The sequence below is a fragment of the Streptomyces sp. NPDC046716 genome, from assembly GCF_040645755.1.
Taxonomy (GTDB): Bacteria; Actinomycetota; Actinomycetes; order Streptomycetales; family Streptomycetaceae; genus Streptomyces.
Genome location: NZ_JBEYYU010000005.1, coordinates 1 through 230,686, shown reverse-complemented (window position 1 = coordinate 230,686; position 230,686 = coordinate 1). Strand labels below are relative to the sequence as shown.

Genomic DNA, 230,686 nt, shown 5'->3' with positions numbered 1-230,686 from the left:
CCGGCGCGGGAGGCCGCTTCGCCCTGGCAGGAGCGAAGTGCGGACGACGACTCCCCGTCCGCTACGGCCCCGCGCCGGAGGTACCCGTCGAGGACCGGGGCAGCGGCACCAGCGCCCGCCAGGTCCGCAACTTCGCCGCCGCCCACACCTTCGACTGCGACCAGCTCATCGCCGTGGAGGTGATCACGCCGGGCGGCAACTGGTCCTCGTACCCGCCCCACAAGCACGACGAGCACCGCCCGGGCGAGGAGTCGGAGCTGGAGGAGATCTACTACTTCGAGATCGAGGGCCCGCACGGCTACGGCTACCACCGGGTGTCGCCGTCCCGCCCCGGCGGCACCGACCTGCTCGCCGAGGTCCGCACCGGGGACGCCGTCCTGGTCCCGGACGGCTGGCACGGCCCGTCGATCGCCCAGCCGGGTCATCCCATGTACTACCTGAACGTGATGGCGGGGCCCGGGGAGGAGCGGGAGTGGAAGATCTGCTTCCACCCCGACCACGCGACGGAGGGATACCGATGACCGATCCGACGCCGAAAGAGACGCCGACGACGCGGCTCACGACCGCGCAGGCCCTCGTCCGCTTCCTCTCCCGCCAGTACACGGAGCGCGACGGCACCCGGCAGCGCCTGATCACCGGCGCCTGGGGCATCTTCGGGCACGGCAACGTGGCGGGGATCGGCCAGGCGCTGCTCCAGTACGCCGACGACCTGCCGTTCCACCAGGGCCGCAACGAACAGGCGATGGTGCACGCGGCGGTCGGCTACGCCCGCCAGCGCGACCGGCTGTCGGCACACGCGGTCACCACCTCCATCGGCCCGGGCGCCACCAACCTCGTCACCGGCGCCGCCCTCGCCACGATCAACCACCTCCCCGTGCTCCTCCTCCCCGGCGACGTGTTCGCCGCCCGCCCCGCCGACCCGGTGCTCCAGCAGCTCGAGGTCCCGTACGCGGGCGATGTGTCGGTCAACGACTGTCTGCGCCCGGTGTCGAAGTACTTCGACCGGATCACCCGCCCCGAGCAGCTGATCCCGGCCGCGCTCCAGGCGATGCGGGTCCTCAGCGACCCCGTCGACACGGGCGCCGTCACCCTCGCCCTGCCCCAGGACGTCCAGGCGGAGGCGTACGACTGGCCGCAGGACTTCTTCGCGGAGCGGGTCTGGACCGTCCGCCGCCCGGGCCCCGACCGCGCCGAACTGGCCGCCGCCGTACAGGCGTTGACGGCGGCCGAGCGTCCGCTGATCGTCGCGGGCGGCGGCGTCCACCACAGCGGCGCTGAGGACGCCCTCGCCGCCTTCGCCGAGGCGACCCGCATCCCCGTCGCGTCCACCCAGGCGGGCAAGGGAGCCCTCCGGTACGACCACCCGGCCGACGTCGGCGGCATCGGCCACACCGGCACCGCGACCGCGAACGAACTGGCCCGCACCGCCGACCTCGTCCTCGGTGTCGGCACCCGCTACACGGACTTCACCACGGCCTCGGCCACCCTCTTCGCCCACCCGGACGTCCGCTTCCTGAACCTGAACATCGCCGCCTTCGACGCGCACAAACTGTCCGCGCTGCCGCTGGTCGCCGACGCCCGCGAGGGCCTGACCGCGCTGCACCGGGCGACCGGGAAGAGCCTGCGCGCCCCACAGGCCCAGATCACCGCGTACACGGAGGACAAGGAGCGCTGGGAGCACCGCGTCGACGCCTGCTACACCGCCGACGACGACCTCGTCCGCCCGACCCAGACCCAGGTGCTCGGCCTGCTCGACGAGCTGGTGACCGGCGACGACATCCTCGTCAACGCCGCCGGCTCCCTCCCCGGCGACCTGCACAAACTGTGGCGCACCCGCTCCCGCGACCAGTACCACGTCGAGTACGGCTACTCCTGCATGGGCTACGAGATCCCGGCCGCCCTCGGTGTCGCCCTCGCCGCGCCCGGCCGCCCGGTCTGGGCGCTGGTCGGCGACGGCACGTATCTGATGATGCCGACCGAACTGGTCACCGCGGTCCAGGGGAACATCCCGGTCAAGGTCGTCATCCTCCAGAACCACGGGTACGCCTCGATCGGCGGCCTGTCCGCGTCCGTCGGCGCGGAGGGCTTCGGCACCCAGTACCGGTATCCGGGCCCGGAGGGGCCGTACTCCGGCGCCCCGCTCCCCGTCGACCTCGCCGCCAACGCGGCCAGCCTCGGCATGGACGTACACCGCGCGAAGACCGTCAGGGACCTGCGCGAGGCGCTCGCCGCGACCCGCGCCGCGACCCGGCCCACATGTGTCTACGTCGAGACCGAAACGGCAGACACAGTGTCGGGCCCGCCTCCCGCGCAGGCGTGGTGGGATGTGCCCGTGGCCGAGACGTCCGACCGCCCGTCGACCGTCAAGGCCCGCGAGGAGTACGACCGGCACGTCACCGCTCGACGCCGCCACCTCTGAGACACCACAGGAGTTGCCCCATGACTGACAGCGTTGCCAAGACCGTCCACCACTGGATCGGCGGCAAGACCGTCGAGGGCGTGTCCGGCCAGCACGGTCCGGTCACCGACCCGGCGACGGGTGCCGTGACGACCCGGGTCGACTTCGCCTCGGCCGACGAGGTGGACGCGGCGGTCGCGGCGGCCAAGGGGGCATTCGCGAGCTGGGGCCAGTCCTCGCTGGCCAAGCGCACCGAGATCCTGTTCCGCTTCCGCGCGCTGCTCGACGCCAACCGCGACGCGATCGCCGAGCTGATCACCGCCGAGCACGGCAAGGTGCACTCGGACGCGCTCGGCGAGGTGGCCCGCGGCCTGGAGATCGTGGACCTGGCCTGCGGCATCAACGTCCAGCTGAAGGGCGAGCTGTCGATGCAGGTCGCCAGCCGCGTCGACGTCTCCTCGATCCGCCAGCCGCTCGGTGTGGTGGCGGGCATCACGCCGTTCAACTTCCCGGCGATGGTCCCGATGTGGATGTTCCCGATCGCCATCGCGTGCGGCAACACCTTCGTCCTGAAGCCGTCGGAGAAGGACCCGTCGGCCGCGGTCAAGATCGCGGAGCTGCTCGCCGAGGCGGGGCTGCCCGACGGTGTGTTCAACGTCGTGCACGGCGACAAGGTGGCCGTCGACCGTCTCCTGGAGCACCCGGACGTCGCCGCCGTCTCCTTCGTCGGCTCGACGCCGATCGCCCGCCACATCCACCGCACCGCGTCCGCCAACGGCAAGCGCGTACAGGCGCTCGGCGGCGCCAAGAACCACATGCTGGTGCTGCCCGACGCCGACCTGGACGCCGCGGCCGACGCCGCCGTCTCGGCCGCGTACGGCTCGGCGGGCGAGCGCTGCATGGCGATCTCCGCGGTCGTGGCGGTCGGCGCGATCGGCGACGAGCTGGTCGCCAAGATCAAGGACCGCGCCGAGAAGATCAAGATCGGCCCCGGCAACGACCCGGAGTCCGAGATGGGCCCGCTCATCACGGCCGCCCACCGCGACAAGGTGGCGTCCTACGTGAAGGGCGCCGCGGCCGAGGGCTGCGAGGTCGTCCTCGACGGCTCCGACCACACCGTGCCCGGCTTCGAGAACGGCCACTGGGTCGGCCTCAGCCTCCTGGACCGCGTCCCGACCTCCGCCAAGGCCTACCAGGACGAGATCTTCGGCCCGGTGCTGTGCGTGCTGCGCGTCGACACGTACGAGGAGGGCGTGGCGCTGATGAACGCCTCCCCCTTCGGCAACGGCACCGCGATCTTCACCCGCGACGGCGGCGCCGCCCGCCGCTTCCAGCTGGAGATCGAGGCCGGCATGGTCGGCGTCAACGTCCCGATCCCGGTCCCCGTCGGCTACCACAGCTTCGGCGGCTGGAAGGACAGCCTCTTCGGCGACCACCACATCTACGGCAACGACGGCACGCACTTCTACACCCGCGGCAAGGTCGTCACGACCCGCTGGCCCGACCCGGCCGACGCCCCGTCGGGCGTGGACCTGGGCTTCCCGCGCAACCACTGATCCGGTACGCGCACGAAGGCACCCTGAACGGAAGCCCCCCCCCCGGCCGGGGGGGCTTCCGTGCTCTCGGCACGCGCCGCTTCAGATGCCGAACGCGTCGGCGTACCGGATCATCCCGGGCGGCACCGGGGCACCGGCGACCGCGGCCACCATCATCGCCTCGTCCGGTACGTCGAGCGGGCACGTCACGCCGTGCGCGGAGGCACGCTCGAAGCCGAACCTCGGGTAGTACGCCGGGTGCCCCAGCACGGTCACGAAACGTTCCCCGGCGTCCGCCACCGCGGCCAGCCCGGCGCGGACCAGGGCGGAGCCGATCCCGCCCCGCTGGGCACCCGGCTCGACCGCCATCGGGGCAAGGCACATGGCCGGGGTCGCGCCGATGAGGCAGCGGCTGAACAGGATGTGCCCGACCACGTCACCGTCGTCGTCCTCGGCCACCAGGGACACGAGCGGCTCGCCCTTGGCGGCAGCTTCCCGGCGGAGCGCGTCCACCAGGTCCGCCTCGTCCGCGGTGTCGAACGCCGCCTCATTGATGCCGTGGACGGTCCGGATGTCGTCGGGGGTCTCGGGGCGAATCTTCATGCCGCCCATCGTCCATCACCGCCCGCCGCGCGCGAGCCGCGGGACAAAAGCGGCGACAAGGGCACCGCGGGTGTCCGGACTGCGGACAAGTTCTGAAGAACTTCGGGGAGTGGGCTGCGGTTCCCGAACAGAGGGGATGAATCGGATGACGGAAGCGTGTCGGCTCCTGTGCCTTCGATAGCAAGGTCATCAGTCCGTTTCGGTACATGGAAGGCGGCGGACTTTGCGAACAGCTAAGGAAGTGCGGGCGGTTCGCGTGCGGGGCGCGTACGGAATCCGTAGGGAAACGGCCGTTGACGTTCCGGTTATCGACGATGTTCGATAACGCGCCGGGAGCGACGCACCAACCCATCCCCACCGCCTGTTCAGCCTTCGGAGGCGATAGCGCTCCCGCCCGACCCCGCTGCCGTACGAGTCGATCGGAACCGCTCCATGACCGACACGCTTCGCCCGACCGCCGTCCCCGTGGACGCGCCGGAACCCGGTGCGTCCCCTCAGAAGCTCAAGCGTTCCATCGGCGTCGTCGGCGGCACCCTGCTCACGCTGTCGTGCGTGACGCCCGCCTCCACGCTCTTCGTCGTCGTCCCCGACCTCTTCGGCGACCTCGGCACGGCGACGGCCCTCACCATCGCCATCGGCTCGCTGCTCTGCATCGGCGTGGCGTTCTGCTACTCGGAGCTGGGCACCCTGATCCCCAGCGCCGGCGGCGAGTACGCGATGGTCACGACGCTCGCGGGGCGGCTCGCCGGGTGGCTGGTCTTCGTGCTCTCCCTGCTGGTCGTGATGATCGTGCCCCCGGTGATCGCCATGGGCACCGCCGACTACCTGGCCCCGCTGGTCCACCTCGATCCGTCCGTGGCGGGCGCCGGCGTGATGGGCCTGGCCACTCTCGCCGGACTGCTCGACCTGCGCGCCAACGCCTGGATCACCGGCGTCTTCCTGGTCCTTGAGGTCATCGCCGCCGCCGTCGTCGCGGTCCTCGGCTTCGCGCACTCCGAGCGCGGGGCGGGCTCGCTGTTCTCGATGCAGGTGGCGGGCGACGGCGGCCACACCGACACCGTCACGGCGATGCTCGTCGTCTCCGGGCTCGCGATCGCCCTCTTCGTCACCCAGGGCTTCTCGACGGCCGTCTACCTCTCCGAGGAACTGGAGAACCCCCGCACCTCCGTGGCCCGCACCGTCCTGGCCACCCTCGCCATCTCCACGGTGATCATCCTCGTACCGGTCGCGGCCATCACGATGGGCGCCCCCGACCTGGCGGCGCTCACCTCCGGCAACATCAGCGGCATGGTCGAGGCCTGGTCGAACTCGGCCGTCGGCACCTTCGTCTCGCTCTGCGTCGCCCTCGCCATCATCAACGCGGGCATCGTCATGGTCATCCAGAACTCCCGCGTGCTCTTCGCCTCCGCCCGCGACAAGGCGTGGCCGGAGCCGGTCAACCGGGGCCTGGCCAAGCTGGGCCGCTTCGGCTCGCCCTGGGTCGCCACGCTGGTGGTCGGCGTGCCCGGTGCCGCCCTGTGCTTCGTGAACCTGGACACCCTGTACGGCGTCACCGGCGTCTCCGTCACCGGCATGTACCTGCTCGTCGCGATCGCCGCGCTGCTGGCCCGGCGCGGCGGCCATCGCCACCAGTCCGCCTGGCGCATGCCGCTGTGGCCCGCGGTGCCGGTGGTGCTGATCGCGGTGATGGCGTACATCCTCGTCGAGCAGGAGGTCTCGTACCTGCTGTGGACGGGCGGGATCACGGCCGTCGCGACGCTCTACTGGGCCTTCTACCTGCGGCCGCGCCGCGAGACACGCTGGCTGGTGTCGCTGCCGGAGGACGCGCAGGCGTAGCGCGCCGGGCGCGGGGGCGGTTTCCGGTCACATCGGTGGCGCGGGACCGGCGGGGCCTGGTGGGTGCCGACCGGCGTCGATAGCGTGCCGGGAGTTGCCGCTGTTATCGCTGTTGTCGCTGTGACGGACGGGAACAACGGGGTCCGCCTGTCCGCCGCGCAGTCGTGACACAGAGGACGACCATGGCTTCCCGCACCGCGCAGGTCCGCCGGTCCTGGCCGATGGCGGTGGTCGCCGGTCCCTTCCTCGTCCTTGTCCTCGCCGGGACCGCCGCACCCGCCGAGGCCGTGCACGGCGTCGTCCCGGTCGTCACGTCCGGGCAGCCGTCCCCGGCCCATCGGGCCCCGCCGCCCGACGCACCGCCGGAGCCGGCCTCCGGCGGCGGCCTGAACCCCGTTCCCTGGATCGTGGGCGGCGTCGGCGCCGTGGTGCTCGTCGGCGGCGCGATCACCGGGCTGTCCCTGCGCGACGGGCGGCGGCGCGGCTGAACCCCGCCGCACCGCCGCACGGTCAGGCCCTCACCACAGCGCCGCCGTCTCGACCGGCGCGCCCGAGGCGAGGGAGGCGTTTCCGGCCACCCCGACGGCCAGCGCCAGCGCGCCGTCCCGCGCGGTGGCCCCCTTCCCGGCAGCCGGTGCGGCCCCGTCGTCGGAGCCGTCGCCCAGCGGCCCGAACAGCTCCTTCAGCATGCGCAGGTCGCCGCCGCCGTGGGAGCCGGCCGACTTCTCGTAACCGATCTCGCGCGGCGCCTCCCACAGCGGGCGCAGCAGGATCGAGGTGCGGCCCGGGTTCGCCATCACCACGCCGCCGTGGGAGCCCTCGGCGCCGGCCGTCGTGCGCGGCGGCTGCCAGGTGTTCTCCTCGACCTCCAGCTCCAGCCGGCCGCCCGTGCCGTTGAACATGACCCGGTAGCCCTCCCAGGGGGAGTACGCCGTCAGGTGGTACGTCATCGTGGCGCCGCTGTCGTAGCGGACCAGGACCGACAGGTCGTCCTCGATGTCGATGGCGTCGCCGAAGACATTGCGGTCGCGGACGTAGGCGGAGTCGCCGGCCTCCTCCGCCGCCGTGTAGAGGGAGGCGAGGTTCGGGTCGGCGGCCAGGTCGATCGCGAAGGGGTCGCCCGCCGCCTCGGCCGAGCCGTGCGCGCGGACGTAGTCGCGGCGCAGACCGGTGCGTGTCCCGTTGTCGCGGCCGTAGAAGACGAGCCCGCCCTCGGCGTGGACGCGCTCCGGGGCCGCGCCGAGCCACCAGTTGACCAGGTCGAAGTGGTGGCCGGACTTGTGGACGAGGAGGCCGCCGCTGTGCCGCTTCTCGCGGTGCCAGCGGCGGAAGTAGTCGGCGCCGTGGCGCACGTCGAGGAGCCACTCGAAGTGCACCGAGCGGATCTCGCCGATCGCGCCGTCGTGCAGGAGCTGCCAGACCTTCTCGTGGGCCGGGTTGTAGCGGTAGTTGAACGTCACGGACAGCTCGCCGCCGGTGCGGTCGAGGGCGTCGAGGATCGTCGCGCACTTCGCCGCGTCCGTGGTCATCGGCTTCTCCGTCACCACCCGGCAGCCCGCCTCCAAAGCCGTCGTGATGTACGTGTGGTGCGTCGCGTCGACCGTGGTGACCAGCACCTCGTCGATGCGGTGGGTACGCAGGGCCGCGGCGAATCCGTCCGGGGCGCAGGTCGCCGCGGGTGGTGCGCCGAAGGAGGCGAGGAGGCCGTTGTGGTGGGCCGTCCGGGTCGGGCTGGGGTCCGACAGGAGGGCCACGTCGTAGTGGGCGCGGGCGGCGAGCGCCTTCGTGTACATCTGGGCGCGGTGGCCGGTGCCGATGATCGCGGCGCGTCGGGTGGTCATGGTCGGACGTCCTTTCGGGGGGCCGGGCCGGTGGAGCGGCGGACGATCAACTCGCTGTCCAGGAGCGTGCGATCGGGGGTCGGGTCGGGGCTCTCCAGGCGGCGCAGCATCAGGTCGACGGCCTGTTCGCCGAGGGCGTCCAGGGGGATGCGGACCGTCGTCAGCGCCGGACTGGAGGCCGTGGCGAGCAGGGTGTCGTCGGTGCCGATCACACTGACGTCGTCGGGGACCCGGACGCCCCGCTCGGCGAGGCGGGCGAGGACGCCGAGCGCCATCAGGTCGTTGTGGGCGATCACCGCTGTCGCGCCGGCCGCCAGGGCCAGGTCGGCGACCCGGGTGCCGGTGCGGAACTTCGGCTCGTGCGGCCCGAACTCGGTCACCTCCAGGTGGAGTTGTGCGGCCGCGTCGCGGACGGCGTGGCCGCGCTGCTCGCTCGACCAGGAGTTGCGGGCGCCCAGGACCAGCGCCAGGTGGCGGTGGCCGAGTGCGTGCAGATGGGCCACCGCCTGGCGCAGGCCGTCGGCGCCGGGGGCGGTGACGGAGGGGAGTCCGGCGGCGTCCCGGTTCACCAGGACGCTGGGCACCCGGGCGACGATCTCGGCGAGCCGGTCGCCGGTCATCCGCGGGGACACCAGCAGCAGCCCGTCCACCTGCTGCGCCAGGGTGTGCGCCAACTCCGTCTCGTCGTCCGGGTGTTCATCGGTGTCGGCGAGGAAGACGGCGTAGTCCTTGCGGCGGGCGCGGGCCTGCACCGCCTTGGCGATGACCGCGAAGAAGGGGTTCGCGATGTCCGGGACGATCAGGCCCAGGGTGTGGGTGCGGCCCCGGGCGAGGGAGCGGGCGATCCGGCTGGGGCGGTAGCCGAGCCGCTCGGCGACGGCCAGCACGCGGGCCCGGGTCTCCGGCCGGACCTGATGCGGCGAGGCGAAGCACCGGCTCACGGTGGAGGGGGACACTCCGGCCTGCGCGGCGACCTCTTCGGCCCCGACGGCTCCGCCGGTCATGGGGCCACCTCGGCGCCGTCGCGGGTCGAGGTCGGGGTCGGGTCGCCGAGCGGGGCGCCGTCGTGGCTGGTCGCGCAGTTCCCCGCGCCCCTGGGGGGCTGATGTTCGGCCACGTCGGCGGGTGCCGCGCAGTTCCCCGCGCCCCTGTCGGGGCGATCCACGGCCCCGTCGAATCCAGCCCCTCCGGCGTTTGAGGAGCGGGGGCCGGGGCGGAGCCCCTGGGGGTGAGCAAGGCGCCGGTCCACCGCTACCGCGGCCAGCGCCAACACCCCCGCCACCAGCGGAGCCAACAGCACCAACTGCCAGACACAGAACCCCGAGACGAGAACGGCCCCCGCCAGCATCCACGTACCGGACGGATCACGGGGAAGGCGGCGCACCCAGCGCCCCGTCCCCGACCAGACGGCCGCCACCCGCAGCTGAAACACCACCACCGCGCCCGCCACCCCCGCGACCACCACGGCAGCCACCCCGAACCCCGGCACCCCGGCGGCGTACGCGAGCCGCAGATCGGCGGCGAGGAAGACGAGCGCGAGCAGCCCGAGCGCCCCGGTGACCGCGCCGCCCGGCAGCGCCGCCCGCCAGGAGGCGCCGAACCGCCGGGCCGTCCCCGGCGACGGCCCGTCCGGCACGCAGCGCCGGATCTCGGCGCAGCCCGCCGCCATCGCCGCGGGCCACGTGACCACGAGCAGGGAGCCGACCGTGACCAGCAGGCCGATCCACAGCACCTCGGCGAAGAGCGTGAACCGTTCGCCGTACGGGGTGTCGCGCCGCCGGACCGTACCCGCCACGGGCCTCACCCCTTCATCCCGGACGTCGCCGCGCCCTCGATCAGCAGCCGCTGGAACGCCAGGAAGAAGAGGATCACCGGCAGCAGCGACAGGACGGACATGCCCAGCATCGCGCCGTAGTCCTGGCTGCTGGTCGAGTCGACGAACAGCCGCAGGGCCAGCGGCAGCGGGTACTTCTCCGGCGACTGGAGATAGATGAGCGGCGCGAAGAAGTCGTTCCAGGACCAGATGAACGTGAAGATCGCCGTGGTGATCAGGGCCGGCCGCAGCAGCGGCAGCACGATGTGCGCGAAGATCCGGAAGTGGCCGCAGCCGTCGATCAGCGCCGCCTCGTCCAGGCTGCGCGGCAGGTTCCGCACGAACTGGACCATGAGGAAGACGAAGAAGGCGTCCGTCGCCAGGAACTTGCCGAGCAGCAGCGGCACGTACGTGTCGACCAGACCCGCCTGCTGGAACATCGTGTACTGCGGGATCAGCAGCAGATGCGTGGGCAGCAGGATCGTGCCGATCATCACCGCGAACATCGGGCCGCGACCACGGAAGCGCAGCCGGGCGAACGCGTACGCGGCGATCGAGCACGACAGGACGTTCCCGAGCACCGAACCGAGCGACAGCACCAGCGAGTTGGAGAAGAACCGCCAGGCGGGCACCTCGGCGATCCCGTCCAGCGCGCTGCCGAAACCGCTCCAGGTGATCGTCGACGGCAGGATGTCGAAGCTGGAGATGATCTCGTTCGCGGGTTTCACCGAGGACGTGAACACCCACGCCACCGGATAGAGCAGGACGAGCAGCAGGGCGATCGAGCCCGTGTGCCAGGCCAGGGAGCGGGACCGGAAGGTCGGCAGGGTCGTCACGTCAGTTCTCCTCGCCCGCGTAGTGGACCCAGCGCCCCGACGTCTTGAACAGCACCGCCGTCACCACGCCGACGACCAGCAGCAGCACCCAGGTCAGCGCGGCCGCGTAGCCCATCCGGAAGTCGTTGAAGCCGAGTTCGTAGAGGTACATCGAGTAGACGTGGGTGGAGCCCGCCGGGCCGCCGGTGCCGTTGGAGAGGACGAACGCCGAGTTGAACATCTGGAAGGCGTGCACCATCTCCAGCACCAGATTGAAGAAGATCACCGGGGAGAGCATCGGGACGGTGACCGACACGAAGCGGCGCCACGGCCCCGCGCCGTCCAGCTCCGCCGCCTCGTACAGATCGCGCGGGATCTGCTGGAGCGCGGCCAGGAAGATGACCATCGGCGCGCCGAACTGCCAGACCGACAGGGCCACCAGGGACATCAGCGACCAGTCGGGGTTGGAGATCCAGCCGCCCGTGTGGACGCCGAAGAAGCCCAGGAAGCCGTCGACGACGCTGCCCGTGGAGAACAGCAGCCGCCACACGATGGCCGCGCCGACGCTCGCGCCGATCAGGGACGGCATGTAGAAGGCGGCCCGGTAGAAATTGCGGCCCTTGCGGCGGGTGTGCAGGAGCAGCGCCACACCGAGCGCCGCGATCAGCTTCAGCGGCGTCGCCACGACCACGTACAGGAGGGTGACCCCGACGGTGTCGCGGACCTCCGGGTCGTCGAACAGCAGCCGCCGGTAGTTGTCGAAGCCGATCCAGTGCGGCGCGTCGAACAGGTTGTAGTCCGTGAACGACATGTAGAGCGAGAACAGCATCGGCGCGATGGTCAGGGCCGCGGCGCCGATCATCCACGGAGTCAGGAAGACGTACGCGGAGCGGTCGCCGCCGCGCCTGCGGCGCCGTGGCGCGCGACCGCCCGAGGGGGCGTCGGCGCGGCGCGCGCGGGGGACCGTCGCGTCCGTCGTCGTCGTACCGGCCATGGGGAACTCCGTACGGGGGAGGGGAGTCGGGGGGATGCGGAGTCGGGGGATGCGGAGTCGCGGTCAGGCGAGGACGACCTGCGCCTGGTCGAAGAAGAGGTCGGCCGCCTGGTCCGCCGAGATCCGGCCGTAGAACAGCTTCTCGGCGACGCGGCGCAGGTATTCGTTGAGGGAGGCGCCGCCGTCGGCCGGTGGGGGCGGGGTCGCGGCGAGCGTGGACGCGATCTGCTTCTCGTACGTCTGGACCTGGAGCACCGCGGGGTCGGTGACCTCGGCGGCGCCCTCCTGGCTCGTGGTGGGCGGCATCCCGATGTTGGTGCCGAGGATCTTCGCGACCTGCCGGTCGTTGATCATGAAGTTGATGAACTGCGCGGCTTCACTGAGGTACGGGCTCTTCGCGGCGGCGCTGATCAGCATGCCGGGCTTGGCGTAGAGGCCGGAGCGGCCGGTGCCGCCGGGGACCGCGCCCAGCGACAGCTTCGAGCCGCGCAGGGCGCTGCGGCCGCCGACCTGGTTGTCCCACTCCAGGTAGGACGCGGCGCGCTTGGTGGTGATGGGGTAGCCGGGCAGCGACTCCAGGACGACGTCGGGTCCGGCCAGCGCGCCGTCCGCGCGATAGGCGTCGACCGTACGGAAGTACCGCGCCAACTCGCCTCGTCCGAAGCCGAGTTCTCCCTTCTCGGTCCACATCTGCCGGCCGTGCTGGCGCATCCACAGCTCTACGCCCATGTAGTTCTGGCCGGGGTTGTCCATGCCGAACTGCTTGCGGCCGCTGTGCCGGGTCACCTTCAGGGACTGCTCCATGAACGTGTCCCAGGACATCCGCGCGGTGGGCGCCCGCGCCCCGGCGGCCGCCCAGACCTCGGCGTCGTACATCAGGCTCACGCTGTTGTGGGACAGCGGCAGCGCGACCCGGCGCTCCTCCACCATGCCCGCCGTGCGCAGGGACGGCACCAGGGTGGAGGCGTCGATCTCCTTGCCGGGGCCGGTGCGGTCGTTCAGGTCGGCGAGGACGCCGTGTTCGCCGAGCGTGCGGATCCACGCGTAGTCGATGTGCATCACGTCGGGCGGATTGCCGCCCGCCGCGGCCGTGCTCAGCTTCGGCCAGAACGAGTCGAACGCGGCGAAGCTGGACTTGACCTTGATCTTGGGATGGGCGCGCTCGAAGGCGGCCGTGCACTTGTTGATCAGCTCGGCCCGGCCGCTGTCGCCCCAGAAGAAGTAGCGCAGGGTGACCGTGGAGCCGGAGCCGGCGGAGGGGGACGCTCCGGTGCAGCCGGTGAGGCCGGTGCCGAGTGCGGTGCCGAGGCCGGCGGTGAGCAGCGTGGTGAGGGCGGTGCGGCGGGACGGTGGTCGGCGGGAGGGGGCGTCATTGCCCATCAGGACCTCCACTGTGGGGGGATCGGGCACTGTTGGGGGGCGGGGCGCTGTGGGGGGTTGGGGTGGGACTTTTGCATGCGCTCGCAGCCGCGTCAACGGTTCGTGCAAGCGCTTGCTACGACGGATCCCCGCGCCCGCGCCATCGCCCGATTCCCTTCACAGAACGCCCCCTTGACGGGAGTCTGCGAGCGCTTGCAGAGTTGTTCGGCGCTACTCCCGTGCGCCGTCGGCCGGGACCGCGAAGGTCCAGGCGATCACCCGGCACGCCTCCTCCTGCGTGCCGCCCGCGCTCCGGTACGCGGCGAGCGCCGCGTCGTTGTCGAGGTCCACGCCGACCCACATGCCGTAGCAGCCGAGGCCGGCCGCCAGGTCGGCGAGCGTGCGGACCAGGGCCCGCGCGATGCCCCTGCGCCGGTACGGCTCGGCGACGGCGAGCTCGTAGAGGAACATCTCGCGGCCCTTGTCGGGATGGAGCGTCTCGACCCCGCTGACGAAACCGGCCGGCTCCCCGTCCACCTGGGCGAGGAAAAGATGGTGGCCCGGTGCGGAGAGGAAGTCCGCGGCCCACTCCTCGCGCGGCGGAGCGTCGAACAGGGCGGCCGCCGCGTGCAGTTGGGCGGTCGAGGTGGCTCGGGTGATGCGCATGCGTGAGTCGTAGCACGCCGCGGTGCGCGGGGCGGGGCACGCGGCGGGTCCGCCGGGCCCTGTTTCGGGTCCCGAGGGGCCGGGCAGGCGGGGCGGAGCCCGTTCGTACCGCGTCCGCGGTAGGCGAGCGGCGCGCCGTACTACCCCGGGATGGCATCAGGCTCCGACCGGGGGCTGCGGTAACTGTCAGTGGCGACCCCTACCGTTGAGGCATGGATCTACGAGTGCGCGCATGGCGTGAGCGAGTACGCGGAAAGCCGCGGCGGTGGATCGCCGCCGCGGCCGCCCTTGTGGTGCTCGCGGGCGCCGGGACCTGGACGGCCGCCGCGTCGTCGGGGTCGGGGTCGGCGCCCGCGGTGCACCGGCAGGACCGGATGATGGCCATGGGCGGCGGCGTCCGGATCGACACGTCGTACTTCACCACGGGACCCGCGGGCGAGCGGCGGCCCGCCGTGCTGCTCACGCACGGCTTCGGTGGCAGCAAGGCCGATGTGCGCGGCGAGGCGGAGAAGCTGGCCCGGCACGGATACGCGGTGCTGACGTGGTCGGCGCGCGGCTTCGGCAGGTCCACGGGCAAGATCGGGCTGAACGACCCGAAGGGCGAGGTCGCCGACGTGTCCCGGCTGGTCGACTGGCTGGCGAAGCGCCCCGAGGTGCGGCTCGACAAGACCGGCGACCCGCGCGTCGGCATGACCGGCGCCAGTTACGGCGGCGCGGTGTCCCTGCTCGCGGCCGCCCACGACCGGCGGATCGACGCCATCGCACCGCAGATCACGTACTGGAACCTCGCGGACGCCCTGTTCCCGGACGGGGTGTTCAAGAAGCTGTGGGCCGGCATCTTCTTCACCTCCGGCTCGGCGAACATCGGCTCGCGCACCAGCGAGGCCGGCCTGAAGTGCGGGCGGTTCCAGGACGAGCTGTGCGCCATGTACCAGCGGGTGGCCGTCTCCGGCGAGCCGGACGCCGCGGCCCGCAAGCTCCTGGAGGAGCGCAGCCCCTCGGCCTTCGGCGACCGCATCAAGGTCCCCACGCTGATCGCACAGGGGCAGACCGACTCGCTGTTCCCGCTCGGGCAGGCCGACGCCATGGCCCGCCAGATCAAGGCCAATCACGCCCCGGTCGACGTGGACTGGCTGGACGGCGGGCACGACGGCGGCGACATGGAGCTCGACCGGATGTCCGGGCGCGTGACGTCCTGGTTCGACCGTTATCTGAAGGACGAGCCGGGCGTCGACACCGGCCCGGCGTTCCGCGTCACCCGCTCCGGAGGCGTCGACTCCACCGACGGCGCGGCCACGCTGCGCGGCGCGAGCGGCGACCGCTATCCGGGGCTGCGCGGCGAGCGGCGGGTGGACGTGCCGCTCAAGTCCGGCACGGAGACGTTCCAGAACCCGCCGGGCGGCGGCCCGCCGTCCATCTCCTCGGTGCCCGGCCTCGGCTCACTCGCCTCCCTGTCGTCGCTCGGGGTGGGCGTCTCGCTCGACTTCCCCGGACAGTTCGCGCGCTTCGACTCGGCGCCGCTGTCCAAGGGGGTGCGCATCACCGGATCACCGACGGTCACGGCGCACGTCAAGTCCTCCACCGGCACGGCCGTCCTGTTCGCGAAGGTCTACGACGCCGGGCCCGGCGGCGCCCGCGAGGTGCTCCCGTCCCAGCTGGTCGCACCGGTGAAGGTGACGGGCGCCGGCGGCAGCGGCAAGGACGTGCGGATCACCCTCCCGGCCATCGACCACCAGGTCCAGAAGGGGCACAAGCTGCGGCTCGTGCTGTCCGCGACCGACCTGGGCTACGCCTCGCCGGACCGGCCCGCCACGTACCAGGTGTCCGTGAAGGGCGGGCTGAGCCTGCCGACCGCGCCGGACGTGCGGACCGCCGGCACCCCGCTGCCCGGCTGGGTGTGGTGGCTGCCGCTGGGCGCGGCCGTCGTCGCGGCGGGACTGCTGCTGACCGCGCGCCGCCGCACGACGGCACCGGCGCCCGACCCGGCGCTGGCCGACGTCCCGCTCCAGATCACGGACCTGAGCAAGCGGTACGCGAAGTCCACGGACCGGTACGCCGTCCGTGACCTCTCCTTCCGCGTCGAGAAGGGCCAGGTCCTCGGCCTCCTCGGGCCGAACGGCGCGGGCAAGACGACCACACTGCGCATGCTCATGGGCCTGATCGGTCCGGACGCGGGCGAGATCCGCGTCTTCGGGCACGCGATCCGGCCGGGTGCCCCGGTGCTGTCCCGGGTGGGCGCCTTCGTCGAGGGCGCCGGCTTCCTGCCGCACCTGTCCGGCCGGGAGAACCTGGAGCTGTACTGGCGCGCCACCGGCCGCCCGCCCGAGGACGCCCACCTCGAAGAGGCACTGGAGATCGCCGGGCTCGGTGACGCCCTCGCCCGCGCGGTGCGCACGTACTCGCAGGGCATGCGGCAGCGGCTCGCCATCGCGCAGGCCATGCTCGGCCTGCCCGACCTGCTGATCCTGGACGAGCCGACCAACGGCCTCGACCCGCCGCAGATCCGCGAGATGCGCGAGGTGATGATCCGGTACGCGCGCGGTGGCCGCACCGTCATCGTCTCCAGCCATCTCCTCGCCGAGGTCGAGCAGTCCTGCACCCACCTGGTCGTCATGGACCGGGGCCGGCTGGTGCAGGCCGGGCCCGTCGACCGGATCATCGGCTCCGGGGACACGCTCCTGGTCGGCCTGGCCGGGGAGATCGCCGATCCGGTGGTCGACAAGGTGGCCGCGCTGCCCGGAGTCGAGTCGGCGGCCCGCGCCGACGACGGCCTCCTGGTCCGGCTGTCCCCGTCCCCGGACGAGCCCGACGGGGTGCCTGCGGCGCGGTTGCTGGCCGATCTGGTGCGGCTCGAAGTGCCGGTGAAGTCGGTGGGGCCGCACCGGCGACTGGAGGACGCGTTCCTCACGTTGATCGGGGGTGCGTCGTGAGGTGTTCGGGGTGTGTGGTGTCGGGTGCGGGTTGCGTCGTGGTTGGTCGCGCAGTTCCCCGCGCCCCTGAGATGCGCGCTTCGCGCGCCATCTCATCGAGAGAGGCGCGCCCTGTGCGGTACTCCGGCGGAGAGCCGCGCCCCAGGAGAGGCTGCGCGCAGCGCATGCCTCAGGGGCGCGGGGAACGGCGCGAGGAGCGGCCACCGGCCCGCGGACTACAGACGACCCAGGGGCGCGGGGAACGGCGCGACCAGCCACGACGAAAGCCGCACCCGACAACAGGGGAAGCCGCGCGCAGCGCAAGGCTTCAGGGGCGCGGGGAACTGCGCGAGAAGCCCCGCCGGGCCGCAGCCGTCGACGCACGGACCACACCCCGACGCCCCGGAGGCCACCGATGACCATCACCCCCGCGGCAGCGGAGCGCGCGGACGGCTACCGCCCCCGCCACACCCTCCCCCTCCGCGTCGAGCTGGCCCGCCAGATCAAGCGCCGCCGCACCCTCGCCATGGCGGCCGTACTCGCGCTGCTGCCGTTCGTGCTGGCCATCGCGTTCGCCATCGGTGGCGACCCGGGCGGCAGAAGCGGCCGGGTGACGCTCATGGACACGGCCACCGCGTCGGGCGCCAACTTCGCGGCGACCTGCCTGTTCGTGTCCGCCGGGTTCCTGCTCGTCATCCCCGTGGCCCTGTTCTGCGGCGACACCATCGCCTCCGAGGCCAGCTGGTCGAGCCTGCGCTATCTGCTGGCCGCGCCGGTGCCCCGGGCCCGCCTGCTGTGGTCCAAGCTGACGGTCGCGCTGGGCCTCAGCCTCGCCGCGATCGTGCTGCTCCCCGTCGTCGCGCTCGGCGTCGGCACGGCCGCGTACGGCTGGGGGCCGCTGGAGATCCCGACCGGCGGCGCGCTGTCCACGGGCGCGGCGACCCAGCGGCTGCTCGTCGTCATCGCGTACGTCTTCCTGTCCCAACTGGTCACGGCGGGGCTCGCGTTCTGGCTGTCGACCAAGACGGACAACCCGCTGGGCGCGGTCGGCGGCGCGGTGTTCCTGACCATCGTCGGCAATGTCCTCGACGCGGTGACGGCGCTCGGCCACTGGCGCGACTTCCTGCCGGCGCACTGGCAGTTCGCCTGGGCTGACGTGATCCAGCCGCAGCCGGAATGGGGCGGCATGATCCAGGGGACGGCGGTGTCGATGGCGTACGCGCTGGTGCTGTTCGCGCTCGCCTTCCGCGGATTCGCGCGCAAGGACGTGGTGTCGTAGGGCGTGCGCTTGACCCTCGACCTGGTGCAGGGCCCAGGGTCCTGGGTGTGGAGAACGACATGCGCAGCATCGGTGAGCTGGCCCGGGACAGCGGTCTCGGCGTGAGCGCCCTGCGGTTCTACGACCGGGCCGGGGTGCTGGTCCCGGCCTGGGTGGACCCGGTGAGCGGCTACCGCTGGTACGCGGCCGAACAGCTCGACGAGGCCCGGCTGCTGGCCAGGCTGCGCCGGGCCGCGATGCCGCTGGCCGACATCCGGCTGGTGCTGGCCGGCTGGTCCGGCGCGGACACCGAGCTGGTCCGGACGCTGCTGGAGGCGCATCTGCGCCGGCTCGAACGCGGGCTGTCCGACGCGCGCACCGAGTTCTCCGCGCTCCGAGCCCTACTCGACCACCGGGAGAACGCCGTGCCCTCGCCCACGAGTGCCACCACCGCACCGACCGCCCGACTCACCCTCCCCGCAGCCGAGTTGGCCTCCGCGCTGGACGCGGTCCGGTTCGCGGTGAGCACCGACCCCGAACTGCCGATGCTCGGCGGGATCCTGTTCGACATCGAGGGCGACGGCCTGCACGTCGTCGCCACCGACCGGTACCGCATGGCGGTCGCACGGGCCGGTGCCACCGGGTCATCCGGGTCCGCCGGGGCATCAGAGGCATCCGGGGCATCCGGGCCTGCCGGTGACCGGGTGCGGGTCGTCGTGCCGACGCCGCTCGCGGACGCCATGCGGGCGTTGCTGACCGGTGCGGGGCCCGTGCGGCTCGCCGTCGACGCCGACCGCGTGACGCTGGAGGCCGACGGCGGACAGACGGCAGGCCACTGCCCCGACCAGGGCTTTCCCGACTACCGCCGACTCCTTCCCGCCGTCGCGGAGCGGCACGCCGTCGTCGAGGTGGCGGCCTTCCGGGCGGCGCTGGAGAGCGGTCCCGTCCGTGCGTCGGAGGCCGGGGACGTCAGCGTGCTCGGGCCGGCGGACGGCGGATCGACGGTGACCCTGTGCGGGGAGGACGACGGCCCGGGGGGTGAGGACACGGGCCGCGTCGCGGTCAACCGCGCGTTCCTGCTGGACGCGCTGACGGCCGGTGCCCGGGAGCGACTGGTCCTGGAGTTCGGCGCTCCCACGGCACCGATCGCGATCCGCCGCCCCGGGGCCGAGGCCGAGGACGCCTTCTCGATGCTGATGCCGGTCCGCATCGACGACTGAGGCCCGGCCTGGACCGTCCGCCCCGGATCGCGGGCCGACGACGGTCGGGCAACCAACGGATCACGAGGTCCCCGAAGGTCTCCGGAAGATCACCCACCGGTCACGACAGCCCTCCCCTGTGACCGCTTCGAGGCCAAGGCGCAATCGCCCGGAACGAACACCGGGGCGGCCCCGCGCGTCACAGTCACAAGGTCGCCGGTACCACCGGCGCGGACGAGCGGGAGGGCCGTATGAGGACCGGACCGGACGGAACACGCGGGGCGCGCCGCCGCACGGGGGCGCTGCTCGCCGCGGCGCTCGCCGGCGGACTGCTGGTGACGGGCTGCAGCGCGACGGGGACCGGTGGCTCCTCGGCCGACCGCAAGGCCGGGGGAGCCCACGGCCCCGCCGCGTCCGCCGCCCCGGACGAGAGCGGCAGGAACGGCGGCGAGGACGACGAGGGCGACGAGGGCGACAAGGACGGCGGCAAGGAGGGCCCGTCCGACTACCGCTCCACCTTCGCCCTCGACGTGGACACCGCCTCCTACGGTTACGCCCGCCGCACGCTGGCCGACGGGCGGCTGCCCGACGCGGGTTCGGTGCGCCCGGAGGAGTTCGTCAACAGCTTCCGGCAGGGCTACCCGCGCCCCACGGGCAACGGCTTCTCCGTGACCGTGGACGGCGCCCGCACCGGTTCCGGAGGCTGGCATCTGATGCGGGTCGGACTGGCCACGGCGCAGGCCCCGGCGGACGGCGAACGGGCCCCGGTGACGCTGACGTTCGTCGTCGACGTCTCCGGTTCGATGGGCCAGCCCGGCCGTCTCGACCTGGTCCGCGGCGCCCTGTCCCAGCTCACCGACCGGCTCCGCGCCGACGACTCGATCGCCCTGGTCACCTTCAGCGGCGAGGCACGGACGGTGCTCCCGATGACCCGCCTGGGCATCAGGGGCGGCCCGGTCCGCGAGGACGTCCAGGACGCCGTCGACACCCTCGAGGCCACCGACTCCACCAACCTGGAGGCGGGCGTCACCACCGGCTACGCCACCGCCGTGAAGGGCGCGAGGCCCGGGGCGACGAACCGTGTCGTCCTCCTCTCCGACGCCCTCGCCAACACCGGCGAGACCGACGCCGACGCGATCCTGGACCGGATCTCCGACGCCCGCCGCGAGCACGGCATCACCCTCTTCGGCGTGGGCGTCGGCAGCGACTACGGCGACCAGCTGATGGAACGCCTCGCGGACAAGGGCGACGGCCACACCTCGTACGTCTCCTCCGAGGCCGAGGCCCGCAAGGTCTTCACCGAACAGCTGCCCGCCAACATCGAGTTGCGGGCACGCGACGCCAAGGCGCAGGTCGCCTTCGACGAGGACACCGTCGCCGACTTCCGCCTCCTCGGCTACGAGGACCGCCGCGTCGCCGACGAGGACTTCCGGGACGACGGTGTCGACGGCGGCGAGATCGGCCCCGGGCACACGGTGACGGCGCTGTACGCGGTGAAGCTGCGCGCGGGCGCGGAGTCCGGCCGGGTCGCGAAGGCCACGGTGCGCTGGCTCGACCCGGAGAGCCGGAAACCCCGGGAGGCCTCCGGCGACGTCGCGGTCTCCGCGCTGGGCGGGGACCTGTGGTCGAAGGAGACCCCGTCCCGGCTGCGGGTGGACGCCGTCGCCGCGTACTTCGCGCACCGGTTGAGCGAGGGCGGGAACGAGCCGTACCCGGGGGAGCCCGGACTGCCCGAACTCTCTCGGCGGGCCGAGGGGTTGACCTCCGTGACGGAGGACCCGGACGTCACGGAGCTCGCCGACGCCGTGCGCTCCGCGAGCCGACTCCGCCCCTACGACGACTGACGGCACCGTCCTTCGCCCGCGGCTCTCGTCGTGGCTGGCCGCGCAGTTCCCCGCGCCCCTGAAGCGAGCTCCGCTCGCCCAGGGGCCGCTGCTGAGATGCCGCACGAAGTGCGCATCTCAGGGGCGCGGGGAACTGCGCGACCAGCCCCCACCGGGCCCGCACCCGACGACCCGGCACCCCAAAGAGGCGGTCAGCGAATCTGCCGCCCGGAGATGGCCCGAGCGATCACGAGCCGCTGAATCTCACTGGTCCCCTCGAAGATCGTGTAGATCTTCGCGTCCCGGTACATCCGCTCCACCGGATGCTCCCTGCTGTACCCGGCCCCACCGAGCACCTGAATCGCCTTCTCGCTGGCGGCGACGGCCAGTTCACCCGCGCGCAGCTTCGACATCGACCCCTGCCCGGCGTCGAAGACCTTGTCGTTGCGGGCCATCCAGGACGCCTGCCAGATAAGCAGCCGGCACGCCTCGATCTCCGTACGGAGGTCGGCGAGGGCGAACGCGATCGCCTGGTTCTCGATGATGGGCCGGCCGAACGCCTCCCGGTCGCCCGCGTACTCAAGCGCGTACTCGTAGGCGGCGCGCGCGATGCCCAGCGCCTGCGCGCCGACGGTCGGCCTGCTGACCTCGAACGTCGACATGGCGGCCTGCCCCTTGGCCCGGCCGCCCTCGCGGGCCCGCGCAAGGCGGGCGTCCAGCTTCTCCTTACCGCCGAGCAGGCAGTGCCCCGGTACCCGTACGTCGTCGAGGAAGACGTCCGCCGTGTGGGAGGCGCGCAGCCCCAGCTTGCGTATCTTCTTGGCGCCTTCGAGGCCGCGCGTGCCCGGCGGCACGATGAACGCCGCCTGTCCGCGCGAGCCGAGTTCCGGGTCGACGGAGGCGACGACCACGTGGACATTGGCGATGCCGCCGTTGGTGATCCAGGCCTTCTGGCCGCTGAGCACCCACTCGTCGCGCGCCTCGTCGTACCGGGCCCGCGTCCGCATCGCGGCCACGTCCGAACCCGCCTGCGGCTCGGACACGCAGAAGGCCGCCACCTTCGGGTCGTCCTCGTCGCCGAAGCACTGCGGCACCCACTCGGCCAGTTGGTCGGGCGTGCCGGACGAGAAGATCCCGGCGACCGCGAGCGACGTGCCGAACAGGGCCATGCCGATGCCCGCGTCGCCCCAGAACAGCTCCTCGTTGGCGATCTGGAGCGAGATGCCGCTCGGGTCGCCGAACAGCTCGGCGAGCGACTCGAACCCGTACAGGCCGATCTTCGCGGCCTCCTGGATCACCGGCCAGGGGGTCTCCTCGCGCTCGTCCCACTCGGCGGCGGCCGGGCGGACCACGTCCGCCGCGAAGCCGTGCACCCAGTCGCGCAGGTCCCGCTGCTCTTCGTCCAGTTCGAGAGAGAAAGCCATGACCGAACCCCGCCCCGCCCTACGCCTTGGGAATGTCGAAGTAGCGGGTCAGGCCCGCCGCGAGCGCGACATCGCCCGCGATCTTCACCTTGCGCATCATGAACATCGTGACCGGCGAGGAGTTCCCGGACACCAGCTTCAGGAAGTCCGCGTCGCCCATCACGAGCGTGACGCGCGGCTCGGCGTTCGAACGGCCCTCGGTGACCGTGCACGCGCCGTCCGCGATCTTCGTCTCGTAGACCGCCTCGTCGGTGTCGCCCTGCCCGGTCACCTTCCATCGGATCAGCGCGTCGAGCGAGCCCGCGACGTCCGGCTTGAACTGCCGCTCCATGCGCGCGAACACCTCCTTCAGGACCCGGGCGCGCAGCGTGGCGTCCTGCGCGATCTCGTTGATCTCCTTCGCGGACAGGCCCTTCACGATCCGGGCGAACTCCTCGGGCGTGACGCTCGCGAAGTCGAGGGAGGCGATGTCGTCGGCACCACTCATGGACCCAGTCTCCTTACTGCTGAGTAAACTTACTAATTGGTAAGGTTACGGTGAGGTAGGTAGGCTGACAAGAGTGACGGGGACATCGGGAGCCACTCAAGGGCGTGCGGGCGGGCGCAGGAAGCGCGTGCCCCGGCACGTGCGCGAGCAGCAGATCATCGACGTGGCCGTCGCGATCTTCGCCAAGCGCGGCTATCACGCCGCCTCGGTCGACGAGATCGCCGAACTCGCCGGGATCTCCAAGCCGATGGTCTATCTCTACCTGGACTCCAAGGAGGGCCTGTTCCTGGCGTGCCTGCGCCGGGAGGCCGAACGCCTGGTCGCCGCCTTCCAGGAGGCGGCCCGGGGCGCGGGCGCCGCGCCCGAACTGCGGCTGCACGCGGGGCTCTCGGCGTTCTTCGCGTTCGTCGCCGCGCACCGCGACAGCTGGGTCGTGCTGCACCGGCAGGCCTCCGAACTGTCCGAGGGCATCGCCGCGGCGGTCGCCGAGGCCAGGCGCGCGGTCATGGCCGAGGTGGCCGGTCTGGTCAGGGACGGGATCACGGAGAGCGGGCGCGGCGCGCGACTCGGCGGCCAGGACGCCGACTTCGTCGCCCACGCCCTGGTCGGCGCCGCCGACTCGCTCACCGACTGGATGGAGCACCACCCCGGCCAGTCGCCGGAGGCCGTCACGCTGCGGCTGATGAACATGGTGTGGGTGGGCATGCGGGACGTCCTCGACGGCGAGGCGTGGCTCCCGGAGGGCTGACCCGGCCGTCTGCCGCACGGTCCGGATTCGCGCGCGACCCATTGAATTTTCCTTACGCATGAGTAAGTTGACCCACGAGTAAGTTCGCCCCCGGAGCCGAGGGGGCCGAGCCAGCACCTGAGTTCAGCAGTGCCGCAGCAGCCGCGCGACCGGGAGCCGTCATGGGCGTACGCAAGGATCTGAAGCGGGCCAGGAAGCGCAGCGACCTGGCCGATCGCGTACAGATCGAACTCGTCAGGGACGAGCGGGGAGTGGTGCGCGAGGCGCGCACCGCGCCGCTCGCCGCACCACCCAAGGACGGCGGCACACCGGCCGACATCCCGTTCCTGAACGCCGCCGAGGCGCCGGACACGGTGGTCCTGCGGCGCAAGGAGGCCGGCGAGTGGAAGCCCGTCACCGCCGCCGCGTTCGCCCGTGAGGTCACCGCCGCCGCCAAGGGACTGATCGCCGCCGGGCTCGAACCGGGCGGCCGCGTCGCGCTGATGTCGCGCACCCGCTACGAGTGGGAGGTGCTCGACTTCGCGATCTGGGCGGCGGGCGGCCAGACCGTGCCCGTCTACGCCACGTCCTCGCCGGAGCAGATCGAGTGGATCGTGCGGGACTCGGGCGCCTGCCTGCTGATCGTGGAGACGGCCGAGAACGCGGCCGCCGCCGAGGCCGCCCTGCCCGGGGCCGACCGCCCCCGCATCTGGCAGATCGACGCCGGTGACGTCCTCGAACTCGCCCAGCTGGGCCGGGACCTGCCCGACGACGAGGTCACCAAGCGGCGCGCCGCGCTCACCCCCGACACCATCGCGACCGTCTGCTACACCTCGGGCACCACGGGCCGCCCCAAGGGCTGCGTCCTGACCCACGGCAATCTGTACGCGGAGGCCGCCAACACCGTCGAGCTGCTGCACCCCATCTTCAAGGCCATCACCGGCCAGGCCGCCTCGACGCTGCTCTTCCTGCCGCTCGCGCACATCCTGGGCCGCACCATCCAGGTCGCGTGCCTGCTGGCCCGGATCGAGCTGGGGCACTGCGCGAGCATCAAGCCGGACGAGCTGCGGCCCGAACTCCGCTCGTTCCGGCCGACGTTCGTGGTCGGGGTGCCGTACCTCTTCGAGAAGATCCACGACACCGGCCGGGCCACCGCCGAGAAGATCGGCCGCGGCTCCTCCTTCGACCGGGCCGACCGGATCGCCGTGAACTTCGGCGAGCGGCACCTGGCGAGGTTCCTGGGGACGGGGGCCGGCCCGGGCCCCGGCCTGCGGCTCGCCGCCGGACTGTACGACCTCCTCGTCTACCGCCGCGTCCGCAAGGAACTCGGCGGCCGGCTCCGCTACGCGATCAGCGGCGGCTCGCCCCTCGACCGCAACCTCAACCTCTTCTTCTACGCCTCCGGCATCGTCATCTACGAGGGCTACGGCCTCACCGAGACGACCGCCGCCGCCACCATCACCCCGCCGCTGCGGCCCCACCCCGGCACCGTCGGCACGCCCGTACCGGGCACCACCGTCCGGATCGCCGACGACGGCGAGGTCCTGATCAGGGGCGGCATCGTCTTCGGCGCGTACTGGAACAACGACACGGCGACCGCCCAAGTCCTGGATCCTGAGGGCTGGTTCGCCACCGGCGACCTCGGCGCGCTCGACGACGAGGGCTACCTCACGATCACCGGCCGCAAGAAGGACATCCTCGTCACCAGCGGCGGCAAGAACGTCTCCCCGGCCGTCCTCGAGGACCGGCTGCGCAGCCGCTCACCCGTCGGCCAGTGCATCGTCGTCGGCGACAACCGCTCCTACGTCGCCGCCGTCATCACCCTCGAACCCGAGTCCGTCGCGCACTGGCTGGCGGTCCGCAAACTGCCCGCCGACACCCCGCTGAGCGAGGTCATCGGCGACCCGCGCATCGTCGCCGACGTCCAGCGCGCCGTCGACTACGCCAACGAAGCGGTCTCCCGCGCCGAGTCCATCCGCAAGTTCACGCTGGTGGAGGGCGAGTTCACCGAGGACAACGGCCTCCTCACCCCCTCCCTGAAGATCAAACGGCCCGCGGTCATGGCGGCGTACGAGCGGGAGATAGAGGAGCTCTACGGTGCCTGAGGCGTCCTCTGTTCCTGATGCCGATCCTGAGGCCGATTCTGAGGCCGACTTCGACGTCATCGTCGTCGGCTCCGGGTTCGGCGGCTCCGTCGCCGCCCTCCGGCTGACCGAGAAGGGCTACCGCGTCGCCGTCCTGGAGGCGGGCCGCCGCTACACCCGCGACACCCTCCCGCGGACGTCCCTGAAGCTCCGCGACTACCTGTGGGCGCCGCGTCTGGGCCTGTACGGGATCCAGCGCATCCACCTGATGAAGAACGTGATGGTGCTCGCCGGAGCGGGCGTCGGCGGCGGCTCCCTGAACTACGCGAACACCCTCTACGTCCCGCCGCCCGCCTTCTTCCAGGACCAGCAGTGGGCCGGCATCACCGACTGGCAGCGCGAACTCGCCCCCTACTACGACCAGGCCCGCCGCATGCTCGGCGTGCGCACCAACCCGACCACCACCGAGGCCGACGAACTGCTGCGCTCGGCGGCCCGGAAGATGGGCGCGGGCGACACCTTCCGGCTCACCCCCGTCGGCGTCTTCTTCGGCGACGGAAAGGACGCGGAAGGCACCACGACCGCCGAGCCGGGAGAGCCGGTCGAGGACCCCTACTTCGGCGGCGCAGGGCCCTCCCGCGCCGCCTGCACCGAATGCGGCTCGTGCATGACGGGCTGCCGCGTCGGCGCCAAGAACACCCTCACCGAGAACTACCTGCACCTCGCCGAACGCATCGGCGCCGAGGTCCGCCCCCTGACCACCGTCACCCGCGTACGCGAGCTGGACGACGGCACGTACGAGGTCACGACCGTGCCCACCGGCAGGCGCCGCCGGGGCCGCTCCACCGTGCTGCGCGCCCGGCGCGTCGTCCTCGCCGCCGGCACGTACGGCACCCAGACCCTGCTGCACCGCATGAAGGCCGACGGCGTCCTGCCCCGCCTCTCGGCCCGGCTCGGGGTGCTGACCCGCACCAACTCCGAGTCGCTCGTGGGGGCGCTGACCTGGCCGCGCAGGCTCGGCCGCAAGGACATCGACTTCACGCGCGGGGTCGCCATCACCTCCTCGGTGCACCCGAACCCCACCACCCACATCGAGAACGTCCGCTACGGCAAGGGCTCCAACCTCATGGCCCTGATCTGCGTACCCCAGTACAAGCAGAACCTGCCGAAGCCGCTGGCCGCCGCCCTGGCGTTCCTCTCCCACCCGGTGCTCGTGGCCCGCACGGTGGCGCTGCGGCGCTGGTCGGAGCGGACCATCATCGGCCTCGTCATGCAGACCCACGACAACTCGCTCACCACGGGCCTCACCCGGCGCGGACTGCTCACCGCCGAGCAGGGCCACGGCCGCCCCAACCCCGTGCACATCCCCGAGGGCTGGCAGGCCGCCGGGCTGATCGCCGAGTCCATCAACGGCTTCGCGGGCACCAACCTCGGCGAGCTGATGGGCAAGCCGCTCACCGCGCACTTCCTCGGCGGCTGCGCCATCGGGGAGTCGGCGCAGCACGGCGTCATCGACGCGTACCACCGGGTGTACGGGCATCCGGGCATCTCCGTGGTGGACGGCTCCGCGGTCTCCGCGAACCTGGGCGTCAATCCGTCCCTGACGATCACGGCGCAGGCGGAGCGGGCCATGTCGTACTGGCCGAACAAGGACGAGCCCGACCCGCGCCCCGCGCCGGGGGAGGCGTACCGGACGGTGACAGCGGTGCTCCCCGCGGCACCGGCGGTTCCGGCCGGCGCCTACGGGGAGCTGCGGTTCTGAACTCCGTCAGCTTTTCGCGGTGTTGTTGAACGTGGCGGCCGACCAGAGGTAGCCGAGGACGGCGAGGCCGACGCTCCAGCCGAGGGCGAGCCACCCGTTGTGGCCGATCTCGGTGCCTAGCAGCAGGCCGCGCAGGGTCTCGATGGCGGGGGTGAAGGGCTGGTACTCGGCGATCGGCTGGAACCACCCCGGCATCGAGTGCAGCGGCACGAACGCGCTGGAGATGAAGGGCAGGAAGATCAGCGGCATCGCGTTGTTGCTGGCGGCCTCGGCGTTCGGGCTGATCAGGCCCATGCCCACGGCGATCCAGGTCAGCGCGAGGGAGAAGAGGACGAGGAGCCCGAAGGCGGCGAGCCATTCCAGGACGGTGGCGTCGGTGGAGCGGAACCCGATGGCGACACCGACGGCGCCCACGAGCACGACGCTGACGACGGACTGGATCACGCTGCCGATGACATGCCCGATGAGCACCGACCCGCGATGGATGGCCATCGTGCGGAACCGGGCGATGATGCCCTCGCTCATGTCCATGGCGACCGAGACCGCGGTGCCGATGGTGGTGGAGCCCACGGTCATCAGCGCGATGCCGGGCAGGAGATAGGCGAGGTAGGCGTCGCGGCCCGCGCCGCCGCTCATCACGTCACCGAAGATGTAGACGAAGAGCAGCAGCAGGACGACCGGCGTCAGCAGCAGGTTCAGGGTGAGGGACGGATAGCGGCGCGCGTGCAGGAGGTTGCGGCGCAGCATGGTCGCGGAGTCCCGCACGGCGAGGGAGAGGCGGGTCGGCTGGGCGGGGGCCGGGGTGGCGACGGCGCTCATCGGGCGTTCTCCTTGGGTGAGTCGACGGTTCCGGCGGGGCCGGTGAGGGCGAAGAACACGTCGTCGAGGTCGGGGGTGTGCACGGTGAGTTCGTCGGCCTCGACGTCGACGGAGTCCAACAGGTCGAGCACGGCCCGTAGTTCGCGCTGACCGCCGTCGCTGGGCACCTGGAGGACGAGGGCCTCGTCGTCGCGGCCGGCCACCTGGAGGGCGGTGGCGGCGCTCCGGTAGGCGTCGGGGTCGGTGAAGCGGAGCCGGATGTGCCCGCCGGGGACGATGCGCTTGAGCTCGTCGGGGGTGCCCTCGGCGGCGATCTTCCCGTCGTTCAGCACGGCGATGCGGTCGGCGAGTTCGTCGGCCTCTTCGAGGTACTGCGTGGTGAGCAGGACGGTGACGCCGTCGGAGACGAGCGCCCGGATGATCCCCCACATCGTGTGCCGGGACCGGGGATCGAGACCGGTGGTGGGCTCGTCGAGGAAGATGATCCGCGGATCGCCGACGAGCGTCATGGCGATGTCGAGCCGCCGCTTCATGCCGCCGGAGTAGGTGGAGGCGGGCTTCTTCGCGGCGTCCGTGAGATCGAACCGCTCCAGGAGTTCGGTGGCTACCCGGCGGCCCTCCTTCTTGGTGAGGTGATGCAGGTCGGCCATGAGCAGCATGTTCTCCTCGCCGGTGATCAGCCCGTCGACGGCGGAGAACTGTCCGGTGACCCCGATCGCGGCGCGGACCGCCTGCGGCTCGGCGCCGAGCGAGTGCCCCGCGACGCGCACCTCCCCGCTGTCGGCGTCGGCGGACACGAGGGTGGAGAGGATCTGCACGGTGGTGGTCTTGCCGGCCCCGTTCGGCCCGAGCAGCGCGAAGACCGAGCCGGTGGGGATGTGCAGGTCGATGCCGTCGAGGACGGTCTTGTCGCCGTAGGACTTGCGGAGGCCGGTGGCGGAGACGGCGGCTGTCGCTTGACCGGGCTTGGACATGGGCATGACAGAAACAGACATGGGTTCCTCCCGTTCGAGGTGAGGCGAGAAGGGAAAGCTGGTGGCGGGGGCGGGGTGACGACGGTGCTCAGCCGCGGGCGCGCCGGACCTCGATGTTGCCGTGGTTGGTGCGGGCGGTGACCTCGACGGTGTTCTCGCTCTTCTCGGGCCCGGCGGACTCGGTGAGCCGGTTGAGTACCTGCCCGGAGCTGGAGTTGAGGTCGAGCCAGGTGGCCGTGCCCTCCCGGACGCCGACCTCGATGGCACCGTTGGAGGTCTTCAGCTGGATGGTGCCGCTGGTGACGTCGAGGACGCGCAGGGTGCCGTTCGCGGTGGTGGCGGCGACCGAACCCTCGGCGCGCTCCACGGTGATGTCGCCGTTGGCGCCGTTGACCCGGAGGAAGCCGGTGACGTGGCCGACGGTGGTGGAGCCGTGCGAGTTCTTCAGGACGGCGGTGCCCTCGACGGTGCCGACGCGCAGGCTGCCGGAGCTGGTGGTGATCTCGGCCGGCCCGGTCACGCTGTCCACCGAGATCGACCCGTGCGAGGCGGTGAGGTGCAGCGGCCCGGTCGCGTCGAAACGGGCGTCACCGGCGGAGGTCTTCACCCGCACCTCACCGAGCTCCCCTTCACCGCGCACCTGCGCCCAGGCGCCCGTGACGTCGACCGAGGAGCCCGACGGCAGTTCGACGGTGACATCGACGGTGCCGGTGCGGCCGAGCCCGAAGAAGTTCCCCTTGGGCGTCCGGACGTGCAGCCGGCCGCCGGAGTAGCTGACCTCCGTCTGCTCGGCGGCCCGGACGTCGAGGTCCTTCTTCGCGTTGCGCGGCCGCACGTCGACGACGGTGTCGACACGGTCGCCCGCCACGAAGAGCAGGGACCCGGCGTCCATGGCCGCGGTGACCGAGATGGGCTGGGGGCTGTCGAAAGAAGGCATGGCTGTCCCGTCCTCGTGACGCGTGGGTGAAAGTGGGTCTACTGGCGATACGGGTTGTACGGGGCCGGGTTACCGCACCCAGCCGGTGAAGCTCTGCCCCCCGGAACGGCCCTTGTCGGGCGTACGGGACGGTGCGGGGCCGGGGTCGACGGCGGCCGACACGGCGCGCACCAGCCAGGCGTTGACGGAAAGCCCCTCGCGGCTCGCCGCCTCCTCGGCGCGGGCCTTGAGGTGGGCGGGCAGCCTCAGATTGACCCGCGCGGTGCTGCCGTCGTCGGGGGTGTCGACGACGGGCGCCCGCACGGCCTCGACGGGCCGGGGCCCCTCATCGGCGCTGTCACCGACCGGCAACGCCACCACGAACTCGGGATCGAGCCCCCGCAGCCGCACATCGACCGACCCGGGCGCGAGATCCCGGGTGACCTCGTCCATCGCGGCGGAGAGCACATTGAGCAGGGTCAGTCGGGTCGCCGACTCCAACGGCGCGGTGAGCCGTTCGGCCAACTCGCGAGCTTCGTCCCCGCCTGCTTCGGCGGCCACCGCGAGTTCCCGGTGAAGTGTGTCGACGTACGGCGTGAGGTCCATGACGTCATAGTGGCACCACTTTGGCGCCACGCGCAAGCGCATAGGTAAAGCAATCCGCACTTCGGGTGGGCATGGACCCGCTGACCTGGGCAAACGCAACGGCATCACGCGGAATCAGGGTGGCATCAACGAACCGGCCGGCAAGATCTGGCACCACGCGAACCAGGAGTGACGCCACATGGCACCACACGGCACCACATGGCACCACGGGCCGAACCGAACCTGGGCCGGCCCTACCTTGACCCCATGGGACTCTTCGACAAACTGACCGGCACCAAGCGCCCCGACGAGGGCATACCCCCGCTCCCCGCGGAGGAGGTCCGGGCAGCCCTGCTGGCCCTCAACGCCCCCGAGGTCCCCTACGCGGTGCGCGACGCCCGCACCGAGGGCGCCGACCTGCTGGCGGAATGGAGGGTGACGGAACCGTCCTGGTACGGCTTCTTCTCCCGCACGGACGTACGCCACGTCCTCAGATTCCGCCTGCGCCTGGTCCCCGAGAAGCACGAAGTCAGGGTGGTGCAGGAGCAATTGCAGATCACCTGGGTACGAGGAGTCCCCACCCTCTCGGCTTCGGCAGAGGCCGGCCGAGGCCCGGGCCGCACGGTCTCGAAACAGTGGACCCTGGGCCGCAACGCCCAGGGGCACGTCGAGGCGACGGAGACTTTCAGCTACGACACCGCGGACCTGAGAGACCCACTGAGGCGGGCTGTCCTGGAATCGGGCTGGACGTGGCGCGGGGTGATCCTGGGCAAGCTCTGACGGGGGTTCCCGCTGCGCTGCCACACCGCGAAAAAGAAGAGGCCCTACCGAAGTAGGGCCTTAGAGAGGCGCCCCCGGCAGGACTCGAACCTGCGGCCAAGCGCTTAGAAGGCGCTTGGCTTATCGAGCGGTGATGGTGCTCTGACCTGGGCGCTCATCTGCCCCGTCGACGGCCCGCTGCCGGACTTCGACACGCATTCGACATGGTCCCGCTGAGCGGCTACTCGTAGACGGTCGCGGCCATGAGCGCCCGCGCGAAGAACCGCCAGTCCCCGTCGGCCGGCACCTCACATCCGCTGTTGCGATACCAGCCGTCCGCGTCGTCGATCCAGGCGGACAGGGCCTCAAGGAAGCGGGGGAGATCGGGGTTCTCCCACGAGCTTCCGTCCTCGGCGTGGTTGCGGTGCAGAGCGCGCACGAAGGCGGCCAGATCATCGCGACTGTTGACGCCTTCAGGCGCAAGTTCTGGCTCAGGCGAAGCGGTCATGCCAGGCACCCTACGAGTGAGGGTTGTTGCGGGCTCACTGGCGGTTGATGGGGATCTCGTAAACGACCTCGCAGAGAGCGGCGGGCACGACGATGTCGGCCGTCTCGACCGGCCGCCCCTGGTCGCTGTAGTAGGTCCGCCGAATGTGAGTAACGAGTGCGGACTTCTGAATCCCAAGGAGCGAGGCCTCCTCGGCGCTGGCCTGTCGCGGCTCGGGCTGCTCGACGGCATGACTGACGATGACGCCGATCGCGGCCATCCGATTCACGACTCCCGCGCCGGCGTGTGGCCCACCCTCGGGCAGTACGACGAGCGTTCCGGAGGTGAGGTCGTACGGCTCCCAGCTCGTGGACAGCTGCACGGGCCGACCGTCGGCGAGGAACTCGTACACGGTCCGGACGGCCAGATCACCCTCGTCGATGCCGAGACGCCCCGCGATCTCAGCAGGTGCCGGCACCTTGGCTTCGGTACGACTCTCCCAGTCGCCCTGCTTGCCCGCGGCCCTCATGTCGGCGCGGAACGGCGACCCGCTGGGCTGCTCCCGCGCCGAGGACCGGACGACGCGCACACGTCGCCGAGGGGCAGCGACATAGGTCCCGGATCCAGCGCGCCCCTCAAGCACGCCTTGGGAGATCAGCAGCTCTTGGGCCCGGCGGATGACGTTCTCACCGACGCCGCACTCTTCGGCGATCTGGGCGCGCGAGGGAAGACGATCCCCCGGCGCCCACTCCTGGTCCGCGATCCGACGTCGAAGCACGTCAGCGATGCGGAGGTACGGCGGCTGCTCAGGCATATGGAAAATCTAGTCCACTAGCTCTAATCTAGTTAACTAGCTTGACGGAGAGTGATTACCACGTAACGGGGGCGGAGCTGTGCCTGCTGCATCGAGTGCAGACGCCGAAGGCATCACTGCTCGCCTGGTCGCGCTCGGTCTCACTCCTCGCGTGACAGAGCACGCCCATCACCTGGTGATCGAGGCGGAGGTACCGGATTCGCTCCCCGCCGAGAAGTGGCGGGAGGCGCTGAAAGCAGTGGCTGAGGCCGACCGATTCGGCCTCCTGGCCAACAGCCTCAACGGCCGCACGCTATGGGCCGCCGTACATACAGAGACCCCCGCGACGGGTGACGTCCGAGGGCCTGGCAACCAGCGATAGGAGCTGATCAGCGTGTTCAACGGTAGTTGTAGTACTGCTCGCTACATCGGCACATGGCACACCCCGCCCGCGGACTTCGTACTGGCAGGAGCCTTCTGATGTCGCTGGGCAAGCCCCCTGGCGTCTCCCACGAGACCCCCGTCCCCTATAAGTCGAGCGCGTGCACGGTCGGCAAGCACAGCGCATGCGCACAGTCCGCACCGGCCGTCTCCACGCCGGACGTACCTCTGATCTACGAAACATGCGGCTGCGGCTGCCATGCGGTGACCGTCGGTGGCAGCACGTTGGAGGTACCCCGGTGAGGACATGGGCGCCGCGGGGAGTGATGGCCGCTCCGGTCGAGATCACCGCGGTCAACATCCGGCGCGAGGACGTCATCAATGTCGGTGGCAGTCCACACCGAGTAGTTGACCTCATCCAACTTCCAGGAGGGGCCAAGCAGGTCCGTTTCGAGTCGGGCGAACTCCTGACCATGGGATCACGAACTCGCCTGATCGCCCTCCGAGCGTTGAGAAGGCGGTGACTCAGCCCGTGCCCTCCCGTCGCCAAACCATCGCCCACGACATCCGGACCCAGATCGCGGCCGACGAACTCAAAGCGGGCGAACGTCTTCCCTCCGAAACGACCCTCGCTTCGCGGTACGGAGTGAGCACATCGACGCTGCGGAGCGCCCTAGCGCTCCTCCAGAGCGAAGGTCTGGTCGAGAAGACCCACGGCAAGGGCAACTTTGTCGGACACGCGTCGCATCGTCACACATACGTCGGTGGCGGCCGAACGCATCCTGATTCCAACGAGGTTGGCCCAACGTTGCGGGGCACCGTCCGCACCACTCGACTCCAGGCGCAAGGGCCCCTGGTTCCTCTGCTTCGGGTGCCGGCCAACACCGAACTAACTCAGTTTTTGTGCATCCACAACGAGGGGACCTCCCCACACAGCCTGGCCCGCATTTACGTGCCATCCGATCTGCCGCTGAAGGACCTGCCCTGCGAGCCACCTTCGTGCCGGGCCTTCGGAACAAGGTTGGCGGAGTACTGCCCACCCCCGACAGAGATCCGGGAACGCCTCACAGCCCGCCTACCGACGCACGAAGAAGCCGAGACCCTTCGCATCGGTTCCACCTTCGCGGTGCTCGACATCACCCGCGTGACGATCGACAGCACCGGACGCGTGATCGAGGCGGCGCTCCTCGTGCTCCCCAGCCACCGCGCAGACGCGTACTTCATCACCCGCGCCGCGCCCACAGAGAACAGGAGGGAAGGATGACGACACCGAACGAGCTGCGACTTCTCCCTTGGTCGGGCCCCGAGGGCCAGCCCTGCTACTTGAGCACCGACAACGCGAACAGCTACTTGTCCCGCCTGGCCGACAACACTGAAGCCATCCACTTGGGAATGTCTTCCGAAGTTCTGGACCAGGCTGTCGAGCTGCTCGTCAGGGAGAACGTGACACCGAATGACTTGCGCCTGGTGGCGAAGGACCTCGTGGGGGCACTGAGGACAACTCTCAGAGTTGCAACAAGCCGCGGCCGACGCTTGCCGCAGCCGGACTCAGCCAACCACGAGCACGGCGATGATGGCCCTCGGCTTTCGGCATCGGCATTTGGCTAGCCAGCCGGAGCAGGGACGGCGGAAGGCCCTGAAAGACCACCGGGGCCCTCCGCCGCTGCTGTCTGGCACCGGAATGCCCTCTGGACAGGAAGCCGTCTCCTGGTCCCGCTAACCACAGCCGCCGACAGAGGTGCACTTCAGGCCATGCGATCAGTTTCGGCCAGATGAAGTGAAGTTGCCACATACATAGTCACTGAGGCCGAAACTGACTGTCCCCAGGCGGCAGTGTGGTCTGTAGCGCTGGCGGGGGACATCAGACACAGCATCGCGCTCGTGCGCGGGGGATCAGGGAGGGACCGCGTGACAGGGATCGCGGCTACGATTCAGCACTCGACGGAGCTCAGGAAGCCTCTCACAGCACTGATTAACCAGGGTTGTAAGCCGGTGGGCGGCATCTTCCGACTCGACTACGACTCAGCCGTTGTCCTCACAGACGATTTTAAGAAGCAGACGGCCGGCGGGGTTCCCCGAGGCGGTTTCCTGCTGGCAGTAGCTGGTGACAGCACGGAGGCAGGTTTTATCCTTGAGGATCAAGAGATCATCTTGCTGCGCGTTCGGGGGACAGCGCCCCTCCCTAACGAGTCTGAGCTCATCCAAACTCGACTTGCTGTCGTCCGTGATGCTGGCGCCTCGGGTGTTGACTTTGATGATGTGACTGACGTTCTGACCCGGAACGAGCTCCAGCAGTCGGCCTTCGACTGCGAAGTCTTGGGAACCTTCTACACGGAAAATGACGCGCGAGATGCGCGAGTTCAGTACGGCGCCGACATCGACAATGTTGTCGTCTCTGCTCGCTATCAGGTCTTCTTGCCGTCGACTGATGTCTTGTCGTGGCTAGCCTCGTACCCGGCTGCTGCGGATGAGCGCGATTCTCTTGCCATCGGAAAGGTGCGCTTCGCTGCGACGCGCCGCAAGGCGCTGATAGCAAGAACCGATCAGGCAGATGTGCGTATCGACGTTTCAGACTTCGTAGGCCGCAAAACCGCAGTCTTTGGCATGACGAGGACCGGTAAGTCCAACACCATCAAGACGCTCGTGACGGCAGTGCACCGGTATGCGTCGGAACATCATCGGTCCATAGGGCAATTGATCTTCGACCCGCAAGGCGAGTATGCCAATGTTAACCGGCAGGACGGTACAGGTCTCCGCTTGTTGGGCGATAACGATGAGACAGTGAGGATCTACAAGGTCGTGCCCGACCCTGCAGACTCCCGGGAGAAGACTCTCCGACTGAACTTCTACGATCGCGACGTCCTGGAAGCCGCGTGGAGCCTCGTGAGCGATGCGACTGCGCAGGTTAATACTAACTATGCTAAAAGCTTCCGCTCGGCGGACTTGACCGAACCAGATCGCCAAGACTTTAGTGCCCACAACCGATGGGGTTGGGCACTGGTAGCCTTCTACGGACTGCTCGCCAAATGTGGCTTCACGGCTACACGCTTCCCCACGCTTAGGATTGCCCTGGCTCAGGATAAGGCCGAAGCCTTCCTGAAAGAGAACCCGGATGCGCAAATTGCGCAGGCTGGTCGAGGTAAGTACGCCATTAATTCGCCGGCTGCCGCCCTGACTCTAGCGAATTGGGTAGGTAAGCGAGCTGGCGACTTCGAGAAGTGGCACGACGAGAATTCGCGATTCCCTGACATCTTTGGCGTCTACGAGTACACCGGCGTGACGTCAGCTATCAGGACGATCAGGCCATTTCACGGGCCGGAATCGGCAGGAGACGTGGCCGATCTCCTCTGGCAGGACATGATCGCTGGCCGACTATCAATTGTTGACCTCTCAAGCGGAAACGAGCTTGTCGCCAAAGTCATGTCTGAGAGAATCGTCACGCATCTGCTTAACAAAGCGGGCGAGCGATTCCGGGAGGACATGGACCCGCTGGAGATGCAGATCGTTGTCGAGGAAGCTCACAACCTGTTTGAGCGCGGGGGGCGCGACGTAGCAGATGACCCTTGGGTGCGGCTTTCGAAGGAAGCGGCAAAATATAAGATGGGCCTCATCTATGCTACTCAGGAGGTTACGTCTGTCGACAAGCGAATCTTGTCTAATACCTCCAACTGGCTAGTGGCGCACCTGAACTCCGACCACGAAACTCGTGAACTTTCGCACTACTATGATTTCAAGGTTTGGGCTCCGAGTATCATTCGTGCAGAAGACGTCGGCTTCGTGCGCATGAAAACTTACTCAGGGAAGTACATTGTCCCAGCGCAGATCGCCAAGTTCGATCATTCAATGGTTAATGAAGCTCGCAGGGCCGCTGGACTCGAAATCATTTCCCCCGCAGAAAGCGACGGGTGAATCATGCCCTATCCCGGGGAGAAGGCCTCTCGCCTCGGCCACGTGGACACTGTTCGCAATGAGGCAGTGAAGGCTGCTCTGCAACGGTGGCAGATAACGAGTTCTCGACCCAACAGTAAGGATGAAATAGAAGGTCTTTGCATCTCTCTGGAAGATTTGCCTCGCGTGGGAGATCCGGGAGATGTGGACTTTTCGATCACTGTAGATGGATCAGACACTGAGGTTGAGGCCACGCGTGACCATCCGACGGTAAAGATTGGCTACTTGAGGGTAGCTGGTTCTATGGTACAGCTCGACACATTTCGCGCCCTGTCTGCTAAACGCTACATAGACCCACGCGCCGTTCGAAGGTCACAAACGGAGTACGCCTTCGATGTGGCGTTGCCAGGATCCCAACTCGTACGGCCGGGAATGACTGGAGTCGACACGTGGAGGAGCGAGCTCAACACTTTTCTGCTGAGCTCGCGATTCGATTCCAGTACGACAATGACTTTGGCTGACGGACTTCTGGCATTGCATGGAACCCGTAATGCTCGTCCGTCGGAAATTCCTCTTCGAGTTTGCCCCAACTGTGGCCGCAAAGCACCAGAAGGAGCATCACTCACTGTCAGTGTGAGCGGCGGAAATTGCCCGTCATGTGGTGGTGTCCTTTATCTGAGCGATGCTCTTCGAACGCACGATGAGTATAACGTTGAAGGATCTAATTTCACGCCCTTGGGACGTGTAATGAGCGCAGCCGAGCGGCTGATGACTCTGTGTTACCTTAATTTTTTCGCTGACTCGGCTCCTGAGGTGCTTCGGCATACGCTTTTCGTTACCGACGGCCCTCTAGCCTTGCATGGTCCGCTGGGCCCGCTCAGGCGCCGCTTTGTGGAGCATTTGGGAGATCTCGCTGGCTGGTGCGCCGATCGGGAAATAGTCGCGCCGCTTATGGTGGGTATCGAGAAAAGCGGGGCGTTCGTCGAACATGCAGAACAGATCAGTGACTGGATTCCTATCGGGCACGTGATGCGCCTAACGAACGGCTATATAAACCGAATCTCCGGACGGTCGGAGAGTAACCGGTACGGAGAGGATGAGTTCTACGGGCGAAGGTTCATTTACCGCACGCAGGCTGGCGACCCTCTCGTGATTACGGTGCCGGCAGCACCGGGCCTGAGCCCCTACGACGGCAGCAGCGACGTCGAGGGTTGGTCTGCCTTTCCAACGCTCCGTCTGATCTGCGAAGTCTTGGATTCATTGCGTACCCGTATGTACCAACATGCAGTGATTCCCGTGGCGTTGGCGCACTCCGCGGCGGCACTCCCGCTCGGAGTTGGCCGTTCCGTCCTCACTATGATGGCTCAGCAGAACATTACGGGGCTCAAGCTTGACATCCAGGCAGTGCAGCCACCGACCTACTTCAAGAGGTAGGCGGCGTGTCAAGTGAAGGCTCTGTCAGGCAGAATACGAGCATGTCTACCCTGACGGAGCCGATCGCGGCCACTGCAACCGATGAGCTGGCCCGAACTGCTGCGCTCCTGGGGACTGGCGACACGATCAACGCTCATGAAAAGGCGATCGCACCAGGTTTGGCCACTGTGGCCCATGACCTGGCTCGTGGGCGCTACCAATCCCCTCTACGCTACCCAGGGGCCAAGTCGGCACTTGCTCCTGTGATCTCGCGGGTGATCACAGGAGCGAAGCAGTCGCGCGAGGTCCCCGATGTCAATCTGCTCGTGGAGCCCTTCGCTGGTGGAGCTTCTGCGTCACTGAGGATGATCGGTGATGGCAGTGTCGACCGAATTTTGCTCGCAGACGCTGATCCGCTAGTCACAGCCTTCTGGCAGGTCGCTGCGGAGGATACAGAGCGACTTGTCGACCGTATGCACGACGAGTGGAACTGTTTCGTGCGCCGCGGGGGGAGTGTAGCTGTCGAGCGCTGGGACCACTGGAGACGCTGGAGTCCGCCGGCCCATGTAGCGCCGCGTGATCGTCGCCTATCCGCTGCAATGCAGTGCCTCTTCCTTAATCGAACTACTTTCTCGGGAATCTTGCACGGAAAAGCTGGCCCTATTGGGGGTCGTGCGCAGGCAAGTGATTATCCCATAGGGTGCCGGTGGAATCCTGAAGCCCTTGCGGAACGCATTAGGTACGTCGGTCATCTGTACGACGTCGGACGCCTTGTCGATGTCTGGAGGAAAGACTGGAGGCGCACACTTGAAGACGTGCCAGAGCGGTATCCGCAACTCCTTCCATCGCGGGTGATTGCCTACCTCGATCCACCGTATATTGATAAGTCGTCCATGCTGTATCGGACTTCCTTCGATCCCCGGGGCGGATACGGCGGTCAAGCGGACGAGGGTTCAGGAAAGAGCACAGAATTCCTGCATCTTAGTCTGGCTCACTACCTGAGGACTAAGGCGCAGTTTAGATGGCTTTTGAGCTATGATAACCACCCATCACTTACTGAGAGTCCTTGGTTGTATTCGCGCGACCGAATGAATCCGTCGGAATCCGACCGCGAGCACCTCGGGGTGCGCAGCTGGCGAATTACTAAGCGACTGGTGGGCACGCGTTATTCGGCTGCTGGCAAGGTAGGAAAGCGTGCGGCTGACGAGCTCCTCATTACGACCCTGCCGCCGTCTACGGTGCCAGTGGACGATCAGCTTCGTATGCTCCAGTAGCGCGCGATCTACACCAATAGAGCTGCCTCGCACTGCCCAGGGTGTCACATATTTCGACGGTTCGATTTGGCGCACTCCTGAAAGTGCGGGCGTCCACTCTGCGGGTGTCGAGTAGACGACAAACGCCCGCACTCCCTGCCGACGATTCGGCCTATTGAGGGGAGTGCGGGCGTTTTCGTGCGAATGCGTGGCAGACGAACAGTGGCCATCGTGATTTTCCGCCGGCGTGACGTGGCGGATTTGCCTGACTCAGTTTCTCTTCTTTTCAAGCAAGTCGTCGACCTTCAATAGGAGCGGAGAGTATGCCCGGCTCAATTTCCGCACGTCCACAGTCAACGGGTGGCTCTGCCATGAGTGGACGAAAGAGTGCAGAGTCTTGAGGACGAGAGCTCCGTCGTCCTCCTGTGAGAGCCTCCACGCGTCAGCCAGGTTAGGATCGATTTTCCCGGGATCTACCTGATTCAAGACGGCGGCAATTCTGCCCTTCAGTGTGTCCTGGTTCCGCTTCCAGCCAAGCTGGGAAGCGACGTCTGTTGCTACGATGTCAACGACAGCGCGAACCATGATCGCAGCGATGTTTGGTGTATCGTCGATGCTGATTTTCTTTGCTTCTTCGAGTACCTCGGACGTGCGCAGACTCGCATGTTTGAGAGTTACACTTTGGAAGAGTCTTTTTTCGAAGTCAAGCCGCTTGCGCCGCGGCTTCTTCTCCTCTGTTACGGCTTTCCCTTCCGGACCATTTCCTTGGGATGGGGCATCACCGTTGGAGAATTTGGAGTACTTTTCGGGCTCATCGAGCCGGTCGGACAATTTCGGCAGGAGCTCTTCGATATGTTCGAGATATTTTTCCCGTAGCCGCTTGGTTTTGATCTGGTCGACGGAAACGGGGCCCGCGAAGTCCGCGAAAAGCCGGATAAGGATCTGGTAGATCTTCTCTTTCGGGAAGTTGCTGAGCACGACGTCGCCGTCGAAAGAGATGCCGAGCCGACTCCGTACGGTCGGATCGGCGATCATCCGGCCAAGGTTTGTGATTCTTCCTTCCCGTACCGCCTGAATATTTTGCTGAAGCTCCAGGTTATCTGAAAACCAGTCGCCCACGGCATCGGTGAAAAGCCGCGCCTTCTCTGTCGGTGTTGACCTTCCGCCGAACCGGCTTGCTTCACTGGTGCTCCATCGGACAACGCCAATCCCGCCGTTCTCTCCGGTGTGCCGAATTTTGATCCAGTGTTCAGCCTGGAGTCTGCTCTCGGCAACAACACAGACAACTCTCCGTGGAGCTTCGCCCCTCTTGGCGATCGCGGCGATCTGTCTCTGCAGCTTTTCGGTAGGAGCGAGCTTGGGATTGTGTAGCAATTTGAGGGCTGCGACCCTCCGGTTCCCTTCGAGTACGACATTGCGATCGTCGTCGACCATCACGACTACCAGCTCTGTGGGATTTACCCCGTGCTGGATAATGTCCCTGGCAAGCCGGAGGAGTTTATCGGGCCCTTTTTCGAGGAGAGTGGCGATTGATTCTGTGTCGCTGGCCGTTTGTTTTGCGTGCCGAGGGTTGTTGTCGTCGAGCGTCAACGATGCGATGTGCATGCTTGCTTGTTTCATGCCGCTCATGGTCCTAGGCCGCCCCCTCGTGCCGCACCACATTTTTTCGAAGAGCCGATCATACGTCGTATGTCGGGTTCGGTACTAGATGGACGCATACCGGCCACTGGCTGAAAAGTCAGGTCGGCGTAGCGGCTTTGGGCTGGAGCTGCTTTGGGGCGAGTGATCATGGCCCGTTAAGCTGATGGCGAGTCAGGCAGTCTGTGGACCTGCCCGTTAAAGCACGACGTTGGGCCATGATCTTAGAGGCTCGCCCCAAAGTGGCTGCCTAAGCCGTGGAGCCGACCGCCCCAGCCATAGAGGGTGTTTCCTGACCTCGCCCGCATGCACGCAGCGCGCCGCCGGGCGTGGCCAGCCGGGGCGCAGACAGGAGGCAGGCCGCGCCGCAAAGGCGGCGCGCGCCCGCGCCGTGCGCGGGCCTTGATGAAGTAGGGAAAGTTCTATCGCGCTGGTGTCAGGTGCTGGCCGTTATGGCTCCGCACGTGAGGGCCGGCCCAATCGAGGGCTCTCAGGGGTCGGATCGAGTAAACCTCGGCCATGTACTGCGTGACCTCGTCGCGCGTCAGCCAATCAACTGCCCTGCAATCGCTCGATGTTTGCTCCATGCCGCCCGCGGGCTTGCCGCGGAAGATCAGGGCGACGGCTCCTCGGGTCGTGTTCTTGTACACCCAGTCGACTCGTCCACCTCGACGTGAACGCCTGTATCTTCCCGGACCTCACGGCGTACGCCCGCCTCGGGGTCTCTTTGGGCTCGGGCTCCGCATGTGTTCGAGTCACCCACGGGCAAGCGCGTGTACGACCCTCGGCACACCCGCCTGACCAAGTGGCTCAACGACGGGATCCCACCCGCTCAGGTGGCGGACTGGGCGGGCAACAGCGTCCCCGTGCTGCTCGCGATCTACGCCCGATGCGTCGACGGCCAGCTGCCGGACCTGAAGAGGCGGCTCGAAGCGGCTGGGGATCTCGAAGACCTGCCCGAGTCCGACTGACCTACCGACTGCCCCCGCCGCCGGAAACTTCGACACGTATTCGACACAGCGACCCGCAAGAACCCGGTATCAGCCGGACAGCCCCCCCCGGACCCACCCCATGATCGGCGGGGGAGTGGCCGGGGCTTCTGCGTGCGTACATAGATAGCGCCTGACCAGCAGAAAGGCCCCACCGAAGTAGGGCCTCAGAGAGGCGCCCCCGGCAGGACTCGAACCTGCGGCCAAGCGCTTAGAAGGCGCCTGCTCTATCCACTGAGCTACGGGGGCCGGTGTGTGGCCAGTGGCTTGGTCGGATGGATGTGGGGGTGATCCATGACCTTGCCGGGGACAAGGATAGGGCTCCCGAGTCCCAGTCCTTGCTGCTTCGCCTCCGTGACTCGATGTGGAGGTTCAGTGAAGCGATCCTGATAATCGCAGGTAGGTGCGAATCCTGCATCGCTTTTGGCGACTCCAGCCACGGGTGTTGTGCACTCGTTATGCCTGCGCCCCCTGTCTACCCTTCCGTCCCGCTGTGTGCTTCCTGTGGCGTATGGCGCGCCTTATGTGGTGCTGTCGGAGGTTCCCGCTGGGCCTCCTGGTGTGTTCTGGCGTGTTATCGGCGCGCAGGTGCACTCATATGCTTCAGAAAGCAGCCAAAATTGGGCATTCTTCGCATGTGGTGACCTTGGACGTACGGCCTCAGCTGCTCGACGCACTTACCGCGCTGCGCGACCGTGTCGCCGCCGCGCGCTTCCCGCTTCCCCTCGCGGGGGCGCCACGCGCGCGTGCCAACAGGAACGAGTTGCTCGCACAGCTCGACGACTACTTGGTGCCCCGGCTGCGCGCTCCCGAAGCGCCGCTGCTCGCCGTGATCGGCGGGTCGACCGGTGCCGGCAAGTCCACTTTGGTGAATTCACTCGTAGGGCGTGTGGTGAGCGAGGCCGGTGTGCTGCGGCCGACGACCCGGACGCCCGTGCTCGTCTGTCACCCGGACGACCACCACTGGTTCTCCGGGATGCGGGTACTGCCCGACCTCACGCGCGTGTGGGTGCCCCGCCAGGCCGACGACGAGGCCGCGGACGCCGACGACGACGCGCTCGACCCCGTACTGGAGGACGGGGAGCAGGTGCTCAGGGTCGAGACGGCGGGCAGCCTGCCGCAGGGGCTCGCCCTGCTCGACGCGCCCGACGTCGACTCCCTCGTCGACGAGAACCGGCTGCTCGCGGCCCGGCTCGTCAGCGCCGCCGACGTCTGGATCATGGTCACCACCGCCTCCCGGTACGCCGACGCCGTGCCGTGGCACCTGCTGCGCACCGCGAAGGAGTACGACGCCAGCCTGGTGACCGTGCTCGACCGCGTACCGCACCAGGTGGTCGCCGAGGTGTCGCGGCAGTACGGGGCCCTGCTCGCCAAGGCCGGGCTCGGCGACGTGCCGCGCTTCACCGTTCCCGAACTGCCCGAGTCCACCGGGAACGGCGGACTGCTCCCCGCCACCGCCGTGGCACCCCTGCGGGCCTGGCTCACCCACCGGGCCCAGGACCCCGACGCCCGGGCCATCGCCGTGACCCGTACGGCACGCGGCGTGCTCGACTCGCTCCGGGCCCGTATGCCGGAGCTGGCCGCCGCCGTCGCCGCCCAGCACTCGGCCGCCGTACGGCTCACCACCGCCGTCGAGGACGCGTACGAGAACGAGCACGCGCGCGTACGGAGGCGTTTGCAGGGAGGCGGCGTGCTCGCGGGCGACGCTCTCAAGCGGTGGCGGAGCTATCCGCTGGACTGCTCGGCCGGTGAACTCCTCGACGCGCTCGTGGAGAGTCTCAGCGCTCTTCTTTTGTGCGCCGTCAGCGCCGCCGACCAGTCCGTCGACGAAGCGTGGCGACGCGAACCGGGCGGCGCCGCTCCCGAACTCGCCGGCCGGGACCCCGAGCTGGAAGGTGCCGAGCACCGCATCGGGATGGCCGTACGACGGTGGCGGCGGGTCCTCGAGGAGTACGCGGAGGAGGAGGTGCGGGCCGTCGGCGACCTGCAAGGCGTCGCACCGCCCGAGCCCGAGGTCGTCGCCGCGCTCGTCGCCACCGCGCTGCTCGGCGGCAGGCGGGCCAGGGCCGCGGGCGAGCACCTCGCCGAGCGCATCGGCGCGCAGGGCGCCCTGAAGCTGCGCGACCGCGGTGGGCGGCTGCTCGGCGAGTACCTGGACACCGTGCTCGGCGCGGAGCGCGAACGCAGGCTCACGCCGCTCGACGGGCTCGGCGTCACCCCGGAATCCCAGGCCGAACTGATCGCGGCCCTTTCGCTGCTGCAGAAGGAGAGGTGAGGGCGGTGACCGCCGTCACGGATCACGAAACCGAGTACTCCGAACAGCCTCACAGCGGAGAACCTCTCAAGCCCTCCTCGGCCTCCGAGCCGCCCGCGACTTCCGGCCAGGCAGCCGACCCGGCCCCCAAGACCGGCGCCTGGGACGACGGGCTGATCGCGCGGCGCGCCGCCGGACAGGCGGGCGACCTCCTGGAGACGGCGCCGCCGGCCGGCCCGGGAACGCACGACGACGGGCAGTTGAAGGAGCGTCTCGACGCGCTGCGCGAACTCGTCGGCCTGTCCAGGACCCGCCTCGACGGGCCGACCCTCGCCGAGGCGGGCCGGGTGCTCGACGAGGCCGCCGCGCGGCGCAGGCTCTCCGCGCGGCACACCGTCGTAGCGGTGGCCGGGGCCACGGGCAGCGGGAAGTCGACCCTGTTCAACGCCCTCGCGGGGGTGCCGCTGTCCGAGACCGGGCTGCGCCGGCCGACCACCTCGGCGCCGATCGCCTGCAGTTGGACCGACGGCGCGGCGGGGCTGCTCGACCGGCTCGGCATCCCCGGCCGCTCGCGGCGCAGGCCGCTCCAGGGACAGCACGGCGACACGGCCCTCGACGGGCTCGTGCTCATCGACCTGCCCGACCACGACTCGGCCGCGCCCGCGCACCGCGAACAGGTCGACCGGGTACTCGCCCTCGTGGACGCCGTGATCTGGGTCGTCGACCCCGAGAAGTACGCCGACGCGATGCTGCACGAGCGCTATCTGCGGCCCATGGCCGGGCACGCCGAGGTGATGTTCGTCGTCCTCAACCAGGTCGACCGGCTGCCGGGCGACGCCGCCGAACAGGTCCTGGACGACCTGCGGCGCCTCCTCGACGAGGACGGCATCGCGCTCGGCGAGCACGGCGAACCGGGCGCCACCGTGCTGCCGCTGTCCGCGCTGACCGGGGACGGTGTCGGAGACCTGCGCGAGGCCCTGGACCAGTTCGTCGGCGAGCGGCGCGCCGCCGCACGGCGGATCGGCGCCGACGTGGACGCCGCGGCGCAGCGGCTGCGCCCGGTGTACGCGGCCGGGCGGCAGACCGGGCTGAGCGAGGCCGCCCGCGAGGAGTTCGCCGACCGGCTCGCCGAGGCGGTCGGCGCGGCGGCCGCAGGACAGGCCGCCGAACGCGCCTGGGCGCGCGGCGCGAACAAGGCCTGCGGCACACCGTGGCTCAGGCTCTGGCGGTGGTACGAGGCCCAGCGCGCCGCCACCACGAGCGTCCCGGCGGCCGTGCCGCCCACCGACGAGGAGGCCACGGCGCGCCAGCGGGTCGAGCACGCGGTACGGGCCGTCGGCGACGCCGCGGCGACCGGACTGCCCACGGCCTGGGGCCAGGCCGTGCGGGAGGCCGCCACGCGCGGCGCCGAGGGGCTGCCCCAGGCGCTCGACGAACTGGCCGTCGCCGCGGGCGGGCCGGACGCGGGCGCCCGGCCGTCCGGAACGGTGCCCGGGGCCGGCACCCGGCCGCCGCGCCCGGGATGGTGGCCGGTCGCGGTCCTCGCGCAGGTGTCTATGACGGTCCTTCAGGTGCTGGGCGGACTGTGGCTGTTGGGCCAGATCATCGGGGTCGTGTCGCCCAACCTCGGCGTTCCCGTGCTGATGATGCTGACCGGCATCGTGGGCGGGCCGTGCGTGGAGTGGGCGTGCCGGTTCGCGGCGAAGGGACCGGCGCGACGGTACGGGCAGGACGCGGAGCGCCGGTTGCGGGACGCCGCGGCGGCCTGCGGGCGGGCGCGGGTCCTCGATCCCGTGGCCGCGGAGCTGCTGCGGTACCGCGAGGTGCGGGAGCAGTACGTACGGGTGACGGGGATTTCCACAACCGGCCGGTAGGACACAGGCGGCAGCGGGAGATCGGGGGCGGGGGCAGTCTGGGGATCGCGGTTCGGGAAGGCCCGGGCCGCCGCCCTTGTCAGCCGGTCGACACGGCTGGCCCGGGGCGTTCTTCAGACGATCAGGGGAGGGCGTACGCCATGAACGAGACGCTGCTGACGGTGGTGGGGAATGTCGCGACGACGCCGGTCTACCGGGAGTTGCCGACGGGACCGGTCTCCCGGTTCCGGCTCGCGGTGACGCCGCGCCACTTCGACCGGGTGCGCAACGAATGGGTGGACGGGCACACCAACTTCTTCACGGTGTGGGCCAATGGCCCGCTGGGTGCCAATGTGCAGGGCTCGATCACCATCGGCGAACCGGTCATCGTGCAGGGCCGGTTGAAGGTGCGCGACGAGGAGCGCGGCGGGCAGCACTGGACATCGGCCGACATCCAGGCGAGCGCGGTCGGCCACGACCTCTCGCGCGGCACGTCGGCGTTCCGGCGGGCGGTGCGGAAGGCGCCGGGCGCGGGAGCCGAGCATCCGGCGCAACAGGCATTGGACGAGCCGTCGTTCGAGATCGAGCCGCAGCCGGTGGGATGAGGCGTGCGAGCGACCGACGCCGGGGATATGGGGATAAGCCCACTTCGCACACGGTTTCGGGGATAACGATTCCGATTCGGATCGGCGGCCGGGCGAAACCTCCAAGAGTCGCCACAGTCGACTTCTTTAGGATGCGGGCGGAGTTCCTGGGCTCGAAGGCGCGTCCGAGAACTGCGGAGGCCCTGGAAGTTCCGAGGGACTCAAGAGCCGGCCGGGTCGCTCAAGGTTGCTCAGAGTCACTCGAGTCGGCATTGATTCTGGCGGCGGGACATCACCTCCCATGCTTCAACGCGTCCTGCCTGAAAGGGAATTACGTGTATTCAGTGTTCACGCGGGCCGCACGGCACGGGCGGTCCACCGTCCGGATCGCCGCGGCGGCCCTGGTGTCGGGGCTCGTGATGGCCGGAGCGATATCCGGAGCGGGTCCGGCCCGAGCGGTCGACGGCGCCCCGGAGCAGAGCGGGGCGAGCGCCGTCATCAGCGGCATGGACACGTACGGAACGGCCGTCGTGCACGAGGACGGCAAGGACGAGCAGGTCTCCGCCGGCCTGTTCCAGATGGCGGTCGACGGCGGCGGCATGCTCCAGACGTACTGCGTCGACATCCACAACCCGACCCAGACCGACGCCCGCTACCAGGAGACCCCCTGGAGCAGCACCTCACTGGGCGGAAACAAGGACGCGGGCAAGATCCGCTGGATTCTGCAGAACTCGTATCCGCAGGTCAACGATCTCGCCGCGCTGGCCCGCAAGGCCGGGACCAAGACCCTCACCGAGCAGGACGCCGCCGCCGGCACCCAGGTCGCCATCTGGCGCTACTCGGACCAGGCCGACGTCGACGCCGTCAGCCCCGCCGCCGAGAAGCTCGCCGGCTATCTGCAGCGCAGCGCGCTGAGTCTCGCCGAGCCGAGAGCGTCGCTGACACTGACGCCGCAGGCGGTCTCCGGGCACCAGGGCGAGCGGGTCGGTCCGGTCACGGTGCGCACCGACGCCGACGCCGTCGGCGTGACGCCGCCCGCCGGTGCCGCCGCGGAAGGTGTGCGGATCGTCGACAAGAAGGGCGAGCCGGTCACGTCCGCCGCCGACGGCAGCCGCCTGTACTTCGACATACCCGAGGACGCCGACGCGGGTTCGGCCGCGCTGACCGTGCAGGCCTCGACCACGGTGCCGGTCGGCCGCGCCTTCACCTCCGACACCCGCAGCCAGACCCAGATCCTGGCGGGCTCCAGCGAGTCCACGGTCTCCGCGACCGCCACGGCGACCTGGGCGCTACAGGGCGCCGTTCCTGCCCTCTCCGCGCAGAAGAACTGCGACAAGAGCGGCGTCGACATCACGGTGGCCAACAAGGGGGACGAGCCGTTCACCTTCGAGCTGATGGAGAAGCGGTACACGGTCCCGGCCGAGGTGACGCGGACGGTGACGATACCGCTGCAGGAGGACCAGGCCTACGACTTCACGATCAAGGGCCCGCACGGTTTCGAGAAGCGCCTGCGCGGCGTCCTCGACTGCCGGACGGCCTCCGCGGCCAACGCCGACGACGACGGGCTGCGCACCCAGACCACGACCCAGCCCAGCCCCGCCTCGGTGGGCGGCACCGGCACCCCCGGCACCGACCTGGCGGAGACCGGCGCGTCGAACGCGACCCCGGTGATCGCGGGCACCGCCATCGTGCTGGTCCTGGTCGGCGGCGCCGCGCTGGTCCTCGTACGCAAGAAGAAGACGCCGGCGGAGGGGTCGTCCGAGGACGAGTGAGCGCGGGGGAGAGGCAGCGGGAGCGGTGGGAGAGGGGGCTCCCGCCGTCGGTGCGGGGCCTTGCGGTTCGGGCAACAGACGGGTGGGCCGTGCGGGCAGGCGGGCTGATCGCGGGCCAGTCTGAGGCCGTGCGGTGTCGGCCGACCCTGACGTACAGCGACCGGCAGTGACAGCCCAGCTACCAGTGATCGGACAGAACCCGCAGTTCAGGGCCACGGACCGATACGGGTTTCCGCCCAGCACTGGCCATGCGGCAAGATGGGATGTATCTGCCCTCGCGCGGTGGAGCCGCGCACGCGGGCCCCTTACGCGACCACACTTCGACTGCCGGACGGTTTCTCTTGGCTGAGTTCATCTACACCATGCGCAAGGCGCGCAAGGCGCACGGCGACAAGGTGATCCTCGACGACGTCACCCTGAGCATGTACCCCGGGGCGAAGATCGGCGTCGTCGGACCGAACGGTGCCGGTAAGTCGACCGTCCTGAAGATCATGGCGGGGCTCGAGCAGCCGTCCAACGGCGACGCCTTCCTCTCGCCCGGTTACAGCGTCGGCATCCTCATGCAGGAGCCGATCCTCGACGAGTCGAAGACCGTCCTGGAGAACGTCCAGGACGGCGCCGCCGAGATCATGGGCAAGCTCAAGCGCTTCAACGAGGTCGCCGAGCTCATGGCCACCGACTACTCGGACGAGCTCATGGAGGAGATGGGCAAGCTCCAGGAGGACCTCGACCACGCCAACGCGTGGGACCTCGACGGTCAGCTGGAGCAGGCCATGGACGCCCTGGGCTGCCCGCCCGGCGACTGGCCCGTCACCAACCTCTCCGGTGGTGAGAAGCGCCGCGTCGCGCTCTGCAAGCTGCTCATCGAGGCGCCCGACCTGCTGCTCCTCGACGAGCCCACCAACCACCTCGACGCCGAGTCCGTGAACTGGCTGGAGCAGCACCTGGCCCAGTACAAGGGCACCGTCGTGGCCATTACCCACGACCGGTACTTCCTCGACAACGTCGCCGAGTGGATCCTCGAGCTCGACCGCGGTCGCGCGATCCCCTACGAGGGCAACTACTCGACCTACCTCGAGAAGAAGTCCGAGCGCCTCAAGGTCGAGGGCAAGAAGGACGAGAAGCGCCAGAAGCGGCTCAAGGAAGAGCTCGAGTGGGTGCGGTCCAACGCCAAGGGGCGGCAGACCAAGTCCAAGTCGCGTCTCGCGCGCTACGAGGAGATGGCGGCCGAGGCCGAGAAGATGCGGAAGCTGGACTTCGAGGAGATCCAGATCCCGCCGGGCCCGCGTCTGGGCAGCATCGTCGTCGAGGTCAGCAAGCTCAGCAAGGCCTTCGGCGAGAAGGTGCTGATCGACGACCTGTCGTTCACGCTGCCGCGTAACGGCATCGTCGGTGTCATCGGTCCGAACGGTGCCGGTAAGACGACGCTCTTCAAGATGATCCAGGGCCTGGAGACGCCGGACTCCGGCGAGATCAAGGTCGGCGAGACCGTCAAGATCAGTTACGTCGACCAGAACCGCTCGAACATCGACCCGAAGAAGACTCTTTGGGCCGTGGTCTCCGACGAGCTCGACTACATCAACGTCGGGCAGGTCGAGATGCCCTCCCGCGCGTACGTGTCCGCCTTCGGCTTCAAGGGCCCGGACCAGCAGAAGCCGGCCGGTGTGCTCTCCGGCGGTGAGCGCAACCGCCTCAACCTCGCGCTCACCCTCAAGCAGGGCGGCAACCTGCTGCTCCTCGACGAACCGACCAACGACCTCGACGTCGAGACCCTGAGCTCGCTCGAGAACGCGCTGCTCGAGTTCCCCGGCTGTGCCGTCGTCGTCTCCCACGACCGGTGGTTCCTGGACCGAGTGGCCACGCACATCCTCGCCTACGAGGGTGACTCCAAGTGGTTCTGGTTCGAGGGCAACTTCGAGTCGTACGAGAAGAACAAGATCGAGCGCCTCGGTGCCGACGCGGCCCGCCCGCACCGCGCCACCTACAAGAAGCTGACCCGCGGCTGATGGCTCGCCACGTATACGCCTGCCCCCTGCGCTGGGCGGACATGGATGCGTACGGCCACGTCAACAATGTGGTCTTTCTTCGGTACCTCGAAGAAGCGCGCATCGACTTCCTGTTCCGGCCGGACAAGGATTTCCAGCAGGGGTCTGTCGTGGCGCGCCATGAGATCGACTACAAGCGGCAGTTGGTCCACCGGCACGCGCCGGTGGCCATCGAGCTGTGGGTGACCCAGATACGGGCCGCCTCGTTCACGCTCACCTACGAGGTCAAGGACGAGGACGTGGTGTACGTGCGCGCCTCGACGGTCATCGTGCCGTTCGACTTCGAGGCGCAGCGGCCTCGGCGGATCACCGCCGAGGAGAAGGAGTTCCTTCAGGAGTACCGGGACGACAGCGACCCGGGGGCGCTCGCCGCATGAGCAGCGTGCCCGTGCTGTCTTTCGCCGATGCCGGGGAGGCGGCGGACCTCGCCGCCTTCCTCGGCCGGCTGCTGCACTACGACAAGGCGGCCGCCGTCCGGCTGCAGGCGCAGTCCGGCGGGCAGGCGCTCGCGGTGTTCGGGCGGCCGCCGTCTTTCGAGGTGCTGGCCATCCGTACGGCCCGGCTGCTCAAGCCGTACGAGAACGGGATCGACGACACGCTCGACGTGACCGTGTCCGCCGGTGAACTGCTCGACTCCGTCGACGAGATCGGCGCGACGGCTGGGGTTCCGGCCGCCGTCACCGGGCCGCCCTGGGCCGGGGTGCTGCCCCCGCGGGGCGGCTGGCGGCGCGTGGAAGGATTCCCCGCCGCCGAAGAGCTGCGCGGGCTCGTGAAGACCGCCGTGGGCGAATTCCGCGGCCGGGTCGAGGAGTTGGCGTCCGAGGCGCGGACCCGGACCGCGCTCGACAACATCGGGCGGGACATCTGGTCCCGGGAGATCGTCGTGGGCGACGGCACCGCGGTGCCGGTGCGGGTCGCGCACGCGGCCGTCTCGCTCGGATTCCTGCGGGGCGCGTCGGTGGATCTGCTGGCCGCCGGAGCGTGGCTGCGGCTGCGTACCGCCTACGGATCCGTGGCCGTCCGGCGGGCCGCCGCATCGGGGCTCGGCGGTCTTGCCGTCACGCCTGCCTGAGCGTTCCGGACCGGTCCGACGGCTCAGCCCGCCCCTAGGGCATCCCGCGTGCTTCGGCCCGTCGCGGCGGGGCTCGGCGGTCTTGCCGTCACGCCTGCCTGAGCGTTCCGGACCGGATCGACGGCTCAGCCCGTTCTAGGGAACCCGTCGCGGCTCAGCCCGCCGTGTTCACCATCGATGCCGCCGCGTACGTCAGGTAGTTCCACAGCGTCCGCTCGTGCTCCTCGGACAGGCCGAGGTCGTCGACCGCGTCCCGCATGTGCTTCAGCCACGCGTCGTGCGCCGCCCGGTCCACCTGGAACGGGGCGTGCCGCATCCGCAGCCGCGGGTGGCCGCGGTTGTCGCTGTACGTGCGCGGGCCGCCCCAGTACTGCATCAGGAACAGGACGAGGCGCTCCTCGGCCGGGCCCAGGTCCTCCTCCGGGTACATGGGGCGGAGCAGCGGGTCCTGGGCGACGCCCTCGTAGAAGCGGTGCACGAGGCGGCGGAAGGTCTCCTCGCCGCCGACCTGCTCGTAGAAGGTCTGCTCCTGGAGTGTGTCGCGCGGGGTCTCAGTCACCCCTCCATCGTCTCAGACGCGGAGATCCAGGACTCGGGTCGTAGGACCTCGCCGTTTCCGGCCACGGGCCGCACAGTGGTCGTATGGGTACGGAGCGCGGCGGCGGAGCGGACGGTCTCGCGTTGCCCGCCGGGCGGGCGCGGGCCGGGCTCGTGCGCGAGATCGCCGCGACCGGGGTCTGGGACCGGGACGCGGGGTGGCGTGCCGCCTTCGAGCGGGTTCCCCGGCACCTCTTCGTGCCGTACTACTTCGTCGGGGCGCCCGGCGGCCACGAGCGGCTGTGGGGCGAGGACCCCGACCCCGCGCGGCGCGAGCGGTGGCTGCGGGGCGCGTACGCGGACCAGCCGCTCGCCACCCGGCTGCGGGACGGCGAACTCGTCTCCTCCAGCAGCCAGCCGTCCCTCATGGCGAAGATGCTGGTCGACCTCGAGGTGCGCGACGGGCACCGGGTGCTGGAGATCGGCGCCGGGACCGGATACAACGCGGCGCTGCTCGCGCACCGGCTCGGCGACGACGCCGTCACCACCGTCGATCTCGATCCGGAGATCACCGAGTCGGCCCGCGCGCATCTCGCCGCCGCGGGGTACCGGCCCGCCGTCGTCACCCGGGACGGGGCGCGCGGGTGTGCCGAACGGGCGCCGTTCGACCGGATCATGGCTACGTGCGCGTTGCGGGCGGTGCCGGTGGGGTGGCTGGGGCAGTGCCGGCGCGGGGCGCTGATCCTGGCGCCGGTGGCCACCGGGCTGCTGAAGCTGGAGGTGCGGGACGCGGAGTTCGCCCAGGGGCGGTTTCTGCCGACGCCGGCGTACTTCGTCGCGGTGCGGGGCGAAGGGAGCGAGCCCCGTGGGGGCGCCGTCAGCGGGGTGCCCCGGCGGGTGGCGCGGGACGATGTGTTCCGGTTCCTGCTGGACCTGAGCGGGGGGCGGGTCGAGGCTTCCGAACTGCTGGCGTGGTGGGAGGAGGCGGGGCGGCCCGGCCGTGAGCGGTTCGGGGTGACCGTCAGTGGGGGGCGGGAGTGGGTGTGGCTCGATGAGCCGGGGCGGACTTGTGGGTGGTGGGAGCCGGTCGGTGGGGGTTAGGGCCGGGGAGAGTCGCCCCCGCCGCCCCTTCCCGTCCCGAAACCGGGGGCTGCGCCCCCGGAGCCCCCGATCCCGCGCTTCGTCGTCGAGTGCGGGTCTGGCCGCTTCTCGCGCAGTTCCCCGCGCCCCTCGCGGGGCTTCTCAGCCCCGGTGGATCGTGATGGTCGTCCAGGCGCCCACGTGGACCTGGTCGCCGTCCTGGAGGGGGACCGGGACGAAGGGCTGGATGGGCTCCTCGCCGCCGTTGACCGTCGTGCCGTTCGTCGAGTTCTGGTCGACGACCGCCCAGCTGCCGTCCGGCTGCTGCACCAGCACCGCGTGCTGGTGCGAGACCCCGGGGTCCTCCGGCGGGACCGACAGGTCGATGTCGGGGGTGTCGCCCGTGGAGTGGCGGCGGCGGCCGATCGAGAGCTGGTTGCCGACCAGGGGGCGCTGCTGCTCCGGGGAGTACGCGGGCAGGTTCAGGCCCGACGCCTCGGGGCCGCTGCGCTGCATCATCGCCAGGAAGTAGTCGCGGTCCGGGCCGATCGTCGCCGACCACGTCACATGGCCCTGCGGCTGCTGCGGCTGCTGCGGCTGCTGAGGGGGCTGCTGCTGGAACGGCGGCGGGGGCTGCTGCTGGTAGCCCTGGTCCGGCGCTGTGGTGGGTGACGACGGCGGCGAGATCGTCCAGTCGTCACCGCTCGTGCCACCGGGGCCCCCGGGACCGCCGAACGACGGGTTGGGCGGCTGCTGGACCGGAGGCTGCTGGTACGCCCGCGGGGGACCCTGCGGGAACGGGGCCGGGCCCGAGGGCTCGCTCCCGAACGGGGCCGGCGGAATCGGTTCGGCCGGGCGGTTCATCTGCGAGGGGCGCGAACCCTGGTACTCGTACGGGTCCTGGCCGGGGCCGGGGCCGGGGCCCTGTCCCGGACCGGGGCCGGGGCCCTGCGGCGGCTGCTGGAAGCGCATCGCCGGGTTCCCGGGCCCACCGGGGCCGCCAGGGCCGCCGGACGTGGGCAGCGGCGGGTTCGGCGCCGCGGGGGTGTACGACGTCGCCGTGTTCGTGAGGAAGTTCCAGCGACACTCCTCGCAGAAGGGCGCACCGCCCTCACGCGGCGTACGGCACTGCGGGCACAGCTCCGGCGCCCGGGGGGCCTGCGGAACCTGCTGCTGCGGCGGGTAGCCGTAGCCGGGGGCCGGAGGTGGCGGCGGGGGCGGAGGTACGGCACCGGCCATGCGGTGACCGCAGACCTCGCACCAGTCGTCGGAACCCGACTGGTGTCCGTTCGGGCAGGTCGGCATGTCGGCGCTTCCCCCTCTCCTTCACGTGCAAGCCCGGGCTTGCCATGGGTGATCTCGGATGGCTACTTCTTGACGCGGACGGTCTTGGTGGAGCGGGTCTCGAGAGTCATCTCGTCGGCCTCCGCGACCTTCGGCTTCAATCGAACAGTACCTTCCGCGGCGTCCACCACGTCCACCACCTTCGAAAGCAGTTTCGCCGTATCGGCGTTTCCGGAGAGCGCCGCGAGCTGCACCGCACGGCCCAGCTTCGCCGTCGCCCCGTCCGCGTCGCCCGCCTTGCGCGCGTCCAGGCCCTGCTGGATCACCTGCGCCAGTTCCGCCTGGCCCGTGTAGTGGGCGACCTGCGGGTTGATCGACGTGGAAGCCGTCATGTCGTCCGTCCAGACCGCGCGGACCAGGCCCTGCGAGAGGCTCTGGGCCGAGCCGTCCGGCTGCGGGATCACCAGGGAGACGCGGGCGGCCAGCATCTCCTGGCCCAGCTCGGCGGTCGGGACCTGCACGCAGACGTGGTAGTCGCGGGACTCGTCGCCCCAGGAGCCGGTGGGGTAGTCGCCGGCCCGCGGGCCCGCCTCGGCGCGGCGCTCGGTCAACTCCTCGACGGTGGGCGCCACTTGCTTCACGAACTTGATCTCGGAGCCGAGCGGGGTCCACAGGCGCAGGCTCACGTCCGCGACCTCCTTGCCCATCGCCGTCTCCATCATCTGCGTGAAGTCGTCGGCCAGGTGCGCCGGGTCGGCGACGATGTCGGCGGTGCCGAGCAGCGCCGAGGCGATTCCTGTGACTTCCTTCACTTCCCAGTCGGTGCCCACGCCCCGCGCGTCACAGGTGAAGCGGCCGGACGTCGCGTCCAGGGTCGCCCGCAGGTCCTCCGGCGACTCGTGCTCGTTGCGCCCGTCGGTCAGCAGGATGCCGTGCCGCACCATCGACGCCGAGGAGTCCGCCGCGTACAGCAGGCGGTCGGCGAGCCGCAGCCAGGTGCCGATCGCCGTGCCGCCGCCCGCGGACAGCTTGCGCAGCGCCTGCTTGGCCTGGTCGCGGGTGGTGGCGTCGGCGACGGCGAGCCGCCCGTTGCCCGGGTAGATCTCCTTGGCGACGTGGGTGCCCGCGATCACCGCGAAGTGCACGCCGTCGCGCAGGGTGTCGATCGCGGCGGCCGACGCCTCGCGGGCCCCGCGCATCTTGGTCGGCGGGTAGTCCATCGAACCGGAGCAGTCGACCATCAGCGCGACCGCGGCGTCCACGGTGCCGCCGGGGCTGTACAGGTGCGGGGCGCCCACGGCGCCGCCCACCGTCCCGCCGCCCGTGGAGGTCACCGTGACGATCGCGTTGACCTCCCGGCCCCCCTCCGGCAGGTACTCGTTCTGGTACACCTCGACCGAGAACTGCGGCACGGTCGGCTTCGAGAAATTGGCCATGATGACAAGTCCCCCCTGGACAACATCACTTGAGCACTGAGCGACGCACGGGCCGGCCTCAGGCCGATCCTGCCCCCTGCCGAGCCCCCGGGAACGGCAGGACCGCCACTGTTACGTTGTCGTGGCCCCCGCCGTCGAGGGCGTGACCGGTCAGCACCTGTGCCGCGTGCAGCGGACGTGCCGCGGCGTCGGCGGGCACGGCCCGGGCCATCTCCTCGGCCGACTCCGCGTAGTTCCACAGGCCGTCGGAGCACACCACCACGACACCAGGCCGGTCCGGCTTGAAGGAAGCCGTGTGCGGCTCCAGTTCGTACGCGTCCGCGCCGAGCCAGCCGGTGATCGCGTGGGCCCGCTCGTCCGCGTACGCCTCCGCCTCGCTCATCAGGCCCGCCGCGACCATCTGCGCCGCCCACGAGTCGTCCTCGGTGAGCCGGGCCGCGGTCGCGGTGCGGTCGTCGGGCACCCAGTAGGCGCGCGAGTCGCCGACCCAGCCGACGACGAGCAGCTCACGGGTGACGATCGAGCCGACGAAGGTGCACGCCGGGGCGTTCTGGTGCGGCTGGTGCTCGCGGGCCGTCGCGGGCTCCTGCGCCAGCGCGTTGACCGCCTCGGCGGCGATCAGGATCGCCTCGTGCAGGGCCTGCTGCGGGTGGGTTCCGCGCGGCAGGGACTCGTGCAGCGACTCGTTGGCCGCGCGGGTCGCGGCGAGCGAGGCGTCGTCGGGGCGGGTCGCGGACGACACCCCGTCGCAGACCAGCGCGACCACGGCGGGGGAGCCGTCGGGCAGCGCGGCCGAGGAGATCACGAACGCGTCCTCGTTGCGGTGGTGGCGCAGGCCCCGGTCGCTGACCGCGGCGACCGCGCCCAACTCCTGCTCCATGTGATCGCGTTCGCGCGGCTGGGCGTGCCCGCAGTTCTCGCAGTAGCCGTCCGGGTCGACCTGCCCCGCGCGGCAGGCCACGCACACCTTGGTGCCGGCCGCCGGCGTGGCCGCCTCCAGCTGCTCGGGCGTCGCGGTCCGCGGATCGGGCGCGCCGCCGCCGGACTCGATGCCCTCCAGGTCGGTCGCCTGGTGCACCGGCGCGGGGGTGTCCGAACTGTCCGGCTCCTGGGCGGCCGGCCACTCGGCGGACCCCTCCGGAGCGGGCGTCATCGTCAGCGTCGGGCTGTCGTCCGGCGCCGACGCCCGGGGCGCCGACGAAAGGTCGTACCCGCAGGCCCCGCAGAAGCGGTCGCTCTCGTCGAGCGGCTCCTCACAAGCGGGACACACTGACATAGCTGTCGACTGGTGCGTCTGCGACATCAACTCACACCCACGTCCGAGGGCGGTAGCGGTTGGCCCGCTCCACCAGTTCGATCCTCTCCTCGCCCCTTGAAGCGAGCCTGGCCAGTGTCCGGTACGAGCGCTCCAGGCCGAGGCGCAGTCCGTGCTCGTCCAGATCGTTGCCGAGCACCACCGTGCCTGCGGGGCCTGCCGGCTGACCGGAACCCTGCCTACCGGAGAGTACCCAGTCGAGCGCGGTACCGAGGACCTCGGTCGACAACTGCTCGCGGCGCACCGCGTCGAGGCCGAACGCGTCGAGCGCCTCGACCTGCCCCGCGGCGGCGGTCAGGTCGCCCAGCAGCGGGTCGCCGTTGGCCGCGGCCGGGGCCTCCGCCATCCGTCCCCGCAGCCGGGCCCGGACCGCGGCGACCCGGGCCGCCGTGTAGTGGATGGAGGACTCCGGCACCGACTCCAGGGTGCGCACCGAGCCCGCCCGGTCACCGGCGGCGAGCTGCACCCGGGCCAGGCCGAACGCCGCGCTGACGTAGCTCGGGTCGGTGGCCCAGACGAGGCGGTAGTACTCCGCCGCGTTGTCCAACTGGCCCAGGACCTCCGCGCAGACGCCGAGCGCCAGCTTGGGCGCGGGCTCGCCGGGGAACGCGTCGTAGATCGCGTCGAAGGACAGCGCCGCGCCGGCGTGGTCGCCGACCGCGAGCGCGGCCACGCCCCGGTACCAGACCACCCGCCAGTCGTCGGAGTGGTCGGCCTCCAGGGCCGCGAGGCCCCGCCCCGCGGCGTCGAGTTCGCCCATCTCCAGGCGGGCCCGCAGCTCGCGCAGGCGCAGTTCGAGGGAGGCGACGGGGGCCGCGTGCAGGGCCGCGATCAGCTCGGCCGGAGCCGAGGTCATCAGGCCCGCGAGGAAGCCGGCGTTCGCATCGTTCGGGTCGACCCGGGGGACCGGCAGGGCCAGCGCGGTGCCGACCGCCTGGAGCGGTCTGACCAGCGCCGAGGGGGACGGCGGCAGCACGGGCGGGGCCGGTGCCGGGGACAGCGCGGCCTGCTTCCCCCGCCGCGCCCGTACGGGCACCTCGCGCACGCCGAGACGCGACACATCGGTGTCGAGCCGGCCGAACAGCTCGGTGTCCGTGACCTTCACCTCGGGCCCGAAGAGCGTGGACAGGGCCGGTCGCGGCCGGTCCGTCTGGAGCGCGACGACCTCGCGCAGCACGCCCGTCAGCTGCTCGGCCATCTCCTGCGCGGACGCGAAGCGGCGGGCCGGGTCCGGGTCCGTGGCGCGCACCAGGAGCCGGTAGAACGACTCGTAGCGGCGGAAGACCTCGATGTTGTCGGGGTCGGGCAGGGAGTCCGCGAAGACGTTCGTGTAGCCCTGGAAGTCGAAGGTGAGCAGCGCGAGGGTCCGGGCGACCGTGTACAGGTCGGAGGCGACGGACGGGCCGACCTCGGCGACCTCGGGCGCCTGGAAGCCGACCGTGCCGTAGATGGCCGACTCGGCGTCGTCCATCCGCCGGACCGCGCCCATGTCGATCAGCTTGAGCTGGTCCTCGGTCTGGATCGCGTTGTCGACCTTGAAGTCGCAGTACAGGAGGTTGCGGCTGTGCAGATGGCCGAGCGCCTCCAGCGCCTCGATGCCGTACGCGCACGCCTGCTCGACCGGCAGCGGATCGCGGCGGCCCTGCGGGGTGCGCCGCTCGTTGGCGATCTCCTTCAGCGACTTGCCGCCCACGTACTCCATGACGATGTAGCCGTCCATGGAGCCGGTGCGCTGGTCGAGGTGCTCGACGAAGTTGTAGATCCGGACGATGTTCGAGTGCTCGATCTCGGCGAGGAAGCGGCGCTCCGAGATGGCCGCCGCCATCGCGTCCTGGTCACCGGTGTCGAGCAGGCCCTTGAGGACCACCCAGCGGTCGGAGACGGCGCGGTCGACGGCGAGGTAGACCCAGCCGAGACCGCCGTGCGCCAGACAGCCGGCGACCTCGTACTGGCCGTGCACGACATCGCCGGTGGCCAGCTTCGGCACGAACGAGTACGGGTGTCCGCACTTGGTGCAGAAGCCCTCGGTGCGGCCCGGCCGCTCCCCGCGCGAGCGGCCCACGGGAGCCCCGCAGTCCGAGCGCGAGCAGAATCGCTTCCGCTCGGGGACCTCGGGGTTCTCCTGCACCATCGCGCGCGGATCGGGCCGCGGCACGTCGGGCACCCGGACGAGCCCCGCGCCGAGCCGCGCCCGGCCCGAACTGCTCGCGCTCGCGCCCGAACTGCGCACCGACACCGACCGGGAGGTCGACGTCCCGGACAGCGAACGCGACAGCCGCCCCGAGACCGACCGGCGCGACTGCGAGGACCGCGACGACGTGCGCGTCGAACGCGCCGACGAGCGGGAGCTGGACCGGGAGCTCTGCGAGCCGCGCGCACCGCCGCCCGCGATCCCGGTCGGCGGCGACGACACCATCCCGGTCGGCGACACGACCGGGGCGAGCCCGCAGGTGTCGCAGTACAGCTCGCCACCGCCCATGTCCGCGTAGGAGCCGCCGCAGCCGGGCCGCTGGCAGGCGCCGGGGCGCGGCGCCGCGGGTCCCGTGCCGGGCCCCGCGGCCGGGGCGGCCTGTGGCTTCAGGCCACAGGTGTCGCAGTACAGCTCCCCGCCCATGTTCTCGTAGTGGCCCGTGCAACCGGGCCGCGTGCATCTCTGAGCCCCCGCCACGACTAGGACTCCCCCCTCTGGTCCGTGGGCGCGGCCAGTACGTCCGCCGCCGCCCTCTGATACCGCAGCACCGCCGACTCCGCCGCCCGCAGATCGCAGGGGGCGCTCCACAGCATGCGGCGTGCCGCGTCGTACCGCTCGACGAGCAGCGGGTCCTCGGCGAAACCGAGCCGACCCACCTTCGCCTTGTACGCGTCGAGCCGGCCGCGCAGCTCCGCGCGGACGGCCAGCGGAGCGGTCACCGCGGTCAGCGACTCGCGGGCGCGCAGCAGTTCGTCCTCCGCCTTCGTCTCCAGGGACTCCAGGAGCGGGGAGAGCCGGTTCCACTGGCCGTGCCTGCGGTACTCGGCCGCCGTCGCCAACTGCTCCTGGAGCGCGGTCGGCGGGCCCGACACGGCCGGCACCTCCGAGGCGGCGATCTTCGCCAGCACCTCACCGCGCGCCGATCTCGCCTCGGCGAGGGTGCGGTCCGCGCGCGAGAGCACGTCCCGCAGCCGGCCCAGCCGTGCCTCCGCGTCCTGCCGCACCGTCAGCACGGCGTCGATCTCGCGCCGCACCTCCTCGATGGCCCGCGCCTCGCGGTCGTACGCGGTGGTGTCCGGGCGGCCGCCGCCGGGCGCCGAACTGCCCTGCGCCTTCTGCCAGTACGCCAGCGGGTCGGAGACCACTTCCTCGCGCAGCCGGGTCAGCACGGCGGTGATCCGCTCCAGGTCGTCTCCGGCCGGGTGCTCGCCGGGGCGGACGCCGACGGAGTGCGCGAGCTGCCGGGTGCGGCCCAGCTCGGCGGCGAGCAGGTCTATCCGGGCGGGCAGCGCCGACCACACCGCGTCGGCGGCCACCACCATGTCCAGCGACGACGCGTACAGGTCGTTCATCCGCTCCACGAGCGCGGCGAGCGTGAACTGCTCGGAGAGCTTCGCCGGACCGGTGATCGACGGGGACAGACCGGCCGTGCTCGCGCCCGGGGCGACGGTGACGCTCTCGCCGCGCAGCAGGTCGGTCAGCTCCACCAGGTCGTCCCGGCTGGGCCAGCGGCGCTGGGAGCGGATCTCGCGGGCGGTGCGCAGGGCGCCCGCGTACGCGTCGAAGTACGCCCAGAGCAGCGTGATCGCCTGCTCGGCCGACGACCAGCGCTCCCGGGTGGTCCCGGTCAGCTCGGCGCCTTCGAGCAGGCGACGGCCCGCGTGGTCCTGGAGCGCGAGCAGCGACGTCTCGATGGCCTCGTGCTCGGCACCGAGACGGGCCAGGGCACGGTCCGCCTCGTCCCGGTCCATCACCGGACCAGGGGGTCCCGCGACGCCCATCGATCACCTCTCGCTTTTCTCAACTGCGCTGCCTGTGCTCTTACTTGTACTTCGGCGCCGGCGGGCCCGACGACGGGCCGAGGTCGGCCTCCAGCCACTTGTCGTAGGACTTCTGCCAGCCGCTGTTCTTGCCGCCGCTGCGGTAGTCCTCCAGCACCTGGTTGACCCGGCGCACCAGGTCGTCGGCGCCCTTCTTCATGGCCACGCCGTAGTACTCCGTGGTGAACGGCTCGCCCTTGAGCTGCACCGTCGGGTCCTGCGCGGCCTGGCTCGCCGCGAGGGCGCCGTCCGTGACCACCGCGTCGACCTCGCCGAGCTGGAGGCGCACCAGGCAGTCCAGCTGGTTCGGCACGGTCGTGGTGATGTCGGTGCTGCGCGGGATCTCGTGCTTCTCGTCGCGGCCGTCGCCGAGCGCCGTCTCCGCCGTCGAGCCCTTCGCGGTGCAGACCCGCTTGCCGGCCAGCGACTTGTCGTAGCCGGTGATGTCCGAGGCGCGCGGGGCGAGCACCTGCTGGCCGGTCTGGAAGTACGCGGTGGAGAAGTCGACGTCGTCGAGGCGGTCGCAGCTGATGGTCATCGTGCGGACCACCATGTCGACCTGGCCGCTCTTGATCGCCGGGATGCGCTGGTTGGTGGGGATGGCGCGGAACCGGATCGCGCCGGGGTCGCCGAGGATCTCGCCCGCGATCTCGTGCGCGAGGTCGATGTCGAAGCCCTCCAGCTCGCTGGTCCTCTCCTCCGGCGAACCGTCCTTGTCCAGGCCCTTGTTGGGATCGCGGTAGCCCCAGCGGTAGCTGTTCTGGTCGACGCCGACCGACAGATAGCCGCGCGACTTGATGGCCTTCACGGCCTCGCCGTTCTGGTCGCCCTTCGGGTCGAGGCTGCGCTCCGGCTCCCGGCCCTTCACGGTCGGGCTGCAGTCCTTGGCCTTCGCCTGCACCCCGTCGGCCACGCCGCCCGAGCCGAGGCCCGTGCTGCCGTCGCCGCTCGCCGTGTGCGACAGGGGGAGCAGCACCGTGAACACCGCCACGAGGGCGCAGGCGACCGCGGCGGCCATCGCCGCCACGCCGCCCCAGCCGCGCAGACTCACCCTGTGCGCGTCTCGCTCGTCCATCTCCGCACCCCCTCTCACCGGTACTCCGAAAGCCTGCGCCCGATGCCCAGCACCGCGCCGGCCGCCGCGAGCACCGCAAGGACCGCCGCGCCGACCGAGAGGCCGGTCATCGCGTCGCGGCCGCCGGTGGCGTCGGACGTGAACTGCGCCTGCTCGTGCACCAGGGCCTGGTCGAGACTCTGGTCCACCAGATCGAAGCACTCGCCCGTCGGTTTGTCGTCCTTCGAGCCGATGATCTTGTCGAGGGCGCCCTGATAGTTACCGGAATCGTCCTGCTTGCGTGCTTCGGTGTGGCGGTTGCGCCACTCCAGCATGGCGCTGTTCGCCTTGGTCACCGGCGCCTCGCCGGACGCGTCCCCCTCGGCGAGGGCGTCCGCCGCCTTCAGTCTGGTCGCCAGTGTCGTCATCTGCTTCTGGAAGTCGACGTCGTACTTGTCCTTGACCTCGTCGCCCACGGTCACCGTCTCGGCGCCCCGGCTGACCAGCGTCAGGTTCTCGTTGCCCCGCGCCTTCAGGGACGCGATGCTCGCGTCGTGCAGCACGTTCAGCGAGCGGACGCCCTGGTCGTACGAGGCGTTGAGCCCGCTGCGCGCCACCGTGTGCCCGACCACCAGCCACAGCAGCACGACGGCCGACGCCGCCGTCGCCGCCAGCAGCCCGTGGTTGAACACCCGGTTCGTCAGACGGTAGTTGCGCCGCTGCGCCCACGCGAGACCGCCGAGCGCGACGACGCCGAGCGCGATCGCGATCCAGGGGTACGGGGTCGCCGCGTCGTAGTCGTCGCGCAGCCGCTGGTTCTCCTTGGTGTACAGGTCCTCGGCGGCCGGGAGCATCTCGGTCTGCATCTTCTCGTTCGCGTACCGCAGGTAGGCGCCGCCCAGCGGGTAGCCCTGCCGGTTGTTGGCGCGGGCGCGCTCGATGAGGCCCTTGTACTCGGGCAGCAGCCTGTTGAGCTTCGCGATCGTGGCGGCCGACGGGGTGCCCGGGTCGGTGCTGGCCGCGGCGGTGACCAGCTTGTCGGCCGCGGTGCGGATGTCCTTCTCGTACCGGGTACGTACCGCGGCCGTCTCCTGGCCGCCGGCCAGGAAGCCGCTGGACGCCGTGGTGTTGGCGTCGGCGAGGGAGCGGTAGATGTCGGCGGCGTCGGCGCTCAGCGGCTGGCTGGAGTGCAGCACGTCGTCGGCGGCGGCCGAGCGGTCCGTCATCTGCCAGGCCGTCGTCGCGCCGAACGCGATGACGAGCAGGGCGAGGACGGCGCCGATGATGCGCAGCCGGCCCGGCTCGGTGGTGGCCGCCGACTTCAGGCGGTCGATGCCCTCGGCCCAGGCCGTGCGGCGCGGCTCCGCCGGGGGCGGGGCGGTGGGTGCCGGTGGTGTGGTGCCGCGGGTCTGTTGCGGCGGGACCGTCGGCATCGTGGGCACGGCGCCGTGGCCCGGCGGCGCCGTGCTTCCGTTCGGCGGGTATGTCACTTCGACCCTCCCCCATGGTCGTGCGTCGGCGGTAAGTATCGCTGCCGCGACTGACATCCGCACAGGCATTGACTCGATCTTGTTTGCGAGCCCTGCATTTGAACACGTGTCGGGGGTGGGTTCGGTTCCCTGGGGGTGATCTGCGGGCCGGTGGCCTCTTCTCGCGCAGTTCCCCGCGCCCCTGAGGCATGCGCTGACGCGCAGCCTCACCTGGACGAGCGGAGCTCGTTTCAGGGGCGCGGGGAACTGCGCGATCAGCCACGGCGAGAGCCGCGGGTGCTATCCGGCGTAGTGGGATCTGACCTTCGCGTGGACCGGCGGGGGTGCCCCGAGGGTGTCCAGGCCCAGGAGCGCGGCGCCCAGGACCGGGCGTTCCGTGACGACCCGGGGCTCGGACTTCGGGGCGCGGGCGGCCAGCAGATCGCGGATGCGGGAGTCCAGCTGAGGATGGCGGGCAGCCAGGACGCTGCCGCCGAGCAGCACGGGGACCTGCGACTCCAGCAGGTCGAGGCGGCCCAGCGCCACCGTCGACATCGCCACGACCTCGTCGGCCATCCGGTCCACAAGGCCCCGGGCCACCGGATCACCCGCCGCCGCCGTGGCGAACAGCACCGGCGCGCACTCGTGCCGCCGCTGCGCCGGAATCCGCCCCAGGTGCAGCGCCTCGATCAGCGCGTACATGGAGTCCAGACCGAAGTGCCCGGGCAGGTCGTGCATCAGGGCCGTCGGTTCGCCGCGCCCGTCCTCGGCCCGCGCCGCGAACCACAGGGCCTCCTCCGCGAGGCCCCCGCCGCCGCCCCAGTCACCGGAGATCTTGCCGATGGCGGGGAAGCGGGCGGTACGGCCGTCGGGCAGCATGCCCACGCAGTTGACGCCGGCGCCGCAGACGACGGCGACCCCGCGCGGCTCGGCGTCCTCCAGGAGGCCGGCCCGCAGCACGGCGAAGGTGTCGTTGCGGACGTCGACACTGGAGGACCAGGCACGCGCACGGAGCGCGGCGGCCAGCTCCCTCTCCTCGATCGGGAGATCGGCGTTGGCCAGGCAGGCGGACACATGGTCCACCGAGTCGAGACCCGCCTCGGCGAGCGCCCGGCCGACCGCGTCCGCGAGCACGTCCACGGCGGCCTCGACACCCACGCGGGGCGGCTGGAACCCGCCGCCGCGGGCCGCGCCGACGACCGTGCCGTCGGCCGCGACCACCGCGACGTCGGTCTTGCTGTTCCCCGCGTCCACGGCAAGGAGGGTCATGCCCACGCGAGGTGCTCCCGGTTGTGCGCGATCAGCTGGTCGGTGAGCTGCTCGGCGTACTCGATCTGGCCCACCAGGGGGTGCGCGAGCAGCGCCTTGAAGACGCGGTCGCGCCCGCCGCGCAGGGCGGCCTCCAGGGCCAGGTCCTCGTACGCCGTGACGTTGGCGACGAGGCCCGCATACAGCGGGTCGAGCCGCGGGACGGGCAGCGGGCGCGCGCCCTTGCCGTCGACGGCCGCCTGCACCTCGATGACGGCGTCGTCGGGCAGGAAGGGCAGCGTGCCGTTGTTGTAGGTGTTCACCACCTGGTACGGGGATCCGCCCCCGCCCAGCAGCGACGCCGCCAGGTCCACGGCCGCCTCGCTGTAGAACGCGCCGCCGCGCTTGGCGAGCAGCTCCGGCTTCTCGTCGAGCGTCGGGTCGCCGTACATCTTCAGCAGCTCGCGCTCCATCTCGGCCACCTGCGCGGCCCGGGACGGCTTGGTGCGCAGCTCCCGTACGACGGCGTCGTGCTGGTAGTAGTAGCGCAGGTAGTACGAGGGGACGACGCCCAGGCGGTCGACGATCGCGCGCGGCATGTGCAGGTCGTCGGCGACGGCGTCACCGTGCTCGGCGAGGAGCCGCGGCAGCACGTTCTCACCCTCCGGGCCGCCCAGGCGCACGCCCAGCTCCCAGGTGAGGTGGTTGAGGCCGACGTGGTCCAGGTGGACCTGCGAGGGCTGCACGTCGAGGAGCTTGGCGAACTTGCGCTGGAAGCCGATCGCCACGTTGCACAGGCCGACCGCCTTGTGCCCGGCCTGGAGCAGGGCCCGGGTCACGATGCCCACCGGGTTGGTGAAGTCGATGATCCAGGCGTCGGGGTTGGCCCGGCGCACGCGCTCGGCGATGTCGAGCACGACGGGGACCGTGCGCAGCGCCTTGGCCAGGCCGCCGGCGCCGGTCGTCTCCTGGCCGACGCAGCCGCACTCCAGCGGCCACGTCTCGTCCTGGTTGCGCGCGGCCTGCCCGCCGATGCGGAGCTGGAGCAGCACGGCGTCGGCGTCGGCGACACCGGCGTCCACGTCCGACGTGGTGCGGATGACGCCGGGGTGGCCCTGCTTGGCGAAGATGCGGCGCGCGAGGCCGCCGACCAGCTCCAGGCGGTCCGCGGCCGGGTCGACCAGGACCAGCTCCTCGATGGGCAGGGTGTCCCTCAACCGCGCGAAGCCGTCGATGAGTTCGGGTGTGTAGGTCGATCCTCCGCCGACCACTGCGAGCTTCATAACCGAATAACCGTCCTTAGCCCTTTACTCCGGTGAGGGTGACGCCCTCCACGAAGGCCTTCTGTGCGAAGAAGAAGACGATGCAGACCGGCGCCATCACGAGAAGCGTCGCGGCCATCGTCAGGTTCCAGTTGACGCTGTGCGCGGACTTGAAGGATTCGAGTCCGTAACTCAGCGTCCAGGAAGCCGGGTTCTGGGCCGCGTAGATCTGCGGCCCGAAGTAGTCGTTCCAGCAGTAGAAGAACTGGAACAGGGCGATCGCGGCGATGCCCGGCTTGGCCATCGGCACCACGATCTTCAGCAGGGTCCGCAGCTCACCGCAGCCGTCGACCTTCGCCGACTCGATGTACTCCTTCGGGATCGTCAGCAGGAACTGACGGAGCAGGAAGATCGAGTACGCGTCGCCGAACGCCATCGGGATGATCAGCGGCCACAGCGTGCCGGAGAGGTGGAACTGCTGGGCCCACACCAGGTACATCGGGATCACGATGACCTGCGGCGGCAGCATCATCGTCGAGATGACGAGGATCATCGCGGTGCGGCGGCCGCGGAAGCGGAACTTGGCGAGCGCGTAGGCCACGGGGACGGCCGAGCAGACCGTGAAGAGGGTGCCCACGACCGCGTAGAAGATCGAGTTGCGCCACCAGTCGAGGAACCCGTCGGTCTCGAAGACGGTTTTGTAGTTCTCCCAGTGCCACGAGTCCGGCCACAGGTCGCCGCTCATCGCCTGGTCGTCGGCCATCACCGAGGTGAGGAAGACGAACACGAACGGGAGGATGAACAGCAGCGCCACGGCGATCGCGATGCTGTGCACGGCGATCCAGTTGAGGATCTCCTTGCGGCGCGGCCGGGTCGGCTCCGTGTCTCTGGCGGCGGGGGCGCCGGCGCTCGCGGCCGGACGCAGGGTGGTGGTCATGGGATCAGTCCTCCGCCGAGAGCAGGCCCGAGCGCTTGCGCATGAGCAGCATGGTCACGGCCATCGCGATGACGAACAGGACGAGCGAGAGCACGCACGCCGCGCCCGTGTTGAAGTTCTGGAAGCCCATCGAGTAGACGAGCTGGGGGACCGTGAGGGTCGAGTGGTCCGGGTAGCCGGGCTGGATGACCGAACCGGGGCCGATGGAGACACCGGAGGCGATCTTTCCGGCGACCAGGGCCTGCGTGTAGTACTGCATGGTCTGTACGACGCCCGTCACGACCGCGAACATCACGATCGGCGTGATCGACGGCCAGGTCACGTACCGGAACTTGGCGAACGGCCCGGCGCCGTCGAGCTCCGCCGCCTCGTACTGCTCCTTCGGTACGTCGAGCAGCGCGGCCATGAAGATGACCATGAGGTCGCCGATGCCCCACAGGGAGAGCAGGACGAGGGACGGCTTGGCCCAGGTGGGGTCGTTGAACCAGTTCGGGCCGTCGATGCCGATCTTCGCGAGGACCTCGTTGACCGGCCCGGTCGCCGGGTTCAGGAGGAAGACGAAGGCGACCGTGGCGGCCACCGGGGGCGCCAGGTACGGCAGGTAGAAGGCGGTCCGGAAGAAGCCGACACCGCTCTTGATCTTCGTGACGAGCAGCCCGAGCGAGAGCCCGAAGACCACCCGCAGCGCCACCATGATCACGACCAGCCACAGCGTGTTCCACAGGGCCGGGCCGAACAGCGGCATGTCCTGGAACACGTACTTCCAGTTCCTCAGCCCCACGAACGTGGGCGCCTTGATCTGGTTGTAGTGCATGAACGAGAAGTAGACGGTGGCGAGCAGCGGGTAGGCGAAGAAGACGCTGAACCCGATCAGCCAGGGGGACAGGAAGCCCAGGGTGCGCAGTCTGCGCCGCGCGGGCCGGGAGAGTGTGAGTGCCATGGTGGGTGCTCCGCCCCTCAGTTCTGCGACTGCAGCGTGTCGGCGTCGATGAGCTTGTCGAGGCGTTTCAGGCCCGCCTTGAGGTCCGGGACCCGCCCGGCCTCCTCCGTGTACGAGAAGTCCTGGAGCTGCACGACGTACATGCCGCCGTTGGTCGACGGGGGCATCACCTGGCTGTACTTGTTCTTGGCGATGTCCAGGAACGTGCGGAACGTCGGGTCGGCGTCCAGCTTCGGCGACGTGAGGGCCGCCTTCGTCGAGGGCACGTTGTGGATCGCGTTCGCGAACTTCACGACCTGGTCGGTGTCCGCGGTCAGGAACTTCAGCAGCTCCCAGGCGGCGTTCTGGTGCTTGCTGCTGTGCGCGATGCCGGCGACGGTGCCGGTGAGGTAGCCGCGCCCGTACTTCTCCACCTGGTCGTCGGGGACCGGCAGCGGGGCCACGCCCCAGTCGAACTTCGCCTTGTCGTCGTCGAGCATCAGACCGCGCCACTCGCCGTCGAGGTGCATGGCGACCTTGCCGGTCAGGAAGGCGTTCTGGTTCGACATCTCGTCGCCGAAGGAGGTGCGGAACCGCTCCAGGGCGCCGTAGCCGCCCTGCGCGTCCATCAGCTGCTTCGCCGTCTTGAAGAACTCGTACGACGCCGGTTCCTTCGCGAGCCGGGACTTGCCGTCCTGGTCGAAGTAGGTCGGCCCCCACTGGGCGAACAGCCGGTCGGGGCTGTTCTGGTAGAAGCGGAAGTTCGGCATGAAGCCGACGCGCTTGACCGTGTTGCCGCTCTTCTGCGTCAGCTTCTTCGAGTCGGCGATGAACTCGGACATCGTCTTCGGCGGGTGGGTGATGCCCGCCTTCTCGAAGGCGTCCTTGTTGTAGTACATGCCGAAGGCGTCGGCGAGCAGCGGCAGCGCGCACTGGTTGCCGTCGTAACTGGTGTAGTCCAGAAGGGCCTTCGGGAAGGTCTTGTCCTTGTCGAGCCCGGTCTTCTTCATGAACGGGTCGAGGTCGGCCCACATGCCGGAGTCGCAGTACTGCCCGACGTTGTTCGTCGTGAACGACGAGACGACGTCCGGGGCCTCGTCGCCGCCGGCCCGCAGGGCCTGGTTGACGGTGGCGTCGGAGACGTTGCCGGTGGACTGCACATGGATGTTCGGGTGGAGCTTCTCGAAGCGGGCGATCGAGTCGTTGATCGCCTTGACCTCACCGGACGCCGACCAGCCGTGCCAGAACTTGATGGTCACGGGCTTGGTCGGATCGTCGTCGGCGCTCCCGGTACTGGGATTGGCGCAGCCGGCGAGCAGCAGTCCGGCCGCGGCGAGCACCACGGGTGCGCGCAGGGGTATGCGCCATCGCGGCATGGCGAACGTCCTTTACGTGGGTGGGACGGGGGAGGGGGCGGTGCGGGGGTACGGGTCAGGCGCCGCTGGTGTCGAAGACGGTGTCGCGGGCCTGGGAGAGGGCGGTGCGCAGGGCACCGGTGAGGATGGGGTCGTCGGCCAGTTCGCTGATGCGCAACTGGGGCCGGGGCAGGGCGAGTCCGGTGAGTTCGCGCTCCACGCGCTCGCGCAGCGCGTCGCCGCCCGCCTGGGCGACGAGCCCGGACAGCACGACGAGTTCGGGGTCGACGACGGCGACGACGGCGGCGAGACCGGTGGCGAGCCGCCGGGCCACTTCGTCGAGCACCTCGACGTCCTTCAGCGCCTCGGCGAGGTCCTCGGCACCGGCCAGCTCGCGGACGGCGGGGGCCGCCACCAGGGACTGGAAGCCGCCGCCCGCGTCGTTGCGGGCGTGCACCCGGTCGCCGCCCCGGGCGAGCGGGGCGCCGGGCAGCGGCATGTAGCCGATCTCGCCCGCGCCGCCGGTCGCGCCGCGCAGCAGGACGCCGCCGAGCACGATCGCGGCGCCGACGCCCTCGCCGACGTAGGCGAGGACGAAGTCGTCGTGGTCCTGGGCCGCGCCCTCGTACTGCTCGGCGAGGGCCGCGAGGTTGACGTCGTTCTCGATGGAGACGGGGGTGCCGAGCACCTCGGCCAGCTCGGCGCGCAGGGTGCGCGAGTGCCAGCCGGGCAGGTGCGGGGCGTAGCGCAGCTGGCCGCTGTGCGGGTCGATGGCGCCCGGGGTGCCGATGACGGCGGCGGTCAGGTCGTCGTGGCCGAGCCCGGCCCGCTCCAGGGCGCCGTCGACCGCCTCGCTGACGAGCTGCGCGGTGCGGTGGCGCACGTCCTCCGCCACGGCGACCGCCTCGATCCGGAAGCGGCCGCGCTCGGCGCCGGTGATGTCGGCGACGACCGCGGTGATGCCGGTCGGGTCGGCGGACAGCGCGGCGACGTGCCCGGCGTCCGGGGCGATCTCGTAGAGCAGGGCGTTGGGCCCGGGGCGACCGGTCTGGCTGCCCGTGGTGCGCACCAGCCCGGCCGCTTCGAGCCGCCCGAGGATCTGCGAGGTCGTCGGCTTGGACAGGCCGGTGAGTTCGCCGATCCGGGTGCGGGTGAGGGGGCCGTGGGCGACGAGGAGATCGAGGGCGGAACGGTCGTTCATCGCGCGCAGCACGCTCGGGGTGCCGGGGGTAGCGGCCATCTCGTGCTGTCTCCTCGCGGTGTCGCCATCGACTGTTAGGAAAGTTTCCTATTGGGTGCGAGGAACGTAAGACGCAGGTGAAGGGGGCGTCAAGAGAGGACGGCCCCTGGTTGTCCAACTCGTTACTTCGACGCCGACCGCGCACGGTGCGCCCGGGGTTGAATGAGGATCATGGGGTGGGACTGGCGTACGGGAATGGATGTGCTGTCCGTCGTGCTGGGCGTGGCGGGCGTGGTGGTGGGCTGCTGGACAGTGGCCACCGGGCGACTGCCGACGCGTCGGCGGCGCGGAGCGGTGAAGCGTCCGCGGCTGTGGGGGATCTCGGTGCTGTGCTGGGGACTCTTCCTCGCCACGCAGGTCTACGGCCTGCGCGACTGGTTCGAAGCGGAGGACTGGCGGTTCGGCGTCCGCGCCGCGCTGGCCGTCCTCGGCTTCGTGGCCCTGCTGGCCTCCGGGCCCACGCGCAGGCGGCGCCGAGCCTGACGGAGGGATGCCCGGGACCTCATCCCCCCGTCAACGCAAAGACCCGGATCGATGGTCAGGCGGAAACGCCTTCGATCCGGGCCAGGGCCTCGTCCGCGCCGAATGGCTGCAGATAGGGCAACCAGCGCGGATCCCTGTGCCCGGTCCCGATGATGCGCCAGGCCAGGCCCGTCGGCGGAGCGGGCTTGTGGCGCAGGCGCCAGCCGATCTCCACCAGATGGCGGTCGGCCTTCGTGTGGTTGCAGCGGCGGCACGACGCCACCACGTTGTCCCAGACGTGCTGGCCCCCGCGGCTGCGCGGGATGACGTGGTCGACGCTGGTTGCGACGCCACCGCAGTACATGCACCGGCCGCCGTCACGGGCGAACAGCGCACGCCGGGTCAGAGGGACGGGGCCCCGGTAGGGAACCCGCACGAACCGCTTGAGCCGGACCACGCTGGGTGCGGGGACGGTGCGTGTGGCGCTGTGCATGAAGGCGCCGGACTCCTCGAGACAAGTGGCCTTGTTCTCCAGGACGAGTACGAGCGCGCGGCGGAGCGGTACGACGCCGAGGGGCTCGTACGACGCGTTGAGTACCAGGACATGCGGCACGGAATGCCTCCTTGTACGCCGGCGGCGCGTGGCTCGCGCCGGGACGATCTGTAGTCAGTCTCCCCTCATCGCTGGTCATGGCGCCACCATGTCCGCGTAACGGGCTGGGAGTGTTTTCGACCACATCTCCCGCCCGTGCGGCGCGGGACCGGCGAAGACGCGGGTGGGCGCCGGTGAGCACCGTCTCTTCGCCGAACATCTCGACGATCCCCACACAATGCCCCGTTAGTGTGGTGGGCCTGCCCGCTCCTGTCCCCGAGTCGTGCCGCCCTGCGGCGGGCAGAGGCAACGCCTGGAGGTACCTGCCGTGATCTTGTCCGTCCTGTCGGCCGCCAGCGACACGGGCAACCAGCAGCCCACACTCAAGGACGCCCAGGAACAGGCCGGTCAGGCCGCCAGCTGGGTGGAGGAGAACTGGTCCGCCTGGCTCGGCATCGGCCTGCGGGTCCTGCTGATCGTCGTCATCGCCGCCGTGCTCCGGGTGGTCATACGCCGGGCCATCACCAAGCTGATCGAGCGCATGAACCGCACGGTCCAGGCCGTCGACGGCACCGCGTTCGGCGGCCTGCTGGTGAACGTCGAGCGGCGCCGGCAGCGCTCCCACGCCATAGGCAGCGTGCTGCGGTCCGTCGCGTCCTTCGTGATCCTGGGCACGGCCGCGCTGATGATCCTCAGCACCTTCGCCATCAACCTGGCCCCGCTGCTCGCCTCCGCCGGTGTCGCCGGTGTCGCGATCGGCTTCGGCGCCCGCAACCTCGTGACCGACTTCCTCTCCGGCGTCTTCATGATCCTGGAGGACCAGTACGGGGTCGGGGACACCATCGACGCCGGGGTCGCCTCCGGCGAGGTGATAGAGGTCGGGCTGCGCGTCACCAAGCTGCGCGGCGCCGAGGGCGAGATCTGGTACGTGCGCAACGGCGAGGTCAAGCGGATAGGGAACCTCTCGCAGGGCTGGGCCACCGCGGGCGTCGACGTCACCGTCCGCGCCGACGAGGACCTCGACAAGGTGCGGGCCGCGCTCTCCGAGGTCGGCGAGGCCATGAGCAAGGCCGAGCCGTGGAACGAGATGCTGTGGGGCCCGGTCGAGATCCTCGGCCTCGACAGCATGCTCCTGGACTCGATGGTGGTGCGGGTCTCCGCCAAGACCATGCCCGGCAAGGCCCTGACCGTCGAGCGCGAGCTGCGCTGGCGCATCAAGCGGGCCTTCGACGAGGCGGGCATCCGCATCGTGGGCGGCGTCCCGGTCGCGGTGGACGAGGCGGCCGCCGACCCGACGGCCGCAATGGCCGCGCCGTCGGCGTACGCCTCCACCACCTCGCCCCAGTCGCTGGCCGCCTCACCGCTCCAGAAGTAGCCGCTGGGCTAGCTCCGGTCGTGGCGCGGCCCCACGCTCGCGTAGAGGGCCGCGCCCACGGCGAACGCGGCCAGCGCCACGGCCCACGCCCCGCGCTGCGGGCCCGGCTGCATCGACCAGGTCAGCACCGTCGCGCCGTGCAGCCTCGGGTTCGAGTACGACAGGTAGACGACGCCGAGGTACAGCAGCGTCGGCAGCCAGCTCAGACGGGCGCCGATGAGCACCGCGGCGACGGCCGTGATCCCGGTGGCGCCGAGGGTGTTGCGGACCATGGCCGCCGCGCCGAACTCGCGCATCTCTCCGGGAACGGCGAGCGCGAGGACGGTCGCGGCGAGCACGGTCAGCGCGAGCAGATGGGCGAGCCGCGGCGGCCACCAGCGGCGCACGGCGGTGCGGTCCAGCTCCCGGGCGCACTCGTGGGTGCTCACCCCGATCACGGCCGAGGCGAAGAGCGGGGCCAGGGAGAGCAGCGGGATGCGCCGGTGCGGGTCCACATAGGTGTCGGGGCGGGTCGCCGCCCACAGGGTGAGCAGCGCCGTGGCGGCGAGCGCGGCCACCGTCACGGGCAGCGCCCGGGAGCGGGCGTACAGGACGAAGGGGCGCGGGGCGGAGGCGGTCACAGCGACGGCACCTCGCTCGCGGTACGGCCGCAGCGCTCCGGGGCGAAGTAGCGGGACAGCCAGGCGCGGCGTTCGGCGGGGGACATGGCGCGCAGGTGGTCGTAGGCACGCTGCTCGGCCTTGAGGCGGCGCAGGTCGGCCTTGTCGGCGTGGGCGAGGGAGTCCTTGCGCATCGTGTCCCTGACGTGGTTCGGCGCGAGCCAGCGCACCACCGCGTCGTCCACGAGCGCGACCTTCTCCGGTGTCCTCCGGACGAACGGGCAGTCGTGGCCGTCGATCAGGGCCATCGCCGCCTCCCACCGGTACCGCTCGGGATCGGCGACGCGCCCGCGCACCAGGCTCCAGCCCAGCGGGGAGAGCATCGGCAGCGCCGCCTCGCCGGCCGCCGGGCCGCCCGGCAGGTCCGCGAAGCGCACGGGCAGGTTCTCGACCCCCTTCAGCCGGTCGGTGAGCGGCCGCAGGGCCTCGGCGACCTCGGGCAACTGGCGGGCGAACTTCGCGTTCACGCAGACCTGCGGGACGCTGTCCGTCGCGCACGCCTGCCGGCGGGCGCGCGGGTCGGGACGGGACAGGCCGTCCCCGACCTGCACGAGCAGGGTCGCGGCGACGGCAGCGGCGGCCAGCGGGACCAGCGCCGTCCAGCGGCGGCGCGCCGTGCGGACCAGGACCACGGCCGCCGCGAGGGCGAGCACCCACCCGGCGGTCAGGAACGGATGCCACCACACGAGCACCACACTGCGCCGGAACGCCTCGGGCGCGGGACCGAGGAAGCGCAGCCCGCTCCTCGTGGTGCCCGCCAGGCCGAACAGTCCGTACCCCGCGACCCCCAGCAGCGGCGCCGCCAGCCGCCAGGGCGCGAGCCCGCCGACGACCTGGCCGATCAGCACGCAGGCCACCAGCACGGCGGCGGAACCGGCGAAGGCCGTCGGGGTGATGCCGCCCGGCGTCGCGTACGGCCGGCTGGCGAGCAGACCGCCCACGAACGTCAGCCCGTACGCCACGACCAGCCAGCACGCCAGGGGCAGCGCGGCCACCAGCAACTGGGCGAGCGGCCCGCGCACCGCGGCGGCCCGCAGCACGTCCGTGCCGCGCCGCCGCTCACGTCCGCCCTGCCAGCAGCCCGCCGCGAGCGCGAGCGGGCCGCCGATCATGACACCGCCGGAGCGCAGCATGCTCATGGTGTCGGTCCAACTGCCCTGCCAGGTGTCGGCGGTGTTGTACAGGAGCGTGCCGAGCGCCGCCGCGAGCGCGGCACCGGCCCACGGCGCGAGGCCGCGCAGCAGCTCAGCCCGCACCGGATGCGGCGCCCGGCGCGGCGGGGCCGTCGTCGTGGCCGGGCGGTCCTCCAGGAGGGACGGTGCGCTCATCGGCCCGCCTCCGTGCCCCGGTGGGCGCGCAGCGCCGTCGTGTAGCCGCGCTCGATGGCGTTGCCGTCGGACTCGTCGCCGTCGCGGCCCAGCGCCGCGAGGGTCGCGGGGGTGCCCCGGTAGGCGACCCGGCCGCGCTCGATCAGGGTGACGGCCGTACAGGCCGCCGCCACGTCCTCCACGAGATGCGTGGAGACGAGAACGGTGGCCTCCTCGCCCAACTCCCGCAGCAGCGACCGGAATTCGACGCGCTGCTCCGGGTCGAGGCCGGCCGTCGGCTCGTCGAGCAGCAGCAGGCGCGGGCTGTTCACGACGGCCTGCGCGATGCCGACGCGCCGCACCATCCCGCCGGACAGCGACTTGAGCTTCGCGTCGATGCGGTCGGTGAGCCCGACCCGCGCCACGGCCCGTTCGACCGCCGCCCCCGTCTCCCCGGCCGGCATCTCCTTCAGCCAGGCCACGTACGCCACGAACTCGCGGACCGTGAACCCCGGGTAGTAGCCGAAGTCCTGCGGCAGATAGCCGAGTCGGCGGCGGGCCGCGCGCCGCTCGCGGGCGTTCCCCAGGTCGCCGCCGAACAGCTCCACGCGGCCCGCGGTGGGGCGGGCCACGGTGGCGAGGACGCGGATGAGGGAGGTCTTGCCCGCGCCGTTGGGCCCCAGCAGCCCGTGCACGCCGGTGCCGAAGTCCAGGTCGACGGCGTCCAGGGCGGTCACCCGGCGGTGCCGGACGGTGAGCCCGGACACCTGTGTCGTCCCCGCCGTCACGGGGGTGGTCGTCGTGCTCACATCGTCTCCAAGCGGTCGTACGCGGACCGGCGTACGACGATCAGGGCGGCGCTCACCACGAGCGCCGCGGCCCAGCCGGTGCGCGCCGCGGGGCTGTCGAAGTAGAGGGAGAGCTGTGCGGCGAGGCGGGCCGTGGCGGCCTGCGGCACGGCGGCCGTCGGCAGCGCCACCGCCGCGATCCACCCGGCACCGATCACGCCGGTCGCCGCACGGCACCCGACGTACCCGCCGAGCGCGAGCGCGGCCAGGGTGAGCGCGAGCCCCGGCAGCAGCCAGGCGGCCGGACCGGGGCCCGGCGGACGCGCGGCGGGCAGCAGCAGCCCGGCCGCCGTCAGCACCGGCAGGCTCACCGCGAGCACGGCGAGGGTGCGGACCAGCACCAGCCGCAGACCGCCGGACGGGGACGCCGCCGCGATCTCGTGCAGCGGGTCGGCGTGCCGCCCGTACGACACCGCGACCCCGGCCACCGGCAGCACCGGCGCGAGCGCGAGCAGCAGCGGCCCCGCCCCGTCGAACCCCGCGCCGTACGCGAGGGCCAGCGCGCCGGCCGCCACCGCGAACAGGGCGATCAGCCACGGGCCGCGCAGCGCGGGCCCCACGCTCCACCACAGCCGGCCGAGCCGCCGCGCGCCCGGCACGGCCACCGGTGCGCGGACCTCGGTGAGCAGCGCGGCCCGAACGTCCGCCAGGGCCGGCCCCGCCGCCCCGGCCCGGGCCGCGCCCGACACCCGTACCGCGCAGGATGCGCACTGCTCCATGTGCCGCTCCACGGACCAGCAGTCCGACTCCGGGAGCGTGCCGTCCACGTACCGGGCGGCGGCGCCGTCGGTCACGTGCCAGGAGATGCCGTGGCCGCTCATGCGATGCCTCCCGAGGGTTCCAGCGGTCCCGCGGCGGCCAACGCGGCCAGCGCGGAGCGCAGTTCGCGGCGGGCGCGCTGTGCGCGGGTCTTGACGGTGCCCTCCGGTATGCCGAGCAGCCGGGCGGCCTCCCGGGTGGTCAGGCCGTCGACGACGGTGGCCCGCAGCACGTCGCGCAGCTCGGGCGAGATCCGGTCGAGGGCGGTGCCCACGTCCCCGTACTGGAGCCCGGCGAGGACGTGCTCCTCGGCGGACGGCGCAGTCCCGGCCTCGGGCGTCTCGACCCGGTCGACCCGGGCCCGGGCGCGCCGGGCGTCGACGAGGCGGCGGGCGGCGATCGTCCACAGCCAGCCGCCTGCCTCACCGCCCTGATGTGCCCCCGCCGAGCGCCACACCGCGAGGAACGTGTCCTGAAGCACCTCGCGCACCGTCTCCGGGTCGTCGCAGCGACGGCTCAGGCGGGCGTGCAGCCAGCCGGCGTGCCGGTCGTAGAGCGCGGCGAGCGCGTCGGCGTCGCCCCGGGCGACGGCCCGCAGCAGCGCCCGGTCGTCTCGGTCGGCCCCCATGGGGCGGAACAGTCTCACACCCCGTCTATCGACCGGCCTCCGGCGACCGGTTCACGGCCCCGCCGTGTCCGCGACGGCGTACGCCTCCACCGACCACAGCGAGATCCCGTACTCCGTCGCCCGCTCGTCCCCGACGACCCGCACGAACCGCACGTCCTTGGCGTCCATCCGCACGGACTCGCGGCCGCCCCGCCCGTCCCGCACGGTCGCCGCCGTGCGCCAGGCGCGGCCGTCGGCGGAGGTCCGGACGCGGTACCGGGTGGCGTACGCGTCCTGCCAGCGCAGCACCACCCGGCCCAGCCGGACCGGCTCGGCGAACTCCGCCTGCCACCACTGGCCGTCCTTCGCCGGGGACGACCAACGGGTTTCGGCCCGGCCGTCGTTGGCGCCCCGCGCGGGGAAGTCCGGGGTCTCGTCCGCCGAGGACGACGCGGTGGCGGTGCGGGCCGCATCGGGGCCCGCCGTGCGCGGGAAGGCGCGGACCGTCACCGTGCGGGTCTCGGCACCGAAGGCGAGGGGGATCTCGTACACCCCGGCCGGAGTGCCCTCGGCGACGGTGATGTCCACGGGGACGTCGACCCGGGTGCCGCGCGGCAGCGCGGAACCCGTCGGGGTCCGGGCCGTGATGCCGTGCGGGGCCTTCGCCGTCACCCGGTCCCTCGTGTCCGCGGGGCGCCGGGACGTCAGACGCGCCGTCACCCGCTGCGCGCCGCCGCCGATCTCCGCGTCGGTCTCGGCGCGGGCGAGCGCGAGGGCGGCGGCGGGGTCGTCCGCGTACCAGGGCACGACATGTCCGACGGCGCCGGCGGGCGCACCCGTGACCCGGACCGCGTCCGCCCGCGTGTTCCCGGCGCCGAGTTCCGTGAAGCCGCCGTCGGCGAGGGCGCCGACGCGCCGCCAGCCCGCGCCGGGGACGTGCGCCTCGACCGCGCCCCGGGTGCCGGGCGCGCTCAGCACGGTGACCGTGGACAGGGCGCGCACGCGCGGGAGTTCGGCGGTCGCGCCCTCGGCCGCGTCCGCCCGGTCGGTCCCCGCCCACGCCGCGAACGCCGTCCCGGCCTTCTTCAGGAACGGGGCCAGCACCCCTTCGCCGACCGTCACGTGGTGCGCCGCGAGCCGCGTCCGCAGCCGCTCCAGGCGGCGGGCCGCCGCCCAGGCCGCCGTGCCGTCGCCGCGCGCCGTCGCGTCCAGCATGTCGACGGCGGCCTCGCCCGCCCGCCCGTAGTCGCCCAGCTTGTCGCTCCAGGGACGCACCTCGGCGGCGAGCTCCGTACCGGCCAGCGCGTCCGGGACGGCGCGCATCCGGTGGAACGCGTCGCGCAGGGCGCGGGACGCCGTGGCGCGCGCCGCGTCCGTCGCCGTACGGGCCTGCCAGAACGCGGCGACGAGCGGTCTCAGGTAGGCCGACTCCCGCGCGCCGAGGAGCGACGAGGCGTCGTTCCCGGCCAGCGCCGTCAGGGCCGCGCCGGTGTCCTCGTCGCCGCCGGCGAGGTCGTCGATCGCGGCCTCCCAGGACTCCCGGGGGCGGTAGTCGCGCGGGTTCCACGCGTAGTCCGCAGAGGTGAACAGCGCGATGCGGGAGGCGGCGGGCTGCTCCATCGCGTTGGCCAGCAGCGCGGCCGAACCGGCGGCCACCGCAGGTTCGCGGCCGGTGTAGGGACCGAGGAAGACGCGGTCCTGCGCGTAGTCGTTGACCGGGTAGTTGTCCATCGTCAGCAGCGGATGGGCCGGGCCCGACGAGCCGAACGCCCGCCGCGCGGCGGCCAGTTCGCGGCCGGTGACGGTGCGCGGCACGACACCCACCCCGGTCCAGGCCACCTGCACCGTGTCGTCGAGCGCGTGCGCCAGCGCCGTGCGGTACCGCGTGGCGCCGTCCTGGTAGTACTCGGTCGGCATCAGGGACAACGGCCCGGCGCCCGGGTGGCGGGCCGCCAGATGCCCGGCCACCGCGTTCGCCACCCGTGCCTGCGCCCGCGCCGCCGCCCGAGGCCCCGAGCCGAACTCCTCGGCGTCCGCCGCGCAGTGCCACTCGCTGTACGACACGTCCTGGAACTGGAGCTGGAAGGCGCGCACCCCGAGCGCCCACATCGCGTCCAGCTTGCGGTTCAGCGCCCTGAGGTCGGCGGCCGACGACAGGCACATCGCCTGCCCGGGAGCCACCGCCCAGCCGAGCGTGACGTGGTGGGCGCGGGCCCGCGCGGCCAGGTCGCGGAAGGCCGCGCGCTGCGCCGCCGGGTAGGGCTCGCGCCAGCGTGCCTGCCGGTACGGATCGTCACCGGGCGCGTAGAGATAGCGGTTCTGCTTGGTGCGGCCCATGAAGTCGAGCTGCGCCAGCCGCTGTTCGGTCGTCCACGGAGTGCCGTAGAAACCCTCGGTCAGACCGCGTACCGCCGTCCCCGGCCAGTCGCGTACGACGACCCCGGCGATCGTGGGCCCCTCGGTCAGCTGCCGCAGCGTCTGCACCGCGTGGAAGAGACCGTCGGTGCCGACGCCCGCCAGCGCGACCGCCGGCCGCCCGGACAGGGACCCGACCGCGAGCCGGTAGCCGCCCGCGGGCAGGCCGCCACGGGCCGCTGCCCCCAGGGCGCGCAGTGTCGCGTCCGCCGCGCCGGCCGTGACGACGAGTCCGGCGCCGGACGGCACCGCCGTCTCGTCGGCCACCTCGCGGACGTCCCGCGCGCCCGCGTCGCGCAGCAGCGTGCGCAGCGCGTCCACCGCGTACCGGTCGCTCCCCGCGGGGACGACGAGGACCACGCCGCCGGGGGAGCCCGGGACCGTCACCGGGTGCGCCGAGGCCCGCATCGACCGGGGGCGCGGCCACACCGACGGCAGGGCCGGCTCCGTCGCCGCGCGGTCCGTGCCGCCCGCCGAGGCGCCCGGCGCCGGCGGGACGGCCGCCGCCCCGGTCGCGCCGCCCAGCGTCCCCGCGATGACGGCGACCGCGACAGCGGCCGCCGTCCTCCTGCGCCGCAGCTGCACGGCGTACTCCTCGAAAAGCTCGGTGAAGCGGAAAGGGCGGAATGGACCGACGAGATGAAGCGAAAAAGACCGATGAAGAAGATCAATGAGGACAAAGCGGCCCCGGAGTGGCACCGACCCCACCACTCGCCGGGGCTGGGTGTCAAAGCCCGTGGCCGCCGTGCCGCAAGTGCCCTGCCGAGGCCGGTGGGGGAGGTGAAGTTCTTCCGGTTCCCGAGGTCCTCTGGTCAATTTCCTTTCGTCGTTCACAATGTGACCAGCAACACGTTCCCCGGCCGAACAGGTCTGGGGTCGCGATCTCTGGGTAGGCCTCCCGACTCACGACCCCCTTTGACGAAGGAGGCCCCCGTGGCCGCATCGGCTCAGCTTCTGCTCTCGGCCCTGTCCAAACAGGCGGACCCCGTGCTCTCCGTGACGGACCCGCTGACCGGGAACGACCCCCTCTCCGACTCCGACACCACGACGACGTCCTCCTGGGAACTGCCCCTCACCAGCGAGCCGCCCTTCGCCGACTACGCGCCGCTGACCTCCGAGCCGCCGCTCTCCGACGAGCTGCCGCTCACCTCCGAGCCCACACCGAGCGGCCTGGCCGCGGGGTGAGCCTGGCCCGCCTCGCCGAGCTGTACGGCGTGGCCACCTCCTACTCCCCGGCGCCGGGGAGCACCGTCCGTGCCACCGACGCCGCCCTGACCGCCGCCCTCGCCGCCCTCGGCGTGGCCGCGGACGCCCCGGACGCGCTCGCCGCCCGGGAGGCCGAACTGGCCGCGCGCCCGGTGCCGCCGACCGTCGTGCTCTGGGCCGACGGCTCCACCCCCGACTGGCTGCGGACGCTGCCCGAGCGGTCCCGGCTCGCCCTGCGTCCGGAGGGTGCGGGAGAGTTCACCGCCTGGGACCCGGCGGTGCCGCCGCCACCCGGCGTGCACCGGTTACGGGTCGACGAGCCCGGCGGCCGCAGCACCGAGGCGCACCTCGTCGCGGCCCCGCCCGCCGCCCCGCGCCCGCCCGGCCGCACCCACGGCCTGCTGGTCCAGCTGTACTCCCTGCTCTCCACCCGCTCCTGGGGCATGGGCGACCTCGCCGACCTCGCCGATCTCGCGTCCTGGTCGGCCCGCACCCACCGCGTGGGCTTCCTCCAGGTCAACCCGCTGCACGCGGCCGTCCCCGCCGCGTCCGACGGCGCCATGGACCCCTCCCCGTACCGCCCCTCCTCCCGCCGCTTCCCCGACCCCGTGCACCTGCGGATCGAGGACATCCCCGAGTACGCGTACGTGCCCGCCCGGGACCGCGAGGCCGCCGCCCTGCGCGAAGCGGTCCTCGGCAAGGGGGAGCTGATCGACCGGGACGCCGTCTGGGCGCTCAAGCACGAGGTCCTGGAGGCGATCGTCCGGGACGTGCCGCTCACCCCGGGCCGCCGCGCCGCCTACTGCGACTACCTCGCCGGCCAGGGCACCGCCCTGGAGGACCACGCCACCTATGCCGCGCTCGCCGAGGTGCACGGCCCCGACTGGCACACCTGGCCCGCCGCGCTTCAGGACCCGCGCTCGCCCGCGACCGCACGCGCCCGGCGCGACCTGATGGACCGCGTCGACTTCCACTGCCGGCTCGCCTGGCTCACCGACACCCAGCTCGCCGCCGCCCAGCACACCGCCCGTGAGGCGGGCATGCCGGTCGGGCTCGTGCACGACCTCGCGGTCGGCGTGCACCCCGGCGGCGCCGACGCCTGGGCGCAGCGCGACGTCTTCGCCCAGGGCATGAGCGTGGGCGCGCCGCCGGACGCGTTCAACGCGCGGGGCCAGGACTGGGGCCTGCCGCCCTGGCGCCCCGACCGCCTCGCCGAGACCGGCTACGCCCCCTTCCGCGCCCTGCTGCACGATCTGATGCGGCACGCGGGCGCCGTCCGCATCGACCACGTCATGGGCCTGTTCCGGCTCTGGTGGATCCCCGAGGGCGAGGCCCCCACCGAGGGCTGTTACGTCCACTACGACGCCGAGGCCATGCTCGCGGTGCTGCTCCTGGAGGCGTCGCGCACGGGCACGTACGTCATCGGGGAGGACCTGGGCACGGTCGAACCCGGCGTGCGCGAGACGCTCCACGCGCGCGGGGTGCTCGGCACCTCCGTGCTCTGGTTCGAGCGCGACTGGGAGTCCCCGGGCGACCCGCCCGTGCCCCCCGAGCAGTGGCGCACGGACTGCGTGGCCACCGCCACCACCCACGACCTGCCGTCCACCGCGGCCCGGCTCACCGGTGACGACGTGCGCCTGCGCGAGCGGCTCGGGCTCTCCACGGCCTCGCCCGCCGAGGCGGCGGCGGAGGTCGCCGACTGGCTCGGCCTGTTCGCGCGGCTCGGCCTGCTCGCGGGCTCCTTCGGCGACGAGGAGGAGTCGGTCCGCGCCGTCCACCGCTTCCTGCTGCGCACCCCGGCGCGGATGACGGGGATCTGGCTGCCCGACCTGGTCGGCGACCGGCGCCCGCAGAATCTGCCCGGGACCTGGGACGAGTACCCCAACTGGCGGCTTCCCGTGGCCGATGCCGCCGGCCGCCCCGTCACCCTGGAGGACATCGCCGCATCCCCGCGCGCCCATGCCCTGCTCAGCGTGTTCTCGGCGCCGGACGTGCCTCTTACAGGCCCCCCGGGCGCGCGGTCCGTTTAGGCGTTCGCTACGTTTGCACCGTGGACAAGAAGAACGCCCTGCGCGCCGGCGCCCTGGCTTCCGGTACGACGCTGATGATGCTGCTCATGTCGTCCCCCGCACTCGCGCTCACGCGCGATGACGGCGACGACCCGGGATCCGGCCTGAGCGTGATCGACACGCTCGGCCTGTTCGTCGTTGCCCCGCTGGTCATCTTCGCGGTCATCGCCGGTCTCGTGATCCTCGGCGACAAGTCCCGCAAGCAGCCGAAGCAGGGCTGACCCGCACACTCCCGACGAGGGCACCCGCCACGGCCAGGCCGCGGCGGGTGCCCTCGACGCGTTCCGGCGGCCCGTCGCTCAGGGCGTCTCGGCCGTGAGATAGCGCTGGAGGGTGGGCCCGAGCCAGTCCACGACCTCGTCCCGGCCGAGCTCCGCGCTCGCCGGGAACCGCAGCACGAAGCGCGTGAGCGCCATCCCGAGCACCTGTGACGCGCACAGCGACGCCCGCAGCGGCGCCTGCTCCGGGTCCGGGCAGACCGCCCGGGCGACCGGCTCCAGCTGCTCGCTCAGCACGCCCCGCATGCGCTCGGCGGCGGCCGGATGGGTGGCGGCGACCCGCAGCAGGGCCGTCAGCACCTCGTCCTTCTCCCACAGGGCCAGGAAGTGCGCGACCAGGGTCCGCCCGAGCTCCCGCGGGGCGATCCCGGCCGGGCCCGGCAGCCGCAGATCGATGCTGACGGCGGCCGCGAACAGCCCTTCCTTGCTGCCGAAGTAGCGCATCACCATGGACGGATCGATCCGCGCGTCGCGCGCGACGGCCCGGATCGTGGCCCGCTCGTACCCGTCGGCCGCGAACCGCTCGCGGGCCGAGGCCAGGATCGTGGCGCGGGTGGCGTCCGAACGGCGTACCGTCCCGGCCGCCTGCTGCTTCTCGCTCATGCCAACAAACGTAGGCCAACAGCTGTTGACAGTCCAGAGCGGCGGTTCTACGTTGCCAACAGGCGTTGACCAACAAGCGTTGGCATCGTAGATCCGGTTGTAGGAGGCCACCATGAACGGCACCGCGCACTCCGTGATCGTCGTCGGCTCCGGTCCCACGGGCCTGCTGCTCGCCGGGGACCTGGCGGCCGCCGGGGTCCCCGTCACCCTCGTCGAGAAGCGCCCGCGCGGGATCAGCAACCTCTCCCGCGCCTTCGCCGTGCACGCCCGCACCCTGGAGCAGCTCGACGCGCGGGGCCTCGGCGACGAGATCGACCGCCTCGGCAGGCCGCTCGACCGGCTCCGCCTCTTCGGCGGACTCACCCTCGACCTCACGGACCTCCCCTCCCGCTTCAACCACCTGCTCGTCCTGCCGCAGTACGAGGTCGAGAAGGCGCTGGAGCGGCGGGCCGTCGGGGCCGGGGTCTCCTTCGCGTACGAGACCGAGGTGACGGGTCTCGTCCAGGGCACCGACGGCGTCACCGTCCGGGTCCGGCACGGCGACGGCGCGCCGGGCGAGCTGAGCGCCGCCTACGTCGTCGGCGCCGACGGCATGCGCAGCGCCGTGCGGGAGGCCGTCGGGCTGCCCTTCCCCGGCCGGTCCGTGATCCGCTCGGTCGTCCTCGCCGACGTCCGGCTCGCCGAGCGGCCGGAGAACCTGCTCACCGTGAACACCGTCGGCGACGCCTTCGCCTTCATCGCCCCCTTCGGCGACGGCTACCACCGCGTCATCGGCTGGAACCGCGCCCACGACGTCCCCGACGACGCCCCCCTCGACCTCGACGAGATCAGGGAGATCGTCCGGCGCGCCCTGGGCCGCGACTACGGCATGCACGACGCCCGCTGGATGTCCCGCTTCCACAGCGACGAACGCCAGGCGCCGCACTACCGGGTGGGCCGCGTCCTGCTCGCCGGGGACGCCGCGCACGTGCACACTCCGGCCGGCGGCCAGGGCATGAACACGGGGCTCCAGGACGCGGCGAACCTGAGCTGGAAGCTGGCCGCCGTCGTCACCGGCCGCGCCCGGGAGACCCTGCTCGACAGCTACGAGGCCGAGCGCCACCCCGTCGGCCGGGCCGTGCTGCGCAGCAGCGGCGGCATCGTGCGGATGGCGATGGCCAAGCGCCCCTGGACCCGCGCCGCCCGCGCCGTGTTCACCGGCGTCCTCGGCCGGGTGCGCCCCGCCCGCACCCGTGCCCTCGGCCAGGTCACCGGCATCGGCGTCCGCTACCCGGCGCCCAGGGGATCCCACGCGCTGACCGGCCGGCGGGTCCCCGACGTCCGGCTCGACGGCGGCACCCGGCTCTACGAAGCCCTGCGCGCGGGCGAGTTCGTGCTGATCCTGCCCCAGGGGGAGACGTACAAGAACGACGCGGTGCGCATCGCGCACTGGGCGAGCGGCCGCCGCACGGCACTGCTCGTGCGGCCCGACGGATACGCGGCCTGGGCGACGGACGCGCTCCCGGAAGGGGGAGTTAACTCCACCGACTTCCCCCGGGAGTTCGCTGGATACTCGTTGCGTTAGCCGGACCGACACGGGGGGTTGGGGATCATGAAGGCGTTCACGGGGATCAGGCGCTGCCATCAGCAGGCGTGGCTCTGGGTGGCGGCCATGCACTGGACGACGACGGCCGTCACGGCCGCGCTCCTGCCGCTGCCGGGGCTGCTGCGCTGGTCCGTGGCGGGCATGCACCGCCTCACCGACCGGCAGCGCTCCCTGGCCGGTGCCTGGTCCGGCACCCCCGTCGAATCGCCGCCCCGGCCCCCGGCGCCGCGCGGCAGGCCGCCCCTGGACCTCGCGGCCCGCTGGAAGTGGCTGATGAGCGACCCGCGCGACGTGCGCGGCTGGCGGTGGACCGCGGTGCACTCCTGCCCCGCGGGCCTGCTGGTCTGCGCACCCCTCTCGCTCGTCCTGTACGGCCTCTACGGCTTCTTCCTCGCCGCGTTCGGGCCGTCGCTCACGGCGCGCGACGCGAACCTGAGGGGCAGCCTCTGGTACACGGGGTTCGAGGTCACGGACGGTACGACCGCCGCGCTCGCGGCCGTCTGCGGGGCGGTCCTAGTGCTGACGGGCCTGGCGACGGCGCCCGCCGCCGTCACCCTGCACAGCCGCTTCGTCCGCGCCACCCTGACCCCCAGCGCCCAGGAGATGATGGCGGCCCGCATCGCCCACCTCGCCGCGACCCGCTCCGACGCCGTCGACACCTCGGCCGCCGAACTGCGCCGCATCGAGCGCGACCTGCACGACGGCGCGCAGGCCCGCCTGGTGGCGATGGGCATGACCCTGGACGCCGCCGAGCACCGCCTGAAGGACGACCCGGAGGCGGCGGGCGCGCTGCTCGCCGAGGCCAGGGCGTCGTCGTCGGCCGCGCTGAAGGAGCTGCGCGACCTGGTCCGCGGCATCCATCCGCCGGTGCTCGCCGACCGCGGACTCGCCGACGCCGTAAGGTCGTTGGCGCTGCTCAGCCCGCTGGACACGGAGGTCACGGTCGAGCTGCCGGCCCGCCCGGAGCCGCCCGTGGAGTCCGCCGTGTACTTCGCGGTCGCCGAGACGGTCACCAATGCCGCGAAGCACGCGGAGGCCGCCCGCCTGTGGATCGACATCTCCTACGACGCGGCGGGCGGGCTGCTGCGGGTCGCGGTCACCGACGACGGCCGCGGCGGCGCCGACCCGGCCCGCGGCAGCGGCCTCGCGGGCATCGAGCGGCGCCTCGCCACCTTCGACGGGATCCTCGCCGTCCACAGTCCGGCGGGCGGCCCGACCCAGGTCTCGATGGAGGTGCCGTGCGCGTTGTCGTCGCCGAAGACCACTTCCTGCTGAGGGACGGTCTCATCCGGCTCCTGGCCGCGTACGGCCACGAGGTCGCCGCCGCCGTGGACAACGGGCCCGACCTGCTGAGCGCCCTCGTCACCGAGAAGCCGGACGTCGCGATCGTCGACGTGCGCCTGCCGCCGGACTTCGGCGACGAGGGCCTGCGCGCGGCGCTCGCGGCCCGCGCACGGGTGCCGGGCCTGCCGGTGCTGCTGCTCTCCCAGTACGTGGAGCCCCTGTACGCACGGGAGTTGCTGGCCGACGGCGCGGGTGCGGTCGGCTATGTGCTGAAGGACCGGGTGACGGACGGCGCCGCGTTCCTGGCCACCATCGGCCAGGTCGCCGACGGCGGCACGGTGATGGACCCCGAGGTCGTCTCGAAGCTGCTCGCCCGCAAGGTCCGCGACCGGCGCCTCGGCTCCCTGACGGCGCGCGAGCGCGAGGTACTGGGGCTCCTGGCGCAGGGCCGGTCCAACGCGGGCGTCGCGGAGGCCCTGTTCGTCACCGAGAAGGCCGTCGCCAAGCACATCGGCAACATCTTCACCAAGCTCGGCCTGTACCCGGGGGAGAGCGACAACCGGCGCGTGCTCGCCGTGCTGGCCTATCTGGAGGGCTAGGGCCTGTCTTCACACTCCCCTCTGCCCCGCGACGCCTGGCACGCACTCTCGCCGCACCGGGCACAAGGCCGAGTACGTCCAGTACGAGGCCTTGCACCCGGCCACGACGAGAGCACGCACCAGACGCCGCGGGGCCGCCCTCCGGGCGACGAGGGGAGTGTGAAGACAGGCCCTAGGGCGTGGCCGCCGTGGCGAGCAACTGGCGGAGCAGCGACGCGAGTTGATCGGCCTGCGAGCTGTCGAGGGCGCTCTTCAGTGCCTGCTTCTGCACGGCGAGGCCGGCGCTGACCGCCTCATCCACGAGCGCGAGGCCCGCCTCGGTGAGGGTGACCTGGAGGCCGCGCCGGTCGTGCGGATCGGGTGAGCGGCGCACCAGACCGCGCCGCTCCAGCCGGTCGAGCCGCCCCGTCATGCCGCCCGTCGTCAGCATCAGCGTCGCCGACAACTGGCGCGGCGAGAGCGTGTGCGGGGTGTCCGCGCGGCGCAGCGTGGCCAGGACGTCGAACTCGCCGCGGGTGATGCCGAAGCGCGCGTACGCCTCCTCGACACGGTCGCCCATGGCGCGGGCCAGACGGTAGACGCGGCCGAAGACCTCCATGGCGGTGGTGTCCAGGTCGGGGCGGACCACCGCCCACTGCTCGATGATCGCGTCGACGGTGTCCTTGTCGGTCATCTCCCCAGTATCGGCACCCGGTCGCTTCCGGGCAAGAAAGTAGCTTACGGCTAAGCTACTTTCCATCGAGCTATATGAGGGGCGGGATCCTGTGCGGAACAAGCGGGAAGTGCGACGCGTACCCGGCGAGAGATCGATGACCTTCGCCGCCGCGGTGAACGGCGTCGGCAACGGCATGTACATCCCGTTGGCGGAGGCGGTGCGCGCGGTCGACGGCCGGGTGCCGTGGTTGTTCCTGATCGGTACGTCGCTGCTCGCGGCCCGATCTCCGAAGGCCAGCGCCGACGTGGTGAGTGCGGCGTGAGGCGGGCGCCGACGGTCCTGCTGACCGCGCTCGCCCCGGTCTCCTGGGGATCCACGTACGCGGTGACGACCGAACTGCTGCCTCCGGACCGCCCGTTGTTCACCGCCGCGCTGCGCGCGCTGCCCGCCGGACTGCTGCTCCTGCTGCTGGCGCGGCGGCTGCCGAAGGGGGAGTGGTGGTGGCGCTCCGCCGTGCTCGGGGCGCTGAACATCGGGGCGTTCTTCCCGCTGCTGTTCCTCGCCGCGTACCGGCTGCCGGGCGGCCTCGCGGCGGTGGTCGGCGCGACGGGCCCGCTGTTCGTGGCGGGGCTCGCGGTGCCGCTGCTCGGGCAACTCCCCACCGGGCGGTACCTGCTGGCGGGAGTGGCGGCGGCACTCGGGGTGAGTCTGGTGGTGCTGCGGGCGGCGGGTGCGCTCGACGCGCTCGGGGTGGCGGCGGCCGTGGCGTCCACGGCCTCGATGTCGGCCGGCACGGTCCTGACGAAGAGGTGGGGGCGCCCGGAGGGGGTCGGCCCGCTGGCACTCACCGGCTGGCAGCTGACGGCCGGCGGCCTGCTGATCGCTCCCCTCGCCTGGATCGCCGAGGGCCCGCCGCCCGCGCTCGACGGCCGGGCGCTCACCGGCTACGCCTACCTGGCCCTGGCCAACACGGCGGTCGCGTACTGGCTCTGGTTCCGCGGCATCGGCCGGCTCACCGCCACCCAGGTCACCCTGCTCGGCCCGCTGTCGCCGCTGACGGCCGCGGTGATCGGCTGGGCGGCCCTCGGCCAGCAGCTCACGCCGCTCCAGCTCGCGGGCATGGCACTCGCACTCGGGGCGACGGTGCTGGGGCAGCGCCCCGCGCGGTCGTCCGGCCCGGGTGAACGGGTCCGCCGCGAGGAGCGCCCGGCCCCCGACGCGGCGGCGCGGCACGGGCGGTCGAGGCGTCAACAGGGCTCTGAAGCAAGGTAGTTGACGAGTAATGCGCACGACTCTGTGCCGCGGGCGGCCGGGTTCGTATGGTGAGGAGATGACGGGGGAAACGGGAGACGACGTCCCGAGCCTGGAGGAAAGGGTTCAGGCGCACATCTGCGACGAAGGCGCCGCTGTCGTGCTGCGCTCCGAGCCCAAGCTGCCCGAGGCGATGCGGACCTGGGGCGCCGAGCGCGTCATCGCCGCGACGGTGGTCCGGGACGCGTTCCGCCGCCGCGTCGCCGGGCAGGACGGCTCGCACCGCGTCCACCTGCAAGGTCTGGTGATCGACGGGCACCTCGACCTCGACTGCCTGACCACCGAGGCCAACGTGCGCCTGATCGACTGCCACTTCCGCGACGGCCTGTCGCTGCGCAACGCACGCCTGTCGTCGCTCGATCTCAGCGGCAGCCTCTTCGAGGACGGGGCCGGGCCGTGCGTCTCCGCCGACAACCTCGTCCTCCGTTTCGACCTGCGGATGGAGCGCGCCCACGTGCTCGGCAACGCCCACGAGGTCGCCCTGTCCCTGCACGGGGCGGAGATATCCGGCTGCCTGTTCGCCACGGGCATCGCCATCGGCCACGCGCGGGGCCCGGCCGTGGACGCCACCAACCTCGTGGTCAAGGGCGATCTGCACCTCAACCGGGGCACGATCGCCGGGCACCACCGCACCGCCGCGCTGACCCTGCGCGGGGCCAGCGTCGGCGGCCGGGTGCAGCTCGCGGGGACCGTGCTGCGCAACGACCGGGGCCCGGCCGTCCAGGCCGACCGGATGCGGGTCACCACGGGGCTGCGCATGCGCGGCGCCACCGCGACCGGGACCGACGACAAGTACGCCATCGTGTCGCTGGTCGACGCGGTCGTCGGCGGCAAGGTCGACCTGCGCCAGTCCAGGATCGACAACACCGCGGGCCCGGCCCTCGTCGCGAGCAGGCTGAAGGTCGAGGGCGACCTGAATCTCGACGAGAGCCGGGTCACCGGCACCGGTGAGCGCCCCACCGTGAACCTGTTCAACACCTTCGTGGCGGGCACGCTGTCCATGACGGGCGCCCGGCACAGCAACAGCAGCGGCTGCGTGCTGAACGCCCAGCGGGCCGTCGTCGACGGCGACGTCCGGCTCGACAGGTCCCGGTTCAGGAGCCGTACCGACCGGGCCGCCGCGGTCAACGTGTTCAGCGCCGAGGTCGGCGGCTACATGTCCCTGTCCAGGGCCCGGATCGTCAACCAGCTGGGGACCGCCCTGTTCGCCGTCCAGCTCAAGGTCTCCGGCGACCTGCGGCTCGACCAGGGGTTCAGGGCGGCGGGCGGCGGCACCGACGGGGCGGTGCGGCTGCACGCGTCCAGGATCGGCGGCGTCCTCGACATCCGGACGGCCCGGCTCACCGCGACCCGGGGACCGGCCCTGTCCGCCCGGTCGATGGAGGTCCTCGCCGACCTGAGGGCCGACGCCGTCACCGTCAGGTCGCGGGGCGCGGCCGGGGCGACCGCGCTGCCGCCCATGATCGACCTGCGCGACACCAGCGTCCGCGGGCGGCTCGCGATGTCACCGCAGACCATCGCCGACAACCGCGCCGCCGTCCGGCGCAAGCTCATCGCCCTCGACGACATGGTCTTCGGCGTCCTGGACCCGCGGATCACCGTCAAGGACTGGATCCACGTCCTGTCCCACGACACCCCCGCGTACACCTCGCAGCCCTACCAGCACCTCGCGGGCCTGTACCGGGACCAGGGCGACGAGCGCGACGCGCGGCAGGTCCTCATGGCGCAGTACCGGGACCAGCTGACCCGCTCCGACGGGCAGGGCTTCCTCGTGCGCACGTGGCAGAAGACCGAGGGCCTGACCATCGGCTTCGGACACCAGCCCTGGCGAGCGGTGTTCGGCCTCGTCGCGATCTTCTTCGTCATGGGCATGCTGGCCCTGTGGGGCGGTGGGCTGACCGGCACCGACTGCCACGCGGTGCAGCGGATCGGCCGCGCCGTGGAGGCGAGCCTGCCGCTGATCCGGGTGCAGCAGCTCGAAGGCTGCTCGGCCGACGACGGCACGGCGGGCCTGGCCTTCATCCTCGCGACCTGGGTCGCCCAGGTCACCGCCTGGATGTTCGCCACCCTCTTCATCGTGGGCCTCACCACGGCGGTGCGCAGGCGACCCTCCTGACGGGGCGCGGTCAGGAGGCCGCCGGGACAGGGGCGGCACCGGGCACGGGCGGGGACGCCAGCCGGTGGGCGCACAAGCGTCGTTGGAGCAGCGAGAGGCCCAGGATGCCCGCGCCGAGGACGACCCAGCCGGCCGGGCCCGCCGCCATCACCCCCGACGTCAGCACGGGCGGGCCGACCGACTTCTCGATGGACTGCGACATCCCGGCGACGCCCAGATAGGCGGGGCGCTCCCGCTCCGGGGCCAGGCACACGGCCAGCTCCCAGGAGCTGACGGAGCGCATCAGCTCGGCCAGCGTGATCAGCGCCGTACAGGCGAGGAGCAGTACGGACGCCGGCCAGGCGCCGCCCGCGCCGGACAGGGGGAGCAGGAGGCAGGCGAGCGCGATCAGCAGGCCGTACCGGGGCAGCGCGCGCAGGGCGCCGTCCGGGCCCGGAAAGCGTGCGGTGACCCGGAGCTGGAGCAGCACGACCAGCACCGTGTTGAGCACGAGGAAGGCCGGGACGAGGGCGTGCGGCGCGTCGGTGCGGTGGACCAGCCACAGCGGCAGCCCCACATCGAGGACGGCGCCGTCCAGGGTGAGGGGGATGTCGAGCAGCACGAAGAGCAGATAGCCCCGGTCGCGCCAGGGGCCGCCCCCGCGCGCCTGCCGGTGGACGCGGGCGGCGGGCGGACGGCGCGCCGAGGTCCAGGCCACGAGGACCGCCGCGGCGACGAACGAGGCGGCGTCCGCCAGGATCAGCGCGTGGTAGGCGCCGACCGTGCCCACGGCGAGCCCGATCGCGGCGACCCCGGCACCGGCTCCGTACGCGGCGTTGGCGACACTGCGCGACAGCGCCTGATAGACGGCGCGGCGGTCCCCGGCCGCCTCCGTCGCGAAGATCATCTCCAGGGTCTTCGCCGTCCGGTCCCCGGCGCAGATCACCGCGACGGCGGGCAGCAGCGCCCAGAAGCCGTGCAGTGCCGGCAGGGCGAGGACGGCCCCGAGCCGCAGCGTGTGGCACCAGATCAGCAGCGTCCGGACCGGGAACCGCTGCGCGAGCCGCCCGCCCACCGGTGAACCTGCGATCCCCGCGACCCCGGCCGCGCCGAGCAGCAGCCCGACCTGCCCGCCGTCCAGGCCGGTGACGAAGGTGAAGTACAGCACCGCGGCCGCCGCCCACACCCCCGTCCCGGCCCGGTCGAGGAACTGCCCGCACAGCATCAGCCGGGCGTCGCGCCCGCCCGGCGGCCGCCGCAGCCCCGCCAGCAGCCCTGCTCCGCCCCGCCGTCGCCGCACTGAGCCCCGCCCCCCGTTCGCCGGCCGGTGATCTCCGTCCGCCCGCCAGAGTCTCGTCATCAAGAATCTTGATGTCAAGGTTTTTGTGGGAGGCGCCCGGACCGGCGGGAGCGCGCTGCTGGAGCGCCGAGGACGGCGGCCCGTACCTTGACGCCATGACCGACGCCGCGCCGCGCCCCTCGCACCCCGACCGCTGGGACGTCAGGAAGCTGATGATCCTGCGCACCCTGCGCGAGCGCGGCACCGTCACCGCCGCCGCCCAGGCCCTGCTGATGACGCCGTCGGCCGTCTCCCAGCAACTCACCAACTTCTCCCGGCAGCTCGGGGTGCCGCTCCTCGAGGCGCAGGGGCGCCGGGTCCGGCTCACCGACGCGGCGCATCTGGTGCTGCGGCACGGCGAGGCCGTCTTCGCCGAACTGGAGCGCGCCGACGCGGAGCTGGCGGCCTATCTGCACGGCGAGTCGGGCGTCGTCCGGGTCGCCGCCTTCTCCACCGCCGTGCCCGCGCTCGTCGTGCCCGCCGTACGGGCGCTGCGCGCCGACCGCCCCGGCATCACCGTCCGCGTGCGCGAGGCCGAGGCCGCGCAGGCCTACGAACTGCTCGCCGCCGGAGACGTCGACCTGGCCCTGTCGCTGGCCGCGCACGCGCCGACCGCCCGCGACCCCAAGTTCACGCGGGTGCCACTGCTCGCCGACCCGCTGGACGTCGCCCTGCCCGCCGGGCATCCGCGCGCCGGGCGGCCGGGCCTCAGGCTCGCCGATCTCGCGGACGAGCCCTGGATCTTCGGCGGCTCCGGCCCCTGGTCGGAGATCACCACCACCGCCTGCGAGGCCGCCGGATTCGTGCCCGAGCAGGCGCACAGCGCGGCCGGCTGGACCGCCATCCTCGCCATGGTCGAGGCGGGCATGGGCGTCGCCCTCGTCCCGCGCATGGCCGCCGCGCGCCGCGACGGGGTCGTCATGTGCGCGCTGGGCGCCGACCGTCCCGTCCGGCACGTGGTGGCGGCCGTGCGCCGGGGCGCGGAGGAGGGCGCGGCCGTGCGGCGGGTCCTCGACGCCCTGACCGTTCAGCGGAACTGAACAACCACCCCGGAAACTTTCGATGGACCTGATGGCTCTCCGCGCCCGACAGTGGGGCCATGACGACAACGCCCGGAACGGACCCGCACGCCAACGACGCCGCCCCCTACGCGGGCGGCGACCCGTACGCCGACTACCGCACCTTCGGCGACCCCGCCGCCTTCGCCGAGCTCGTCGACCTCGCCGACCGGCGGCTCGGCGCCGGCGTCATCGCCGCCAACGACGAGTTCTTCGCCCAGCGCGAGAACCTGCTGGTGCGCGAGCGCGCCGTCTTCGACCCCGAGCACTTCGGGCACAAGGGCAAGGTCATGGACGGCTGGGAGACCCGGCGCCGCCGCGGCACCGCCGACGAGCCGTTCCCGGCGCCCGAGGACCACGACTGGGCGATCGTCCGGCTCGGCGCGCCCGGCGTCGTGCGCGGCATCGTCGTCGACACCGCCCACTTCCGCGGCAACTACCCGCAGCGCGTCAGCGTTCAGGCGGCCGCCGTCGCCGGTGCGCCCGGCCCGGACGAGCTGCTCGCCGACGACGTGAAGTGGGAGGAGATCGTGCCGGTCAGCCAGGTGCGCGGGCACGCCGCGAACCACTTCACCGTCACCTCGCAGGCCCGCTTCACGCACGTCCGGGTCTGCCAGCACCCCGACGGCGGGATCGCCCGCCTGCGGGTGCACGGCGAGGTCGTGCCCGACCCCGAGTGGCTCGGTCTGCTCGGCACCTTCGACCTGGTCTCCGTACTCAACGGGGGTGTGTACGAGGACGCGTCGGACAAGTTCTACTCGTCGCCGACCCAGATCATCCTGCCGGGCACCTCGCGGAAGATGGACGACGGCTGGGAGAACCGGCGCCGCCGCGTGCACGGCACCAACGACTGGGTCCGCTTCCGGCTCGCCGCGCAGGGGGAGATCCGGGCCGTGGAGATCGACACCGCGTACCTCAAGGGGAACTCGGCGGGGTGGATCGCGCTGAGCGGGCGGGACGGGGAGACGGGGGACTGGTTCGAGATCATCCCGCGTACGCGCTTGCAGCCCGACACGCTGCACCGGTTCCCGCTGGCCGGGCGGGCCGTCGCCACGCATGTCCGGCTGGACGCGTTCCCTGACGGGGGTGTGGCCCGGATGCGCGTGCACGGCGCTCTGACGGAGACCGGGCGCTCGGCACTGGCGGCCCGGTTCGACCGTTCCTGACCCGCGGCTCCGGCGGGGGCTGGTCGCGCAGTTCCCCGCGCGGCTCTCGTCGTGGCCGGTCGCGCAGTTCCCCGCGCCCCTACGGGGCGCCCCTGAGACGGCGCACGAAGTGCGCATCTCAGGGGCGCGGGGAACTGCGCGAGAAGAGGCCACCGGCCTGCACGCGGAGAACGACCCAGGGAGCGCGGGGTACTGCGTGATCGGCAGTACCCCGCGCCCCCCGGAGAGGGCTACGCGTCGGCGGCCTGGGCCTTCAGGGCGCGCTCGACCCCGGCACGGGACTCGGAGACGAGCCTGCGCAGCGCGGCGCTCGGCTCCGCCGACCCCAGCCAGGAGTCCGTCGCGGCCAGGGTGTCGGCGGACACCTGCACCGACGGGTACAGCCCGATGGCGATCTGCTGCGCCATCTCGTGCGACCGCGAGTCCCACACACCCCGGAGCGCCGAGAAGTACTTCTCGGTGTACGGCGCGAGCAGCTCCCGCTGATCGGTCTGGACGAACCCGCCGATCACGGCCTCCTGCACCGCGTTCGGCAGCTGGTCGGACTCGACGACCGAGGCCCAGGCCTCCTCCTTGGCCTCGGGAGTCGGCCGCGCCGCACGCGCGGTGGCCGCGTGCCGCTCACCGGCGGCCGTCCGGTCCCGCTCGTACTCGGCGGTGATCTCCGTCTCGTCGAACCGGCCCACGGCCGCGAGCCGCTGCACGAACGCCCAGCGCAGCTCGGTGTCGACGGCCAGCCCCTCGATGGTCTGGCTGCCCTCAAGCAGGGAGTCCAGCACGTCGAGCTGCTCCGGCGTGCGGGCCGTCGCCGCGAAGGCGCGGGCCCAGGCCAGCTGGTGGTCGCTGCCCGCCTCCGAGGTGCGCAGATGCGTCAGCGTCGCCTCGGTCCAGCGGGTGAGCAGCGCGTCGCGGTGGGCCGGGGCCGCGTACAGGTCGAGGGCCAGCTTCACCTGCCGCTGCAGCGACTGGACCACGCCGATGTCGGACTCCTTGGCCACCCCGCTGAGCACCAGGTCGAGATAGGCGCTGGCGGACAGCTCGGCGTCGCGCGTCATGTCCCAGGCGGAGGCCCAGCACAGGGCGCGCGGCAGGGACGCCTCGAAGTCGCCGAGGTGCTGGGTGACGAAGGCGAGGGACGCGTCGTCGAGCCGGACCTTGGCGTAGCTCAGGTCGTCGTCGTTGAGCAGCACGACGGCCGGGCGGTGCTTGCCGACCAGCTGCGGCACCTGCGTCGACTCACCGGCGGTGACGTCGAGTTCGACGCGCTCGCCGCGCAGCAGCTTGCCGCTGGAGTCGTCGAGGTCGTAGAAGCCGATGGCGATCCGGTGCGGCCGCAGCGTCGGCTCGCCCTTCGCACCGGCGGGCAGCGCCGGGGCCTCCTGGCGGACGGCGAAGGCGGTGATGACGCCGTGCTCGTCGGTCTCGATCTCGGGGCGCAGGATGTTGATGCCCGCGGTCTCCAGCCACGCCTTCGACCAGGACTTCAGGTCACGCCCGCTGGTCTCCTCCAGGGCGCCCAGCAGATCGCTGAGCCGCGTGTTCCCGAACGCGTGCCGCTTGAAGTACGCCTGCACGCCCTGGAAGAACTCGTCCATGCCGACGTAGGCGACGAGCTGCTTGAGGACCGAGGCGCCCTTCGCGTACGTGATGCCGTCGAAGTTGACGAGCACGTCGTCGAGGTCGTTGATCTCGGCCATGATCGGGTGCGTGGACGGCAGCTGGTCCTGCCGGTACGCCCAGGTCTTCATGGAGTTGGCGAACGTCGTCCACGAGTGCGGCCACTTCGAGTCCGGCGCGTACGCCTGGCAGGCGATCGACGTGTACGTGGCGAACGACTCGTTCAGCCACAGGTCGTTCCACCACTCCATGGTGACCAGGTCGCCGAACCACATGTGGGCCAGCTCGTGCAGGATCGTCTCGGCCCGCACCTCGTACGCCGCGTCCGTCACCTTGGAGCGGAAGACGTACTGGTCGCGGATGGTCACCGCGCCCGCGTTCTCCATCGCGCCCGCGTTGAACTCCGGCACGAAGAGCTGGTCGTACTTGGCGAACGGGTACGCGTAGTCGAACTTCTCCTGGAACCAGGCGAACCCCTGCCGCGTCACCTCGAAGATCGCGTCCGAGTCGAGGTACTCGGCGAGCGAGGGACGGCAGTAGATGCCCAGCGGCACGCTCTGCCCGCCCGGACCCTCGTACGACGAGTGCACCGAGTGGTACGGGCCGACGATCAGGGCCGTGATGTACGAGGAGATGCGCGGCGTCGGCTCGAAGTGCCAGACGTCGTCCTTGGGCTCCGGGGTGGCGGAGTTCGAGATCACCGTCCAGCCCGTCGGCGCCTTCACCGTGAACTGGAAGGTGCCCTTGAGGTCCGGCTGCTCGAAGCTGGCGAACACGCGCCGCGCGTCGGGCACCTCGAACTGGGTGTAGAGGTACGCCTGCTGGTCGACCGGGTCGACGAAGCGGTGCAGGCCCTCTCCGGTGTTCGTGTAGGCGCAGTCGGCGACGATCCGCAGCTCGTTCGGCCCCGACTCCAGGTGCGCGAGCGCGATCCGCGAGTCGCGGAAGACGGCGGCGACGTCGAGCGAGCGCCCGTTGAGCACCACCTCGTGCACGGCGTCCGCGATCAGGTCGATGAAGGTCTCGGCACCCGCCTCCGCGCTGTCGAAGCGCACGGTGGTCGCGGACCGGAACGTGCCGCCCTCCTGCGCGCCGGAGAGGTCGAGATCGATCTCGTACGAGTCAACGGTGAGCAGCTTCGCCCGCTGCTGCGCCTCTTCTCGGGTCAGATTGGTGCCAGGCACGCGGTCATCTCCTAGTGCGTTCTGCGTTTGTGACGATTCCGGCCATCCTTCCACGCGGGGTACCCGAACGCGATGTCCGTTTTCCGCCGGTGAACACGCCCGTCCCGCGCGACCGTGGAGGGCATGACCAGGTACACCGCACTGCCCATCGACCCCACCGCTCTCAAGGAACTGCGCGACGTCGACGACGCGGGCCGCGCCTGCGTCCCGTACACCGCGACCGCGGCCGACGCGGGCTCTCCGCTGCGCTGCTGCCTGCGCCCGGTCCGGGAGTGCGACCGCATCGCGCTGGTCTCCTACGCGCCGCTGCGCCGCTGGGCGGCGGAGACGGGTGCGACGCCGGGCGCGTACGACGAACAGGGCCCGGTCTTCCTGCACGCCTTCGCCGACGACTGCCCCGGCCCGGAGCGGGACCCGGAGCGCTACCCCTTCGACCGGCCCGGCGCCCTGCGCACGCTGCGCCGCTACGACGCCCGGGGCCACATCGCCGGCGGCCGGCTCCTGGAGATCCCGGGCGACGCGACGGCCGGATTCGACGCGGCCCTCGACGAGGCCTTCGCCGACCCGGCCGTCGTCCTGGTGCACATCAGGGCCGTGGAGTACGGCTGTCTGCACTTCGCGGTGCGCCGGCCGCGCTGAGCGCGGGACGCGTCAGCCGCCCACCGAGATCTGCCACGGGCCGTCCGCTCCGATGCGCAGCAGGCCCGGGCCCTGCACGGGGGCCAGCACATCGAGCCGGCCCACCTCGTTGACCAGCAGGTCCTGGTCGTCGGGCCAGTCGGGGTCGGAGGAGCGGAGGTAGTGCCAGACGGTGAAGTTGCTCTCGCCCTGGTGCGCGAAGGACAGGACGCCGGGGCCGCCCTCGTACACCAGCAGATCGGGGCCCGCGCCGTGCACCGCGCGGTCGAGGCGCCGGGCCTGGCCGAGCGGCAGCACCCGCAGCGTCCACGGGGAGTCCGCCTCCACCAGCAGCGCCAGCGGGCGGTCGTCGGGGACGGTGGCGAGGGTGCGGCCGTGCACCTCGTCCTCGTAGGCGTCCAGCAGGAGTTCGTCGCTGCGCCCGTACGCGTCGCAGGAGTAGATGGTGACCGAGATGCTGTCGCGGCACTCGATGTCGACGACGACCCGGCGGCCCGGGGGCAGGTTCGGCGGGCAGGTGACCCGCTGCTTGGCCCGGCCCTGGTGGACGTAGGGCGGGAAGTCGACGGTGAGTTCGTCGGGGCCGCCGGGGCCTGCCCACGCTCCTGCGGCGGGTGCCGCGGGGGCGGGCGCGGGCGGCGCGTCCTCGACGCCGATCCCGAAGTCCGTCGCCAGACCGGCGAGCCCCGAGTCGTAGCCCTGGCCGACGGCGCGGAACTTCCAGGTGCCGTTCCTGCGGTAGAACTCGCCGAAGACGAAGGCGGTCTCCGTGCTCGCGTCGCCGATGGCGAAGGAGGCGACCGGGGCGCCCTCGGGGGTGGCGACGTGGACGGCGAGACCGGGTATCCGGCCGAACGCCTCGTTGTCGGCGGATGCGGCGACCACCACCCGCGCCACCTCGGGCTCCACGGCGCTCAGGTCGAGCCAGATCCAGTCGGTGCCCGAGGGGCCCGGGTCCTGGCCCTTGCCGAGGTGGCGGACGGACTTCGAGTGGTGCTCGCGCTGGTTGTAGAAGACGAGGTCGGCGTCCGAGCGGACCGTGCCCGCCGCGTCGAGCAGCAGGGCCGAGACGTCCACATCGGGAGTCCCGGGCCCCTGCTGCCAGGCCACCGCCACGTGCAGAGCCGCTGAGGGAACAGGAAGGTTTCCGCCCTTGGCCATCTCGGTCATGCCGGGATCTTCACACAAGCTCCACGAGCGTGTGGCCGGTTTCGCACAACAGCGCGAAACCGCGGAACGGGGTCAGCTCTTGAGCTCGGCCGCCACCAGCTCCGCGATCTGCACCGCGTTGAGCGCGGCGCCCTTGCGGAGGTTGTCGTTGGAGACGAACAGCGCCAGGCCGTTCTCGACCGTCTCGTCGGGGCGGATGCGGCCCACGAAGGACGCGTCCTTGCCCGCCGCCTCCAGCGGCGTCGGGATGTCGGACAGCACGACGCCGGGGGCGCCGGCCAGCAGCTCCGTGGCGCGCTCCACCGAGACCGGGCGCGCGAAGCGGGCGTTGATCTGGAGGGAGTGGCCGGAGAAGACCGGGACGCGGACGCAGGTGCCGGAGACCTTGAGCCCGGGGATCTCCAGGATCTTGCGGGACTCGTTGCGGAGCTTCTGCTCCTCGTCCGTCTCGTGCAGGCCGTCGTCGACGATCGCGCCCGCGAGCGGCAGCACGTTGAACGCGATGGGGCGCTTGTAGACCTCCGGCTCGGGGAAGTCGACCGCCTCGCCGTCGTGGGTCAGCTTGTCGGCCTCCGCGACGACCTTCTGCGCCTGGCCGTGCAGCTCGGCGACGCCCGCGACGCCCGAACCCGAGACCGCCTGGTACGTGGCGACGACCAGCGCTTCGAGGTCCGCCTCGTCGTGCAGGGGGCGCAGCACCGGCATCGCGGCCATCGTGGTGCAGTTCGGGTTGGCGATGATGCCCTTGGGGCGGTCCGCGATCGCGTGCGGGTTCACCTCGGAGACCACGAGCGGCACCTCGGGGTCCTTGCGCCAGGCCGACGAGTTGTCGATCACGACGGCGCCCTGCGCGGCGACCTTCTCCGCGAGGGCCTTGGAGGTGGCGCCGCCCGCCGAGAACAGCACGATGTCCAGGCCCGTGTAGTCGGCCGTCGAGGCGTCCTCGATCGTCACGCCGTCCACGGTCTTGCCCGCGCTGCGCGCCGAGGCGAAGAGGCGCAGCTCGTCGACCGGGAAGTCCCGCTCGACCAGGATCTTGCGCATGACCGTGCCGACCTGACCGGTGGCTCCGACGATTCCGACCTTCACAGGGTTCCTCCGTACGTACACAGGCGGCGAGGTGCCGCTCCATGATGCGTCTGTCCAGGCCCGCCTTGTCCAATCGATTGTCCGAGGCGCGGGACGCGTGGGGTTCGCCACAGACTTCTCGCGGCCGCGGCGAACGTTCCGGGCGCCTGCGGCGTCGTAGGACACACGCGGGGGAGGGGAGGGGCATTGCTGCGCGGCAAGCCGAGAAGAACGGGGGGCCGGTCCGGGCCGGACGACCCCCTGGACGCGGCCGTCGAGGACCGGGTGCGGGCCGTCCTGTCCCTGGGCGGGATGCCGTACGCGGATCTGCCGGACGGGGTGCAGCAGGTGCGGCTGCGGCTCCTGGAGCGGGCCGCCAAGGGGGAGGAGGCGCCGCGCGACGTCTCCGCGTGGGCGGCGGTCGTCGCCTCCAACCTCGCCATGGACTGGCACCGGGCCAAGCGCCGCCAGGAACGGCTCGGCGAGCGCCTTGCCGCCCTGCGCCAGGAGGACGCCCGGGACGCCGCCGAGTCGCGCGTGCTCTCCCTCGCCGTCGCCGAGGGCCTGGACCAGCTCCCCGACCAGCAGCGGCAGGTGGTCGTGCTGCGGTTCTACGCGGATCTGCCGGTGCGCGACATCGCGGCGGAGCTGGGCGTGCCCGAGGGCACCGTCAAGAGCCGGCTGCACACGGCGGTGCGGATGCTGCGGGCCCGCCTGCGCGAAGGGGAGGTGGTGTGACATGGGCGCCATCGAAGGTACGGACGGCACGGACGGCATGGACCGTGAGGACCGGCTCCTGATGCTGGCGGTCTGCGGCGAGCCGCTGCCGGACGACGACCCGGACGCGGCGGGGCTCGCGGCCGACGTCGCGCTGCTGCGCGAGCAGGTGCGCGGCATCGGCGACGCGCTGGCGGCCCGCCCCGCGCCGAAGCCCGTACCGGCGCCCGCGCCGGTCCGCCGTCGCCGCCCGCTGCGGATCGCGTTCGGCGTGCTCGTGGCCGCCTGCGTGGCCGGGGTCGTGGGCGGCCTGGGCTGGCTCGCCGTGACCGCGCCCGCCGGGATCAGCTCCTCCTCCGGCGACAGCGACAAGTCCGTGGCCGATGCCCGACGGGGGCAGGGCGGCGCGGACGCCTCCTCGCCCGCCCTGCACATCGCCTGCTCCAAGGTGCTCGTCGAGGGCCGGGTCGTGAGCATCACGCCGCGCGCCGACGGGGACGTGCGCGTCGTCCTCGACGTCACCCGCTCCTACCGCCCCGAGCGCTCGGCCGAGGAGCACCCGATGCTCACCGTGACCCTGCACGGCTCGGCGAAGGCGGACCTGAAGCCGGGCACGTACACGCTGATCCGGACGCCCGTGTTCCCCCAGGATCGCCAGGACTGGGAGACCGGCTGGGGGGTGAAGGACGCGCGCGGCGGCATCGTCGACGCGCTGCCGGAGGCCCGCGGCCTGGAGTGCCCGGGGCCCGGGTACTGACGGCGGAAAGGGGCGGACGCCGATGGCGTCCGCCCCTTCCGTGGATCAGCCCAGGACTACTGGGTGACCTTCTCGATCTGCACGCTGCCGGTGCCGGTGACGACACCGCGCTCGTTCAGGAGCTGCACCTGCCCGAAGAACTCGCGTCCCTCGGGAGCCGGGGCCGCCGCCGTGACCTGGGCGGCCACCGAGGCGGACGCGCCGTTGGCCAGCGTGACCGGCTTCGAGCCGTCCACCGTGACCGTGCCGAGCGCCGACGAGAAGAAGACGTCCGAGTAGTCGTACGCGGTCGTCCCCGCCGGCACCGAGTACCCGGCGACCTCCACCGTGTACGTGCCGGCGGCCGGCTTGGTGATCGTCACCGCCTCCTCGGAGTCGCCGTCCGCGGACTGCGCGACCTGGTTGCCGGCCGCGTCGTAGACCGTCAGGTCCAGGTCGGCGGACTTGTCGGCCGTGTTGCCGATGGCGACGGTGAGCTTCTCCGCGCCCTCGGGCACGACGACCTCGGAGGTCTGCGTGTCACCGTTGGCGATGGTGGGCCGGTCCGTCTTCGACGAGCCGAGCGCACCGCCCTGGAGCTTGCCGCCGGTGATGGCCGCGAAGTTGTTCGTGACCTTCCAGGAGACGTCGGCCGGAACGCCGACCTTCGCCTCGGTCACCGTCTGCACGGCCGGGTCGAACGCGGCGCCGAGGGCCTGGACCTCCAGCGCGTACGGGTTGTCGAGCAGCGGCGACGTGCGGCGCGCCTCGACCTCGATCTCCCAGACACCGGCCTGCGGGTCCGCGTACGAACGCAGGTCGGGGCGGCAGCCGTTGCCCGATCCGTCGCCGTAGTTCGGGTAGCAGTTCGGCGTCGAGGTGACGTCGACCGGAACGCCGTACGGGTGGATGGAGATGAACCGGGTCTGGCTCCCGTCCTTCAGCCCGCTCATCCGCACCTGGAGCGCCTTGGCGCCCTCGGGGACCGTCACGAAGTAGGACGTGGTGGCGTTGCGCTGCACCGAGCCCTTGGCGGTGAAGGTGTACGACGGCTTGGCCACCGGCGTCGAGACGACGACGGTCGCCATGATCTGCTGGTCGACGCCCTCGGTGCGCGGGTCGTCGACCTGGAGGATCGCGCTGTGCAGCCCGGCCGAGCCCGGCTTGGCCTGCACCTTCACGGTGACCGGCTTGTTCAGCGGCAGATACACCGTGCTGGAGCCGACGATGTCGAAGGTGCCGCCGGAGTTGTTCTTCAGCGACAGCTTGTGGCGCACGGACTTGGCCGACCCGGACGTACGGGTGACCGTGACGTCGTAGGTCTTCTTCTGCTTGGCCTTCAGGCCGCCCTCGCGGTCGTAGATGCCGGTGCCGAAGCCCGGCGTCGCCAGCGCGTAGTCGATCGCGGTGTCGACGGGCGCCTTCACGGTGTACGTGTGCGCGCTCGCCCCGCGGCGGATCGACTTCCAGGCGTCCTCGATGTCGATGAGGCCGGAGCCCTCCGCGTACGCCTGCTCGCCCCTGATGTGGTCCGCGGTCGAGGTGAGCGCGGTGCGCAGCGTCGCCGGGGCCAGGCCGATGTGCTTCTGCTTGGCGGCGCTGATCAGCAGCGCGCTCGCGCCCGCGGCCTGCGGCGAGGCCATCGAGGTGCCCTGGAGCATCGAGTAGCCGGCCGGCAGCGAGTAGCCCGCCTCGGCGACCGGCGAACCGGGCAGCCAGGTCTGGGTGGTGTTGATCGCCGCGCCGGGCGCGGTGATGGCCGGCGTGAAGCCGCCGTCCTCACGCGGGCCGCGCGACGAGAACGGCATCATCGCGTACGACTTCTCGACCTTGGAGCCGTAGTTGGCGGCCCAGGTCTCCTTGGAGATCGACGCGCCGACCGAGAGGACCTTGTCGGCCAGGCCCGGGTCGCCGATGGTGTTCGCGCCGGGGCCGGAGTTGCCCGCCGAGATCACGAGCTGCACGCCGTACTGGTCGATGAGGCGCGTGTACAGCAGCGAGCGCGCGTTGTTGCCGTCGTTCAGCGCGGGCAGACCGCCGATCGACATGTTGACGATGTCGACGCCGCGATTGGCGACGAGGTCGATCATGCCCTCGGTGAGCGCGACGTTGGTGCAGCCGCCGGTCCACGTGCAGGCACGCGAGGAGACGATCTTCGCGCCGGGCGCGGCACCGTTCATGTTCTTGTTGCCGAACAGCGAGTTGGCCGCGGTGATGCCCGCGACGTGGGTGCCGTGCTCGGACTCGATGACGCCGATGTTGACGAAGTCGCGCTTCTGCCCGACCCAGTCACCGCCATAGGGGTCCATCGGGACGTCCTTGCGGATCTCCACGACGAACGGCTGGCGCTCGACGACATCGGTGGACGGGTCGTCCTTGCCGAAGTAGCCGATCTGGTAACCGTCCTTGTACGGCTTCATCGGGGTGTCGTCGGTGAAGTCGCCGTTGTCGTTGAGGTCGACGGTGACGGTGCCCGCGGCGGCGTCGTACAGCACGCCCCACTTGTCGGTGGTGTCGCCGTCCCGGTTCGCGTCGCCCGCGGCGTCGCCGCCGGTGGTGGCCGCCTCAGCGAAGGTGCTGACACCGTACGAGCCGGCCTTCGCCTTCCAGGTGCGGCCGCCGTACGTGAACGTCGGGCCGGACACCTGGGTGACCATCGGCCGCCACGTCGCGTCGCCGTCCACGATCGGGTCGGTCGAGGTGACCCAGTCGACGATCTTGCGCTCGCCGGTCGTGGTCTTCTGCAGCGCCGGGTGGCCGAGGTCGACACCGGAGTCGAGGATGCCGATGGTGACACCGCGCCCGTCGGCCTTCGGGTTGTCCTTCACGAAGTCGACGGCGCCCGTCTCGAAGGACGGGTTGTACGGGTTCTTGGCGGGGGTGTTCTTCCCCGGGCCGCTGTACGAGCCGGTGGAGTGCCGCGACGCGCCCTTGGCGGTGTCGGCGGACGGCGTCGGGTCGTCGAGCGCGATCTCCTGGCGCAGATCGATGCCGAGCACGGAGTCGAGCTTCTCGGCGGCCTTGATGGCGGCCTCGGCCTTACCGGTGGGCAGCGTCGCCCGGACGTAGCCGAGCTTGTCGTAGGTGCGGCCGACGGAGCCGCCCTTGACGGAGTCGAACTGCCCGGCCACGGCCTCGGTCTTCCCGGGGGCGGTGGCGACCATGACGGTCACGTTCTTGTCGCCGTCCGCCTTGGCCGCGGCGAGCAGTTGGGCGTCCTGCGAGCCGAGTTTGTCGCTGGCGGACTTGACGGCCGGGTCGGCGGGCGGCGCGGAGTCCGCGCCTGCCGCGACGGCCATGGGTATCGGCCCGGCCGCGGTGAGGGCAGCCACCAGGCCGGCGGCGGCCGCGAGCCGGGCCGCGCGTCTCGCACCGGATATGGGTGCGCGCTGGGGATCGAGGGTCATCAGCATCCCTGCTACGTGAAGGTGAAGACGGACGATCGAGATGATCGGAACGACTCCGGATTTCGGTGCCGGATGACCGCTCAGCTTTACTTAAGTGACCACGGTTTGGGGAGAGTTGCCCGAGACGGGGGGTGGCCATGGCGGCATTCCGCCATACGCCATCGCGCCCAAACCCCCGCCATCCGGACGTAATTGTCCAACCCCTTGAACGCTTTTGAAGATCTCGTGGTTCACCGGCCTCCGCTACGGGCGTAGAGCCCGGCCCCCGGCACCGGGCGAAACCCGCCCATCCCCCTGCGCATCGGCCCGGATGCCTCTAGCGTTCGGGAATGCACAAAGAGCTGAGGGTGGCCGCGTACGCGGTGTGCGTGCGGGACGGACAGGTGCTTCTCGCCCGCTGGGTCGCGAGCGACGGCAGCCGCCGCTGGACGCTGCCCGGCGGCGGCATGGACCACGGCGAGGACCCGTACGACACGGTGATCCGCGAGGTCGACGAGGAGACGGGCTACACCCTCGCGCCCGGCACCCTCCTCGGCGTCCACTCGGTGCTGCGCCGCTACCCCCGCAAGCTGGGCAAGATCGCCGACTTCCACGGGCTGCGCCTCGTCTACGAGGGCGCGATCACCGGCGGCACCCTGCGGCACGAGGAGAACGGCTCCACGGACATGGCCGCCTGGCACGACCTGACCGCCGTCCCCGACCTGCCCCGGGTCGAACTCGTCGACGTCGGACTCGCCCTGTGGCGCGAGCGCCCGGCCGACGGACATCTGACGCCGAAGCCCGGCGGCGGGCCCACCCTTCCCCGCGAAGTGAACACAGAGTGACCGCGAGAGAGCGGCTCACCCTCCCGCGCATGACATCACGGACCCGACGCGCGCCCCGGCGCGGACCCCGGTGATCCACGTACGGTGATCGGCGCTGCGCGTTGCGTCGCTGTTCACGCGCAGGTCACCCCCGATGCCAACGATCCAGTACGGACGGGCAGTGCCCCACGGCACCACCCGGCCGCCACTGTCGACGCGTTCGCACTCGGGGAGACCGCGCCATGCCGCGCACACGCTCTGTCACCAAGGCCGCCGCAGACATTGACCGCCGTACCGTGCTGGCCGCGACCGGCGCGCTCACCGGGACGGCGGCGATCGCCGGCTTCGGCTACCTCCTGGGCCCCGGCGGGCACGAGGCCGCCGCCGGTCCCGCACCCGCACAGGCGCTGACCCGCGAGGTTCCCGACGCGTCCGAGGCGCCCGGCGTCCCGTACAGCCGCGGCACCACCCTCGCCTCGGTCGCCGCCGGGCACGGCTCCGGCTTCCGGCGCCTGGGCGGCGGCCCGGCCTGGCCGCGCGTGGTCCGCTCCGACCTCAGGGCCGCCCGCTCCGGCCGCGCGGCCCGCCGCACCGCGCTCGCCGCCTTCGTCCAGTTCACCGACCTGCACCTGGTCGACGTGCAGCACCCGCTGCGCTACGAGTACCTGCGCTCCCAGACGTCGAGCGCCTGGCGTCCCCAGGAGTCGCTGTCCGTCGCCGGCGCGGTGGCGCTCGTCGAGCGGGTCAACGCCCTGCGCGGCGCGCCCGTCACGGCGGCGCCGCTGCACTTCGTGATGACGACCGGCGACAACACCGACAACAACGCCCGCTGCGAACTCGACTGGTTCCTCACGGCGATGAGCGGCGGCCGCATCACCCCCAACACCGGCGACCCGCGCCACTACGAGGGCGTCCAGAACAGCGGCATCCCGCTCTACTGGCACCCCGACTCAGGCCTGCGCGACACCGACAAGCGGGACCACCACTTCCCGCGCCTCGACGGCTTCCTGGCCGCCGCGATCTCCGAGGTGCGCAGCCCCGGCCTGAAGCTGCCCTGGTACTCCACGGTCGGCAACCACGACGCGCTGCCCGGCGGCTGCTACGCCCCCGGCGACTCCTACTTCGCCGAACTCGCCGTCGGCGGCCGCAAGCTGATGGACCTCCCGGCCGCGCAGGGAAAGGCGATCTGGGACAACGTCAAGCAGGGCGGCGACCCGCGCGGCAGAGAGTTCGAGCGGCTGCTGCGCGCGCAGGCCCGGCACATGCGCCCGGTCACCCCGGACGAGTCCCGCGCACCCTTCACGCCCACCGAGTACGTCGCGGCCCACCTCGACCCGGCCAGGACCGGGCCCGGTCCGGTCGGCCACGGCTACACGCAGGCCAACCTCGCCGCGAAGACCCAGTACTACGCGTTCCGCGTCTCGGACGACGTCGTCGGCATCAGCCTCGACTCGACCGACCCCGGCGGCCACTACGAGGGCTCGCTCGGCACCACCCAGCTCAAGTGGCTCACCGCACAGCTGAAGGAGGCCGAGCGGAACGGCGACCACGTCGTCGTCTTCTCCCACCACACCAGCAAGACGATGCGCAACCTCAACGAGGACCCCGGCCACCCCGGCGAGCGGCGCCACGGCGGCGACGAACTCGCCGCCCTCCTCGCCGCCCACCGCCCGGTCCTCGCCTGGGTCAACGGCCACAGCCACAAGAACGCCATCACCCCGCACAAGGGCACCGGCGGCTCGAACGGCTTCTGGGAGATCTCCACCGCCTCCCACGTCGACTTCCCGCAGCTGGCCCGCATCATCGAGATCACCGACAACCACGACGGCACGCTCTCGCTGTTCACCACGCTCATCGAGTCCTCGGCGCCGCACCGCACCGACTTCTCCGACCTCAGCCAGACCGGCCTGGCCGCCCTCTACCGCGAACTCGCCTTCAACGCCCCGGGATCCCGCGCGACGCTGTCCGGCACGCCGGGCGACCGCAACACGGAGCTGGTGCTCCGCAAGTAGCCGGGTCTTCTTCACCGCGCATGCGAAGGGACGGGCCTCGCGCGGCCCGCCCCTTCGCTCCCCTCCTGATGTCGCCCCGGTCCGTCACTACCGGGGCAGCACCACGACATACGCCGCCGGGTCCCGGTCGCCGGACGCCATCAGCGCGGTCCGGACGACGGCGGCCTGCTGCTCGATCGACTCGCGCAGCTTCCTCGGCGTGATGTGCACGACCGTGATCCCGAGCCGCTCCAGGTGCTCGCGCTTGCGGACGTACTGGCTGAACAGCGGGTCGTCGTCCCCGCCGAGGCCCGCCCTGGGCGCCCGCGTGTCCAGTTCGACGGCGACCGCGTGGTCCGGCCAGTAGGCGTCCACCCCGCCCAGGTGCGGTCCGCCCGGCAGCCGCAGGTCCACGTTCCACACCGGGTCCGTCAGGCCGCCCTCGCGAACCATCGCGTACAGCCGGTCCTCGGCGATCGCCCGCCCCTCCGCGAGCAGCGAATCCACGGCGGCCACCACGTGCGGCCGGGTCAGCAGCCGGGCCGCCGTCAACTCCCGCACCAGCGCCGCCGGCTCGCAGTGCCCGCCGCGCACCGCCTCGGTGAGCAGCCGGCGCACCGCCTCCGCGTCGGCGAGCTGCGCCACGGCGTCCGCGAGCGCCCGCGGCACCGGCGCCACCGGAACGCCGTCGAGCGTCACGGGGTCCGGCAGCCCCGGCGTGCGCACGAGCCGCGCGAACTCGGTCGACCGCAGCCGCCGGGTGCGCGGGACGAGCACGTCGACGTGGTCGAGGGAGAGCAGCGGGGGAGCGCCCGAGAAGCCGTGCAGGGTCAGCGCGGCGAGCCCGGTGACCAGGACGTCGGTGTACGGGGCGGCGGGCGCGGCGTGCGGGTCGCCCGCCGCCGGCTGTACGGGCACGGCGGCGGCCGGGACGCGCCGCTGCGGGGTCCGCCCGGCGTACAACAGCACCGCGTGCAGCCGCTCCTCACCGGTCGGCGGCCCGGGATGCAGCAGAAACACCCCCGGCAGCGGCTGCTGCCAGGGCCCGCCCGCCCGGCACTGTTCCTGCGCGGTGGCGGCGGAGACCCCGTGCGCCTTCAACTGGGCGCCGCTCAGGACGCGCCGCTGGGCCGTGACCAGGTGGCGCAGGGGGCGGGGGGAAAGGGGGGTGTTGTGGTTCATGAGGTGGATGTGCCCATCAGCACCCCCTGCGCTAACCGCTGTTACAGCCCTGTCGGCAAAACCGGACAAGCCCGCCCTAAAGTCGGCCTCTCCCCGTGCCGAAAAGCCCAGGCGGTACCGGGGGTTACGGCTCGGGATGCCCGCATTGGGTAACACCCCGCCGCCCGCACCCCCGGCGTCACCCGATGTCGACGACCCGGGCCCACCCCGGCGGCGCCTCCGGCACATACTCCGGATCGTCCTCGTCGACGCCCCCGGCGGGCCGCGGAAACAGCCCGACCACCACCCGGCACGGCGGCCGCTCCGACGGCCACGGGGTCTGACCGTCCGTCAGGGCGACGATGACGTCCGGCCGGTGCCGCCCCCGCAGCGCCCGCGCGAACCCGGACCGCAGATCCGTCCCGCCGCCCCCGACCAGTTCCACGCTCTCCGCCCGGCACAACGGCACGGCCACCCCGGCCGCCGCGTCGCAGGAGACCACCGAGACCAGATCGCGCCGCCCGCCCACGGCCCGCGCGATCGCCGCGACCTCCAGCAGCGCCGCGCCCAGCTCGGCATCGCTCACCGAGCCGGACGTGTCGATCACCACGCAGACCCGCGGCGGATTGCGCCGCAGGCTGGGAAGGACGACTCCGGGCAGGCTCGCCGAGCGGCGCGAGGGCCGCCGGTAGCTGTGGTTCTCGCCGACCCCGGGCGCCCCCGCCGCCGACCGCACCGCCGCCCCCAGCAACTGCCGCCAGGGCTGCGGCGCGTGGAACGCCTCGTCCGCCCACCGCCGCCACCCCTCCGGCGCCGAACCCGGCCGGCCCTTGATCCCCTCCGCGACCCGGAACCGCACCGCGTCCCGCTGCTGCCGGGTCAGCCCGTGCGCGCCCCCGGGCCCCAGCTCCCACGGCCGGGCGTGCCCGTCGGCGCCGCTGCCGCAGTCCAGCCAGGCGAGTTCCGGGCCGAGGTCCGCCATCGACGCGGTCCGCAGGTACTCCTCCATCAGCAGCCCGTCGTCGAGCCGGAGCATCGAGGGCAGCACGACCCCCGTGGGCCGCTTCAGACCGTCGCCGTAGATGTCGTCGTTGATCTCGAAGTCGGCGGCGATGTTGCGCCGCAGCCGCTCGCCGGGACCGTGCTCGCCGTGCGCGCGGGCGTACCGCTCGCCCCGGCCGTGGTGGTCCCGGAGCAGATGGGACACCTCGTGCACCCAGACGCCCGCCAACTCCTCGACGGGGGTGCGGGCCACGAAGCCGGGCGAGACGTAGCAGCGCCAGTGCGGGTCCACGGCCATCGTCGGCACCGACGGGTCCTCCACGACGTGCAGGGCGAAGAGCGCGGCGGCCAGATAGGGCCGGACCTTCACCGCGTGCAGCCGGGCGGCCAGCAGCTTGTCCCGGTTCAGCGGGAGCACGCACCGGACCGGGTCGGCCCGGGGCGGCGCGGGCTCGGGGCGCCGGGGCGCCGGGCGCGGCACGGGCCGCCGTGCGGGCGCGCTCATCGGCGTACCGCCGTGGCCGCGCCCGCCAGGGTCCTGGCGACCGAGCGGTCGGCGCGCTCGGCGATCCCGACGACCCCGGCCAGCCGTTCCACCGCGTCGGGCACCTCCCAGTCGTCGCGGCGCAGCGCGGCCAGCGCGGACGCCGGGGCGACCAGCAGATCGGGGGCGCCGCTCTCCAGGGCGCGGACCAGGACGGCCCAGGCCGCCTCCCAGCGGTCCCGCTCGGGCCGTGCCCCGACGGCGGCGACCACCGCTTCGAGGGCCGCCTGCCGCAGATCGCCGCGTTCGGGGAGCTCGGCGGTCGGCGGGTCGGACAGCAGGGACTCGGGGTCGGGAAGGTCCATCCGGTCGAGGTGGGCGAGGAGTTCGAGCCCCGGCCCGTCGCCCACGGCGCCGCGCACCAGCAGCGCCAGCACCTCGCGGGAGACCGATGCGGCCGTCCCGAACGCCAGCAGGGTCAGCGCGGTCTCCCAGCTGCGCGGCGAGGGCCAGGCGCCGCCGCGGCGCGTCTCGCTGTTCGGCAGCCGGTGGATCAGCGTGGGCCTGGCCTCCAGGAACCCGCACACGGCGCGCCGCGCGTACGCCACCGCCGGGGCGAGTGCCGCCGGGTCGAGGCTCGGGAGTTCGGCGCGGGGCCAGACTCCGCCGAGTCCGCGCACCACCACCTCCCTGTCGTGCACCCAGTGCAGGTGCACGAATCGGTTGGCCAGCGGCGGGCTCAGCTCCCAGCCGTCGGCGGCCGACGCGCGCGGGTTGGCCGCCGCCACGATCCGGACGCCGGGCGGCAGTTGGAGCGCGCCGACCCTGCGTTCCAGGACGACGCGGAGCAGGGCCGCCTGGACGGCCGGGGTGGCGGTGGAGAGTTCGTCGAGGAAGAGCAGCCCGCGACCGGCTGCGACCAGTTCCACCGCCCACTGCGGTGGCGCCATCGGGACTCCCTGCGTTGCGGGGTCGTCGCCCACGATCGGCAGGCCGGAGAAGTCGGACGGTTCGTGGACGCTGGCGATCACTGTGGTCAGCGGGAGCCCGAGCGAGTCGGCGAGGCGGGTGAGCACCGCGGTCTTGCCTATGCCGGGTTCGCCCCACAGCAGGACCGGGAGGTCGGCGGCGACGGCGAGGGTGAGCGCTTCGAGCTGTTCGTCGGGGCGTGGCTCGGACTCCGCGGTCCGGAGCATGCCCAGCAGGGTGTCGGCTACGGAGAGTTGGCTGGTATTCGTCATGGGGCATCACCTGGGAGGGAGTAGGGGTGGGAAGGGTGGTGCGTTCGGGTGCGGCTCTCGTCGTGGCTGGTCGCGCAGTTCCCCGCGCCCCTGGGGCTGCGCTTCGCGCGCCTCCCTTCAGGGGCGCGGGGAACTGCGCGAGAAGCCCCACCGGCCGTCAGCCGGAGGGCACCCCGGGAAGGGCGGCGCGGCGTCGAGCCCGGCCCGGAACAGCCCGTGCCCGACGAGCCGCCCGGCAGCAGACTCCAGCTCCTCCCGGAGCGCCCCGTCCCGCAGGACGGCCCCGCTCCCGAGCAACCCCTCGACGACGCGGAGCGCCCCGGCCCCGTCCCCGTGCAACAACCGCTCCCGCACGGCGGGCAGCGCCTCGGGCCGATGATGCACGGCGTCGATGGCCCGCAGACACGGCAGCCCGGGCCCGCCGAGCGCCACCAGCAGCTCCTCGCGGCGCAGTTGGCCCGGATCGTGGTCGACGGCCACCAGCACCCCGTCCCGCAGCGCGATCCGGTGCACCTCACCCCGGCACTCGACCCGGTGCGGATCACCGGGATCGGCCACGGGGCCGACGGCGGCACCGGTGCCGACCCCGCCCAGCGCCGCGCCGACCAGCGGATGCAACCGGTCGGCGGTGACGAGCCCGGCGCGGAGCAGTTCGAGATCGGGCAGCGGCCGCGCCGCGGCCTCCGGCAGCACCGGAAGCGCCGCGACGACCTGCGCCGGCAGGACCTCGCGCACCGGACGGCAGACCGGGGCATGACTGTCGTCCGGGGCGAGGAGTTCGAGGACGTCGTGCTCGCGCGCGGCACGCCGCACGGTGAACGCCCCACGAGGGGAACGCCGTTCGGCGCGCAGCAGCAGCTCCGCGTCGACGGCCCACCCGGCACGGGCGCGTACCGCCAGCTCGGGAGCGCGTCCGGCGTCCCACAGATGCCGGTGCAGATCGAGCCGGAACCGCCGCGCCGGGTGCGGATGGGGATGGGGGCGGCCCGGGCCGGTCCCGGGCCCCTCCCACAGGGAGAGGGAGAGCCGCTGTCCGCCGTCCGCCGACGCCGGAGGCGTCCGTACGACGAGGCGCAGCGGCCCGTACCGGGCGAGGGCGACGGTCAGCGCGGGCCGCAGCCGCCCGTCGGGGGCGATCCTGGGCAGGTGCCAGCGCAGCAGATCCGGTGCGAGGCACCGCAGATCGGCCTGGAGGGTTCGAGCGAGGTCACTGCCGTGGCGACGGCGCACGGCGCGCAGATCGAGATCGACGTCGACCCGGGCGGCGGCGCAGGCCCCGGCCCAGTCACCGGCGGCACGCCGCGCGGTACACGTCTCGATCATGGACGGTGGCACGGCGTACGCACGTACGCGCTGCCACATCGACAGTCGGGGCGGAATCCCGTTCACGAGGTGGGGTGCCATCAGCACTCACCTTGCGCGAACGAGTCCCCCAATCCGTACAAGGAGAAGTTCGTCATCCCGCGCATCATAGGCACGCGGGACGTGCGCGGGGCGAGCGCTTTTCCGAGCGCCCGCCCCGGGAATCGTCCAGCGCCGAGAACTATCCGGCGGCCGCCACGTCACACGCCTGCGCCCGCAGCGCCCGGGCCAGGTCGTCACGCGCCTCGAGCACCAGCCGGCGCAGGGCCGGAGCTGCCTGCTCGTGCGCGGAGAGCCACGCGTCCGTCGCCGCCAGGGTCTCCGGCGAGTCCTGGAGGTCGGGGAAGAGCCCCCGCACCACGTCCATGCCGATCTGGATCGACCGGTCCGCCCAGACCCGCTCGATCGCCGCGAAGTACTTCTCGGCGTACGGCGCGGTGAGCTCGCGCTGCGACGACTGCTGGAACCCGGCGATGGTCGCCTCCACCAGCGCGTTGCTCAGCGCGTCCGACTCCACGACCTGGGCCCAGGACTGCGCCTTGACGGCCGCCGACGGGCGCGAGGCCAGACAGCGCACCTGGTGCCGCTTGCCGGACGCGGTGTCGTCCCGGGCCAGCTCGGCGGCGAGCACGGACTCGTCGGCGACGCCGTTCGACGTGAGCGTCTCCAGGAACGCCCAGCGCAGCTCCTGGTCGACCTCGAGACCGTCGATCCGGGCGGTGCCGGCCAGCAGCCCGTTCAGGAGCTGGAGGTCGGCGTCGCCGGCGGCGACCGACGCGAAGAAGCGGGCCCACGTCAGCTGGTGCTGGCTGCCCGGCTCGGCGAGCCGCAGCTCCTTCAGGGCGCCCTCGGCGAGCAGCCGCCCGCCCTCCTCGCGCCACTCGGGAGCCGCGTAGTGCACCAGGGCGCCGCGCGCCCAGGCGTGCAGCATCTGCAGGACGCCGATGTCCGACTCGCGCCCGGCGAACCGCAGGACGAGGCCGATGAAGTCCCGGGCCGGCATGAGCGCGTCCCGCGTCAGGTTCCACAGCGCGGACCAGCACAGCGCGCGGGCCAGCGGGTCGGTGATGTCGCCGAGCCGCTCGCGCAGCGTGGCGAGGGACTCCGCGTCGAACCGGATCTTGCAGTAGGTGAGGTCGTCGTCGTTGACCAGCACCAGCTCGGGCGCCTCGGCCCCGGCCAGCTCGCCGACGACGGTGCGCGGCCCGTCGACATCGGCCTCGGCGCGCGCGTACCGCTCCAGCGCGCCCTCCGCCGTACGCCGGTACAGGCCGACGGCGACCCGGTGCGGGCGCAGCTCGGGGTGCGATTCGGCGGCCTCCTGCACCACGGCAAGCTCGGTGATCCGGCCCTCGCCGCTCAGGATCACCTGCGGGGTGAGGGAGTTGACGCCCGCGGTCTGCAGCCAGGACCGCGACCAGGACGCCATGTCGCGCCCGCTGGTCTCCTCCAGGACGGACAGCAGATCGCCGAGGCGCGTGTTCCCGTACGCGTGCCGCTTGAAGTAGCGGCGGGCGCCCTCCAGGAACGCGTCCCGTCCCACGTACGCCACCAGCTGCTTGAGGACGGAGGCGCCCTTGGCGTAGGTGATGCCGTCGAAGTTGAGCTTCGCGTCCTCCAGGTCCCGGATGTCGGCGGTGACCGGGTGGGTGCTCGGCAGCTGGTCGGCGCGGTACGCCCAGGCCTTGCGGTTGTTGGCGAAGGTGATCCAGCCGTTGGTGAAGCGCGTCGCCTCCACCATCGAGAACACGCCCATGAAGTCCGCGAAGGACTCCTTCAGCCACAGGTCGTCCCACCACTGCATGGTGACGAGGTCGCCGAACCACATGTGGGCCATCTCGTGCAGGATCACGTTCGCGCGCCGCTCGTACGACGCGGTCGTGACCTTCCCGCGGAAGATGTACTCCTCGCGGAAGGTGACGATGCCCGGGTTCTCCATCGCGCCGAGGTTGTACTCGGGCACGAACGCCTGGTCGTACTTGCCGAAGGGGTACGGGTAGTCGAAGTTGTCGTGGAAGAAGTCGAGGCCCTGCTTGGTGATCTCGAAGATGTCGTCGGCGTCGAAGTACGGCGCGAGACCCTTGCGGCACATGGCGCCCAGCGGGATGACCAGCTTCGAGCCGTCGTCGAGGGCACGCTCGTAGGAGTCGCTCACGTAGTGGTACGGACCGGCGACGACCGTCGTGATGTACGTCGAGATCGGCTTGGTCTCCGCGAACCGCCAGACACCGTCGACGAGTTCGCCCACGCCGTTGGACCAGGCCGTCCAGTCCTGCGGCGCCTGCACGGAGAAGCGGTAGGGCGCCTTCAGGTCGGGCTGCTCGAAGTTGGCGAAGACGCGGCGCGCGTCGGCGGGCTCGTACTGCGTGTAGAGGTAGACCTCGCCGTCCTCGGGATCGACGAAGCGGTGCATGCCCTCGCCGGTGCGCGAGTACGCGCACTGGGCGTCGACCACCAGTTCGTTGTCCTCCGCCAGGCCCTCCAGCTGGATGCGGCTGCCGTCGAACACGGCCGCCGGGTCCAGGTCCTCGCCGTTCAGCGTCACGGCCGTCACCGACGGCGCGATCAGGTCGGCGAAGGTGCTCGTGCCCGCCTCGTTGGCCCGGAACCGGATCGTGGTCACGGACCGGAAGGTGCGCGGCCCGTCCGCCGGGGCGTCGCCGACCGCCGAGCGCAGGTCGAGCGCGACCTCGTACCCGTCGACGGACAGCAGGCCCGCCCGCTCGCGGGCCTCGTCGCGGGACAGATTCTCTCCGGGCACGGGCGGCACTCCTTCTGACGTCGCGGCGTCCTCGTGGGACTGTGCGGGACTGTTCGGGCTCCTACGATCCTCGCACGGGAATGAGGGCCGCGGCCGTCGCGTTGCCGCAGGCAAGACCACCCCGGTGACTTCTGAGGAGAACCATGTCCACCACGGCTGAGAAGACCCCCGTCGACTTCTGGTTCGATCCCCTGTGCCCCTGGGCCTGGATGACGTCGCGCTGGATGCTGGAGGTCGAGAAGGTCCGCGACGTCGAGGTCCGCTGGCACCTGATGAGCCTGGCCGTTCTCAACGAGAACAGGCTCGACGAGCTGCCCGAGGAGTACCGCGAGATGCTCGCGACCAAGGCCTGGGGTCCGGTCCGGGTCGTCATCGCGGCGCAGGAGGAGCACGGCCCCGAGGTCCTCGGCGGCCTCTACACCGCGCTCGGCACCCGCATCCACAACCGCGGCGAGGGCCCCACGAAGGAGGCCGTCGCCGGCGCCCTGGAGGAGGTCGGCCTGCCCGCCTCGCTCCTCGACCACTGGGACGGCACGAAGTACGAGGCCGAGCTGCGCGCCTCCCACAAGGAGGGCATCGACAAGGTCGGCCAGGACGTCGGCACCCCGGTCATCGCGGTGCCGGGCGCCGACGGCGAGCAGATCGCCTTCTTCGGCCCGGTCGTCACCCCGGCCCCCAAGGGCGAGGAGGCGGCCAAGCTCTGGGACGGCACGCTGCTCGTCGCCTCGGTCCCGGGCTTCTACGAGATCAAGCGGACGCGCACGCAGGGCCCGGTCTTCGACTGAGTCAGGCGAACCGCTCGGGCAGCGTGAGTCCCTTGCCCTGGCTCAGGTGCGGCTGCACCCATCGGCACGCGCCCTCGTGACCTTGGCAGCGCCAGAAGCTGTGGGCGTCGGCCCACGTCAGCTTCTCCTCCTCGACCAGGTACTTCTTCTCGTCGTCATTGGCGGGACGGAAGTCCTGCAAGGGACCCTTGCAGTTCGGGCAGTGCTTGGACATAGGCATAAGGGTCACAGTCTCCCGGAACCCCGCATACCGACAGACCCCGCGAGTCACGTCCTCGCGGGGTCTGTCCTTTTCCGCCGCCCACCTGCGTGAAGGTTGAGAAGACGATCACGAGGCGGGACGCTTCAGGGCGTCAGGGCACGAGCAGCAGGTTGTACGCCCGCTCCTTGGCGGCCGCGTAACGCTTGGCGACGTCCTGCCAGTTGACGACGGCCCACATGGCCTCGATGAAGTCGACCTTCTGGTTCTTGTACTGGAGGTAGAAGGCGTGCTCCCAGGCGTCGAAGACGAGGATCGGGGTCGAGCCCTGGCCCACGTTGCCCTGGTGGTCGTAGATCTGCTCCACGATGAGCCGCCCGCTCACCGGCTCGTACGCGAGCACGCCCCAGCCGGAGCCCTGCGTCGTCGCGGCGGCCTTCGTCAGCTGCGCCTTGAACCCGGCGAACGAGCCGAACGACTCGGCGATCGCGTCCGCGAGGTCGCCCACGCCGTCGGCGGCCAGCGGCTCGCCGCCGCCGTCACCGGTCATGTTGTGCCAGTAGATGCTGTGCAGGATGTGGCCGGAGAGATGGAAGGCCAGGTTCTTCTCCAGCCCGTTGAGAGAGCCCCACTGCTCCTTGTCCCGGGCCTCGGCCAGCTGCTCCAGGGTGTCGTTCGCGCCCTTCACGTACGCCGCGTGGTGCTTGTCGTGGTGCAGCTCGATGATCTGCGGGTTGATGACCGGCTCAAGTGCCGCGTAGTCGTACGGAAGTTCAGGAAGCGTGTACGTGGCCATGTCTCTCCGTGCCCTCCGGCTGCTTATTGCAAGTTATTCGCAAGTGCAGGCTAACAGCAACAGCGCCGCGCGCAACGAGAAGGACCCCCGGGCCGACCGGCCCGGGGGTCCTTCAGATGTCGCGGGGGAGGGTTACTTCTTCTCGGCGAGCTTCTGCCGCGTGTAACCGACGATCGCGAGGATCACGGTGAGGCCGCCCGCGTAGTAGAGCTGTTCGCGGGTGCCCTCCTCGCGGGCCATCAGGACGAAGACGACGGCCATGCCCGCGAGGGCCACCCAGGTCAGGTACGGGTAGGCCCACATCCTCACCACGAGCCGCTCCGGAGCCTCGCGCTCCAGTTTGCGCCGCAGGATCAGCTGGGACGCGGCGATGAAGAACCAGACGACGAGGATGATCGCGCCGATCGTCTTCAGCAGCCACTGGAAGATGTCGTCGGGGCGCCAGTAGCTGAGCAGCACGCAGACGAAGCCGAACACCGCGGACAGCAGCACGGCGATGCGCGGGACGCCGCCGTGGATCCTGCCGATGACCTTGGGGCCCTGGCCGCGCGCGACCAGCGACCCGGCCATGCGCGAGGCGCCGTAGATGTTGGCGTTCATCGCCGAGAGCAGCGCGACGAAGACCACGATCTTCATGATGACGCCGGCGGCCGGCAGGTCCAGGTACTCCAGGGTGGCGACGTAGGACCCCTTGTCCGGGTCCACCAGCGCCTTGTCCGACCAGGGGATCAGCGCGACGACCACGACCATCGAGCCGACGTAGAAGAGCGCGATGCGCCACATCGCCGTCCGCACGGCCTTCGCCACACCCTGCACCGGGTGCTCCGACTCCGCCGCGGCGATGGTGACGGTCTCCAGACCGCCGTACGCGAAGACCGACGCGAGCAGTCCCGCGATGAGCCCCTCGGTGCCGTTCGGCATGAAGCCGCCGTGGCCCGTGAGGTTCTCGGTGCCCGGCGCGTCGTTGCCCAGAAGCCCGAAGATCGCCAGGACGCCGATGACGAGGAACGCGACGATCGCCACGACCTTGAGGGTGGCGAACCAGAACTCGAACTCGCCGAAGTTCTTCACCGCCGAGACGTTGGTCGCCGTGAACACGAGCATGAACAGGGCGACCCAGGCCCACTCCGGCACCCCGGGGACCCAGCCGTGCGCGATCTGCGCCGCGCCGATGCCCTCCAGCCCGACCGCCACGCACAGCAGGAACCAGAACGCCCAGCCCGCCGTGAACCCCGCCCACGGGCCGATGGCCCGCTCGGAGTGCACGGAGAACGAGCCGGAGGCCGGGTAGGCCGCCGCCATCTCGCCCAGCATGCGCATCACGAGCATGACGAGGGCGCCCGATATCGCGTAGGCGAGGATGATCGAAGGACCGGCCGCGGCGATCGCGGTGCCGGAGCCCACGAAGAGCCCCGCGCCGATCACGCCGCCGAGCGCGATCATCGAGAGGTGGCGCTGCTTCAGGCCGGGCGACAGTGACGAGGTGTCCACCGGCTTCGCGTCGGCGACCTCTTCGCTTGGCTGCGCTGACGTCCGAGACATGGAATGGCCCTGTTCAGTAGCTGAGACGAGGTGCGGTGCGCCCATGTAATGAGCGCGTAAAACCGCCACAGTCTGAGCGCGCGGTCCGCCTACAGGGAAGACGTTTCCGGAATACGGACACGACGCTCACACTCGGCGACGTTCGTGTCGACGTACCGTGAACGATCAGACACGCCGTGCGCGCAGCTCCCGCACACCCGCGACGGCGAGCACCAGAAGCGTCGCCCCCGTCGACCACAGCAGCTGCGGCCGCGCCGTGTCGTCGGTCAGCATCAGCACGAAGACCGCCGCCATGGCCACGAGCGCCGCCCAGGTCAGCCACGGGAACGCCCACATCCGCAGCACCAGGCGCTCGGGCGCCTCCCGCTCGATCCGGCGCCGCAGCCGCAGCTGGGACAGCGCGATCAGCGCCCACACGAACAGCAGCACCGCGCCGACCGAGTTGAGCATGTAGAGGAAGACGGTGTCCGGCCACTCCAGATTGAGGAGCACGGAGACGAAGCCGAACGCCACCGACGCCAGCACCGCCCGCCGGGGCACTCCGCCCCCGCCCACCTTCAGCAGCGACTTCGGCGCCTCGGCGCGCTCGGCCAGCGAGAAGATCATGCGGGATGAGCCGTAGAGGTTGGCGTTGAGCGCGGACAGCAGTGCCACGAAGACGACGATGTTCATGATCTGCCCGGCCGACGGGATGCCGATCGAGTCCAGGACGGTGACGTACGGGCTGATGCCCGCCTTCTGCGCGGTCCAGGGCAGCACCGTGACGATGACCAGCATCGAACCGACGTAGAAGAACAGGATCCGGAAGACCGCGCTGCGCACCGCCCGCGCCACCGAGCGCACCGGGTCGTCGGACTCGGCGGCCGCGATGGTGACGACCTCCAGACCGCCGAAGGCGAAGACCACCGCGAGCACGCCGGAGACCACGCCCTGCCAGCCGTGCGGCAGGAAGCCGCCGTCGCCGGTGAGATGGGTCAGCCCGACCGGGTCGGTGTCGGGGAGCAGGCCGAAGATCGCGAGGGTGCCGAGCACCAGGAACGCGACGATCGCCACGACCTTGAGGGTGGCGAACCAGAACTCGAACTCGCCGAAGTTCTTCACCGCCGCCAGGTTCGCCGCGGTGAAGACCAGCATGAACAGCAGCACCCAGGCCCACTGGGGGACGCCCGGCACCCAGCCGTTGGCGATCTGCGCGGCGCCCGTCGCCTCCACGGCGAGCACGACCACGAGCAGGAACCAGTACAGCCAGCCGGCACTGAACCCGGCCCACCGGCCGAGCGCCCGCTCCGCGTGCACCGAGAACGAGCCGGACGCGGGCATCGCCGCCGACATCTCGCCGAGCATCCGCATCACGCACATCGCGATGGCGCCCGCGATCAGATAGGAGAGCACGATGCCGGGGCCCGCGACCTGGATCCCGGCGCCCGAACCGACGAAGAGCCCCGCCCCGATGACACCGCCCAGGCCGAGCATGGTCAGGTGGCGCTGCTTGAGGCCCCCGGCGAGCGGTTCGGGGGTCACGTCGTCGTGCATGGGGGTTCAGCCGTTCTGAGCATTGGCGGGAACCTACAGTCTCGCTTTCGGGCGCCCCCGCACGCAAAACGGACCTGTCCCAGTGACGAGCGTCACCCCGGATGCGGTGTACATGCGCTTCTTTGTACAGAGCCCACCAATGCCGCGCTCAAGCCTTTGTCGATCGGAGACCGTGATCGGCTCAACCCCCCTGGGATAGCGTCACCACGTCCCACCCTGCCCACCCACGAACCTCGCGGAGTCCCCATGAGTACCGCCGCCGCAGTCGCCCGCCCGGGCAAGGTCCTGGCCGACCTCCTCCCCGCGTCCCGCACCAAGGCCGCCGTCGTCGCGAAGAGCGCGGCGCTGGTCGTCGGCGGCGCCGTCCTCACCGGCATCGCCGCGCAGATCGCGATCCCTGTCCCGGGCTCGCCGGTGCCGGTCACCGGGCAGACCTTCGCCGCGCTGCTCGTCGGCACCGCGCTCGGCGCCCGTCGCGGCTTCCTCTCGCTGGCGCTGTACGCGCTCGCAGGCATGGCGGGCATGCCGTGGTTCGCCGAGGGCGGCTCCGGCTGGGCGACGGCCTCGTTCGGCTACGTCATCGGCCTGATGCTGGCCGCCGCGGCCGTCGGCGCGCTCGCCCGCCGCGGCGACGACCGCTCGGTGTGGCGCACCGCCCGCGCCTTCCTGATCGGCGAGGCCATCGTCTACGCGGTCGGCGTCCCGTACCTCGCGCTGTCCACCGGCATGGGCCTGAGCGCCGCGCTCGCCGCGGGCCTCACCCCGTTCCTGATCGGCGACGTGCTCAAGGCCGTCCTGGCGATGGGCGCGTTGCCCGCCGCCTGGAAGCTCGCCGACAAGTAGCGGCAGCGGTTCCTCAGCTCCTCCGGAAGAGGTTCGCCGGGTCGTACGCGGCCTTCACAGCGGCGAGCCTCTTTCGCGTCTCCGGGTCGTGCAGCCCGTCCGTACGGTCGCCGCCGCCGAAGGAGAAGTTCAGCGAGCGGCCGAGCGTCCGGTCCCCGACGGCCGCGAACGCCCGCGCGTGATGGACCCGCGCCGCGGCCCTGCCGCCCTCGCCCAGCGGCGACAGGATCCGCACCAGCCAGCCCGCCGACCGGTACGGCACCGCGTTCGGCGCGGGCCGCGACAGCGCGCCGCCCAGATGGTTGAGCTGCACGATGTGCATGCCGTCGGCATCCGGCCCCGACAGCCGGAACAGCTCACCGAGCCCGTCCGCCACGTCCGCACGGTCGTCCAGGAACACGCTGTCCCCGTAGTACGGGTGCGGGAAGTCCGGATCGGCGTGGATGGTGTGGCTGTCCGCGTAGGGCATCTCGCGCAGCGAGTCCGTGCCGGGCTCCCCGAGCGCGGCCCGCAGCGGCGCCACCAGCCGCTCGCCCTCGGCCGCCGGCCCCGTGAACGCGATCCGTACGGAGATCACGTACCGCCCGCGCAGGTGCGGCGGCATCGCGGGGGAGTCCGGGTAGACCAGCGCGGCCAGCGACGAGGTCAGGGTGTCCGGGACGGTCGCGGCCCAGGCCGTGTAGGCCCGTACGGCGTCCGTCACGTCGGTCACCCGTCCGTCGTGGGCGAGCGCGCCCCCGTACAGCCGGGCCACCGGCACCAGGCCGACCTCCAGGGACGTCACCGCGCCGAGCCCGGCGCCGCCGCCGAGCAGCGCCCGGAACAGCTCCGGGTCGCTGTCGGCCGTGACGTGGCGCGGGACGGCGTCGGCGGTCACCACGTCCAGGGCGCGCACATGGTCGGCGGTGTAGCCGAACTCCCGTGCCAGGATGCCGAGTCCGCCGCCCAGGGTGTAGCCGACCGCGCCGACGCCCGGCGCCGAGCCGTTGAGCGGGGCGAGGCCGTGCGGTTCCGCCGCCCGCACCACCGCGCCCCAGGTGGCGCCCGCGCCGACGCGCACGGTGCGGGCCGCCGGGTCCACGCGGACCCCGTCCATCCGCCGTGTGCTGATGAGCACCCCGCCCGTGGAGTCGCCGGGCAGCCCGTGACCGGTGGCCTGGACGCCCACCGGCAGGCCGGCCCGCGCGGCGTACGCCACGGCGGCCACCACGTCGTCCGGTCCCGACGCCGCGTGGATCACGTCGGGGCGCTGGGTGAAACCGGTCTGGAAACCGGTGCGTTCGTCGTCGTAGCCGGCGTCCGCCGGGCGGAGGACGCGCGCTTCGTGCGGGCCATGAGCGTCATGGATCGTCGTCATGTCCCGCACTCTGCGCGCCCAACCTGACAGATTCCGTCAGCTTTTCAGCGGGTCGGCGAGGACGCCTCCGACGGACGGCGCCGGGTCCACCACATGCCCGCTCCGCCGGCCGCCAGCAGGGCCGCGCCCACCGCGCCGAGCGGCAGCACCCGGTCGGCGGGGCCCGTCTTGGGAAGCTCGCCCCTGCCGCCGCCCTTGTCGCCGCCCGTGCCGCCGTTCTTGTCACCGGCCGGGGTGGCGGGCTTGTTCACGGTGTTGAGCAGCAGCGGCGTCACCGGCGCGTTCGGCGAGGGGCTGGTCGTGCCGAACGGCACCGGGCCCTGCTGCCAGAACGTCGTCTTGCCGTCCGCGCTCTGCACCGGCAGGCAGATCTTCCCGGTCTTCGACAGGTCGAAGGTCGCGGAGACCGGGAATGATTTCGATTTCCCGGCCGCGAGATTCGATACCGGACAGGAAAATCCGCTGTTGGATCCCTTCGGCAGCTTGTTCGCGGGAATAGGTGTGCACCCCGATACATCTTTTACGGTCAGCCCGTCGAAACCGACGACCACCAGATTGATCTTCCCGCTGTCCTTGGTGCCCTTGTTCTGGACGGTCGCGACGAGATCCTTGGTCTTTCCCGTCGCGTTGTCGACCGAGATCTTCTCGGGCAGCGTCGTGGTCGGTTCCACGCCGTCGGGCGCCTTGCCCATGACCTTGCCGCCCTCGCTGCTGCCCTGGCCCGGAGCGTCGTCCGCGACCGCGGTGGCGGGCAGGACCAGCGCCGCCGCGACGGCCGCGGCCAGCAGCGACCCGGTCGAGCCGGCCCGACGCCGTACACGCGCAACTGAACTCATGTTCGTCCCCCTTGGTGTTTCTGTTTCCCCCGTGACGGCTGCAACTGCGTCCGAATTCGCAGTCCTTGAAGAGGTACCACAAGATTTCTCCCCACTATGCTGGGACGGCGCGATGTATCGATTTTGTGTTTCTCTGTGTTTCGGGGGTGCAGTCGATTGCCAGGGCAGTCAGGAAATGCAAGGGGAGGCGTCCGGGGATTGGTGGTGGCCGGGCGGTACCGCTTGGACGAACACATAGGCCAGGGGGGCATGGGGCGTGTGTGGCGTGCGGCCGACGAGATGCTGGACCGGCCCGTCGCCGTGAAGGAGATGCGTATCGACGGCCTCGACCCCGAGGACGCCCGCACCCGCCGCGAGCGCACCCTGCGCGAGGCCCGCGCCACCGCCCGGATCGACCACCCGGGCGTGGTGCGCGTGTACGACGTCGTGGACGAGGGCGAACGACTCTGGATCGTCATGGAGTTGATCGACAGCCGTTCCCTGGAGCAGACCCTCGTCGAGGACGGGCCGCTCGGCGTCGACGAGGTCGCGGGGATCGGCCACAGCCTGGCCGACGCGCTGCGCGAGGTGCACGCGGGCGGTGTCCTGCACCGCGACATCAAGCCGGGCAACGTCCTGCTGGAGCGCGTGGGCAGGCGCCGCGTCATGCTCACCGACTTCGGGATCGCCGCCATCCAGGACACCGAGGCGCTCACCATGGTCGGCATGCTCGTCGGCTCGCCCGACTACATGGCGCCGGAGCGGATCTCGGGCAGGCCGCAGGGCCCGCCCTCCGACCTGTGGTCGCTGGGCGCGACGCTCTGCGCGGCGCTCGGCGGCCGCTCCCCGTTCAGCCGGGACACCACCCTCGCGACGCTGCACGCCGTCCTGTACGAGGAACCCCGGCTGCCGCCCGAGGCCGGCCGGCTGACACCGCTGCTGACCCGGCTCCTGGCGAAGGAGCCGCAGGACCGCCCCGGTCTCGACGAGATCGTCAAGGCGCTCGCACCGCCGGGCCCGGTCCCGGCCACCCACCCGGGCACCCCCACCCTGGACATCGGCCTGCGCCGCCCGGTGCCGCCGCCTCCGGTGCGGCCCGCCGCCGTCCGGCAGGAGGCCCCGACCGAGTGCGGGAAACCGGCCCCCGGCGAGGATCCGCCGGGCCCGCCCGGACCGCCGGGTCCACCCGCCGGTCCGCGCCGCGGGCCCCGGCGCCGCGGCCCGCTGATCGCCCTCGCGGTGGCGCTGGCCGCGGGCGTCGCGGCGGCCCTCGCGCTCACGCTGCCCGGCGACGGGGGCGGTACGCGGGCGGGCGGCGCGAGCCCCACGGTGACCTCGCTCCCGCCCACCGTCGAGGGCACCTCACGCCCGCCCACGGCCCAGACCCTGCCCCCCGGATCGATCCGCGAGGTCGGGTACGCGTGGGTGCCGCCGAAGGGCTGGAAGCGGGCGGTGAAGACGGCGTCCGAGGTGCACTACACGGCCCCCGACGGCACCCAGGAACTGGTCACCCAGTCCGCACTCGCCAAGGACGACCTGCTGTCGACCTGGCAGAAGTCGGAGCGCGACGCCCACCAGGGCCAGGACTACGTGAAGATCCGGCTCGACCGCACGACGTTCCGGGGCCGCCCCGCGGTCGTCTGGGAGTACCTCTTCACCCTCGACGGCCGCCGCTGGCACGCCGAACTCCTCGGCTTCGACCAGGAAGCACGCTCGTACCAGATCGGCACCTGGTACCAGCCGCAGGTGGCGGGCCCCGCGAAGGCGAGGTACGAGCAGGTGAAGAAGACGTTCACGGTGCTGCGGCCGTAGCCGCGGCACCGTGAACGGGGCCGGGTCGGGCGCAGTGGTCAGCTCCTGCCGCGCTGCACCCTCTCCCGAACGAGCGCGAACGCCACCACGAACACCGCCACCAGCAGCGACAGCAGCACCTGCTCGCGCCCGGCGTCGTCGGTCAGCATGTAGACGAGGACGAACGAGATCATGGCGATCGTCGCCCACGTCAGGTACGGGAACAGCCACATCTTCACGACGAGCTTCTCCGGCTGCTCGCGCAGGATCATGCCGCGCATCTTCAGCTGCGTGAAGCAGATGACCAGCCACACGAACAGCGCGACGGCGCCCGACGAGTTCAGCAGGAAGTTGAAGACGGTGTCCGGCCACTGGTAGTTGAACCAGACGGCGAGGAACCCGAAGACGACCGAGCCGAGGATCGCGGTGCGGGGCACACCCCGCGAGGTGGTCTTCGCGAACGCCTTCGGCGCGTCACCGCGCTGCCCGAGCGAGAAGGCCATGCGGGAGGCGGTGTAGAGCCCGGAGTTCAGACAGGACAGCACGGCGGTCAGCACGATGACGTCCATGACCTGTCCGGCGTGCGGGATGCCGATGGAGTTCAGGGCGGCGACGTAGGAACCGTCCTTGACGATCGAGGCGTCGTTCCACGGCAGCAGCGTCAGCACGACGAAGATCGAGCCGAGGTAGAAGATGCCGATCCGCCAGATCACCGAGTTGGTGGCCCGGGTGACGGCCTTCTGCGGGTCCTCGGACTCACCGGCGGCCAGCGTGACGATCTCGCTGCCCATGAAGGAGAAGACGACCATCAGCACACCGGTGAGGATCGCGCCGGGCCCCTTGGGGAAGAACCCGCCGGCGTCCGTGAGGTGCCCGAACCCGGCGCCCGGGTTGTCGGAGCCCGGCAGCACGCCGAACACGGCGAGGAGCCCGATGATCACGAAGGCGCCGATCGCGACGACCTTGATCCCGGCGAACCAGAACTCGAACTCGCCGTAGCTGCCGACGGCCGCCAGGTTCACGACGGTGAGCACGACCATCACGATCAGCGCCCAGGCCCACTGCGGCACGGCCGGTATCCACCCGTTCAGGATGGTCGCCCCCGCGGTGGCCTCCACGGCGAGCACCACGACCCAGAAGAACCAGTACAGCCAGCCGATGGAGAACCCGGCCCAGCGCCCGAGCGCCTGGTCGGCGTAGGCGGAGAAGGAGCCGGAGGAGGGCCGGGCCGCGGCCATCTCGCCGAGCATCCGCATCACGAGGACGACCATCGCGCCGACCAGGGCGTACGAGACGAGGATGGCGGGTCCGGCGGCCGCGATACCGGAACCGGACCCCACGAACAGTCCGGCGCCGATGACACCGCCGATGGCGATCATCGACAGGTGACGGTTCTTGAGTCCGGCCTTGAGGCCGTCCCCCTCGGGCGGTGTCTCGTTCGGTGCCAGGGTTGACTGCGAAGACATGCAGACTTCCTTAGGTCTCGGTGGGGCGAGCCCTGGCATTCAAAGCTCAGGATCGGTCTGTGCGGAAGGGTCGACTCCGGATTGTTGTCTTTGTTACGTCGGGTCACGCCGGTGAAGCAGGAGGTCAGGGCCCCGCCAGCGACTACCCGGCCCGTGCCGTGCCACACTCGGATCCATGCGCGTCTATCTCGGCTCCGATCACGCCGGCTACGAACTCAAGAACCACCTGGTCGAATGGCTGAAGGCCCACGGCCACGAGCCCGTCGACTGCGGGCCCCACATCTACGACGCCGTCGACGACTACCCCCCGTTCTGCCTCCGCGCCGCGGAGCGCACGGCGGCGGACCCCGAGGCCCTGGGTGTCGTGATCGGCGGTTCGGGCAACGGCGAGCAGATCGCCGCGAACAAGGTCAAGGGCGTCCGTGCCGTCCTCGCCTGGAGCGAGCAGACCGCGGCGCTGGGCCGCGAGCACAACAACGCCAACGTGATCTCGGTCGGCGGCCGCATGCACACGCAGGAGGAGGCGACGAAGTTCGTCGAGACCTTCCTCACCACGCCGTGGTCCGGCGAGGAGCGCCACCAGCGCCGCATCGACATGCTGACCCACTACGAGGAGACCGGCGAACTCCCGGCGATCCCGTCCCACCACCCGCAGGCGTAGTCGCGGCCGATACAAGCCCCTCCGGCGATTGAGGAGCTGGGCCCGGGGCGGAGCCCCGTGTCCTGCCCTCGATCGCCGTCGCCGTGCCCGCCCCGAGAGGAAAAGTCGTGCCCGAAGGCCACACGATCCACCGCCTGGCAGAAGACCACGCGGAGCGCTTCGCAGGCCGCACGACACAGGTCACCAGCCCCCAGGGAAAATTCTCCGACGCGGCGGAACTGCTCACAGGCCAGAAACTCACCGCCACCGAGGCCCACGGCAAACACCTGTTCCTCCAGTTCGGCGAAGCCTGGATCCACATCCACCTGGGCCTCTTCGGCAAGTACACCCTCGGCGGGACCCCGGCCCCGCCCCCCACGGACACGGTCCGCCTGCGCCTGCTGAACGACACCCACTACGCGGACCTGCGCGGCCCCACCACCTGCGCGCTGATCACGGACGCCGAGAAGCAGGCGATACACGACCGCCTCGGCCCGGACCCGCTGCGCCCCACCGACACCCCCGCCAAGGCGTACGCCCGCATCGCCCGCAGCCGCACCACGATCGCCGCGCTCCTCATGGACCAGAAGGTCATCGCGGGCGTCGGCAACGTCTACCGCGCCGAGGTCCTCTTCCGCCACGGCATCGACCCGTACACCCCGGGCAAAGCGCTCACCGAGCCGCAGTTCACCGCGATCTGGGACGACCTGGTGATGCTCATGCGCGAGGGCGTCCGCCTCAACCGCATCGACACGGTCCGCCCCGAGCACACCCCGGAGGCGATGGGCCGCCCGCCGCGCGTCGACGACCACGGCGGCGAGGTCTACGTCTACCGACGCGCCCCGCAGCCCTGCCACCTCTGCGGCACCGAGATCCGCACCGCCGAGCTGGCGGCCCGCAACCTCTTCTGGTGCCCGACCTGCCAGCCTCCCGGCGCGTACTAGAACCCGTGCTGGAGCCACGGCGCGACGGCCGTGCCGAACGCCACCGACGCCTCCGCGAGCGCCCCCTGCCGCAGCTCCCGCACCCGCCCGGCCGCCGCCAGCGCGGCCAGCGACGTGTCACCGAGATACGCGGAACCCAACTCCCGCACGGAGAGCGACAGTTCGGCGGCGTCCTCGGTCCGCTCGCAGGAAGCCCCCTTCGCGTCGCCGGTCAGCCGCCAACGCCCGGCGTTCCAGGGGCAGAAGGCGTCCTCGACCTCGAACACCACATCCACCGGCGTGAGATACGTACGCGCTTCGAGCGCCGCCCCCACCTCCACCAGACGTACGTGCATCGAGTCGCGCATCCGGACGGCGCACCGGCGGATGTCCGACACCATCGACAGCAGCGGATCGTCGACCGGAACGTTCCGCGCCTCCACGAACTCCGTCAGGTCGACGGAGAGCAGGAACCGCCACAGCGCCGCGTACGCCGCCGGGTCGAGCGCGCTGATGTGCCGCACCTGGATCCGGCTGGTCGGCACCGACCACTCGGAGCTGGGCTTGATGTGGAAGCGCACGAACCCGACCAGCTCGCCCGCCCGCTCCGCGAGCACGCACTGCATCGGTGAGGCGCCGTTGCGATCCTCCGGCGGGTCCAGCAGCGGCAGCCGCTCCCAGCCGGGGGAGCGGGCCAGGTTCCCCGGCCGCGTACCGATCGTGCGCGCGTACACCGCCTCGCACCGCTCGGCGGCCTCCGTCACGTCCGCGAACCGCAGCGTGACCTCGTCCGTCCCGGCCGGCGCCTCGATCCGCACCCGCGACGACTCCAGGGTGACGGCCAGCTGACGGGTGGCGACGCCGTACCCGAAGCGGCCGTAGATCGCCGGCTCCGACGCGGTGAGCACGGCGAGGACCTCGCCCCGCTCCCGTACGTCGTCCAGCTGACGCCGCATCATCGAGGTGAGGATGCCGCGCCTGCGATGGGTGGCGGCGACGCTCACCATCGTCACGCCCGGGGCGGGCAGGAACGCGCCGCCCGGCACCGCGACCCGGTACGAGAACGCGCTCGCGGTCCCCACACAGTCCGCGCCGTCCCAGGCCCCGATCGACCGGTCGAACTCCGTCAGGTCGTCCATCAGCCGCCGCTCCTGCGGCGCCTCGGGCACCCCGCCGAAGGCCAGGATCAGCCTCCCGTACCAGCGGTCGTGCTCTTCGCGGCTCAGCGTGCGCAGGTCGATCGTCATCCGCCATGCCTACCAGGGCAAGCGGGACAAGAGCGAACGAATTTTCCGTCCCGTCCCGGTGCCGGACGTGCCCGGAAAGGGGGACAAGTGGGACCTCCCGTGCACAGGTCCAGGCCCGATGGATAAGGTCCACGAGCAATGGCCGTACGACGAGACGGGCGGGCGCGCGAACAGCGCGCGGAAGCCGAGACGTTCCCGGCCCGGTTGAGAATGCGCATCCACCGGGTCCGCACCGCCGTGCGCAAGTCCGGGGTGGACTACTTCCGCGGGGACGGCTCGGACTGGATCGCCCTGGCCGGCCTGCTGCTGATGGTCCCCCTGATCGCCTGCGCCACGATCCTCAACCCGGTCTGGTGCTCCCCGGCCGTGCTGGTCCTGCCGATCGTCGCGGGCGGTCTGCTGCTGCGCCCGGCCAGCCTGCTCGGCCTGTACGCGGCGGCCGCGACGGCGCTGATCGTCGAGTCGTACCGGCTGGGCCCCTACGAGCAGCATCCCGCGGCGGTCACGCCCGGCACCGTCCTCACGGTCGCCGCGTGCGGCTTCTTCGGGCTGCTGATAGCGCAGTTCCGCAGCCGGGTCGGTGTGCCCTGGCGGCGCGGCGGCACGATGCTCTTCGACCTCCGCGAGCGCATCCGCACCCAGTCCCGGCTGCCGAAGCTGCCGGTCGGCTGGCACCGCGAGATGGCGCTGCGGCCGGCCGGCGGGCAGTCCTTCTCCGGTGACTTCGTCGTCGCGGCCCGCACGAACAACGGCCGCACCCTCGAGGTCGTCCTCACCGACGTCTCCGGCAAGGGCATGGACGCGGCCTCCCGTGCGCTGCTCCTCGCCGGAGCCTTCAGCGGCCTCCTGGGCTCCCTCCCGCCCCACGCCTTCCTCCCGGCGGCCAACGGCTACCTCCTCCGCCAGGACTGGGACGAGGGCTTCGCGACCTCCATCCATCTCGTCCTGGACCTCGAATCGGGCGACTACGAGCTCTACTCGGCCGGTCACCCGCCGGGCCTCCAGCTCAGCGCCGGCACGGGCCGCTGGGAGGAGAAGGCCGCAGAGGGCCCGCTCCTCGGGGTCTACGACGGCGCCGAGTTCGACGCCACGAAGGGCTCTCTCCGGCCCGGCGACGTCCTGATGCTCTTCACCGACGGCCTCGTCGAGACCTCCGACCGCGACATCGCCGAGGGCATCGACCGCCTCACCGGCGAGGCCGACCGCTACGTCCAGGGCGGCTTCCACGGCGCGGCCTGGCACCTGATCGAAGCAGTGGCCAAGGACGTCAACGACGACCGGGCCCTCCTGCTGATCTGCCGCGACGCGTAGCCCTGCCGGGCGGGGGCCGGTCGTTGTGTGCGGGCCGATTCTCCGCGCCTCGCGTCGGGTTGCGGTTCGTCCGCGGCCCTCGCCGTGGCCGGTCGCGCACTTCCCGGCGCCCCTGAAACCATCTCCCACGCGCGGCTCTCGTCGTGGCTGGTCGCGCAGTTCCCCGCGCCCCTGAGGCATGCGCTGCGCGCAGCCTCCCCTGGACGAGCGAAGCTCGTTTCCAGGGGCGCGGGGAACTGCGCGGGAAGCGGCCACCGGCCCGCGGGCGACGAACTACTCAGGGGCGCGGGGAACTGCGCGACCAGCCCCCACGCCACCGCACTCGGCAACGAGACGTCACACCCCCGCCCCGACCGCCCGCTCCTCCACCGGCTCAGGCACCCGCCCCCCGGGCAGAATCCGGGCCAGCCAAGCGGAGCGCCCCGCTGCCAGCGGCCCGAGAACGGCCAGCACCAGCACATACCCGGCGATGAACGGCGAAAGCCGTGCGTCGAGCCCCGCGCCGGCGGCCATCGTGGCAAGGATCAACGCGAACTCCCCCCGCGCCAGCAACGTCGTGGCGATATTGGCGGCGGGCCCGGCCCCGAACCCGTACACGCGCGCAGCCCCCAGCCCGGCCAGCACATTCATCACCAGCGTCACTGCGACAGCGGCCAGCACCGGCCACACCACACTCGGCAGATCCCCGGGATCGATCGACAACCCGAACCCGAAGAAGAAGATCGCGCCGAAGGCGTCCCGCAACGGATGCACCAGCTTCAGGATGCGCGCGCCCGACGAGGTCGACCCGAGCATGAGCCCGACCATGAACGCCCCGATCGCGTCGGCCACCCCGAACCACTCGGAGACCCCCGCCACGAACACGGCGGCACCGAGGAACGAGATCACCAGAAGCTCGTCGTCCTTGGTGTTGAACAGCTTGCCGACGACCCGGGTCCCGAACCGCGCCGCGAGCGCCAGCAGCAGCAGGAACCCGAACGCCTTCCCGCCGTCCATGACCGCGGCGGACAGCGAGTCGGCGCCGGACAGGATCGGCTGCAGCGCCGCCAGGTACAGCGCCAGGAAGATGTCCTCGACCACGATGATGCCGAGGATCGGCTTGGTCTCCGGATTGCCGAGACGCCCGGTGTCGACCAGCACCTTCGTGACGATCGCGGACGACGAGATGCCGAGCACCCCGGCGAGGACCAGAGCCTCGGAGGTGCCCCAGCCGAGGGCGAATCCGAAACCGAGGCCGGCGCCGACGTTCAGCGCGAGGTACGTCCCGCCGGCGACGGCCATCTTGCGGCCGCCCGCCTTGAGGTCGTCGATGTGGAACTCGAGGCCGAGATAGAAGAGCAGCAGGACCAGGCCGAGGGCGGAGAGCATCTCCAGGTCGTGCGGGTCCGACAGGAGCACGACGCCCGGTGTGTGGGGGCCGAGCAGGATCCCGGCCAGGATGAACAGCGGGATGGTGGGAAGTCCGATGCGCCCGCCGAGGCGGGCGAGAACGGCGGCGGCGAGAAAGGCACCGCCCATGGCTATCAAGGTGTCTGCGTGTCCGATGGGCCCGTTCCTCCTTGTACTGGCGACCAGCCTTGGTAAAGGGATCGTCAAGAAAACGTCAATAGTTAGCTTACCAAAGTACTCGGGAGGGGGGTCCAAGGTCCCGGGGTGGGGTTCTCCCCACCCCGGATCCGCCAGCCGCCCTCATGGTTCGCGACCCCCTGAAATCCGTACGTTCGAGGTATCCGAACCGGCATGTACGAGAGGGCGATCATGGGCCTGCGCAAGAAGCGCCAGCGTCACGACGAGGCACCGCGCGACGACGGATGGGCCGTCGAACTGCGCGGCGTGCGCCGTCAGTACGGTCGCGGAGCCGCCGCGGTCCATGCCCTGCGCGGCATCGAACTCGCCCTGCCCAGCGGCACGTTCACCGCCGTGATGGGCCCCTCGGGCTCCGGCAAGTCGACGTTCCTGCAGTGTGCTGCGGGCCTGGACCGCCCCACCGGCGGCACCGTCGTCCTCGGCGGCACGACGATCACCGGCCTGAACGAGAACAGGCTCACCGAACTGCGCCGCACCCGCCTGGGCTTCGTCTTCCAGGCCTTCAACCTGCTGCCCTCGCTCACCGTCGAGCAGAACGTGCTGCTCCCGATGCGCCTGGCCGGACAGCGCCCGGACCGCCGTCGCGCCGCCGACGTCCTCACCCGCGTCGGCCTCGGCGACAAGGGAAAGCGCCGCCCCGGCGAACTCTCCGGCGGCCAGCAGCAGCGCGTCGCCATCGCCCGCGCCCTCGTCACCAGCCCCGACGTGATCTTCGCCGACGAGCCGACCGGCGCCCTCGACACCACTACGGCCCGCGAGATCCTGGGCCTGCTGCGCGGCGCCGTCGACCGGATGGGCGCCACCGTCGTGATGGTCACGCACGATCCGGTCGCCGCCGCCCACGCGGACCGCGTCCTGTTCCTCGCCGACGGCGCGATCGTGGACCACCTCGAAGGCGCCCCCGCGGACGCCATCGCCGCCCGCATGACCACCCTCACCGCCCGCACCACGGTCGGGGCGGCCGCCTGATGCTCCGCCCCAACGGCCTGGCCCGGGCCGCACTCCGCTTCAAGCCCGCCGCGTTCGCGGGCACCTTCGTCGCGCTGATGATGGCCGCCCTGATCGTCTCGGCGTGCGGCATCCTCCTGGAGACCGGCCTACGGGCCTCGGTCCCGCCCGAGCGCTACGCGGACGCCCCCGTCGTGGTCGCCGCCGACCAGAAGGCCCACCGCATCACCGGCTCCGGCGAGACCCGCTCGGACGAGGCCGTCCCGCTCCCGGACCGGGCCCGGCTCGCCGACTCCCTCGTGGCGAAGGCGGGCACGGCCCCCGGCGCCCGTACGGCCGTCGCCGACCTCACCTTCCCGGTCCAGCGCGACGGCCGCGCCGCCGACGCCCACAACTGGGCCTCCACCGCCTTCACCGGCGAGGAACTGACCTCGGGCCGCGCCCCGCGCACCGGCGAGACCGTCACCTCGGGCGGCGCCCGCACCGGCGACCGCGTCACACTCACCACCCCCGAGGGCGAGCGCACCTACCGCGTCTCCGGCACGACACGGGGCGACGGCGGCACCTACTGGCTCGCCGACACCGAAGCCCTCCGCACCTCGGGCCATCCGGGACGGATCGACGCGATCGCCGTCCTGCCCGAGGCGGGCGTCTCCACGGCCACCCTCCGCGCTCAGGTCACGCACGCCCTGTCCGGCGCCAGGACGGCGCACGTCCACACCGGCGACGACCGCGGCGCCGTCGAGGACGCGAGCCTCGCCGAGGCGAAGGAGACCCTCATCGGCGTCGGCGGCTCCTTCGGCGGCATCGCCACCCTGGTCGCCGTGTTCACCGCGGCCGGCACCGTCGCCCTCTCCGTCGGCCAACGGGCCCGCGAATACGCCCTGTTGCGGGCCATCGGCGCCACCCCGCGCCAGATCCGCCGCGCCGTCGCCACCGAGACCCTGCTGGTCGCCCCGGCCGCGGCCGCCGTCGGCTGCCTGCCCGGCATCGCCCTGGCCCACTGGTGGTTCGGCCAGCTCCGCGACAAGGGTGCCGTGCCCGAGGCCGTCGGGCTCGCCGTGTCCTGGATCCCGCTCGTCGCCGCGTTGGGCGCCGCCCTGCTCACCGCGCTCCTCGCCGGATACCTCGCGGCCCGCCGCCCCGCCCGCAGCAAGCCGGGAGAGGCCCTCGCCGAGGCGTCGGTGGAGCGGCTGCGCGTCGGCTGGATCCGTACGCCCCTGGGCATCGCGGCCGCGGTCGGCGGCGTCGTCCTCGCGGTCGTCGCCGGACAGCTCAGCGGCGACGACGCGGCCAACACCGCCCTCGGCGTCGTCATGTGCTTCATGCTCGCCGTGGCACTGCTCGGCCCGCTCGTGGCCCGCGCCTGCGCCGCGCTGTTCGGGCTCCCGCTGCGCGGCGCGGGCGCCCCGGCCTCCCTCGCGGCGGCCAACTCCCGCTCGAACGCCCGCCGTCTCGCCTCTGCGATCACCCCGATCGTCCTCGCGATCGCCTTCTCCTCGGTCCTGGTCTTCCTGCACACCAGCGAGGACCGGGCCACCGCCGAGCAGCAGAAGGCCGGCATCACGGCCGACCACATCGTCACGTCCCCGGCCGGCCTCGCCCCGGACGCGGTCACCGAGGCCGGCCACGTCCCCGGGGTCACCGCCGCGGTCGGGGTGTACCGCTCCTCGGTCCTCGTCCCGGCCGCGGGATCCCTGATGCCGGCCTCCACCCAGGCCGTCACCGGCACCGCGTCCGACCTCGCCCGGGTCCAGGACCTCAAGGTCACCCACGGCGCCCTCGACCTGTCCGCGCCGGACCGCGTCGCCCTGGACGCCTCCCTCGCGGACAGCCTGGACGCGGGCGTCGGCGACCGTGTCACCCTGCGCCTGCCCGACGGCACGAAGGCGTCCCCGAGGGTCTCGGCCACGTACGAACGCGGCCTGGGCCTGGCCCAGGTCACGCTGCCCCGCGCCGCGCTCGCCGGCCACGTCACCAACCCGTACGCCACCGAGCTCTGGACCAAGGGCGGTACGCCCCGCGCCCTGTCCGCCCTGGGCACCCCGCTCGCCCGCGCCGACTACACGTCCGCCCAGTCCCTCGACCGGGAGCTGAACGCCTGGGCGAACACGACCATGGCCGCCGTCCTGGGCGGTTTCGCGGCGATCGCCGCCGCGAACACCCTCGTCATGACGGTGCTCGACCGGCGCCGCGAACTCGGCACCCTGCGCCTCATCGGCTCGACCCGGCGCCAGGTGCTCCGCATGATCCACTGGGAGGCCCTCCTGGTGGCGGGCGCCGGCATCGTCCTCGGCACGGCCATCGCCCTGGCGACCCTGATCCCCATGACCCAGGGCCTGACGGGCCGCTCCCCGTACATCCCACCCCTCCTGTACGGAACATTCGCGGCATCGGCCCTGCTCCTGGGCCTGGCATCGACAACGTTCCCGGCGAGGTGGGCGGTACGCAGATAGCACTTTCGCTGATCGCGCCCCCCTGAGGCATGCACTCCACACACCCTCCCCTGGACGAGCGAAACCCGCTTCCAGGAGCACGAGAAGCGCCCACCGGCCGTCAGCCGACGTACGACCCAGGGGCGCGAGGAACGGCGCGAGAAGCGGCCACCGCCCCGCGATCGAAGAACCACCTAGGGGCGCGAGGAACGGCGCGAGAAGCGACCACCGCCCCGCGGTCGAAGAACCACCTAGGGGCGCGGGGAACGGCGCGAGAAGCGACCACCGGCCGTCAGCCGAGGAACCACCCAGGGGCGCGGGGAACGGCGCGAGAAGCGACCACCGGCCCGCGGTCGAAGAACCACCTAGGGGCGCGGGGAACGGCGCGAGAAGCGGCCACTGGCCGTCAGCCGACGTACGACCCAGGGGCGCGGGGAACTGCGCGACCAGCCCCCACCGACCGTCAGCCGAACGACAACCCGCCTACCCTCACTCCATGCTCACCCTGACCGAAGTAGAGGCCCTGGCCCGCAGGGCCCACGCCACCCAGACCGACAAGGCCGGCCACCCCTACACCGAACACCTGCAAGCCGTGGCCGACGGAGTCACAGCCCGCGGCGGCACAGAAGAACAGATCGCGGCGGCCTGGCTCCACGACGCCCTCGAGGACGCGGCCCTCTCCGAGCAATGGCTGACGACGGCACCCCTCACGGACCACACCAAGGCCCTGATCAGGGCCCTGACGAAACAGAAGGGCGAGGACCCGGCGACGTACGCGCACCGCATCCTCGCCACCCCGGGCGCCCGCCTGATCAAGGAGGCGGACCTGGCCCACAACGCGAACCCGGCCCGCCTGGCGATCCTGGACGAGCCGACCCGCACCCGCCTGACCGGGAAGTACGCGACGATGCGCGCCCTCCTGGGCCTGGACGACGCCCCGGCCCAGGAGAAGAACTAGGCCCCGTGCCGCCGCCGAGCCAGCTCAGCGGCATCCCGCCGGAACGCCCACTCCATCTTCGGTTCCATGGCGAACCGGAACAGCCGCTGCACCGGCGGCGTGCACAGCACGGTGATGACGGACGCGGCGATGACGGTGACGACGATCTGGCCCCACGGGGTGTGCACCCAGGCCGCGTCGAACCAGCCCCAGAACCGCGAGCCCTTCGCCAGGAACCCGTGCAGCAGATACCCGTACAGGGTCCCGGCGCCGAGCACCGTGAACCACATCCTGCGCCCGGGCACCCAGGCGAGGAAGCACGCGGTGAGCACGACCGAGGCGCCGAACAGCGCGAGCGTCATCACGATGCCGGCCCACCACGGAGCGCCCAGCTCCTGCGCGCTGTCGCGGTGGTAGAACCAGGCGGACGTCATGCGGGGCCCGGCCCAGTACGCGAGCGCCACCGCGCACAGCGCGACCGGCACGGCGATGATCCGCACCTCGCGCCGCCGCACGAGCTGGAAGTGCTCGGGCTTCAGGCAGAGACCGAGGACGAAGAAGGGCAGGAACTGCAGCACGCGCTGGAGATCGAGGTCGTCCCCGACCTCCGGCGAGACGGACGCCAGCGCCGCGATGAGGACGGCCAGCGGCAGCGGCCACCGCACGATCTTCCAGATCGGCGTGGTCAGCCGCCACACGAACAGCGCGACGAGGAACCAGGTCAGGTACCAGGGGTCGAGCAGACTGATCGGGTAGTCGGGGTCGCCCCCGGCGGTCCGCTTGAAGAAGGTGTACGCGATCTCGAAGAGGACGTACGGGACCGCGACCCCGGTGATGAGCCGCTTGAGCTTGTGCGGGCTCATGTCGAAGGAGCGCGAGAAGTAGCCGGAGATGACGATGAACGCCGGCATGTGGAAGGTGTAGACGACCATGTACAGCGCCTCGGCGGCGCGGCTGCCGTCGGTCAGGGGCTCCCAGGAGTGCCCCATCGCCACGAACACGATGGCGAGGTACTTGGCGTTGTCGAAGAAAGCGTCCCGCTGCTTCGGCCTGGTGGCGCCGGCCGGGGCGGGAGCGGGCGCCGGGGCGGGGGGCCGCCGGGTCTGGGGGGACGGCACGCCGTCCGCGGGCACCGCGGCCGGGGGGAGTGGCGTGCGATGCGAGCCGTGCGGATACAGCGAGCTGGTCACAGGCCCTCCCGTCGAAGACCCGGGGAGACCGTCCAGGACCGCACTGCGCCGGAGGGGGTCATGGCAGTGTGGGACATCTGAGGCACCCTAGTAGCGCCTGTGGGATTTCGTAAAACCCGCAAGGTGATTCCTCCTTATGGCTCCCGGGTACCCCCGGATTCACGGAAGTCGACATGCGTCCGTACGTCGTCGAACTCGTGCCGATCTGTCCGCCATCACACTGTTAATCCCACTTAAACGCCGCATATCGCCCTCGTTCGACTACGGCGGAATGCGCCTGTATGCACCTTTCCGTACGGCACTGTCGTGCGACGGTAATGAGCCGCTGAATTCCCTGGATTTACCTGTGCGTATGGCAAGGGGAAAGTGCGTGAAAACCAGGAACGACATGCGAGGGGCATGTGTGCGCCGCACGTGCCCCGATGGAAACGATCAAGCCGAATTCCGACCCCCGCCGCCACCCCTCCCGCACCCCGTCGCCCCCGCTGCGACGTGCGCCGCACCCACGCCGCGGGCATGCGCGCGGTTCGCGCCCCCGTGCGCGCGTGGCCGACGATGCGTCACCGACCGCATACAGGGGCCGGGTTGGTGGCACGATGGTCCTGGCGGGGGGTGTGCGGGGCTGTGCCCCCCGGGCCGGGAGAGCGGACCGACCTAGGGTGTGATCAGTGTGGCCATTTCGCTGTCAGTGGTGCTGTTGTTGGCGATCGTCCTCGTGGTGCTCATGCGTGGAGGGTCGATCAAGGCCGGACCCGCCATAGTCGCGGTGCTCTTCGGCTTCTTCCTGGCGTCGACCGGAATGGCACCCGCGATCAACAACTTCCTCAACTCGGTCGCGGAGAGCATCAGCTCGATCAATTTCTGAGACCCGGGTTCGAGAACCCGAGTGGCGACCGGCCGCCGGCGTCATGGCGTCGCTCCGTGCTGCCCGCGGCCAGGACGTACGCCCACGGCGCCGCCCGGAACCGGCCGCGAAACGACACAAGACCAGGCAGAGGACGAATCCTCCGGCCTGGCCTTGTGATCTGTGGAGCGGGCGACGGGAATCGAACCCGCGTAGCTAGTTTGGAAGACTAGGGCTCTACCATTGAGCTACGCCCGCACAGCACCCACCACCGATGACCGGCGGCGGCACGAGAGGCATCGTAGCGGGTCACGGGCCTCGCCCGCACACCCCCTTTTAGTCGGGGGCCGTACCGCCCGGGGGCATGTACCCTACGTGTCGCACCGAACGGGGTGTGGCGCAGCTTGGTAGCGCGTCCGCTTTGGGAGCGGAAGGCCGTGGGTTCAAATCCCGCCACCCCGACCAGCTGATACCCCCAGCCCCGCACCCGCCTCACCGGCGCCTCCCGGGCTCTCTCAAGATCGCATTGTGGCTGGGCAGCGGCTTGCCGTTACTATGCAAGCTGCATGCCCGTGTGTCTCTAAGCCGGGCAGATCCCTAAAGTCAGCCCCCAAGGAGACCGAACCGTGAAGAGCGCCGTCGAGACCCTGAACCCGACCCGGGTTCGGCTCAGCATTGAGGTGCCCTTCGAGGAGCTCAAGGACAGCCTCGACGCGGCGTACAAGAAGATCAACCAGCAGGTCACGGTGAAGGGCTTCCGCAAGGGCAAGATCCCGGCCCGCGTCATCGACCAGCGCTTCGGCCGCGGTGCGGTGCTGGAGGAGGCCGTCAACGACGCCCTCCCGAAGTTCTACACCGAGGCGGTCAACGAGGCCGAGCTGAACGTCCTCGGCCAGCCCGAGGTCGACATCACGGAGCTGAAGGACGGCGAGACGCTGAACTTCACCGCCGAGGTGGACGTCCGCCCGGCCATCGAGATCCCGGACTACTCCGGCATCGAGGTCGAGGTCGACGCCGTCGAGGTCACCGACGAGGACATCGAGAAGTCGGTCGAGCAGCTGCGCGACCGCTTCGCCTCGACCTCCCCGGTCGAGCGCGCCGCCGAGGACGGCGACGTCGTGACCATCGACCTGGAGGCCAAGGTCGACGGCGAGGTCCTGGAGGACGGCGTCGCGTCCGGCGTCTCCTACACCATCGGCTCCGGTGAGCTGCTGGACGGCATCGACGACGCCGTGAAGGGCCTGGAGGCCGGTGGCGAGGCCACCTTCACCTCCCAGCTCAAGGGCGGCTCCGCCGAGGGCAAGGACGCCGAGGTCACCGTCAAGGTCACCCAGGTCGCCGCCCGCGAACTCCCGGCCCTGGACGACGACTTCGCCCAGCTCGCCTCGGAGTTCGACACCCTCGACGAGCTGAAGGCCGACAGCCGCAAGCGCCTCGAGAACATGAAGCAGTACGACCAGGCCACGCAGGCCCAGGAGCGCGTCCTGGAGAAGCTGCTCGAGCTGGTCGAGGTCCCCGTCCCCGAGAAGCTGCTCGAGGACGAGGTCAACACCCGCAAGCACAACCTCGAGCACCACCAGCTCGGCCAGATGGGCCTGGACATCGAGAAGTACCTCGAGATCCAGGGCAAGACGGTCGAGGAGTTCGACGCCGAGACGCGCGAGCAGGCCGTCAAGGGCATCAAGACGCAGTTCGTCCTCGACGAGCTCGTCAACAAGGAGAAGCTGAACGTGAACCAGGAGGAGCTCACCGAGCACCTCATGCGTCGCGCCGCCTCCTCCGGCATGTCCCCCGACCAGTTCGCCCAGGCGGTCGTCGAGGGTGGCCAGGTCCCGATGCTGGTCGGCGAGGTCGCCCGCGGCAAGGCCCTTGCCGTGGTCGTCGAGGCCGCCACCGTCAAGGACACCAACGGCGAGGTCGTCGACCTCGAGGACGACGAGGACGAGGCCGCCGAGGCCGCCGAGGCCCCGGCCGAGGAGTCCACGGAGGCCTGATCTCCCTAACGCCCTACAGGCAGGCCCCCGGGACGCGCTCGCGTCCCGGGGGCCTGCCTGTAGGGGCGCGGGGAACTGCGCGCTCAGCCACGGACGAGCCGCGCTCGCCGTAGGTCCTCGCGTGGCAGACGCGTCTGCGGGTCGGTGGGGCTTCTCGCGCAGTTCCCCGCGCCCCTGGCGGCGCTGACCTGAACCTGCGCTCACAGCGAACAGTTCCATCTGCGGGATTCCCCGAAGGGACCCGCGCGTTAGGGTCCATGAAGAGGAGGGCAGGGGAGTCCCTGAGCAAGGGCCCCGCCCCCAGCTAGAGACGCGAGACGGCGCGTGGCCGTCAGAGACGAGCAGGTGGATACGTGACGATTCAGATGCCTTCCGCCGCAGGCGAGCCGTCCATCGGTGGTGGCCTCGGCGACCATGTCTACAACCGGCTGCTCGGCGAGCGGATCGTCTTCCTCGGCCAGCAGGTCGACGACGAAATCGCCAACAAGATCACCGCGCAGATGCTGCTCCTTGCCGCCGACCCGGACAAGGACATCTACCTCTACATCAACAGCCCCGGCGGCTCGGTGACGGCCGGCATGGCGATCTACGACACCATGCAGTACATCCCGAACGACGTGGTCACGATCGGTATGGGCATGGCGGCCTCGATGGGCCAGTTCCTGCTCACCGGTGGCACGGCCGGCAAGCGCTTCGCGCTGCCGAACACCGACATCCTGATGCACCAGGGCTCCGCCGGCATCGGCGGTACGGCCTCGGACGTCAAGATCCAGGCCGAGTACCTGCTGCGCACGAAGCAGCGGATGGCGCGGATCACGGCCGAGCACTCCGGCCAGACCATCGAGCAGATCATCCGTGACGGTGACCGCGACCGCTGGTACACCGCGGAGGAGGCCAAGGACTACGGCCTCATCGACGAGATCATCACTGCCGCTACGGGTGTTCCGGGCGGCGGCGGCACGGGCGCCTGAGCCCAGGCCCCGATTCCAGCCCACTGCCTCCCTCACCAGGACGGAACACCGCCATCATGAACAACATCCCCGGCAGCGGCCTCTACACGGGCCCGCAGGTCGACAACCGCTACGTGATCCCGCGCTTCGTCGAGCGCACCTCGCAGGGCGTGCGTGAGTACGACCCGTACGCGAAGCTGTTCGAGGAGCGTGTGATCTTCCTCGGCGTGCAGATCGACGACGCCTCGGCCAACGACGTCATGGCGCAGCTGCTGTGCCTGGAGTCGATGGACCCGGACCGCGACATCTCCATCTACATCAACAGCCCCGGCGGCTCGTTCACGGCCCTCACGGCCATCTACGACACGATGCAGTTCGTGAAGCCGGACATCCAGACGGTCTGCATGGGCCAGGCGTCCTCCGCGGCCGCCGTCCTGCTCGCCGCCGGCACCCCGGGCAAGCGCATGGCCCTGCCGAACGCGCGCGTCCTGATCCACCAGCCCTCCGGCGGCACCGGCCGTGAGCAGCTCTCCGACCTGGAGATCGCGGCCAACGAGATCCTCCGGATGCGTACGCAGCTGGAAGACATGCTGGCCAAGCACTCGACGACGCCGATCGAGAAGATCCGCGACGACATCGAGCGCGACAAGATCCTCACGGCCGAGGACGCCCTCGCGTACGGCCTGGTGGACCAGATCATCTCCACCCGCAAGATGAACAACGAGGCGATCGCGTAACCGCGCGCTGTATCGTCTGCCATTCCCCGGCACGGTTCACGTCAAAGTGAACCGTGCCAAGGGGGGCCCGAACGGGGGGCCCGGCAAGGTACCGTCGGATACAGGCACCAGGAGTCGCTGAACGTGGCGTCTCCCAGGCGAAGGGGAAGCACCTCGTGGCACGCATCGGTGACGGCGGCGATCTGCTCAAGTGCTCGTTCTGCGGAAAGAGCCAGAAGCAGGTCAAAAAGCTCATCGCAGGCCCCGGTGTATACATCTGCGACGAGTGCATCGACCTCTGCAACGAGATCATCGAGGAAGAGCTCGCGGAGACGAGCGAAGTGCGTTGGGAAGAGCTTCCCAAGCCGCGCGAGATCTACGAGTTCCTCGAGGGCTACGTCGTGGGCCAGGAGGCCGCCAAGAAGGCGCTCTCCGTGGCGGTGTACAACCACTACAAGCGCGTCCAGGCCGGGGAGAACGGCGGGGGCAGCAGCCGTGAGGACGCCATCGAACTGGCGAAGTCCAACATCCTGCTGCTCGGCCCGACCGGCTCCGGCAAGACGCTCCTCGCGCAGACGCTGGCGCGCATGCTGAACGTCCCGTTCGCGATCGCGGACGCCACGGCGCTCACCGAGGCCGGCTATGTCGGAGAGGACGTCGAGAACATCCTCCTGAAGCTCATTCAGGCGGCCGACTACGACGTCAAGAAGGCCGAGACCGGCATCATCTACATCGACGAGATCGACAAGGTCGCCCGCAAGAGCGAGAACCCGTCGATCACCCGCGATGTGTCCGGCGAGGGCGTCCAGCAGGCGCTGCTGAAGATCCTCGAGGGCACCACGGCCTCGGTTCCGCCGCAGGGCGGTCGCAAGCACCCGCACCAGGAGTTCATCCAGATCGACACGACGAACGTGCTGTTCATCGTGGGCGGCGCCTTCGCCGGTCTGGAGAAGATCATCGAGTCGCGGGCCGGCGCCAAGGGCATCGGCTTCGGCGCGACGATCCACTCCAAGCGCGAGCTGGAGGAGAAGGACCAGTTCCAGGAGGTCATGCCGGAGGACCTGGTGAAGTTCGGGATGATCCCCGAGTTCATCGGCCGTCTCCCCGTGATCACCTCGGTCCACAACCTGGACCGCGAGGCCCTCCTCCAGATCCTCGTCGAGCCGCGCAACGCACTGGTGAAGCAGTACCAGCGCCTGTTCGAACTCGACGGTGTGGAGCTGGACTTCGAGCGCGAGGCCCTGGAGGCCATCGCCGACCAGGCGATCCTGCGCCGCACCGGCGCGCGTGGCCTGCGGGCCATCATGGAGGAGGTCCTCCAGTCGGTGATGTACGAGGTCCCGTCCCGCAAGGACGTGGCCCGGGTCGTCATCACGGCGGACGCCGTTCACTCGAACGTGAACCCGACGCTGATCCCGCGGGATGCGCGGGGCGGCGGCAGCGGGGAGCAGAAGTCGGCCTAGCCGTACGGCATCTGACGCAGCGAAGGGCCCCCACCGGATCTCCGGTGGGGGCCCTTCGTCGCGTCGCGGTGCGTGTTACGCGGGGACGCGGACTTCCTTGCGGAGCTTCGTCGCGATGTCCGCCGCGGACTTCAGGTCCGCGTCCTTGCCGGACATCATGTCCGAGAGCGTGACCGGGATGACCACGGCGACCGTGCTGTTGTCGGCCCAGATGCAGACCGGCATGTGCACGTCCTTGCCGGTGGTCGAGCCGGCCGAGGAGCCGGACATCTTCAGTTCCTGGCACTTCATGACGTAGTCGTCCGTGCTGTAGTCCGTGGGGCTGCCGACCAGCGAGGCATTGTCGTCGCCACTGCTGCCGAGCGCGCCCTTGTCGAACATGCCGGTGACGAGCTTGCCGGGGTCGTCGATCTCGCCGTAAGCGCCCTGGAACTGCAACATCTTGCCGTTCAGGGGGTCGGAGGTGTCCCCGGCCTTGTAGGAGGCGTTGACGGGCGTGCCGTTCTTCAGGCCGTTCTTCTCGGCGTCCTGCATGTCCGAGGAGCTGAAGCCACCGGTCGTACTGGCGTCCTTCTTGTACTCGGTGAGGACCGTCGCGGGTGTCGACAGCTTGTGGGCCCCGTCGTCGGAGACGCTCGCGCTGCCGCTCCCGCTGTCGCCGAGCACGAAGTACGCCCCCACCCCGATCGCCGCCACCACGGCGACCGCGCCGATGATGAGGCCGGCCTTCTTGCCGCCGCCACCGCCGGCCGGGGGCTGCGGCGGGTACTGGCCGTACTGGTCCTGGCCGTACGGCGCCTGCTGCGGGTAGCCGTAGCCCGCCTGCGGGGGCTGCGGCGGCTGCTGCTGGCCGTAGGGGTTCGGCGGCTGCTGGGGCGGGACACCGGGGGGTGCCTGCTGGGGATACCCGTAGCCGGGCTGCGGGGGCTGCTGCGGCTGCTGGCCGTACGGGCCAGGCTGCTGCGGCTGCTGGCCGTACGGCCCCGGCTGCTGCGGCTGCTGGCCTCCGTAGGGGCCCGGCTGGTTGTAGCTCATGGAATGGGTTCCCTCCCGATGCTTATGTGCTCCTGACATCCTGGCGTACCGCCGTGCGGATCGGGCCACCGGATATGGTTTCAGTACGGGACTGTGACCCCCCTAAACTGGCTGCGTGACCGAGAACTCTCAGCAGCAGCACTCAGCGCCCACCACCGAACTGCCGACCCAGTACGCGCCGGCCGAGGTAGAGGAGACGCTGTACGAGCGCTGGGTAGACCGGGGCTATTTCACGGCGGACGCCAAGAGCGAGAAGCCGCCGTACACGATCGTCATCCCGCCGCCGAACGTCACGGGCTCGCTCCACCTGGGCCACGCCTTCCAGCACACGCTCATGGACGCCCTCACCCGCCGCAAGCGCATGCAGGGCTTCGAGGCGCTGTGGCTGCCCGGCATGGACCACGCCGGCATCGCGACGCAGAACAAGGTGGAGCAGCAGCTCGCCGAGGAGGGCAAGTCGCGGCACGACATCGGCCGCGAGGCCTTCGTCGCGAAGACGTGGGAGTGGAAGGAGCAGTACGGCGGCCGGATCCTCGGCCAGATGCGCCGCCTCGGCGACGGCGTCGACTGGTCGCGTGAGCGCTTCACGATGGACGAGGGGCTGTCGAGCGCCGTCCAGACCATCTTCAAGCGGCTCTACGACGACGAGCTGATCTACCGCGCCGAGCGCATCATCAACTGGTGCCCGCGCTGCCTGACCGCCATCTCCGACATCGAGGTGGACTACCAGGACGACGACGGCGAGCTGGTCTCGCTGAAGTACGGCGAGGGCGACGAGACCGTGGTCGTCGCGACCACCCGGGTCGAGACGATGCTGGGCGACACCGCGGTCGCCGTCCACCCGGACGACGAGCGGTACGCGCACCTCATCGGCAAGCGCATCAAGCTGCCGCTGACGGACCGCACGATCCCCGTCGTCGCCGACACGCACGTCGACCCGGAGTTCGGCACCGGCGCCGTGAAGGTCACGCCCGCCCACGACCCGAACGACTTCGCGATCGGCCAGCGGCACGACCTCGAGTTCATGACGATCATGGACGAGCGCGGGGTCATCACGGTCCCCGGCCCGTTCCAGGGTCTCGACCGGTTCGAGGCGCGCTCCGCGATCGTCGACGCCATGCGCCAGCAGGGCCGCGTCGTCGCCGAGAAGCGCCCGTACGTCCACTCCGTCGGCCACTGTTCGCGCTGCCGCACCACCATCGAGCCGCGCCTGTCGCTGCAGTGGTGGGTCAAGGTCGAGACGCTGGCCAAGGCCGCCGGTGACGCCGTCCGCGACGGCCGGGTCACCCTCCACCCCAAGGAGATGGAGAAGCGGTACTTCGACTGGGTCGACAACCTCAACGACTGGTGCATCTCGCGCCAGCTGTGGTGGGGCCACCGCATCCCGGTCTGGTACGGGCCGAACGGCGAGGTCGTCTGCGTCGGCCCCGACGAGCAGCCGCCCGGCACCGAGGCCGAGGGCTGGAAGCAGGACGAGGACGTCCTCGACACCTGGTTCTCGTCCGGCCTGTGGCCGTTCTCCACGCTGGGCTGGCCCGAGCAGACGCCGGACCTCGAGAAGTTCTACTCGACCGACGTCCTGCTCACCGGCCACGACATCATCTTCTTCTGGGTCGTCCGGATGATGATGTTCGGTCTCTACGCGATGGACGGCGAGGTTCCGTTCAAGACGGTCGCCCTGACCGGTCTCGTCCGCGACGAGAACGGCAAGAAGATGTCGAAGTCCTTCGGCAACGTGGTGGACCCGCTGGACTGGATGGACAAGTACGGCTCGGACGCGCTCCGCTTCACGCTGGCGCGCGGCGCCAACCCGGGCACCGACGTCCCGATCGGCGAGGACTGGGTCCAGGCGTCCCGCAACTTCGCCAACAAGATCTGGAACGCCACGCGCTTCGCGCTGATGAACGGCGCGACGATCGAGGGCCCGCTGCCGGAGCCGTCCGAGATGACGGCCACCGACCGCTGGATCCTGTCCCGGCTGAACAAGACGGTGGCCGAGGTCGACGCGTTCTACGACGACTACCAGTTCGCCAAGCTCTCCGACGCGCTCTACCACTACGCGTGGGACGAGGTCTTCGACTGGTACGTCGAGCTGTCGAAGACGACGTTCATGGCGGGCGGCGAGCCGGCCAAGGTGTCGGGCCGGGTCCTCGGTGAGGTCCTGGATGTCACGCTGCGCCTGCTGCACCCGATCGTCCCCTTCGTCACCGAGACGCTGTGGACGACGCTCACCGGGCGCGAGTCCGTCGTGATCGCCGACTGGCCCAAGGACAGCGGCTTCCGCGACGAGGCGGCCGAGCGGGAGATCGCGACGGTGCAGCAGGTCGTCGTCGAGGTCCGCCGCTTCAAGGCCGAGCAGGGCCTGAAGGCGGGCCAGCGCGTCCCGGCCCGCCTCACCCTGGACGGCACCGCGCTCGCGCCGCACGAGCCGGCCATCCGCCAGTTGCTGAAGCTGCAGCCGGAGGGCGAGGACTTCTCGGCCGCGGCCACGCTTCCGGTCGCCGGGGCCGAGGTCGCGCTCGACCTGTCCGGCGCGATCGACGTCGCTGCGGAGCGCAAGCGCCTCGCCAAGGACCTCGCCGCCGCCGAGAAGGACAAGGCGCAGGCCGAGGGCAAGCTCGGGAACGAGAAGTTCCTCGGCAAGGCCCCGGAGAAGGTCGTCGACGGCATCCGGGCCCGCCTGGCCAAGGCGGACGAGGACATCGCCCGCATCCAGGCACAGCTGGAGCGCCTGCCGCAGGCGTGACGCGTATCCGTACGCGACCGAGGCCCCGGAACCCTTCGGTTCCGGGGCCTCGGTCGTGCGGCGTCAGGCGGTGCGCAGTCCGAGCCGGATGAGTTCCGCCTCCGCCAGCGCGTCCAGGGTCGCCGGGTCGCCCTCGCGCCAGCCCTCGGCGAGGCTGCCCGGCGTGCTCTCGGGCAGCGTCTCGGCGGTGCGGCCCACCTCGTCGAGCGGCCGCAGGAGCGCGCGCAGCGCCAGCAGTTCGCGCCCGTCCTCACTGTTGGCGAGATCCCGGGCGGCGGCGGCCCGCCGCACCCAGCGCACCCGGCGCGGCAGCCACAGCGCGCAGAGCAGCCCGACCGGGACGACGAACACCGCGACGGCGGCGAGCAGCACCAGCAGCCGCAGCGGCCCCGCCCCTTCCGGCGCCGCGCTCACGATCCGGTCCCCGGCCCGCGCCACTCCGTGCAGCGGTCCGGGCAGCCCGATGCGGGGCCCGGCGGGCACCGGCCGGGCCGCGGCCCCGAGCACCCGATGGGCGACGACCGCCATCACGGCCCACCCCGCGACCCACAGCAGAGCCGCCCCGTCACCGATGATCTGCCGAGCACGCCGACTCGGCTGATGTGCGTACCACATGGTCCGATTGGACCCCTCGTCGCCCGTACGGGGCGCTCACCGCGCCGAACAGGGGTGCCCCGTTACGACATATGGCGGCGGAGCACCCCGTCCGGGGTGCGAGCGACCACGAGGGCGCCGCACGTCTCCACGGAGGGCGCCCCGTCCGGGCCGCGAGCAACCACGACGGCGCCGCACGTCTCCACGGAGGGGCACCCGTCAGGGGCGCGAGGAACTGCGCGAGCAACCACGACGGCGCCGCACGTCTCCACGAAGAGGCACCCCGTCAGGGGCGCGAGGAACTGCGCGAGCAACCACGACGCACCCGCGCCCGCCGAACCCAACGGAACCCCCACCCCCCCCTAGGCGGCCCCCAACATCCGCTCCAACCCGTCGAAGTCCTCCACACACTTCCCGCACCCCAGCGCGACACTGTCCAACGGCTCCTCGGCGACGAACACCGGAATCCCCGTGCCGGAGGCGATCCGCAGATCGAGCCCGGGCAGCAGCGCACCCCCACCGGTCAGCACGATCCCGTGCTCCATGACATCCCCGGACAGCTCCGGCGGGCACTGCTCCAAGGTGGCCTTCACCGCCGAGACGACCGCCTCCACGGGCTCGTCCAGCGCGGAGCGCACCTCACGCACCGTCAGCTCCACGGTCTTCGGCAGCCCGGCCACCTTCTCCCGCCCCCGCACGGTGAACGCCCGCATCTCGAACGCGTCCTCACCGGGCACGGGCCACGCCGAGCCGATCGCGACCTTGATGTCCTCGGCGGTGCGCTCCCCGATCAGCAGCCCGTGCTCCCTGCGGACGTAATCGGTGATGGCCTCGTCGAGCCGGTCCCCGCCCACCCGAAGCGACCGCGCCGTGACGACACCCCCGAGCGAGATGACGGCGACCTCGGTGGTCCCGCCGCCGATGTCGACGACCATCGACCCGCGCGGCTCCGCCACCGGCAGCCCGGCCCCGATCGCCGCCGCCATCGGCTCCTCGATCAGATGGACGGCCCGCGCCCCCGACCCCTGCGCCGCGTGGACGATGGCCCGCCGCTCGACCGGCGTGACCCCGCTGGGCACGCACACCACCATCCGGGTACGGGGCCGGCGGCCCGGCGCGACCTTGCGGACGAAGTGCCGGATCATCTGCTCGGCCGCCTCGTAGTCGCTGATGACGCCGTCGCGCAGCGGCCGGATGGCGGTGATGGAGCCCGGGGTGCGCCCGATGGTCTCCTTCGCCTCGGTGCCCACGGCGAGCACGGAGCCGTGCTTGCCGCCCTGCTTGACGGCGACCACCGACGGTTCGTTCAGCACGATCCCCTGACCGCGTACGTAGAGAAGAGTGTTGGCGGTGCCGAGATCGATGCCTATGTCCATGATCGCCAAGTTTGCAGGGCGATGCTGTGATCCGGTGGGACCAAAGTCCTGATTCGGACAGGCCCAAAGTCCCGTTCCGTCCCGGAGGGCGGTATCCGCACCGCTGTCTGCACTTGTCGGGGACCTCCGTAGACTGGCGTACGTGAGTGACCTCCCCCCGCGCGACAGCAGCGACGACCACGGCCCCAGCGACAGCCCGGACGCCTTCGAGGAGATCGTGGGCGCCGAGACCGACCGCGACCCCGACCTCGCGGTCATCGAGGCGGGCAGCCGCACCCTGCGCACGCAGGGCGGCCCCCCGCAGGGCGACGGCATCCCGGCCCGGCCGCGGGACCCGGAGGTGGAGAAGGCGCTGCGCGTGGTCGAGGCGGACCTCGCCACCCGCTGGGGCGAGACCAAGCTGGAGCCGTCGGTGGACCGCATCGCGGCGCTGATGGACGTGCTGGGGGAGCCGCAGAAGGCGTACCCCTCGATCCACATCACGGGGACGAACGGCAAGACGTCGACGGCCCGCATGATCGAGGCCCTGCTGGCCGCCTTCGACCTGCGCACCGGCCGCTACACCTCGCCCCACGTGCAGTCGATCACCGAGCGCATCAGCCTGGACGGCGCGCCGATCGAGTACGAGCGCTTCATCGAGACGTTCGAGGACATCAAGCCCTACGTCGAGATGGTCGACTCCCAGCAGGAGTACCGGCTGTCCTTCTTCGAGGTGCTCACCGGCATGGCCTACGCGGCCTTCGCGGACGCCCCCGTCGACGTGGCGGTCGTCGAGGTCGGCATGGGCGGCAGCTGGGACGCGACGAACGTGATCGACGGGACCGTCGCGGTCATCACCCCCATCGACCTCGACCACACCGACCGGCTGGGCTCCACGCCCGGCGAGATCGCGGTGGAGAAGTCCGGGATCATCAAGCAGGACGCCACCGTGATCATGGCGCAGCAGCCGGTCGACGCGGCGCAGGTGATCCTGAAGAAGGCCGTCGAGACGGACGCCACGGTCGCCCGCGAGGGACTCGAGTTCGGCGTGGTGGACCGGCAGATCGCCGTCGGCGGCCAGCTGGTCACCCTGCGCGGCCTGGGCGGCGAGTACGAGGAGGTCTTCCTCCCGCTGCACGGCGCCCACCAGGCGCACAACGCGGCGGTGGCGCTCGCCGCCGTCGAGGCGTTCTTCGGCATCGGTTCGGAGCACGCCCGCCCGCTCGACATCGACACCATCCGCGCCGCTTTCGCGTCCGTCACCTCGCCGGGCCGTCTGGAAGTGGTGCGGCGGTCGCCGACGGTCGTGCTCGACGCCGCGCACAACCCGGCGGGCGCGCGGGTCACCGCCGACGCCATCAGCGAGGTCTTCGACTTCAGCCGGCTCATCGGGGTCGTCGGTGCCAGCGGCGACAAGAACGTACGGGGGCTGCTCGAAGCCTTCGAGCCGATCTTCGCGGAGATCGTCGTCACCCAGAATTCCAGCCACCGCGCCATGGACGCCGACGAGCTGGCGGCCGTCGCGGTCGAGGTCTTCGGTGACGACCGGGTCCAGGTCGAGCCGCGGCTCGACGACGCCCTGGAGGCCGCGATCACGCTGGCCGAGGAAGAGGGCGAGTACGCGGGCGGCGGCGTGCTCGTCACCGGTTCCGTGATCACGGTCGGGGAAGCCCGGCTGCTGTTGCTGGGGAAGGACTGAGCACTGTGCGTACGTTGTGTGCGTCGACGCTGATCGGCGAGTTCTTCGTCATCGGGTTCGCCGGGCTTGTCGCCATGAAGGACCAGGACCTGTCGAGCGGGCTGGTGTGGACGGTCTGTGGCATCGCCATGGTGCTTTCGGTGCTGCTGTGCGGCATGGTCATGCGTCCCGGTGGCATCCAGTTGGGCTGGGCCCTGCAGATCGCGCTGATCGTCAGCGGGTTCTGGGTGCCGGTGATGTTCTTCCTGGGGGCTTGTTTCGCGGCGCTGTGGTGGGCCTCGGTGCACTTCGGGCGCAAGATCGACACGGCCAAGGCCCGCTGGGCGGCGCAGCAGGAGTCGAGCGCGGCCTGAGCTTTTTCCGGGCTGCCTTTCGTCTGCGGCCCGGTGGGGGCTGGCCGCGCAGTTCCCCGCGCCCCTGAAGGCATGCGCTGCGCGCAGCCTTCCCCTACCCCTGAGCGAGCGCAGCTCGCACAGGGGCGCGAGGAACTGCGCGAGAAGCGGCCACCGGCCCGCGCGTGACCGACTGCCGTTCAGGGGCGCGGGGAACTGCGCGAGAAGCGGCCACCGGCCCGCGCGCGACCGACGACCCTTCAGGGGCGTGAGGAACTGCGCGAGAAGCGGCCACCGGCCCGCGCGCGACCGACGACCCTTCAGGGGCGCGGGGAACTGCGCGAGAAGCCCCCGCGCACCCGCGGGCGAGGGGCGACCGGGAAGTGGGTGCAACCCCGGTGCCGGGCGGGTGATAACCCCCTGTAACCTCAGGGCCCACCACCGCACAATCCCGGCCGCACAAGGAGCCCACCCAAAATGACCCAGCGCACGCTCGTCCTGCTCAAGCCCGACGCGGTCCGCCGTGGCCTGATCGGCGAGATCATCGGCCGTATCGAGCGCAAGGCCGGCTGGACGATCAGCGCCCTCGAACTGCGCGAGCTCGGCCAGGAGACGCTGGAGCAGCACTACGGCGAGCACAAGGGCAAGCCCTTCTACGAGCCGCTGATGACGTTCATGGCGTCCGGCCCGGTCGTCGCGCTGGTCGTCGAGGGCGAGCGCGTCATCGAGGGTGTCCGCCAGCTGGCCGGTCCGACCGACCCGATCGCGGCGGCCCCGGGTTCGATCCGCGGCGACTTCGGTGTCATCGTCCGCGAGAACCTGATTCACGCGTCGGACTCCGAGGAGTCGGCCGAGCGCGAGCTGAAGATTTTCTTCCCGAACCTGGTCTGACGCCGGATCTCGCCCATTGAGACGAACCGCATTCCCTTTCTGACGATTCGTCAGTCACGGAGCGCCACTGACCTGGAACGGCCTGAGAATTCGGGCCGTTCTTTGGCATATGCGCCCCGATTGGGGGAACGCAACCCTCCGTCGGCACGTCCCCATTAGCGGGACGGAGATTCATCTGCTGACAATGGCGAAGACCCTCGCGCCGTGATCGTGCAGGCGAGACTACGATGGAGCCTCCACGCCACACCGCGTCCACCTCTCGCCTACCTGACAAGCAATCAAACGCTCCACTTGGGAAGGCCAGACGAATCCTGATGGGGAACTCAATGTCGTTCATCGGCCGTGACATGGCTGTCGACCTCGGGACCGCCAACACGCTGGTGTACGTCAGGGGTCGCGGGATCGTGCTCAACGAACCGTCCGTGGTCGCGATCAACACCAACACCGGTGGCATTCTCGCGGTCGGCGCCGAAGCCAAGAAGATGATCGGGCGCACCCCTGGCAACATCGTCGCGGTGCGCCCGCTGAAGGACGGCGTGATCGCCGACTTCGAGATCACCGAGCGCATGCTCCGCTACTTCATCCTGAAGATCCACAAGCGGCGCTACCTCGCCCGGCCCCGAGTCGTGGTCTGCGTGCCGTCCGGCATCACCGGCGTCGAGCGCCGCGCCGTCATCGAGGCCTCCTCGCAGGCCGGTGCCCGTCAGGTGCACATCATCGAGGAGCCCATGGCCGCGGCCATCGGCTCGGGCCTGCCGGTCCACGAGGCCACGGGCAACATGGTGGTGGACATCGGTGGCGGCACCACCGAGGTCGCGGTCATCTCGCTCGGCGGAATCGTCACAGCACAGTCGATCCGCGTCGCGGGCGACGAGCTGGACAACGCGATCATCCAGCACATCAAGAAGGAGTACTCGCTCCTTCTCGGTGAGCGGACCGCCGAGCAGATCAAGATCACGATCGGTTCCGCGTACGACCTGGACTCCGACGAACACACCGAGATCCGCGGCCGTGACCTGGTGTCCGGCCTGCCGAAGACCGTCGTCATCTCGGCGGCGGAGGTCCGCAAGGCCATCGAGGAGCCGGTCAACGCGATCGTGGACGCGGTCAAGACCACCCTCGACAAGTGCCCGCCCGAGCTGTCGGGTGACGTCATGGACCGCGGCATCGTTCTCACCGGTGGCGGCGCTCTCCTGCGCGGCCTCGACGAGCGGCTGCGCCGCGAGACGGGCATGCCGATCCACATCGCCGAGGACCCGCTGGACAGCGTGGCGCTCGGCTCCGGAAAGTGCGTCGAGGAGTTCGAGGCGCTGCAGCAGGTGCTCGACGCGTCGCCGCGCAGATGAGCGGGTGTGACACCTGAAAGGGTGGGTCCGCCGTACGAGTGCCTGCCACTTCGTGCGGCGGATCGTTGATATAGAGGCAAGGCACGAATTCCCGGACATCGGTTCATCGGTTACATCCGTCCGGCATCCCCCTATCCCCCCGACAAACCCATATCTCCAGACATCGTGACACCGCCCCACCCGATTTCTGATTGAGGAAGGCACGGCCGCCGCACGTGAGGGACACACGAGAGAGCCGGCTGCTCCTGGTACTGCTGATCGCCATCGCGTTCGCGTTGATCACGGTGGACATCCGCGGAGGAGAGGACTCGCCGGTCGACGGTGCCCGTCAGGGCGCCGCCAAGGTCTTCGGACCCGTGGAGAGCGGTGTCGCCGGCGCGGTCGACCCGATCGGCAACGCCATAAGCGCAGTCCGCGACTCCGACAAGCGGCACGACCGGATCAGTCAACTGGAGCGCGAGAACGCCGCGTTGAAGTCGAAGCTCGGCAGCGACGACCGCAACCGCAGCAAGATCCGCCAGCTCGACAGCATGCTGAAGACGGCGGGCGCCGGCCAGTACGGCATCAAGGGCGCCCAGGTCATCGCCATAGGGTCCGCACAGGGCTTCTCCTGGACGGTGACCATCGACGCCGGTGCCGACGACGGCATCAAGCGCGACATGACGGTGCTGAACGGGGAAGGACTCGTCGGCCGCGTCACCACGGTCGGCCCCGGCACCTCCACGATCCTCCTCGCCAACGACCCGGACTTCACCGTCGGCACCCGGATGGAGAAGACCGACGAGCTCGGCTTCGCCACCGGCCAGGGCGACCGGCCGCTGCGCGTCCAGCTCCTCAACGGCAAGGCCAAGGTGAAGAAGGGCGACCGGCTCGTCACCTTCGGCTCGGCGGCCGACAAGCCGTTCGTGCCCGGCGTGCCCGTCGGCAGGGTCGTCCGCGTCGACCCGTCCGGCGGCGACCTGACCCGTACCGTCTACGTCACGCCGTACGTCGGCTTCACCAAGCTGGACATCGTGGGCGTCGTCGTCCAGCCGCCGCGCAGCGACCCGCGCGACGAGGTCCTGCCGACCAAGCCCGCGAAGCCGAAGCCCGCGCCGACCGTGACCGTCACCGTCACCCCGTCCGCGCCCGCCGACGGCGTCCAGCAGTAACAGGAGGAGCTGACCCACCATGCGCTTCAACCGGATCCTCCTCTCCACGGCCCTCGTCGTCGTCGCCCTCGTCGTCCAGGTGTGCATCCTGGCCCGGCTCCAGCTCCCGGGCGCCGTGCCCGACCTGCTGCTGCTGACCGTGCTCGGCCTGGCGCTCGTCTACGGCCACGTCGGCGGCGCCTTCATCGGCTTCGGCGCGGGCCTGCTCGCCGACCTGGCCCCGCCCGCCGACCACGCCGCCGGGCGCTACGCCCTGGTGCTGTGCGTCATCGGCTACCTCGCGGGCCTCGCCAAGCCGGAGACCGGGCAGCTGCGCTCGGCCTTCGGCCCGATGGTCGTGGTGGTCGCCGCCGCCGTCGGCACCACGCTGCTGTACGCGGGAGTGGGCGCCCTCGTCGGCGACACCGCCGCCCGCCACGTCGGCCTCGGCAGCCTGCTCTTCACCGCCGCGCTCTACGACCTGCTGCTCGCGCCGTTCGTCGTACCCGGCGTGATGGCGCTCGCCAGACGCGCCGAGAACGATCCGCTGGGCGACAGCGGCGGCTCCGGCAAGGTCTCCGACGTCTCCTCCGGCTGGCTCTCCGCCGGCACCGGTCTGCGCATCGGCAACCAGCGCGGCGGCCTGCGCATGAAGTCCGTGAAGGCGCGCGCCGCCCGCGCCGGACGCATCAAGGGGGTCAAGCGCCTGTGAGCGCAGAGCAGTTGACCGCTGCGGCCGATCGGGCCGCGCACAGGTCGGGCGTGTACACGTACTACTCGTACTCGCACACGTACTAGGGGGAGCACGGGCACCATGACCAACATCCCTGAGACCGGCCGGACCCCGCGCGTCCAGATCCGTCTCGTCGTCCTCCAGATCCTCGTCCTGTCCCTCCTGTTCACGCTCGGCGGCCGCCTCTGGTACCTCCAGGTGCGCAACGGCGACGAGTACGCCAAGGAGGCGTCGGGCAACCACGTCCAGCAGGTCGTCACGCCCGCCGTGCGCGGCTCGATCCTGGACTCGCGGGGCGTGGCCCTCGCCGACAACGAGACCCGTCTCGTCGTCTCCGCCTCGCGGACCGACCTGATGAAGATGAAGGACGACGGCAAGTCCGTCCTCACCAAGCTCGCGGGCGTCCTCGGCATGACGCCCAAGGAGGTCGAGGAGAAGGTCCGGCTGTGCGACGCCAAGACGCCGCAGCCCTGCTGGAACGGCTCGCCGTACCAGCCCATCCCGATCACCGACGAGGCCACGCCCAAGCAGGCGCTCCAGATCCGCGAGCGCGGCGAGGACTTCCCCGGCATCACCGCCGAACCCACCGCCGTACGCCGCTACGCCGCGCCCGGCAAGGCCAACACCGCGCAGGTGCTCGGCTACCTCTCCCCGGTCACCGACTCCGAGATCGAGCAGGCGAAGGACAGCGAGTCGCCGTACCTCCGCTCCGACCAGGTCGGCCGCTCCGGCCTTGAACGCACGTACGACAAGGACCTGCGCGGCAAGGCCGGCGTCACCCGCTACGAGGTCGACAACCTCGGCCGGGTCATCGGCCGCGCCAAGAGCGACGACGCCCAGCCGGGAGCGAACGTCGTCACCTCGATAGACGCACGGGTCCAGCGCGTCGCCGAGTACGAGCTGAACGAGGCGATGAAGAACGCCCGCAAGGAGTTCGACAAGAACACGGGCACCAACTACAAGGCCGACTCCGGCGCCGTCGTCGTGATGGAGGCCAAGACCGGCCGCGTCGTCGCCATGGCGTCCAACCCGAGCTACGACCCGAACGCCTGGGTCGGCGGCATCTCCGGCAAGGACTACGCCAACCTGACCGGCAAGAGCTCCAACTACCCGCTGCTGAACCGGGCCATCCAGGGCCAGGCGGCCCCCGGCTCGATCTTCAAGGTCATCTCGACCACGGCGGCGGTCAACGCGGGCTACCAGTTCAACGGCCGCTACCCGTGCACCAGCTCGTACTCGATCGGCAACCAGGTCTTCAAGAACTTCGAGTCGGAGAACTTCGGGCCCATCTCCCTGGGCCGCGCCCTGGAGGTCTCCTGCGACACCGTCTTCTACGGCATCGCCCACAACGAGTGGAAGAAGGACGGCGGCCTCAAGGGCAACAAGGACACCCAGGACTGGTTCTACAAGACCGCCCACCAGTTCGGTCTCGGCAAGGAGACCGGCATCGACCTGCCCAACGAGGTCAGCGGCCGGGTCCCCGACCGCCAGTGGAAGCAGCGGTTCTGGAAGGCCAACAAGGACTCCTGGTGCAAGTCCGGCAAGAAGAACGGCGACTACGTCGAGCGCCTCAACTACGAGAACTGCCTCGAGGGCAACCTCATGCGCGCCGGTGACTCCGTCAACTACTCCATCGGCCAGGGCGACACCCTCGTCACCCCGATCCAGATGGCGTCGATCTACTCCGCGATCTCCAACGGCGGCACCCTGCACGAGCCCGAGGTCGGCAAGGCCATCGTCAGCGCCGACGGCAAGCACGTCCAGGAGATCCAGCCGAAGGTCAACGCCAAGCTTCCCTTCAAGGGCAAGACCCGCGACGAGATAGACGAAGCACTGGCGGGAGTGGCGACCCGCGGTACGGCGGCCTGGCGCTTCGGCGGCTGGCCCCAGGACAAGATCCCGATGCACGCCAAGACCGGTACGGCCGAGGTCTACGGCAAGCAGACGACGTCCTGGTTCGCGTCCTACACCAAGGACTACTCGATCGTGATGACGATCTCCCAGGGCGGTACGGGTTCGGGCGCCTCGGGACCGGCCGTCCGCAAGATCTACGACGCGATGTACGGCCTCGACGACAAGGGCCAGCAGGACCTGAAGAAGGCCCTGCTGCCCGAGCCCGAGAAGGCCCTGCCGAAGATCCAGAAGGACGGTTCGATCGACGCCCCGACGATCGACACGTACGACCCGAGCAAGCAGCAGGCGCCGGAGCAGCAGGAACTGGCGGCCGGGCTGCCCGCCTCGACGTACAGCAGGAGGGACTGACCGACCATGGCAGGTCACACAGGCGGTTTCTCCGTCTCCGGGTACGGCCCGCAGCAGCGCTCCACCATGTCCCGGCTCATGGCCCGCGACTCGGTGGTGCGGCGGCTCGACTGGCCGATACTGCTGTCCGCGATCGCGCTCTCGCTGATCGGCTCCGCACTCGTCTTCTCGGCGACCCGCAACAGGACCGAGCTGAACCAGGGCGACCCGTACTACTTCCTCTTCCGCCACCTGCTCAACATGGGCATCGGCATCGGGCTGATGGTCGGCACCATCTGGCTCGGCCACCGCACCCTGCGCACCGCCGTGCCGATCCTCTACGGCATCTCGGTCTTCCTGGTGCTGCTGGTCCTCACCCCGCTCGGCGCGACGGTGAACGGCGCGCACGCGTGGATCATCATCGGCGGCGGCTTCTCGCTCCAGCCCTCCGAGTTCGTGAAGATCACGATCATCCTGGGGATGGCGATGCTGCTCGCGGCGCGGGTCGACGCCGGTGACCGCGAGCATCCCGACCACCGCACCGTCCTCCAGGCCCTCGGCCTCGCCGCCGTCCCCATGATGGTCGTCATGCTGATGCCGGACCTCGGGTCCGTCATGGTCATGGTGATGATCGTCCTCGGCGTGCTGCTGGCCTCCGGCGCCTCCAACCGCTGGGTCCTCGGACTGATCGGCGTCGGCGCGGCGGGCGCCGTCGCGGTCTGGCAGCTCGGCGTCCTCGACGACTACCAGATCGCCCGCTTCGCCGCGTTCGCCAACCCGGCGCTCGACCCGGCCGGCGTCGGCTACAACACCAACCAGGCGCGCATCGCGATCGGCTCCGGCGGGCTCACCGGCTCCGGGCTCTTCCACGGCTCGCAGACCACCGGGCAGTTCGTGCCCGAGCAGCAGACGGACTTCGTGTTCACGGTCGCGGGGGAGGAGCTCGGCTTCGTCGGGGCCGGGCTGATTCTGCTGCTCCTCGGCGTGGTGCTGTGGCGGGCCTGCCGGATCGCCCGCGAGACCACCGAGCTGTACGGGACGATCGTCGCCGCCGGGATCATCGCGTGGTTCGCCTTCCAGGCGTTCGAGAACATCGGCATGACGCTCGGCATCATGCCGGTGGCGGGTCTTCCGCTCCCGTTCGTCTCGTACGGCGGCTCGTCGATGTTCGCGGTGTGGGTGGCGATCGGGTTGTTGCAGTCGATCAGGGTTCAACGCCCGATGTCGGCCTAGCCGCTCCGCGGGGACCCGGCCCCTCAACACGGGCCACCCCCTACGCGGCCCGCCTTCCCTGGGCGCCCGGCCCTGCCCTGGGCTGGCGCCCCACGCCGCCCCGTCTTGGCCTGGCGCCCCGTCTCGGGCTAGCGCCCGGCCCCGCCCCGTCTTGGGCTGGCGCCCCGTCTCGGGCTGGCGCCCGGCCCCGCCCCGTCTTGGGCTGGCGCCCCGTCTCGGGCTGGCGCCCGGCCCCGCCCCGTCTTGGGTTGGCGCCCAGCTCCGCCTCGCCTCGCCGCCTCGGGCTGACGCCCATCGCCCTAGCCTTGGGCAGTCTGCCGCCTGGGGCGGCAGGGTGGGCAAGGCGGCACCCCGGCGCGGGGTGAGCGCTTCAGAGGGGGGTTGGTGCAGCGCCGTTGGCGGGTGCGGCCCCGGTGGGGCTTCTCGCGCAGTTCCCCGCGCCCCTATCGGGGCGGATAGTGACCCGCGATCACAGAGCGCCCCTGGCGGGGCGGACAGCGGCCCGCGCAGTCACAGCGCCCCGGCGGGGCGGACAGGAGCCCGGGATCACAGCGCCCTGGCTGCGCGGGCAGCAGTCCGCGATCGCAGCGGCCGGCGGGACCGGTGGCGTTCCGCGAATGTTGTTCCTCTATCGGGGCGCCCCCTCGGCGTCTAGATTCGGGTCATGGCGGAGACGAAGCGCGAAATCGAGCGGAAGTATGAGGTTCCGGGCGCTCCCGACGGACCCTTCGAGCTGCCCGACCTGGGCAAGGTCCCCGGCGTGGCGGAGGTCATCGGCAAGGGCGTCGTCGAACTCGACGCGGTCTACTACGACACGGCCGACCAGCGCCTCGCGGCCGACAACATCACCCTGCGCCGCCGCACCGGCGGCGACGACGCGGGCTGGCACCTGAAGATCCCGGTCGCCCTGGGCGAGGGCGTACGGGACGAGATCCGCGCCCCCCTCTCCGCCCAACTGCCCCGCGCACTCGCCGGACTCGTCCGCTCCCGAGTACGTCAGGCACCCCTGCTCCCCGTGGTCCGCCTGATGTCGTCCCGCGACGTCTCCCACCTGACCGACGCCGACGGCACCCTGCTGGCCGAGGTCAGCGTGGACGCCGTACGAGCCGAGCGCGCCGACGGCCTGGGCGGCACCGCCTGGACCGAGATCGAGGTCGAGCTGGCGGACGACGGCGACCCCGCCTTCCTCGGCAAGGTCGAGAAGCGGCTGCGCAAGGCCGGCGCCGACCGCTCCGGATCCCTCTCCAAACTGGCCCGCGCCCTCGACGAGACGGGCGCAGGCGCACCGGCACCCGACCCCGCCGCCGCTTCCTCCGCCCCGTCCGGCACCGCGGGCGACCACGTCGTCGCCCGCCTGCGCGCCCAGCGCGACGCGCTCGTCGACCTCGACCCGGCCGTCCGCCGCGACCTGCCGGACGCCGTTCACCAGATGCGGGTCGCCGCCCGCCGGATGCGCAGCGCGTTCAAGACGTACAAGAAGGTCCTCGACCCCGCCGCCACCGACCCGGTCGCCGAGGAGCTGAAATGGCTCGGCGGCGAACTCGGCATCGACCGCGACCACGAGGTGCTGACCGAGCGGCTCACCGCCCGGATCGACGCCGTGCCGCGCACCCTGCTGCTCGGCCCGGTCCGCGGCCGGCTGCGGATCTGGGCGGTGGCCCGGCGCCACGGCTCGCGCCGCCACACGGTCGCCGTGCTCGACAGCAAGCGCTACCTCGCCCTGCTGGACGCCCTCGACGCGCTGCTCGCCGACCCGCCGCTGTGCCCCGTCGCCCGTAAACCGGCCGCGAAGCTGCTCGCCAAGTCCGCCCGCAAGGACCAGGCCCGCCTCGCCGCCCGCGTCGAGCACGCCCTGTCGCTGCCCGCCGGCACCGACCGCGACCTGGCGATGCACGAGGCCCGCAAGGCCGCCAAGCGCGCCCGGTACGCGGGGGAGGCCGCCGTCCCCGCGCTCGGCAAGCAGGCCAAGCGGTTCGCCAAGCGGATGAAGGCGGTCCAGTCCCTCCTCGGCGACCACCAGGACTCCGTCGTCGCCCGCGAGTCGCTGCGCCAGCTCGGGATCCAGGCGCACGCGGCCGGCGAGACGGCGTTCACCTGGGGACTGCTGTACGGACAGGAGCAGGCGGCGGCCGCGGACCGCGAGCGGGAGCTGCCCGAGGTGTGGGCCGGCGCGGCGGAGGCCACCCTTTCGGCGGGTTAGGGTTGAGGGTCATCCCTGTCAGCTCACAAAGGTCCACGGTTATGCCTGCCGATGCCGTCGCCGCGGCGCCCCAAGCGGTCGAGTCCGTGTTTCCGCAGCTCGAAGCGCTGCTCCCGCATGTGCAGAAGCCGATCCAGTACGTCGGCGGAGAGCTCAACTCCACGGTCAAGCCGTGGGAGTCCTGCGACGTCCGCTGGGCGCTGATGTACCCGGACGCGTACGAGGTCGGCCTGCCCAACCAGGGCGTCATGATCCTGTACGAGGTGCTGAACGAGCGGGAGGGCGTCCTCGCCGAGCGCACGTACAGCGTCTGGCCCGACCTGGAAGCCCTGATGCGCGAGCACCGGGTCCCCCAGTTCACGGTCGACTCGCACCGCCCGGTGAAGGCCTTCGACGTCTTCGGACTCTCCTTCTCCACCGAGCTGGGCTACACCAACATGCTGGCCGCGCTCGACCTGGCCGGCATCCCGCTGGAGTCCAAGGACCGCACCCTGGACGACCCGATCGTCCTCGCGGGCGGCCACGCGGCCTTCAACCCCGAGCCGATCGCCGCCTTCATCGACGCCGCCGTCATCGGCGACGGCGAGCAGGCCGTGCTCGACATGACGGAGATCATCCGCGCCTGGAAGGCCGAGGGCCGCCCGGGCGGGCGCGAGGAGGTCCTGCTCCGCCTCGCGAAGACCGGGAACATCTACGTCCCGGGCTTCTACGACGTCGAGTACCTGCCCGACGGCCGCATCGGCCGCGTCGTGCCGAACCGCTCGGGCGTGCCGTGGCGCGTCTCCAAGCACACGGTCATGGACCTCGACGAGTGGCCGTACCCCAAGCAGCCCCTCGTGCCGCTCGCCGAGACGGTCCACGAGCGGATGTCCGTCGAGATCTTCCGCGGCTGCACCCGCGGCTGCCGCTTCTGCCAGGCCGGCATGATCACGCGCCCCGTGCGGGAGCGAAGCATCACCGGTATCGGCGACATGGTGGAGAAGGGCCTCAAGGCGACCGGCTTCGAAGAGGTCGGCCTGCTCTCGCTGTCCTCCGCGGACCACTCCGAGATCGGCGACATCGCCAAGGGCCTGGCCGACCGCTACGAGGAAGACAAGATCGGCCTCTCGCTGCCCTCGACCCGCGTCGACGCGTTCAACGTCGACCTGGCCAACGAGCTGACCCGCAACGGCCGCCGCTCCGGTCTCACCTTCGCCCCCGAGGGCGGCAGTGAGCGCATGCGCAAGGTCATCAACAAGATGGTCTCGGAAGAGGACCTGATCCGCACGGTCTCGACCGCGTACGGCAACGGCTGGCGTCAGGTGAAGCTGTACTTCATGTGCGGCCTGCCCACGGAGACGGACGACGACGTCCTCCAGATCGCCGACATGGCGATGAACGTGATCCAGAAGGGCCGCGAGGTCTCGGGCTCCAACGACATCCGCTGCACGGTCTCCATCGGCGGTTTCGTGCCCAAGCCGCACACCCCGTTCCAGTGGGCGCCGCAGCTGTCGGCGGAGGAGACGGACGCCCGTCTCGAGAAGCTCCGCGACAAGATCCGCGGCGACAAGAAGTACGGCCGCTCCATCGGCTTCCGCTACCACGACGGCAAGCCCGGCATCGTCGAGGGCCTGCTCTCCCGCGGCGACCGCCGCATCGGCGACGTCATCCGCGCGGTCTACGAGGACGGCGGCCGCTTCGACGGCTGGCGCGAGCACTTCAGCTACGACCGCTGGATGGAGTCCGCCGCCAGGACGCTGCCCGCCCACGGCGTCGACGTCGCCTGGTACACGACGCGTGAGCGCACGTACGAGGAAGTCCTCCCCTGGGACCACCTGGACTCCGGTCTCGACAAGGACTGGCTCTGGGAGGACTGGCAGGACTCGCTCGACGAGACCGAGGTCGAGGACTGCCGCTGGACCCCCTGCTTCGACTGCGGCGTCTGCCCCGCGATGGACACGTCCATCCAGATCGGCCCGACCGGCAAGAAGCTGCTGCCGCTGACGGTCGTCAAGTAGCGTCGCGCACCACCGACATGACGAAGGGCGGGGCGACCGGGTGACCGGTCGCCCCGCCCTTCTGCGTCGGTGTAGTACCTACTTGCTGACCGCGAAGCGCATCAGAGCGCGCTCGTCGCCCTGCTTGATCTTGCCGGTCTCATTGATGACCTCGAGCTTCCAGACGTCGCCCGCGCCGCGGACCGCCTTGGCCACCAGGCAGCCGTTGTCGGCGCTCAGCAGGCTCGGCCAGATGTCCGCCACCTGCTGGCTGCTGCCGCCGGTCGCGTCGTACACCTTGAAACTGATGTTGCGGGCCTTCTGGAACGAGCTGCCCTTCTTGTAGGCCGCCGCGATGAACACGATCGACGTGATGACCGGCGGCACCTTCGAGAACTCGACGGTGACGGTCTCGTCGTCGCCGTCGCCCTTGCCGGTCTGGTTGTCGCCGCTGTGCAGCAACGCGCCGTTGCCCAGCGGATCCACGGAGTCCAGGCCCGCGAGCCGGACCGGGTCGCCGCCCTGCAGCGCGACCGCTATCAGGTCGAGGTCCGTGCCCTGCTTGCGGCGCAGCGCGCCGAGCACGCCACCGCTGCTGCCGGCGGTCGGGTCCCAGGAGACCCCGATGGAGAGATGGGTGACACCGTCGAGATCCGCGGGGCCGTCTTCCTTCGTAAGCGTAATCATGCGCAGATTGTGCCTGGCACAGCCGCTTTGTGAAGCATCGGCGTCCAATTCGGCGTTCGAGGAGGGGTTTCTTCCGCGTCCGGTCCGCATCCGGAAGACCTTTTCCGGCGTCTGACACTGCATGGACATGGAGAAGCGCCCCGGCCCCGCGCCCGCCCCCGGGGAAGGTTGTCTGGTGGCGGCGATCCGCATGCCGGTGCGGATCGTGGCGCTCGTCGTCGTGGTGCCGGTCCGGCTGGTGTGGGACGCCCTCGTCACCGGCGGGCGCTTCCTGTACGAGAAGGCGCTCGTGCCGTGCGGCCGCGCTGTCGGACGGCTGCTGCACGGGCTGTTCGTGTGGCCGCTCGTCCAGCTCTGGCGGTATGTGCTGGCCCCCGTCGGCCGCGGACTCGCCTTCCTGGTGCGGGTGTTGCTGGTCGTCCCCGCGGTCTGGCTGTACGCGCGCGTGCTCGCGCCCGTCGGACGGGCGGCCGTCGCCGTGCTCGGCTGGGTCGGCAGGGCCCTGTTCGTGTGGCCGTGGGTCGCGTTGTGGCGGCGGGTGCTCGTCCCGGTGGGGCAGGGACTCGGCTGGCTGCTGCGGCAGTTGGCGGCCGGTGTCGCCGCGGCCGGACGCGGGCTCGGCCGGCTGGGGCGGATCCTGCTCGTGGTTCCCGCCGTGTGGCTGTACGCGCGCGTGCTCGCACCTGCCGGGCGGGTGGCGGCCGTCGTGCTCGGCTGGGTCGGCAGGGCCCTGTTCGTGTGGCCGTGGGTCGCGCTGTACCGATACCTCCTCACCCCGCTCGGCCTCGCCGCCCTGGCACTCGTCCGGTGGATTCTCGTGCTGCCCGCGCTCGCCCTGTGGCGCTGGGTGCTGGTGCCCGTCGGACGGGCCCTCGGCGTCCTGCTGCGGGAGATCGGCACGGCGCTCGGCGTCGCCTGGCGCGTGGCCGGGTACGTGTCGCTCGCCGTCGGACGGTTCCTCGGCACCCTGCTGCGGTGGACGTTCGTGGAGCCCGTGCGCTGGGTGTACCGCAGTGTGCTCACCCCGGTCGGGCACGTCGTACGGGACCACCTGTGGCGGCCCGCCGCCCGGGTGGTCCGGGAGACGCTCGGCGCGGTCCGGGCCACGGTCCGGCAGGTGCGGGCCGATGTGCGGCGCGCCCTGTTCGGTCCGGGCAGCCCGCCCGAGCCGCCGGTCAGGGAGGTGCGGGAACCGGAGGACGCGCAGGGACGTACTCTTGGTAGCAGTACGACCGCTCTCACGAAGACCGCATTCATTAAGGATTAGGACACTGGGCAAGCGACAGCCCGAAGGCCCGCCGCCCGCACCCGCGGTGCAGCGCATCCGACTGCGCTACACCAAGCGCGGCCGCCTCCGGTTCACCAGCCACCGAGACTTCCAGCGCGCCTTCGAGCGTGCGCTGCGCCGCGCCGAGGTGCCCATGGCGTACTCGGCGGGGTTCACGCCGCACCCGAAGGTGTCCTACGCCAATGCCGCACCCACCGGCACGGGCAGTGAGGCCGAGTATCTGGAGATCGCGCTCACCGCGCCCCGCGACCCCGCGACCCTCCGCGCGCTGCTCGACGAGTCGATGCCGCAGGGCCTCGACATCGTCGACGCCGTCGAGGCCCGTACCTCGGGACTCGCCGACCGGCTCGCCGCATCCGTGTGGGAGCTGCGGCTCGACGGGGTCACGGCCGAGGAGGCCGCCCGCGCGGCGGAGACCTTCCGGGCCGCCGAGACGGTCGAGGTGCAGCGCCGCACCAAGAACGGCATGCGGACGTTCGATGCCCGCGGGGCCGTTGTGTCGCTCGAGGCACATGATGCGGCGCGGACCTCGGATGTCACGGCTGATAGGCCCGGCGACAAGGCCTGTGCGATACTGCGCCTGGTTGTTCGGCACGTGACGCCTGCCGTTCGACCCGACGACGTCCTGTCCGGTCTCCGCGCCGTGGCCGACCTGGCGCCGCCGGTCCCCGCAGCGGTGACCAGGCTGGCGCAGGGGCCTTTCGATGAAGAGACCGGCACGGTGACCGACCCGCTCGCGCCCGACCGCGAGGCAGTCCAGGCCATCCCGCCCGCGGGAGCCGCAGGATCTGCCGCCGCGAAGGTGCCTGCCGTGGAAGGTTCCCCGTAAGGACGGTCGTCGTCGCGCCGCCCTCGTACTCGGGAGCCACCTGGGTCGGGCAGCGCACCCACCCAAGGACTTTCGCCAGGCCGTACGTACCTCGCGTACCGGAACCGGCGAGAACAGACAGAAGAGCCCCCGTGCGGCGCCCGCGCCCCGGACCGGCGGCCCTCGCGCCCGACAAGAAGCGCGAGCGAGCCGCGGACGTCACCGGTCATGGATCAGGCGCGGCGCCCGGGGGCCCGACGGGAGATCCACCCGCATGCCCGAGCCGACCGAACCCACCACCTCCGAGCTGGACAGCCCCAGCGACACCCTGCCCCCGCGCCGCCGGCGCCGGGCCGCGTCGCGTCCCGCGGGCCCGCCCGCGGCCCCCTCCGCAGCGGCCGCCGAGGCCGCCGCGCCGGCCATACCGGCCGCTGCCGCGGACGCCGAGGACGAGCTCGACCCCGCAGACGAGGCCGCCGAGGCCGCTGCCACCCCCGAGACCACTCCGGTGCAGGAGACGCAGGACGCCGCGCCCGCGGCCCGTCCGCGCCGCCGCGCCACCCGGCGCGCCTCCGCGCCCACCGGTGCGCCCGCGCAGGCCGAGGCCGTCGAGCCGGTGGTCGAACCGGTCACTGAGCCCGCCGCAGCGCCCGCCGCCGAAGAGGCCCCGGCCGAGGCCGCCGCGCCGCGCCGTCGCCGCCGTGCGACCCGTACCGCGTCCGCACCCGTGACCGAGAGCGCCGAGGCCGCCGCGCCCGCCGCCGACGAGCCGAAGGCCGTCGCGGAGGAGACCCCGGCCGCCGAGGAGGCGCCCGCCGAGGCCGCCGCCCCGCGCCGTCGCCGCCGTGCGACCCGCACCGTCTCCACGCCCACCGCCGAGACGCCCGAGGCTCCGGCCGCCGAGCAGGCCCCGGCCGAGGAGCCGCAGGCCGCGGCACCCGTCGCCGAGCCGGCCGCGGAGACCCCGGCCGAGGACGCCGCCCCGCGCCGTGCGCGCCGCCGGGCCACCCGCGCCGTGACCGCCCCGGAGACCCCCGAGGCCCCGCGCGCCGCCGAGCAGGCCGTGCAGGAGCAGGCCGCGCCCGCCGCCGAGCCCGCCGAGTCCGCCGAGGCCACCGAGGACGGTGCCCAGCGCCGCCCCCGTCGCCGCGCCACCCGCAAGGCCGCCGGCGGTTTCTCCGAGCCCAAGCAGTCGAAGGGCCGCCAGGCGAAGCAGTCCGACGCGGCCGACGCCGAGGGCGGCAGCCGCCCGAAGCGGCCGTCCGTCGCCGTCTTCCAGGCGCCGGTCTTCACCGAGCCGATGTTCCAGACGCCCGAGCGCGCCGCTGCCGCCGCCGCGGCCGAGGCCGCCGTGGAGCAGCCCGCCGCCGAGCCCGAGACGGCGCCCGAGCCGGCCGCGGTCGTCGAGGAGGACCAGACGCCGCGCCGTCGCCGTCGTCGCCGCGCCACCGACGAGCGCCCCGCCGCCGAGCCCGAGGCCGCCGCCCCCGCGGCGCCGGAGCCCGCCGCCGACGCCGACGAGCAGACCGCCGACGCCGCCGCCGACGAGCAGGACGAGCACACCGACGACCACGCCGACGACCACGACGAGCAGGGCGACCGCCCGGCCCGCCGCCGCCGTCGCGGTGGCCGCCGCCGCCGTCGTGGCGACGCCGCCGACACGGAGGACGGCTCCGACGACGCCGACGAGCAGACCGCCGAGGCCGACGACGAGCAGGCCGAGGCCGCCGACGACCACGACGAGCACGCCGACGACCACGACGAGCAGGACGCGCACGGCGGGTCCGGCGGGTCGAGCAGCAGCCGTCGCCGCCGTCGTCGCCGTCGTCGCGCCGGTGACGCGTCCTCCGAGGCCGAGCAGTCCTCGGACGACCCGGAGCGCACCGTCGTCAAGGTGCGCGAGCCGCGCAAGAAGGACGAGAAGGCCGAGCGCTCGACCTCCGCGGACGAGGTGCAGTCCATCAAGGGCTCCACGCGTCTGGAGGCCAAGAAGCAGCGCCGCCGCGAGGGCCGCGAGCAGGGCCGCCGCCGCGTGCCGATCATCACCGAGGCCGAGTTCCTGGCCCGCCGCGAGGCCGTCGAGCGCGTGATGGTCGTCCGGCAGAACGGCGACCGCACCCAGATCGGCGTGCTCGAGGACAACATCCTCGTCGAGCACTACGTCAACAAGGAGCAGTCGACCTCGTACGTCGGCAACGTGTACCTGGGCAAGGTCCAGAACGTGCTGCCCTCGATGGAGGCCGCCTTCATCGACATCGGCAAGGGCCGCAACGCGGTGCTGTACGCCGGTGAGGTCAACTTCGAGGCGCTCGGCATGGCCAACGGGCCGCGCCGCATCGAGACCGCCCTCAAGTCCGGCCAGTCCGTGCTCGTGCAGGTCACCAAGGACCCGATCGGCCACAAGGGCGCCCGCCTGACCAGCCAGGTCTCGCTGCCCGGCCGCTACCTGGTCTACGTGCCCGAGGGCTCGATGACCGGCATCAGCCGCAAGCTGCCCGACACCGAGCGCGCGCGCCTGAAGACCATCCTCAAGAAGATCGTCCCCGAGGACGCGGGCGTCATCGTGCGCACCGCCGCCGAGGGCGCGAGCGAGGACGAGCTGCGCCGCGACGTCGAGCGTCTGCAGGCCCAGTGGGAGGACATCCAGAAGAAGTCCAAGCAGATCTCGACGTCGTCGCCGAGCCTGCTGTACGGCGAGCCGGACATGACCGTCCGCGTCGTGCGCGACATCTTCAACGAGGACTTCTCCAAGGTCATCGTCAGCGGTGACGAGGCGTGGGAGACCATCCACGGCTACGTCAACCACGTCGCCCCCGACCTGGCCGACCGGCTGTCCCGCTGGACGTCCGAGGTCGACGTCTTCGCGACGTACCGGATCGACGAGCAGCTCGCCAAGGCGCTCGACCGCAAGGTGTGGCTGCCCTCCGGCGGCTCCCTGGTGATCGACAAGACCGAGGCCATGATCGTGGTCGACGTCAACACGGGGAAGTTCACCGGCCAGGGCGGCAACCTCGAAGAGACCGTGACCAGGAACAACCTGGAGGCGGCCGAGGAGATCGTCCGCCAGCTGCGGCTGCGGGACCTCGGCGGCATTGTCGTCATCGACTTCATCGACATGGTCCTGGAGTCCAACCGGGACCTGGTCCTGCGCCGTCTCCTGGAGTGCCTGGGCCGCGACCGGACCAAGCACCAGGTCGCCGAGGTCACCTCGCTCGGCCTGGTCCAGATGACCCGCAAGCGCGTCGGCCAGGGACTCCTGGAGTCCTTCTCCGAGACCTGCGTGCACTGCAACGGCCGCGGTGTCATCGTCCACATGGAGCAGGCGTCCTCCGCCGGCACCGGTGGCGGCGGCAAGCGCAAGAAGCGCGGCCGCGGCGGCAACGGCGCGGACCACCAGCACGAGACGCACGAGCACGACACGCACGAGCACGAGGACGCGCCGGCGCCGGAGCAGGCCGAGACCGAGGCCGAGGTCGCCGCGGAGGCGGCCGCCCCGGTGGCGCTGCCCGAGCCGGAGTTCGTCCCGGACGAGGAGCTGTACTCCAGCGCCGCCGAGGCGGAGGCCGCGGCGGGCAGCCGTGGGCGCTCGCGCCGCCGTGCCACGCGCCGCGCGTCGGCCCCGGCCGGCGCCCCGAAGGCCGAGCAGACCGACAAGCGGTCCGCGCGTGCCGAGCGGGCCCGGAAGGCGGAGCAGGCCGAGGAGCAGCGGGAGGTCGCCGAGGCCGCCCCGGTCGTCGAGGCGCCCGCGGCGCAGGAGACGCCCGAGCCCGTGGTGGAGCAGGCCGCCGAGGCCCCGGCCCCGCGTGCGCGCCGTCGTGCCACCCGTAAGGCCAGCGCCCCCGCCGGTGCCCCGAAGGCGTCCTCGGACGAGGCCGCCGCGGTGACCGTCGTGGAGTCGGAGCCGAAGGCCGCCGAGGCCGAAGCGCCGCGGGCCGAGGAGCCGAAGCCCGTCGAGGAGACGGCGCCGGAGACCGAGGCCGCCGCCCCGGCCCGCCCGCGCCGCCGTGCCGTCCGCAAGGCGACCGCCCCGACCGCGTCCGAGGAGACGGCCGTCGTGGTCGTCCCGTCGGCCACGGACGAGCCCGCCGAGGAGGCGCCCGCCGCCAAGAAGACGGCCCGCAAGACGGCCAAGAAGGCGACGGCGAAGAAGGCGGCCACCACCACCAAGAAGGCGGCCACCAAGACCGCGGCCAAGAAGACGGCCGCGAAGAAGACGACGGCCAAGAAGGCGGCGACCAAGACCGCCGCCAAGAAGACGACCGCGAAGAAGACCGCGGCGGCCGAGCAGCAGTCGCTGCCGTCCGTCACGGCCGCGGCCGACGAGGCCTGAGCCACCGACGACGGCGCCCCCGTCACAGCCTCGGCTGTGACGGGGGCGCCGTCGTGTGCGGGGAGGAGGAGGCGGGACAACGTACCTGAATCGCCCCCCGCTCTTGGACCGGCGTGAAGTACCTGTAAAACTCAAGCAGTAGTGCATGCGCAGGAGAAGCAGGGGTGTCCGTTGGGGAGACGGCAGCATCCTTGCCAGGGGAGGGAACAATGACGCACGTGCGTCTCAGAGGTACGGGCCGGCATCGAGCGGTGAAGCCGGTCAAGGGCGCCAGGCAGGCGGTGGCCCTCGCCACCGTGCTCTCGGCCGCCGGGGTGCAGGCGGGCATCGCCGCGGACACCGCGTCGGCGGACACGCGGACCTGGACCGAGGGCCCCATCTTCAACGACCCGCTGGGGACCGTGGACCAGCAGTACGCGATCCGTACCCGGCTCGTCGAGCTGACGGACGCGGCGCTGCCCGGCTCGACCATCAAGGTCGCGGTCTACCACGTGTGGGAGCAGACGATCGCGGACGCGCTGATCCGCGCCAAGGCCCGCGGGGTGAACATCCGGATCGCGCTGGACTCCTCCAGCGTCAACGACCGCCCCACCAACACGATCTACAGTCAGCTGAAGACGGCGTTCGGCACCAACATCGCCGCGTCGTCCTTCGTCACGCTGTGCCCGAAGGACAAGTCGTGCCTGGGCGACCCCAAGTTCGGCAAGTCGATCATGCACAACAAGTTCTGGCTGTTCTCGGCGGTCGACGGCGCCAAGAACGTCGTCGTGCAGACCACGGCGAACTCCACGCCCTCGGCCAGCACGCGGTTCTTCAACGACGCGCTCCAGCTGCCGAACAACCCGGTCCTGTACGGCGCCTACTCGGACTACTTCGACGACATCGCCGCCAAGGACTGGAAGAACTGGGACTACCGCACGGTCAGCAACGGCCACTACAAGGCGTACTTCTATCCGCGGGCCGGCACCACGAACTCCACGGACACGCTGTACTCGGTGCTCAACAACGTCTCGTGCACCTACAAGGACGCCGCGGGGGCGACGCAGCACACGATCGTGCGGGCCGCGATCTTCCAGATCACCCGGCAGGCCATCGCCGACAAGCTGGTCGCGCTGAAGAAGGCGGGCTGCACCGTCTCCATCGAGTACGCGACGTCCGACAGCGGCACCTGGAAGTCGATGCACGCCACCGGCGCCCCGCCGCGCCGCTGCTACAACGACGACCGCGACCCGCTGAACCCGGGCACCAAGCTGGGCACGCCGTTCATCATCCACACCAAGTACGTGGCGATCGACGGCATGTACGACGGCGCCCGCAACAAGGTCACCTTCACCGGCTCGCAGAACGCCTCGAACCCGGCGCTGCGCGAGAACGACGAGGCGTACGTCAAGATCGACGACGACTCCGTGCACGACACGTACCGCACGCACTTCCTGAAGGTCTGGAACGTCGCCTACCCGGGGACGAACGACAACACCAACCTCTGCAAGGGCGTCAGCACGCTGCCGCAGGACGGTGAGCCGAAGACGACCTGAGGGTCCGGGCGAGGGGCCGGTTTGACCCTTCTGAGGGGTGCCCCGTAACCTTGACCGTCGGCGTGTCCATCGACGTGCCTCACTCCCGTAAACCTCTTCCTCCGGGTTTTCCGAAGTCCAGGACTTCGGCGATTCCGGAGAGGCCGCCTCGCGCGGCTGGACTGCGGGGGTTCCGTTCCGAGCGAAAGAGAGATCCGCGTGTACGCCATCGTGCGCAGCGGTGGTCGCCAGCACAAGGTTGCTGTCGGCGACATCGTTGAGGTTGACAAGCTTTCCACCGCCAAGGTTGGCGACACCGTAGAGCTCTCTACGCTGCTCGTTGTCGACGGCGAGTCCGTGACCAGCGACCCGTGGGTCCTGGCCGGCATCAAGGTCCAGGCCGAGGTCGTGGACCACCACAAGGGTGCGAAGATCGACATCCTTCGCTACAAGAACAAGACCGGCTACCGCCGTCGTCAGGGCCACCGCCAGCAGTACACGGCGATCAAGGTCACTGAGATCCCCGCGGCTGCGAAGTAAGGGTAGGGACTGAGACATGGCACACAAGAAGGGCGCATCGTCCACTCGGAACGGGCGCGATTCCAATGCTCAGCGGCTCGGCGTGAAGCGCTTCGGCGGTCAGACCGTCAACGCCGGTGAGATCCTGGTCCGCCAGCGCGGCACCCACTTCCACCCGGGCAACGGCGTGGGTCGTGGCAAGGACGACACGCTGTTCGCGCTCGACGCCGGTGCGGTGGAGTTCGGTACCCACCGTGGCCGCAAGGTCGTGAACATCGTTCCGGTCGCCGCCTGAAAGGCAGCCTGACCGGCAGTTTTCGCGAGGCGGACCTCACTTCCCTTTCGGGGAAGCGGGTCCGCCTTTCGCGTGTTAGAGCTAAGACATTCCGTAAGTTTCTGGAGGCACCGAACCATGACCACCTTCGTGGACCGCGTCGAACTGCATGTCGCCGCGGGTAGCGGAGGCCACGGCTGTGCCTCCGTCCACCGTGAGAAGTTCAAGCCGCTCGGCGGCCCGGACGGCGGCAACGGCGGCCGTGGCGGCGATGTGATCCTGGTCGTCGACCAGGACGTCACGACGCTCCTCGACTACCACCACTCCCCGCACCGCAAGGCGACCAACGGCGCCCCCGGCGCGGGCGACAACCGCTCCGGCAAGGACGGCCAGGACCTGGTCCTGCCCGTTCCCGACGGCACGGTCGTCCTCGACAAGCAGGGCAACGTGCTGGCCGACCTGGTCGGCCAGGGCACCACCTTCGTCGCCGCCCAGGGCGGCCGCGGCGGCCTGGGCAACGCGGCGCTGTCCTCGGCCCGCCGCAAGGCCCCCGGCTTCGCGCTGCTCGGCGTGCCCGGCGACGAGAGCGACGTCGTCCTGGAGCTCAAGACCGTCGCCGACGTCGCCCTGGTGGGCTACCCGAGCGCCGGCAAGTCCTCGCTGATCTCGGTGCTCTCGGCCGCCAAGCCGAAGATCGCCGACTACCCGTTCACGACCCTCGTCCCGAACCTGGGCGTGGTCACCGCGGGCTCGACCGTCTACACCATCGCCGACGTCCCGGGCCTGATCCCGGGCGCCAGCCAGGGCAAGGGTCTCGGCCTGGAGTTCCTGCGGCACGTGGAGCGGTGCAGCGTGCTGGTGCACGTCCTCGACACGGCGACCCTGGAGTCCGACCGCGACCCGGTCTCCGACCTCGACATCATCGAGGCGGAGCTGCGGGAGTACGGCGCGGGCCTGGAGAACCGGCCGCGCCTGGTCGTCCTGAACAAGATCGACGTGCCCGACGGCAAGGACCTCGCCGAGATGGTGCGGCCCGACCTGGAGGAGCGCGGCTACCAGGTCTTCGAGGTCTCCGCCGTCGCCCACAAGGGCCTCAAGGAGCTCTCCTTCGCCCTCGCCGAGCTCGTCGGCGCGCACCGCGCCGCGCAGCCCAAGGAGGAGTCGACCCGCGTCGTCATCCGCCCGAAGGCCGTGGACGACGCCGGCTTCACCGTCACCCGCGAAGAGGTCGAAGGCGAGCCGCTGTTCCGCGTGCGCGGCGAGAAGCCGGAGCGCTGGGTGCGCCAGACCGACTTCAACAACGACGAGGCCGTGGGCTACCTGGCCGACCGCCTCAACCGCCTCGGCGTCGAGGACGAGCTGATGAAGGCCGGCGCGCGCAACGGCGACGGCGTCGCCATCGGCCCCGAGGAGAACGCGGTCGTCTTCGACTGGGAGCCCACCATGATGGCGGGCGCCGAGATGCTCGGCCGCCGTGGCGAGGACCACCGCCTGGAGGCCCCGCGACCGGCCGCGCAGCGCCGCCGCGACCGGCAGGCGGAGCGGGACGAGGCACAGCAGGAGTTCGAGGACTTCAACCCGTTCTAACGGCCATCGGCCATCGAGCATGAGGAAGGGCCCGGGAGATTCTCCCGGGCCCTTCCTCGTGCGCTGTGCGGTGTCACGCCGTGACGGAGTCCTCGGACTCGGTGGAGTCCTGCGCGTCGGCGGCCTCCGCCTCCACGACCTCGGCCACCTGCTCCTCGATCGAGTCTTCGCGCTGTATCGGAATCTCGCTCTCACCGCGCGCGGCCATCCGCACCCGGCGCTCGTCGGCCCGCTCGCACAGTGCGCGCACCGCGCCGTTGAAGCGGACGATGGACGGCGGGTCCGAGGGGCCCAGGAGGTGCTCCTTGAGCTCCAGACGGGCCTCGGCGTACTTGTCCTCGGCCTCGCCGCGAACGGCCGCGAGAAGGGCGGGTACGCCCTTCGCCTTCGGCGTCAGGATCGTCGCCGCGCTCACCGTCGGGAAACCGGTGCGGAAGTCCGCCTCGGACAGCCCCGAGGTGTTGGCGACCGCGTACGGCTTCTCGCTGCTCAGCCAGTCGGAGACGACCGAGGAGACGTCGGAGATCAGCACGTCGGCCTGGTTGAAGCAGGTGAAGATCGCCGGGCGGGCCTCGGTGACGATCAGGTGCTCCCACTCCGGGAAGGACGCCCAGTAGGCGGCTTCCCAGGCCGCCGTCGCCTCGGCCACGGCGGTGGCACGACCGCCCTTGGGCGCGCCCTGGAGCAGCATCTTCTCCATCTCGTCCGCGCTGGTGCGGAAGGCGGTGGAGGTCAGCTCGTCGAGGGCGGCGGCCGTGCGGGTCAGCTCGGCGGCGGCCTCCGGGCCGGGGCGGGCGCCGGAGCGGCGGGTGTTGGCCTCGCGGATCATCGCCATGATGCGCTCGTTGGCGGCGCCCGCGGCGGGGACCTGCGAACCGGTCATCGGGTGCGGCTTGTAGATCAGCCGGACCTTCTCGTCGGCGAGCAGGTGCCTGACGATGTTCTCGCCGGCCAGGATCACCGAGGTGTTGCCCGGGTTGCCGTCCCAGCCCTCCCAGGTGGGGGCGTAGAGGACGGTGGTGTACGCGCCCGTGGCCGGGCCCGTGCCGACCTTGATCGGGGACAGCTGCGGGCGGCCCACCTCGACGACGTCCTTGTCGTCGACGCCGACGTCGGCCAGCTGGTAGCGGTCGCGGGCCGCGGGACCGGCCACCCACACCTCGTCGTACGCCTTCGCGTACGGGTTGCAGGACGACAGCTTGTCGGACTCGCCGTGGTTGATGAAGGCGTGCTTGATCGTCGGGATGCGCAGCACCTGCGAGGTCTTCGCCGCGTTCGCCGGGTGCAGCATCATCTTCAGCGTCGAGTTCTCCAGCGAGAACATCGTGGCGACCTTCGGGAAGCAGATGATCGGCACGTCGGTCGCGTCGATCTTGTTCACCATGAAGCGCTCACGGAGCACGATCAGCGGCTTGCCGTCGGCGTCGGCGAGGGTGGAGAGCCACATGTTCGCCTGGTACGCGGAGGTCGTGCCGCCGGAGAAGTACATCGCCACGGTCGGCTGGTAGTCGGCAAGCCAGCGGTCGAGCCACTCGATGGTCTGCTGGTCGTTCAGCGGGCGCTTCTTCGGCATCAGCCAGGTCGCCAGATAGACGGCGCCGCCGCCGAGCAGCACGATCGAGACGCCGATGCCGAGGCCGCCCCACAGCGCGTTCGTTGTCGCGGCCGTCACCAGCAGGCCGATCGTGGCCGGCACCGAGAAGGCCAGCAGGCGGTGGCTGGAGCGGCGGGCCAGCAGGCGCGGCGGGGCCGCGGACAGCCGCAGCGGGGTGGAGTCGATGTTGCGGGTGACGATCGGCAGGGTCCGGCTGCGGCGCACCAGGACGGCGGCGGCCTGACAGGCGAAGTGCATGACGTACACCGCGAGCACCATGATCAGCAGGGGTGCCTGCTCGCCCAGGGGATCGATGCCGTCGATGCGCAGCAGCCCCACGAAGATCAGCATGTCCCGCAGCAACTGGCGCACGGTGACGTCGAAGCGGATCTTGCCGAGGAGGGACAGGAGGCCCGGCTGGCGGAACTGCAGATACGTGTCGAGGGCGAGGCCCGCGGCGCTCGCGACGACGAACACGGGTACATACGGAACGAGCGCGCTCACGAGCTGGGCCACATAGAGCGCAAACATCGTGAACAGCGCGGAGAGCTGCACGATGCGGCGGGGGGCAAGTCCGGCGGAGGGCACGGGCTGGGCTCCTGGCAGGAATAGGAGGACGAGGAGGACCGTGGGGGGCTGGTCCGCCCCGGTGAAGAGGCTGACCACTGACCGTATGACTTTGAGCGGTCCCGTAGCAATCCTCGGTGAGATCAATCACGGCAAACAGGGACAAAAGGCATCGACTCCGTGGTCTCAGGTCCCCTAGGGTGCGCCGCCCCGGCACCGCGGGCGTCCGCCCCTCGAAACCCCGGAGCGTCCGTCCGGTCACGTCCCGTAGATTGCGCAGCATGTCAGGGGCATCAACAGGGGCATCAACAGGGGCATCAACAGGGGCGGCTCGTCCGGCGCGGCAGGGCGTCGCGGAAGCACGCCGGATCGTGGTCAAGGTCGGATCGTCGTCGCTCACCACGGCCGCGGGAGGACTGGACGCCGACCGGGTCGACGCCCTGGTGGACGTCCTCGCCAAGCACCGCGGCGAGGGGGCCAAGGAGATCGTCCTCGTCTCCTCCGGCGCCATCGCGGCCGGACTCGCACCGCTCGGCCTGACCCGCCGCCCCAAGGACCTCGCCCGCCAGCAGGCCGCGGCCAGCGTCGGCCAGGGCCTGCTCGTGGCCCGCTACACGGCCTCCTTCGCGCGCTACGGCGTCCGCGTCGGCCAGGTCCTGCTCACCAGCGACGACATGGCCCGCAGGGCGCACCACCGCAACGCCTCGCGCACCCTCGACCAGCTCCTCGCGATGGGCGCCCTCCCGGTCGTCAACGAGAACGACACCGTCGCCACCGACGAGATCCGCTTCGGCGACAACGACCGGCTGGCCGCGCTCGTCGCCCACCTCGTCCACGCCGACCTGCTGGTGCTCCTCTCCGACGTCGACGGCCTCTACGACGGGGATCCCGCGAAGCCCGGTACCTCCCGCATCGCCGAGGTGCGCGGACCCGCCGACATCGCGCACGTCAAGATCGGCTCGGCGGGCAAGGCGGGCGTCGGCACCGGCGGCATGGTCACCAAGGTCGAGGCCGCCTCCATCGCCGCGGCCGCCGGCATCCCCGTCGTGCTGACCTCCGCGTCGCACGCCGCCGACGCCCTCGCCGCCCGCGACACCGGCACCTGCTTCCACCGCACGGGACGGCGCAGCGCGGACCGGCTGCTGTGGCTCCAGCACGCCTCCACCCCGCAGGGCGCGATCACCCTCGACGACGGTGCCGTACGGGCGGTGGTCGAGCGCCGCAAGTCGCTGCTGCCCGCCGGGATCGCGGCCGTGGAGGGCGAGTTCAGCGCCGGCGACCCGGTCGAACTGCGCGACGAGAGCGGGCGCGCGGTCGCCCGCGGTCTGGTCAACTTCGACGCCAAGGAGATCCCGCAGCTGATCGGCCGTTCAACACGGGAGCTCGCCCGCGACCTCGGCCCCGCCTACGAACGAGAAGTCGTACACAGGGACGATCTGGTCCTCCTCCGGGCTTGAAACACCGCCGGTCACCTTCGAAACCGCCTGTGTAATCGGCCGAAAGCCTGCCACCCGTGGGGGACCTTCCCCAAAACCACCCCATGACGGCTCGTGTCCTGCTCAACTCTTGAGGCAGGGAGTTACACGCAGGGAGTTCAGCCGGAGTGGTTCCGCACGACCGTCACGACCATTGCGCAAAGGAGGCCGTCGTGAGACGAGCGCGCCCGGGGGCCGTATCCAAGGGGCCCCGAGGGTCGGCTGAGCGGGCCCTGACGAGTGTGGCCGCGGGGGACGCGTACGAGGAGCGGATCGGCGAGACCGCGGACGCCGCCGGGGAGCCCACGGGCGACGCCGAGGAAGGCCCCCGCCTGTGGCACATCACGCTCAGCGTCTCCGGCACCGAGGCACCGCTGGCCGAAGTCCGTCGCGGCCTCGAACAGCTCGCCCACGACCACCCCTTCCTGCTGACCAGCCGCTACGCCGTCGACCACGCCGAGATCCGCTACTGGGAGGAGGCCCGCGACCTGCACGACGCCGCGGCCGTCGCCCTGCGCCTGTGGGGCGAGCACCGTCAGACGTCGCAGCTGCCGCCGTGGGAGATCGTCGGCCTGGAGGTCATCGACCGCCAGACCTACCACCACCGCATCGCGGAGGGCTACGGCCCCCTCCCGGCTACTCCCGTGGGCGTGCACCCTTTCTGAGTGCCCCGTAGGGGCGCGGGGAACGGCGCGAGCAACCACGACGAAACCCGTCACCCGGCAACCAAACCGACCGCCCCACGCACAACCCTTTTTCAGCCATGTCTCACCCCCCGAAACACCCGCTGGACACCCCCCACACCCCCGTTACCCTGCGGAGCATGACGCCTTCGCTGAACCCGTACGACTCGATGACCCCGGTCACCCGGGCCGCCTACCGCGCCCGCGCCGCCGCGAACACCCTCGCCCCGCTGCCGCGCGCGGAGAAGGACGACGTCCTGGCGGCGATCGCCGACGCCCTCGAAGTCCGTACGGCCGAAATCATCGAGGCCAACGCCAAGGACATCGCCAAGGCCCGCGAGGCCGGCACCAGCGAAGCGATCATCGACCGGCTCACGCTCACCGCGGAGCGCGTCCGCGCCATCGCCTCCGACGTGCGCGACGTCATCGCGCTGCCCGACCCGGTCGGCGAGGTGGTGCGCGGCAGCACCCTGCCCAACGGCATCGACCTGCGCCAGATCCGCGTCCCGCTCGGCGTCGTCGGCATCATCTACGAGGCCCGGCCCAATGTGACGGTCGACGCCGCCGCCCTCTGCCTCAAGTCGGGCAACGCCGTCCTGCTGCGCGGCAGCTCCTCCGCGTACGAGTCGAACACCGCGCTGGTGCGCGTCCTGCGCGACGCCGTCGGCGGCGCCGGGCTGCCCGCCGACGCGATCCAGCTGGTGCCCGGCGAGTCCCGCGAGTCGGTGACCGAGCTGATGCGCGCCCGCGGTCTCGTCGACGTCCTCATCCCGCGCGGCGGCGCCTCCCTCATCAAGAACGTCGTCGAGAACTCGATCGTCCCCGTCATCGAGACCGGCACCGGAAACTGCCACGTCTACGTCGACAAGGACACCGACATCGACATGGCGGTCGACATCCTCGTCAACTCCAAGGCCCAGCGGCCCTCCGTCTGCAACGCCGCCGAGACGCTCCTCGTCCACGCCGACGTCGCCGACGCGTTCGTGCCGCGCGCCCTCGACGCCCTCGCCGACGCCGGGGTCACCGTCCACGCGGACGCCCGGATCCTCGCCCACGCGGAGCGGTCCAAGGCCACCGTCGTCGAGGCGACGCCCGAGGACTGGGAGACCGAGTACCTGAGCTACGACATCGCGGCCGCCGTCGTCGACACCCTCGACAGCGCCGTCGAGCACATCCGGCTGTGGTCCTCCGGCCACACCGAGGCCATCGTCACCACCTCGCAGGCGGCGGCCCGCCGCTTCACCCAGCTCGTCGACTCCACGACCGTCGCCGTGAACGCCTCGACCCGGTTCACCGACGGCGGCCAGTTCGGCTTCGGCGCCGAGATCGGCATCTCCACCCAGAAGCTGCACGCCCGCGGCCCCATGGGACTGCCGGAGCTGACGAGCACGAAGTACATCGTCACGGGCGACGGGCACACCCGTTAATCACCGGGTCGTGCGGTTCGTGCGGTGAATTTCCTTACCGTCTGCCCAAATTGACCCCTCAGGTCTACTCTGGACAGGTGCCGGAGGACGTGGGGGGTACGCCGTTTCCCGACGGCTGGGAGCCCGACGACGACCACGACCGCGGGGGTTCGGACGATGCGTTCGCCTCCGTGGTCTTCGACGAGGACTTCGTGCAGGCGGCGAAGGTCCATGAGCCCACCGCGGTCGAGCGTCTGCTCGCCGCGGCGCAGGCCCGTGCCGAGGCCCAGGAGGCCGAGGCCCGCAGGGCGCGCATACGCCGCGGCCCCGACGACGACTTCTACGACGAGACCGATCCCGAGGGCTTCGGCCCGGACGACACGGGCGACTTCGGACGCGAACTCGACGACCTGTACGACGACGGGCCCGACGGGACCGGCCGCGCCGCCGCCCACCCCGGCCGGATGCGCTGGCGCAGGCCCGTCGCCTGGCTGCTCGCCCTGCTGATGGGCGTAGGCATGGTCGCCCTCGCCTTCACGGCCGTCTACCGCGGCGCCGCCGGCCGCCAGGACGACCGGGTGCCCCCGCCCGCGACGACGGAGCTGGAGAAGAGCGTTCCGGGCCCGTCCGCCTCCGCCGACTACTCGCGGCCCGCGGTGTCGGCGGTTCCCCGCACCCCCTGAGCGCCCCGGCGCCGCTCCGGCGGACCGCTGTCCGAAGTTGTCGTGTACCAGGGCGTTTACCTGAGGTCCCAGGGACCTACTCTGAAGGTATGGGCGGGCCAGCAGACCCACCGGAGGGGACCCCCGAAGGCGGCCCCGGGAGCGGTGGCGGAAGCGAGGACGAATACCGATCCGTCGTGTTCGACGAGTCGTTCGTCAGGGCTGCCCGGCTCCAGGAGTTCTCCGCGCACGAGCGGATAGCCGACCACGCTCCGGCCGTGCGCCGCACGCCCGCGCTGCGCCGCGGACTGACCCGGCAGGCCGTCATCCTCGTCGTGATGATCGTGCTCGCCTTCGGCACCGCGATCTACATGGGCGTCCGCAGCCCCTACCGCACGGCCCAGGCCGTCCGGCACGTCGAACCGCTGCGGATGACCGTCATCCCGCTCTCCCCGGCCGGCAAGGTCCCCGGCGCCGCCTCGGCCGCCGAGCTGTACGAGCACAGCCCCGCCGCCCAGTTCCACACGGCCGCCGACGGCATCGCACTGCCCACGTCGACGAAGCGCACCGCGCACTTCTCCGACAGCCAGGTCGTCGCCGCGCTGACCACGTCCAAGGACTACCTTGTCGACTCCTCGCTCGACCCGGACGTGCTCACCGGCTCCACCCTGCGGCCGGTGCGCCAGCTCGTCGACCCGCAGCAGCTCGACCAGTTCGACCAGAGCTTCGACCGGCCCGCCGCCGACGGCCGGCACGCGGCCACCGGCTGGCTGGTCCGCTTCGACCCGGCCGAGGCCGCGCTCGCCGATCCCCGGATCCGGGTCACCGGCACCCTGCACGTCGCCGAGACCGACGCGGACACCCTGGAAGTGACCTCGGACCACACGTTCGTGTACGCGCTGCGGCCCGTCGACCGGCCGGAAGCGAAGGCGTCCCTGTTCACCGTCCGCCGCGAGTTGCACTTCCGCTACGACCGCGACGACCTGCGCAACCACCAGGCCGAGCTGCTCGTGTCCTACGTCCAGGCCGGGCCGCTGTCCTGCTCGGTCGACTCGGCCGCCCAGCTGCACCCGCTGCTCGCGGGGCAGCGGGCCACGAAGGACGGTCCGGCGGGCACCGACCCGTACGCCACGGGCAGCGCGACCGCGCTGTGCGGCGCGCTCGCGCCCAGTGCCCAGCCGTCCGTCTAGCGGAGCCGTCCGGCGGGCTAGCGCTCGTCGTCGCGGGAGCCGTGATTGCCGTCGTTGCCCCCGCCGCTGCCGCCCTCGCCGCCGTTCGACCCGCCGAAGTTCCCGAAGCCGCGCCGCACCCGGCCGCCCAGGTCGCCCGCGCCGCCCGCGATGTCGCTGACCAGCTTCATCAGCGGGTCCTTCGAGTTCTTCACGTGCTCCGAGTAGTGCGCGGCCGACTCGCGGAACGAGTCCGTCACCGAGGTCTCCTTGTCCTCGGTGCGGCGCGGGTAGTGGCCGTCCATCAGCCGCTGGTGGTCGCGGGACTCCGCCCACTTCTTCAGCTCGGCGGCGCGCACCGTGGTGAAGGGGTGCGAGCGCGGCATCACGTTGAGGATCTTGAGGACCGAGTCGCGCAGATCGCCCCCGGCCTCGTACTCCTCGGCCTGCTTGAGGAACGCGTCCACGTTCATCTCGTGCAGGTGGTTGCCGCCCGCGATCTTCATCAGGCCGCGCATGGAGGCCTGGAGGTCCTGGCCGACCAGCAACCCGGCGCGGTCCGCGGAGAGTTCGGACTTGCGGAACCACTCGCGCAGCGCCGTCACGATCGCCATGATCGCGAGGTTGCCCAGCGGGATCCACGCCACGCGCAGCGCCAGCGACGTCAGGAACAGCAGTATCGTCCGGTAGACCGAGTGGCCGGACAGCGCGTGGCCGACCTCGTGGCCCACGACCGCCCGCATCTCCTCCTCGTCGAGCAGCTCGACGAGGCCGGTCGTGACGACGATGATCGGCTCGTCGAGGCCGATGCACATCGCGTTCGGCTGCGGGTCCTGATTGACGTACATCGGCGGGACCTTCTCCAGGTCCAGGATGTAACAGGCGTCCCGCAGCATCGAGTTGAGATGCGCGAACTGGTCGTCGGAGACCCGCACCGAGTCCGACAGGAACAGCAGCCGCAGGCTGCGCTCGGGCAGCAGGCCGCTCAGCGCCTTGAAGACCGTGTCGAACCCGGTGAGCTTGCGCAGCGCCACCAGCGCCGAGCGGTCCGCGGGGTGCTCGTAGGCCCGCGAGGAGATCCCGGGGAAGCGCCTGCGCTGCCTGCTGGGTGTGTGATCGTGCTGCTCGTTCGGTACGTCGGGCATGCGGCCCCCCATGTCTGTCGTCCGGTCGTGCCCCCGAGATGGGCTCCACCCTAGGCGGAGATACCGTGACGGGGCAGCAGACAGAAGGAGCGAACCGTCATGGATCACATCATCGCCGCGGCCGACCAGGGCGCGGGCAACCTCTTGCGCATCGTGCTGGTCGTCGGTGTGCTCGGGGCCGTCTTCCTGGCCTGGTTCCTGCTGCGCGGCTACAAGCGCGACGACTGACGACGGCCGACGACGACCGGCACAGACCCGGCCGGCCGTATGCGCGGACCCGTACGGCAGAGTCGGCGTGAGCGCCGCGAGGGCCCCCGCTTACGATGGGCGGGAAGTCTTTGTCCCGATCCCACACCGGATAGGTCCTGCTGACGATGAGCCTCCACGCCACCGCTGCCCAGCTGGCCACCCTCGCCTCCGAGGGCGGCGAGCACGGCGGCAACCACGAGAGCATCAGCCCCCTGATGACGGGCGGCGCCGCCTTCGTCATCCTCCTGCTGCTCCTCTGGATCACGACCCGCTTCAACCGCGACCGCTGATCATCCGGGCCCTCCCGGCGGGACCACCCGGATCGGGCCAGTAGGCTCTGCACGCATGGGAGCGCAGGACATGCCTACCGGCCCGGTCAACAGCCCGACCGGCGGCCCGGATCACCAGTGGGCCTCACCGGCCAAGAGGCGCCTCGGCGTCATGGGCGGAACGTTTGACCCGATCCACCACGGACACCTGGTGGCGGCCAGTGAGGTCGCCTCGCAGTTCCACCTCGACGAGGTGGTGTTCGTGCCGACCGGGCAGCCCTGGCAGAAGAGCGACAAGAAGGTCTCGCCCGCCGAGGACCGCTATCTGATGACGGTCATCGCGACCGCCGAGAACCCGCAGTTCTCGGTCAGCCGCATCGACATCGACCGCGGCGGACCCACCTACACCACGGACACGCTGCGCGATCTGCGCGCGCTCAATCCGGACACGGACCTCTTTTTCATCACGGGCGCCGACGCCCTGGGCCAGATCCTCACCTGGCGTTACACCGAAGAGCTCTTCTCCCTGGCACACTTCATCGGCGTGACCAGGCCGGGTCACCCGCTCGCGGACCCCGGCCTGCCGGAGGGCGGCGTCTCGCTCGTCGAGGTGCCCGCCCTCGCGATCTCGTCCACGGACTGCCGTGACCGAGTCGCCAAGGGCGACCCCGTCTGGTACTTGGTGCCGGACGGTGTGGTGCGCTACATCGACAAACGCCAGCTGTACCGAGGCGAATGACCCTGCACCGCCGAGAGGGGCATCGGTGAACGACCGATACGACGGTTACGACCAGCAGAATTACGAGCTGGTCGGCTATGACGAATTCGGCCAGCCGGTCTACCGGCAGGTGGGGCAGGCGCCGTCGTACGAGCAGCACGCGAACAGCTCCTACCCCTCGGGCAACGCCGGTGACCCGGCGTACGGCTACGGCTACGACCCGTACGCGACCGGGCAGCAGCCGCCGGTCCCGCCGCAGTCCTACGATCCCTACGGCGGGGCGCAGCAGGGGAGTTCGGGCGGCTACGACCCGTACGGCGCGGCCTCCGGGACCGGCCAGCAGCCGCGCACCGGGTACCGCCCCGAGCAGCAGGCCCAGGCCACCGCGTACATCCCGCAGCAGGCCCCGCCCGCCCAGCCCCCGGCGCAGCCCGAGCCCCAGCAGCAGCAGGCGCAGCCCCAGCCGCAGGGGGAGGCCGAGTCGCGTGACTACCGCACCGAGCAGTTCGAGTTCGTCGAGGAGCCGGACGAGAACTCCGAAGACGTCATCGACTGGCTGAAGTTCACCGAGTCGCGCAGCGAGCGGCGCGAGGAGGCCAAGCGCCGCGGCCGCAACCGGGTCGTCGCCCTCGTCGTCGTCCTCGCCCTGTGCGTCGTCGGCGGCGTCGGCTACCTCTGGTCGGCCGGCAAGCTGCCCTTCCTGTCCGACGACGCGGCCAAGGCCGACGCCGCGGCCGCCACCGGACCGCAGAACCGTGACGTCATCGTCGTCCACCTGCACAACACCAAGGGCGGCGCCACCTCCACGGCCCTCCTGGTCAACAACACCACCACCAAGCAGGGCACGACCGTGCTGCTGCCCAACACCCTCGGCCTGACGGACGAGGAGGGCAGCTCGACCACGCTCGCCAAGTCCGTCGACGCCGACGGCTCCTCGGGCACCAGCGACGCCATCGACACCCTGCTGGGCACCGACATCGAGGGCACCTGGCGGCTCGACACCCCCTTCCTCAGCAACCTCGTCGAACTCGTCGGCAACATCGACATCGACACCGACACCGATGTCCCGGACCCGGCCAAGAAGGGCACCGTCCTCGTCCACAAGGGCAAGCAGCAGACGCTGAGCGGTGCGCCGGCCGTGGCCTACGCCACCTACCGGGCCAAGGGCGAGGCGGCGACCGCGCAGCTCATGCGGTTCGGGCAGGTCATGCAGGGCGTCCTGCGCAAGATCTCCTCGGACCCGCAGGCCGCGACGACCACCGTGCAGACCCTCACCCAGATCATCGAGCCGCCGCTCACCGAGAAGGACCTCGGCGCCTTCCTCGCCAAGCTGGCCGACCACGCCAAGGAGGGCGACTACAAGACCGCCCTGCTCCCGGTCCAGCAGGACGGCAGCCTCTCCAAGGAAGCCGCGAACTCCGTGGTCAAGGACGTCCTCGGCGGCACGGTGAAGGCCCCGTCCTCGGGCGACTCGCCGCGTGTCTCCGTCGAGAACGCCACCGGCGACAAGGGTCGCACCGAGCTGGCCCGGGTGGCCCTGGTCAACGGCGGCTACACCTACGTCTCCGGCGGTACGGACACGGCGGTCGCCGCCTCCCGGGTCACGTACGCGGACGCGGGCAGCAAGCAGGACGCCGTGGAGGTCGCCAAGACCCTGAACCTGCCGACCTCGGCGGTGAAGAAGGGCGAGACCACGGCCAACGCGGACGTCTCGGTGGTCCTCGGCCAGAACTACACCGGCAAGTGATACCGGCGCCGGCGCCCCGACGGGGGCGCCGGCGACGCCGTGAGGCCGCCCGGCGGTCCGTGAGACCCTTGGGGTTACCCCGTGAGGCCCGGTGAGGGACAGTCCCGGGGAATCCCCGGGGAATCCGCCCCGATGCGACCGCCGACCGAAAGCCTTGTAGTGACCGCCACTGACCGTTCCATCGAGCTCATCAACGTCGCCGCGCAGGCGGCCGCCGACAAGCTCGCGCACGACATCATCGCCTACGACGTCAGCGACGTGCTGTCCATCACGGACGCCTTCCTGCTGGCCTCGGCGCCCAACGACCGCCAGGTCAAGTCCATCGTGGACGAGATCGAGGAGCGCCTGAGCAAGGACCTCGGCGTCAAGCCGGTCCGCCGCGAGGGCGACCGCGACGCCCGCTGGATCCTCCTCGACTACGTCGACATCGTCGTCCACGTCCAGCACAGCGAGGAGCGGGTCTTCTACGCCCTGGAGCGGCTGTGGAAGGACTGCCCCGAGCTGGACCTGCCCGAGGAGGCCAAGGCCACCCGCGGCAAGGGCGCCGAGCACGCCAAGGGCGAGGAGGCGGCCGCCGCCGAGGACATCCGGGAGCTCGGCGGTGAGGTCCTTTGACGCCAGCTCCGCGCGGTCGCCGGGTCATCCTGTGGCGGCACGGTCAGACCTCGTGGAACCTGGAGCGCCGCTTCCAGGGCACCACGGACATCGAGCTGACCGAGACCGGCGTCGGGCAGGCCAGGCGCGCCGCCCGGCTGCTCGCCTCCCTGAAGCCGGACGCGATCGTCGCCTCCGACCTCAAGCGGGCCGCGGCCACCGCCGGTGAGCTGGTCCGGCTGACCGGCCTCGACATCACGTACGACGAGGGTCTGCGGGAGACGTACGCCGGCGCGTGGCAGGGCCTCACGCACGACGAGATCCAGGCGCAGTACGGCGAGCAGTACGCCGCGTGGAAGCGCGGCGAGTCCGTGCGGCGCGGCGGCGGCGAGCTGGAGACCGAGGTCGCCGACCGGGCCGCGCCCGTGGTGCTCCGGCACGCGGACAAGCTGCCCGATGACGGTCTGCTCGTCGTGGTCAGCCACGGCGGCACCATCCGCACCACCATCGGCCGCCTCCTGGGCCTGGAGTCCCACCACTGGGAGGGGCTCGGCGGTCTGTCGAACTGCTGCTGGTCCGTCCTCGGTGAGGGCGCGCGCGGCTGGCGTCTGCTGGAGCACAACGCGGGCACCCTGCCGGAGCCGGTCCTCGGCGACGACGACTGAGAGGCCGGTCCCCTGGGCGCGGGGGCCGGATTTCACTTTCTGGCAGGTCGCAGGCTAAAGTTCTTCTTGTTCGGGCCGCCGGGGAAACCGGCGGGAAACCGAATGAAAGCAAGGGGCTATAGCTCAGTTGGTAGAGCGCCTGCATGGCATGCAGGAGGTCAGGAGTTCAATTCTCCTTAGCTCCACAGAAAGAAATCCCGTCCCGTCAGGGGCGGGATTTTTCGTTGTCCGGATCCTTGTCCAGATAGGCGCGGGTCGCGTCGTCCGCGGGCGAGTACACGACGATCCGGCACTCCGGCATCCCGTCGATCGACAGGGACGTCGAGGTCATCCGCAGCTCTCCCGGCGCCCCGCCGCACCGGAACGTCTTCACGCGGGGCCCCGGAGGCGCTACGTCGCCGCTCTCCCAGAGCTCGGCGAAGAAGGGGCTGGCCGCCGCCAGCTCGTGGAGGAAGCCCTCCCAGGCGGGCTCGCCCACATGGCGTCCGTAGCCGGACCGCAGCGTCGCCACCATCATGGGCAGCTCCGCCTCCCGGTTCACCAGGGGACAGGTCCCCTCGGGCGCCAGGAAGAGCGTCCGCAGCGCATTGGGGATCCGGGGCGGCGGGGTCGGGACGACGATGAACAGCTCCCGGTAGGCCGCATTGGTCGCCAGCAGATCGAACCGGGCGTTGTAGACCACCGCGGGCAGCGGGCCCAGGGAGTCGAGGATGCCCTGCACCTGGGGGCTCACCGGCTGCGCGGTCTCCTCGTGCGCGGGCGAGAACGGCACGCCCGCCAGGTGGTACAGGTGCTCGCGCTCCGGCCGGTCGAGCCGCAGGGTGCGCGCGACCGCGTCCAGGACCTGGGGCGAGGCATTGATCGGGCGGCCCTGCTCCAGCCACGTGTACCAGGTGACGCCGACGCCGGAGAGCTGGGCGACCTCCTCGCGGCGCAGACCGGGGGTGCGCCGGCGCGGGCCCGCGGGCATGCCCATGTCCTCGGGGGTGACTCTCGCGCGGCGACCGCGCAGGAAGGCGGCCAGCTCCGGCCTGCGGCGGTCCGGCGACCTGCCCGTGGTCCGCTCCGTCGTGGTCATCGTCGTCACATCCCCCATCGTGTGCCCCCGTGCCGGGCCCCGGAAGGTACGAACCGGGTGGTGCCGGTACCAGCATCGGCGGGCTCTCGGTACCCGTGCCCGATCGGCGTCACGCTCCCGGCATGACGACCACCGTCCCGGAAAGTCCCCGAACCCCAACTCCCGGATCCAGTAAAGCCCCCGGCGCCGACAACAGCACCGACAACAGCACCGCGCGCGGCCCGGGCCGGCTGCTCGCGGTGGTGCTGACCGCGCAGTTCATGGCGGTCCTCGACGTGTTCATCGTGAACGTCGCCGCCCCCACCGTCCGCACCGAACTCCACGCCTCCGGCTCCGCGTTGCAGCTGATCGTCGCCGGATACACCATCACCTACGCCGTCCTGCTGATCACCGGCGCCCGGCTCGGCGACCTGTTCGGGCACCGGCGGGCCGTGCTCGGCGGGCTCGCCGTGTTCACCGCGGCCTCGCTCGCCTGCGGGCTCGCGCAGAGCGGCGGCCAGCTGATCGCCTTCCGCATGGTGCAGGGGGCCGGCGCGGCCCTGCTGGTGCCGCAGGTGCTCAGCCTCATCCAGCGGCACTTCGCCGGGGAGGCCCGCACCCGGGCGCTCGGTCTGTACGCGGCGGCCCTCGCGGTGGGCGCCGCCGCCGGGCAGGTGCTCGGCGGGCTGCTGGTCGGCGCGGACCTGTTCGGCACCGGCTGGCGCGCCGCGTTCCTGGTGAACGTGCCCGTCGGCGTGGCCCTGCTGATCATCGGCCGGAGCGCGCTGCCCGCCGACGCCCGGCGCGCCGCGGGCCGCTCCCTCGACCTGGTGGGGCTCGTGCTGCTCGCCGGCTCGGTGTCGCTGCTGACCGTGCCGCTGGTGCTCGGCCAGGAGCAGGACTGGCCGCTGTGGTCGTGGCTCTGCCTGGCGTCCGCCGTCGTGCTCTTCGCCCTGTTCTGCGGCTACGAGTCCGTTCTCGCCCGGCGCGGCGGGGCACCGCTGATCGTGCCCCGGGTGCTGAGGCTGCCCGGCATCGGCCTGGCCGTGTTCCGGGTGCTCGCCGTGATGGCCGTGAACGCCGGCTACCTCTTCGCGCTCACCCTGCACCTCCAGAGCGGCCTGGGCGACGGCCCGCTGCGCGCCGGGCTGACCGTCGCCCCCACCGCGGTCGCGTTCGGCGCCGTGGGCCTGACCTGGCGGCGCTGGCCGGTGCGGTGGCAACGGGCCCTGATCCCGGCCGGGTTCGCCCTCGCGGCGGCCGGAGCGCTCGGCACGGGGCTCGCCCTGCGCGGCGGGGGAGACGGCGGGGCCGGGCTGTACGCGGCCTTCGTGGCGATCGGCGCGGGCCTCTCGCTCGCCTTCAGCCCGACGCTCACCGGCGCCCTGTCGACGGTGCGGCCCGAGGACGCGGCCGACGCCAGCGGACTGCTCACCACCGTGACCCAGCTCGGCATGCTGATCGGCGTCGCCGGTTTCGGCACACTTTTTCTCGCCCGCGTTGAGTCGCTGCGGGTCCCTGGGGCGTACAACTCTTCGGACGCGCTTCTGATCTGCGCCTACGCGCTGGCCTCGGTGGCGGTCGTGGGCGCCGTGTCCGGACTGGTACGCAGGCGTCGCTGACCGTATTGCTCCGGCCGTGGCAGAATCGGACGGCCGGGAGGGGCTGCGTCCGACCGAAGAAGACGGCCCGACGGGAGGGAGTGCGCGATGCCCGCGAGCATCAACGAGAAGGCCGACCGCCTCCTCGGTGCGACAGCGATATCCGCCGAGCCCCCGTCCCCGTCCGCGCCGGCCCCCGAAGTCCAGGCCCAGGAGGTCGCCTCGCGCGGCACCCGGGTGCTTCTCAACTGTCCGTCCTGCGGTTCCTCCCATGTCGCCCAGATGCTGGGTGACAACGGCGGGGTGTCGTACGTGTGCACGGCCTGCGGCCACAGCTGGAGCTGATTGATGGGTGCACACAGGAGGAAGTGCGACTGGTGCGGCAGCGGTACGCCCATCGTGCGCGACATGGAGCCTCTGAACCCCGAGTACCAGTACTGGTGCGAGGAGTGCGCGCGGGCGCTGATCATAAAAGGCGACCCGATCGAGACGTACCGGGAGTTGGAGGGCGAGCCGATCTACGGCCGGCTGCTCGACGAGCACTGCACGCTCAAGCGGTTCTACTCGTTCGCCACAGCCTGACCGAGGCGTGCGCCAGCAAGGCGCAGCCCACGCACGTGTAGAGCGCGGACAGGAGCAACTGGACACCGTTCTGGTGCAGTTCGGGCCGGTCCCCGCCGTGCGGCACCCACCACAGGGCGTACGAGCAGAACAGCGTCCCGAGGACGGCCGCGGTGCGGCGGCGGCCCGCCTCCCACACCAGGAGGACCAGCGGCACGCACCACACCCAGTGGTGCGACCAGGAGACCGGACTGATCAGGAGCGCCGTCGTCGCACACACCACGACGGCGAGCGCCCGTCGTCCGCGCAGCGCCGCCGCGACCGCCACCGCGAGGCCCGCGGCTCCGACCGCGGCGGCCACCAGGACCCACCACAGGCCCGGGTCGGCGGTGTGCAGCAGCCGCGCCAGCACCCCGCGCAGCGACTGGTTCGCGGTCTCCTCGGCGTGCCCGACCCGGCTCGCCTCGAAGACCGTCCGGGTCCAGAAGTGCCACGAGTCGCGGGGCAGGACCACGGCGGCCAGTGCCGTGACACCGGCGAACGTGCCGGCCGCCACGGCCGCCGCGCGGAGCCACGGCCGCCACGCGCCCCGGGCGGCCGCGAGGGCGAGGCCCGTGCACAGCAGGAACACCGCGAACAGCGCCGGGGTCAGCTTGATCGCCGCGGCCACCCCGATGCCCATCCCCGCCCAGCGGTGCCCGGGCCGCCGGGTCAGGTCCCACAGGACGAGCACGGCGAGCAGCAGATTGACCTGGCCGTAGCGCAGGGTCGTCCACACCGGTTCGCACCACACGGCGCCCGCCGCCACCCACAACGACTGCTCCACGCGCGCGTGCCGTCGCACCAGCAGCAGCGAGAGATGGACGAACGCGACGAGCAGGGCGAGGTTCAGCGCCGTCGCCGCGACCCGCAGGGACGCGACGTCCGGCAGGGTCAGCGGTGTGAAGAGCAGCGCGGCGAAGGGCGGGTACGTGGTCGGCAGCCCGGCGTGGGTCGCCCGGAGCGCGTACAGGTCGCCGCCCGCCCGCACCGTCGCGCCCTCCGCCCGGTAGACGAGCAGGTCGATCATCGAGACGTGAGCCGCGCGCTGGGCGATCCAGAAGCTCACGAAGGAGAGCAGACAGACTCCCAGGGATACGGAGACACGGCGGTGGGTACGGGGCAGGACGAGCGCGGTCACGGGACGCACCGTAGTGGCCCCATAAGGATCTTTTCCCAACAAGGCGGGGCAGAACGGAAACGATTTGGTGGTGCACCCGGGGGACCGTGTAATGTTGGCGTCGCCGCCGGGGAAACCGACAGGGAAGACCTGAAGGACACCACGGCAGTACATCGCAAGGGGCTATAGCTCAGTTGGTAGAGCGCCTGCATGGCATGCAGGAGGTCAGGAGTTCAATTCTCCTTAGCTCCACAGGAATTGAGAGCGGGCCATCCGATTCGGATGGCCCGCTCTCGTGTGTTCACCTCCGGGCGCGGCTGCGGCCCGGCGGCAGCGCGGGCGGTGTCGCGGGGCGCGGCGGGAGCGCCGCGGGGTCGCCCTCGATGCGCAGGGCGAGGGCCGGGCAGCGGCGTACGGCCCGCACCGCGTTCGCCTCCGAGTAGCGCGGCACCGCCGCCTCCGCGACCGAGGGGAAGCCGTCGGGGCCCAGCTGGATCAGCTCCGGCACGATGTCCGCGCACAGGCCGTGGCCCTGGCACAGCGTCCAGTCGACGGCGAGCCGCTTGCCGCTCGGGGCGGCGCTCGCCGGAGCCTCGGTGTGCAGCGGCAGCACCCCGCGCACCGGCCGCCCGCACCCGGCGCCCAGCACGTGCGCGGCCAGGTCGTCGGTGAACGCGGAGATCGTCGACTCGATGAACGCGGCCGAACCGTCGGGGTGCTTGCAGGCGCCCCGGCGCTTCACCGCGCGGGTCACCTCCCGCAGCGCCTCCAGTGCGGTCGGGCCGCCGCCGTTCAGGACGTCCTCCAGGCCGCGCGCCGCCGCCGGCAGCCCCAGATAGCAGGGACCGCACTGGCCCGCGCTCTCCGCCGCCAGCCACTGGGCGACCTTCAGGGCCTCGCCCAGCGGGCAGGTGTCCGGGCCGATCGGCAGGATCGCGCCCGCGCCCAGCGCCCCGCCACAGGCCTCCAGGGAGGCCCGCGAGACGATCGCGTCCTGCGCCCCGACCCCGTCGAGCCACTTGCCGTGGTAGCCGCCCGTGAGGACGCCCTGGGGGAGCGGGGGAGCGCCGGCGAGCTGAAGGACGTAGCGCAGCGGGACGCCCGAGGGGACCTCCAGGACCATGGGGCGGGCGACCGCGCCGGAGAGGGTGAGCAGCACGGTGCCCGGCTCGTCGTGCAGGCCGGTGCGGCAGTAGCGCTCGGGTCCGGTGCGGGCGGCGATGGCGAGCTGCGCGAAGGTCTCCGCGTTCGACAGGAGGGTGGGGGCGCCGCCGACCCCGGAGTCGGAGGCGCGGACCTTGCGGCCGGGCGGCATCGGCGGGCCGCCGTCCGCCGAGCGGATCAGCGCCGACGACTCCCCGGTGACCATGCGCACCGGATTGCGCTGCACGCGCGCGCGGAGCGGGGCGTTTCGCCGGTTGGTCAGGCCGCGCTCGGCGAAGGCCGCCTGCATCGAGGCCTCGGTGGAGTCGCGGGTCACGCCCACGACGAGGGTGCGCGCGCCGAGCGCCTCGGCGACCAGCAGGGCGCCGTCGAGGATCAGGTGCGGGGCCCGGTTGAGCAGCACCGTGTCCTTGCGGCAGGCCGGCTCGTCCTCGCTGCCGTTGACGACGACCACGGGGCGCACCCCGCGCCGGATCGCGGACTCGGCGACCGCGCGCAGCTTCTTGGCGAACGGGAAGCCCGCGCCGCCCCGGCCGCGCAGCGACACGGCCTGGGCCAGCCGCGCCAGCTGCTCGCCCGCCAGGGGCTCCAGCGGGCCGTGCACCTTCAGATGCATGTCGAGGTCGAGCCGCTCCACCAGGTCGAACCCGGCGGTGAGCTGGGGAAGGCCGACGACGCGTACTTCCGGGACGTCGGGCAGTGCCGTGTTCACTGCGGTCCTCCGTAGGGCGTGGACCAGGGCTCACCGGAGGACGGTGGCTGGAAGGGGTCGGGGGGCGGTGCGGCGGGTGCGCCGGTGTCGTGGGTGCCGTAGGGGGTGTCGTTCCCGTACGGGCTGCCATAGGTGGCCTCGTACCGGGGCACGCCTCCGTAGGGCGTGTCGTACGAGGGGTCGTACGCGGACGGCGGGGCCTCGGCCGGGGGCGGGGGAGAGGGGGCGGGCCAGCGCTGGGTGGCGGCCGGTTCGACGATGTTCATGGGGGCCGTCAGGGGGTCGACAGGGTCTGCGACGGGGCCCGTGGGGTTCACCGGCGGGAGCGGTTCCGTGGGTGCGGCGTACGGCGTCGCCTGTACGTAGGGGATCGATTCGGTGATCGCCTCCGCGCGCGGGGCGGTCGACACGGCGCGATAGGCGGCCGCGAACCCGGCGTCGGGCGGCGCGGGGCGGGCCGGGGTCTCACTCACGGGCTCGGGCGGCCGCTCGGCCGCGCGGCTCGTCCCGCTCATCCCGCGTGGGCCGCGGCCGGCGCGGGTGTCCCGGTCGAGGAGGGTGAGGATGCGGGCCGCGACCTTGGCCTTCACGGGCCTCGGTGCCGCGCGCAGGGCCACGGCGCCGGCGACCGCGAGCAGGCACAGGCAGTACAGGACGGTCACGTACGTCTTCGGTGGCCGGCCCGCGTACAGGCCGTGCATCAGGGCGAAGCACCAGGCCGGATAGGCGAGCATGTGGGTCGCGCGCCAGCGGGCGGCGAGCCGGGCCGGGGAGGCCATGGAGCTGCGCAGCGCGCCGGTGATGCCGGTGGTCACCATCAGGAGCCCGGCGAGCACCCCGAGGCCGATCAGGCCGCTGCTGCCGGTGACGCCCATGCCGAACGGGATCAGCGCCCCGATGAGCGTCACGTGCGCGAGCGCCAGCTTCACGCTGACGTGCAGCAGCAGGAAGCCCAGCGAGGCGACCGCCGTGGTCCGGTGGACGGCCTGGGACAGCAGCCGCTGCCGTGAGGTGAGGAACAGCCGGTCCGAGGCCACCAGGCCCCAGACGACGGACGCCGAGAGCGACACCAGGGACAGCACCCCCGTGGTGAAGTCGAGCGCCGCTCTGAAGGCGTCGCTCCCCGTGACCACGATCAGGGGGCCGAGCAGGAGCACCGCCGCGCTGAACACCCCCGTGGTCGCGCGGCGGCTGTTACCGGTGGTGCGTGAACTCCGCGTCGTACGCGGAGAGTTCACTATGTGAGGGGTTCGAGGGTTCATGGGGGCGACTCCGAAAGGTTCGGCACAGTGGACCCACAGCCCGCACTCTAGGTCGCCGAATACCAGCCAGTACGAGGTTTGAGTTATCTCGCCGTTATCTAGAGGAAGCCTGGTATTTGTGATGCCCCGATAGAGGCTGGTACGCGGAGTAACCCGGGATGCCCGGTGGGGCGCGTGGAAGCCCGTCGCGGCCCGTGCGGGGGCTGCGGTACCCTGACGCCATGCGTGCCGTACGCCTTCTGCTTAGTGAGCCGCGCTGATCAGTCCCGACCCGCCCCAGGCGTGAGGTCGGCATCGGCGCGGCGTCCCCTCCTGTGCGAGGGGCTTTTTCATTTCCAAAAGCCGGGGCCGCAGGCAGAGACGATCGATGGAGCTTTGAGGATCATGAGCGAGACGAACACCGCCGCCGCTTCCGAGGCGGCGGTCGCGCCGCACCGCTACACGGCGGCCATGGCCGCCGACATCGAGGCACGCTGGCAGGACTTCTGGGACGAGCACGGCACGTACGAGGCGCCGAACCCGACCGGTGACCTGTCCGGGGAGACCGACGAGGCCCGGGCGGTCGCCGCCCGCCCGAAGAAGTTCATCATGGACATGTTCCCGTACCCCTCGGGTGCGGGTCTGCACGTCGGCCACCCGCTGGGCTACATCGCCACGGACGTCTTCGCGCGCTTCCAGCGCATGAACGGCCACAACGTGCTGCACACCCTGGGCTTCGACGCGTTCGGCCTGCCGGCCGAGCAGTACGCCGTGCAGACGGGCACCCACCCGCGCACGTCGACCGAGGCCAACATGGAGAACATGAAGGCGCAGCTGCGCGCCCTGGGCCTGGGGCACGACAAGCGCCGGTCGTTCGCCACGATCGACCCGGAGTACTACAAGTGGACGCAGTGGATCTTCCTGCAGATCTTCAACTCCTGGTACGACGACGAGCTGAAGAAGGCCCGTCCGATCGCCGAGCTGGTCCAGCAGTTCGAGACCGGTGAGCGCGCGGTTCCCGGCGGCGGTGCGTGGTCCGCGCTGACCGAGGCCGAGCGCGCCGACGTCCTGGGCGAGTACCGCCTGGCGTACGCCTCCGACGCGCCCGTGAACTGGGCGCCGGGCCTGGGCACCGTCCTGGCCAACGAGGAAGTCACCGCCGACGGCCGCTCCGAGCGCGGCAACTTCCCCGTCTTCAAGGCCAAGCTGCGCCAGTGGAACATGCGCATCACCGCCTACGCGGACCGCCTGATCGACGACCTGGACGGCCTGGACTGGCCCGAGGCGATCAAGCTGCAGCAGCGCAACTGGATCGGCCGCTCCGAAGGCGCCCGCATCGACTTCGGCTTCGACTCCTCCGACGACGTCATCACGGTCTTCTCGACCCGCCAGGACACCCTGTTCGGCGCCACCTACATGGTGCTGGCGCCCGAGCACGACCTGGTCGAGAAGATCACCCCCGCCGCCTGGCCGGAGGGCACCCACGACGTGTGGACGGGCGGTCACGCGACGCCCGCCGAGGCCGTCGCCGCCTACCGCAAGCAGGCCGCCTCCAAGTCGGACGTCGAGCGTCAGGCCGAGGCCAAGGACAAGACCGGCGTCTTCACGGGCGCGTACGCGCGCAACCCCGTCAGCGGCGAGCAGGTCCCGGTCTTCATCGCCGACTACGTGCTGATGGGCTACGGCACCGGCGCGATCATGGCCGTCCCGGCGCACGACGCCCGCGACTTCGCGTTCGCGCGCGCCTTCGAACTGCCCATGCGCTGTGTCGTCGAGCCGAGCGACGACCGCGGCACGGACCCGGCGACGTGGGACGACGCGTTCGTCGCGTACGAGGCGAAGCTGGTCAACTCCGCGAGCGACGAGATCTCCCTGGACGGCCTGGGCGTCGCCGACGCCAAGGCCCGGATGACCGAGTGGCTGGCCCGCAAGGGCATCGGCCACGGCACGGTCAACTTCCGGCTGCGTGACTGGCTGTTCAGCCGCCAGCGCTACTGGGGCGAGCCCTTCCCGATCGCCTACGACGAGGACGGCATCGCCCACGCGCTGCCCGAGTCGATGCTGCCGCTGGAGCTGCCGGAGGTCGACGACTACACCCCGCGCACCTTCGACCCGGACGACGCCGACACCGAGCCCGAGACGCCGCTGTCGCGCAACGAGGACTGGGTCAACGTCACCCTGGACCTGGGCGACGGCCGCGGGCCGCGCCCGTTCCGCCGCGAGACCAACACCATGCCCAACTGGGCCGGATCGTGCTGGTACGAGCTGCGCTACCTGGACCCGCGCAACAGCGAGAAGCTGGTCGACCCGGCCGTCGAGCAGTACTGGATGGGCCCGCGCGAGGGTCAGCCCACCGGCGGCGTCGACCTGTACGTGGGCGGCGCCGAGCACGCCGTGCTGCACCTGCTGTACGCCCGTTTCTGGTCGAAGGTGCTGTTCGACCTGGGCCACATCTCCTCGGCCGAGCCCTTCCACAAGCTGTTCAACCAGGGCATGATCCAGGCCTACGTCTACCGGGACGCGCGCGGTATCGCCGTCCCCGCCGCCGAGGTGGAGGAGCGCGACGGCGCGTACTACTACCAGGGCGAGAAGGTCTCCCGTCTGCTGGGCAAGATGGGCAAGTCCCTGAAGAACGCCGTCACGCCGGACGAGATCTGCGAGGAGTACGGCGCGGACACCCTGCGCCTGTACGAGATGGCGATGGGCCCGCTGGACGTGTCGCGGCCGTGGGACACGCGCGCGGTGGTCGGCCAGTTCCGGCTGCTGCAGCGCCTGTGGCGCAACATCGTCGACGAGACGACCGGTGAGGCCACCGTCGTCGACACCGCCGAGGCGGACATCGACGAGGCGACGCTGCGCGCCCTGCACAAGGCGATCGACGGGGTGCGCGGCGACCTGGAGGGGATGCGGTTCAACACCGCCATCGCCAAGGTCACCGAGCTGAACAACCACCTGGTCAAGTCGTACGCGGGTGGCGCGCTGCCGCGCTCGGTCGCCGAGCGCCTGGTGCTGCTGGTCGCGCCGCTGGCCCCGCACGTCGCCGAGGAGCTGTGGCGCAAGCTGGGGCACACGGACTCGGTCGTCCACCAGGACTTCCCCGTCGCCGACCCGGGCTACGTCGTCGACGAGTCGGTGACCTGCGTCGTCCAGATCAAGGGCAAGGTCAAGGCCCGCCTGGAGGTCTCCCCGTCGATCTCCGACGAGGAGCTGGAGAAGATCGCCCTGGCCGACGAGAAGGTCGTCGCGGCGCTGGACGGCGCCGGCATCCGCAAGGTGATCGTGCGGGCGCCGAAGCTGGTGAACATCGTGCCCGCGTAAGGCACTCAGGGTTGTTCCCTACGGGCAGGTTGGGGGTTCCGATGGAACCCCCGGCCTGCCCGGTCCGTTTACGGTGGAAGGACGGGTCCGAGGAGTCGGACGGGGCGGGCGGACGAATCGGAGGAGCGCCGTGGAAGCTGTGCTGGTGATCGTGGCGCTGATCTTCATCGCGTTCGTCGCCCTCGGCGCGTACGCGACGGTGAAGGCGGTCGGCGCGGCCAAGCGCGGGGTGGACCGCACGGTGGCGCAGGCCCGCAGGACCGTGGAGGACACCACCTTGCGGGCCAAGAGCTTCCAGCCCGGTGCGGCCAGCGAGCTGGCCCAGCTGCGGCTGAGACTGCGCGGCTCCATGCGCGCCACCCAGGACGCGCTGCACGCGCGCGTGGCCGAGGACGAGTCCCTCAAGGAGTCCCTCGACCTCTTCGGGCGGCTGAGCGCGCACGGCCACGAGCTGGACGACGAGCTGAAGCGCCTGGAGAGCGAGCCCGACAGGGCGCAGGTCGCGCGTCTGCTGCCGGAGCTGCGGTCGCGTGCGCAGCAGATCACCCAGTCCGCCGACGCGCTGCGGCACGCTGCCCGCGACCGGGCGAGCCGGTTCGCGAGCGACGACCTGGACGCGCTGCGGACGCAGATCGACGTGGAGGCGGGCGCCCTGCGGCACTGGACGACCGAGCCCGCCCCGGACACGTCGGCGGCGCCGGAGGCGACCGAGGCCGGGTCCGCCACGGCCGGGCGAAAGAAACCGGACCGGTCCGCGATCGCGCCGCCAGGTGTGCGACCGACGTATCCGTGGCAGAAGAAACCCCGTCCGGAGAGTACGACTTGATCCCCGGCCGCTCGTCGGCCGACGGACGCCGGTGGCCGGGGGCCGGGCTGCCGACGGCGGGCCGCGCCGGGTAATCTCCGGTGCATGTCCCGCCATGTCGCGATCGTCACCGATTCAACGGCCTACCTGCCGCAGCGGACGATGGAGCGCCACGGCATCACGGCGGTGCCGCTGACCGTGGTCCTGGGCGACCGGGCGCTCGAGGAGGGCACGGAGATCTCCGCCCGCTCACTCGCCGAGGCGCTGCAGAAGCGCCGGCCGGTGACGACGTCGAGGCCCAGCCCCGAGCTGTTCGCCGAGACCTACCGCGAGGTCGCCGAGTCCGGCGCCACCGACATCATCTCGCTGCACCTGTCGTCCGAGTTCTCCGGCACCTACGACGCGGCGGTCCTCGCGGCGCGTGGGGCTCCCGTCCCGGTGCGGGTGGTGGACACCGGAATGGTCGCCATGGCGCTCGGCTTCTGCGCGCTCGCGGCGGCGGAGACGGCGGACGCCGGCGGCACCGTCGACGAGGCGGTGACAGCGGCGGAGAAGCGGGCCGCGGGCACCTCCGCCTACTTCTACGTCGACACCCTGGACTATCTGCGCCGCGGCGGGCGGATCGGGGCCGCGCAGGCACTGTTCGGCTCGGCGCTCGCGGTCAAGCCGCTGTTGCAGCTCGACGGCGGCCGTATCGAGTTCCTGGAGAAGGTCCGTACGGCGTCCAAGGCGATCGCGCGGCTCCAGGAGATCGTCGCCGAGCGCGCTGGCAGCGGACAGGTCGACATCGCCGTGCACCACCTCGCGGCACCCGAGCGCGCGGAGGCCCTCGCGGACTGGCTGCGCGACCATGTGCCGGGCCTCGGCGAGCTGCATGTCAGCGAGGTGGGAGCGGTGATCGGGGCGCACACGGGGCCGGGGCTGCTCGGCGCGGTGGTCTCGCCGCGGGCGTAGCCGGTGGCGGTGGTCTCGCTCTGCGCGTAGCTGGCGCGGGTGACGGAGTTTTCCACAACTGGCCTGTTGTCCCCGGGAATTGAGCAAGATCCACTAGTTCGTGACGCGGTGCCTACCGTCTCGGACATGGCACTTCGATCACTGTCGCGGACAGCACAGACATCCAGCGGGCCGGGGCGCGGCCCCGCATCCGACAGCCGCGCCCGGAAGCGACGTCGGACCCGGCGTCGCGTGCGGCCCGGGCGCGTCCGCGGCGGGGCCGAGGAGGAGACGCGGCTGCGGGCGGAGGCCCTGTTCGCCCCGCCCCGCCGGGACGGTCCCGCGGCGCGGGATCCCGTGCCCGGGGCGCCCGCGCCGGATGGGGGACCCGGCGCCGTCGGAGAGCGGGGCTCGTCGTGGCGGGAGCGCGCCGCTCTGGGCGTGCGCGACCGGCTGCCGCTGTGGGTGCAGACCCGCTGCGGTGTCGAGCGGCGGGGCGCGCTGGCCGTGGTCGTGGTGCTCTGCGTCGCGGCGCTCTTCGCCGTTCAGCATTTCTGGGCCGGGCGGACGCAGCCGGTGCGGGCCCCGGAGGCGGTGCGGGCGGCGGCTCCGGCGGCGCCCGACCCCGTTCCTTCACCCGTGCCCGGGCCCGCGCCCGGGTCCACGCCGACGGCCGGTGCCGGGATCGTCGTGGACGTCGCCGGGAAGGTGCGCCGCCCCGGTATCCGGCGACTGCCCGCCGGGGCCCGGGTCGCGGACGCGCTGCGGGCCGCCGGTGGGGTCCGCCCCGGCGCGGACACGGCGGGGCTCAATCGGGCGCGGCTGCTGACCGACGGCGAGCAGGTACTGGTCGGTGAGCCGGTGGCGGCCGGTGCGGCCCCGCCGGGCGGCAGCGGGAGCCCCGGCGCAAGCCCGGCCGCCGCTCCTCCCGCCGGGCCGATCGGCCTCAACACCGCCGGTGCCGAACAGCTCGACACCCTTCCCGGCGTCGGCCCGGTGCTGGCCCAGCACATCATCGACTACCGCACCGAGCACGGAGGCTTCCGCTCGGTGGACGAACTGCGCGAGGTCAACGGCATCGGGGACCGCCGCTTCGAGGACCTGCGCAATCTGGTCCGGCCATGACGGGTACCGACGAGGCGGACGCACGCCAGGAAGGCCCCCTCGACCTGAGACTGGTCCCGCCCGCGCTGGCGGCCTGGGCGACGACGGCGCTGTTGCTGACGGCCCCGGGACGGTGGGCGGCAGCGGTGGCCACGCTCTGCGCGCTCGGCGGGGCGGCGCTCCTGATCGCAGGCCGCCGCCCCGCAGAGGCGCGGGGAACTGCGCGCCCAGCCCCACACGACCCGCACCCGACCACACACCGGGCCCATCCGGCATCCCACGAACCCCGCGCCTGGCGGAGCCCCTCCGTCGCGCTGCTTCTCCTCTGCACCGCGGCGGCGGCCGCCTCGGCCGGCCTGCACGGAGCCGATCTGCGCCGCGGCCCAGTACCGGATCTCGCGGCCCGGTACGCCCGGGTCGACGCCGAGGTGGAGATCACCTCCGATCCCCGGCTCACCCGGCCGCGGATCAGCGGGGACCACGCCGCGCCGGCCGCCGTGCTCGTCGAGGCGGAGCTGGTGCGGCTGACGGCGCCGGACGGCGCGGTGTACCGGACCCGGGCCCCCGTCCTGGTCATCGTGGACACGGACAGGACGGCGGCCGGCGATCCGGGCGCCGGGCCGCGCGGCAGCCCCTGGCTGTCCCGGCTGCCGACCACGCGGTTGCGGGTCACGGGCGCGCTCGCGCCGCCCCTGGACGGCGGCGACCGGGCGGCGGTGCTGCGGGTCGGCGCGGGCGAGCGGCCTCGCGTGGTGGGCGCGCCGAGCGGGCCGCAGCGGCTGGCCGGCGCCCTGCGCGCGGGACTGCGCCGGGCGACGGACGATCTGCCCGCGGACGCGCGCGCCCTGCTGCCCGGCCTCGTCGTCGGGGACACGGCGCGGGTCACACCGGAGCTGCACGCCGCGTTCGAGGCGACCGACCTGCTTCATCTGACGGCTGTCAGCGGCGCCAACTTCACGATCCTGCTGGCCCTGCTGATCGGCCCGCCGGGCACCGCGCACCTCGTCGAGAGACGGGGGCTCGCGCCCAGGATCGGCCTGTCGCTCCGGACGACCGCGGTGCTCGGCGGCGGGCTGACCCTCGGCTTCGTCGTGGTGTGCAGGCCGGAGCCGAGCGTGCTGCGGGCGGCGTCGTGCGGGCTGATCGCCCTGCTCGCCGTCGCCACCGGCCGCCGCAGATCCCTCGTCCCGGCCCTCGCCACGGCCGTGCTGCTGCTCGTCCTCTACGACCCCTGGCTGGCCCGGAGTTACGGCTTCCTGCTGTCGGTGCTCGCCACCGGGGCGCTGCTCACCCTCGCCCCGCGCTGGAGCGCCGCGCTGCGCGGGCGCCGGGTGCCCGGGCGGCTCGCCGAGGCGCTCGGCGCGGCGGCCGCCGCCCAGGCCGTCTGCGCGCCCGTGGTGGCCGTCCTCGCGGCGCGGGTGAGCCTGGTGGCGGTGCCCTGCAATCTGCTCGCGGAGTTCGCCGTCGCGCCCGCGACCGTGCTGGGGTTCGCGGCGCTCGCTGCGGCGCCGTTCGCGATGCCGGTGGCGGAGTTCTGCGCCTGGTGCGCGAGTTGGCCGGCGGGCTGGATCGCCCGGATCGCGCGGACGGGAGCCGCGATGCCGGGCAGCGGTGTGGACTGGCCGGGCGGCTGGCGCGGGGGAGCGCTGCTCGCGGTCGGCACGGTGGTGCTGGTCGTCGTGGGGCGCAGGGTGCTCACGTCCGCCTGGACCCGCGGGGCCTGTGTGCTGCTGCTCCTTGTGCTCGTGGTGCAGCCGGCGCCCCTGACGCGCGTGATCACGGGCTGGCCGCCGCCGGGGTGGCGGCTGGTGATGTGCGACGTCGGGCAGGGGGACGCGCTGGTGCTCGCCGCCGGGGCGGGGGCCGGGATCGTGGTGGACGCCGGGCCCGACCCGGTGCGCGTCGACCGGTGCCTGCGCGCGCTGGGCATCACCCGGATCCCGCTGGTGCTGCTCACGCACTTCCACGCGGACCATGTGGCGGGGCTGCCGGGGGTGTTGCGGGGACGGTCGGTCGGGGCGATCGAGACGACGGGCTTCGCCGAGCCGGCCGACCAGGCCGCCTTCGTCCGGCGGCTCGCGGCGGCGCACGGACTCACCATGATCCGGGCGGTGGCGGGGGAGCGGCGCAGCAGCGGCCCCCTCGACTGGCAGGTCCTGTGGCCCCCGCCGCGCCCCGCGCCCGACCCGGACGGGCCGAACGACGCGAGCGTCACGCTGCTGGTGCGCACCGGAGGGCTGACCCTGCTGCTGCTCGGCGATCTCGAACCGGCCGCGCAGCGCGCGCTGGTGAGGAGCGGCGCGGGTGCCGGGCTGTCCCGGGTGGACGTGCTGAAGGTCGCCCACCACGGTTCGGCCTACCAGGATCCGGGGTTGCTGCGGCGGGTCGCGCCCCGGCTCGCGTTGATCAGCGCGGGGGCCGGAAATCCGTACGGGCATCCGGCTCCGCGGACCATGGCGGCGCTGCGGGCGCAGGGGACCGCGGTGCTGCGGACGGACCTGGACGGGGCGATCGCCGTCGTGAGCGGTGGGCCGGGCGCCCGGGGCGCAGCGGGGCTGGAGGTGGCGCACAGCGGACCCTGACCGCGTTGGACCGGCGAACACGGGAGCGGTGAGATCCGGCCCGACCGTCCAGGAAGCGAAGTCCGGGGAAATTCTCGGGTCACTGTGAGTGCGCTGTGCGATGTCGCCGAAATACTACCGGTGAGTAGAAATGGGGCTGTGTTGCCTCGAATGCCGCAACGGTGGTCGAATGTTTCTTCGTTGAAGAAGTGACGACACTCGTCAAGGCGTACTGGGGTGGGTAGTTCATGTTCGGCCGCAGGCTGGGAAACCGTACGAACCGGACTCAAAGGGCGAATCCCTTGGCGGCGGTGACGGTCCCGCCCAGCGCGGGCGTCCTGAGCTGCCGGGTTCTCGACCCGGTCAACGAACCGGTGCGCGGCGCCGAGCTCGCGGTCAGCGACGCGATGGGGCGCAAGGTGGTGAGCGGGGGGACCGACCCGTTCGGCTCGTTCATGGCGGCCGTGCCCGCCGGGGACTACCGCCTCGCCGTCTCGGCCGAGGGGTTCGCGCCCCACCGGGTCAGCGCCACCGTCGCCGAGAGCGCGCACGCCTCGCTCGGCGACGTCATGCTCCAGGTCGCGCCGCGGCCCCAGCTGCCCGAGCCCGGCGAGTGGGAGATCGAGCCGACGCACTCCTCGATCGCGTTCACCGCGCGGCACATCGGGCTCGCCCGGGTCCACGGCCGGTTCAACACCTTCGCCGGCGCGCTGCGGGTCGCCGACCGCATCGAGCAGTCCGCGATGCACGTCGTCATCGACGCCTCGTCCATCGACACGAACGTGAAGATGCGCGACGACCACCTCAGGTCCGCCGACTTCCTCGACGTCGACCGCTTCCCGACCCTGGAGTTCTACAGCGACCGCTTCGTGCACAAGGGCGGCACCCGCTGGGGGATCACCGGCGCGCTCTCGCTGCACGGTGTGACCCGCACGGTCACGCTCGACGCCGAGTACCTGGGCCTGGGCAACGGCATGGAGGGCGAGACCCGCGCCGCCTGCCGGGCCACCACCGAACTGCACCGCGACGACTTCACGGTCAGCTGGCAGACGATGCTGGCCCGCGGCATCGCCGTCGTCGGCTCCAGCGTCCGCATCGAGCTCGACGTGCAGATCGTGCCCCAGGACCGGTCCGAGGACTGATCACCACTGCCGGTGACAGAAGATGGTCCCGTGAGCGATGAGAGACACGTGCTGGTGCTGCCCGACCGCGACGCGGCCGAGGAGGCCGCCGAAGCGCTGGCCGACCGTTTCGGCGTGACCGAGGAGCCGCAGCTCGTACGGGACGCGCTGGCCGGAGAGGACGACGCCGAGGACGCGCAGTGGCTGGTGGTCGTGGAGGACGCCGAGGGGCGGCTCGACCCCGAGGAGCTGGACGGGTTCGCGGGGGAGTGGGACGGGTGGCGCGAGCGGTCCTGAACCCCGGATCGCCGGGCCGGGTTGTCAGTGGCGCGTGGGATGCTTGACCGCGATGGCCAGGAAGACTGCACACGATGATCCCCTCGCCCCGTTCACCGTCGCGGTGGGCCAGGAGGACCTGCTGCTCGACCGCGCGGTGCAGCAGGTGGTGGCCGCTGCCCGGGCCGCCGACGCCGACACCGATGTCCGCGACCTCACCTCCGATCAGTTGCAGCCCGGGACGCTCGCGGAGCTGACGAGCCCGTCGCTGTTCGCCGAGCGCAAGGTCGTCGTCGTCCGCAATGCGCAGGACCTGTCGGCGGACTCCGTCAAGGACGTGAAGGCGTATCTCGGCGCGCCCGCCGAGGAGATCACGCTCGTGCTGCTGCACGCCGGTGGCGCCAAGGGCAAGGGGCTCCTCGACGCGGCGCGCAAGGCGGGGGCGCGGGAAGTCGCCTGCCCGAAGATGACCAAGCCCGCGGACCGGCTGTCGTTCGTGCGCTCCGAGTTCCGCACGCTCGGGCGGTCGGCCACGCCCGAGGCGTGCCAGGCGCTCGTCGACTCCCTCGGCAGCGATCTGCGGGAGCTGGCCTCCGCCGCCGCGCAGCTCGTCGCCGACATCGAGGGGACCATCGACGAGGCCGTCGTCGCCCGGTACTACACCGGGCGGGCCGAGGCGTCCAGCTTCACCGTGGCCGACCGTGCCGTGGAGGGGCGGGCCGCGGAGGCGCTGGAGGCGTTGCGGTGGTCGCTGGCCACCGGGGTCGCGCCGGTGCTGATCACCAGTGCGCTGGCGCAGGGGGTGCGGGCCATCGGGAAGCTGTCCTCCGCGCGTGGGGGGCGGCCCGCCGATCTGGCCCGGGAGCTGGGGATGCCGCCGTGGAAGATCGACCGGGTGCGGCAGCAGATGCGGGGGTGGACGCCGGACGGGGTGGCCGCCGCGTTGATGGCTGTCGCCGAGGCGGATGCCGGGGTCAAGGGGGGCGGGGACGATCCCGAGTACGCCCTGGAGAAGGCCGTCGTCAGTGTGGCGCGGGCCGCCAGGGCGCGGGGCTGACGGCGGGACCGTATCCCCGTCCCGCCGTTGCTGGAGGCTGCGCCCCCAGACCCCCCTGTCGGCCTTCGGCCTCGTCCTCAAACGCTGGACGGGCTGAGAAGACCTACCGCCCTGCCGCCAGCCGGACTGACAAGAAGCCACGCCAAAAGCCCCGCCTTCCTCATCGGAAGACGGGGCCTCGGTTCACGCTCTGAGTGAGCCCACACCCGCGTGGCGAACGCAGGCCGCGTGCGGGCTCGGGGGCCGGTCGGGGGCGGATGAGAGAGGGCCCGCCCGGGTCCTACCGGCGACAGATCAGGTCAGGTTCAGCCCTGGAGGGAAGCGACCTTCGAAGCAAGCGCCGACTTCTTGTTGGCGGCCTGGTTCTTGTGGATGACGCCCTTGGCGACGGCCTTGTCGAGCTGACGCGCGGCAGCGCGCTGGAACTCGGTGGCCTTCGCGGTGTCACCCGCGGCAGCGGCCTCGCGGGCCTTGCGGATCGCGGTCTTCAGAGAGGACTTGACGGCCTTGTTGCGCAGCCGGGCCTTCTCGTTGGTCTTGTTCCGCTTGATCTGGGACTTGATGTTCGCCACGAAATGAGCCTTTGCAGGTTCAGGCACGGGGCCGGTGAAGGACCCGTACCGGTGATTTTCTCTGAGTGTGTGCCTCGCGCTGAGAGGGCATGAGACACAGCTGCCCACGGTACCAGCCGTACTCCCACCGGCCCAAACCAGTCCCAGTGCCCCGGTCATGGGACCATGGAAGCTACGTATCGATCCCAACCGAGGCCGACCTGAGGCAAACGGCGCCTCAAGAGACAGGACCCTGCGTGCCCGCGACCCCTAAGAATGTGCCCGAGCCGAGCCGTACCGACCCGGCTCTGATCCGCAATTTCTGCATCATCGCGCACATCGACCACGGCAAGTCCACGCTCGCCGACCGCATGCTCCAGCTGACCGGTGTGGTCGAGCAGCGGCAGATGCGTGCTCAGTACCTCGACCGCATGGACATCGAGCGCGAGCGCGGCATCACGATCAAGTCCCAGGCGGTGCGGCTGCCCTGGGCCCCCACGGAGGGGCCCGACCAGGGCAGTACCCACATCCTCAACATGATCGACACCCCGGGCCACGTGGACTTCACGTACGAGGTCTCGCGGTCGCTGGCCGCCTGCGAGGGCACCGTCCTCCTGGTCGACGCGGCGCAGGGCATCGAGGCGCAGACCCTCGCCAATCTCTACCTGGCGATGGAGAACGACCTCAAGATCATCCCGGTGCTCAACAAGATCGATCTGCCGGCCGCGCAGCCCGAGAAGTTCTCCGAGGAGCTGGCCAACCTCATCGGCTGCCAGCCCGAGGACGTGCTCAAGGTCTCCGCGAAGACCGGCATGGGCGTCGAGGCGCTGCTCGACAAGGTCGTCGCCGAGATCCCGCAGCCGGTCGGCGTGAAGGACGCCCCGGCCCGCGCGATGATCTTCGACTCGGTCTACGACTCGTACCGCGGTGTGGTCACCTACGTCCGTGTCATCGACGGCCAGCTCAACAAGCGCGAGCGGATCCGGATGATGTCGACCGGCGCCACGCACGAGCTGCTCGAGATCGGTACGAACTCGCCGGAGATGCTGTCGGCCGACGGGCTCGCCGTCGGTGAGGTGGGCTACCTCATCACGGGTGTGAAGGACGTCCGCCAGTCCAAGGTCGGTGACACGATCACCACCCTGAACAAGGGCGCCACGGAAGCCCTCGGCGGCTACAAGGACCCGAAGCCGATGGTCTTCTCGGGTCTGTACCCGCTGGACGGTTCGGAGTACCCGGACCTGCGCGAGGCCCTGGACAAGCTCCAGCTCAACGACGCGGCCCTGGTCTACGAGCCGGAGACCTCCGCCGCCCTCGGCTTCGGTTTCCGCGTCGGCTTCCTCGGCCTGCTGCACCTCGACGTGATCCGCGAGCGGCTGGAGCGGGAGTTCGGGCTCGACCTGATCGCCACCGCGCCGAACGTGGTCTACCGCGTCGACATGGAGGACGGTGCCGAGCACATCGTCACCAACCCCAGCGAGTTCCCCGAAGGCAAGATCGACAAGGTCTACGAGCCGGTCGTGCGGGCCACGATCCTCGCCCCGAGCGAGTTCATCGGCGCGATCATGGAGCTGTGCCAGACCCGGCGCGGCACGCTGCTCGGCATGGACTACCTCTCCGAGGACCGCGTCGAGATCCGCTACACGCTGCCCCTCGCCGAGATCGTCTTCGACTTCTTCGACCAGCTGAAGTCCAAGACCCGCGGCTACGCGTCCCTCGACTACGAGCCCACCGGCGAGCAGACGGCGAACCTGGTGAAGGTCGACATCCTGCTGCACGGCGACAAGGTCGACGCCTTCTCCGCCGTCACGCACCGCGACCAGGCCTACGCCTACGGTGTGCGGCTCGTCGCCAAGCTGCGCGAGCTGATCCCGCGCCAGGCCTTCGAGGTGCCGATCCAGGCGGCCATCGGCTCCCGGGTCATCGCCCGCGAGACCATCCGCGCCATCCGCAAGGACGTCCTCGCCAAGTGCTACGGCGGTGACATCTCCCGTAAGCGCAAGCTGCTCGAGAAGCAGAAGGAGGGCAAGAAGCGCATGAAGATGGTCGGATCCGTGGAGGTTCCGCAGGAGGCCTTCATCGCGGTGCTCTCCAGCGACGACAGCGGCGGCGCGAAGGGCAAGAAGTAGCCCGGAACCGGCCACGGAAGTCGGCGGCGGTGGGCCCGGCACGCACAGGCGTGTCGGGCCCACCGCTTTTGTGTGGGCCCTGTGTGGGCAGGGACGGATGGGGTGGTCCTCGGTGAAGTCGGAGGCCGGAGCCCCTTACGCGCCGGGGCAGTGGCCCTTACCCTGATCACTGCTCAATGGTTACTCGCCAGTTAAACAAGCCGCGTTTCAACAGCCGCGGGCCCCGGAGGACGTCGTGAGCGACACACAGACCCTGATCGAGAACCGGCCGCCTTCCGTGGCGTCTCTCTTCCTGGAGCGCGTGGCCGCGACACCTGATGCCGAGGCCTACCGCTACCCGGTACCCGCGGCCGCCGGCCAGGGCCCGGACGACTGGAAGTCGCTGAGCTGGGCGCAGGCCGCGCAGCGGGTCTACGCGATCGCCGCCGGCCTCGTCGAGCTGGGCGTGCAGGCCGAGGAGCGGGTGGCGCTCGCCTCCTCGACCCGGGTCGAGTGGGTCCTCGCCGACCTCGGCATCATGTGCGCGGGCGCGGCGACCACCACGGTCTACCCGCAGACCAACGCCGAGGAGTCGTCGTTCATCCTCTCCGACTCCGAGTCGAAGGTGCTCGTCGCCGAGGACGCGGCCCAGCTCGCCAAGGCGCGTGAGCGCCGGGCCGACCTGCCCGAGCTGCGCCACGTCGTCGTGATCGACGCGACCGGCGTCGAGCCGGACGCCGCCGACCCCGACGGCTGGCTGCTCACCCTGGAGGACCTGGAGGCGCGCGGCGCCGCCTACCTGGAGAAGAACCCGGAGGTGGTGAAGGAGCGCGTCGGCGCGATCCGCAAGGAACAGCTCGCCACCCTCATCTACACCTCCGGCACCACCGGCCGCCCCAAGGGCGTCCGCCTCCCGCACGACAACTGGTCGTACCTGGCGAAGGCCATGGCCGCGACCGGGCTCATCGGCCCGGACGACGTGCAGTACCTGTGGCTGCCGCTCGCACACGTCTTCGGCAAGGTGCTGATCAGCGGGCAGCTGGAGGCCGGGCACGTCACCGCCGTGGACGGGCGCGTCGACAAGATCATCGAGAATCTGCCGGTCGTGCAGCCCACGTACATGGCCGCCGTGCCGCGCATCTTCGAGAAGGTCTACAACGGGGTCGCCGCCAAGGCGCGGGCCGGTGGCGCCGCCAAGTACAAGATCTTCCAGTGGGCGGCCGGGGTCGCGCGCGAGTACGCGAAGGTCAGCCAGGACAACTTCCGCAGGACCGGTGTGGCGTCCGTGCCGTTCGCCCTCGCGTCCAAGCACAAGGTCGCCGACGCCCTGGTCTTCAGCAAGCTGCGCGAGGCCTTCGGCGGGCGGCTGCGGGCCTGTGTCTCCGGCTCCGCCGCGCTGGCCCCCGAGATCGGCTACTTCTTCGCCGGCGCGGGCGTCCACATCCTGGAGGGCTACGGGCTGACCGAGTCGTCGGCCGCGTCCTTCGTCAACCCCGGCGAGGCGTACCGGACCGGCACCGTCGGCAAGCCGCTGCCCGGCACCGAGGTGCGGATCGCCGACGACGGCGAGATCCTGCTGCGCGGCCCCGGCATCATGGAGGGCTACCACGGGCTGCCCGAGAAGACCGCCGAGGTGCTGGAGAGCGACGGCTGGTTCCACACCGGCGACATCGGCGAGTTGTCCGTCGACGGCTATCTGCGGATCACCGACCGCAAGAAGGACCTGATCAAGACCTCCGGCGGCAAGTACATCGCGCCCGCCGAGGTCGAGGGCCAGTTCAAGGCCGTCTGCCCGTACGTCTCCAACATCCTGGTGCACGGCGCCGACCGGAACTTCTGCACCGCCCTCATCGCGCTCGACGAGCCGTCGATCCTGGAGTGGGCGAAGGAGAACGGCCTGGAGGGCAAGACGTACGCGGACGTCGTCGCCGCCCCCGCCACCGTCCAGCTCGTCGAGGGCTATGTCGCGGAGCTGAACCAGGGGCTGCAGCGCTGGCAGACCATCAAGAAGTTCAAGCTGCTGCCGCGCGACCTCGACATCGAGCACGGCGAGCTGACGCCCAGCCTCAAGCTCAAGCGGCCGGTCGTGGAGCGGCAGTACAAGGGCCTGCTCGACGAGATGTACGCCGGTTCGCGCGAGAACTGATCCCCGTACGGCACGCGCGCGCCGAGGCGCCCCGGGTCAGGGGCGCCTCAGCGCGCGCAGCGTCTCCTCCATCTGGGAGACGCGCGTGCTCAGCTCACGGACGTCGGGCTGCGGGTCCTCGGCCAGCCGGCGCTCGATCGAGGACATCCGGCCGGCCAGCGCGTCGAACTGCGCCTGCTCGCGCGCGAGAAGACGCTCCAGCTGCTGGTTCTTGCGGTGCAGATCGAGGAAGACGGTGACCTTGGCGCGCAGCACCCACGGGTCGAAGGGCTTGGTCAGATAGTCGGCCGCGCCCGTCGCGTAGCCGCGGAAGGCATAGCCCGCGTCCGCGTCCGTCCCGGTGAGGAAGATGATCGGGATGTCCTTCGTCTGGTCGAGGCGCTTGATGTTCGTCGCCGTCTCGAAGCCGTCCATGCCCGGCATCCGGATGTCCAGAAGGACGACCGCGAACCGGTGCCGCAGCAGCGCCTTCATCGCTTCCTCGCCCGAACGGGCCCTTACCAGCGGCTCGTTGAGCGATCCGAGCACCGCCTCGAGCGCGACCAGGTTGTCCTCCATGTCGTCGACCAGGAGGATGCTGGCCTGCTCGGTCGAACTGGCTCCAGAGATGGTCATGGTGACGGTGCCTCACTCCATCGTCGGTGGGGCCACGGACTCCCCGTCGTGCGGTGTCCCCGACTCGTCGGGGTCTCCGGGGGCCAGCAGATCGCAGACGACGGTCAGCAGCTGGTCGACATCCACCGGTTTCGGTACGTAGTCGTTGGCGCCCTTGGCGATCGACTTCTCACGGTCGCCGGGCATCGCCTTCGCGGTGAGCGCCACGATGGGCAGCCCGGCCCACTGCGGCGTCGCGCGGATCACGGAGATGGTCTCGTAGCCGTCCATCTCCGGCATCATGATGTCCATCAGCACCAGCTCGATGTCCGGGTTGAGCTCCAGGGTGTCGATGCCCTCCCGGCCGTTCTCCGCGTACAGCACGGGCATGCCGACCCGGCCCAGGACATGGGTCAGCGCGAAGACGTTGCGGATGTCGTCGTCGACGATCAGCACCCGGCGCCCGGCCAGCACCTGCCCCGCCCGGCCCGACTTCCACTGCTCCAGCTTGGTGGGCGTGGGCCAGGCGTCCTCCTGCTCGTGCAGGGGGTACGAGTCCGGGGCCAGGGTCTGCTGCTCCGGTACGAGCGGCAGCCGCTGGCCGGGGTGCGGGAGGGCCTGGCCCGGCTCCGCGACCGGCTCGTGCGGCTCGTGGCTGGGATGGCGCACGGGCACGTACAGCGTGAAGGTGGAGCCGTGGCCCGGCTCGCTGTCGGCGATGATGCGGCCGCCGAGCAGTCCGGCGATCTCCCGGCTGATGGACAGTCCGAGGCCGGTGCCGCCGTACTTGCGGTTCGTGGTGCCGTCGGCCTGCTGGAACGCCTCGAAGATGACGGGGAGTTTGTCGCGGGCGATGCCGATGCCGGTGTCGGATACGGCGAACGCGATCAGGTCGTCGCTGTCGCGCACGTACTGGTGCTCGGGGTCCTTGACCCGGGAGACCCGCAGTTCGACCTTGCCGTTCGCGGTGAACTTGATCGCGTTCGACAGCAGGTTGCGCAGGATCTGCTGGAGGCGCTGCTCGTCGGAGAACATCTCCCGCGGCACGTCCTCGCCGACCGTCACCTCGAAGGCGAGACCGCGGTCGAGGGTGATCGGGCGGAACGTCGCGTGGACGTAGTCGAGGAGCTTGATGAGCGGCAGCTTCTTGGGGCGGACGTCCATCCGGCCGGCCTCGATCTTCGACAGGTCGAGGATGTCGTTGATGAGCTGGAGCAGATCGGACCCGGAGCGGTGGATCGTCGTCGCGAACTGCACCTCCTGGTCGTTGAGATGGCCGTCCGGGTTGTCCGAGAGCAGCCGGGCCAGGATGAGCAGCGAGTTCAGCGGCGTACGCAGCTCGTGCGACATGTTCGCCAGGAACTCCGACTTGTACTGGGAGGAGGTCGCGAGCAGGGCCGCCTTCTCCTCCAGCTCGGCGTTCGAGCGCTGCAACTCGCCCTGCTGGCGCTGGAGTTCGTCCGATCGTTCCTGCAACTGCGTCGCCAGGCGCTGCGACTCGCCGAGCAGCGACTCGGTGCGGGAGTTGGCGATGATGGTGTTGATCGCGACGCCGATGGTGTTCACGAACTGGTCGAAGAAGGCCAGGTGGACGTCGGAGAAGCGGGAGAACGACGCCAGCTCGATCACGCCGAGGAGCTTGTCCTCGAAGAGGATCGGGATGATGACGACCGAGGCCGGGGCCGCCTGCCCCAGACCGCTGTTGATCTTGATGTAGTCCGGCGGGGCGTCCTCGACGAGGATGCGCTTCTTCTCCAGCGCCGCCTGGCGGACCAGGCCGTGCACCGGCATGGCGCCGGTGTCGACGACCGAGGCCGCCGCCGAGGCGTACCCCGCGATGTAGGCGAGGCCCTTGGTGGGGATCGCGGTGCGGATCGGGGTGTCGCCCTCGTCGGGCTCGGCGAGGAAGAACGCGCCGTACTGCGCGTTCACCAGCGGTGTCAGCTCGCGCAGGATCAGGTCGGCGACCTCCATCAGGTCGCGGTGGCCCTGCATCAGGGCCGCGAGACGGGCCAGGTTCGACTCCAGCCAGTCCTTGGCGCGGGTCGTCTCGCGCAGATTGGCGACCATCAGGTTGATGTTGTTCTTCAGCTCGGCGACCTCGCCCTGCGTCTCCACCGTGATGGAGCGGGACATGTCGCCCGAGGTGACCGCGGAGGCCACCTCGGCGATGGCGCGGACCTGGGTCGTCAGGTTCGACGCCAGCTCGTTCACGTTCGTCGTCAGACGCTTCCAGGTGCCGTACACGCCCTCGACCCGTGCCTGACCGCCCAACTGGCCCTCGGAACCCACCTCGCGGGCCACACGCGTGACCTCGGAGGAGAAGGACGAGAGCGTGTCGACCATCGTGTTGATGGTCGTCTTCAGTTCGAGGATCTCGCCGCGCGCGTCGACGTCGATCTTCTTGGACAGGTCGCCCTGCGCCACCGCGGTGGCGACCTGCGCGATGTTGCGCACTTGGGAGGTCAGGTTGTCCGCCATGTAGTTGACGTTGTCGGTCAGGTCCTTCCAGACGCCCGACACGCCGTGCACGGTTGCACGCCCGCCGAGGCGGCCGTCCGTTCCCACCTCGCGGGCCACACGCGTGACCTCGTCGGCGAAGCCGCGCAACTGCTCCACCATCGTGTTGACGGTGTCCTTCAGCTCCAGGATCTCGCCGCGCGCGTCGACCGAGATCTTCTTCGACAGGTCGCCCTGCGCCACCGCCGTCGTGACCTGCGCGATGTTGCGGACCTGCGAGGTCAGGTTCGACGCCATGAAGTTGACGTTGTCCGTGAGGTCCTTCCAGACGCCCGACACGCCCCGGACCTGGGCCTGACCGCCCAGGTTCCCCTCGGTGCCGACCTCGCGGGCCACACGCGTGACCTCGTCGGCGAAGGCGGAGAGCTGGTCGACCATCGTGTTGATCGTCGACTTGAGTTCGAGGATCTCGCCCTTCGCCTCGACGGTGATCTTCTTGCCGAGATCGCCCTGCGCGACGGCCGTCGAGACGAGGGCGATGTTGCGGACCTGCGAGGTCAGGTTGTCCGCCATGAAGTTGACGTTGTCGGTGAGGTCCTTCCAGACGCCGGAGACGCCGCGGACCTGGGCGCGGCCGCCCAACTGGCCTTCGGTGCCGACCTCGCGGGCCACACGCGTGACCTCGTCGGCGAAGGCGGAGAGCTGGTCGACCATCGTGTTGATCGTCGACTTGAGTTCGAGGATCTCGCCCTGCGCGTCGACCGTGATCTTCTGGCTCAGGTCGCCGTTGGCCACGGCCGTGGTGACCTGCGCGATGTTGCGGACCTGCGAGGTCAGGTTCGACGCCATGAAGTTGACGTTGTCGGTGAGGTCCTTCCAGACGCCGGAGACGCCGCGGACCTGGGCGCGGCCGCCCAACTGGCCTTCGGTGCCGACCTCGCGGGCCACACGCGTGACCTCGTCGGCGAACGCGGAGAGCTGGTCGACCATCGTGTTCACGGTCAGCTTCAGTTCGAGCAGCTCGCCCGTCGCCTCGATGGTGACCGTACGGGTCAGGTCGCCCCGCGCCACCGCCGTCGTCACGAGCGCGATGTCCCGCACCTGAGCCGTCAGCCGCGACGCCATCGTGTTCACGGCCTCGGTCACATCGCGCCAGCTGCCCGCCAGGCCCTGGGCCTTGGCCCGCCCGCCGAGCCGGCCCTCGGTGCCGACCTCACGGGCGACCCGCGTCACCTCACCGGTGAACAGGGAGAGCTGGTCCACCATCTTGTTGACCGCGCGGCCCAGGCTGCGCAGGTCGCCGCGTAACTGACGGGTGCCGTCGTGCAGGTCGACCCGCTGCGTCAGATCGCCGCCGGCCACCGCGTCGAGCACCCGCGTGGCGTTGGCCGTCGGGGCCACGAGCGCACCGATGACGGTGTTCACGTCGTGGACCCGGGTGGCCCACGCGCCGTGCCCGGGGCTCGCCTCGATCCGCTCGTCGAGCCGCCCGTGCCGGACGATCTCGCGGCGCACCCGGGTCAGCTCGGAGCTGAAGTGGGCGCTGCGGTCGACGAGTTGGTTGAACACCGCCCCCAGCTCGCCGACCAGGCCCTCCCCGGGGTCCGGTACGTGGATGAAGTTCCCGTCCCGGGCCGCGGTGATGGCGGCCAGCAGCGGACGCAGGTCGGAGGTACGGATCGTGGTGCTCTCGGACCCGCTGGGATGCACACGCATACCACTGTTCTCACTCATGGCGGCCCACTTCGGTGACTCGGCGCTTATGGGCATGGTCAGTCTGTCACTCTGTTCCTGTCGCCTGAGGCGTAAATGCCCGAACTGCTCAGGAGCCGAACCGTGGGGCCCATTCCACTTCAGCGGGAGACCACCGTCAGTGGCCCCGACCTGGCGAACGTCGGGTCGGACACCGGACCGGTCGTGGTGCGGACGTCGCTGCCCGGGAACCCGATGGCACCCGCCGCCGCCCGCCGTTTCGTCCGTGCCGCCTTCGCCGACTGGACCGAACTCGCTCTGCCCGTGGCCGCCACGCTCAGTGACCGGCTGGTCGACGACGCCGTCGTCGTGCTGAGCGAACTCGTCACGAACGCCGTGGTGCACGCGGGCACCAGCGTCGAACTGCTGTGCCGGATGGAGCCCGCCGCGTCCGACGGCACCCCCGCCGGACTCGTCGTCGAGGTCACCGACCACCACCCGTCCCGCGCCGTGCGCACCGACCGCGGCCTGCGCTCGCCCGAGACCCCCGAGTACGGCCGCGGCGTCCAGCTCGTCGCCGGCCTCGCCGAGGCATGGGGGATCACCTACCGCGCGGGCACCAAGACGGTGTGGGCCCGCCTGCCCACCGACGGCACCGAGACCGCCGCGCCCGTCCTGCTGGAACAGCAGGGCACGGAGGCGTCCACACGCCTCCAGCGCGGGCTGCGCGCCGCCGAGATCCTGGCACCCGTGCCCCGGAACGACCCGCAGGACCGCGACTGGATCAACCGCGGCGCGCTCTCCTTCCTCGCCGAGGCCTCCGACCTCCTCGCCGGACAGCTCGACGAGGACATGGTCGCGGCGCTTGTCGGACAGCTCCTCGTGCCGCGGCTCGCCGACTGGTGCGCGATCTGGCTCTACGACGAGGAGGGGCGCGGCCTCCCCGGCATCGCCGACCACGACGCGCGCGGCGCCGACCCGCTGCACGCGCCCCGGCTCGCCCGCGTCTGGCACGCCCACGAGAACCGCCTGGAGGACCTGCGCCGGATCCTGGAGAAGGAGCCGCCCCGGCTGCCGGACGGTGTGCGCACCGCCGCCGTGCCGGTGCCCTGCCCCTTCGAGACCGCCCCCGACGACTCGGGCGCCGCGCTCGCCTACCGGCTCTCGGCGGGCGGCCGCACCCTCGGCATCCTGCTCATCGGCCGGGCCGGGCTCGAGTCCTTCCCCGACGAGGTCACCGGCCTCGTCGAGGACTTCAGCCGCCGGGTCGCGCTCGCCGTCAGCGCGGCCCGCCGCTTCACCCGGCAGGCCACCATCAGCCGGATCCTCCAGCGCGGCCTGCTGCCCTCCTCCATCGCCGAGATCCCCGGCCTCAAGAGCGCCCTCGTGTACGAGCCGAAGGAGCAGGGCGGCCCCGGCGGCGACTTCTACGACGTCTTCCCGGCCGGCGACGGACGCTGGTGCTTCGCGCTCGGCGACGTCCAGGGCAAGGGGCCCGAGGCGGCCGTCCTGATCGGGCTCGCCCGGCCCTGGCTGCGGCTCCTCGCCCGCGAGGGATACCCGGTCCACCAGGTCCTGGACCGGCTCAACCGGCTGCTGCTCGACGACGCCACCGAGGCCGCCGACGCCGCCGCCCGCGCGCTCGCCGGGGTCGGCGGCCAGGGCATGCTGCCGGAGAGCCCCACCTCCCGTTTCCTGTCCCTGCTCTACGGCGAGCTGACACCCACCGACGCCGGGATGAGCTGCACCATCGCCTCCGCCGGGCATCCGCTGCCGCTGCTGATGCGGCCCGGCGGCGAGGTCGTCCCCGCGGCGGGGCCGCAGGTGCTGCTCGGGGTCGTCGACGACCCCGACTACACCAGCGAGACCTTCGAGCTGTCCGCCGGGGACACCCTGCTGTGCGTCACGGACGGGGTGACCGAGCGGCGGCGCGGGGCTCTTCAGTTCGACGACGGCGACGGGCTCGCGCAGGCGTTCGCCGGGTGCGCGGGGCTGTCGGCACCTCTGCTCGCCGAGCGGATCCGGCGCCTGGTGCACGCCTTCGCGGACGCCCCGCCCGACGACGATCTGGCCCTCCTTGTGCTGCAGGCTCAGTAGCAGCGCGGCCGGTGCCGGACAATAGAGGTATGCCTTCCGCTCTCCCCGACGGCGAGCCCGTCCCCGCCGACGGTTCGCTGCCCGCCTCCGCCCTGGCCGGCGCGGCCTCGCGGCCGCTCGGTTTCTATCTGCACGTCCCGTACTGCGCCACCCGCTGCGGCTACTGCGACTTCAACACGTACACCGCGACCGAGCTGCGCGGCACCGGGGGCGTCCTCGCCTCCCGCGACAACTACGCGGACCTGGTGGTGGAGGAGGTCCGGCTCGCCCGGAAGGTCCTCGGCGACGACCCGCGGCCCGTGCGGACCGTGTTCGTCGGGGGCGGTACGCCGACGCTGCTCGCCGCCTCCGACCTCGTGACGATGCTGGGCGCGATCCGTGACGAGTTCGGGCTCGCCGACGACGCCGAGGTGACGACCGAGGCGAACCCCGAGTCGGTGGACCCGGCGTATCTGGCCGAGCTGCGGGCCGGCGGGTTCAACCGGATCTCGTTCGGGATGCAGAGCGCACGGCAGCACGTCCTGAAGGTCCTCGACCGGACGCACACGCCCGGCCGGCCCGAGGCGTGCGTCGCCGAGGCGCGGGCCGCCGGGTTCGAGCACGTGAACCTGGACCTGATCTACGGCACGCCGGGGGAGACCGACGAGGACTGGCGGGCCTCGCTGGACGCGGCCATCGGGGCCGGACCCGACCACGTCTCGGCGTACGCGCTGATCGTCGAGGAGGGCACCCAGCTCGCCCGGCGGATCCGGCGCGGGGAGGTGCCGATGACCGACGACGACGTGCACGCCGACCGGTATCTGATCGCCGACGAGGTGCTGGCGGGGGCCGGGTTCGACTGGTACGAGGTGTCGAACTGGGCGACGTCCGAGGCCGGGCGGTGCCTGCACAACGAGCTGTACTGGCGCGGGGCCGACTGGTGGGGGGCCGGGCCCGGGGCGCACTCGCACGTGGGCGGGGTGCGGTGGTGGAACGTCAAGCATCCCGGCGCGTACGCCGCCGCGCTGGCCGGGGGGACGTCTCCCGGGGCCGGGCGTGAGGTGCTGGCCGACGAGGATCGGCGGGTCGAGCGGATTCTGCTGGAGTTGCGGCTGCTCGAAGGGTGTCCGGTGTCGTTGCTGAAGCCCGCCGGGCTGGCTGCGGCGCGGAAGGCTGTCGCGGACGGGTTGTTGGAGGGCGGGGCGTTCGATGCGGGGCGGGCTGTTCTGACGTTGCGGGGGCGGTTGCTGGCCGATGCCGTGGTCAGGGACCTGGTCGACTGAGCTCGCCGTCGGGGGTTCGTCCGGTGGGCGGGTGCGGGGTGCGTCGTGGCTGGTCGCGCAGTTCCCCGCGCCCCTGACGGGGCGTCCCTCACCCCGTGACGAAGTCGATCAGTTCTTCCACTCGGCCCAGGAGCTCGGGTTCCAGGTCCTTGTAGGAGTGGACCCGGGACAGGATGTGCTGCCAGGCCTCGCCCGTGTTCGCCACGCGCCAGCCGAGGGCGCGGCAGACGCCCGTCTTCCAGTCCTGGCCGTGCGGGACGCGGGGCCAGGCGTCGATGCCGACCGAGGACGGCTTCACCGCCTCCCAGATGTCGATGTACGGGTGGCCGACCACCAGGGCGTGCTCGCTCGTCACCGACCGGGCGATCTTCCACTCCTTGGTCCCGGGGACCAGGTGGTCGACCAGGACGCCGAGGCGCGCGTCGGGGCCGGGCGCGAAGTCGGCGACGATCGCCGGAAGGTCGTTCACGCCCTCCAGGAACTCCACCGCCACGCCCTCGATGCGCAGGTCGTCGCCCCAGACCCGTTCGATGAGCTCGGCGTCGTGCTTGCCCTCGACGTAGATCCGGCCGGCCCGGGCCACCCGGGCGCGGGCGCCCGGAACCGCCATCGAGCCGGACGCCGTACGCGCCGGACGCGCGGGCCCGGCGGACGCGGCCGACGGACGGACCAGCGTGACGGGCCTGCCCTCCAGCAGGAAACCGCGCGGCTCCATCGGGAACACCCGGTGCTTGCCGAAGCGGTCCTCCAGGGTCACCGTCGGCCCCTGCGCCGTCTTCTCGACGCGGACCACCGCCCCGCAGAAGCCGGTGCGGACCTCCTCGACGACCAGGTCCGGCTCGGCGGCCACCTCCGGAACCGGCTTGTTCCGCTTCCAGGGAGGGGTCAGGTCAGGTGAGTACTGGCGCATTCGGCCGACGATATGAGGAACACGCGGGTCCGTGTCACGACACGCCGGAACGCGCCGTCAGAGCGACGCGTTGCGCGCGGACGAAGGCCGCATTCACCACCGAACCGTGCCCGGGGACGTAGAGCGCGTCCTCGCCGCCGAGCGCGAGCAGCCGGTCGAGCGCGGCCGGCCAGTGACCGGGCGCCGCGTCCGGTCCCGCCTGCGGTTCACCGGACTCCTCGACCAGGTCGCCGCAGAAGACGATCACGGGGCTGCCCAGGACGAGGACGGCCAGGTCGTGGCCGGTGTGCGCCGGGCCGAGGTTCGCGAGCAGCACCTGGAGGCCGCCGCCCAGGTCGAGAGTGCGCTCGCCGGTGACCCGGTGCCGCGGGGTGACCAGGATGTCGGTCGCCTCGGCCGCCTCGTCCGCGGGCAGCCCCTGCCGCACGGCGTCCTCGTACAGGCCGTCGCGGCCCCACGCGAAGACGGTGTCCAGGCCCACCGCGCCGAAGGTCTCGGCGCCCGCGAAGACGGCCGTGCCGAGCACGTGGTCGAAGTGCGGATGGGTGAGCACGATGTGCGTCACCCGTGTGTGTACTCCGAGCAGCCGCCGGACGTCCGCGCGCAGCCTGGCGCCTTCACGCAGTGAGGATCCCGTGTCGATCAGCAGGGCGGCGCCCGAGCCCACGACCAGACCGGCCGTGGCGTCCCAGCCGGGCAGCCGGATCCGGCCCACGCGGGGCGCCAGCTCCTCCCAGCCCGCGGCCCTCCAGTCGACGACTGTCCTGACTTCGGCATGACCTTCCATACGTCGACGCTAGCGGCCTTGCCGGGCCCGTACCCGTCGGCCGTACACTGAGCCGGGGACTCCTGGCACTCGCCCGCAGCGAGTGCCAGACACGAAAGATCGCTCAGGCCGAAGCTGGAGGTGTGCGCCGATGCTCAGTGAACGCAGGCTCGAAGTGCTGCGCGCCATCGTCCAGGACTACGTGGGCACCGAGGAGCCGGTCGGTTCCAAGGCGCTCACCGAGCGGCACCGGCTCGGCGTCTCCCCGGCGACCGTGCGCAACGACATGGCCGCCCTGGAGGACGAGGGGTACATCGCCCAGCCGCACACCAGCGCCGGGCGCATCCCCACCGACAAGGGGTACCGCCTCTTCGTCGACAAGCTCACGAACGTGAAGCCGATGACAGCGCCGGAGCGGCGCGCCGTCCAGAACTTCCTGGAGGGCGCCGTCGACCTCGACGACGTCGTCGGGCGGACCGTGCGGCTGCTCGCGCAGCTGACGCGGCAGGTGGCGATCGTCCAGTACCCGTCCCTGACCCGGTCCACGGTGCGCCATGTCGAGCTGCTGTCGCTGGCGCCCGCCCGTCTGATGCTCGTACTGATCACGGACACCGGGCGGGTCGAGCAGCGGATGATCGACTGCCCGGCGCCGTTCGGCGAGACGGCTCTGGCGGACCTGCGGGCCCGGCTCAACAGCCGGGTCGCGAGCCGCCGTTTCGCGGATGTGCCGCAGTTGGTGCAGGATCTGCCGGAGGCCTTCGACGCGGAGGACCGCGGTACGGTCGCGACGGTGCTCTCCACTCTGCTGGAGACGCTCGTCGAGGAGTCCGAGGAGCGGCTGATGATCGGCGGAACCGCCAATCTCACCCGCTTCGGACATGACTTTCCCCTCACCATCCGGCCCGTGCTGGAGGCTCTGGAGGAGCAGGTCGTGCTCCTCAAGTTGCTTGGTGAGGTGGGCGATTCGGGCATGGCCGTACGCATCGGTCACGAGAACGCCCACGAGGGACTCAACTCCACTTCCGTGGTGTCGGTGGGCTACGGTTCGGGCGGCGAGGCAGTCGCCAAGCTGGGTGTCGTCGGACCGACACGCATGGATTACCCGGGAACGATGGGAGCAGTACGCGCAGTGGCACGTTACGTCGGACAGATCCTGGCGGAGTCGTAAGTGGCCACGGACTACTACGCCGTACTCGGCGTGCGCCGCGACGCTTCCCAGGACGAGATCAAGAAGGCTTTTCGGAGGCTCGCCCGCGAGCTGCACCCGGACGTGAATCCGGATCCGAAGACCCAGGAGCGGTTCAAGGAGATCAACGCCGCCTACGAGGTGCTCTCCGACCCGCAGAAGAAGCAGGTCTACGACCTCGGGGGCGACCCCCTGTCGCAGGCCGGCGGAGGCGGCGCCGGAGGCTTCGGCGCCGGCGGGTTCGGGAACTTCTCGGACATCATGGACGCGTTCTTCGGTACGGCGTCGCAGCGCGGGCCCCGGTCCCGTACGCGCCGTGGGCAGGACGCCATGATCCGGCTCGAGGTCGAGCTGGACGAGGCCGCCTTCGGAACCACCAAGGACATCCAGGTCGACACCGCCGTGGTGTGCACGACCTGCAGCGGTGAGGGTGCCGCGCCGGGGACCTCCGCGCAGACCTGCGACATGTGCCGCGGCCGCGGTGAGGTCTCGCAGGTGACGCGGTCCTTCCTCGGCCAGGTCATGACCTCGCGGCCGTGCCCGCAGTGCCAGGGCTTCGGCACCGTCGTGCCGACCCCGTGCCCGGAGTGCGCCGGCGACGGCCGCATCCGGTCGCGGCGGACGCTGACGGTGAAGATCCCGGCCGGTGTGGACAACGGCACGCGGATCCAGCTCGCGGGCGAGGGCGAGGTCGGCCCCGGCGGTGGCCCCGCCGGCGACCTCTACGTCGAGATCCACGAGCTGCCGCACGCGGTGTTCCAGCGGCGCGGCGACGATCTGCACTGCACGGTCACCATCCCGATGACCGCGGCGGCTCTGGGCACGAAGGTGCCGCTGGAGACGCTCGACGGCATGGAGGAGATCGACATCCGGCCCGGCACGCAGTCCGGCCAGTCGGTCCCGCTGCACGGGCGCGGTGTCACGCATCTGCGGGGCGGTGGGCGCGGTGACCTCATCGTGCACGTCGAGGTGACCACGCCGATGAAGCTCGAGCCCGAGCAGGAGCGGTTGCTGCGCGAGCTGGCCAAGTTGCGGGGTGAGGAGCGCGTGAGCGGGCAGTTTCAGCCCGGGCAGCAGGGGCTCTTCTCGCGGCTGAAGGATGCCTTCAACGGGCGTTGAGCTGGTGAATTCGAGGGGCCTGGGGTTGATCCCCGGGCCCCTTTTCGCGGCTTCGGGGGTGCCCCGGCCCGTTGTCGTCGGATGCGCCACCGTCGTGGCTGGTCGCGCAGTTCCCCGCGCCCCTGTCGGGGCGCTTCGGCCGTGGGCCGGGTGCCGGTCGTGGGTGGTTGTTCGCGCCCCGCGGCGGAGCCGCTGATCGGTACAGCCCCGCGCCCCTGTCGGGGCGCTCCCGGGTGCGATTCGGTGGTCCTGGGATGACGTGGCACGATGCCGGTATGTCCTCCTCCGCGCTGGCTGGTCTCTGTCACTGCCCGATCGTTTCGGCCCCCATGGCGGGCGGCGCGTCGCGGCCCGAGCTGGTGGCCGCCGTGTCCGAAGCGGGCGGGCTCGGGTTCCTCGCCGCCGGGTACAAAACCGCCGACGGGATGTACCAGGAGATCCAGCAGGTGCGGGCGCTCACCGGGCGCCCCTTCGGCGTCAATCTCTTCATGCCGCAGCCCGAGTACGCCGACCCCGCCGCGGTCGAGGTGTACCGCGACCAGCTGGCCGGCGAGGTCACCTGGTACCAGACGCCGCTCGGCGACCCCGACAGCGGGCGCGACGACAACTACGACGCCAAGCTGGCCATCCTCGTCGACGACCCGGTTCCGGTGGTCTCCTTCACCTTCGGCTGCCCCACCACCGAGGTCGTCGACGCGCTGCGCCGGGTCGGCACCCTCACCGTGATCACGGTGACGACGGCGGCCGAGGCGAAGGCCGCGGAGGCCGTCGGCGCCGACGCCGTCTGTGTGCAGGGCATCGAGGCCGGCGGCCACCAGGGCACCCACCGCGACTGCGCCGAGACCGACGGCAGCGGAGTCGGGCTGCTCGCGCTGATCGCCCAGGTGCGCGAGGCCGTGCAGCTGCCGGTCGTCGCGGCCGGCGGGATCATGCGGGGCGCGCAGATCGCTGCCGTGCTCGCGGCCGGCGCCGAGTTCGCGCAGCTCGGCACCGCGTTCCTGGTCACGCCCGAGTCCGGGGCCCCCGACCTGCACAAGCAGGCCATGACGAACCCGCTGTTCACCCGCACCGAGCTGACCCGGGCGTTCTCCGGGCGGCCCGCGCGCGGCCTCGTCAACCGGTTCCTGCGCGAGCACGGCCCGTACGCCCCCGCCGCGTACCCCGAGGTCCACCACATGACGTCGCCGATCCGCAAGGCCGCCGCCAAGGCCGGTGACCCGCAGGCCATGGCGCTCTGGGCGGGGCAGGGACACCGGCTCGCCCGGGAGCTGCCCGCCGGACAGCTCGTCGAGGTGCTGGCCGCCGAACTCGCCGAGGCCCAGGGCGCGTTGGGGCAGCGGGGTGCCGCGTGACGGCGCCGGTCTTCGTGGTCGAGGGGCCCGTGCCCGGCGACCGTACGTACGTCCTGGACGGCCCCGAGGGGCGGCACGCCGTCTCCGTGAAGCGGCTCCGGGCCGGGGAGCCGGTGGTGCTCACCGACGGCCTCGGCGCGTGGTGCGAGGGCGTCGTCGCGGGCAGCGAGGGCAAGGACCGGCTGCTCGTCGAGGCCGGGCCGGTGCGCACCGAGCCCGAGGAGCGGCCCCGCATCACCGTCGTCCAGGCCCTCCCCAAGGGCGACCGGGGCGAACTCGCCGTCGAGACCATGACCGAGACCGGCGTCGACGCGATCGTGCCGTGGGCCGCGTCGCGCTGCATCACCCAGTGGCGCGGCGAGCGCGGGCTCAAGGCGCTCGGCAAGTGGCGGGCCACCGCGCGCGAGGCCGGAAAGCAGTCGCGACGGGTGCGGTTCCCCGAGGTCGCCGACGCGGCGTCCACGAAGGAGGTCGCGGCGCTGCTCGCCGGGGCCGATCTCGCGGTCGTCCTGCACGAGGACCGGGAGCACCCGAGCGCCGCGCTGGCCTCCGTGGAGCTCCCCGCGGCCGGGGAGATCGTGCTCGTCGTCGGACCCGAAGGGGGCGTCTCTCCCGAGGAGTTGGCGCTCTTCGGGGAGGCCGGGGCGCGGGCCTGCCGGCTCGGCCGGAGCGTGCTGCGGACCTCGACGGCCGGGACCGCGGCGGTGGCGCTGCTCCTCGGCCGCACCGGCCGTTGGGGCTGACCCGGTCGCAGGGTGCCGGGCATGGAACTCGCCCAAGTCCGGCTGCTGCTCGACGACTTCACCGCCTGATACCGGTTCCGGGCCGATGCGCTCGGCCTCGCGCCGCAGTCCGGGGCGGACAGGGGGACGATCCGGACACCGTCCGTGCCGGGATCGCCGGGTGCGGCGGTCGCTCCGCGCACGGGCCCGCCCCGCTGGGCGACCGGATGCGGGGCGCCCACCTGCGGGATTCCGAGGGAAACCTCGTAGAGCCGCAGGAGTGGCCGCGGTCCCGCGACACCCCGTGAGCCGGGTTCCCAGCGGTGGCCGCAACTGCTCTACCGCCCGGCGGGCCGTGGTGGCATCCTGCCGCTCATGGGGGCATTAAGGGGTATCGGTGACCGTTTGCTCCGGTTGCGCGGGCGGCGCGTCGCGGCGGTCGCCGCGTGCGTGGCCGCCGCCGGGCTGGGGGTCGTGGCGTGTCAGCCGACCGACGGGGATCTCAACCCGTCGACCGTCGCCGCCACCACCGACCAGCAGGCCACGGCCGAGCTGAACCGGCAGAACGCCCATGTGCGGTGGCTCAGTTGCAGCGCCGCGTACGTCAACAGCACCGGGAACAGCGGGGCGACGACGCAGGACGTGCACGTCGACTGCAATGGGAAGACGACGGACGGCAAGCAGATCACGGTCACCGGCAACGCGTACGCGGTGGTCTCCGGCAAGTGCGTGCGGGGATCGTTCACGGCGAAGGTCGAGGGGAAGCTCTGGTTCCATGTCGGCGTCCTAGGGAACTGCTCGGCCCCGGACACGACCACCCCGCCGACCGATGAGCCGTCGGACACCCGGCAGCCGTCGGACGATCCGGAGCCGTCGGACACCTGGAAGCCCGAACCGTCCGACACCTGGAAGCCGGAGCCGTCCGACACCTGGAAGCCGACGGACAAGCCCGAGCCGGGGGAGACCCACACGGTCACCGAGACCGTCACCGTGCCCGAGCCGACCTGTACCGACACCCAGGACGCCGAGAACAAGTGAACGACTGGTCGAACGCCTGGTGATCGTAAAACCGCGGACGTGGGCCGCACGGCAAAATTAGGCTGGCAGGGTGACTAACCCTGCCGCCTCTGCCTATCTCCGATTCCCGCATCCGCACGGCGAGTTGGTGGTCTTCACCGCCGAGGGCGACGTGTGGGCCGCGCCGCTCGACGGCGGCCGCGCCTGGCGGATCAGCGCCGACAACGTGCCGGTCGGCCACCCCCGGATATCGCCCGACGGCACCACCGTCGCCTGGACCTCGCGCCGTGACGGCGCCCCCGAGGTGCAGATCGCGCCGGTCGACGGCGGACCGGCCGAGCGCCTGACGTACTGGGGCAGCTGGACCACGTCCGTGCGCGGCTGGACGCCCGACGGCCGGGTCCTCGCCATCAGCACGTACGGGCAGGCGTCGCTGCGCCGCAGCTGGGCGCGGGCGCTGCCGCTGGACGGCGGGCCCGCCGAGACGCTGCCGTACGGGCCGGTCGGCGCGGTCGCGTACGGCCCCGGCTCCCGGGCGCTGCTGCTCTCCGTGCCGATGGGCCGCGAGGCCGCCTGGTGGAAGCGGTACCGGGGCGGCACCGCGGGCAAGCTGTGGATCGAGCGGTCCCCCGAAAAAGGCGAAAGCGCCGCGGGAGCGGGGGAGTTCGTGCGGCTGCACGCCGACCTCGACGGCAACATCGAGTACCCGATGTGGGTCGGCGAGCGGGTCGCCTTCCTGAGCGACCACGAGGGCGTCGGCGCCCTGTACTCCTCGGCGGCCGACGGCTCCGACCTGCGCCGCCACACACCGGTCGCCTCAGGAACCGGCTTCTACGCCCGGCACGCCGCGACCGACGGCACCCGGGTCGTCTACTCCAGCGCCGGTGAACTGTGGGCCGTCGACGACCTGCTCGCCGCCGACGCGGCACCGCGGCGCCTCGACATCCGGCTCGGCGGGCAGCGCGCCGATCTGCGGCCGCGCGCGGTGGACGCCGCCCGCTGGTTCGGCGCCGCCTCGCCCGACCACACCGGGCGCGGCAGCGCCGTCTCGGTGCGCGGCGCGGTGCACTGGATCACTCATCGCAACGGTCCGGCCCGCGCGCTGGCCGCCGAGCCCGGCGTCCGGACCCGGCTCCCGCACACCTTCCGGGCCGGCGGCGAGGAGCACGTCGTGTGGGTGACGGACGCGGAGGGCGACGACGCCCTGGAGTTCGCGCCCGCCACCGGCACCGCGCCCGGCGCCACCCCGCGCAGGCTGGGCGCGGGCCGGCTCGGCCGGGTCCTCGGGCTGACCGTCGCCCCGGACGGCGCACGGGTCGCCGTCGCCGCGCACGACGGCCGGGTCCTCCTCGTCGAGCGGGACAGCGGCGACGTCCGCGAGGTGGACCGCAGCGAGGACGGCCACGCCACCGGGCTCACCTTCTCGCCCGACTCGGCCTGGCTCGCCTGGTCGCACCCGGGCCCGCACGATCTGCGCCAGCTCAAGCTGGCCAACGCGGCGGACCTGTCCGTGAGCGAGGCGACCCCGCTCCGGTTCCGGGACTACGCGCCCGCGTTCACGCTCGACGGCAAGCACCTGGCGTTCCTGTCGGCGCGCTCCTTCGACCCGCTCTACGACGAGCACTCCTTCGACCTCGCGTTCGTCGGCGGCTCCCGCCCGCATCTGATCACGCTGGCCGCGACCACCCCGTCGCCGTTCGGCCCGCAGCGCCACGGGCGCCCCTTCGACGCGCCGGACAGCCCCGGGTCCGAGACCCCGGAGAGCGAGGGCGCCCCGGCCACCCGCGTCGACCTCGAAGGGCTCGTCGACCGGATCGTGCCGTTCCCCGTCGAGGCCGCCCGCTATTCGACCCTGCGCACCGCCAAGGACGGCGTGCTGTGGCTGCGGCACCCGGTGCGCGGCGTCCTCGGCGACGCGCGGGCCGCCCTCGGCGACGCCGAGCCGAAGACTCGCCTGGAGCGCTACGACCTGGTCCAGCAGCGCATCGAGGAGATCGGCTCGGACGCCGACCACTTCGAGGTCACCGGCGACGGCAAGCGGGTTCTGCTGTGGACGGGGGAGGTGCTGAAGGTCGTGCCCAGCGACCGGCGGCCCGCGCACGACGACTCCAGCGACACGAACATCACCGTCGATCTGGCCCGGATCTCCCAGCGCGTGGACCCGGTCGCCGAGTGGCGGCAGATGTACGAGGAGACCGGCCGCCTGATGCGGGACAACTTCTGGCGCGCCGACATGAACGGCGTCGACTGGGACGGGGTCCTCGCCCGCTACCGGCCCGTCCTCGACCGGGTCGCCACCCACGACGACCTCGTCGACCTGCTGTGGGAGGTGCAGGGCGAGCTCGGCACCTCGCACGCCTACGTCGCGCCGAGCGGCGGGGGCGGCAGCGCCCGGCGCCGCCAGGGGCTGCTCGGCGCCGACATCTCCCGCCACGAGGACGGCAGTTGGCGCGTCGACCGGGTGCTGCCCTCGGAGACCTCCGACCCGCGCGCCCGGTCCCCGCTCGCCGCGCCCGGCGTCGCCGTGCGCGCCGGGGACGCGATCGTCGCGGTCGGCGGGCTGCCCGTCGACCCGGTCACCGGGCCCGGCCCGCTGCTCGTCGGCACCGCCGACAAGCCCGTCGAGCTGACCGTCTCACCGGCCGGCGGCGGTGACGCCCGCCATGTCGTCGTCGTGCCGCTGGAGAACGAGGAGCCGCTGCGCTATCACGCGTGGGTGGCCGACCGGCGGGCCTACGTCCACGAATCCTCCGGCGGGCGGCTCGGCTATCTCCATGTCCCGGACATGCAGGCGCCGGGCTGGGCGCAGATCCATCGCGACCTGAGCGTGGAGGTCGCCCGTGAGGGGCTCGTCGTCGACGTCCGGGAGAACCGGGGCGGGCACACCTCGCAGCTCGTCGTGGAGAAGCTCGCGCGCCGGGTCATCGGCTGGGACGTGCCGCGCGGCAGCCGCCCCTTCACGTACCCGATGGACGCGCCCCGGGGGCCGGTCGTCGCCGTCGCCAACGAGTTCTCCGGGTCGGACGGGGACATCGTCAACGCGGCGATCAAGGCGCTCGGCATCGGGACCGTGGTGGGGACCCGGACCTGGGGCGGCGTCATCGGGATCGACAGCCGGTACCGGCTGGTGGACGGGACGCTCGTGACGCAGCCCAAGTACGCGACGTGGATGGAGGGGTACGGGTGGGGGCTCGAGAATCACGGGGTGGATCCGGATGTCGAGGTGGTCGCCGCGCCCCATGACGTCGCGGCCGGACGCGACCCCCAACTCGACGAGGCCGTACGTCTGGCGCTGGCCGAACTGGAACGCACCCCGGCCAAGTCGGCCCCGGAACTGCCGGATCCGTCTGCCGGGTGACGTCTCGTCGTGGCTGGTCGCGCAGTTCCCCGCGCCCCTGAGACGAGCTCCGCTCGTCCAGGGGGTCGCGCGGGGCACCGGACTGCCCGTGATCTCGTATGCGATGCCCGCGCGCCGTGGGTATCGGGTGCCG

General features: G+C 71.5%; 184 protein-coding genes, 6 tRNA genes and 1 pseudogene (1 of these 191 cut by a window edge). 112 read left to right on the top strand and 79 right to left on the bottom strand.

Annotation, left to right across the window (positions count from 1 at the left end; all coding sequences use genetic code 11):
- The 3 genes in view from iolB to mmsA are tightly spaced (at most 20 nt apart) and all read left to right on the top strand, a layout consistent with a single transcriptional unit that may run on beyond the window.
- On the top strand, positions 1 to 521 hold the 3' portion of the coding sequence (gene iolB, locus ABZ930_RS06120) for a 5-deoxy-glucuronate isomerase (RefSeq protein ID WP_361542203.1). It extends 298 nt beyond the left edge of the window; the window shows 521 of its 819 coding nt (coding positions 299–819); its start codon lies beyond the left edge, outside the window; its stop codon occupies positions 519 to 521.
- Positions 518 to 2,419: a 3D-(3,5/4)-trihydroxycyclohexane-1,2-dione acylhydrolase (decyclizing) gene (gene iolD / locus ABZ930_RS06115; RefSeq protein ID WP_361542200.1), complete on the top strand. Its 1,902-nt coding sequence runs from the start codon at positions 518 to 520 to the stop codon at positions 2,417 to 2,419. Before iolB ends, iolD begins: the two co-directional genes overlap by 4 nt.
- A 20-nt stretch (positions 2,420 to 2,439) precedes the next feature.
- Complete coding sequence (gene mmsA, locus ABZ930_RS06110; protein ID WP_361542197.1) at positions 2,440 to 3,954, top strand: CoA-acylating methylmalonate-semialdehyde dehydrogenase; 1,515 nt, start codon at positions 2,440 to 2,442, stop codon at positions 3,952 to 3,954.
- An 81-nt stretch (positions 3,955 to 4,035) separates the two neighbouring features.
- On the opposite strand, the gene ABZ930_RS06105 is transcribed toward mmsA, so the two are convergent.
- Positions 4,036 to 4,536: an N-acetyltransferase gene (locus tag ABZ930_RS06105; RefSeq protein ID WP_361542194.1), complete on the bottom strand. Its 501-nt coding sequence runs from the start codon at positions 4,534 to 4,536 to the stop codon at positions 4,036 to 4,038.
- A 432-nt stretch (positions 4,537 to 4,968) separates the two neighbouring features.
- Between ABZ930_RS06105 and ABZ930_RS06100 the strand changes: the two genes are divergently transcribed.
- Both ABZ930_RS06100 and ABZ930_RS06095 read left to right on the top strand, forming a co-directional pair.
- Positions 4,969 to 6,372 (top strand): APC family permease, encoded by a 1,404-nt coding sequence (locus tag ABZ930_RS06100; RefSeq protein WP_361542191.1) that lies wholly within the window; start codon positions 4,969 to 4,971, stop codon positions 6,370 to 6,372.
- Positions 6,373 to 6,554: 182 nt separating this feature from the next.
- Positions 6,555 to 6,860, top strand: a complete 306-nt coding sequence (locus ABZ930_RS06095; RefSeq protein ID WP_361542188.1) for a hypothetical protein — start codon at positions 6,555 to 6,557, stop codon at positions 6,858 to 6,860.
- A 30-nt stretch (positions 6,861 to 6,890) separates the two neighbouring features.
- Here the strand turns inward: ABZ930_RS06095 and ABZ930_RS06090 are convergent, their stop codons facing one another.
- The 7 genes from ABZ930_RS06090 to ABZ930_RS06060 all read right to left on the bottom strand — a co-directional run bounded on the left by ABZ930_RS06090 (position 6,891) and on the right by ABZ930_RS06060 (position 13,860).
- Positions 6,891 to 8,213 (bottom strand): Gfo/Idh/MocA family oxidoreductase, encoded by a 1,323-nt coding sequence (locus ABZ930_RS06090; protein ID WP_361542185.1) that lies wholly within the window; start codon positions 8,211 to 8,213, stop codon positions 6,891 to 6,893.
- Positions 8,210 to 9,217 carry a LacI family DNA-binding transcriptional regulator gene (locus ABZ930_RS06085; protein ID WP_361542181.1) on the bottom strand — a complete coding sequence of 336 codons (1,008 nt, stop codon included), beginning with the start codon at positions 9,215 to 9,217 and terminating at the stop codon, positions 8,210 to 8,212. Before ABZ930_RS06085 ends, ABZ930_RS06090 begins: the two co-directional genes overlap by 4 nt.
- Positions 9,214 to 10,008: a hypothetical protein gene (locus tag ABZ930_RS06080; RefSeq protein ID WP_361542178.1), complete on the bottom strand. Its 795-nt coding sequence runs from the start codon at positions 10,006 to 10,008 to the stop codon at positions 9,214 to 9,216. Before ABZ930_RS06080 ends, ABZ930_RS06085 begins: the two co-directional genes overlap by 4 nt.
- Before the next feature lie 5 nt (positions 10,009 to 10,013).
- Positions 10,014 to 10,862 carry a carbohydrate ABC transporter permease gene (locus ABZ930_RS06075; protein ID WP_361542175.1) on the bottom strand — a complete coding sequence of 283 codons (849 nt, stop codon included), beginning with the start codon at positions 10,860 to 10,862 and terminating at the stop codon, positions 10,014 to 10,016.
- A gap of 1 nt (position 10,863) precedes the next feature.
- Complete coding sequence (locus ABZ930_RS06070; RefSeq protein ID WP_361542172.1) at positions 10,864 to 11,835, bottom strand: sugar ABC transporter permease; 972 nt, start codon at positions 11,833 to 11,835, stop codon at positions 10,864 to 10,866.
- A gap of 63 nt (positions 11,836 to 11,898) precedes the next feature.
- Entirely contained in the window at positions 11,899 to 13,215 is a 1,317-nt protein-coding gene (locus tag ABZ930_RS06065) for an ABC transporter substrate-binding protein (protein ID WP_361542169.1), read from the bottom strand.
- A 210-nt stretch (positions 13,216 to 13,425) separates the two neighbouring features.
- Complete coding sequence (locus tag ABZ930_RS06060; protein ID WP_361542166.1) at positions 13,426 to 13,860, bottom strand: GNAT family N-acetyltransferase; 435 nt, start codon at positions 13,858 to 13,860, stop codon at positions 13,426 to 13,428.
- A gap of 212 nt (positions 13,861 to 14,072) precedes the next feature.
- On the opposite strand from ABZ930_RS06060, the gene ABZ930_RS06055 reads away from it, so the two are divergent.
- From ABZ930_RS06055 to ABZ930_RS06040, 4 genes are all read left to right on the top strand, one after another.
- Positions 14,073 to 16,790 carry an alpha/beta fold hydrolase gene (locus ABZ930_RS06055; protein WP_361542163.1) on the top strand — a complete coding sequence of 906 codons (2,718 nt, stop codon included), beginning with the start codon at positions 14,073 to 14,075 and terminating at the stop codon, positions 16,788 to 16,790.
- 394 nt (positions 16,791 to 17,184) lie between these two features.
- Positions 17,185 to 18,048 (top strand): ABC transporter permease, encoded by an 864-nt coding sequence (locus ABZ930_RS06050; RefSeq protein ID WP_361542160.1) that lies wholly within the window; start codon positions 17,185 to 17,187, stop codon positions 18,046 to 18,048.
- A 59-nt stretch (positions 18,049 to 18,107) separates the two neighbouring features.
- Positions 18,108 to 19,247, top strand: coding sequence for a MerR family transcriptional regulator (locus ABZ930_RS06045; RefSeq protein WP_361542157.1), 1,140 nt, complete (start codon positions 18,108 to 18,110; stop codon positions 19,245 to 19,247).
- A gap of 230 nt (positions 19,248 to 19,477) precedes the next feature.
- Positions 19,478 to 21,070: a von Willebrand factor type A domain-containing protein gene (locus ABZ930_RS06040; RefSeq protein ID WP_361542154.1), complete on the top strand. Its 1,593-nt coding sequence runs from the start codon at positions 19,478 to 19,480 to the stop codon at positions 21,068 to 21,070.
- A 191-nt stretch (positions 21,071 to 21,261) separates the two neighbouring features.
- Here ABZ930_RS06040 and ABZ930_RS06035 read toward each other — a convergent pair whose 3' ends face one another.
- Both ABZ930_RS06035 and ABZ930_RS06030 read right to left on the bottom strand, forming a co-directional pair.
- On the bottom strand, positions 21,262 to 22,473 hold the full coding sequence (locus ABZ930_RS06035; protein ID WP_361542151.1) for an acyl-CoA dehydrogenase family protein: 1,212 nt from the start codon (positions 22,471 to 22,473) through the stop codon (positions 21,262 to 21,264).
- A 19-nt stretch (positions 22,474 to 22,492) separates the two neighbouring features.
- Positions 22,493 to 22,960, bottom strand: coding sequence for an SCP2 sterol-binding domain-containing protein (locus ABZ930_RS06030; protein ID WP_361542148.1), 468 nt, complete (start codon positions 22,958 to 22,960; stop codon positions 22,493 to 22,495).
- Between the two features lie 127 nt (positions 22,961 to 23,087).
- On the opposite strand from ABZ930_RS06030, the gene ABZ930_RS06025 reads away from it, so the two are divergent.
- From ABZ930_RS06025 to ABZ930_RS06015, 3 genes are all read left to right on the top strand, one after another.
- The gene (locus ABZ930_RS06025; RefSeq protein ID WP_361542146.1) at positions 23,088 to 23,708 is read left to right on the top strand and encodes a TetR/AcrR family transcriptional regulator; all 621 of its coding nucleotides are present in this window, start codon (positions 23,088 to 23,090) and stop codon (positions 23,706 to 23,708) included.
- 161 nt (positions 23,709 to 23,869) lie between these two features.
- Positions 23,870 to 25,792, top strand: a complete 1,923-nt coding sequence (locus ABZ930_RS06020; RefSeq protein WP_361542143.1) for an AMP-dependent synthetase/ligase — start codon at positions 23,870 to 23,872, stop codon at positions 25,790 to 25,792.
- Positions 25,785 to 27,533: a GMC family oxidoreductase gene (locus tag ABZ930_RS06015; RefSeq protein WP_361542140.1), complete on the top strand. Its 1,749-nt coding sequence runs from the start codon at positions 25,785 to 25,787 to the stop codon at positions 27,531 to 27,533. The genes ABZ930_RS06020 and ABZ930_RS06015 overlap by 8 nt, the downstream gene beginning before the upstream one ends.
- A gap of 6 nt (positions 27,534 to 27,539) precedes the next feature.
- On the opposite strand, the gene ABZ930_RS06010 is transcribed toward ABZ930_RS06015, so the two are convergent.
- From ABZ930_RS06010 to ABZ930_RS05995, 4 genes are all read right to left on the bottom strand, one after another.
- Positions 27,540 to 28,352: an ABC transporter permease gene (locus tag ABZ930_RS06010; RefSeq protein WP_361542137.1), complete on the bottom strand. Its 813-nt coding sequence runs from the start codon at positions 28,350 to 28,352 to the stop codon at positions 27,540 to 27,542.
- Positions 28,349 to 29,347, bottom strand: a complete 999-nt coding sequence (locus ABZ930_RS06005) for an ATP-binding cassette domain-containing protein (protein WP_361542134.1) — start codon at positions 29,345 to 29,347, stop codon at positions 28,349 to 28,351. Before ABZ930_RS06005 ends, ABZ930_RS06010 begins: the two co-directional genes overlap by 4 nt.
- Positions 29,348 to 29,414: 67 nt before the next feature.
- Complete coding sequence (locus ABZ930_RS06000) at positions 29,415 to 30,263, bottom strand: DUF4097 family beta strand repeat-containing protein (RefSeq protein ID WP_361542132.1); 849 nt, start codon at positions 30,261 to 30,263, stop codon at positions 29,415 to 29,417.
- A 69-nt stretch (positions 30,264 to 30,332) separates the two neighbouring features.
- Positions 30,333 to 30,848: a toxin-antitoxin system HicB family antitoxin gene (locus tag ABZ930_RS05995; RefSeq protein WP_361542129.1), complete on the bottom strand. Its 516-nt coding sequence runs from the start codon at positions 30,846 to 30,848 to the stop codon at positions 30,333 to 30,335.
- A gap of 246 nt (positions 30,849 to 31,094) precedes the next feature.
- Between ABZ930_RS05995 and ABZ930_RS05990 the strand changes: the two genes are divergently transcribed.
- Positions 31,095 to 31,607 (top strand): hypothetical protein, encoded by a 513-nt coding sequence (locus ABZ930_RS05990; protein WP_361542126.1) that lies wholly within the window; start codon positions 31,095 to 31,097, stop codon positions 31,605 to 31,607.
- Positions 31,608 to 31,676: 69 nt separating this feature from the next.
- On the opposite strand, the gene ABZ930_RS05985 is transcribed toward ABZ930_RS05990, so the two are convergent.
- The 3 genes from ABZ930_RS05985 to ABZ930_RS05975 all read right to left on the bottom strand — a co-directional run bounded on the left by ABZ930_RS05985 (position 31,677) and on the right by ABZ930_RS05975 (position 32,887).
- Positions 31,677 to 31,759, bottom strand: a tRNA-Arg gene (locus ABZ930_RS05985).
- 68 nt (positions 31,760 to 31,827) lie between these two features.
- Entirely contained in the window at positions 31,828 to 32,094 is a 267-nt protein-coding gene (locus tag ABZ930_RS05980; RefSeq protein WP_361542123.1) for a hypothetical protein, read from the bottom strand.
- Positions 32,095 to 32,128: 34 nt separating this feature from the next.
- Positions 32,129 to 32,887 carry a GntR family transcriptional regulator gene (locus tag ABZ930_RS05975; protein ID WP_361542120.1) on the bottom strand — a complete coding sequence of 253 codons (759 nt, stop codon included), beginning with the start codon at positions 32,885 to 32,887 and terminating at the stop codon, positions 32,129 to 32,131.
- Positions 32,888 to 32,966: 79 nt separating this feature from the next.
- Here ABZ930_RS05975 and ABZ930_RS05970 point away from each other — a divergent pair, with 79 nt between their 5' ends.
- The 5 genes from ABZ930_RS05970 (at position 32,967) to ABZ930_RS05950 (ending at position 39,822) form a co-directional block, all read left to right on the top strand.
- Complete coding sequence (locus tag ABZ930_RS05970; protein WP_361542117.1) at positions 32,967 to 33,248, top strand: hypothetical protein; 282 nt, start codon at positions 32,967 to 32,969, stop codon at positions 33,246 to 33,248.
- 519 nt (positions 33,249 to 33,767) lie between these two features.
- Positions 33,768 to 34,511 carry a GntR family transcriptional regulator gene (locus ABZ930_RS05965; RefSeq protein WP_361542114.1) on the top strand — a complete coding sequence of 248 codons (744 nt, stop codon included), beginning with the start codon at positions 33,768 to 33,770 and terminating at the stop codon, positions 34,509 to 34,511.
- Positions 34,512 to 35,155: 644 nt separating this feature from the next.
- Positions 35,156 to 37,156, top strand: coding sequence for a DUF87 domain-containing protein (locus tag ABZ930_RS05960; RefSeq protein ID WP_361542111.1), 2,001 nt, complete (start codon positions 35,156 to 35,158; stop codon positions 37,154 to 37,156).
- 726 nt (positions 37,157 to 37,882) lie between these two features.
- Positions 37,883 to 38,569: a hypothetical protein gene (locus ABZ930_RS05955; RefSeq protein ID WP_361542108.1), complete on the top strand. Its 687-nt coding sequence runs from the start codon at positions 37,883 to 37,885 to the stop codon at positions 38,567 to 38,569.
- A 41-nt stretch (positions 38,570 to 38,610) separates the two neighbouring features.
- Complete coding sequence (locus tag ABZ930_RS05950) at positions 38,611 to 39,822, top strand: DNA adenine methylase (RefSeq protein WP_361542106.1); 1,212 nt, start codon at positions 38,611 to 38,613, stop codon at positions 39,820 to 39,822.
- Between the two features lie 249 nt (positions 39,823 to 40,071).
- On the opposite strand, the gene ABZ930_RS05945 is transcribed toward ABZ930_RS05950, so the two are convergent.
- Both ABZ930_RS05945 and ABZ930_RS05940 read right to left on the bottom strand, forming a co-directional pair.
- Complete coding sequence (locus ABZ930_RS05945) at positions 40,072 to 41,421, bottom strand: hypothetical protein (protein WP_361542103.1); 1,350 nt, start codon at positions 41,419 to 41,421, stop codon at positions 40,072 to 40,074.
- Between the two features lie 440 nt (positions 41,422 to 41,861).
- Positions 41,862 to 42,262 (bottom strand): annotated as a pseudogene (locus ABZ930_RS05940) (NUDIX domain-containing protein).
- Between ABZ930_RS05940 and ABZ930_RS05935 the strand changes: the two are divergent.
- Positions 42,186 to 42,410, top strand: a complete 225-nt coding sequence (locus ABZ930_RS05935) for a hypothetical protein (RefSeq protein ID WP_361542101.1) — start codon at positions 42,186 to 42,188, stop codon at positions 42,408 to 42,410. The pseudogene ABZ930_RS05940 and the gene ABZ930_RS05935 sit on opposite strands and share 77 nt — an antisense overlap.
- A gap of 194 nt (positions 42,411 to 42,604) precedes the next feature.
- Here ABZ930_RS05935 and ABZ930_RS05930 read toward each other — a convergent pair.
- A tRNA-Arg gene (locus ABZ930_RS05930) sits at positions 42,605 to 42,677 on the bottom strand.
- Between the two features lie 388 nt (positions 42,678 to 43,065).
- On the opposite strand from ABZ930_RS05930, the gene ABZ930_RS05925 reads away from it, so the two are divergent.
- The 7 genes from ABZ930_RS05925 to ABZ930_RS05895 all read left to right on the top strand — a co-directional run bounded on the left by ABZ930_RS05925 (position 43,066) and on the right by ABZ930_RS05895 (position 52,008).
- A complete protein-coding gene (locus tag ABZ930_RS05925) occupies positions 43,066 to 44,703 on the top strand; it encodes a dynamin family protein (protein WP_361542098.1) in 1,638 nt (545 codons plus the stop codon).
- A gap of 5 nt (positions 44,704 to 44,708) precedes the next feature.
- Positions 44,709 to 46,556 (top strand): YfjP family GTPase, encoded by a 1,848-nt coding sequence (locus ABZ930_RS05920; protein WP_361542095.1) that lies wholly within the window; start codon positions 44,709 to 44,711, stop codon positions 46,554 to 46,556.
- 140 nt (positions 46,557 to 46,696) lie between these two features.
- The gene (locus ABZ930_RS05915; RefSeq protein ID WP_361542092.1) at positions 46,697 to 47,140 is read left to right on the top strand and encodes a single-stranded DNA-binding protein; all 444 of its coding nucleotides are present in this window, start codon (positions 46,697 to 46,699) and stop codon (positions 47,138 to 47,140) included.
- A 323-nt stretch (positions 47,141 to 47,463) separates the two neighbouring features.
- Entirely contained in the window at positions 47,464 to 48,891 is a 1,428-nt protein-coding gene (locus ABZ930_RS05910; protein WP_361542233.1) for a TQXA domain-containing protein, read from the top strand.
- Between the two features lie 341 nt (positions 48,892 to 49,232).
- Positions 49,233 to 50,897 (top strand): energy-dependent translational throttle protein EttA, encoded by a 1,665-nt coding sequence (gene ettA / locus ABZ930_RS05905; RefSeq protein WP_361542089.1) that lies wholly within the window; start codon positions 49,233 to 49,235, stop codon positions 50,895 to 50,897.
- A complete protein-coding gene (locus ABZ930_RS05900) occupies positions 50,897 to 51,313 on the top strand; it encodes a thioesterase family protein (protein WP_361542086.1) in 417 nt (138 codons plus the stop codon). The genes ettA and ABZ930_RS05900 overlap by 1 nt, the downstream gene beginning before the upstream one ends.
- 5 nt (positions 51,314 to 51,318) lie before the next feature.
- Complete coding sequence (locus ABZ930_RS05895) at positions 51,319 to 52,008, top strand: hypothetical protein (protein WP_361542230.1); 690 nt, start codon at positions 51,319 to 51,321, stop codon at positions 52,006 to 52,008.
- A gap of 154 nt (positions 52,009 to 52,162) precedes the next feature.
- On the opposite strand, the gene ABZ930_RS05890 is transcribed toward ABZ930_RS05895, so the two are convergent.
- A complete protein-coding gene (locus ABZ930_RS05890; RefSeq protein WP_361542083.1) occupies positions 52,163 to 52,567 on the bottom strand; it encodes a globin in 405 nt (134 codons plus the stop codon).
- Positions 52,568 to 52,650: 83 nt separating this feature from the next.
- Between ABZ930_RS05890 and ABZ930_RS05885 the strand changes: the two genes are divergently transcribed.
- Entirely contained in the window at positions 52,651 to 53,646 is a 996-nt protein-coding gene (locus tag ABZ930_RS05885) for a methyltransferase domain-containing protein (protein WP_361542081.1), read from the top strand.
- A 141-nt stretch (positions 53,647 to 53,787) separates the two neighbouring features.
- On the opposite strand, the gene ABZ930_RS05880 is transcribed toward ABZ930_RS05885, so the two are convergent.
- From ABZ930_RS05880 to ABZ930_RS05820, 13 genes are all read right to left on the bottom strand, one after another.
- Positions 53,788 to 54,930, bottom strand: a complete 1,143-nt coding sequence (locus tag ABZ930_RS05880) for an FHA domain-containing protein (protein WP_361542078.1) — start codon at positions 54,928 to 54,930, stop codon at positions 53,788 to 53,790.
- A 62-nt stretch (positions 54,931 to 54,992) separates the two neighbouring features.
- Complete coding sequence (locus ABZ930_RS05875; RefSeq protein ID WP_361542075.1) at positions 54,993 to 56,345, bottom strand: VWA domain-containing protein; 1,353 nt, start codon at positions 56,343 to 56,345, stop codon at positions 54,993 to 54,995.
- Positions 56,346 to 56,403: 58 nt separating this feature from the next.
- The gene (locus ABZ930_RS05870; protein ID WP_361542072.1) at positions 56,404 to 57,621 is read right to left on the bottom strand and encodes a protein phosphatase 2C domain-containing protein; all 1,218 of its coding nucleotides are present in this window, start codon (positions 57,619 to 57,621) and stop codon (positions 56,404 to 56,406) included.
- A gap of 31 nt (positions 57,622 to 57,652) precedes the next feature.
- Positions 57,653 to 60,139, bottom strand: coding sequence for a tetratricopeptide repeat protein (locus ABZ930_RS05865; protein ID WP_361542227.1), 2,487 nt, complete (start codon positions 60,137 to 60,139; stop codon positions 57,653 to 57,655).
- Positions 60,140 to 60,330: 191 nt separating this feature from the next.
- Positions 60,331 to 61,632, bottom strand: coding sequence for a hypothetical protein (locus ABZ930_RS05860; protein WP_361542069.1), 1,302 nt, complete (start codon positions 61,630 to 61,632; stop codon positions 60,331 to 60,333).
- A 40-nt stretch (positions 61,633 to 61,672) separates the two neighbouring features.
- Positions 61,673 to 62,746 (bottom strand): glutamate ABC transporter substrate-binding protein, encoded by a 1,074-nt coding sequence (locus ABZ930_RS05855; RefSeq protein WP_361542066.1) that lies wholly within the window; start codon positions 62,744 to 62,746, stop codon positions 61,673 to 61,675.
- Positions 62,747 to 62,760: 14 nt separating this feature from the next.
- Entirely contained in the window at positions 62,761 to 64,215 is a 1,455-nt protein-coding gene (locus ABZ930_RS05850; protein ID WP_361542063.1) for a hypothetical protein, read from the bottom strand.
- 279 nt (positions 64,216 to 64,494) lie between these two features.
- A complete protein-coding gene (locus ABZ930_RS05845) occupies positions 64,495 to 65,463 on the bottom strand; it encodes a BadF/BadG/BcrA/BcrD ATPase family protein (RefSeq protein WP_361542060.1) in 969 nt (322 codons plus the stop codon).
- On the bottom strand, positions 65,460 to 66,725 hold the full coding sequence (locus ABZ930_RS05840; RefSeq protein ID WP_361542057.1) for a 6-phospho-beta-glucosidase: 1,266 nt from the start codon (positions 66,723 to 66,725) through the stop codon (positions 65,460 to 65,462). Before ABZ930_RS05840 ends, ABZ930_RS05845 begins: the two co-directional genes overlap by 4 nt.
- Positions 66,726 to 66,741: 16 nt before the next feature.
- Entirely contained in the window at positions 66,742 to 67,641 is a 900-nt protein-coding gene (locus tag ABZ930_RS05835; RefSeq protein ID WP_361542054.1) for a carbohydrate ABC transporter permease, read from the bottom strand.
- Between the two features lie 4 nt (positions 67,642 to 67,645).
- Entirely contained in the window at positions 67,646 to 68,581 is a 936-nt protein-coding gene (locus tag ABZ930_RS05830) for a sugar ABC transporter permease (RefSeq protein WP_361542051.1), read from the bottom strand.
- Between the two features lie 17 nt (positions 68,582 to 68,598).
- Positions 68,599 to 69,936, bottom strand: a complete 1,338-nt coding sequence (locus tag ABZ930_RS05825; protein ID WP_361542048.1) for an ABC transporter substrate-binding protein — start codon at positions 69,934 to 69,936, stop codon at positions 68,599 to 68,601.
- Between the two features lie 55 nt (positions 69,937 to 69,991).
- Entirely contained in the window at positions 69,992 to 71,155 is a 1,164-nt protein-coding gene (locus ABZ930_RS05820) for an ROK family transcriptional regulator (RefSeq protein ID WP_361542045.1), read from the bottom strand.
- 171 nt (positions 71,156 to 71,326) lie between these two features.
- On the opposite strand from ABZ930_RS05820, the gene ABZ930_RS05815 reads away from it, so the two are divergent.
- Complete coding sequence (locus ABZ930_RS05815) at positions 71,327 to 71,638, top strand: hypothetical protein (RefSeq protein ID WP_361542042.1); 312 nt, start codon at positions 71,327 to 71,329, stop codon at positions 71,636 to 71,638.
- A 55-nt stretch (positions 71,639 to 71,693) separates the two neighbouring features.
- Here the strand turns inward: ABZ930_RS05815 and ABZ930_RS05810 are convergent, their stop codons facing one another.
- Positions 71,694 to 72,230: an HNH endonuclease gene (locus ABZ930_RS05810; protein WP_361542039.1), complete on the bottom strand. Its 537-nt coding sequence runs from the start codon at positions 72,228 to 72,230 to the stop codon at positions 71,694 to 71,696.
- A gap of 307 nt (positions 72,231 to 72,537) precedes the next feature.
- Between ABZ930_RS05810 and ABZ930_RS05805 the strand changes: the two genes are divergently transcribed.
- Positions 72,538 to 73,584 (top strand): mechanosensitive ion channel family protein, encoded by a 1,047-nt coding sequence (locus ABZ930_RS05805; RefSeq protein WP_361542036.1) that lies wholly within the window; start codon positions 72,538 to 72,540, stop codon positions 73,582 to 73,584.
- Between the two features lie 8 nt (positions 73,585 to 73,592).
- Here the strand turns inward: ABZ930_RS05805 and ABZ930_RS05800 are convergent, their stop codons facing one another.
- From ABZ930_RS05800 to ABZ930_RS05775, 6 genes are read right to left on the bottom strand one after another with little or no spacing between them, the layout of a single operon-like run.
- The gene (locus tag ABZ930_RS05800; RefSeq protein WP_361542033.1) at positions 73,593 to 74,204 is read right to left on the bottom strand and encodes a hypothetical protein; all 612 of its coding nucleotides are present in this window, start codon (positions 74,202 to 74,204) and stop codon (positions 73,593 to 73,595) included.
- Positions 74,201 to 75,571 carry a hypothetical protein gene (locus ABZ930_RS05795; protein WP_361542030.1) on the bottom strand — a complete coding sequence of 457 codons (1,371 nt, stop codon included), beginning with the start codon at positions 75,569 to 75,571 and terminating at the stop codon, positions 74,201 to 74,203. Before ABZ930_RS05795 ends, ABZ930_RS05800 begins: the two co-directional genes overlap by 4 nt.
- Positions 75,568 to 76,359 carry an ABC transporter ATP-binding protein gene (locus tag ABZ930_RS05790; RefSeq protein WP_361542027.1) on the bottom strand — a complete coding sequence of 264 codons (792 nt, stop codon included), beginning with the start codon at positions 76,357 to 76,359 and terminating at the stop codon, positions 75,568 to 75,570. Before ABZ930_RS05790 ends, ABZ930_RS05795 begins: the two co-directional genes overlap by 4 nt.
- Positions 76,356 to 77,219, bottom strand: a complete 864-nt coding sequence (locus ABZ930_RS05785) for a zf-HC2 domain-containing protein (RefSeq protein WP_361542024.1) — start codon at positions 77,217 to 77,219, stop codon at positions 76,356 to 76,358. Before ABZ930_RS05785 ends, ABZ930_RS05790 begins: the two co-directional genes overlap by 4 nt.
- Complete coding sequence (locus ABZ930_RS05780; RefSeq protein ID WP_361542021.1) at positions 77,216 to 77,785, bottom strand: RNA polymerase sigma factor; 570 nt, start codon at positions 77,783 to 77,785, stop codon at positions 77,216 to 77,218. The genes ABZ930_RS05785 and ABZ930_RS05780 overlap by 4 nt, the downstream gene beginning before the upstream one ends.
- Before the next feature lie 51 nt (positions 77,786 to 77,836).
- Complete coding sequence (locus ABZ930_RS05775; RefSeq protein WP_361542018.1) at positions 77,837 to 80,764, bottom strand: beta-N-acetylglucosaminidase domain-containing protein; 2,928 nt, start codon at positions 80,762 to 80,764, stop codon at positions 77,837 to 77,839.
- Between the two features lie 348 nt (positions 80,765 to 81,112).
- On the opposite strand from ABZ930_RS05775, the gene ABZ930_RS05770 reads away from it, so the two are divergent.
- From ABZ930_RS05770 to ABZ930_RS05760, 3 genes are read left to right on the top strand one after another with little or no spacing between them, the layout of a single operon-like run.
- A complete protein-coding gene (locus ABZ930_RS05770) occupies positions 81,113 to 81,364 on the top strand; it encodes a hypothetical protein (RefSeq protein WP_361542014.1) in 252 nt (83 codons plus the stop codon).
- On the top strand, positions 81,361 to 83,415 hold the full coding sequence (gene malQ, locus ABZ930_RS05765) for a 4-alpha-glucanotransferase (RefSeq protein ID WP_361542011.1): 2,055 nt from the start codon (positions 81,361 to 81,363) through the stop codon (positions 83,413 to 83,415). The genes ABZ930_RS05770 and malQ overlap by 4 nt, the downstream gene beginning before the upstream one ends.
- Before the next feature lie 20 nt (positions 83,416 to 83,435).
- Positions 83,436 to 83,675 (top strand): hypothetical protein, encoded by a 240-nt coding sequence (locus ABZ930_RS05760; RefSeq protein ID WP_111664623.1) that lies wholly within the window; start codon positions 83,436 to 83,438, stop codon positions 83,673 to 83,675.
- A 78-nt stretch (positions 83,676 to 83,753) separates the two neighbouring features.
- Here the strand turns inward: ABZ930_RS05760 and ABZ930_RS05755 are convergent, their stop codons facing one another.
- Positions 83,754 to 84,335 (bottom strand): TetR family transcriptional regulator, encoded by a 582-nt coding sequence (locus tag ABZ930_RS05755; protein ID WP_361542007.1) that lies wholly within the window; start codon positions 84,333 to 84,335, stop codon positions 83,754 to 83,756.
- Between the two features lie 112 nt (positions 84,336 to 84,447).
- On the opposite strand from ABZ930_RS05755, the gene ABZ930_RS05750 reads away from it, so the two are divergent.
- The 3 genes from ABZ930_RS05750 to ABZ930_RS05740 are packed head-to-tail and all read left to right on the top strand — an operon-like array spanning position 84,448 to position 87,803.
- Positions 84,448 to 85,899, top strand: a complete 1,452-nt coding sequence (locus ABZ930_RS05750; RefSeq protein WP_361542004.1) for an FAD-dependent monooxygenase — start codon at positions 84,448 to 84,450, stop codon at positions 85,897 to 85,899.
- A 27-nt stretch (positions 85,900 to 85,926) separates the two neighbouring features.
- Positions 85,927 to 87,195, top strand: coding sequence for a histidine kinase (locus ABZ930_RS05745; protein ID WP_361542000.1), 1,269 nt, complete (start codon positions 85,927 to 85,929; stop codon positions 87,193 to 87,195).
- A complete protein-coding gene (locus ABZ930_RS05740; RefSeq protein ID WP_361541997.1) occupies positions 87,159 to 87,803 on the top strand; it encodes a response regulator transcription factor in 645 nt (214 codons plus the stop codon). The genes ABZ930_RS05745 and ABZ930_RS05740 overlap by 37 nt, the downstream gene beginning before the upstream one ends.
- 172 nt (positions 87,804 to 87,975) lie before the next feature.
- Here the strand turns inward: ABZ930_RS05740 and ABZ930_RS05735 are convergent, their stop codons facing one another.
- Positions 87,976 to 88,476, bottom strand: a complete 501-nt coding sequence (locus tag ABZ930_RS05735) for a MarR family transcriptional regulator (RefSeq protein ID WP_361541994.1) — start codon at positions 88,474 to 88,476, stop codon at positions 87,976 to 87,978.
- Between the two features lie 136 nt (positions 88,477 to 88,612).
- Here ABZ930_RS05735 and ABZ930_RS05730 point away from each other — a divergent pair, with 136 nt between their 5' ends.
- The 3 genes from ABZ930_RS05730 to ABZ930_RS05720 are packed head-to-tail and all read left to right on the top strand — an operon-like array spanning position 88,613 to position 91,885.
- Positions 88,613 to 88,780, top strand: a complete 168-nt coding sequence (locus tag ABZ930_RS05730) for a hypothetical protein (RefSeq protein WP_361541991.1) — start codon at positions 88,613 to 88,615, stop codon at positions 88,778 to 88,780.
- Positions 88,777 to 89,730: an EamA family transporter gene (locus tag ABZ930_RS05725; RefSeq protein ID WP_361541988.1), complete on the top strand. Its 954-nt coding sequence runs from the start codon at positions 88,777 to 88,779 to the stop codon at positions 89,728 to 89,730. The genes ABZ930_RS05730 and ABZ930_RS05725 overlap by 4 nt, the downstream gene beginning before the upstream one ends.
- A gap of 58 nt (positions 89,731 to 89,788) precedes the next feature.
- Positions 89,789 to 91,885: a hypothetical protein gene (locus ABZ930_RS05720; protein WP_361541985.1), complete on the top strand. Its 2,097-nt coding sequence runs from the start codon at positions 89,789 to 89,791 to the stop codon at positions 91,883 to 91,885.
- 10 nt (positions 91,886 to 91,895) lie between these two features.
- Here ABZ930_RS05720 and ABZ930_RS05715 read toward each other — a convergent pair whose 3' ends face one another.
- A complete protein-coding gene (locus tag ABZ930_RS05715) occupies positions 91,896 to 93,164 on the bottom strand; it encodes an MFS transporter (RefSeq protein ID WP_361541982.1) in 1,269 nt (422 codons plus the stop codon).
- Positions 93,165 to 93,319: 155 nt separating this feature from the next.
- Here ABZ930_RS05715 and ABZ930_RS05710 point away from each other — a divergent pair, with 155 nt between their 5' ends.
- Positions 93,320 to 94,243 carry a LysR family transcriptional regulator gene (locus tag ABZ930_RS05710; protein WP_361541979.1) on the top strand — a complete coding sequence of 308 codons (924 nt, stop codon included), beginning with the start codon at positions 93,320 to 93,322 and terminating at the stop codon, positions 94,241 to 94,243.
- A gap of 59 nt (positions 94,244 to 94,302) precedes the next feature.
- Positions 94,303 to 95,427 carry an allantoicase gene (gene alc, locus ABZ930_RS05705; protein WP_361541976.1) on the top strand — a complete coding sequence of 375 codons (1,125 nt, stop codon included), beginning with the start codon at positions 94,303 to 94,305 and terminating at the stop codon, positions 95,425 to 95,427.
- A 230-nt stretch (positions 95,428 to 95,657) separates the two neighbouring features.
- On the opposite strand, the gene pepN (ABZ930_RS05700) is transcribed toward alc, so the two are convergent.
- Entirely contained in the window at positions 95,658 to 98,228 is a 2,571-nt protein-coding gene (gene pepN, locus ABZ930_RS05700; protein WP_361541972.1) for an aminopeptidase N, read from the bottom strand.
- Between the two features lie 123 nt (positions 98,229 to 98,351).
- Between pepN (ABZ930_RS05700) and ABZ930_RS05695 the strand changes: the two genes are divergently transcribed.
- Positions 98,352 to 98,867, top strand: a complete 516-nt coding sequence (locus ABZ930_RS05695) for a DUF1203 domain-containing protein (RefSeq protein WP_361541969.1) — start codon at positions 98,352 to 98,354, stop codon at positions 98,865 to 98,867.
- A 12-nt stretch (positions 98,868 to 98,879) separates the two neighbouring features.
- Here the strand turns inward: ABZ930_RS05695 and ABZ930_RS05690 are convergent, their stop codons facing one another.
- Both ABZ930_RS05690 and ABZ930_RS05685 read right to left on the bottom strand, forming a co-directional pair.
- Positions 98,880 to 100,037, bottom strand: coding sequence for a TerD family protein (locus ABZ930_RS05690; RefSeq protein WP_361541966.1), 1,158 nt, complete (start codon positions 100,035 to 100,037; stop codon positions 98,880 to 98,882).
- Positions 100,038 to 100,109: 72 nt separating this feature from the next.
- A complete protein-coding gene (locus tag ABZ930_RS05685) occupies positions 100,110 to 101,126 on the bottom strand; it encodes an aspartate-semialdehyde dehydrogenase (protein WP_361541963.1) in 1,017 nt (338 codons plus the stop codon).
- Positions 101,127 to 101,312: 186 nt separating this feature from the next.
- Here ABZ930_RS05685 and ABZ930_RS05680 point away from each other — a divergent pair, with 186 nt between their 5' ends.
- Positions 101,313 to 101,843, top strand: a complete 531-nt coding sequence (locus ABZ930_RS05680) for a sigma-70 family RNA polymerase sigma factor (protein ID WP_361541960.1) — start codon at positions 101,313 to 101,315, stop codon at positions 101,841 to 101,843.
- Between the two features lies 1 nt (position 101,844).
- A complete protein-coding gene (locus tag ABZ930_RS05675) occupies positions 101,845 to 102,579 on the top strand; it encodes a hypothetical protein (RefSeq protein ID WP_361541957.1) in 735 nt (244 codons plus the stop codon).
- Between the two features lie 56 nt (positions 102,580 to 102,635).
- Here the strand turns inward: ABZ930_RS05675 and ABZ930_RS05670 are convergent, their stop codons facing one another.
- Positions 102,636 to 105,965: a S8 family serine peptidase gene (locus ABZ930_RS05670; protein WP_361541954.1), complete on the bottom strand. Its 3,330-nt coding sequence runs from the start codon at positions 105,963 to 105,965 to the stop codon at positions 102,636 to 102,638.
- A 329-nt stretch (positions 105,966 to 106,294) separates the two neighbouring features.
- Between ABZ930_RS05670 and ABZ930_RS05665 the strand changes: the two genes are divergently transcribed.
- Both ABZ930_RS05665 and ABZ930_RS05660 read left to right on the top strand, forming a co-directional pair.
- Complete coding sequence (locus ABZ930_RS05665) at positions 106,295 to 106,789, top strand: NUDIX hydrolase (protein WP_361541951.1); 495 nt, start codon at positions 106,295 to 106,297, stop codon at positions 106,787 to 106,789.
- Between the two features lie 221 nt (positions 106,790 to 107,010).
- The gene (locus tag ABZ930_RS05660) at positions 107,011 to 108,780 is read left to right on the top strand and encodes a TIGR03767 family metallophosphoesterase (RefSeq protein ID WP_361541948.1); all 1,770 of its coding nucleotides are present in this window, start codon (positions 107,011 to 107,013) and stop codon (positions 108,778 to 108,780) included.
- Between the two features lie 87 nt (positions 108,781 to 108,867).
- On the opposite strand, the gene ABZ930_RS05655 is transcribed toward ABZ930_RS05660, so the two are convergent.
- The 5 genes from ABZ930_RS05655 to pepN (ABZ930_RS05635) form a co-directional block, all read right to left on the bottom strand.
- A complete protein-coding gene (locus ABZ930_RS05655) occupies positions 108,868 to 109,941 on the bottom strand; it encodes a hypothetical protein (RefSeq protein ID WP_361541945.1) in 1,074 nt (357 codons plus the stop codon).
- A gap of 178 nt (positions 109,942 to 110,119) precedes the next feature.
- A complete protein-coding gene (locus ABZ930_RS05650; RefSeq protein ID WP_361541943.1) occupies positions 110,120 to 111,427 on the bottom strand; it encodes a VWA-like domain-containing protein in 1,308 nt (435 codons plus the stop codon).
- Complete coding sequence (locus tag ABZ930_RS05645; RefSeq protein ID WP_361541941.1) at positions 111,424 to 112,647, bottom strand: MoxR family ATPase; 1,224 nt, start codon at positions 112,645 to 112,647, stop codon at positions 111,424 to 111,426. Before ABZ930_RS05645 ends, ABZ930_RS05650 begins: the two co-directional genes overlap by 4 nt.
- Positions 112,648 to 112,764: 117 nt before the next feature.
- Positions 112,765 to 114,051: a hypothetical protein gene (locus tag ABZ930_RS05640; RefSeq protein WP_361541938.1), complete on the bottom strand. Its 1,287-nt coding sequence runs from the start codon at positions 114,049 to 114,051 to the stop codon at positions 112,765 to 112,767.
- A 139-nt stretch (positions 114,052 to 114,190) separates the two neighbouring features.
- A complete protein-coding gene (gene pepN, locus ABZ930_RS05635) occupies positions 114,191 to 116,770 on the bottom strand; it encodes an aminopeptidase N (RefSeq protein WP_361541935.1) in 2,580 nt (859 codons plus the stop codon).
- Positions 116,771 to 116,913: 143 nt separating this feature from the next.
- Here pepN (ABZ930_RS05635) and ABZ930_RS05630 point away from each other — a divergent pair, with 143 nt between their 5' ends.
- Entirely contained in the window at positions 116,914 to 117,555 is a 642-nt protein-coding gene (locus ABZ930_RS05630; protein WP_361541933.1) for a DsbA family protein, read from the top strand.
- A gap of 1 nt (position 117,556) precedes the next feature.
- On the opposite strand, the gene ABZ930_RS05625 is transcribed toward ABZ930_RS05630, so the two are convergent.
- From ABZ930_RS05625 to ABZ930_RS05610, 4 genes are all read right to left on the bottom strand, one after another.
- On the bottom strand, positions 117,557 to 117,769 hold the full coding sequence (locus ABZ930_RS05625) for a hypothetical protein (RefSeq protein WP_361541930.1): 213 nt from the start codon (positions 117,767 to 117,769) through the stop codon (positions 117,557 to 117,559).
- 139 nt (positions 117,770 to 117,908) lie between these two features.
- Entirely contained in the window at positions 117,909 to 118,550 is a 642-nt protein-coding gene (locus tag ABZ930_RS05620; RefSeq protein WP_361541927.1) for a superoxide dismutase, read from the bottom strand.
- A 132-nt stretch (positions 118,551 to 118,682) separates the two neighbouring features.
- Positions 118,683 to 120,092: an amino acid permease gene (locus tag ABZ930_RS05615; RefSeq protein ID WP_361541924.1), complete on the bottom strand. Its 1,410-nt coding sequence runs from the start codon at positions 120,090 to 120,092 to the stop codon at positions 118,683 to 118,685.
- 165 nt (positions 120,093 to 120,257) lie between these two features.
- Positions 120,258 to 121,625 carry an amino acid permease gene (locus tag ABZ930_RS05610; protein WP_361541921.1) on the bottom strand — a complete coding sequence of 456 codons (1,368 nt, stop codon included), beginning with the start codon at positions 121,623 to 121,625 and terminating at the stop codon, positions 120,258 to 120,260.
- A gap of 246 nt (positions 121,626 to 121,871) precedes the next feature.
- Between ABZ930_RS05610 and ABZ930_RS05605 the strand changes: the two genes are divergently transcribed.
- On the top strand, positions 121,872 to 122,468 hold the full coding sequence (locus ABZ930_RS05605) for a biotin transporter BioY (RefSeq protein WP_361541918.1): 597 nt from the start codon (positions 121,872 to 121,874) through the stop codon (positions 122,466 to 122,468).
- A gap of 13 nt (positions 122,469 to 122,481) precedes the next feature.
- On the opposite strand, the gene ABZ930_RS05600 is transcribed toward ABZ930_RS05605, so the two are convergent.
- Both ABZ930_RS05600 and ABZ930_RS05595 read right to left on the bottom strand, forming a co-directional pair.
- Positions 122,482 to 123,825, bottom strand: coding sequence for an FAD-binding protein (locus ABZ930_RS05600; protein ID WP_361541915.1), 1,344 nt, complete (start codon positions 123,823 to 123,825; stop codon positions 122,482 to 122,484).
- Positions 123,826 to 123,869: 44 nt separating this feature from the next.
- Positions 123,870 to 124,661, bottom strand: coding sequence for an LPXTG cell wall anchor domain-containing protein (locus ABZ930_RS05595; protein ID WP_361541912.1), 792 nt, complete (start codon positions 124,659 to 124,661; stop codon positions 123,870 to 123,872).
- A gap of 96 nt (positions 124,662 to 124,757) precedes the next feature.
- On the opposite strand from ABZ930_RS05595, the gene ABZ930_RS05590 reads away from it, so the two are divergent.
- On the top strand, positions 124,758 to 126,452 hold the full coding sequence (locus tag ABZ930_RS05590; protein ID WP_361541909.1) for a serine/threonine-protein kinase: 1,695 nt from the start codon (positions 124,758 to 124,760) through the stop codon (positions 126,450 to 126,452).
- A gap of 38 nt (positions 126,453 to 126,490) precedes the next feature.
- On the opposite strand, the gene ABZ930_RS05585 is transcribed toward ABZ930_RS05590, so the two are convergent.
- Positions 126,491 to 127,897: an amino acid permease gene (locus ABZ930_RS05585; RefSeq protein WP_361541907.1), complete on the bottom strand. Its 1,407-nt coding sequence runs from the start codon at positions 127,895 to 127,897 to the stop codon at positions 126,491 to 126,493.
- 175 nt (positions 127,898 to 128,072) lie between these two features.
- Between ABZ930_RS05585 and ABZ930_RS05580 the strand changes: the two genes are divergently transcribed.
- Positions 128,073 to 128,558: a ribose-5-phosphate isomerase gene (locus tag ABZ930_RS05580; protein WP_361541904.1), complete on the top strand. Its 486-nt coding sequence runs from the start codon at positions 128,073 to 128,075 to the stop codon at positions 128,556 to 128,558.
- A 107-nt stretch (positions 128,559 to 128,665) separates the two neighbouring features.
- Positions 128,666 to 129,481, top strand: coding sequence for a DNA-formamidopyrimidine glycosylase family protein (locus ABZ930_RS05575; protein WP_361541901.1), 816 nt, complete (start codon positions 128,666 to 128,668; stop codon positions 129,479 to 129,481).
- On the opposite strand, the gene ABZ930_RS05570 is transcribed toward ABZ930_RS05575, so the two are convergent.
- Positions 129,478 to 130,707, bottom strand: coding sequence for a GNAT family N-acetyltransferase (locus ABZ930_RS05570; RefSeq protein WP_361541898.1), 1,230 nt, complete (start codon positions 130,705 to 130,707; stop codon positions 129,478 to 129,480). The genes ABZ930_RS05575 and ABZ930_RS05570 overlap by 4 nt on opposite strands.
- Positions 130,708 to 130,845: 138 nt before the next feature.
- Between ABZ930_RS05570 and ABZ930_RS05565 the strand changes: the two genes are divergently transcribed.
- Positions 130,846 to 132,018 (top strand): PP2C family protein-serine/threonine phosphatase, encoded by a 1,173-nt coding sequence (locus ABZ930_RS05565; RefSeq protein WP_361541895.1) that lies wholly within the window; start codon positions 130,846 to 130,848, stop codon positions 132,016 to 132,018.
- A gap of 336 nt (positions 132,019 to 132,354) precedes the next feature.
- On the opposite strand, the gene ABZ930_RS05560 is transcribed toward ABZ930_RS05565, so the two are convergent.
- Positions 132,355 to 133,536 carry a cation:proton antiporter gene (locus tag ABZ930_RS05560; RefSeq protein WP_361541892.1) on the bottom strand — a complete coding sequence of 394 codons (1,182 nt, stop codon included), beginning with the start codon at positions 133,534 to 133,536 and terminating at the stop codon, positions 132,355 to 132,357.
- A gap of 240 nt (positions 133,537 to 133,776) precedes the next feature.
- On the opposite strand from ABZ930_RS05560, the gene ABZ930_RS05555 reads away from it, so the two are divergent.
- The 3 genes from ABZ930_RS05555 to ABZ930_RS05545 all read left to right on the top strand — a co-directional run bounded on the left by ABZ930_RS05555 (position 133,777) and on the right by ABZ930_RS05545 (position 137,946).
- A complete protein-coding gene (locus ABZ930_RS05555) occupies positions 133,777 to 134,574 on the top strand; it encodes an ABC transporter ATP-binding protein (RefSeq protein WP_361542224.1) in 798 nt (265 codons plus the stop codon).
- Positions 134,574 to 137,009: an FtsX-like permease family protein gene (locus ABZ930_RS05550; protein WP_361541889.1), complete on the top strand. Its 2,436-nt coding sequence runs from the start codon at positions 134,574 to 134,576 to the stop codon at positions 137,007 to 137,009. Before ABZ930_RS05555 ends, ABZ930_RS05550 begins: the two co-directional genes overlap by 1 nt.
- Positions 137,010 to 137,484: 475 nt before the next feature.
- Complete coding sequence (locus ABZ930_RS05545; protein WP_361541886.1) at positions 137,485 to 137,946, top strand: HD domain-containing protein; 462 nt, start codon at positions 137,485 to 137,487, stop codon at positions 137,944 to 137,946.
- Here the strand turns inward: ABZ930_RS05545 and ABZ930_RS05540 are convergent.
- Positions 137,943 to 139,115, bottom strand: a complete 1,173-nt coding sequence (locus ABZ930_RS05540; RefSeq protein WP_361541883.1) for an acyltransferase family protein — start codon at positions 139,113 to 139,115, stop codon at positions 137,943 to 137,945. The genes ABZ930_RS05545 and ABZ930_RS05540 overlap by 4 nt on opposite strands.
- Positions 139,116 to 139,785: 670 nt before the next feature.
- Here ABZ930_RS05540 and ABZ930_RS05535 point away from each other — a divergent pair.
- Positions 139,786 to 139,980: a hypothetical protein gene (locus tag ABZ930_RS05535; protein ID WP_111668373.1), complete on the top strand. Its 195-nt coding sequence runs from the start codon at positions 139,786 to 139,788 to the stop codon at positions 139,978 to 139,980.
- 163 nt (positions 139,981 to 140,143) lie between these two features.
- On the opposite strand, the gene ABZ930_RS05530 is transcribed toward ABZ930_RS05535, so the two are convergent.
- Positions 140,144 to 140,217: transfer RNA gene (locus ABZ930_RS05530), tRNA-Gly, on the bottom strand.
- Between the two features lie 130 nt (positions 140,218 to 140,347).
- On the opposite strand from ABZ930_RS05530, the gene ABZ930_RS05525 reads away from it, so the two are divergent.
- From ABZ930_RS05525 to clpX, 5 genes are all read left to right on the top strand, one after another.
- Positions 140,348 to 140,424, top strand: a tRNA-Pro gene (locus ABZ930_RS05525).
- Positions 140,425 to 140,585: 161 nt separating this feature from the next.
- A complete protein-coding gene (gene tig, locus ABZ930_RS05520) occupies positions 140,586 to 141,953 on the top strand; it encodes a trigger factor (RefSeq protein WP_361541880.1) in 1,368 nt (455 codons plus the stop codon).
- A 365-nt stretch (positions 141,954 to 142,318) separates the two neighbouring features.
- Positions 142,319 to 142,924: an ATP-dependent Clp protease proteolytic subunit gene (locus ABZ930_RS05515; RefSeq protein ID WP_361542221.1), complete on the top strand. Its 606-nt coding sequence runs from the start codon at positions 142,319 to 142,321 to the stop codon at positions 142,922 to 142,924.
- Between the two features lie 56 nt (positions 142,925 to 142,980).
- A complete protein-coding gene (locus tag ABZ930_RS05510; RefSeq protein WP_361541877.1) occupies positions 142,981 to 143,640 on the top strand; it encodes an ATP-dependent Clp protease proteolytic subunit in 660 nt (219 codons plus the stop codon).
- 155 nt (positions 143,641 to 143,795) lie between these two features.
- Positions 143,796 to 145,082, top strand: coding sequence for an ATP-dependent Clp protease ATP-binding subunit ClpX (gene clpX / locus ABZ930_RS05505; protein WP_111668326.1), 1,287 nt, complete (start codon positions 143,796 to 143,798; stop codon positions 145,080 to 145,082).
- Positions 145,083 to 145,157: 75 nt separating this feature from the next.
- On the opposite strand, the gene ABZ930_RS05500 is transcribed toward clpX, so the two are convergent.
- On the bottom strand, positions 145,158 to 146,117 hold the full coding sequence (locus tag ABZ930_RS05500; RefSeq protein ID WP_361541873.1) for a hypothetical protein: 960 nt from the start codon (positions 146,115 to 146,117) through the stop codon (positions 145,158 to 145,160).
- A gap of 115 nt (positions 146,118 to 146,232) precedes the next feature.
- Between ABZ930_RS05500 and ABZ930_RS05495 the strand changes: the two genes are divergently transcribed.
- Complete coding sequence (locus ABZ930_RS05495) at positions 146,233 to 148,863, top strand: valine--tRNA ligase (RefSeq protein ID WP_361541870.1); 2,631 nt, start codon at positions 146,233 to 146,235, stop codon at positions 148,861 to 148,863.
- A 63-nt stretch (positions 148,864 to 148,926) separates the two neighbouring features.
- Here the strand turns inward: ABZ930_RS05495 and ABZ930_RS05490 are convergent, their stop codons facing one another.
- Both ABZ930_RS05490 and ABZ930_RS05485 read right to left on the bottom strand, forming a co-directional pair.
- Positions 148,927 to 149,478 (bottom strand): hypothetical protein, encoded by a 552-nt coding sequence (locus tag ABZ930_RS05490; protein WP_361541867.1) that lies wholly within the window; start codon positions 149,476 to 149,478, stop codon positions 148,927 to 148,929.
- A gap of 341 nt (positions 149,479 to 149,819) precedes the next feature.
- Complete coding sequence (locus ABZ930_RS05485) at positions 149,820 to 150,833, bottom strand: rod shape-determining protein (protein WP_361541864.1); 1,014 nt, start codon at positions 150,831 to 150,833, stop codon at positions 149,820 to 149,822.
- Positions 150,834 to 150,975: 142 nt separating this feature from the next.
- On the opposite strand from ABZ930_RS05485, the gene ABZ930_RS05480 reads away from it, so the two are divergent.
- From ABZ930_RS05480 to ABZ930_RS05435, 10 genes are all read left to right on the top strand, one after another.
- A complete protein-coding gene (locus tag ABZ930_RS05480) occupies positions 150,976 to 152,511 on the top strand; it encodes a folylpolyglutamate synthase/dihydrofolate synthase family protein (RefSeq protein WP_361541861.1) in 1,536 nt (511 codons plus the stop codon).
- A gap of 5 nt (positions 152,512 to 152,516) precedes the next feature.
- Positions 152,517 to 152,864, top strand: coding sequence for a DUF4233 domain-containing protein (locus tag ABZ930_RS05475; protein ID WP_361541858.1), 348 nt, complete (start codon positions 152,517 to 152,519; stop codon positions 152,862 to 152,864).
- Between the two features lie 456 nt (positions 152,865 to 153,320).
- Entirely contained in the window at positions 153,321 to 153,734 is a 414-nt protein-coding gene (ndk, locus tag ABZ930_RS05470; RefSeq protein WP_361541855.1) for a nucleoside-diphosphate kinase, read from the top strand.
- A gap of 326 nt (positions 153,735 to 154,060) precedes the next feature.
- Positions 154,061 to 155,080 (top strand): rod shape-determining protein, encoded by a 1,020-nt coding sequence (locus tag ABZ930_RS05465; protein WP_018531437.1) that lies wholly within the window; start codon positions 154,061 to 154,063, stop codon positions 155,078 to 155,080.
- A 215-nt stretch (positions 155,081 to 155,295) separates the two neighbouring features.
- Complete coding sequence (gene mreC / locus ABZ930_RS05460) at positions 155,296 to 156,231, top strand: rod shape-determining protein MreC (RefSeq protein WP_361541851.1); 936 nt, start codon at positions 155,296 to 155,298, stop codon at positions 156,229 to 156,231.
- Between the two features lie 19 nt (positions 156,232 to 156,250).
- Complete coding sequence (mreD, locus tag ABZ930_RS05455) at positions 156,251 to 156,922, top strand: rod shape-determining protein MreD (protein ID WP_361541848.1); 672 nt, start codon at positions 156,251 to 156,253, stop codon at positions 156,920 to 156,922.
- 102 nt (positions 156,923 to 157,024) lie between these two features.
- Positions 157,025 to 159,205, top strand: a complete 2,181-nt coding sequence (gene mrdA, locus ABZ930_RS05450; RefSeq protein ID WP_361541845.1) for a penicillin-binding protein 2 — start codon at positions 157,025 to 157,027, stop codon at positions 159,203 to 159,205.
- A gap of 6 nt (positions 159,206 to 159,211) precedes the next feature.
- Complete coding sequence (gene rodA / locus ABZ930_RS05445) at positions 159,212 to 160,417, top strand: rod shape-determining protein RodA (protein ID WP_361541842.1); 1,206 nt, start codon at positions 159,212 to 159,214, stop codon at positions 160,415 to 160,417.
- Positions 160,418 to 161,081: 664 nt separating this feature from the next.
- Positions 161,082 to 162,617: a CYTH and CHAD domain-containing protein gene (locus ABZ930_RS05440; protein WP_361541839.1), complete on the top strand. Its 1,536-nt coding sequence runs from the start codon at positions 161,082 to 161,084 to the stop codon at positions 162,615 to 162,617.
- A gap of 41 nt (positions 162,618 to 162,658) precedes the next feature.
- Entirely contained in the window at positions 162,659 to 164,614 is a 1,956-nt protein-coding gene (locus tag ABZ930_RS05435) for a TIGR03960 family B12-binding radical SAM protein (RefSeq protein WP_361541836.1), read from the top strand.
- A gap of 78 nt (positions 164,615 to 164,692) precedes the next feature.
- Here ABZ930_RS05435 and ABZ930_RS05430 read toward each other — a convergent pair whose 3' ends face one another.
- Positions 164,693 to 165,280, bottom strand: a complete 588-nt coding sequence (locus tag ABZ930_RS05430) for a TerD family protein (protein ID WP_361541833.1) — start codon at positions 165,278 to 165,280, stop codon at positions 164,693 to 164,695.
- Between the two features lie 127 nt (positions 165,281 to 165,407).
- On the opposite strand from ABZ930_RS05430, the gene ABZ930_RS05425 reads away from it, so the two are divergent.
- From ABZ930_RS05425 to obgE, 7 genes are all read left to right on the top strand, one after another.
- Positions 165,408 to 166,547: a hypothetical protein gene (locus ABZ930_RS05425; protein WP_361541830.1), complete on the top strand. Its 1,140-nt coding sequence runs from the start codon at positions 165,408 to 165,410 to the stop codon at positions 166,545 to 166,547.
- Between the two features lie 46 nt (positions 166,548 to 166,593).
- Positions 166,594 to 167,397 carry a TIGR03936 family radical SAM-associated protein gene (locus ABZ930_RS05420; protein WP_361541827.1) on the top strand — a complete coding sequence of 268 codons (804 nt, stop codon included), beginning with the start codon at positions 166,594 to 166,596 and terminating at the stop codon, positions 167,395 to 167,397.
- Positions 167,398 to 167,650: 253 nt separating this feature from the next.
- The gene (locus ABZ930_RS05415) at positions 167,651 to 171,706 is read left to right on the top strand and encodes an Rne/Rng family ribonuclease (RefSeq protein ID WP_361541824.1); all 4,056 of its coding nucleotides are present in this window, start codon (positions 167,651 to 167,653) and stop codon (positions 171,704 to 171,706) included.
- Positions 171,707 to 171,915: 209 nt separating this feature from the next.
- A complete protein-coding gene (locus ABZ930_RS05410; protein ID WP_361541821.1) occupies positions 171,916 to 173,241 on the top strand; it encodes a phospholipase D-like domain-containing protein in 1,326 nt (441 codons plus the stop codon).
- Positions 173,242 to 173,439: 198 nt separating this feature from the next.
- Positions 173,440 to 173,760, top strand: a complete 321-nt coding sequence (gene rplU / locus ABZ930_RS05405; RefSeq protein WP_351444212.1) for a 50S ribosomal protein L21 — start codon at positions 173,440 to 173,442, stop codon at positions 173,758 to 173,760.
- 16 nt (positions 173,761 to 173,776) lie between these two features.
- Positions 173,777 to 174,034, top strand: a complete 258-nt coding sequence (gene rpmA, locus ABZ930_RS05400; protein WP_026245994.1) for a 50S ribosomal protein L27 — start codon at positions 173,777 to 173,779, stop codon at positions 174,032 to 174,034.
- A gap of 117 nt (positions 174,035 to 174,151) precedes the next feature.
- The gene (gene obgE / locus ABZ930_RS05395) at positions 174,152 to 175,600 is read left to right on the top strand and encodes a GTPase ObgE (RefSeq protein WP_361541816.1); all 1,449 of its coding nucleotides are present in this window, start codon (positions 174,152 to 174,154) and stop codon (positions 175,598 to 175,600) included.
- 73 nt (positions 175,601 to 175,673) lie between these two features.
- Here the strand turns inward: obgE and ABZ930_RS05390 are convergent, their stop codons facing one another.
- On the bottom strand, positions 175,674 to 177,782 hold the full coding sequence (locus ABZ930_RS05390; RefSeq protein WP_361541813.1) for a hypothetical protein: 2,109 nt from the start codon (positions 177,780 to 177,782) through the stop codon (positions 175,674 to 175,676).
- A gap of 260 nt (positions 177,783 to 178,042) precedes the next feature.
- Between ABZ930_RS05390 and proB the strand changes: the two genes are divergently transcribed.
- The 5 genes from proB to ABZ930_RS05365 all read left to right on the top strand — a co-directional run bounded on the left by proB (position 178,043) and on the right by ABZ930_RS05365 (position 183,177).
- Complete coding sequence (gene proB, locus ABZ930_RS05385; RefSeq protein ID WP_361541810.1) at positions 178,043 to 179,218, top strand: glutamate 5-kinase; 1,176 nt, start codon at positions 178,043 to 178,045, stop codon at positions 179,216 to 179,218.
- 191 nt (positions 179,219 to 179,409) lie between these two features.
- Positions 179,410 to 179,901: a hypothetical protein gene (locus tag ABZ930_RS05380; protein WP_361541807.1), complete on the top strand. Its 492-nt coding sequence runs from the start codon at positions 179,410 to 179,412 to the stop codon at positions 179,899 to 179,901.
- 158 nt (positions 179,902 to 180,059) lie between these two features.
- Positions 180,060 to 181,346, top strand: coding sequence for a glutamate-5-semialdehyde dehydrogenase (locus ABZ930_RS05375; RefSeq protein WP_361541804.1), 1,287 nt, complete (start codon positions 180,060 to 180,062; stop codon positions 181,344 to 181,346).
- Between the two features lie 77 nt (positions 181,347 to 181,423).
- A complete protein-coding gene (locus ABZ930_RS05370; RefSeq protein ID WP_361541801.1) occupies positions 181,424 to 182,008 on the top strand; it encodes a hypothetical protein in 585 nt (194 codons plus the stop codon).
- An 89-nt stretch (positions 182,009 to 182,097) separates the two neighbouring features.
- Positions 182,098 to 183,177: a hypothetical protein gene (locus ABZ930_RS05365; RefSeq protein ID WP_361541798.1), complete on the top strand. Its 1,080-nt coding sequence runs from the start codon at positions 182,098 to 182,100 to the stop codon at positions 183,175 to 183,177.
- 17 nt (positions 183,178 to 183,194) lie between these two features.
- Here the strand turns inward: ABZ930_RS05365 and ABZ930_RS05360 are convergent, their stop codons facing one another.
- Entirely contained in the window at positions 183,195 to 184,301 is a 1,107-nt protein-coding gene (locus ABZ930_RS05360; protein ID WP_361541795.1) for a M48 family metallopeptidase, read from the bottom strand.
- A 99-nt stretch (positions 184,302 to 184,400) separates the two neighbouring features.
- Here ABZ930_RS05360 and ABZ930_RS05355 point away from each other — a divergent pair, with 99 nt between their 5' ends.
- From ABZ930_RS05355 to ABZ930_RS05325, 7 genes are all read left to right on the top strand, one after another.
- Positions 184,401 to 184,529, top strand: coding sequence for a hypothetical protein (locus tag ABZ930_RS05355; protein ID WP_361541792.1), 129 nt, complete (start codon positions 184,401 to 184,403; stop codon positions 184,527 to 184,529).
- Between the two features lie 146 nt (positions 184,530 to 184,675).
- Positions 184,676 to 184,840: a hypothetical protein gene (locus ABZ930_RS05350; RefSeq protein ID WP_361541789.1), complete on the top strand. Its 165-nt coding sequence runs from the start codon at positions 184,676 to 184,678 to the stop codon at positions 184,838 to 184,840.
- A gap of 55 nt (positions 184,841 to 184,895) precedes the next feature.
- Positions 184,896 to 185,558, top strand: a complete 663-nt coding sequence (nadD, locus tag ABZ930_RS05345) for a nicotinate-nucleotide adenylyltransferase (RefSeq protein WP_111668352.1) — start codon at positions 184,896 to 184,898, stop codon at positions 185,556 to 185,558.
- A gap of 25 nt (positions 185,559 to 185,583) precedes the next feature.
- Complete coding sequence (locus ABZ930_RS05340; RefSeq protein WP_361541785.1) at positions 185,584 to 187,284, top strand: LCP family protein; 1,701 nt, start codon at positions 185,584 to 185,586, stop codon at positions 187,282 to 187,284.
- 159 nt (positions 187,285 to 187,443) lie between these two features.
- Positions 187,444 to 187,899, top strand: a complete 456-nt coding sequence (rsfS, locus tag ABZ930_RS05335; protein ID WP_361541782.1) for a ribosome silencing factor — start codon at positions 187,444 to 187,446, stop codon at positions 187,897 to 187,899.
- Complete coding sequence (locus ABZ930_RS05330) at positions 187,896 to 188,543, top strand: histidine phosphatase family protein (RefSeq protein WP_361541779.1); 648 nt, start codon at positions 187,896 to 187,898, stop codon at positions 188,541 to 188,543. The genes rsfS and ABZ930_RS05330 overlap by 4 nt, the downstream gene beginning before the upstream one ends.
- Before the next feature lie 112 nt (positions 188,544 to 188,655).
- Positions 188,656 to 188,728: transfer RNA gene (locus ABZ930_RS05325), tRNA-Ala, on the top strand.
- 20 nt (positions 188,729 to 188,748) lie between these two features.
- On the opposite strand, the gene ABZ930_RS05320 is transcribed toward ABZ930_RS05325, so the two are convergent.
- Positions 188,749 to 189,639, bottom strand: a complete 891-nt coding sequence (locus ABZ930_RS05320) for a helix-turn-helix transcriptional regulator (protein WP_361541776.1) — start codon at positions 189,637 to 189,639, stop codon at positions 188,749 to 188,751.
- 224 nt (positions 189,640 to 189,863) lie between these two features.
- On the opposite strand from ABZ930_RS05320, the gene ABZ930_RS05315 reads away from it, so the two are divergent.
- The 3 genes from ABZ930_RS05315 to ABZ930_RS05305 all read left to right on the top strand — a co-directional run bounded on the left by ABZ930_RS05315 (position 189,864) and on the right by ABZ930_RS05305 (position 191,783).
- Positions 189,864 to 191,222 (top strand): MFS transporter, encoded by a 1,359-nt coding sequence (locus ABZ930_RS05315; protein ID WP_361542218.1) that lies wholly within the window; start codon positions 189,864 to 189,866, stop codon positions 191,220 to 191,222.
- Between the two features lie 87 nt (positions 191,223 to 191,309).
- A complete protein-coding gene (locus ABZ930_RS05310) occupies positions 191,310 to 191,546 on the top strand; it encodes a hypothetical protein (protein WP_361542235.1) in 237 nt (78 codons plus the stop codon).
- A gap of 3 nt (positions 191,547 to 191,549) precedes the next feature.
- On the top strand, positions 191,550 to 191,783 hold the full coding sequence (locus ABZ930_RS05305; protein WP_003958744.1) for a hypothetical protein: 234 nt from the start codon (positions 191,550 to 191,552) through the stop codon (positions 191,781 to 191,783).
- Here the strand turns inward: ABZ930_RS05305 and ABZ930_RS05300 are convergent.
- Positions 191,752 to 192,942, bottom strand: a complete 1,191-nt coding sequence (locus ABZ930_RS05300; protein WP_361541772.1) for a glycosyltransferase 87 family protein — start codon at positions 192,940 to 192,942, stop codon at positions 191,752 to 191,754. The two genes, ABZ930_RS05305 and ABZ930_RS05300, sit on opposite strands and share 32 nt — an antisense overlap.
- 158 nt (positions 192,943 to 193,100) lie before the next feature.
- Between ABZ930_RS05300 and ABZ930_RS05295 the strand changes: the two genes are divergently transcribed.
- A tRNA-Ala gene (locus ABZ930_RS05295) sits at positions 193,101 to 193,173 on the top strand.
- 49 nt (positions 193,174 to 193,222) lie between these two features.
- Here the strand turns inward: ABZ930_RS05295 and ABZ930_RS05290 are convergent.
- Entirely contained in the window at positions 193,223 to 194,797 is a 1,575-nt protein-coding gene (locus ABZ930_RS05290; RefSeq protein ID WP_361541769.1) for an NADH-ubiquinone oxidoreductase-F iron-sulfur binding region domain-containing protein, read from the bottom strand.
- The gene (locus tag ABZ930_RS05285) at positions 194,794 to 196,035 is read right to left on the bottom strand and encodes a cytochrome b/b6 domain-containing protein (protein WP_361541766.1); all 1,242 of its coding nucleotides are present in this window, start codon (positions 196,033 to 196,035) and stop codon (positions 194,794 to 194,796) included. Before ABZ930_RS05285 ends, ABZ930_RS05290 begins: the two co-directional genes overlap by 4 nt.
- A 408-nt stretch (positions 196,036 to 196,443) precedes the next feature.
- Between ABZ930_RS05285 and leuS the strand changes: the two genes are divergently transcribed.
- The 8 genes from leuS to holA all read left to right on the top strand — a co-directional run bounded on the left by leuS (position 196,444) and on the right by holA (position 207,213).
- Positions 196,444 to 199,356 carry a leucine--tRNA ligase gene (leuS, locus tag ABZ930_RS05280; RefSeq protein ID WP_361541763.1) on the top strand — a complete coding sequence of 971 codons (2,913 nt, stop codon included), beginning with the start codon at positions 196,444 to 196,446 and terminating at the stop codon, positions 199,354 to 199,356.
- Between the two features lie 130 nt (positions 199,357 to 199,486).
- On the top strand, positions 199,487 to 200,182 hold the full coding sequence (locus tag ABZ930_RS05275; RefSeq protein WP_361541760.1) for a hypothetical protein: 696 nt from the start codon (positions 199,487 to 199,489) through the stop codon (positions 200,180 to 200,182).
- Positions 200,183 to 200,266: 84 nt separating this feature from the next.
- Positions 200,267 to 201,115, top strand: coding sequence for a DegV family protein (locus ABZ930_RS05270; protein WP_361541757.1), 849 nt, complete (start codon positions 200,267 to 200,269; stop codon positions 201,113 to 201,115).
- Between the two features lie 126 nt (positions 201,116 to 201,241).
- Positions 201,242 to 202,219 carry a ComEA family DNA-binding protein gene (locus tag ABZ930_RS05265; protein WP_361541754.1) on the top strand — a complete coding sequence of 326 codons (978 nt, stop codon included), beginning with the start codon at positions 201,242 to 201,244 and terminating at the stop codon, positions 202,217 to 202,219.
- Positions 202,216 to 204,780 carry a ComEC/Rec2 family competence protein gene (locus ABZ930_RS05260; protein ID WP_361541751.1) on the top strand — a complete coding sequence of 855 codons (2,565 nt, stop codon included), beginning with the start codon at positions 202,216 to 202,218 and terminating at the stop codon, positions 204,778 to 204,780. Before ABZ930_RS05265 ends, ABZ930_RS05260 begins: the two co-directional genes overlap by 4 nt.
- 227 nt (positions 204,781 to 205,007) lie before the next feature.
- Complete coding sequence (locus tag ABZ930_RS05255) at positions 205,008 to 205,901, top strand: YceI family protein (RefSeq protein WP_361541748.1); 894 nt, start codon at positions 205,008 to 205,010, stop codon at positions 205,899 to 205,901.
- Positions 205,902 to 205,931: 30 nt separating this feature from the next.
- A complete protein-coding gene (locus tag ABZ930_RS05250; protein ID WP_361541745.1) occupies positions 205,932 to 206,177 on the top strand; it encodes a hypothetical protein in 246 nt (81 codons plus the stop codon).
- Positions 206,178 to 206,229: 52 nt separating this feature from the next.
- On the top strand, positions 206,230 to 207,213 hold the full coding sequence (gene holA, locus ABZ930_RS05245; RefSeq protein ID WP_361541742.1) for a DNA polymerase III subunit delta: 984 nt from the start codon (positions 206,230 to 206,232) through the stop codon (positions 207,211 to 207,213).
- Positions 207,214 to 207,518: 305 nt separating this feature from the next.
- On the opposite strand, the gene rpsT is transcribed toward holA, so the two are convergent.
- Positions 207,519 to 207,785 carry a 30S ribosomal protein S20 gene (rpsT, locus tag ABZ930_RS05240; RefSeq protein ID WP_111668368.1) on the bottom strand — a complete coding sequence of 89 codons (267 nt, stop codon included), beginning with the start codon at positions 207,783 to 207,785 and terminating at the stop codon, positions 207,519 to 207,521.
- Between the two features lie 236 nt (positions 207,786 to 208,021).
- On the opposite strand from rpsT, the gene lepA reads away from it, so the two are divergent.
- Together lepA and ABZ930_RS05230 are read left to right on the top strand one after the other, a co-directional pair.
- Positions 208,022 to 209,893: a translation elongation factor 4 gene (gene lepA / locus ABZ930_RS05235; protein WP_361541738.1), complete on the top strand. Its 1,872-nt coding sequence runs from the start codon at positions 208,022 to 208,024 to the stop codon at positions 209,891 to 209,893.
- A gap of 235 nt (positions 209,894 to 210,128) precedes the next feature.
- Positions 210,129 to 212,018, top strand: a complete 1,890-nt coding sequence (locus ABZ930_RS05230) for an AMP-dependent synthetase/ligase (RefSeq protein WP_361541735.1) — start codon at positions 210,129 to 210,131, stop codon at positions 212,016 to 212,018.
- A gap of 36 nt (positions 212,019 to 212,054) precedes the next feature.
- Here the strand turns inward: ABZ930_RS05230 and ABZ930_RS05225 are convergent, their stop codons facing one another.
- Together ABZ930_RS05225 and ABZ930_RS05220 are read right to left on the bottom strand one after the other, a co-directional pair.
- Positions 212,055 to 212,633: a response regulator gene (locus tag ABZ930_RS05225; RefSeq protein ID WP_361541732.1), complete on the bottom strand. Its 579-nt coding sequence runs from the start codon at positions 212,631 to 212,633 to the stop codon at positions 212,055 to 212,057.
- 12 nt (positions 212,634 to 212,645) lie between these two features.
- Positions 212,646 to 216,806 (bottom strand): HAMP domain-containing protein, encoded by a 4,161-nt coding sequence (locus ABZ930_RS05220; protein WP_361541729.1) that lies wholly within the window; start codon positions 216,804 to 216,806, stop codon positions 212,646 to 212,648.
- Positions 216,807 to 217,019: 213 nt separating this feature from the next.
- Here ABZ930_RS05220 and ABZ930_RS05215 point away from each other — a divergent pair, with 213 nt between their 5' ends.
- Both ABZ930_RS05215 and hemW read left to right on the top strand, forming a co-directional pair.
- Positions 217,020 to 218,861: a SpoIIE family protein phosphatase gene (locus ABZ930_RS05215; protein WP_361542215.1), complete on the top strand. Its 1,842-nt coding sequence runs from the start codon at positions 217,020 to 217,022 to the stop codon at positions 218,859 to 218,861.
- Positions 218,862 to 218,890: 29 nt separating this feature from the next.
- Positions 218,891 to 220,123, top strand: a complete 1,233-nt coding sequence (hemW, locus tag ABZ930_RS05210) for a radical SAM family heme chaperone HemW (RefSeq protein WP_361541726.1) — start codon at positions 218,891 to 218,893, stop codon at positions 220,121 to 220,123.
- Between the two features lie 88 nt (positions 220,124 to 220,211).
- Here the strand turns inward: hemW and ABZ930_RS05205 are convergent, their stop codons facing one another.
- Both ABZ930_RS05205 and ABZ930_RS05200 read right to left on the bottom strand, forming a co-directional pair.
- Entirely contained in the window at positions 220,212 to 221,033 is an 822-nt protein-coding gene (locus ABZ930_RS05205; protein ID WP_361541723.1) for a DUF3097 domain-containing protein, read from the bottom strand.
- A gap of 34 nt (positions 221,034 to 221,067) precedes the next feature.
- Entirely contained in the window at positions 221,068 to 221,820 is a 753-nt protein-coding gene (locus tag ABZ930_RS05200; RefSeq protein ID WP_361541720.1) for an MBL fold metallo-hydrolase, read from the bottom strand.
- Between the two features lie 130 nt (positions 221,821 to 221,950).
- Here ABZ930_RS05200 and hrcA point away from each other — a divergent pair, with 130 nt between their 5' ends.
- The 6 genes from hrcA to ABZ930_RS05170 all read left to right on the top strand — a co-directional run bounded on the left by hrcA (position 221,951) and on the right by ABZ930_RS05170 (position 230,553).
- Positions 221,951 to 222,967: a heat-inducible transcriptional repressor HrcA gene (hrcA, locus tag ABZ930_RS05195; RefSeq protein WP_361541717.1), complete on the top strand. Its 1,017-nt coding sequence runs from the start codon at positions 221,951 to 221,953 to the stop codon at positions 222,965 to 222,967.
- On the top strand, positions 222,968 to 224,104 hold the full coding sequence (gene dnaJ / locus ABZ930_RS05190) for a molecular chaperone DnaJ (RefSeq protein WP_361541714.1): 1,137 nt from the start codon (positions 222,968 to 222,970) through the stop codon (positions 224,102 to 224,104).
- A gap of 275 nt (positions 224,105 to 224,379) precedes the next feature.
- On the top strand, positions 224,380 to 225,456 hold the full coding sequence (locus ABZ930_RS05185; RefSeq protein WP_361541711.1) for a nitronate monooxygenase: 1,077 nt from the start codon (positions 224,380 to 224,382) through the stop codon (positions 225,454 to 225,456).
- Entirely contained in the window at positions 225,453 to 226,199 is a 747-nt protein-coding gene (locus ABZ930_RS05180) for a 16S rRNA (uracil(1498)-N(3))-methyltransferase (protein ID WP_361541708.1), read from the top strand. The genes ABZ930_RS05185 and ABZ930_RS05180 overlap by 4 nt, the downstream gene beginning before the upstream one ends.
- A gap of 384 nt (positions 226,200 to 226,583) precedes the next feature.
- On the top strand, positions 226,584 to 227,216 hold the full coding sequence (locus ABZ930_RS05175; RefSeq protein ID WP_361541705.1) for a hypothetical protein: 633 nt from the start codon (positions 226,584 to 226,586) through the stop codon (positions 227,214 to 227,216).
- A gap of 70 nt (positions 227,217 to 227,286) precedes the next feature.
- Positions 227,287 to 230,553, top strand: coding sequence for a PDZ domain-containing protein (locus ABZ930_RS05170; RefSeq protein ID WP_361541702.1), 3,267 nt, complete (start codon positions 227,287 to 227,289; stop codon positions 230,551 to 230,553).
- The last annotated feature ends 133 nt before the right edge of the window (positions 230,554 to 230,686 follow it).

Coding starts and splice junctions, on each gene's coding strand:
- ABZ930_RS05545 (WP_361541886.1), top strand. CDS start 137,485: ATGCTCACCCTGACCGAAGTAGAGGCCCTGGCCCGCAGGGCCCACGCC.
- ABZ930_RS05690 (WP_361541966.1), bottom strand. CDS start 100,037: ATGACCGAGATGGCCAAGGGCGGAAACCTTCCTGTTCCCTCAGCGGCT.
- ABZ930_RS05260 (WP_361541751.1), top strand. CDS start 202,216: ATGACGGGTACCGACGAGGCGGACGCACGCCAGGAAGGCCCCCTCGAC.
- alc (WP_361541976.1), top strand. CDS start 94,303: ATGACGACAACGCCCGGAACGGACCCGCACGCCAACGACGCCGCCCCC.
- ABZ930_RS05360 (WP_361541795.1), bottom strand. CDS start 184,301: ATGCCCGACGTACCGAACGAGCAGCACGATCACACACCCAGCAGGCAG.
- ABZ930_RS05735 (WP_361541994.1), bottom strand. CDS start 88,476: ATGACCGACAAGGACACCGTCGACGCGATCATCGAGCAGTGGGCGGTG.
- proB (WP_361541810.1), top strand. CDS start 178,043: ATGTCAGGGGCATCAACAGGGGCATCAACAGGGGCATCAACAGGGGCG.
- mreD (WP_361541848.1), top strand. CDS start 156,251: ATGCGCTTCAACCGGATCCTCCTCTCCACGGCCCTCGTCGTCGTCGCC.
- ABZ930_RS05780 (WP_361542021.1), bottom strand. CDS start 77,785: ATGGGGGCCGACCGAGACGACCGGGCGCTGCTGCGGGCCGTCGCCCGG.
- ABZ930_RS05595 (WP_361541912.1), bottom strand. CDS start 124,661: ATGAGTTCAGTTGCGCGTGTACGGCGTCGGGCCGGCTCGACCGGGTCG.
- ABZ930_RS05440 (WP_361541839.1), top strand. CDS start 161,082: ATGGCGGAGACGAAGCGCGAAATCGAGCGGAAGTATGAGGTTCCGGGC.
- ABZ930_RS05975 (WP_361542120.1), bottom strand. CDS start 32,887: ATGCCTGAGCAGCCGCCGTACCTCCGCATCGCTGACGTGCTTCGACGT.
- ABZ930_RS05220 (WP_361541729.1), bottom strand. CDS start 216,806: ATGAGTGAGAACAGTGGTATGCGTGTGCATCCCAGCGGGTCCGAGAGC.
- ABZ930_RS05310 (WP_361542235.1), top strand. CDS start 191,310: ATGCCCGCGAGCATCAACGAGAAGGCCGACCGCCTCCTCGGTGCGACA.
- obgE (WP_361541816.1), top strand. CDS start 174,152: ATGACCACCTTCGTGGACCGCGTCGAACTGCATGTCGCCGCGGGTAGC.
- ABZ930_RS05570 (WP_361541898.1), bottom strand. CDS start 130,707: ATGACGATCGACCTGCGCACGCTGAGCCGCGAAGAGCACGACCGCTGG.
- holA (WP_361541742.1), top strand. CDS start 206,230: ATGGCCAGGAAGACTGCACACGATGATCCCCTCGCCCCGTTCACCGTC.
- ABZ930_RS05785 (WP_361542024.1), bottom strand. CDS start 77,219: ATGAGCGGCCACGGCATCTCCTGGCACGTGACCGACGGCGCCGCCGCC.
- ABZ930_RS05465 (WP_018531437.1), top strand. CDS start 154,061: ATGTCGTTCATCGGCCGTGACATGGCTGTCGACCTCGGGACCGCCAAC.
- ABZ930_RS05750 (WP_361542004.1), top strand. CDS start 84,448: ATGAACGGCACCGCGCACTCCGTGATCGTCGTCGGCTCCGGTCCCACG.
- ABZ930_RS05550 (WP_361541889.1), top strand. CDS start 134,574: ATGCTCCGCCCCAACGGCCTGGCCCGGGCCGCACTCCGCTTCAAGCCC.
- ABZ930_RS06030 (WP_361542148.1), bottom strand. CDS start 22,960: ATGAGTGGTGCCGACGACATCGCCTCCCTCGACTTCGCGAGCGTCACG.
- ABZ930_RS05900 (WP_361542086.1), top strand. CDS start 50,897: ATGGCTCGCCACGTATACGCCTGCCCCCTGCGCTGGGCGGACATGGAT.
- ABZ930_RS05515 (WP_361542221.1), top strand. CDS start 142,319: ATGCCTTCCGCCGCAGGCGAGCCGTCCATCGGTGGTGGCCTCGGCGAC.
- ABZ930_RS06105 (WP_361542194.1), bottom strand. CDS start 4,536: ATGAAGATTCGCCCCGAGACCCCCGACGACATCCGGACCGTCCACGGC.
- ABZ930_RS05855 (WP_361542066.1), bottom strand. CDS start 62,746: ATGGACGAGCGAGACGCGCACAGGGTGAGTCTGCGCGGCTGGGGCGGC.
- ABZ930_RS05815 (WP_361542042.1), top strand. CDS start 71,327: ATGGGGTGGGACTGGCGTACGGGAATGGATGTGCTGTCCGTCGTGCTG.
- rpmA (WP_026245994.1), top strand. CDS start 173,777: ATGGCACACAAGAAGGGCGCATCGTCCACTCGGAACGGGCGCGATTCC.
- ABZ930_RS05745 (WP_361542000.1), top strand. CDS start 85,927: ATGAAGGCGTTCACGGGGATCAGGCGCTGCCATCAGCAGGCGTGGCTC.
- ABZ930_RS06055 (WP_361542163.1), top strand. CDS start 14,073: ATGGATCTACGAGTGCGCGCATGGCGTGAGCGAGTACGCGGAAAGCCG.
- ABZ930_RS05820 (WP_361542045.1), bottom strand. CDS start 71,155: ATGGCCGCTACCCCCGGCACCCCGAGCGTGCTGCGCGCGATGAACGAC.
- ABZ930_RS05870 (WP_361542072.1), bottom strand. CDS start 57,621: ATGTCAGTGTGTCCCGCTTGTGAGGAGCCGCTCGACGAGAGCGACCGC.
- ABZ930_RS06050 (WP_361542160.1), top strand. CDS start 17,185: ATGACCATCACCCCCGCGGCAGCGGAGCGCGCGGACGGCTACCGCCCC.
- ABZ930_RS05415 (WP_361541824.1), top strand. CDS start 167,651: ATGCCCGAGCCGACCGAACCCACCACCTCCGAGCTGGACAGCCCCAGC.
- ABZ930_RS05270 (WP_361541757.1), top strand. CDS start 200,267: ATGTCCCGCCATGTCGCGATCGTCACCGATTCAACGGCCTACCTGCCG.
- ABZ930_RS05435 (WP_361541836.1), top strand. CDS start 162,659: ATGCCTGCCGATGCCGTCGCCGCGGCGCCCCAAGCGGTCGAGTCCGTG.
- ABZ930_RS05485 (WP_361541864.1), bottom strand. CDS start 150,833: ATGGACATAGGCATCGATCTCGGCACCGCCAACACTCTTCTCTACGTA.
- ABZ930_RS06000 (WP_361542132.1), bottom strand. CDS start 30,263: ATGCCTTCTTTCGACAGCCCCCAGCCCATCTCGGTCACCGCGGCCATG.
- ABZ930_RS06085 (WP_361542181.1), bottom strand. CDS start 9,217: ATGACCGGCGGAGCCGTCGGGGCCGAAGAGGTCGCCGCGCAGGCCGGA.
- ABZ930_RS05830 (WP_361542051.1), bottom strand. CDS start 68,581: ATGGCACTCACACTCTCCCGGCCCGCGCGGCGCAGACTGCGCACCCTG.
- leuS (WP_361541763.1), top strand. CDS start 196,444: ATGAGCGAGACGAACACCGCCGCCGCTTCCGAGGCGGCGGTCGCGCCG.
- ABZ930_RS06065 (WP_361542169.1), bottom strand. CDS start 13,215: ATGGGCAATGACGCCCCCTCCCGCCGACCACCGTCCCGCCGCACCGCC.
- ABZ930_RS05880 (WP_361542078.1), bottom strand. CDS start 54,930: ATGCCGACCTGCCCGAACGGACACCAGTCGGGTTCCGACGACTGGTGC.
- mrdA (WP_361541845.1), top strand. CDS start 157,025: ATGACCAACATCCCTGAGACCGGCCGGACCCCGCGCGTCCAGATCCGT.
- ABZ930_RS05860 (WP_361542069.1), bottom strand. CDS start 61,632: ATGGGCGTCGCGGGACCCCCTGGTCCGGTGATGGACCGGGACGAGGCG.
- ABZ930_RS05655 (WP_361541945.1), bottom strand. CDS start 109,941: ATGAACCACAACACCCCCCTTTCCCCCCGCCCCCTGCGCCACCTGGTC.
- ABZ930_RS05615 (WP_361541924.1), bottom strand. CDS start 120,092: ATGTCTCGGACGTCAGCGCAGCCAAGCGAAGAGGTCGCCGACGCGAAG.
- ABZ930_RS05995 (WP_361542129.1), bottom strand. CDS start 30,848: ATGGACCTCACGCCGTACGTCGACACACTTCACCGGGAACTCGCGGTG.
- ABZ930_RS05225 (WP_361541732.1), bottom strand. CDS start 212,633: ATGACCATCTCTGGAGCCAGTTCGACCGAGCAGGCCAGCATCCTCCTG.
- ndk (WP_361541855.1), top strand. CDS start 153,321: ATGACCCAGCGCACGCTCGTCCTGCTCAAGCCCGACGCGGTCCGCCGT.
- ABZ930_RS05565 (WP_361541895.1), top strand. CDS start 130,846: ATGGCCGTACGACGAGACGGGCGGGCGCGCGAACAGCGCGCGGAAGCC.
- ABZ930_RS05835 (WP_361542054.1), bottom strand. CDS start 67,641: ATGACCACCACCCTGCGTCCGGCCGCGAGCGCCGGCGCCCCCGCCGCC.
- ABZ930_RS06060 (WP_361542166.1), bottom strand. CDS start 13,860: ATGCGCATCACCCGAGCCACCTCGACCGCCCAACTGCACGCGGCGGCC.
- ABZ930_RS05795 (WP_361542030.1), bottom strand. CDS start 75,571: ATGAGCGCACCGTCCCTCCTGGAGGACCGCCCGGCCACGACGACGGCC.
- ABZ930_RS05650 (WP_361541943.1), bottom strand. CDS start 111,427: ATGAGCGCGCCCGCACGGCGGCCCGTGCCGCGCCCGGCGCCCCGGCGC.
- ABZ930_RS06045 (WP_361542157.1), top strand. CDS start 18,108: ATGCGCAGCATCGGTGAGCTGGCCCGGGACAGCGGTCTCGGCGTGAGC.
- ABZ930_RS05200 (WP_361541720.1), bottom strand. CDS start 221,820: ATGGAAGGTCATGCCGAAGTCAGGACAGTCGTCGACTGGAGGGCCGCG.
- ABZ930_RS05675 (WP_361541957.1), top strand. CDS start 101,845: ATGGGCGCCATCGAAGGTACGGACGGCACGGACGGCATGGACCGTGAG.
- ABZ930_RS05350 (WP_361541789.1), top strand. CDS start 184,676: ATGAGCCTCCACGCCACCGCTGCCCAGCTGGCCACCCTCGCCTCCGAG.
- ABZ930_RS05875 (WP_361542075.1), bottom strand. CDS start 56,345: ATGGCCAATTTCTCGAAGCCGACCGTGCCGCAGTTCTCGGTCGAGGTG.
- ABZ930_RS06100 (WP_361542191.1), top strand. CDS start 4,969: ATGACCGACACGCTTCGCCCGACCGCCGTCCCCGTGGACGCGCCGGAA.
- ABZ930_RS05625 (WP_361541930.1), bottom strand. CDS start 117,769: ATGTCCAAGCACTGCCCGAACTGCAAGGGTCCCTTGCAGGACTTCCGT.
- nadD (WP_111668352.1), top strand. CDS start 184,896: ATGGGAGCGCAGGACATGCCTACCGGCCCGGTCAACAGCCCGACCGGC.
- ABZ930_RS05305 (WP_003958744.1), top strand. CDS start 191,550: ATGGGTGCACACAGGAGGAAGTGCGACTGGTGCGGCAGCGGTACGCCC.
- ABZ930_RS05590 (WP_361541909.1), top strand. CDS start 124,758: ATGCTGGGACGGCGCGATGTATCGATTTTGTGTTTCTCTGTGTTTCGG.
- ABZ930_RS06035 (WP_361542151.1), bottom strand. CDS start 22,473: ATGGCTTTCTCTCTCGAACTGGACGAAGAGCAGCGGGACCTGCGCGAC.
- ABZ930_RS05215 (WP_361542215.1), top strand. CDS start 217,020: ATGGCACCCGCCGCCGCCCGCCGTTTCGTCCGTGCCGCCTTCGCCGAC.
- ABZ930_RS05490 (WP_361541867.1), bottom strand. CDS start 149,478: ATGTGGTACGCACATCAGCCGAGTCGGCGTGCTCGGCAGATCATCGGT.
- ABZ930_RS05555 (WP_361542224.1), top strand. CDS start 133,777: ATGGGCCTGCGCAAGAAGCGCCAGCGTCACGACGAGGCACCGCGCGAC.
- hrcA (WP_361541717.1), top strand. CDS start 221,951: ATGCTCAGTGAACGCAGGCTCGAAGTGCTGCGCGCCATCGTCCAGGAC.
- ABZ930_RS05185 (WP_361541711.1), top strand. CDS start 224,380: ATGTCCTCCTCCGCGCTGGCTGGTCTCTGTCACTGCCCGATCGTTTCG.
- ABZ930_RS05320 (WP_361541776.1), bottom strand. CDS start 189,639: ATGGGGGATGTGACGACGATGACCACGACGGAGCGGACCACGGGCAGG.
- ABZ930_RS05375 (WP_361541804.1), top strand. CDS start 180,060: ATGACGCCTTCGCTGAACCCGTACGACTCGATGACCCCGGTCACCCGG.
- ABZ930_RS05365 (WP_361541798.1), top strand. CDS start 182,098: ATGGGCGGGCCAGCAGACCCACCGGAGGGGACCCCCGAAGGCGGCCCC.
- ABZ930_RS05265 (WP_361541754.1), top strand. CDS start 201,242: ATGGCACTTCGATCACTGTCGCGGACAGCACAGACATCCAGCGGGCCG.
- ABZ930_RS05620 (WP_361541927.1), bottom strand. CDS start 118,550: ATGGCCACGTACACGCTTCCTGAACTTCCGTACGACTACGCGGCACTT.
- ABZ930_RS05585 (WP_361541907.1), bottom strand. CDS start 127,897: ATGTCTTCGCAGTCAACCCTGGCACCGAACGAGACACCGCCCGAGGGG.
- ABZ930_RS05980 (WP_361542123.1), bottom strand. CDS start 32,094: ATGACCGCTTCGCCTGAGCCAGAACTTGCGCCTGAAGGCGTCAACAGT.
- ABZ930_RS05355 (WP_361541792.1), top strand. CDS start 184,401: ATGGATCACATCATCGCCGCGGCCGACCAGGGCGCGGGCAACCTCTTG.
- ABZ930_RS05670 (WP_361541954.1), bottom strand. CDS start 105,965: ATGACCCTCGATCCCCAGCGCGCACCCATATCCGGTGCGAGACGCGCG.
- ABZ930_RS05945 (WP_361542103.1), bottom strand. CDS start 41,421: ATGAAACAAGCAAGCATGCACATCGCATCGTTGACGCTCGACGACAAC.
- ABZ930_RS05630 (WP_361541933.1), top strand. CDS start 116,914: ATGTCCACCACGGCTGAGAAGACCCCCGTCGACTTCTGGTTCGATCCC.
- ABZ930_RS05915 (WP_361542092.1), top strand. CDS start 46,697: ATGAACGAGACGCTGCTGACGGTGGTGGGGAATGTCGCGACGACGCCG.
- ABZ930_RS05865 (WP_361542227.1), bottom strand. CDS start 60,139: ATGGGCGGTGGCGAGCTGTACTGCGACACCTGCGGGCTCGCCCCGGTC.
- ABZ930_RS06040 (WP_361542154.1), top strand. CDS start 19,478: ATGAGGACCGGACCGGACGGAACACGCGGGGCGCGCCGCCGCACGGGG.
- ABZ930_RS05645 (WP_361541941.1), bottom strand. CDS start 112,647: ATGACGAATACCAGCCAACTCTCCGTAGCCGACACCCTGCTGGGCATG.
- ABZ930_RS05255 (WP_361541748.1), top strand. CDS start 205,008: ATGTTCGGCCGCAGGCTGGGAAACCGTACGAACCGGACTCAAAGGGCG.
- iolD (WP_361542200.1), top strand. CDS start 518: ATGACCGATCCGACGCCGAAAGAGACGCCGACGACGCGGCTCACGACC.
- ABZ930_RS05605 (WP_361541918.1), top strand. CDS start 121,872: ATGAGTACCGCCGCCGCAGTCGCCCGCCCGGGCAAGGTCCTGGCCGAC.
- ABZ930_RS05560 (WP_361541892.1), bottom strand. CDS start 133,536: ATGGGCGGTGCCTTTCTCGCCGCCGCCGTTCTCGCCCGCCTCGGCGGG.
- hemW (WP_361541726.1), top strand. CDS start 218,891: ATGCCTTCCGCTCTCCCCGACGGCGAGCCCGTCCCCGCCGACGGTTCG.
- ABZ930_RS06005 (WP_361542134.1), bottom strand. CDS start 29,347: ATGTCTGTTTCTGTCATGCCCATGTCCAAGCCCGGTCAAGCGACAGCC.
- ABZ930_RS06070 (WP_361542172.1), bottom strand. CDS start 11,835: ATGGCCGGTACGACGACGACGGACGCGACGGTCCCCCGCGCGCGCCGC.
- mmsA (WP_361542197.1), top strand. CDS start 2,440: ATGACTGACAGCGTTGCCAAGACCGTCCACCACTGGATCGGCGGCAAG.
- ABZ930_RS05695 (WP_361541969.1), top strand. CDS start 98,352: ATGACCAGGTACACCGCACTGCCCATCGACCCCACCGCTCTCAAGGAA.
- ABZ930_RS05580 (WP_361541904.1), top strand. CDS start 128,073: ATGCGCGTCTATCTCGGCTCCGATCACGCCGGCTACGAACTCAAGAAC.
- ABZ930_RS05755 (WP_361542007.1), bottom strand. CDS start 84,335: ATGAGCGAGAAGCAGCAGGCGGCCGGGACGGTACGCCGTTCGGACGCC.
- ABZ930_RS05825 (WP_361542048.1), bottom strand. CDS start 69,936: ATGCCGCGATGGCGCATACCCCTGCGCGCACCCGTGGTGCTCGCCGCG.
- ABZ930_RS05665 (WP_361541951.1), top strand. CDS start 106,295: ATGCACAAAGAGCTGAGGGTGGCCGCGTACGCGGTGTGCGTGCGGGAC.
- ABZ930_RS06090 (WP_361542185.1), bottom strand. CDS start 8,213: ATGACCACCCGACGCGCCGCGATCATCGGCACCGGCCACCGCGCCCAG.
- ABZ930_RS05510 (WP_361541877.1), top strand. CDS start 142,981: ATGAACAACATCCCCGGCAGCGGCCTCTACACGGGCCCGCAGGTCGAC.
- ABZ930_RS05640 (WP_361541938.1), bottom strand. CDS start 114,051: ATGGCACCCCACCTCGTGAACGGGATTCCGCCCCGACTGTCGATGTGG.
- ABZ930_RS05205 (WP_361541723.1), bottom strand. CDS start 221,033: ATGCGCCAGTACTCACCTGACCTGACCCCTCCCTGGAAGCGGAACAAG.
- ABZ930_RS05430 (WP_361541833.1), bottom strand. CDS start 165,280: ATGATTACGCTTACGAAGGAAGACGGCCCCGCGGATCTCGACGGTGTC.
- ABZ930_RS05885 (WP_361542081.1), top strand. CDS start 52,651: ATGGGTACGGAGCGCGGCGGCGGAGCGGACGGTCTCGCGTTGCCCGCC.
- ABZ930_RS05990 (WP_361542126.1), top strand. CDS start 31,095: ATGGGACTCTTCGACAAACTGACCGGCACCAAGCGCCCCGACGAGGGC.
- ABZ930_RS05720 (WP_361541985.1), top strand. CDS start 89,789: ATGACGGGGGAAACGGGAGACGACGTCCCGAGCCTGGAGGAAAGGGTT.
- ABZ930_RS05955 (WP_361542108.1), top strand. CDS start 37,883: ATGAGCGCAGCCGAGCGGCTGATGACTCTGTGTTACCTTAATTTTTTC.
- ABZ930_RS06095 (WP_361542188.1), top strand. CDS start 6,555: ATGGCTTCCCGCACCGCGCAGGTCCGCCGGTCCTGGCCGATGGCGGTG.
- ABZ930_RS05600 (WP_361541915.1), bottom strand. CDS start 123,825: ATGACGACGATCCATGACGCTCATGGCCCGCACGAAGCGCGCGTCCTC.
- ABZ930_RS05845 (WP_361542060.1), bottom strand. CDS start 65,463: ATGACCCTCCTTGCCGTGGACGCGGGGAACAGCAAGACCGACGTCGCG.
- ABZ930_RS05410 (WP_361541821.1), top strand. CDS start 171,916: ATGACGCACGTGCGTCTCAGAGGTACGGGCCGGCATCGAGCGGTGAAG.
- ABZ930_RS05840 (WP_361542057.1), bottom strand. CDS start 66,725: ATGAAGCTCGCAGTGGTCGGCGGAGGATCGACCTACACACCCGAACTC.
- ABZ930_RS05950 (WP_361542106.1), top strand. CDS start 38,611: ATGTCTACCCTGACGGAGCCGATCGCGGCCACTGCAACCGATGAGCTG.
- ABZ930_RS06020 (WP_361542143.1), top strand. CDS start 23,870: ATGGGCGTACGCAAGGATCTGAAGCGGGCCAGGAAGCGCAGCGACCTG.
- ABZ930_RS05425 (WP_361541830.1), top strand. CDS start 165,408: ATGGAGAAGCGCCCCGGCCCCGCGCCCGCCCCCGGGGAAGGTTGTCTG.
- ABZ930_RS05660 (WP_361541948.1), top strand. CDS start 107,011: ATGCCGCGCACACGCTCTGTCACCAAGGCCGCCGCAGACATTGACCGC.
- ABZ930_RS06010 (WP_361542137.1), bottom strand. CDS start 28,352: ATGAGCGCCGTCGCCACCCCGGCCCCCGCCCAGCCGACCCGCCTCTCC.
- ABZ930_RS05500 (WP_361541873.1), bottom strand. CDS start 146,117: ATGAGCTACAACCAGCCGGGCCCCTACGGAGGCCAGCAGCCGCAGCAG.
- ABZ930_RS05730 (WP_361541991.1), top strand. CDS start 88,613: ATGACCTTCGCCGCCGCGGTGAACGGCGTCGGCAACGGCATGTACATC.
- ABZ930_RS05710 (WP_361541979.1), top strand. CDS start 93,320: ATGACCGACGCCGCGCCGCGCCCCTCGCACCCCGACCGCTGGGACGTC.
- ABZ930_RS05610 (WP_361541921.1), bottom strand. CDS start 121,625: ATGCACGACGACGTGACCCCCGAACCGCTCGCCGGGGGCCTCAAGCAG.
- rodA (WP_361541842.1), top strand. CDS start 159,212: ATGGCAGGTCACACAGGCGGTTTCTCCGTCTCCGGGTACGGCCCGCAG.